Source organism: Rossellomorea vietnamensis (assembly GCF_008180415.1).
Lineage (GTDB): Bacteria > Bacillota > Bacilli > Bacillales > Bacillaceae_B > Rossellomorea > Rossellomorea vietnamensis_C.
On sequence record NZ_VTEI01000002.1, the window covers coordinates 230,687 to 461,372 of the forward strand.

Annotated in this window: 229 protein-coding genes, 3 pseudogenes, 2 riboswitches and 3 other annotated features (1 of these 237 only partly in view); of the genes and pseudogenes, 71 read left to right on the top strand and 161 right to left on the bottom strand. The window is 41.2% G+C overall.

Annotated features, from left to right (window positions below; translation table 11 throughout):
• Positions 1–269: 269 nt before the first annotated feature.
• The 16 genes and pseudogenes from FZC78_RS03720 to FZC78_RS03795 all read right to left on the bottom strand — a co-directional run bounded on the left by FZC78_RS03720 (position 270) and on the right by FZC78_RS03795 (position 11,579).
• The gene (locus tag FZC78_RS03720; protein ID WP_148938790.1) at positions 270–734 is read right to left on the bottom strand and encodes a GyrI-like domain-containing protein; all 465 of its coding nucleotides are present in this window, start codon (positions 732–734) and stop codon (positions 270–272) included.
• A gap of 99 nt (positions 735–833) precedes the next feature.
• On the bottom strand, positions 834–1,049 hold the full coding sequence (locus tag FZC78_RS03725) for a hypothetical protein (protein WP_148938319.1): 216 nt from the start codon (positions 1,047–1,049) through the stop codon (positions 834–836).
• Between the two features lie 85 nt (positions 1,050–1,134).
• Positions 1,135–1,668 carry a GNAT family N-acetyltransferase gene (locus tag FZC78_RS03730; RefSeq protein WP_148938791.1) on the bottom strand — a complete coding sequence of 178 codons (534 nt, stop codon included), beginning with the start codon at positions 1,666–1,668 and terminating at the stop codon, positions 1,135–1,137.
• A gap of 392 nt (positions 1,669–2,060) precedes the next feature.
• A complete protein-coding gene (locus FZC78_RS03735) occupies positions 2,061–3,071 on the bottom strand; it encodes an ABC transporter permease (protein WP_148938320.1) in 1,011 nt (336 codons plus the stop codon).
• A complete protein-coding gene (locus FZC78_RS03740) occupies positions 3,071–3,943 on the bottom strand; it encodes an ABC transporter permease subunit (RefSeq protein ID WP_148938321.1) in 873 nt (290 codons plus the stop codon). The genes FZC78_RS03735 and FZC78_RS03740 overlap by 1 nt, the downstream gene beginning before the upstream one ends.
• A gap of 14 nt (positions 3,944–3,957) precedes the next feature.
• A complete protein-coding gene (locus tag FZC78_RS03745; protein ID WP_148938322.1) occupies positions 3,958–4,629 on the bottom strand; it encodes a hypothetical protein in 672 nt (223 codons plus the stop codon).
• Entirely contained in the window at positions 4,619–5,161 is a 543-nt protein-coding gene (locus FZC78_RS03750) for an RNA polymerase sigma factor (RefSeq protein WP_148938323.1), read from the bottom strand. Before FZC78_RS03750 ends, FZC78_RS03745 begins: the two co-directional genes overlap by 11 nt.
• A gap of 204 nt (positions 5,162–5,365) precedes the next feature.
• Positions 5,366–6,373 carry an LCP family protein gene (locus tag FZC78_RS03755; protein WP_148938324.1) on the bottom strand — a complete coding sequence of 336 codons (1,008 nt, stop codon included), beginning with the start codon at positions 6,371–6,373 and terminating at the stop codon, positions 5,366–5,368.
• A complete protein-coding gene (locus FZC78_RS03760; protein WP_148938325.1) occupies positions 6,363–6,890 on the bottom strand; it encodes a sigma-70 family RNA polymerase sigma factor in 528 nt (175 codons plus the stop codon). Before FZC78_RS03760 ends, FZC78_RS03755 begins: the two co-directional genes overlap by 11 nt.
• A 90-nt stretch (positions 6,891–6,980) precedes the next feature.
• A complete protein-coding gene (locus FZC78_RS03765; RefSeq protein ID WP_148938326.1) occupies positions 6,981–7,175 on the bottom strand; it encodes a hypothetical protein in 195 nt (64 codons plus the stop codon).
• A gap of 413 nt (positions 7,176–7,588) precedes the next feature.
• Positions 7,589–8,431, bottom strand: coding sequence for an STAS domain-containing protein (locus FZC78_RS03770; RefSeq protein WP_148938327.1), 843 nt, complete (start codon positions 8,429–8,431; stop codon positions 7,589–7,591).
• A gap of 118 nt (positions 8,432–8,549) precedes the next feature.
• Entirely contained in the window at positions 8,550–9,218 is a 669-nt protein-coding gene (locus tag FZC78_RS03775; protein ID WP_148938328.1) for an alpha/beta fold hydrolase, read from the bottom strand.
• 83 nt (positions 9,219–9,301) lie between these two features.
• The gene (locus tag FZC78_RS03780; protein ID WP_148938329.1) at positions 9,302–9,823 is read right to left on the bottom strand and encodes a GNAT family N-acetyltransferase; all 522 of its coding nucleotides are present in this window, start codon (positions 9,821–9,823) and stop codon (positions 9,302–9,304) included.
• A pseudogene (locus FZC78_RS03785) lies at positions 9,807–10,345 on the bottom strand (GrpB family protein). The gene FZC78_RS03780 and the pseudogene FZC78_RS03785 overlap by 17 nt, the downstream one beginning before the upstream one ends.
• Before the next feature lie 295 nt (positions 10,346–10,640).
• Positions 10,641–11,027 carry a VOC family protein gene (locus FZC78_RS03790; protein ID WP_148938330.1) on the bottom strand — a complete coding sequence of 129 codons (387 nt, stop codon included), beginning with the start codon at positions 11,025–11,027 and terminating at the stop codon, positions 10,641–10,643.
• A 15-nt stretch (positions 11,028–11,042) separates the two neighbouring features.
• Positions 11,043–11,579: a 2'-5' RNA ligase family protein gene (locus FZC78_RS03795; RefSeq protein WP_148938331.1), complete on the bottom strand. Its 537-nt coding sequence runs from the start codon at positions 11,577–11,579 to the stop codon at positions 11,043–11,045.
• A 157-nt stretch (positions 11,580–11,736) separates the two neighbouring features.
• Between FZC78_RS03795 and FZC78_RS03800 the strand changes: the two genes are divergently transcribed.
• Positions 11,737–12,609 (top strand): DUF6612 family protein, encoded by an 873-nt coding sequence (locus FZC78_RS03800; protein ID WP_148938332.1) that lies wholly within the window; start codon positions 11,737–11,739, stop codon positions 12,607–12,609.
• An 88-nt stretch (positions 12,610–12,697) separates the two neighbouring features.
• Here the strand turns inward: FZC78_RS03800 and FZC78_RS03805 are convergent, their stop codons facing one another.
• The 12 genes from FZC78_RS03805 to FZC78_RS03860 form a co-directional block, all read right to left on the bottom strand.
• Entirely contained in the window at positions 12,698–13,228 is a 531-nt protein-coding gene (locus FZC78_RS03805) for a GNAT family N-acetyltransferase (protein ID WP_187444788.1), read from the bottom strand.
• Complete coding sequence (locus FZC78_RS03810) at positions 13,222–13,764, bottom strand: DJ-1/PfpI family protein (RefSeq protein WP_148938333.1); 543 nt, start codon at positions 13,762–13,764, stop codon at positions 13,222–13,224. The genes FZC78_RS03805 and FZC78_RS03810 overlap by 7 nt, the downstream gene beginning before the upstream one ends.
• The gene (locus FZC78_RS03815; protein ID WP_148938334.1) at positions 13,761–14,324 is read right to left on the bottom strand and encodes a GNAT family N-acetyltransferase; all 564 of its coding nucleotides are present in this window, start codon (positions 14,322–14,324) and stop codon (positions 13,761–13,763) included. Before FZC78_RS03815 ends, FZC78_RS03810 begins: the two co-directional genes overlap by 4 nt.
• On the bottom strand, positions 14,317–14,883 hold the full coding sequence (locus tag FZC78_RS03820) for a 2'-5' RNA ligase family protein (RefSeq protein WP_148938335.1): 567 nt from the start codon (positions 14,881–14,883) through the stop codon (positions 14,317–14,319). Before FZC78_RS03820 ends, FZC78_RS03815 begins: the two co-directional genes overlap by 8 nt.
• Before the next feature lie 319 nt (positions 14,884–15,202).
• Complete coding sequence (locus FZC78_RS03825; protein WP_215727403.1) at positions 15,203–15,667, bottom strand: GNAT family N-acetyltransferase; 465 nt, start codon at positions 15,665–15,667, stop codon at positions 15,203–15,205.
• Positions 15,664–16,080, bottom strand: a complete 417-nt coding sequence (locus FZC78_RS03830; RefSeq protein WP_187444789.1) for an NUDIX hydrolase — start codon at positions 16,078–16,080, stop codon at positions 15,664–15,666. Before FZC78_RS03830 ends, FZC78_RS03825 begins: the two co-directional genes overlap by 4 nt.
• Before the next feature lie 68 nt (positions 16,081–16,148).
• On the bottom strand, positions 16,149–16,514 hold the full coding sequence (locus FZC78_RS03835) for a cupin domain-containing protein (RefSeq protein WP_148938337.1): 366 nt from the start codon (positions 16,512–16,514) through the stop codon (positions 16,149–16,151).
• A gap of 309 nt (positions 16,515–16,823) precedes the next feature.
• Positions 16,824–17,549 carry a DUF2711 family protein gene (locus tag FZC78_RS03840; protein WP_148938338.1) on the bottom strand — a complete coding sequence of 242 codons (726 nt, stop codon included), beginning with the start codon at positions 17,547–17,549 and terminating at the stop codon, positions 16,824–16,826.
• A 24-nt stretch (positions 17,550–17,573) separates the two neighbouring features.
• Complete coding sequence (locus FZC78_RS03845) at positions 17,574–17,969, bottom strand: GNAT family N-acetyltransferase (protein ID WP_148938339.1); 396 nt, start codon at positions 17,967–17,969, stop codon at positions 17,574–17,576.
• 15 nt (positions 17,970–17,984) lie between these two features.
• Positions 17,985–19,124 (bottom strand): PstS family phosphate ABC transporter substrate-binding protein, encoded by a 1,140-nt coding sequence (locus FZC78_RS03850; protein ID WP_252183493.1) that lies wholly within the window; start codon positions 19,122–19,124, stop codon positions 17,985–17,987.
• 11 nt (positions 19,125–19,135) lie between these two features.
• Positions 19,136–20,167, bottom strand: coding sequence for a serine hydrolase domain-containing protein (locus FZC78_RS03855; protein WP_435874004.1), 1,032 nt, complete (start codon positions 20,165–20,167; stop codon positions 19,136–19,138).
• 679 nt (positions 20,168–20,846) lie between these two features.
• Complete coding sequence (locus FZC78_RS03860; RefSeq protein ID WP_148938341.1) at positions 20,847–21,107, bottom strand: hypothetical protein; 261 nt, start codon at positions 21,105–21,107, stop codon at positions 20,847–20,849.
• Between the two features lie 187 nt (positions 21,108–21,294).
• On the opposite strand from FZC78_RS03860, the pseudogene FZC78_RS03865 reads away from it, so the two are divergent.
• Positions 21,295–21,945 (top strand): annotated as a pseudogene (locus FZC78_RS03865) (HAD family hydrolase).
• A gap of 165 nt (positions 21,946–22,110) precedes the next feature.
• On the opposite strand, the gene FZC78_RS03870 reads toward FZC78_RS03865, so the two are convergent.
• The gene (locus FZC78_RS03870; RefSeq protein WP_148938342.1) at positions 22,111–22,536 is read right to left on the bottom strand and encodes a DUF1801 domain-containing protein; all 426 of its coding nucleotides are present in this window, start codon (positions 22,534–22,536) and stop codon (positions 22,111–22,113) included.
• Positions 22,537–22,662: 126 nt separating this feature from the next.
• Positions 22,663–23,601: an alpha/beta fold hydrolase gene (locus FZC78_RS03875; protein ID WP_148938343.1), complete on the bottom strand. Its 939-nt coding sequence runs from the start codon at positions 23,599–23,601 to the stop codon at positions 22,663–22,665.
• 210 nt (positions 23,602–23,811) lie between these two features.
• Here FZC78_RS03875 and FZC78_RS03880 point away from each other — a divergent pair, with 210 nt between their 5' ends.
• Entirely contained in the window at positions 23,812–24,579 is a 768-nt protein-coding gene (locus FZC78_RS03880; RefSeq protein WP_252183494.1) for an STAS domain-containing protein, read from the top strand.
• A gap of 230 nt (positions 24,580–24,809) precedes the next feature.
• Here the strand turns inward: FZC78_RS03880 and FZC78_RS03885 are convergent, their stop codons facing one another.
• The 4 genes from FZC78_RS03885 to FZC78_RS03900 form a co-directional block, all read right to left on the bottom strand.
• Entirely contained in the window at positions 24,810–25,352 is a 543-nt protein-coding gene (locus FZC78_RS03885; protein ID WP_148938344.1) for a histidine phosphatase family protein, read from the bottom strand.
• A gap of 130 nt (positions 25,353–25,482) precedes the next feature.
• Positions 25,483–25,983, bottom strand: coding sequence for a GNAT family N-acetyltransferase (locus FZC78_RS03890; protein ID WP_148938796.1), 501 nt, complete (start codon positions 25,981–25,983; stop codon positions 25,483–25,485).
• Positions 25,973–26,557, bottom strand: a complete 585-nt coding sequence (locus FZC78_RS03895; RefSeq protein WP_148938345.1) for a D-glycero-alpha-D-manno-heptose-1,7-bisphosphate 7-phosphatase — start codon at positions 26,555–26,557, stop codon at positions 25,973–25,975. Before FZC78_RS03895 ends, FZC78_RS03890 begins: the two co-directional genes overlap by 11 nt.
• A gap of 42 nt (positions 26,558–26,599) precedes the next feature.
• Positions 26,600–27,298 carry an alpha/beta fold hydrolase gene (locus tag FZC78_RS03900; RefSeq protein ID WP_187444790.1) on the bottom strand — a complete coding sequence of 233 codons (699 nt, stop codon included), beginning with the start codon at positions 27,296–27,298 and terminating at the stop codon, positions 26,600–26,602.
• Between the two features lie 425 nt (positions 27,299–27,723).
• Between FZC78_RS03900 and FZC78_RS03905 the strand changes: the two genes are divergently transcribed.
• The 3 genes from FZC78_RS03905 (at position 27,724) to FZC78_RS03915 (ending at position 29,507) form a co-directional block, all read left to right on the top strand.
• Entirely contained in the window at positions 27,724–28,176 is a 453-nt protein-coding gene (locus FZC78_RS03905; RefSeq protein WP_148938347.1) for an OsmC family protein, read from the top strand.
• Between the two features lie 299 nt (positions 28,177–28,475).
• Entirely contained in the window at positions 28,476–28,856 is a 381-nt protein-coding gene (locus FZC78_RS03910; protein ID WP_148938348.1) for an SET domain-containing protein, read from the top strand.
• A gap of 72 nt (positions 28,857–28,928) precedes the next feature.
• A complete protein-coding gene (locus FZC78_RS03915) occupies positions 28,929–29,507 on the top strand; it encodes a VanZ family protein (protein WP_148938349.1) in 579 nt (192 codons plus the stop codon).
• 10 nt (positions 29,508–29,517) lie between these two features.
• Here the strand turns inward: FZC78_RS03915 and FZC78_RS03920 are convergent, their stop codons facing one another.
• The 5 genes from FZC78_RS03920 to FZC78_RS03940 form a co-directional block, all read right to left on the bottom strand.
• Positions 29,518–29,973: a hypothetical protein gene (locus FZC78_RS03920; RefSeq protein WP_148938350.1), complete on the bottom strand. Its 456-nt coding sequence runs from the start codon at positions 29,971–29,973 to the stop codon at positions 29,518–29,520.
• A 690-nt stretch (positions 29,974–30,663) separates the two neighbouring features.
• A complete protein-coding gene (locus FZC78_RS03925; RefSeq protein WP_148938351.1) occupies positions 30,664–31,425 on the bottom strand; it encodes a nucleotidyltransferase domain-containing protein in 762 nt (253 codons plus the stop codon).
• A 9-nt stretch (positions 31,426–31,434) separates the two neighbouring features.
• Positions 31,435–32,568 carry a M20 family metallopeptidase gene (locus tag FZC78_RS03930; RefSeq protein ID WP_148938352.1) on the bottom strand — a complete coding sequence of 378 codons (1,134 nt, stop codon included), beginning with the start codon at positions 32,566–32,568 and terminating at the stop codon, positions 31,435–31,437.
• Between the two features lie 332 nt (positions 32,569–32,900).
• A complete protein-coding gene (locus FZC78_RS03935; protein ID WP_148938353.1) occupies positions 32,901–34,148 on the bottom strand; it encodes a M24 family metallopeptidase in 1,248 nt (415 codons plus the stop codon).
• A 1,161-nt stretch (positions 34,149–35,309) separates the two neighbouring features.
• Complete coding sequence (locus FZC78_RS03940; protein WP_148938354.1) at positions 35,310–36,500, bottom strand: cation:proton antiporter; 1,191 nt, start codon at positions 36,498–36,500, stop codon at positions 35,310–35,312.
• A 155-nt stretch (positions 36,501–36,655) separates the two neighbouring features.
• On the opposite strand from FZC78_RS03940, the gene FZC78_RS03945 reads away from it, so the two are divergent.
• On the top strand, positions 36,656–36,904 hold the full coding sequence (locus FZC78_RS03945) for a hypothetical protein (protein ID WP_148938355.1): 249 nt from the start codon (positions 36,656–36,658) through the stop codon (positions 36,902–36,904).
• Positions 36,905–37,148: 244 nt separating this feature from the next.
• On the opposite strand, the gene FZC78_RS03950 is transcribed toward FZC78_RS03945, so the two are convergent.
• From FZC78_RS03950 to ltaE, 3 genes are all read right to left on the bottom strand, one after another.
• A complete protein-coding gene (locus FZC78_RS03950; protein WP_148938356.1) occupies positions 37,149–38,144 on the bottom strand; it encodes a zinc-binding dehydrogenase in 996 nt (331 codons plus the stop codon).
• 330 nt (positions 38,145–38,474) lie between these two features.
• Positions 38,475–38,888: a sporulation protein gene (locus FZC78_RS03955; RefSeq protein WP_148938357.1), complete on the bottom strand. Its 414-nt coding sequence runs from the start codon at positions 38,886–38,888 to the stop codon at positions 38,475–38,477.
• 169 nt (positions 38,889–39,057) lie between these two features.
• The gene (ltaE, locus tag FZC78_RS03960; protein ID WP_148938358.1) at positions 39,058–40,083 is read right to left on the bottom strand and encodes a low-specificity L-threonine aldolase; all 1,026 of its coding nucleotides are present in this window, start codon (positions 40,081–40,083) and stop codon (positions 39,058–39,060) included.
• A gap of 325 nt (positions 40,084–40,408) precedes the next feature.
• Here ltaE and FZC78_RS03965 point away from each other — a divergent pair, with 325 nt between their 5' ends.
• The 3 genes from FZC78_RS03965 (at position 40,409) to FZC78_RS03970 (ending at position 43,223) form a co-directional block, all read left to right on the top strand.
• Complete coding sequence (locus tag FZC78_RS03965) at positions 40,409–41,665, top strand: helix-turn-helix transcriptional regulator (RefSeq protein WP_148938359.1); 1,257 nt, start codon at positions 40,409–40,411, stop codon at positions 41,663–41,665.
• Positions 41,666–41,677: 12 nt separating this feature from the next.
• Positions 41,678–41,812, top strand: coding sequence for a hypothetical protein (locus tag FZC78_RS24495; protein WP_262372102.1), 135 nt, complete (start codon positions 41,678–41,680; stop codon positions 41,810–41,812).
• Between the two features lie 178 nt (positions 41,813–41,990).
• Positions 41,991–43,223, top strand: a complete 1,233-nt coding sequence (locus FZC78_RS03970; RefSeq protein WP_148938360.1) for an aminopeptidase — start codon at positions 41,991–41,993, stop codon at positions 43,221–43,223.
• Positions 43,224–43,387: 164 nt separating this feature from the next.
• Here the strand turns inward: FZC78_RS03970 and FZC78_RS03975 are convergent, their stop codons facing one another.
• Positions 43,388–43,543 (bottom strand): DUF3934 family protein, encoded by a 156-nt coding sequence (locus tag FZC78_RS03975; RefSeq protein WP_148938361.1) that lies wholly within the window; start codon positions 43,541–43,543, stop codon positions 43,388–43,390.
• A gap of 199 nt (positions 43,544–43,742) precedes the next feature.
• On the opposite strand from FZC78_RS03975, the gene FZC78_RS03980 reads away from it, so the two are divergent.
• Positions 43,743–43,943 carry a DUF2188 domain-containing protein gene (locus FZC78_RS03980; protein WP_148938362.1) on the top strand — a complete coding sequence of 67 codons (201 nt, stop codon included), beginning with the start codon at positions 43,743–43,745 and terminating at the stop codon, positions 43,941–43,943.
• Between the two features lie 182 nt (positions 43,944–44,125).
• A complete protein-coding gene (locus FZC78_RS03985; RefSeq protein WP_187444791.1) occupies positions 44,126–44,962 on the top strand; it encodes an alpha/beta hydrolase in 837 nt (278 codons plus the stop codon).
• A gap of 364 nt (positions 44,963–45,326) precedes the next feature.
• Here FZC78_RS03985 and FZC78_RS03990 read toward each other — a convergent pair whose 3' ends face one another.
• Positions 45,327–46,175, bottom strand: a complete 849-nt coding sequence (locus FZC78_RS03990) for a DUF1206 domain-containing protein (protein ID WP_148938364.1) — start codon at positions 46,173–46,175, stop codon at positions 45,327–45,329.
• Between the two features lie 237 nt (positions 46,176–46,412).
• Between FZC78_RS03990 and FZC78_RS03995 the strand changes: the two genes are divergently transcribed.
• The 4 genes from FZC78_RS03995 (at position 46,413) to FZC78_RS04010 (ending at position 52,154) form a co-directional block, all read left to right on the top strand.
• Positions 46,413–46,946 (top strand): D-glycero-alpha-D-manno-heptose-1,7-bisphosphate 7-phosphatase, encoded by a 534-nt coding sequence (locus FZC78_RS03995; protein ID WP_148938365.1) that lies wholly within the window; start codon positions 46,413–46,415, stop codon positions 46,944–46,946.
• Between the two features lie 222 nt (positions 46,947–47,168).
• Positions 47,169–49,325, top strand: a complete 2,157-nt coding sequence (locus FZC78_RS04000) for an MMPL family transporter (protein WP_148938366.1) — start codon at positions 47,169–47,171, stop codon at positions 49,323–49,325.
• A gap of 175 nt (positions 49,326–49,500) precedes the next feature.
• The gene (locus FZC78_RS04005) at positions 49,501–51,414 is read left to right on the top strand and encodes a DUF294 nucleotidyltransferase-like domain-containing protein (protein WP_148938367.1); all 1,914 of its coding nucleotides are present in this window, start codon (positions 49,501–49,503) and stop codon (positions 51,412–51,414) included.
• Positions 51,415–51,416: 2 nt separating this feature from the next.
• Complete coding sequence (locus FZC78_RS04010) at positions 51,417–52,154, top strand: 3'-5' exonuclease (RefSeq protein WP_148938368.1); 738 nt, start codon at positions 51,417–51,419, stop codon at positions 52,152–52,154.
• A gap of 127 nt (positions 52,155–52,281) precedes the next feature.
• Here the strand turns inward: FZC78_RS04010 and FZC78_RS04015 are convergent, their stop codons facing one another.
• From FZC78_RS04015 to FZC78_RS24500, 11 genes are all read right to left on the bottom strand, one after another.
• Entirely contained in the window at positions 52,282–53,544 is a 1,263-nt protein-coding gene (locus FZC78_RS04015) for a glutamate-5-semialdehyde dehydrogenase (RefSeq protein WP_148938369.1), read from the bottom strand.
• A 118-nt stretch (positions 53,545–53,662) separates the two neighbouring features.
• Positions 53,663–54,796: a glutamate 5-kinase gene (gene proB, locus FZC78_RS04020; protein ID WP_148938797.1), complete on the bottom strand. Its 1,134-nt coding sequence runs from the start codon at positions 54,794–54,796 to the stop codon at positions 53,663–53,665.
• A 168-nt stretch (positions 54,797–54,964) separates the two neighbouring features.
• Entirely contained in the window at positions 54,965–55,807 is an 843-nt protein-coding gene (proC, locus tag FZC78_RS04025; protein WP_148938370.1) for a pyrroline-5-carboxylate reductase, read from the bottom strand.
• A 305-nt stretch (positions 55,808–56,112) separates the two neighbouring features.
• Positions 56,113–57,048 (bottom strand): LCP family protein, encoded by a 936-nt coding sequence (locus FZC78_RS04030; protein WP_148938371.1) that lies wholly within the window; start codon positions 57,046–57,048, stop codon positions 56,113–56,115.
• 1,402 nt (positions 57,049–58,450) lie between these two features.
• The gene (locus tag FZC78_RS04035; protein WP_252183495.1) at positions 58,451–59,119 is read right to left on the bottom strand and encodes an HAD hydrolase-like protein; all 669 of its coding nucleotides are present in this window, start codon (positions 59,117–59,119) and stop codon (positions 58,451–58,453) included.
• A gap of 525 nt (positions 59,120–59,644) precedes the next feature.
• Positions 59,645–61,093: a DUF4153 domain-containing protein gene (locus FZC78_RS04040; RefSeq protein ID WP_148938372.1), complete on the bottom strand. Its 1,449-nt coding sequence runs from the start codon at positions 61,091–61,093 to the stop codon at positions 59,645–59,647.
• 73 nt (positions 61,094–61,166) lie between these two features.
• A complete protein-coding gene (locus tag FZC78_RS04045; protein WP_148938373.1) occupies positions 61,167–61,802 on the bottom strand; it encodes an HAAS signaling domain-containing protein in 636 nt (211 codons plus the stop codon).
• A complete protein-coding gene (locus FZC78_RS04050) occupies positions 61,789–62,130 on the bottom strand; it encodes a PadR family transcriptional regulator (protein WP_148938374.1) in 342 nt (113 codons plus the stop codon). The genes FZC78_RS04045 and FZC78_RS04050 overlap by 14 nt, the downstream gene beginning before the upstream one ends.
• A gap of 73 nt (positions 62,131–62,203) precedes the next feature.
• Positions 62,204–63,115, bottom strand: coding sequence for an NAD(P)/FAD-dependent oxidoreductase (locus FZC78_RS04055; RefSeq protein WP_148938375.1), 912 nt, complete (start codon positions 63,113–63,115; stop codon positions 62,204–62,206).
• Between the two features lie 200 nt (positions 63,116–63,315).
• Positions 63,316–63,702, bottom strand: coding sequence for a class I SAM-dependent methyltransferase (locus FZC78_RS04060; RefSeq protein ID WP_187444792.1), 387 nt, complete (start codon positions 63,700–63,702; stop codon positions 63,316–63,318).
• Positions 63,703–63,725: 23 nt separating this feature from the next.
• Positions 63,726–63,851 (bottom strand): hypothetical protein, encoded by a 126-nt coding sequence (locus FZC78_RS24500; RefSeq protein WP_286365468.1) that lies wholly within the window; start codon positions 63,849–63,851, stop codon positions 63,726–63,728.
• A 379-nt stretch (positions 63,852–64,230) separates the two neighbouring features.
• On the opposite strand from FZC78_RS24500, the gene msrA reads away from it, so the two are divergent.
• A complete protein-coding gene (gene msrA, locus FZC78_RS04065) occupies positions 64,231–64,755 on the top strand; it encodes a peptide-methionine (S)-S-oxide reductase MsrA (protein ID WP_148938377.1) in 525 nt (174 codons plus the stop codon).
• 163 nt (positions 64,756–64,918) lie between these two features.
• A complete protein-coding gene (locus tag FZC78_RS04070; RefSeq protein WP_148938378.1) occupies positions 64,919–65,104 on the top strand; it encodes a hypothetical protein in 186 nt (61 codons plus the stop codon).
• 440 nt (positions 65,105–65,544) lie between these two features.
• On the opposite strand, the gene FZC78_RS24120 is transcribed toward FZC78_RS04070, so the two are convergent.
• The gene (locus FZC78_RS24120) at positions 65,545–65,649 is read right to left on the bottom strand and encodes a YjcZ family sporulation protein (protein WP_252183496.1); all 105 of its coding nucleotides are present in this window, start codon (positions 65,647–65,649) and stop codon (positions 65,545–65,547) included.
• Between the two features lie 341 nt (positions 65,650–65,990).
• Here FZC78_RS24120 and FZC78_RS04080 point away from each other — a divergent pair, with 341 nt between their 5' ends.
• On the top strand, positions 65,991–67,214 hold the full coding sequence (locus FZC78_RS04080; protein WP_148938380.1) for an MFS transporter: 1,224 nt from the start codon (positions 65,991–65,993) through the stop codon (positions 67,212–67,214).
• Between the two features lie 575 nt (positions 67,215–67,789).
• Here the strand turns inward: FZC78_RS04080 and FZC78_RS04085 are convergent.
• The 7 genes from FZC78_RS04085 to FZC78_RS04115 all read right to left on the bottom strand — a co-directional run bounded on the left by FZC78_RS04085 (position 67,790) and on the right by FZC78_RS04115 (position 78,622).
• Positions 67,790–68,650 (bottom strand): CvfB family protein, encoded by an 861-nt coding sequence (locus FZC78_RS04085; RefSeq protein WP_148938381.1) that lies wholly within the window; start codon positions 68,648–68,650, stop codon positions 67,790–67,792.
• A gap of 433 nt (positions 68,651–69,083) precedes the next feature.
• Complete coding sequence (locus FZC78_RS04090) at positions 69,084–70,268, bottom strand: MFS transporter (RefSeq protein WP_148938799.1); 1,185 nt, start codon at positions 70,266–70,268, stop codon at positions 69,084–69,086.
• A gap of 591 nt (positions 70,269–70,859) precedes the next feature.
• The gene (locus FZC78_RS04095) at positions 70,860–71,702 is read right to left on the bottom strand and encodes an STAS domain-containing protein (protein ID WP_148938382.1); all 843 of its coding nucleotides are present in this window, start codon (positions 71,700–71,702) and stop codon (positions 70,860–70,862) included.
• Positions 71,703–72,153: 451 nt separating this feature from the next.
• A complete protein-coding gene (locus FZC78_RS04100; RefSeq protein WP_148938383.1) occupies positions 72,154–72,669 on the bottom strand; it encodes a YhcN/YlaJ family sporulation lipoprotein in 516 nt (171 codons plus the stop codon).
• Positions 72,670–72,825: 156 nt separating this feature from the next.
• Positions 72,826–75,069, bottom strand: a complete 2,244-nt coding sequence (locus FZC78_RS04105) for a poly(ethylene terephthalate) hydrolase family protein (protein ID WP_187444793.1) — start codon at positions 75,067–75,069, stop codon at positions 72,826–72,828.
• A gap of 812 nt (positions 75,070–75,881) precedes the next feature.
• On the bottom strand, positions 75,882–77,819 hold the full coding sequence (locus tag FZC78_RS04110) for an endonuclease MutS2 (protein ID WP_148938385.1): 1,938 nt from the start codon (positions 77,817–77,819) through the stop codon (positions 75,882–75,884).
• 524 nt (positions 77,820–78,343) lie between these two features.
• Positions 78,344–78,622: a YkvA family protein gene (locus FZC78_RS04115; RefSeq protein WP_148938386.1), complete on the bottom strand. Its 279-nt coding sequence runs from the start codon at positions 78,620–78,622 to the stop codon at positions 78,344–78,346.
• A 247-nt stretch (positions 78,623–78,869) separates the two neighbouring features.
• Here FZC78_RS04115 and FZC78_RS04120 point away from each other — a divergent pair, with 247 nt between their 5' ends.
• Positions 78,870–80,468 carry an ABC-F family ATP-binding cassette domain-containing protein gene (locus FZC78_RS04120; RefSeq protein ID WP_148938387.1) on the top strand — a complete coding sequence of 533 codons (1,599 nt, stop codon included), beginning with the start codon at positions 78,870–78,872 and terminating at the stop codon, positions 80,466–80,468.
• A gap of 241 nt (positions 80,469–80,709) precedes the next feature.
• Here the strand turns inward: FZC78_RS04120 and recQ are convergent, their stop codons facing one another.
• The 7 genes from recQ to FZC78_RS04150 all read right to left on the bottom strand — a co-directional run bounded on the left by recQ (position 80,710) and on the right by FZC78_RS04150 (position 86,413).
• On the bottom strand, positions 80,710–82,821 hold the full coding sequence (gene recQ / locus FZC78_RS04125) for a DNA helicase RecQ (RefSeq protein WP_148938388.1): 2,112 nt from the start codon (positions 82,819–82,821) through the stop codon (positions 80,710–80,712).
• A 245-nt stretch (positions 82,822–83,066) separates the two neighbouring features.
• Entirely contained in the window at positions 83,067–83,228 is a 162-nt protein-coding gene (locus tag FZC78_RS23455; protein ID WP_187444794.1) for a hypothetical protein, read from the bottom strand.
• A gap of 105 nt (positions 83,229–83,333) precedes the next feature.
• Positions 83,334–84,275: a nucleoside hydrolase gene (locus tag FZC78_RS04130; RefSeq protein ID WP_148938389.1), complete on the bottom strand. Its 942-nt coding sequence runs from the start codon at positions 84,273–84,275 to the stop codon at positions 83,334–83,336.
• A 393-nt stretch (positions 84,276–84,668) separates the two neighbouring features.
• Complete coding sequence (locus FZC78_RS04135; RefSeq protein ID WP_148938390.1) at positions 84,669–84,872, bottom strand: cold-shock protein; 204 nt, start codon at positions 84,870–84,872, stop codon at positions 84,669–84,671.
• A gap of 137 nt (positions 84,873–85,009) precedes the next feature.
• Positions 85,010–85,210 (bottom strand): cold-shock protein, encoded by a 201-nt coding sequence (locus FZC78_RS04140; protein ID WP_148938391.1) that lies wholly within the window; start codon positions 85,208–85,210, stop codon positions 85,010–85,012.
• Between the two features lie 171 nt (positions 85,211–85,381).
• On the bottom strand, positions 85,382–85,594 hold the full coding sequence (locus FZC78_RS24705) for a YuzL family protein (RefSeq protein WP_148938392.1): 213 nt from the start codon (positions 85,592–85,594) through the stop codon (positions 85,382–85,384).
• A gap of 51 nt (positions 85,595–85,645) precedes the next feature.
• Positions 85,646–86,413 (bottom strand): hypothetical protein, encoded by a 768-nt coding sequence (locus FZC78_RS04150; RefSeq protein WP_148938393.1) that lies wholly within the window; start codon positions 86,411–86,413, stop codon positions 85,646–85,648.
• A gap of 100 nt (positions 86,414–86,513) precedes the next feature.
• Between FZC78_RS04150 and FZC78_RS04155 the strand changes: the two genes are divergently transcribed.
• The 4 genes from FZC78_RS04155 to FZC78_RS04170 all read left to right on the top strand — a co-directional run bounded on the left by FZC78_RS04155 (position 86,514) and on the right by FZC78_RS04170 (position 92,556).
• The gene (locus tag FZC78_RS04155; protein ID WP_148938394.1) at positions 86,514–88,034 is read left to right on the top strand and encodes a spore germination protein; all 1,521 of its coding nucleotides are present in this window, start codon (positions 86,514–86,516) and stop codon (positions 88,032–88,034) included.
• Between the two features lie 241 nt (positions 88,035–88,275).
• The gene (locus FZC78_RS04160) at positions 88,276–89,388 is read left to right on the top strand and encodes a GerAB/ArcD/ProY family transporter (protein WP_148938395.1); all 1,113 of its coding nucleotides are present in this window, start codon (positions 88,276–88,278) and stop codon (positions 89,386–89,388) included.
• Positions 89,385–90,551, top strand: coding sequence for a Ger(x)C family spore germination protein (locus FZC78_RS04165; RefSeq protein WP_148938396.1), 1,167 nt, complete (start codon positions 89,385–89,387; stop codon positions 90,549–90,551). Before FZC78_RS04160 ends, FZC78_RS04165 begins: the two co-directional genes overlap by 4 nt.
• A gap of 463 nt (positions 90,552–91,014) precedes the next feature.
• Complete coding sequence (locus tag FZC78_RS04170; RefSeq protein ID WP_148938397.1) at positions 91,015–92,556, top strand: HD domain-containing phosphohydrolase; 1,542 nt, start codon at positions 91,015–91,017, stop codon at positions 92,554–92,556.
• Between the two features lie 106 nt (positions 92,557–92,662).
• Here the strand turns inward: FZC78_RS04170 and FZC78_RS04175 are convergent, their stop codons facing one another.
• Both FZC78_RS04175 and FZC78_RS04180 read right to left on the bottom strand, forming a co-directional pair.
• Positions 92,663–92,869 carry a hypothetical protein gene (locus tag FZC78_RS04175; RefSeq protein ID WP_435874029.1) on the bottom strand — a complete coding sequence of 69 codons (207 nt, stop codon included), beginning with the start codon at positions 92,867–92,869 and terminating at the stop codon, positions 92,663–92,665.
• Between the two features lie 19 nt (positions 92,870–92,888).
• Positions 92,889–93,473, bottom strand: a pseudogene (locus FZC78_RS04180) (transposase); the annotation flags it as partial.
• A 472-nt stretch (positions 93,474–93,945) separates the two neighbouring features.
• On the opposite strand from FZC78_RS04180, the gene FZC78_RS04190 reads away from it, so the two are divergent.
• Positions 93,946–95,025, top strand: a complete 1,080-nt coding sequence (locus tag FZC78_RS04190; protein ID WP_148938399.1) for an AI-2E family transporter — start codon at positions 93,946–93,948, stop codon at positions 95,023–95,025.
• A 313-nt stretch (positions 95,026–95,338) separates the two neighbouring features.
• On the opposite strand, the gene FZC78_RS04195 is transcribed toward FZC78_RS04190, so the two are convergent.
• Entirely contained in the window at positions 95,339–95,677 is a 339-nt protein-coding gene (locus FZC78_RS04195; protein ID WP_187444795.1) for a DUF1033 family protein, read from the bottom strand.
• A 160-nt stretch (positions 95,678–95,837) separates the two neighbouring features.
• Here FZC78_RS04195 and FZC78_RS04200 point away from each other — a divergent pair, with 160 nt between their 5' ends.
• Positions 95,838–96,293, top strand: a complete 456-nt coding sequence (locus tag FZC78_RS04200) for a cupredoxin domain-containing protein (protein ID WP_148938401.1) — start codon at positions 95,838–95,840, stop codon at positions 96,291–96,293.
• A gap of 220 nt (positions 96,294–96,513) precedes the next feature.
• Here FZC78_RS04200 and FZC78_RS04205 read toward each other — a convergent pair whose 3' ends face one another.
• The 3 genes from FZC78_RS04205 to FZC78_RS04215 all read right to left on the bottom strand — a co-directional run bounded on the left by FZC78_RS04205 (position 96,514) and on the right by FZC78_RS04215 (position 99,371).
• The gene (locus FZC78_RS04205; RefSeq protein WP_148938402.1) at positions 96,514–96,888 is read right to left on the bottom strand and encodes a fluoride efflux transporter FluC; all 375 of its coding nucleotides are present in this window, start codon (positions 96,886–96,888) and stop codon (positions 96,514–96,516) included.
• Entirely contained in the window at positions 96,885–97,268 is a 384-nt protein-coding gene (gene crcB, locus FZC78_RS04210) for a fluoride efflux transporter CrcB (RefSeq protein ID WP_148938403.1), read from the bottom strand. The genes FZC78_RS04205 and crcB overlap by 4 nt, the downstream gene beginning before the upstream one ends.
• A gap of 942 nt (positions 97,269–98,210) precedes the next feature.
• Positions 98,211–99,371, bottom strand: coding sequence for a D-alanyl-D-alanine carboxypeptidase family protein (locus FZC78_RS04215; RefSeq protein WP_148938404.1), 1,161 nt, complete (start codon positions 99,369–99,371; stop codon positions 98,211–98,213).
• A 402-nt stretch (positions 99,372–99,773) separates the two neighbouring features.
• Between FZC78_RS04215 and FZC78_RS04220 the strand changes: the two genes are divergently transcribed.
• The 3 genes from FZC78_RS04220 (at position 99,774) to FZC78_RS04230 (ending at position 102,141) form a co-directional block, all read left to right on the top strand.
• A complete protein-coding gene (locus FZC78_RS04220) occupies positions 99,774–100,058 on the top strand; it encodes an acylphosphatase (protein ID WP_148938405.1) in 285 nt (94 codons plus the stop codon).
• A gap of 306 nt (positions 100,059–100,364) precedes the next feature.
• Entirely contained in the window at positions 100,365–100,976 is a 612-nt protein-coding gene (locus FZC78_RS04225; protein WP_148938406.1) for a 5-bromo-4-chloroindolyl phosphate hydrolysis family protein, read from the top strand.
• 13 nt (positions 100,977–100,989) lie between these two features.
• Positions 100,990–102,141: a toxic anion resistance protein gene (locus tag FZC78_RS04230; protein WP_148938407.1), complete on the top strand. Its 1,152-nt coding sequence runs from the start codon at positions 100,990–100,992 to the stop codon at positions 102,139–102,141.
• 52 nt (positions 102,142–102,193) lie between these two features.
• On the opposite strand, the gene FZC78_RS04235 is transcribed toward FZC78_RS04230, so the two are convergent.
• The 4 genes from FZC78_RS04235 to FZC78_RS04260 form a co-directional block, all read right to left on the bottom strand.
• Positions 102,194–103,771, bottom strand: a complete 1,578-nt coding sequence (locus FZC78_RS04235) for a cation:proton antiporter (protein WP_148938408.1) — start codon at positions 103,769–103,771, stop codon at positions 102,194–102,196.
• 923 nt (positions 103,772–104,694) lie between these two features.
• Positions 104,695–106,614, bottom strand: a complete 1,920-nt coding sequence (locus FZC78_RS04245; RefSeq protein ID WP_148938409.1) for a vWA domain-containing protein — start codon at positions 106,612–106,614, stop codon at positions 104,695–104,697.
• Between the two features lie 11 nt (positions 106,615–106,625).
• Positions 106,626–107,507: an ATP-binding protein gene (locus FZC78_RS04250; RefSeq protein ID WP_148938410.1), complete on the bottom strand. Its 882-nt coding sequence runs from the start codon at positions 107,505–107,507 to the stop codon at positions 106,626–106,628.
• 1,378 nt (positions 107,508–108,885) lie between these two features.
• On the bottom strand, positions 108,886–109,092 hold the full coding sequence (locus FZC78_RS04260; RefSeq protein WP_148938411.1) for a DUF6501 family protein: 207 nt from the start codon (positions 109,090–109,092) through the stop codon (positions 108,886–108,888).
• 182 nt (positions 109,093–109,274) lie between these two features.
• Between FZC78_RS04260 and FZC78_RS04265 the strand changes: the two genes are divergently transcribed.
• Positions 109,275–109,619, top strand: a complete 345-nt coding sequence (locus FZC78_RS04265; protein ID WP_148938412.1) for a hypothetical protein — start codon at positions 109,275–109,277, stop codon at positions 109,617–109,619.
• Between the two features lie 2 nt (positions 109,620–109,621).
• Here FZC78_RS04265 and FZC78_RS04270 read toward each other — a convergent pair whose 3' ends face one another.
• From FZC78_RS04270 to FZC78_RS04285, 4 genes are all read right to left on the bottom strand, one after another.
• Entirely contained in the window at positions 109,622–110,230 is a 609-nt protein-coding gene (locus FZC78_RS04270; RefSeq protein ID WP_148938413.1) for a DedA family protein, read from the bottom strand.
• Positions 110,231–110,264: 34 nt separating this feature from the next.
• On the bottom strand, positions 110,265–111,059 hold the full coding sequence (locus FZC78_RS04275) for a GNAT family N-acetyltransferase (protein ID WP_148938414.1): 795 nt from the start codon (positions 111,057–111,059) through the stop codon (positions 110,265–110,267).
• 120 nt (positions 111,060–111,179) lie between these two features.
• Complete coding sequence (locus FZC78_RS04280; RefSeq protein ID WP_252183497.1) at positions 111,180–112,052, bottom strand: gamma-glutamylcyclotransferase; 873 nt, start codon at positions 112,050–112,052, stop codon at positions 111,180–111,182.
• Positions 112,053–112,492: 440 nt separating this feature from the next.
• Positions 112,493–114,133 carry an AMP-binding protein gene (locus FZC78_RS04285; protein WP_148938416.1) on the bottom strand — a complete coding sequence of 547 codons (1,641 nt, stop codon included), beginning with the start codon at positions 114,131–114,133 and terminating at the stop codon, positions 112,493–112,495.
• 1,187 nt (positions 114,134–115,320) lie between these two features.
• Here FZC78_RS04285 and sda (FZC78_RS04290) point away from each other — a divergent pair.
• Positions 115,321–115,455, top strand: a complete 135-nt coding sequence (sda, locus tag FZC78_RS04290; RefSeq protein WP_148938417.1) for a sporulation histidine kinase inhibitor Sda — start codon at positions 115,321–115,323, stop codon at positions 115,453–115,455.
• A 264-nt stretch (positions 115,456–115,719) separates the two neighbouring features.
• Here sda (FZC78_RS04290) and odhB read toward each other — a convergent pair whose 3' ends face one another.
• Both odhB and FZC78_RS04300 read right to left on the bottom strand, forming a co-directional pair.
• Positions 115,720–116,967, bottom strand: coding sequence for a 2-oxoglutarate dehydrogenase complex dihydrolipoyllysine-residue succinyltransferase (gene odhB, locus FZC78_RS04295; RefSeq protein ID WP_148938418.1), 1,248 nt, complete (start codon positions 116,965–116,967; stop codon positions 115,720–115,722).
• A 19-nt stretch (positions 116,968–116,986) separates the two neighbouring features.
• Positions 116,987–119,818: a 2-oxoglutarate dehydrogenase E1 component gene (locus tag FZC78_RS04300; protein ID WP_148938419.1), complete on the bottom strand. Its 2,832-nt coding sequence runs from the start codon at positions 119,816–119,818 to the stop codon at positions 116,987–116,989.
• Between the two features lie 1,146 nt (positions 119,819–120,964).
• Between FZC78_RS04300 and FZC78_RS04305 the strand changes: the two genes are divergently transcribed.
• The 3 genes from FZC78_RS04305 to FZC78_RS04310 all read left to right on the top strand — a co-directional run bounded on the left by FZC78_RS04305 (position 120,965) and on the right by FZC78_RS04310 (position 123,704).
• Positions 120,965–121,474, top strand: a complete 510-nt coding sequence (locus tag FZC78_RS04305; RefSeq protein WP_148938420.1) for an Hsp20/alpha crystallin family protein — start codon at positions 120,965–120,967, stop codon at positions 121,472–121,474.
• 252 nt (positions 121,475–121,726) lie between these two features.
• A complete protein-coding gene (locus FZC78_RS23460) occupies positions 121,727–121,891 on the top strand; it encodes a hypothetical protein (protein ID WP_187444796.1) in 165 nt (54 codons plus the stop codon).
• A gap of 589 nt (positions 121,892–122,480) precedes the next feature.
• On the top strand, positions 122,481–123,704 hold the full coding sequence (locus FZC78_RS04310; protein ID WP_148938421.1) for an MFS transporter: 1,224 nt from the start codon (positions 122,481–122,483) through the stop codon (positions 123,702–123,704).
• A gap of 236 nt (positions 123,705–123,940) precedes the next feature.
• Here FZC78_RS04310 and trpA read toward each other — a convergent pair whose 3' ends face one another.
• From trpA to shc, 8 genes are all read right to left on the bottom strand, one after another.
• Positions 123,941–124,732, bottom strand: a complete 792-nt coding sequence (gene trpA / locus FZC78_RS04315) for a tryptophan synthase subunit alpha (RefSeq protein ID WP_148938422.1) — start codon at positions 124,730–124,732, stop codon at positions 123,941–123,943.
• On the bottom strand, positions 124,725–125,927 hold the full coding sequence (gene trpB / locus FZC78_RS04320; protein ID WP_148938423.1) for a tryptophan synthase subunit beta: 1,203 nt from the start codon (positions 125,925–125,927) through the stop codon (positions 124,725–124,727). The genes trpA and trpB overlap by 8 nt, the downstream gene beginning before the upstream one ends.
• Positions 125,924–126,544, bottom strand: coding sequence for a phosphoribosylanthranilate isomerase (locus FZC78_RS04325; protein WP_353733563.1), 621 nt, complete (start codon positions 126,542–126,544; stop codon positions 125,924–125,926). The genes trpB and FZC78_RS04325 overlap by 4 nt, the downstream gene beginning before the upstream one ends.
• A gap of 1 nt (position 126,545) precedes the next feature.
• Positions 126,546–127,340, bottom strand: a complete 795-nt coding sequence (gene trpC / locus FZC78_RS04330; protein WP_148938425.1) for an indole-3-glycerol phosphate synthase TrpC — start codon at positions 127,338–127,340, stop codon at positions 126,546–126,548.
• Between the two features lies 1 nt (position 127,341).
• Positions 127,342–128,367: an anthranilate phosphoribosyltransferase gene (gene trpD / locus FZC78_RS04335; protein WP_148938426.1), complete on the bottom strand. Its 1,026-nt coding sequence runs from the start codon at positions 128,365–128,367 to the stop codon at positions 127,342–127,344.
• On the bottom strand, positions 128,339–128,947 hold the full coding sequence (locus tag FZC78_RS04340) for an anthranilate synthase component II (protein WP_148938427.1): 609 nt from the start codon (positions 128,945–128,947) through the stop codon (positions 128,339–128,341). Before FZC78_RS04340 ends, trpD begins: the two co-directional genes overlap by 29 nt.
• Complete coding sequence (trpE, locus tag FZC78_RS04345) at positions 128,944–130,332, bottom strand: anthranilate synthase component I (RefSeq protein WP_187444797.1); 1,389 nt, start codon at positions 130,330–130,332, stop codon at positions 128,944–128,946. The genes FZC78_RS04340 and trpE overlap by 4 nt, the downstream gene beginning before the upstream one ends.
• 103 nt (positions 130,333–130,435) lie before the next feature.
• Positions 130,436–130,682 (bottom strand) — a binding site (T-box leader).
• Positions 130,683–130,726: 44 nt separating this feature from the next.
• Positions 130,727–130,978: a binding site (T-box leader), on the bottom strand.
• Between the two features lie 318 nt (positions 130,979–131,296).
• The gene (gene shc, locus FZC78_RS04350; protein ID WP_252183498.1) at positions 131,297–133,231 is read right to left on the bottom strand and encodes a squalene--hopene cyclase; all 1,935 of its coding nucleotides are present in this window, start codon (positions 133,229–133,231) and stop codon (positions 131,297–131,299) included.
• Positions 133,232–133,341: 110 nt separating this feature from the next.
• Here shc and FZC78_RS04355 point away from each other — a divergent pair, with 110 nt between their 5' ends.
• The 4 genes from FZC78_RS04355 to FZC78_RS04370 all read left to right on the top strand — a co-directional run bounded on the left by FZC78_RS04355 (position 133,342) and on the right by FZC78_RS04370 (position 137,050).
• Positions 133,342–134,397, top strand: a complete 1,056-nt coding sequence (locus FZC78_RS04355; RefSeq protein WP_148938428.1) for a hypothetical protein — start codon at positions 133,342–133,344, stop codon at positions 134,395–134,397.
• 141 nt (positions 134,398–134,538) lie between these two features.
• Positions 134,539–135,237, top strand: coding sequence for a 5-oxoprolinase subunit PxpB (gene pxpB / locus FZC78_RS04360; protein WP_148938429.1), 699 nt, complete (start codon positions 134,539–134,541; stop codon positions 135,235–135,237).
• Positions 135,238–135,239: 2 nt separating this feature from the next.
• Positions 135,240–136,196, top strand: coding sequence for a biotin-dependent carboxyltransferase family protein (locus tag FZC78_RS04365; RefSeq protein WP_148938430.1), 957 nt, complete (start codon positions 135,240–135,242; stop codon positions 136,194–136,196).
• Between the two features lie 122 nt (positions 136,197–136,318).
• On the top strand, positions 136,319–137,050 hold the full coding sequence (locus FZC78_RS04370; RefSeq protein WP_148938431.1) for a LamB/YcsF family protein: 732 nt from the start codon (positions 136,319–136,321) through the stop codon (positions 137,048–137,050).
• Between the two features lie 765 nt (positions 137,051–137,815).
• Here the strand turns inward: FZC78_RS04370 and FZC78_RS04375 are convergent.
• The 6 genes from FZC78_RS04375 to FZC78_RS04400 form a co-directional block, all read right to left on the bottom strand.
• Complete coding sequence (locus tag FZC78_RS04375; protein ID WP_148938432.1) at positions 137,816–139,057, bottom strand: DHH family phosphoesterase; 1,242 nt, start codon at positions 139,055–139,057, stop codon at positions 137,816–137,818.
• Between the two features lie 183 nt (positions 139,058–139,240).
• A complete protein-coding gene (gene queE, locus FZC78_RS04380) occupies positions 139,241–139,960 on the bottom strand; it encodes a 7-carboxy-7-deazaguanine synthase QueE (RefSeq protein ID WP_148938433.1) in 720 nt (239 codons plus the stop codon).
• Positions 139,957–140,391, bottom strand: a complete 435-nt coding sequence (queD, locus tag FZC78_RS04385; RefSeq protein ID WP_148938434.1) for a 6-carboxytetrahydropterin synthase QueD — start codon at positions 140,389–140,391, stop codon at positions 139,957–139,959. Before queD ends, queE begins: the two co-directional genes overlap by 4 nt.
• Positions 140,388–141,050, bottom strand: a complete 663-nt coding sequence (gene queC / locus FZC78_RS04390) for a 7-cyano-7-deazaguanine synthase QueC (protein ID WP_148938435.1) — start codon at positions 141,048–141,050, stop codon at positions 140,388–140,390. Before queC ends, queD begins: the two co-directional genes overlap by 4 nt.
• Before the next feature lie 135 nt (positions 141,051–141,185).
• Positions 141,186–141,230, bottom strand: a riboswitch (PreQ1 riboswitch).
• 59 nt (positions 141,231–141,289) lie between these two features.
• Positions 141,290–142,144, bottom strand: coding sequence for a dimethylarginine dimethylaminohydrolase family protein (locus tag FZC78_RS04395; protein ID WP_148938436.1), 855 nt, complete (start codon positions 142,142–142,144; stop codon positions 141,290–141,292).
• 230 nt (positions 142,145–142,374) lie between these two features.
• The gene (locus FZC78_RS04400; protein ID WP_148938437.1) at positions 142,375–142,797 is read right to left on the bottom strand and encodes a GNAT family N-acetyltransferase; all 423 of its coding nucleotides are present in this window, start codon (positions 142,795–142,797) and stop codon (positions 142,375–142,377) included.
• A gap of 208 nt (positions 142,798–143,005) precedes the next feature.
• Between FZC78_RS04400 and FZC78_RS04405 the strand changes: the two genes are divergently transcribed.
• Positions 143,006–143,278 carry a YuzF family protein gene (locus FZC78_RS04405; protein WP_252183374.1) on the top strand — a complete coding sequence of 91 codons (273 nt, stop codon included), beginning with the start codon at positions 143,006–143,008 and terminating at the stop codon, positions 143,276–143,278.
• Between the two features lie 119 nt (positions 143,279–143,397).
• Here FZC78_RS04405 and FZC78_RS04410 read toward each other — a convergent pair whose 3' ends face one another.
• From FZC78_RS04410 to FZC78_RS04425, 4 genes are all read right to left on the bottom strand, one after another.
• Positions 143,398–144,021 (bottom strand): flavodoxin family protein, encoded by a 624-nt coding sequence (locus FZC78_RS04410; RefSeq protein ID WP_148938438.1) that lies wholly within the window; start codon positions 144,019–144,021, stop codon positions 143,398–143,400.
• Between the two features lie 106 nt (positions 144,022–144,127).
• Positions 144,128–144,274 carry a sporulation histidine kinase inhibitor Sda gene (gene sda, locus FZC78_RS04415; RefSeq protein ID WP_148938439.1) on the bottom strand — a complete coding sequence of 49 codons (147 nt, stop codon included), beginning with the start codon at positions 144,272–144,274 and terminating at the stop codon, positions 144,128–144,130.
• A gap of 1,150 nt (positions 144,275–145,424) precedes the next feature.
• Positions 145,425–147,008 carry a ribosomal protection-like ABC-F family protein gene (abc-f, locus tag FZC78_RS04420; protein ID WP_148938440.1) on the bottom strand — a complete coding sequence of 528 codons (1,584 nt, stop codon included), beginning with the start codon at positions 147,006–147,008 and terminating at the stop codon, positions 145,425–145,427.
• 445 nt (positions 147,009–147,453) lie between these two features.
• Positions 147,454–147,996, bottom strand: a complete 543-nt coding sequence (locus tag FZC78_RS04425; RefSeq protein ID WP_148938441.1) for a DinB family protein — start codon at positions 147,994–147,996, stop codon at positions 147,454–147,456.
• A gap of 362 nt (positions 147,997–148,358) precedes the next feature.
• Here FZC78_RS04425 and FZC78_RS24710 point away from each other — a divergent pair, with 362 nt between their 5' ends.
• Positions 148,359–148,610 (top strand): GNAT family N-acetyltransferase, encoded by a 252-nt coding sequence (locus FZC78_RS24710; RefSeq protein WP_353733564.1) that lies wholly within the window; start codon positions 148,359–148,361, stop codon positions 148,608–148,610.
• Here the strand turns inward: FZC78_RS24710 and FZC78_RS24505 are convergent.
• Entirely contained in the window at positions 148,584–148,718 is a 135-nt protein-coding gene (locus FZC78_RS24505) for a hypothetical protein (protein WP_286365469.1), read from the bottom strand. The genes FZC78_RS24710 and FZC78_RS24505 overlap by 27 nt on opposite strands.
• A gap of 345 nt (positions 148,719–149,063) precedes the next feature.
• On the opposite strand from FZC78_RS24505, the gene FZC78_RS04440 reads away from it, so the two are divergent.
• Together FZC78_RS04440 and FZC78_RS04445 are read left to right on the top strand one after the other, a co-directional pair.
• Positions 149,064–149,528 carry an NUDIX domain-containing protein gene (locus FZC78_RS04440; protein ID WP_148938442.1) on the top strand — a complete coding sequence of 155 codons (465 nt, stop codon included), beginning with the start codon at positions 149,064–149,066 and terminating at the stop codon, positions 149,526–149,528.
• A 65-nt stretch (positions 149,529–149,593) separates the two neighbouring features.
• Complete coding sequence (locus FZC78_RS04445; RefSeq protein WP_148938443.1) at positions 149,594–149,839, top strand: DUF2164 domain-containing protein; 246 nt, start codon at positions 149,594–149,596, stop codon at positions 149,837–149,839.
• Positions 149,840–150,222: 383 nt separating this feature from the next.
• On the opposite strand, the gene FZC78_RS04450 is transcribed toward FZC78_RS04445, so the two are convergent.
• The gene (locus FZC78_RS04450; protein WP_148938444.1) at positions 150,223–150,660 is read right to left on the bottom strand and encodes a hypothetical protein; all 438 of its coding nucleotides are present in this window, start codon (positions 150,658–150,660) and stop codon (positions 150,223–150,225) included.
• 214 nt (positions 150,661–150,874) lie between these two features.
• Between FZC78_RS04450 and FZC78_RS04455 the strand changes: the two genes are divergently transcribed.
• Positions 150,875–151,060, top strand: coding sequence for a histidine kinase (locus tag FZC78_RS04455; protein WP_148938445.1), 186 nt, complete (start codon positions 150,875–150,877; stop codon positions 151,058–151,060).
• A gap of 228 nt (positions 151,061–151,288) precedes the next feature.
• Here FZC78_RS04455 and FZC78_RS04460 read toward each other — a convergent pair whose 3' ends face one another.
• The 3 genes from FZC78_RS04460 to FZC78_RS04470 all read right to left on the bottom strand — a co-directional run bounded on the left by FZC78_RS04460 (position 151,289) and on the right by FZC78_RS04470 (position 154,498).
• Positions 151,289–152,227, bottom strand: a complete 939-nt coding sequence (locus FZC78_RS04460; protein ID WP_148938446.1) for a ring-cleaving dioxygenase — start codon at positions 152,225–152,227, stop codon at positions 151,289–151,291.
• Positions 152,228–152,324: 97 nt separating this feature from the next.
• Positions 152,325–152,723 (bottom strand): DoxX family protein, encoded by a 399-nt coding sequence (locus tag FZC78_RS04465; RefSeq protein WP_148938447.1) that lies wholly within the window; start codon positions 152,721–152,723, stop codon positions 152,325–152,327.
• A gap of 338 nt (positions 152,724–153,061) precedes the next feature.
• Positions 153,062–154,498, bottom strand: coding sequence for an ATP-binding protein (locus FZC78_RS04470; RefSeq protein WP_187444798.1), 1,437 nt, complete (start codon positions 154,496–154,498; stop codon positions 153,062–153,064).
• A 700-nt stretch (positions 154,499–155,198) separates the two neighbouring features.
• Here FZC78_RS04470 and FZC78_RS24130 point away from each other — a divergent pair.
• From FZC78_RS24130 to FZC78_RS04480, 3 genes are read left to right on the top strand one after another with little or no spacing between them, the layout of a single operon-like run.
• Complete coding sequence (locus FZC78_RS24130) at positions 155,199–155,738, top strand: MFS transporter (protein ID WP_252183499.1); 540 nt, start codon at positions 155,199–155,201, stop codon at positions 155,736–155,738.
• Positions 155,739–155,740: 2 nt separating this feature from the next.
• A complete protein-coding gene (locus FZC78_RS24135) occupies positions 155,741–156,478 on the top strand; it encodes an MFS transporter (protein ID WP_252183500.1) in 738 nt (245 codons plus the stop codon).
• Positions 156,423–157,046, top strand: coding sequence for a TetR/AcrR family transcriptional regulator (locus FZC78_RS04480; RefSeq protein WP_148938449.1), 624 nt, complete (start codon positions 156,423–156,425; stop codon positions 157,044–157,046). Before FZC78_RS24135 ends, FZC78_RS04480 begins: the two co-directional genes overlap by 56 nt.
• A gap of 235 nt (positions 157,047–157,281) precedes the next feature.
• Here FZC78_RS04480 and pssA read toward each other — a convergent pair whose 3' ends face one another.
• Positions 157,282–157,971: a CDP-diacylglycerol--serine O-phosphatidyltransferase gene (gene pssA / locus FZC78_RS04485; RefSeq protein ID WP_148938450.1), complete on the bottom strand. Its 690-nt coding sequence runs from the start codon at positions 157,969–157,971 to the stop codon at positions 157,282–157,284.
• Between the two features lie 153 nt (positions 157,972–158,124).
• Here pssA and FZC78_RS04490 point away from each other — a divergent pair, with 153 nt between their 5' ends.
• Positions 158,125–158,934, top strand: coding sequence for an EcsC family protein (locus FZC78_RS04490; protein ID WP_148938451.1), 810 nt, complete (start codon positions 158,125–158,127; stop codon positions 158,932–158,934).
• Positions 158,935–158,979: 45 nt separating this feature from the next.
• Here FZC78_RS04490 and FZC78_RS04495 read toward each other — a convergent pair whose 3' ends face one another.
• From FZC78_RS04495 to FZC78_RS04510, 4 genes are all read right to left on the bottom strand, one after another.
• Positions 158,980–159,915 (bottom strand): cation diffusion facilitator family transporter, encoded by a 936-nt coding sequence (locus FZC78_RS04495; protein WP_187444799.1) that lies wholly within the window; start codon positions 159,913–159,915, stop codon positions 158,980–158,982.
• Positions 159,916–159,926: 11 nt separating this feature from the next.
• A complete protein-coding gene (locus FZC78_RS04500; protein ID WP_148938453.1) occupies positions 159,927–160,235 on the bottom strand; it encodes an ArsR/SmtB family transcription factor in 309 nt (102 codons plus the stop codon).
• A gap of 321 nt (positions 160,236–160,556) precedes the next feature.
• Positions 160,557–161,828, bottom strand: coding sequence for an ATP-binding protein (locus FZC78_RS04505; protein ID WP_252183501.1), 1,272 nt, complete (start codon positions 161,826–161,828; stop codon positions 160,557–160,559).
• Positions 161,829–162,102: 274 nt separating this feature from the next.
• Complete coding sequence (locus FZC78_RS04510) at positions 162,103–162,648, bottom strand: DedA family protein (protein ID WP_187444800.1); 546 nt, start codon at positions 162,646–162,648, stop codon at positions 162,103–162,105.
• Between the two features lie 317 nt (positions 162,649–162,965).
• On the opposite strand from FZC78_RS04510, the gene FZC78_RS04515 reads away from it, so the two are divergent.
• The 3 genes from FZC78_RS04515 to FZC78_RS04525 all read left to right on the top strand — a co-directional run bounded on the left by FZC78_RS04515 (position 162,966) and on the right by FZC78_RS04525 (position 165,948).
• Positions 162,966–163,412, top strand: coding sequence for an EAL domain-containing protein (locus tag FZC78_RS04515; protein WP_148938455.1), 447 nt, complete (start codon positions 162,966–162,968; stop codon positions 163,410–163,412).
• Between the two features lie 398 nt (positions 163,413–163,810).
• A complete protein-coding gene (locus FZC78_RS04520; protein ID WP_148938456.1) occupies positions 163,811–164,875 on the top strand; it encodes a DUF3900 domain-containing protein in 1,065 nt (354 codons plus the stop codon).
• 245 nt (positions 164,876–165,120) lie between these two features.
• Entirely contained in the window at positions 165,121–165,948 is an 828-nt protein-coding gene (locus FZC78_RS04525) for a GNAT family N-acetyltransferase (RefSeq protein WP_148938457.1), read from the top strand.
• Between the two features lie 41 nt (positions 165,949–165,989).
• On the opposite strand, the gene FZC78_RS04530 is transcribed toward FZC78_RS04525, so the two are convergent.
• The 5 genes from FZC78_RS04530 to FZC78_RS24510 all read right to left on the bottom strand — a co-directional run bounded on the left by FZC78_RS04530 (position 165,990) and on the right by FZC78_RS24510 (position 170,549).
• Positions 165,990–166,487, bottom strand: coding sequence for a metallophosphoesterase family protein (locus FZC78_RS04530; protein ID WP_148938458.1), 498 nt, complete (start codon positions 166,485–166,487; stop codon positions 165,990–165,992).
• 30 nt (positions 166,488–166,517) lie between these two features.
• Positions 166,518–168,143 (bottom strand): methionine--tRNA ligase, encoded by a 1,626-nt coding sequence (gene metG / locus FZC78_RS04535; protein ID WP_148938459.1) that lies wholly within the window; start codon positions 168,141–168,143, stop codon positions 166,518–166,520.
• A gap of 243 nt (positions 168,144–168,386) precedes the next feature.
• Positions 168,387–168,656 (bottom strand) — a binding site (T-box leader).
• A 420-nt stretch (positions 168,657–169,076) separates the two neighbouring features.
• Positions 169,077–169,220: a hypothetical protein gene (locus FZC78_RS23465; RefSeq protein ID WP_187444801.1), complete on the bottom strand. Its 144-nt coding sequence runs from the start codon at positions 169,218–169,220 to the stop codon at positions 169,077–169,079.
• 254 nt (positions 169,221–169,474) lie between these two features.
• Positions 169,475–170,344, bottom strand: coding sequence for a GNAT family N-acetyltransferase (locus FZC78_RS04540; protein WP_148938460.1), 870 nt, complete (start codon positions 170,342–170,344; stop codon positions 169,475–169,477).
• 73 nt (positions 170,345–170,417) lie between these two features.
• Positions 170,418–170,549 carry a hypothetical protein gene (locus FZC78_RS24510; protein ID WP_286365470.1) on the bottom strand — a complete coding sequence of 44 codons (132 nt, stop codon included), beginning with the start codon at positions 170,547–170,549 and terminating at the stop codon, positions 170,418–170,420.
• A 148-nt stretch (positions 170,550–170,697) separates the two neighbouring features.
• Here FZC78_RS24510 and FZC78_RS04545 point away from each other — a divergent pair, with 148 nt between their 5' ends.
• Entirely contained in the window at positions 170,698–171,198 is a 501-nt protein-coding gene (locus tag FZC78_RS04545; RefSeq protein WP_148938805.1) for a GNAT family N-acetyltransferase, read from the top strand.
• Positions 171,199–171,743: 545 nt separating this feature from the next.
• Positions 171,744–173,291 (top strand): hypothetical protein, encoded by a 1,548-nt coding sequence (locus FZC78_RS04550; protein WP_148938461.1) that lies wholly within the window; start codon positions 171,744–171,746, stop codon positions 173,289–173,291.
• 55 nt (positions 173,292–173,346) lie between these two features.
• Here the strand turns inward: FZC78_RS04550 and FZC78_RS24140 are convergent, their stop codons facing one another.
• Together FZC78_RS24140 and FZC78_RS04560 are read right to left on the bottom strand one after the other, a co-directional pair.
• Positions 173,347–174,024 (bottom strand): phosphatase PAP2 family protein, encoded by a 678-nt coding sequence (locus FZC78_RS24140; protein WP_252183502.1) that lies wholly within the window; start codon positions 174,022–174,024, stop codon positions 173,347–173,349.
• A gap of 27 nt (positions 174,025–174,051) precedes the next feature.
• Positions 174,052–174,912: a Ku protein gene (locus FZC78_RS04560; RefSeq protein ID WP_148938462.1), complete on the bottom strand. Its 861-nt coding sequence runs from the start codon at positions 174,910–174,912 to the stop codon at positions 174,052–174,054.
• Between the two features lie 138 nt (positions 174,913–175,050).
• On the opposite strand from FZC78_RS04560, the gene FZC78_RS04565 reads away from it, so the two are divergent.
• Positions 175,051–176,898: a DNA ligase D gene (locus FZC78_RS04565; protein WP_148938463.1), complete on the top strand. Its 1,848-nt coding sequence runs from the start codon at positions 175,051–175,053 to the stop codon at positions 176,896–176,898.
• A gap of 264 nt (positions 176,899–177,162) precedes the next feature.
• On the opposite strand, the gene dapF is transcribed toward FZC78_RS04565, so the two are convergent.
• On the bottom strand, positions 177,163–178,155 hold the full coding sequence (gene dapF / locus FZC78_RS04570) for a diaminopimelate epimerase (RefSeq protein ID WP_148938464.1): 993 nt from the start codon (positions 178,153–178,155) through the stop codon (positions 177,163–177,165).
• 226 nt (positions 178,156–178,381) lie between these two features.
• Between dapF and FZC78_RS04575 the strand changes: the two genes are divergently transcribed.
• On the top strand, positions 178,382–178,669 hold the full coding sequence (locus FZC78_RS04575) for a hypothetical protein (RefSeq protein ID WP_148938465.1): 288 nt from the start codon (positions 178,382–178,384) through the stop codon (positions 178,667–178,669).
• A 5-nt stretch (positions 178,670–178,674) separates the two neighbouring features.
• Here FZC78_RS04575 and FZC78_RS04580 read toward each other — a convergent pair whose 3' ends face one another.
• From FZC78_RS04580 to FZC78_RS04640, 13 genes are all read right to left on the bottom strand, one after another.
• The gene (locus FZC78_RS04580) at positions 178,675–179,937 is read right to left on the bottom strand and encodes an EAL and HDOD domain-containing protein (RefSeq protein ID WP_252183503.1); all 1,263 of its coding nucleotides are present in this window, start codon (positions 179,935–179,937) and stop codon (positions 178,675–178,677) included.
• Between the two features lie 594 nt (positions 179,938–180,531).
• On the bottom strand, positions 180,532–181,821 hold the full coding sequence (locus tag FZC78_RS04585) for an NCS2 family permease (protein WP_148938466.1): 1,290 nt from the start codon (positions 181,819–181,821) through the stop codon (positions 180,532–180,534).
• Between the two features lie 566 nt (positions 181,822–182,387).
• Positions 182,388–182,858 (bottom strand): 6,7-dimethyl-8-ribityllumazine synthase, encoded by a 471-nt coding sequence (gene ribH, locus FZC78_RS04590; RefSeq protein ID WP_113929275.1) that lies wholly within the window; start codon positions 182,856–182,858, stop codon positions 182,388–182,390.
• A gap of 12 nt (positions 182,859–182,870) precedes the next feature.
• Complete coding sequence (locus FZC78_RS04595; RefSeq protein WP_148938467.1) at positions 182,871–184,064, bottom strand: bifunctional 3,4-dihydroxy-2-butanone-4-phosphate synthase/GTP cyclohydrolase II; 1,194 nt, start codon at positions 184,062–184,064, stop codon at positions 182,871–182,873.
• Between the two features lie 28 nt (positions 184,065–184,092).
• Positions 184,093–184,749 carry a riboflavin synthase gene (locus tag FZC78_RS04600; protein ID WP_148938468.1) on the bottom strand — a complete coding sequence of 219 codons (657 nt, stop codon included), beginning with the start codon at positions 184,747–184,749 and terminating at the stop codon, positions 184,093–184,095.
• A gap of 9 nt (positions 184,750–184,758) precedes the next feature.
• Entirely contained in the window at positions 184,759–185,850 is a 1,092-nt protein-coding gene (ribD, locus tag FZC78_RS04605; protein ID WP_148938469.1) for a bifunctional diaminohydroxyphosphoribosylaminopyrimidine deaminase/5-amino-6-(5-phosphoribosylamino)uracil reductase RibD, read from the bottom strand.
• A 129-nt stretch (positions 185,851–185,979) separates the two neighbouring features.
• Positions 185,980–186,125: riboswitch (FMN riboswitch) on the bottom strand.
• A 439-nt stretch (positions 186,126–186,564) separates the two neighbouring features.
• Positions 186,565–187,230 carry a hypothetical protein gene (locus FZC78_RS04610; RefSeq protein ID WP_148938470.1) on the bottom strand — a complete coding sequence of 222 codons (666 nt, stop codon included), beginning with the start codon at positions 187,228–187,230 and terminating at the stop codon, positions 186,565–186,567.
• A gap of 640 nt (positions 187,231–187,870) precedes the next feature.
• A complete protein-coding gene (locus FZC78_RS04615; protein ID WP_148938471.1) occupies positions 187,871–188,752 on the bottom strand; it encodes a patatin-like phospholipase family protein in 882 nt (293 codons plus the stop codon).
• 83 nt (positions 188,753–188,835) lie between these two features.
• Positions 188,836–189,690: a GNAT family N-acetyltransferase gene (locus FZC78_RS04620; RefSeq protein ID WP_148938472.1), complete on the bottom strand. Its 855-nt coding sequence runs from the start codon at positions 189,688–189,690 to the stop codon at positions 188,836–188,838.
• Positions 189,691–189,959: 269 nt separating this feature from the next.
• Positions 189,960–190,736: an ABC transporter permease gene (locus FZC78_RS04625; protein WP_252183504.1), complete on the bottom strand. Its 777-nt coding sequence runs from the start codon at positions 190,734–190,736 to the stop codon at positions 189,960–189,962.
• Positions 190,733–191,638 carry an ABC transporter ATP-binding protein gene (locus FZC78_RS04630; protein ID WP_148938473.1) on the bottom strand — a complete coding sequence of 302 codons (906 nt, stop codon included), beginning with the start codon at positions 191,636–191,638 and terminating at the stop codon, positions 190,733–190,735. Before FZC78_RS04630 ends, FZC78_RS04625 begins: the two co-directional genes overlap by 4 nt.
• On the bottom strand, positions 191,635–191,850 hold the full coding sequence (locus FZC78_RS04635; protein WP_148938474.1) for a PLD nuclease N-terminal domain-containing protein: 216 nt from the start codon (positions 191,848–191,850) through the stop codon (positions 191,635–191,637). The genes FZC78_RS04630 and FZC78_RS04635 overlap by 4 nt, the downstream gene beginning before the upstream one ends.
• A gap of 478 nt (positions 191,851–192,328) precedes the next feature.
• The gene (locus FZC78_RS04640) at positions 192,329–192,652 is read right to left on the bottom strand and encodes a DUF4870 domain-containing protein (RefSeq protein WP_148938475.1); all 324 of its coding nucleotides are present in this window, start codon (positions 192,650–192,652) and stop codon (positions 192,329–192,331) included.
• Between the two features lie 332 nt (positions 192,653–192,984).
• Here FZC78_RS04640 and FZC78_RS04645 point away from each other — a divergent pair, with 332 nt between their 5' ends.
• The 4 genes from FZC78_RS04645 to FZC78_RS04660 all read left to right on the top strand — a co-directional run bounded on the left by FZC78_RS04645 (position 192,985) and on the right by FZC78_RS04660 (position 196,431).
• Positions 192,985–193,764: an undecaprenyl-diphosphate phosphatase gene (locus tag FZC78_RS04645; protein ID WP_148938809.1), complete on the top strand. Its 780-nt coding sequence runs from the start codon at positions 192,985–192,987 to the stop codon at positions 193,762–193,764.
• A gap of 12 nt (positions 193,765–193,776) precedes the next feature.
• The gene (locus FZC78_RS04650) at positions 193,777–194,379 is read left to right on the top strand and encodes a DedA family protein (RefSeq protein WP_252183505.1); all 603 of its coding nucleotides are present in this window, start codon (positions 193,777–193,779) and stop codon (positions 194,377–194,379) included.
• Between the two features lie 87 nt (positions 194,380–194,466).
• Positions 194,467–195,597 carry an amidohydrolase gene (locus FZC78_RS04655; RefSeq protein WP_148938476.1) on the top strand — a complete coding sequence of 377 codons (1,131 nt, stop codon included), beginning with the start codon at positions 194,467–194,469 and terminating at the stop codon, positions 195,595–195,597.
• Between the two features lie 282 nt (positions 195,598–195,879).
• Positions 195,880–196,431 carry a GNAT family N-acetyltransferase gene (locus FZC78_RS04660; protein WP_148938477.1) on the top strand — a complete coding sequence of 184 codons (552 nt, stop codon included), beginning with the start codon at positions 195,880–195,882 and terminating at the stop codon, positions 196,429–196,431.
• A gap of 1,159 nt (positions 196,432–197,590) precedes the next feature.
• On the opposite strand, the gene FZC78_RS04665 is transcribed toward FZC78_RS04660, so the two are convergent.
• Entirely contained in the window at positions 197,591–198,661 is a 1,071-nt protein-coding gene (locus FZC78_RS04665; RefSeq protein ID WP_148938478.1) for an undecaprenyldiphospho-muramoylpentapeptide beta-N-acetylglucosaminyltransferase, read from the bottom strand.
• Positions 198,662–198,873: 212 nt separating this feature from the next.
• Between FZC78_RS04665 and FZC78_RS04670 the strand changes: the two genes are divergently transcribed.
• The gene (locus tag FZC78_RS04670) at positions 198,874–200,235 is read left to right on the top strand and encodes an MATE family efflux transporter (RefSeq protein ID WP_148938479.1); all 1,362 of its coding nucleotides are present in this window, start codon (positions 198,874–198,876) and stop codon (positions 200,233–200,235) included.
• 194 nt (positions 200,236–200,429) lie between these two features.
• Here the strand turns inward: FZC78_RS04670 and FZC78_RS04675 are convergent, their stop codons facing one another.
• The 3 genes from FZC78_RS04675 to FZC78_RS04685 all read right to left on the bottom strand — a co-directional run bounded on the left by FZC78_RS04675 (position 200,430) and on the right by FZC78_RS04685 (position 202,503).
• Entirely contained in the window at positions 200,430–200,945 is a 516-nt protein-coding gene (locus tag FZC78_RS04675) for a GNAT family N-acetyltransferase (protein WP_187444802.1), read from the bottom strand.
• 239 nt (positions 200,946–201,184) lie between these two features.
• Positions 201,185–201,940 carry a CAP domain-containing protein gene (locus FZC78_RS04680; RefSeq protein WP_148938480.1) on the bottom strand — a complete coding sequence of 252 codons (756 nt, stop codon included), beginning with the start codon at positions 201,938–201,940 and terminating at the stop codon, positions 201,185–201,187.
• 287 nt (positions 201,941–202,227) lie between these two features.
• The gene (locus FZC78_RS04685) at positions 202,228–202,503 is read right to left on the bottom strand and encodes a hypothetical protein (protein WP_148938481.1); all 276 of its coding nucleotides are present in this window, start codon (positions 202,501–202,503) and stop codon (positions 202,228–202,230) included.
• 83 nt (positions 202,504–202,586) lie between these two features.
• Here FZC78_RS04685 and FZC78_RS04690 point away from each other — a divergent pair, with 83 nt between their 5' ends.
• The 5 genes from FZC78_RS04690 (at position 202,587) to FZC78_RS04710 (ending at position 204,941) form a co-directional block, all read left to right on the top strand.
• Positions 202,587–202,826 carry a DNA alkylation repair protein gene (locus FZC78_RS04690; RefSeq protein WP_148938482.1) on the top strand — a complete coding sequence of 80 codons (240 nt, stop codon included), beginning with the start codon at positions 202,587–202,589 and terminating at the stop codon, positions 202,824–202,826.
• A 560-nt stretch (positions 202,827–203,386) separates the two neighbouring features.
• A complete protein-coding gene (locus FZC78_RS04695) occupies positions 203,387–203,602 on the top strand; it encodes a spore coat protein (protein ID WP_148938483.1) in 216 nt (71 codons plus the stop codon).
• Positions 203,603–203,767: 165 nt separating this feature from the next.
• Positions 203,768–204,250 carry a spore coat protein gene (locus FZC78_RS04700; protein WP_148938484.1) on the top strand — a complete coding sequence of 161 codons (483 nt, stop codon included), beginning with the start codon at positions 203,768–203,770 and terminating at the stop codon, positions 204,248–204,250.
• A 24-nt stretch (positions 204,251–204,274) separates the two neighbouring features.
• Complete coding sequence (locus tag FZC78_RS04705; protein WP_148938485.1) at positions 204,275–204,703, top strand: spore coat protein; 429 nt, start codon at positions 204,275–204,277, stop codon at positions 204,701–204,703.
• 22 nt (positions 204,704–204,725) lie between these two features.
• The gene (locus FZC78_RS04710; protein WP_148938486.1) at positions 204,726–204,941 is read left to right on the top strand and encodes a hypothetical protein; all 216 of its coding nucleotides are present in this window, start codon (positions 204,726–204,728) and stop codon (positions 204,939–204,941) included.
• A gap of 83 nt (positions 204,942–205,024) precedes the next feature.
• On the opposite strand, the gene FZC78_RS04715 is transcribed toward FZC78_RS04710, so the two are convergent.
• The 3 genes from FZC78_RS04715 to FZC78_RS04725 form a co-directional block, all read right to left on the bottom strand.
• On the bottom strand, positions 205,025–206,653 hold the full coding sequence (locus tag FZC78_RS04715; protein ID WP_148938487.1) for an MDR family MFS transporter: 1,629 nt from the start codon (positions 206,651–206,653) through the stop codon (positions 205,025–205,027).
• 111 nt (positions 206,654–206,764) lie between these two features.
• Positions 206,765–207,181 carry a MarR family winged helix-turn-helix transcriptional regulator gene (locus FZC78_RS04720; RefSeq protein ID WP_252183506.1) on the bottom strand — a complete coding sequence of 139 codons (417 nt, stop codon included), beginning with the start codon at positions 207,179–207,181 and terminating at the stop codon, positions 206,765–206,767.
• Between the two features lie 77 nt (positions 207,182–207,258).
• Positions 207,259–208,185 (bottom strand): CobW family GTP-binding protein, encoded by a 927-nt coding sequence (locus FZC78_RS04725; protein ID WP_187444823.1) that lies wholly within the window; start codon positions 208,183–208,185, stop codon positions 207,259–207,261.
• Positions 208,186–208,295: 110 nt separating this feature from the next.
• Between FZC78_RS04725 and FZC78_RS04730 the strand changes: the two genes are divergently transcribed.
• The gene (locus FZC78_RS04730; RefSeq protein WP_252183507.1) at positions 208,296–208,907 is read left to right on the top strand and encodes a class I SAM-dependent methyltransferase; all 612 of its coding nucleotides are present in this window, start codon (positions 208,296–208,298) and stop codon (positions 208,905–208,907) included.
• Between the two features lie 689 nt (positions 208,908–209,596).
• Here the strand turns inward: FZC78_RS04730 and FZC78_RS04740 are convergent.
• The 5 genes from FZC78_RS04740 to deoD form a co-directional block, all read right to left on the bottom strand.
• The gene (locus tag FZC78_RS04740; RefSeq protein ID WP_148938491.1) at positions 209,597–210,550 is read right to left on the bottom strand and encodes an LCP family protein; all 954 of its coding nucleotides are present in this window, start codon (positions 210,548–210,550) and stop codon (positions 209,597–209,599) included.
• Between the two features lie 803 nt (positions 210,551–211,353).
• Entirely contained in the window at positions 211,354–212,826 is a 1,473-nt protein-coding gene (locus FZC78_RS04745; protein ID WP_148938492.1) for a S41 family peptidase, read from the bottom strand.
• Positions 212,827–212,939: 113 nt separating this feature from the next.
• The gene (locus tag FZC78_RS04750) at positions 212,940–213,533 is read right to left on the bottom strand and encodes a YitT family protein (RefSeq protein ID WP_148938493.1); all 594 of its coding nucleotides are present in this window, start codon (positions 213,531–213,533) and stop codon (positions 212,940–212,942) included.
• 411 nt (positions 213,534–213,944) lie between these two features.
• On the bottom strand, positions 213,945–214,850 hold the full coding sequence (locus FZC78_RS04755; protein ID WP_148938494.1) for a M15 family metallopeptidase: 906 nt from the start codon (positions 214,848–214,850) through the stop codon (positions 213,945–213,947).
• Between the two features lie 167 nt (positions 214,851–215,017).
• Complete coding sequence (gene deoD, locus FZC78_RS04760; protein ID WP_148938495.1) at positions 215,018–215,719, bottom strand: purine-nucleoside phosphorylase; 702 nt, start codon at positions 215,717–215,719, stop codon at positions 215,018–215,020.
• A 174-nt stretch (positions 215,720–215,893) separates the two neighbouring features.
• Here deoD and FZC78_RS24515 point away from each other — a divergent pair, with 174 nt between their 5' ends.
• The 3 genes from FZC78_RS24515 (at position 215,894) to FZC78_RS04765 (ending at position 216,884) form a co-directional block, all read left to right on the top strand.
• Entirely contained in the window at positions 215,894–216,022 is a 129-nt protein-coding gene (locus FZC78_RS24515; protein WP_286365471.1) for a hypothetical protein, read from the top strand.
• Between the two features lie 5 nt (positions 216,023–216,027).
• Positions 216,028–216,171, top strand: a complete 144-nt coding sequence (locus FZC78_RS23470; RefSeq protein ID WP_187444803.1) for a hypothetical protein — start codon at positions 216,028–216,030, stop codon at positions 216,169–216,171.
• A gap of 311 nt (positions 216,172–216,482) precedes the next feature.
• The gene (locus FZC78_RS04765) at positions 216,483–216,884 is read left to right on the top strand and encodes a hypothetical protein (RefSeq protein ID WP_148938496.1); all 402 of its coding nucleotides are present in this window, start codon (positions 216,483–216,485) and stop codon (positions 216,882–216,884) included.
• Between the two features lie 102 nt (positions 216,885–216,986).
• On the opposite strand, the gene FZC78_RS04770 is transcribed toward FZC78_RS04765, so the two are convergent.
• Positions 216,987–217,307 carry a YodL domain-containing protein gene (locus FZC78_RS04770; RefSeq protein WP_187444804.1) on the bottom strand — a complete coding sequence of 107 codons (321 nt, stop codon included), beginning with the start codon at positions 217,305–217,307 and terminating at the stop codon, positions 216,987–216,989.
• 94 nt (positions 217,308–217,401) lie between these two features.
• Entirely contained in the window at positions 217,402–218,172 is a 771-nt protein-coding gene (locus tag FZC78_RS04775; protein WP_148938497.1) for a sporulation protein, read from the bottom strand.
• A gap of 146 nt (positions 218,173–218,318) precedes the next feature.
• On the opposite strand from FZC78_RS04775, the gene FZC78_RS04780 reads away from it, so the two are divergent.
• Both FZC78_RS04780 and FZC78_RS23475 read left to right on the top strand, forming a co-directional pair.
• Positions 218,319–219,419: a DUF2515 family protein gene (locus FZC78_RS04780; protein ID WP_148938498.1), complete on the top strand. Its 1,101-nt coding sequence runs from the start codon at positions 218,319–218,321 to the stop codon at positions 219,417–219,419.
• Positions 219,420–219,690: 271 nt separating this feature from the next.
• Positions 219,691–219,867, top strand: coding sequence for a hypothetical protein (locus FZC78_RS23475; protein ID WP_187444805.1), 177 nt, complete (start codon positions 219,691–219,693; stop codon positions 219,865–219,867).
• Between the two features lie 106 nt (positions 219,868–219,973).
• Here the strand turns inward: FZC78_RS23475 and FZC78_RS04785 are convergent, their stop codons facing one another.
• Positions 219,974–220,153 carry a YozD family protein gene (locus FZC78_RS04785; RefSeq protein ID WP_148938499.1) on the bottom strand — a complete coding sequence of 60 codons (180 nt, stop codon included), beginning with the start codon at positions 220,151–220,153 and terminating at the stop codon, positions 219,974–219,976.
• 144 nt (positions 220,154–220,297) lie between these two features.
• Here FZC78_RS04785 and FZC78_RS23480 point away from each other — a divergent pair, with 144 nt between their 5' ends.
• Positions 220,298–220,450: a hypothetical protein gene (locus tag FZC78_RS23480; RefSeq protein ID WP_187442666.1), complete on the top strand. Its 153-nt coding sequence runs from the start codon at positions 220,298–220,300 to the stop codon at positions 220,448–220,450.
• A gap of 9 nt (positions 220,451–220,459) precedes the next feature.
• On the opposite strand, the gene FZC78_RS04790 is transcribed toward FZC78_RS23480, so the two are convergent.
• The 11 genes from FZC78_RS04790 to FZC78_RS04840 all read right to left on the bottom strand — a co-directional run.
• Complete coding sequence (locus tag FZC78_RS04790; protein WP_148938500.1) at positions 220,460–221,104, bottom strand: hypothetical protein; 645 nt, start codon at positions 221,102–221,104, stop codon at positions 220,460–220,462.
• 711 nt (positions 221,105–221,815) lie between these two features.
• Positions 221,816–222,124 (bottom strand): hypothetical protein, encoded by a 309-nt coding sequence (locus FZC78_RS04795; protein ID WP_148938501.1) that lies wholly within the window; start codon positions 222,122–222,124, stop codon positions 221,816–221,818.
• A 559-nt stretch (positions 222,125–222,683) separates the two neighbouring features.
• The gene (locus FZC78_RS04800; protein WP_148938502.1) at positions 222,684–222,905 is read right to left on the bottom strand and encodes a YozE family protein; all 222 of its coding nucleotides are present in this window, start codon (positions 222,903–222,905) and stop codon (positions 222,684–222,686) included.
• Between the two features lie 115 nt (positions 222,906–223,020).
• The gene (locus FZC78_RS04805; RefSeq protein ID WP_148938503.1) at positions 223,021–223,308 is read right to left on the bottom strand and encodes a YokU family protein; all 288 of its coding nucleotides are present in this window, start codon (positions 223,306–223,308) and stop codon (positions 223,021–223,023) included.
• The gene (gene ablA / locus FZC78_RS04810; RefSeq protein ID WP_148938814.1) at positions 223,301–224,707 is read right to left on the bottom strand and encodes a lysine 2,3-aminomutase; all 1,407 of its coding nucleotides are present in this window, start codon (positions 224,705–224,707) and stop codon (positions 223,301–223,303) included. Before ablA ends, FZC78_RS04805 begins: the two co-directional genes overlap by 8 nt.
• Positions 224,708–224,828: 121 nt before the next feature.
• On the bottom strand, positions 224,829–225,668 hold the full coding sequence (ablB, locus tag FZC78_RS04815; protein ID WP_187444806.1) for a putative beta-lysine N-acetyltransferase: 840 nt from the start codon (positions 225,666–225,668) through the stop codon (positions 224,829–224,831).
• 166 nt (positions 225,669–225,834) lie between these two features.
• Positions 225,835–227,109 (bottom strand): peptidase, encoded by a 1,275-nt coding sequence (locus FZC78_RS04820; protein ID WP_148938505.1) that lies wholly within the window; start codon positions 227,107–227,109, stop codon positions 225,835–225,837.
• Between the two features lie 757 nt (positions 227,110–227,866).
• On the bottom strand, positions 227,867–228,526 hold the full coding sequence (locus FZC78_RS04825; RefSeq protein ID WP_148938506.1) for a 3-oxoacid CoA-transferase subunit B: 660 nt from the start codon (positions 228,524–228,526) through the stop codon (positions 227,867–227,869).
• Positions 228,511–229,197, bottom strand: a complete 687-nt coding sequence (locus FZC78_RS04830; protein WP_148938507.1) for a 3-oxoacid CoA-transferase subunit A — start codon at positions 229,195–229,197, stop codon at positions 228,511–228,513. Before FZC78_RS04830 ends, FZC78_RS04825 begins: the two co-directional genes overlap by 16 nt.
• 19 nt (positions 229,198–229,216) lie before the next feature.
• Positions 229,217–230,530, bottom strand: a complete 1,314-nt coding sequence (locus FZC78_RS04835) for an aspartate aminotransferase family protein (RefSeq protein ID WP_148938508.1) — start codon at positions 230,528–230,530, stop codon at positions 229,217–229,219.
• 78 nt (positions 230,531–230,608) lie between these two features.
• On the bottom strand, positions 230,609–230,686 hold the 3' portion of the coding sequence (locus tag FZC78_RS04840) for a hypothetical protein (RefSeq protein WP_148938509.1). The gene runs 123 nt beyond the window's last position; only the last 78 of its 201 coding nucleotides appear in the window; its start codon lies off the right edge, out of view; it ends in the stop codon at positions 230,609–230,611.

Genomic DNA, 230,686 nt, shown 5'->3' on the forward strand with positions numbered 1-230,686 from the left:
GAATAAAACTAGTAAATAGATCACCAGAGCAATCACCATTTCTAAAAAGCCATAAACCATATATCCTGCAGCATGCCAGCCCCTAGCGTAGTTAGTACCCAAAACTAAAAAACTGGAAGATATGATGAATAGAAAACCGGAATAAAGTATCCCCAACTTCTCTTTATCATCCTAATTCTAAAGCAGTACAGCCAAGCGGCGGCAGAGACTGAATACATAATAGTAACAAGCGTGGTACCCGGCATGAAATCCCCCGTTATAATAGCAAATTATTCGATCGTGTCACACAATTTCACCGAAAGTCTTTCAGGGTCTTTCCAACTATGATACAGTTCAATATGCCATCTCCCTTTCAACCTCTTAAAGCCACTCGTTTCTATCCATTTGTGCAGGTCCTCATATGCCTTCACTATTTCTTTATTCGATCCCTGATGATGATAAACTGCATACGATTGAGCGGGTACCGTCAAGGTCACCATATCCTCCGGTACATTTTCGAATGCTGATACCTCCATGCAAACCCAATAACCATCCTCGTCTTTCGTATTTTCTTCTACCTTAAAAGCCCCGATTTGCCGTTTGGAATTTGTAATGTGGCTGATTTCTGACATACGATTCTCCAAATGCAGCGATGCCTTTGGGATTTCCTTGATGTATCGAACTCCTGGACAAAGGACCCGAAATCCTACTAACTTGATTTCTTCCATTTTTATCTTTCTTGTTTTCTCTGGCATATTTTCCAACTTGAAGCCCTCCCATATAGATATACTTCAAATTTAAATTTAAAACCCTGACTAACAGCTTTCCTCAGGAATGCCACCCCCTTTTCTCCATTAAAGCTTCCCTTCTTTTATCCAGGCAACAATCTGAACGGAACCAAGAACGGAAACAAAGAGCAAGGATAACAATGTAATTACCCAGATGGAAAGGCGGCCGATTTCCCCGAGAGCGTCTGCAAAAAGTACAACGAATATAAATACGCCAATCATCATTAGATAACAAAAAGCATTTAGTGCAATATAGGCAGTCCTTAATGCTCTATCCTTCATAAACATCTCCTTCCATTCCATTTCTGGACTCTTACTATGTATCTTATTGAATCACTGTTATTCTATTAGTATGGGTTAAATACTTTTAAGCATTTTTAAAATAGATTACGTTATCTGTCCACTCCCCGAACTCATAAATGAAACCTTTTCTGATACACTCGAAATCCATTCCGACACTTTCGGCTAATCGGATTGAATTTTGGTTATCCAGATTGATGTGTGCCTCAACCCGATGATATTTCAAGTCAGAAAAAGCAATATTCAAGGCTCCATTTACAGCTTCCTTTCCAAAACCCTTGCCCCAAAACTGATTATGTATTGTATAACCGATTCTCCCCCATTGAAAATCTTCCCGGGCCAGAGTTGAAAAATCAATCATACCCAGATGTTTCCCGTCAATCTTTCGAAACACACCGAAAACAAAGGCAGTGTCATTCTTTGCCAGAGATTGATGCTTTTCAACTAAACTTGCAAACCAATTTACCGTACATTCTTCCATATCAAGCTTTCCTTGGTCATGTCTATACTGAGATGGCAATCTATCATTGAAGCCCTTCAGCCACGCAGAATAGTCTTCCTGGATTAACGGCCTGACTGTCAAACGGTCTGTTTCTATCATATATGTAAATGTATCCAATCTCGCACCTCTTATCTTATTAATGCATGTCCCCTATGACATAAGAGACACATCATTATCTTGGTTGATAACACGTTTGTTTACTATATTGCTGTACTATTTAGACGAAGCAAGCAGCCGCAATGTTTCAAATAATTAAATCTAATTCTAATATGGTATAGCCCTAAAAAGAGACGGGCTAAAAATACAAAGAATAAAAGAGGCCGGAATTATGTAGATTCCGGTCTTCATTTCTTTATTTAGAAATAAATATTTAAATATGAAAAGAGATAATCTATTTTGGAACACGTTTACAATCCCCTTCCAAGCAGACATCCTTAATGATCAAGTTGGATAGATTGTTTTTTTCCTTCTCTTAAAACAGTCCTTCAACGCTAGGACTTCACTCTGACAAAATCATCCTCATGGACAGTGTTTTTAACAGGCTTTCCTGACGTGTCAAGATTCTTCTTAAATTTCTGTCCATAGTATGAATAACCTGAAGCTGCCCTGATATACCCTTCCATCATAAGAGCAACAGCAAACATGACGAGTGCAAAGGATAGGATGGGGGTCAACGGTACCCATGGAGCTCCCTGCAGATACCGGAACGTGTCACCTATCAACCCGGACCATTCATTGGTTGATGATTGAGGCGGATCATTGACCAGCTGGTAATCTACTTCTGTTCCACCCAAAAACAGTTTCAGCAGCCCTAGGTGAATAAAGATAATCAATGTCTGCATGACCTGCTGCCCAAAGAGGATCACAATTTTTTCACGCAATGCGGGTAAAATATGCTTGATGATAATCCTGAATCTTCCCGCCCCAAGCGTTTTCGCGCTTGAAATGAACTCCTCTTTGTTCACTCTGGCAATTTCATTACCCAAAAGAGCAGAAAGCACTGGCACAATCAATAAGATCAGTACAAGTCCTTCAAGGATAAACCTTTCTGTCATAGTAGTAGAAAAACCTTGAGGAGGTTCCCACAGAATTGGATAAAGCAAGAAATAAGCCAAAACCGACATGGGAATGTAGTGAAAAGAGTCTGCTGCTCCATTAAAAATTTTTTGGTATTTCTGAAGATAGATTCCAATCAGAAAACCAAATGGGAGAGCTATGAACACACGAAGAAACCCTATCGCAAATGAAGCCAGGATGGTATATTTTGCTCCTATAATAACCTTTCCCAGCATATCCAAGCCAAGAGGGTCGGTGCCAAATGGAAAGGCCCATTTAGGCGATATGGGCGCTGATTCGACAGGCACATTATCAACCGAAATGTAATAAAGTTTCCTGACCTCATTGTCCCAAAGAAAGCTGTAGATAAAGCTGGATATCAAAAACACGGCAATAATGATCAAACCGGAGAGGAAAAGAGGATTCTTCCAAATACTTCTCTTCATTACAACTCCTCCCCTCTATTGGCTTTATTGGACAGTATCATTTCCCCCAGATTGTAAAATATATAAAGTGGAATGAATATCGAGAGCAGAGACAACACAAATAGGATCGGCTGCATGGTCGACATTAGAAATCTGGTGATTCCAGGAATGTTGAAAAGCAATTCGATTACAAAAAGATTGGAGAGCATGAACCAAACCGTTTTTTTGGATTGAAAAAATACACTCACGATTGAGTTTCGAAGTATGTGGGAAATCAGAATGACCAACTCTCCAACACCAATCGACCTTGCGAGAAGAACATAGTCTTTCTGTATCTCCGTTTCAAATGACAGAATAGAAACCCTGAAAAGCTGAACAGCCGGCAGAATCGCAAGGAGTAAGATGGGCAGAAAATAGGCTTTTTCTTCATACGTTGAAGCTGTATTGAAAAGCAGGAGGCCGGTTTTTTTGTAAAAATACACAATGGTCAATTGGACCACTAGAATGATTAAAAGATCAGGCAGTGCCTCCAGGAAATAAAGTGCTAATTTAATTCTGCTTCGAATTCGGTCATTGAAGAGCATTGATACAACTGTAAATACCAATGCAAAGATTAAAGCTAAAAAGAAAGATGAGAACAGAACAGTCAATGAATACAGAATCGGATCAAAAAGATAAGGAAATAGATCTCTTTCCTTCTGGCCTCCTATCACTGTGTATGCAAGAGATCCAGGATTTAACAGATCATTTATAATCCCTTGGACGACTTGCCAGTATTGTGGGAAATTCAATGTTTTATCATTAAGGCCGGACAGTAACGCAGGCAGCCCGCCAGCCAGGACGATGCCTGCTAACGATACTGCAAATAAAATCACTCTCTGATATACTTTCACCGTTCCTCCCCCTCTTATGGCACGGCACTCTTCAAGCTGCCGAACATCATTCTCTCCGTGTTGATCAATTCACGGTCAATATTTCCATATAACCTGAACCCGGTATGAAGTTCCTTATCTATAAAATAATGGTATACACCCGCAACCTGGCTGCTGTTATATAAATTTTCACCTTTTCGCCCGATCAGTTTCTGAACAGACTGTTTTTGTGTGTGGGGAAATAGTTCCAATAAGAGCACATAATCCTTTCTTGCTTCAGGAATACCGAAGGAAAGTGAAAAAGCGCCGCCCTTACCAATTAGAATTTCCTCTTCCCTTATAATGGTTTGCAGTCTGGCATCCACCAGGCTGGCTTCCAAAATTGTCCCATTAGGGAGCGAGCTTTCCCCTATTACAATGGCCTCATGCTTTTTCCTCTGAGTCGTCGCTTGAATAACAGGCTCGCCATTTAAGAGAGACGCTTCAGTTGATTTGTCATCAGAAAAGGGGTGGACAAGATAGCTGCCTATAACTGGAGTCAAAATTAAAAGGGTACTCAAAAGAGCGAGGTTGTATTTCAAAGATTGCGAATATTTATGAGTCCATTTCTTCCTGTTCGCCTTCCTCCAGATCATTTCAAATTCTACCGAGGAGCTTTCTTTCCTATCTACCTCGCGGAAAAGTCTTGAGAAATCCTTATCCTTCAACCGCATCCTCTCCCTTATGTGAAAATTTTTTCAAATCCAACCGCCTTAATTGTTTCAGTGCTGTATTCATCCTGGATTTTGCCGTTCCCTCGGGGATTCCAAGCACATCTGCAGACTCCCTTAAAGTGAATCCTAAATAAAAGTGCAGAATGAGAATCTCCCTGCTTTTAATAGACAATCCTTTGACTGCTTCCCATATTTCCCTTACTTCTTCATTGTGCATAAAAATGTCTTCGAGGGAATTGATCCGGTCATCTTCTATATTGTCCGTAAATATCGAGAGCCTGTCCATCCACTTTTGTTTTCTCATAATCGACCTTGTGACATTGATGGTTATAGTATATATCCAGGGCTTGATTGGCTTTGTTTCGTCATATGTATGGTACTTTGTTAAAATCCTGATGAATGTTTCCTGTGTGATATCATCCGCCAGACTTCTTGACTTGGTCAGCAGCAGTGCAGTTCTGTAAACATAATCCCTAAACTCACTAAATAATTCCTCTGCTTGTGATTCATTCAGATATAAGATCATCTCCTCCTTTCTTAGTGTTCATATGTAATACTCCTTTAAGGCTGAAATGGTTCGGTGCAAATAACATTTTTTTTGAAAGAATTAATAAAAGGCTGTTATCTCATCATTAGTATCAAATAGCAGCAAAGTTTACGAAAAGAGCCCCAATAAAATACCCCGTAAGAGGCCCCCCGGGGTATTAAAGATTCGGTAATTTAACAGCAATCACTCTAAATTTAATAATTTGTTTTTTATCTCTTCTGCAGAACCTTCTTTAATTTGAAGATAATAAATTTCATCTTTTAAAACGAGTTCTAACTGCTCCTGTATTGAAATGGTTCTCATTGTATTCATTTTCGTTGCGGCCAGTCCACTCAGGATTGTAGCTAAATCGGGACTGCTATCTGTATCTCCAAGGAGGAAATCAATACTTTCCGGCTCGATATGGGAGAGCATATTGACCATCACACTTCGGGAAAGATCCAATTGATCTTCTTCAGTCCAGTTTGTTCCATTCCCATTTGTGACAGCGGGAGTAGTCAGAAGTGCTGCCGCTTCTTCCCCATCCAGGTAATTAGTTCCTTTAGGAAGCTCAATTTGGCTGCCATCAAACGAAAATAAAGATTTTTTCTCATTCAGCTTGAAATTTGTTTCGCCTATAGTGTTCAACAAATTTGCGAAGTCATTTTCCTCCAGAGTAAAATAGTGATCGATTTTCATATCCAATGCTTTTGAAATGGATTTTTCGACAGATTCTAGACCTCCCCTATACGCATGAATATTTGTAAGCTTATCCATGTCCGGTTCACCTTCACCTGCAGGGATAACAGTTACATACATGTCGCTTGGAAGGGAGGTTAAGTTGATACTGCCATTGCTCTTGCTGTAACTGATGAGCAGAAGAAGATCCGTTCTGTTATCTTGACCTTCCAACAGAAACAACAGAGTCGTCGCATTATTTAGTTCCATTGCAGCCTCTTTATCGGCTTGGTCAGCTGCCTGGTTGCTTTCATCCCCGATCAAAGAGTAAGCCAGAACAATTGAAAGGGTTAAGAGGACAGCCGCCGCCATTAAAGGGACAGCCCGGCGGCTTAGGCTCAATAGAAATAATTTACTCTTCTGATTATGATGATTCTCTATCTTTTGGAAGACTTTTTCCCTGTCCTCATGAGTAAATTTGAGGTCGGCATTATGAAATTTCTTTAAGGATTTTTCCAATTCTTTATCTTCCATATAATTCAGCCTCCTCCAACTTAATCTTCAACCTTTGCTTCGCTCTCCTTAACCGGGTTTTAACTGTGTTCACCCCAAGGTCTGTCACCTCTGCGACTTCTTCAATATTAAGTGAGTCATAATAATACAGATAGAGCACTTCCCTGTATTTTTTAGGTAGAGAGAACACAATATTTTTTATCTCCTGATTCTTTGCTTCCTTAAAAACAGATGATTCAGCAGAAGGAAGCATAGACTTTGTATTTTCCTGTATGTAATCCATTACCCTGACCTTTTTATGGTTCCAGCTTTTCAAATGGTCTTTGCACTCATTAATCGTGATCCGGTACAACCATGTCTTCATTTTGGAGTCTCCCCTGAATGAGTCCAGCTTTTGATAGCACTTCACAAAAGCATTCTGTGTGATATCCTTGGCAGTATCAACATCTTTCACATAGGAATACGCCAGCCGGACTAACTCGTCTCCATACTCTTTCATGATCTGTTCCAGTAACGAATCACGTTTGCTTTTCTCCATGCTGCAGCTCCCTTTTCCCCTCACCTGTCTATGAATTTTATAATTTGACGATTTACTCCGCACAAAAAGTTTCATTTTGGGTGAATTATTTTACTTTTGTTCTTTTATCTTCTTTTTCCGTTCCACTTCAACACATAGGCAGCCCACTGCCGCCAGCCCTATGAAACTGAAAAAAAATGCTACAAGTCCGGAGGTTCTTAAGGTGAAATAATACAATCCTGATAACGTACTCAAGGAAGTCACTGCCAAAAACAGCCAATGTCCATATCGTCTCAAAAACCTCATCCTTCAACCTCTATGACAAGTCAAAATACTCTTTTATAACCTTTTCTCCAATTATTCCAAAAACTGTTAGTGATTACAATAGAAAAAAAGCGCTAACGTCCCTTGGACAAGCAACGGCTGCCTTTTCTTTTCTTCTTCAAGGCTTATATGACACCGAGGGGCTGAGACAGAAACGCTGCTTCCATTATATAAAGGCTGTTTTTGCCTATATTGATGCTATTAAATATCCCATCAATCCTAAGGCTTTTCACTCTGAACGAAGCGAGAATCTCTTTTCTCTCTTGCTTAACAGGATTTCCCCCGATTCCTTAAGGGAGCTGTCTATCGAAATTAAGATCAAATAGCCACAAAGGTTACGAACAGAACCTAAAAAAAAGTAAGAGCTGTGCTTATGCCCAGCTCTTACTTTAGTGCTACACCTCCGTGGTTACAACCAAATGTTCACTTAGTGTTTGTTGTAAAGTCCCTTTGGTTTCTACATTGGATTCAAATTGAACCCCTGCATTTATCATTTTTCTTACAAGTTCTACCCGCAATCCTGTAATTACTGGCCTGCAGCCCAGCATCTTGATTCCATTCAAAATCTTTTCAAACTGAACAATCACATCCAGTTCCATCTCGGCAATTCCGGATAGATCAATGATGAGCGTTTGAATACCCATAGAACTGATCCCTTTCAAAACCTTTTCTTCAAGGGTTTTGACCCGGTGGGAATCAATCATGCCAATTAAAGGAAGTACAGCGATTGCCGAATTAATCGGTATGATAGGCACCGATAGATTTTCTACAAGCTTACGTTGTGACAACAACTGTTCATCTTTATAGTCTGAATAGCTGATAAAGAAAGTATTGAGGAACTGATCGACTCTGTCATTTATTTGTCTTTCTAAATCAAAGAACTCTTCGCTGGAAAACTCTATATCCGTATTTAACTTTTCGTATTGATAAAGAAAGTACCACAGCGTCCTTCTGATGGCATGGACCCATTCCAGTTTGAAGGACAATGTCAAAGAATGCTGCGCCCATGCCGCGCCTTCGAATTCCGCAAACTCTATAAGCTCGTTCTCCCTGTTCTCAGCAATGAACAAAGCCAGATTTTCTGCGTTCTTAAGCAGGTCAATGTTTCCCTTTTCAAGGATATCCTGAATCTTATTTCTTACGTTCATTGCTTCTGAAAGCAGCTTCTCTTTGAAGTTTCCCCTGTTCGCTGATATAAACTCTGAAATTTCCTCTTTATGGATGAATTCTGTACTCACAAAGAACACGCTCCTTTAGTTTTTCCAGATATAATTTTATTCTTTGTATAAGATAAAAATCCTTCCAGAAATTTTAGGAGAGGGCTATTCTTTTAAGAATATCGCCTGAGAAGTGAATCTAATTCAAAAAATCTTCCAGCATTCTATTATAAATATCGGGCTGATCCATGTTTGCCGTATGACCAGCATTGGAAATCACCTCGCCCAGCACAGCCTGGTTTGTTTCTTTGAAGTAAGAAACTGCATCTGCTTCATGTCTTTCGCTGCTTCCATTCAGTATCAAGACAGGTACTGAGAGACTTTGTATATTCTCCTTTGAAATAGAAGGGGAGTGGTACGTCATCGAATGAAGTACAGAATGCAGCGTCTGTTTCCATTTCGCTCCATGCAGTTTGCTGAAATATTGAACTGCATTGGGATCATTTTCTTCTATGTTATAGAAATATTCATACTGTGTTTCCATGAGTGGTTTCATATCTTGGGGAATAAAAGGTGAATATCCTGTCAGTACAATTCCCTTAACTTGCTCGGGAGTCTTTAATGCAGTATGGATGGCCAGAGATGCTCCGAGAGACAAACCAACTAAATAACCAGGCCCCTTTTCCTTAATCAGCGAGATGATAAAGCTTAATGCTTCTTCAAAGTATGATTCAGCAGCTTCTATGTCGTTTCCTCCATGCCCTGGCAAATCAACCGGAATCACTTCATATTTCTCTTCAAAACGGGAGATTTGAACCCTAAAGTGTGTTTGTGCGGTACCCATAAATCCATGTAGCAAATAACTCATTCCAACTGCTTCTCCCCCTGGAAATATTATTGAATTTTCCTAACACTTAATAAATAACGGCTTGTTTTACAGGCCCTTTGCCCTTATATGTACTTTTCCATTCGGATGTCGTTCCACATTCTGCCCTGCCAATATGTGAAATTTTCTATTTGGCCGATTTCCTGGTAACCGAGTTTTTGATAAAGCTTTTTTGCATGAGCGTTGTATTCGAACACACCCAGCTCTATACGTGAATGGCCATTCTTTTTAATTTCGTTTTCTAAAAATCGCATTGCCTTATTGCCTATGCCTTTACCCCTGCCATCAGGATGCCCAATGGTAATCCCAATCCAGGCTGTGCCGGGTTCTTTTTTAAAGAGATGAGAGGGATCAACCATGTAGTTCATATCCCCTATCAGCTGTTTATCCAGATATATTAAATATGTACAGTGCTGCTCCACACGCTTTTTCAATCCTTCCACGGTAACAGTCTGCGTGCTCTCGAGGGCAGACTTGCTTTGACTGGGACGAATCAATGGAACCAATTCAGGATCATTTTCCCAGTTGTTAATAGCTTCAGCTATTTCAATGGTTGGCTCGTTTAACTTTTCAAAGTGAATTCTCATTCTGTTTCTGTTCTCCTTCGTCATTTGCTCTCTTCACTATACCTTGAACAAACTGATATTTTCCTTCTGTATATGCGGATTCATCAGCCGGGTATTGAGAGGCAAGTTTGTTCTTCAATTCCTCATATTCTTTAGCAGCTAAAGGGTGGCTGTTCAAATAATCCCTGAAGGTGAGATGCTCGTTCCACCACTTGCCTTTAAATTCTACAACATGGAGGATATGTGTTTTGGTTAAGGTCTCTAAATCTGAAAACTTAGCAAAGACTTGTTTTCCTTGAAGTTTGACACCCGGCAGATGATAATACCCCTCTGCTTTCATGAGGGACTTGTCGAATTTGCTGATATCTTCTATTCTATTTACGCCAACCAAAATATCGATAATTGGTTTGGCTTCATCCCATCAATTGAAGTGCTGCCAAAATGCTCTATATCTTCTATTGACTCACCGATAATATTTGTTAACAATTGTTTTTCCTTCTGAAAAAGTCTATTCCAATTAAATGAATGGTCTGTTAAGATCACTTGCCCTTTCTTAACGCCTAACAGGATAAGCGCCTCCTTTAGGATGGATTCTTGAGTTCTTTCTTAAAAGCTGTTTTCGCAAAGATTGTGGCTATTGAAGTTAATGGATTTCCACTCCCCTTCCTTTAAAAGGAGGGAGGTAAGATAGTAATCAAAGCAACAATTTCTTAGCAAAGAGCCTTTCATAACGATTGATGCTGCTGAGAGATTCAGACGTTTCACCGGATACTAAGCCTAAGCCGTCAGATTAATGGAGAAAGCAGCAGATTTTACGGAAAGAGCCTTAGTAAAAGAATTAGTCCGGTGCCACGATTTCCACCTTGATTCGATCAGGATCTTCAAAGAAAACAGCGTAGTATCCTTTTCCTCCAGCAAATGGATGTCTGTCTGAATAAAGAATATTCACGCCCTTTTCTCTTAACTTCTCGGTTAGCTGGTCTACATGGTTTCGTGAGCGGGCATGGAAAGCCAAATGATTGAGGCCTACCCTGCAGCGGTGGTAAGCTACATCAAGGAAGCGTTCCTCCGCTTGAACAAATACAATGTAAGTATCATTCATGATCCAGCTGCGGCCGCTGTCCCACTTTTGAAAGGTCTCATAGCCAAGCTCTTTCAATAACCAGCCCCAAAAATCAACCGTTTCTCTTAAATCTGAAACATATAACTCGATATGATGCAGCATTATCTTGCTCCTTTCTTACGGCTTCAACTTAATCGAGTGTATAACCGGGGCTGTGTCTCCTTGTACTTTGATTAAAGCTATATCCGTTATGGCACCGGACACTACTCCGACATTCGTAGAACAATAGGTAAAAGCCCCGGCCAGCTTCTTTGCAGACAACCTGTTTGCCAGCGTACAATGGGGAACCCATTTATCGGATTCATACAAAGGGTTATTTTCAACCTTTAACTCTTTAAAACCTTCATAATAACTGCGATGCAGATTTGGCAACTCTTCGGTGACGACAGGAGAAAGAAAGAGGGAGCCTGACTTCATAAAAGATCCGAGTGAGTTGAATGTGATATCGACGGGCTTCTGAGACTGATAAACTTCCTCCATCCTTTCTATGAATGCATCCTCCTTAATGCTGCGGCAGCTCGCCAATGTGATATGCGGAATTCGGTCAATCACCTCATAGGCATAATCAGAAATGGATTGTTCTTTCAGTTCTTTCCATATTCCCCTGACAGTTTTCTCTGTCTTCTCATCAAACAGCGCGATCAATCCGTACACTTTAAACCCTCCCTTTTCCTATTCAGGCCTGGCAAATGGACTCTCAAATGGCTTATACCTTGTATAAAATTATACCAAACTATATTTTCTTGCAAAAATTGAAACTTTCTGTCAATAACAATCGTACATATACTATAAGAAAAAAAGGAGTGTCATAATGAAAAAATTCTCAAAAGTTTTAGCAACCGCAGCACTCGCTCTATCTTTGGGTGCCTGTTCAATGACCGCCTCGCCAGAAGATGATGCAAAGAATAAAAGTGATTTGACTTTGAAAGAAGTTTTCACGAATTCCCAGAAGGCTGATTCTGAACTATCCAGTGTACATATGGATATGGAGTTAACGCAAATCACTCACGATGAAGCAGCTGAAGAAGGAACCATGAATATGAGCACTACTTCTTCTACTAATCTTGTCATGGATCCGATGACCATGTATCAGACTTCTTCCGTCAATATGACGATGGATGAACTGGAAGGCAGTGAATTACCATTGGCACAAGTTGAGATGTACTTAACAGAGCAGGAGATTTACATGAAAGACAACATTCAGAATGAATGGACGACAGTTCCAAACGAAATGGCAGACTTATTAAAAGATGCCGCGCTGCAGGAATCCTCTCTTCCTGAAAATCAATTAAAACAGCTGGAGCCTTACCTTGACGACTTTACCTTTAAGCAGGATGATGACAACTTTATTCTTCAGCTTTCTCTAGAGGAAGAAAAAGCGGATCAGCTTCTTAAAGAAGGAATGGCGCTGATGGGCGATGAACTTCACTCTTCTCTTCAAGGAGCAATGGAGGAAATTTCCCTATCTAAGATGGATTTAAAAATGTGGATCGATAAAGAAAGCTTCCATACAGTAAAGATGGATATCACCCAAAAAATAGAAATGACACAGGACGGCGAAAAAGTTAAGGTTGATCAAACCATGAAGAGCGGCTTCTCCAAATTCAATGAAATCGTTTCAATCGAGGTGCCTGCAGAAGTCACGGAGTCTGCAGTTGAAATGGAGTCACCATTTGGGCAGTAATTGACTGCCGGTCAAGGTTTTAACTAAGGACAGTATCACCATTACTAGCCCAGGGGACGAAGTCAAAAATGACTTTGTCCCCTTTTGGTTAGTCATCTTCTAAAATTGAATATAACAGGGAATCTCTCCAGCCTTCTTTCATTTTCAGGTGATCGCGGATTCTTCCTTCCCTGGTCATTCCAATCTTCTCCAGTACCTTTATGGAAGCTAAGTTTTCAGGATTGCAAGTGGCATATATTCTATGAAGCTTTAACTCCCTGAATCCATAGTGAATCAGCAGTTTAGAAGCATCAGTTGCAAACCCATTTCCCCACAAATCCGGATGGATGATATACCCCATTGCCCCAGCTCTGTTATGTATGTCTTTAATGATGAGATCCACAGCCCCAATGACCTTATCATCTCCTTTATTTATGATGACGAATAAGAACCTGGTCCGTGGTTTTCTCCTGCCGTCCTCAACTGCCAATCTAACAAAGTTTAGAGATTCTTCTTCTGTATTCGGTCCCCAAACCTGATATCTGCTGGAAAGTTCATGAGAAGCATAGCTGTGGACTCCTCTCCAATCGGATTGTTCGAGTTCTTTTAAATAAATTCTATCTCCATGAATTTTCAACATTTATACCACTCTTTTTCAAAGGAAAGTCCCAATGCCTCTCCAAAAGCAGCACCGAATTCGATAAAGCCTCTGCCTCTGGCTGTTATGATATTTCCATCTTGTACAATCAATTCATCAGAGTAATTCTCTTTTTCAAAAACCCCGGTCTGATCACGAGCTTCTTCTACCATTCCGACTGTATATCTTTTTCCTTTCAAAAGACCTGCTTTTGCCAGTAGATAAGGGGAACTGGAAATGCCGGCTATGACTGAGGCATTCTCCCCAGCTTCTTTCAGGAATTTGAATAAAGCCGCTTCTTCATCAAGTGACATGACGTCCATGCACCCTGGTAGGAGCAAACTATCAATCTCACTGATATCAACCTCTTGAAACGCCTTATCAGGAAGGCATGATAATCCTGACTCACCTCTTATCGGTGAGGTCTTTTCTCCACAGATAAGGACCGGCTTGCCTCCCTGCATCAAAATAGAAAGTGCCACACTCAACTCATATTCACTGAACTGCGGATACAGCACTACTGCCGTCGTCTTCTTCAAAGGATTACCTCCTTCCTTTGTTCCTCCCACTCTCTGCGTATCATTCCATATATGACTCGATCCTTGAACTCTCCATTTATGTATTCAAATTCCCTTATGGTCCCTTCTTTCATAAAACCCAGGCGTTCAGCCACCGATCTGCTTCTTGTATTTATTGATGCCATATTAATCTCCACCTTATTTAGCTCCCACTCCTTGAAGGCATGATCAATAAATCTTTGACATGACTTTGTAACGAGTCCATACCCTCGGAATGATTCTCCCAGCCAGTACCCGATTTCCGTTTTGCGGTTGCTTTTATCTACATGCAGGTAACCAACCGCCCCTGCCAGTTGGCCATTGTACCATATTCCAGCCCAGAACCCGTTTCCTGCTGAGAATCTATCTAAAGACCTTTCAATGAACTTTTCTGTATCTTCAAGAGATTTTGTTTTGCCGGGAAAAGAAAGCCACTCTCCCAAAGAATGCCGATTCTCAGCAATCAGTTCATAGAGTTCAATAGCATCCTCCGGCTGAAAGAGTGCAGTATAAATATGTTCGTCTAACTTCAGCTTAAACAAGATTTTCCCTCCTTACTAATGGGACGGTGTGGATAATGGGAGCTTCCATTTGTTTCCCTTGCTCCTCTGCCAATTCAATCAATGCAATTGCAGTGATTTTTCCATAGATGGATTCATTCCTTTTCAAGCAGTATTGAAAGGCAGCCGCCAATTCTTCTTCAGGAAGCTTGTTGGCAAGAGTACAATGAGGTATCCATTGGTTCGGCATATACAATGAGTTGGCTTCTTCACTAAATTCCCTGAAAATCTCATAATGGGAATTATGCAAATCCATCAATTCTTTGGTAACTGTTGGCGAGAAAAAAAGGGTCCCGTAGTTCAGGAAAGAACCGAGTGTATTGAAACAGATATCAACTTGCTTTTTATTACTGTAAAGCTCGTTCATTTTTCTTATGCATTGCTCTTTATCCATATTGGTGTAACTGGCTATGGTCACGTGCGGCCTGCCATTCTTAATCTCTTCACCATAAAAAGAAAGAGATTCTTCGCTTAACTCTTTCCATATTTGTTTGATTTCATTTTCAGTTTTTTCATCAAATAATGCTGCAATCCAGTACATGTCTAAAACCCCTTTATGTCCATTTTTTTACTGAGATTTTCCGGAGTCCTTCAATGTTCAGGAGTGGCCCCATTCCCTCCTCAGGTCTTTGGACAAGGCTGTTTTCGTAAACTTTGTTGCTATTGGATACCACTTCCAAAAAAACTAATCATAATTCACTAATTCACCTTAATGACCTGGTAATCATGAAAAGAAAAGAGAGACTTTTCCCAGCTAGAGTTAACCCCCTTAGTATCTGGGGATATCCGAAAGCAGTAATCTCTGCGAAAACAGCCTTGTGCATATAAGCTGCAGAAGCAAAAGCCTTCCGCTGACCACTCTACATTAGAGTTTTTTCAAACATGATCATATCCATCGCCCTGATTCCGTATTCGAAGATGGGCTCTGGATAATTGAAAAAGAAATTCCTTTTAATCTCATACATCCTGAATCCTGCTTTTTGATAGAAGGCTATGTTGTCAATGCTGGAGTTTGCTGTTCCCACTATGACTCTATCCTTGCCCTGGTTTTTATAAATAACCAGGCCTTCTTTAATGGAAGCTTTGCCGATGCCCCTCCCTCTGAATTCGGGTATCACAGCCAAATTCTTCAGCTCCACCGTACTGTCGTTAACAGAAATGAATAAAATTACGCCTGCCAATACATCTTCAAAATGGATGGCATACAGATCTCCTTCGACAATATAATTACGGACAGCTTCCTCACTTTCATCAGCCATTAGAAGCAGGTGAAGATAATCCATTCTTTCACCATCATTTATAAGGTGCAAATATGCTGGCGTCATATCGATTCTGCCTCATTAAAAGTATGTACAAAACTAACAGTGTCTGAAAAGCTGTCCAAAATTCTCTTTCTATTCCAAGGGTGCATCTGCAGAGGGAGATTCTCCCTAGAAAAAAAGGCGATTTCTTTAATCTCTTCATTCGGAATGAAACGGCCTTCTGACTTAATACCCGCCCTGAACAAGAGCACTAAATCATCTTTTTCTGGAGCAGAATAAATCCCGACCAAGTTTTCCACCTTCGCTATATAGCCTGTCTCCTCCAAGATTTCTCTTTCTACCCCTTCGATGGGTGATTCATTCTTATCCAGGTGTCCTCCTGGCAAAGTCCAGTTTCCGGACCCGTAATTCAGTTTGACACAAAGAACTTCATTATCCTTATTTTTTACAACAGCAAATACTCCTACCGACGGCAATATTATTCACTTCCTTTTCAAGAACCCATAATTGATGGGAACATATCACTGAGCATATTGTGATGACTTCAAACCCATTTGTCGTTCTCGGCTGTCAATTCCCCGCCGGCTTCTCCCGTATTGACAACACCCCTTGGTTCCACCAGCATGATGTGGCATTCCCGCTCGGCATATGGTTTGTGCTGAACACCTTTAGGGACCACAAACATTTCCCCTTTCCGCAGAGAGACCATGCCATCCCGGAATTCAATCATCATCTCTCCTTCAATGACGAAAAACACTTCATCCGTTTCTTTGTGCTCATGCCATACAAAGTCCCCTTGAATTTTCACAAGTTTGAATTGATAATCGTTCATTTCTCCAATAACTTTCGGAGACCAATGGTCCGAAAGTTTGCTAAGTTTCTCTTTTAAGTTAACCGGTTCAAGTGTCATAGATTGATAAGCTCCTTATGTCTAAATTCACCGAAAACATTATATCCTAAACCAATAATAATAGCTTAACAGAATGAAGCTTGCCGTCATAATCAGAGTCAAATGCAACCTTGATCTTTTCTCCGGTTTCCTGGTGCCTTTAAAATAAAAAAGAAATGACCCTGCTATGAAAATGATATACGCTGCCCACTTGAGAACCATCATTCTCTATTCCTCCCGTTTGTTAAGTTAAGGTTTCTTTAAGTATTTCCTCTACTGAAGCTTCTGTTCTTCTAAAACAGTTTTCAATTGATGGGGAAACTGCTGTATCTAAGCGTCCTTGCTGTAAAACTGTTTCAATTCTTTTTCTTCTAAGAACCAGGCATGAGTGGTGTTTTCATCACACATAATGCCTTCCCATCCCATAGTTTGACATAGTCCCTCTATATCTCTTTTGAAAATAACGAATGAATAGGGTTCATCAAAATAACAAGTGAAAATTAAATCCTCTTTCTCGTCATATAAACTGATTGGCTCTTCGCACAAATAAAGCATATCTTCAGTGGTCATCTCATCAATTACTAAAGAGCCGCTTCCATCAGTTATCTTTTCGAAATGTACGGTCCTAGATCCGCTGCTGCGGATAACCTCTAGGAAGCTCTCGATCACCAATTCAGAAAGCTGATCCTCTTTAGGTGGAAACAAGGTTGTTCCTATGACGTCCTTCAGCTTTTTATAGATTTCCGGCTTTGCTTTTTCGTGGTAAATTCCACCTATCCACATGTACAAGCCAATAGCCAGTTCTTTTATGGAATTCATCCCGGTCTCTTTTCTTACTGTTTCCCAAGATACCGGCGTTCCGCACGATAAGGAATCTCCTTGAGCAGGAAACGACATATGGGGTTTGTTACTCTTTTCAGGCTTCCAATATAAAGGCATTCTGACAAAAGGATGGAACACTATAGCTGCCGAAGTGTACCCGGGGGGCAGAAAGTTCTTAATTGGTTTATCGGCTGCCGGAGAGGGCTCCGAAGGAAAAAAGTAATTTTTACTCATCGCTTCATCCTTTCTTTGAGTCTATTACTTACGGTGCATAACGATTTGCGACCTGCTCCTTTTAAATCCGGATTGCTCATAAAAAGGAATGTGTTCTTCCTCACAAAATAAGCTGATAATATCAATGTGCGCCAAATCATCCAGGAGCCGGCATACAAGCCTTTTACCTATCCCGCTTCTTTGCCAGTTGCTATGTATGACGACATCTTCGAGATACGCCCTGAAAACTCCGTCCGACACTGCCCGGGCAAACCCGATTAACGCGTCTTCTTTCCAGGCTCCCACCGATATTTGAGCTTTCAGCATCTTTTCAATATCTCCGTTACCTCTTTCTTCCCACCAACCGGCATCCTTGTAGAGTGATGCTATATCACAAGCTTTTATCTCTTTTTCTTGATAACTAAGAATTTTGATATTCATATTTTTCTCCTTATATTATTGAATGGGAACATAACCCGTTTTTTTGATGAGGTCCTGTCCCTGCTGGGAAGTGATCCATTCAATGAAAGGCTTTACTTGAGGATTATCCGTCCCATTGGTAATCGCGTAAAATTCTCCTGTAAGAGGATATTTCCCAGTTTGTATGCCTTCAATGTCAGGTTCAACATTATCAATCTTCAATAATTTTATTCCCTTGCTGTCAACCATCTCTGTTGCAAAAAATCTGTAGGAAAACCCAATGGCATTGCGGTAGTTTCGGTAATCGGAAGCTTTCTCGATCACTCCCCCCATACCGTCTACCTGCTGGTCAGTCGGAGGTCTCATGATCGGAATCTCACTCATCATGTTCTGCAGGCCAGTCTGGCTTCCGCTCCCTTCAGGCCTTTGAAAAGCGATTATTTCCTTGTCATTGCCTCCGACTTCATTCCAGTTGGTGATCTTTCCTGAATAGATCCCCTGAAGTTCCTCAATGGTGAGGCTTTCCACAGGATTGCTGTTGTGAACGAAAAAGACGAATGCTTCTTTGCCGATCGAAGTCATTTCCATGTTTTTCAGCCCTGATTTCTGCGAATCGGATGGACCTGCAGCGAAGATTAGGTCCACATCCTGCTTAGCAAGCCTTCCATATGCCTCATCAGTTTTGGAAGCCACCATTGGACTTTCAGCAGGGTTGTCGTGCGGGTATTCACCCTCTGGATAAACCGCCTGGACGAATGAAGCCATCACTGGATATAAAGCTGTTGCACCGTCCAGTAAGGGAACATTGCCAGAGACAGTAAAAAGGCTGGTTTCTTCAAGTGAAGCGGCTTTGAAACCGCTTTTAAAAGGTTCGTATGCTGTCAGATCTACTTCAGCATTTTTAATTTCTATATGGTTTATATAAGCCTCAGATCCTCCATACCCTGCTAAAGGAAGAGCAAGGATCAAGAATGGAACTAACACCCCTGCTTTTTTCGGCAGCTTTGCAAGAACTCCAAGAAAGTACAAATTACCTGTCACCAGTAAGGCGATTAGTATGATCCACGTATACACATAACCATTTTGGTTTGAAACCAAAGTGGAGAAGGCCCCGATGAACAAACATACTATACCGAAGAAAAGTGTAAACATCCCTGCTGTTATTATTCTTTCCACATGAAAATTCTTTACCTCCCGCTGATACTCCCTATGTATTCATCTATCTTTTTCATTATAGAAAAGGCTCCGCTGCTATGATTGCAGGGTATAGCATACCGCATATCCACTTCTGGGAAATAACCAGAGTGAAAACTCACACCTGGGTCGTATCCCATAACATGATACTTGGTTACAGCCTCTTCATTGTTTATCCATACGCCATATCCGTAGTGGACTCCCTCTTTAACTTTTATTCGAGGACTTAAAAGGACCCTGGTCAATTTTTCATCCAATATTCTGTTTTCAAATAGGGCTTCCCAAAAACGGATCATATCCCCAGCAGTTACATAGGCACCCCCATCTGGCCCCCCTTTTACTGGCAGGGAATAAACATTGGTTTTGTACTGACCACCGCTCTTTTCAACATACCCAAAAGCGGTATTTTGGGGCAGTTCATCCATAGGATAATAACCAGAGGATTGCATTCCGGCCGGTTTAAATATATTTTCAGCCACATAGTCTGTAAATGGCATCTCCGTCAGCCTTTCTACAACCAGTCCAAGCAAGATATATCCTGCGTTATTGTAATGGAAAACCTTCCCCGGTTCGCTCTTCATCGGCTGATGTTGAAATAACGGTAAGAAGTCGGAAGGCCTTCTCAGCAGATACATCGGCGTTTCCTTCCAAAGCTCTTCAAAATCATTCATTACTTCTTCATCAAAATAATCGGGGATGCCGGAGCTGTGAGTCAGCAGCTGGTGAATCGTGACTTTTTCATCCCAATTTACAAAAGAGATATCCAAACAATCTATTAGTTTCGTGTTGAAACCAAGAAGCCCTTTTTCAACTAATTGACATATAGCTGTGGAGGTAAAGATTTTGCAGCCGGATGCAATGCCGAAACGTGTGTTAAGTTCGTTGGGCCTTTCTTCGCTTTTATTTGCAAAACCTGCTGCTTTTTCCAGTATGACTTCTTCTCCCAGCTTTATAAAAACGGTTCCCGAATAGTTTTCTTTGTCTATTACGTCTTGAATTGCCTTTAGCAGATAATTGATTTTCACTATTTACAACACCTTATTCATGATCTTTTTTAGTAATATTTCTCAAGAAGCTTATAATCTCTTGTCTTTTTCACAGCAATACCGTTCTCATTAGCAAAAGACTCTAATTCCTCATAGATCTCAGAAGGCTCATAATATATGACCCATATGTTATGCCCTCTCCTGTTAATGACCGCCTTCTTAGTTGACCACCCTGTCCTTTTGAAAATAATGGATTTTACGGATTCACTTTTAACGAGGTTTTCATATATGCGGAAACGAAAAAAGTATATGCCAAATCTTATTCTGTTCTCTTCAATATTGAGTTTATAGCTCAACCACAATGACAGAACCAGAAAAAGCAAGAGCAGCCACCTTAAGCCTTGCATAATGGAGTTTTCTGTGAAGAATAGCGATGTTATCAGAAAATAAAGGATAAGCATCTTAGTTGTTTTAGCTTTTTCCACTCTAGTGTAAGTCATTTTACGTCAACTCCTTTCCCATTCCTGGCAATCTATCTCACTTAGCAGTGGTCTAGATATAGCGGTTGATATTGTATTATAAGGGGTAGTGATGTCTGAAAAAGGATAGATAAGGAATCAGCCAGGTTTCGAAGGATATGCCCTTAAATACCTTCCACCAGTACAGCCGCAATTCGGATTCCCCGCATTTTGGCAACCCCATTTTTCTACCTCCTTGTTCATTCACGTGAACCGTTCTCCTGTCTGGATGTCTCCTCTAATTCCTTCTCGATTTCTTCATCTGAAATCGGGGATGAATTATTCTTCTGTTCCATAAGAAACCGGCGGGTCATCTGTCCGGTTTCGGAATTATCGATTCCCTTTCTTACTCCGGATTCGATGATGGCAAGGAGGATAATAAAAAATAACACAATGAGTAAAATTTCAAAATGTATTCCATTTTTAAATTCCTCCAACTGGTCTTTTGAAGATTTTACCACATTCTTACTTCTTTGTGGATGAAGATTCTGAATATACAAATCAGAGAGTGCCTATCTATTGGACGAAGGCTCTCATCTCTAAGTTTCAAATTCATCTTCCATAGTACTCTGTTTGAGTTATGATAGTATAAAAGTGATAAAAAAAGAGGATAAAAAGGCAGGGTTGCGGATGAAAAATTGTAAAGCAATGTTATTCGACTTAGATGATACATTGCTAAATAGAGATGAAGCAGTGGAAAATATATTTACCCTTATTTTAGAGAAGTGCTATGAGGATGTTGAGCATTCGGTTAAAAATGATATGCTGCAAAAGTTCAAAGAGTATGACAAAAGCTGTTATGGTAATAACAACAAAACTAAAGTTCTGAACTCTTTTTATGCAGATTTTCCACCAAAGCATAGATTGGCAGACCACTGCATCCAAGATTTTTGGAATGAATATTTCCCTCAGTGCTTTCCGATAAACCATCAGATTATTAATATTGTAAATACTATAATGGAGAACATGAAGGTTGCTATAATCACAAACGGCTCAACTCAACGACAGAAAGCAAAAATCAGGAACACACGATTACATAACTGCTTTGATATCGTAGTTATTTCTGAAGAAACTGGATTCAGCAAACCTGACACTCGCATCTTTGAATCCGCCTTGGAAAAGCTTAATGTGGAACCGGAAGACGCATTATTCGTGGGAGATGATCTTTACAAGGATATTGGCGGCAGTCAGAATGCCGGCATATAGGGGATTTGGTTCAATCCTCATAAAAAGAAGAATGACACAGATATAAAACCATATGCTGAGATCCATTCTCTTGAAGAATTAGTGCAATTTTAAAATTAACTAGTATCGGGTTGACTTTTTTAACAAACAGTAAATTAAACTCAGCCCAGCCGGTACCCTTTATTGCATTAAAGCAGTAAAAGGGACAGTCCCTTTTACTGCTTTAGCGAGGTGACGTATACGCTTACTGATCATATTAAACGTTTTAGAAACTGGTACTCAAGGCTGGTCGGGATAGGTTTTCTGCAAAAACTCCACAGATTGGTTTATCAAATCTTTTAATACTTCCTCATCGATATCAGCCACTTTATTGATATACACACAAGCTTTACCTGAAGTGTGCTTACCGAATTTCTTCAGAAGTTCTTCCCTATCAGGGTCTCCAGTTGCAAAATAGAGACTGATTTTCGCTTTTCGCGGAGAAAATCCTACAAGCGGCGCATCTCCCTCATGACCTGTCTTGTACTTATAATGGTAAGAGCCGAATCCGATGATGCTCGGCCCCCACATCTTAGCCTGATATCCTGTTGTTTCTGTAAAGATATCCAGAAGTTTATAAGAATCTTCCCTCTTTTTCTCACTGTCCACATTCTCGATAAACTCAATTACACTGCTGTCATTGTCTTTGGTTTTTAATTCATACATCTCATTAACCCCTTTCCAGCAATATGTATTCCTCTACTTATCTAGTATAACCTAACGACTATTTAGGCCGGCTTGAAAATCCGTCTCCCCTTCTATCGGCCTCGTTACTCTTAATTAACAACCGCTTTATTCCACCTTTTTAATTTGGGCGGTCCTATTAATCATCTCTACTATTTCTTCAATTACTATAGACGGTTTTTCTACATGGACAGAGTGCCCGGCAGCCACATTAATCTGCTTGGTATTTTGAGTAAGTTTCACCATCCGTTCTTGATTTTCATTCCACTCTTTTGAAGGATTATAGGCACTGATGACAGTAACGGGCAAGTCAGCGGGCAGCGGTTCGGCTTTCAAAATTTGTTGGGCTGATTTGTCCGTATCCCTAAATTCAAAGTAAAGAGTCTGATAGGCTTCAGGAGTATGGCCAATGTATTTCAATGTTTTTTCATGTTCTGGACCAAGATATTTCCGGCCGACTCTGTGCTTCATCAGTCTTGGAATACCCATCCATGAGGTCAAATAACCAAATTTGGCGAGAAGGTTAAACTTCTTTGTTCTGCTTTTATTTGAAGCATTCTCGATATATTGATTTTCATGAGCTGCGTCCACTAATATCACCCCCTTAGTTTCATTGGGATAGGTACTTGCGAATAATCTCATAATCATTCCGCCATATGAATGACCAACCAGAATATATGGCGGCTTTACCTCCAGAAGATCTAACCATTCTTTCAGTTCTTCTAGTGAGTCACCAACAGTCCTCGTCTGTCTCTTTGTCCGGCTCCATCCATAGCCTCCCCTGTCATAAGAAATGACTCTTGCAAGCTTGGCAATCTCCGGCTGCACAAAGCACCAGTCAATTGACGCAGAACTTAAACCAGCCTCCAGAATGATAGTGGCTGGACCAGAGCCAGAATCCACAACATGTATAGTAGAATTCCTTTTTTTGACCATTTTACCCGGTGCCGGAACTGTACTGGTTATGTTCATGAAAAAGTTCCATGCAGTAAGGGGGAAACCAACAGCTGCCAAGCTTCCTCTTGTTAAAACGTATAAATTCACCATGTTCTCTCCCTATTTTCCAATTTTAGTATTTTCATTCACTCATTTTTCCTGTTAGGCTTATATTACTGATATTTACACTAAGTACTAATTTTTGTCAGACCAGAAGATTTGGGAGGGTTTTATATTTCTAGTAAATACAATTTGTCATCTACCGACTTTCCATCACTCAAAACCGCCTCCAAAAAAATGTTTCGAAGTATAGGAGAACGGTTGAATGTAAATACAGCCTATGTGACAAAAAGAGGTAAAACAGCCATGACGGTTTTAAGTTCTTTTAATGAGAAAGAAGAGATAATCCCTGAAGGCTACAGCGTTGAATATGGAGGCACCTATTGCCGACTTATCATTTCTAGTGGTGAAAGCGCATTGAATACAATAGACTTGACAGAGGATCTTCTAACAAAAGAACTGGAAGTCACCTCTCAATTGAATGTGAAAGGTTTCATGGGAGTAACTCTTTATGATCATGAAGGCAATGTATTTGGTACACTATGCGTGATGGACAGAGACCGGAGGGAATTTTCAGCGAACGACAAGGACTATCTGAAATCAATGGCCGAGGTTTTATCACATGTTATTCATTTGGATCAAACACAATTCAGTTTGGGTTTTCTTAACGTTCCTATTATCCCTATAACAAAAGGCATATCAGTAATTTCCATTCAGGGAATCATTGATGATAGCAGGGCATCCAAAATTACGCATGATGTTTTAGCGTATGGCACCCGTAATGATGCAGACTGCTTTATCATTGATTTATCAGGGCTGGTCATTCTTGATGGTGTTTTTCCGGATGTCCTGGCTGATCTTGCTGCATCCTTGCAACTGATGGGGATAGACATTATCTTAACGGGTGTTACCCCGGAAATTGCTAAATATGAAGGGAACAACCGGTCGCTGCAGTCCCCATCCATAATCAAAACAGCAACTTTAGAATCAGCACTTGAGCATATTGGATTCTATTTAATAGAAAAATAGACTTCCTTCTAATTACTTATCTGTCAAGAGAGCTTTGTTTCCGCTCTCTTGCATCCTGCAGCTGTCTATTAAAGGCTCTTTTCGTAAACTTTGTTGCTATTTGATACTAAATCCGAAAAAATAATCATACCAACAGGGGGTAAAAACTGGTAACACTGAAAAGAAAAGAGCTGCTTTCTCTCGTTAAGAGATAAAACTATTAGTATCCGGGGATATCCGAAAGCAGCAATCTATGCGAAAACAGCCCTATCAAAAGAATAGGTCTTGAATTTACCATTATCAGAAGAGTATTGCAGGATGTTTCGATCCTCAGGAATGCCGATAAAAAAAGCACCTATGCCCCCCGTTGTACAGCGGTGGCCGGAGATCAATATGTTACAGTCATGGTCATTAACCGTTTTCTCCAGTTCTGATAGGAAATCAAATACCCTTGCAATGAAAGCATCTTCTGCTTCCACTCCCTTATATACCGTACAGTCAGGAAGCATCCCTCTCATTACTGCCTCTTCTTTTCTTAAACCATCTGCTTCCCCTAAATCAAACACATTCAGTCTCTCATCTATGACAGGTGAAATCCCTGCAGTGATTACTGCCGTCTGTACCGCACGCTCTTGAGGAGATGAGTAAACATATTCAAATTTAATATTTTCCAAGACAGAGTTCAGCTCTTTGGCTTGGTCCAGCCCCCTTGAATTTAAAGGTAAGCCATTCCTGCCTTGAAGCCTCCCTTCCCTATTCCAGTCTGTCTCACCGTGCCGGATTACATAAATCATGCAAAGCCTCCCAATAAAAAAATACTCTAACTTGAGTCCTCTTCAAGTGTCTGCAGCAGCTTTAATTGATTTTTGAATTTGCTCAATCTCTATAAAATCCTATCTGTATCCCCCGCCAAATTCCTGCTCACTACTGCTGCCCGCTTGGTATTATAAGGACCATCCTCTTCATGTCTGTCATGTGTCCAAACAAATCATCCTGAAATTCTGAAACTGCTTTGAATCCCTTTGCATGATAAAAGTTTATTCCTTTTTGGTTTTCTTTTTCCACGTTTATGTAGATCTTTTTTATGTCTTTTACGGCTTCTGCTCCCTTGTTCAATAAAAGCGTGCCCGCTCCTTTGCCTTGATGCTCAGGCAGTAGATAAAGCGCGCCTAATTCCACTTCACCTTCCTCTTTTACCTTCGAGAAATTGGCGAAGCCGGCAATGATTCCATCTGTTTCAGCTATATAAAGGCGGGAAGCCTCCAACCGCTTCAGCATCATTTCATCATTATAGGCCGATGAAAGAAACCGCTGTTGTATTTCCAGCGGGATAATATCCTTGTACGTATCATTCCAGCTGATTTCAGCAACTTTTTGCACTGCAGGAATATCTCCTGCGTGCATCTCCCTAATACTATAATTCATCATTTGGAGCCTCCTTCCCATCCTTTTGGCAGTCGTTCACTATCCAATTAACTGCGTCAATTAAATCCTCGGCTATGTAATGGGGATCAATTCCTTTCCAGGTATACCGGTGAGAGGTAAGAGAATTTATTCCCCAGCCGGTTTTGACAAGCACTTTTTTAGCTCCGGCTGTTTCTGCTGCAATCATATCTGCGCTTCCTGTATCCCCCACTACATAGCACTGCTCGAGCCGGAGATTATATTTCCGCTGAGCTTCCAGCAGAAGCCCTATCCGCGGCTTTTGACAAAAGCAATTGTCATCAGGTTTATGTGGACAGTAAAATATATCGTCTAAAAATGCTGAGTGACTCTTTAATTCTGCTTTCATTCTGTTGAAGCCCTTAAGTAATTGTTTCTCTGAAAAATATCCTCTTCCCACTCTTGTCTGGTTGGTGAAGAGGAGCACTTTTAAACCTGACTGGTTAAGCGTTCTTATTGATTGGGGCGAAAAATCATACAGAGTGAATTCATCGGGATGCATTCCGCCGCCCGTCCCCCCAATCGTTCCATCTCGATCCAGGAATACCGCTCTCAATTATCCTTCCTCCTTCATAAATTTTTGCTGTTCTATTAAAAACTATCCCAAAGCTTTCAACCAATCTTCGACACATGTACTTGCCATTTCTCTTTTCTCAATGTGAAGCATAGGTCCGGATCCTTCCAGTACTATGAACGAGGCTCTGGTGAACTTTTTAAAGAGGTCATATTGATCTTCCCATCCGCAGATCCAATCCTGTTTCCCCATAAGAAACAATGCGGGTACATCTATAGACTCCAGCCCTGTAAAAGGAGCAGCGTCAAGGAAGTAATAGTTTTCACGCCAGTCCGAAGTCAAAAATTCTCTGTCAGCCAATTCTCTTCCAGGCTGGATCTCATCTATGAACAAATCCAATGAGCTTTTTGTTTGAACGGCCATCAGAGTTTTGAATGCCTTGGTTTTATCCTCATCAAGATCTTTGCCGAATCCTGCCTCTTGAGTCAATACTGCTCTTTCTGGAAGCCTCCCAGTTCTGTTATGTACCGCAGGGACAATCAAGGCAATCCCTTCCACTCTCTCTGTCATTCGGTCCATAATTCCCTGGGCTGCATAAGCTCCATAGGACATACCCAGTAAAGAGAAATCTTCATTTCCGATGGTTTGCCCAATGAAACTTATGACGTTCTCAACAGAGTGCTCAGTACCTTTAAAATCGCAACTGATGGTGCTTTTGCCATGGGCGGGCAGGTCTATATAAATTCGTTTATACTTTTCGTACTTTGAAAAAACCGGCTCCAACCACCCCTGCATTGCCCTATAATCTGTTCCCATCGAATGAAGGTATAAATACCGTTGTTCCCTCGCCGATTATTTTGTAAGGCTCTTTTCATAAACTTTGTTGCTACTTAATATTAATTCCGCAAACATAATCATGTTAAGAAGGAATAATACGCTAACAGAAAGAAAAGAGCTACTCCCCCTCGATTAGAGTAAACTATTAGTATTCGGGAAAAATCCGGTTCTTGGGATTTTTCCGAAAGCCACAATATATGCAAAAACAGCTTTTTGTAATGTATCTTCCCATAAGGAACTTCACATTCCATCGTTTCCAGCACCTTCCTTTTCCCTTCCTCTCAATTATTTCGACTCAGGTTTGATTTCTCCTCCTGCTAAAGTTAATCTGATAGAATGGAATTACCTGCGAGACTCAAGGAGGAACTTCAATGGCAGAACATCACTTTCATTTAACAGCGAACTGGCCGGGTTTGCGGAATGATATTGGAGACATCGAAACAAAGAATATGAAAACCGCCATCTCGATTCCAAAGGAAATGGACGGGCCCGGGATAGGAACGAACCCAGATGAAATGCTTCTGGGAGCAGCCGCCACCTGCTTTATTATTACATTGGCGGCCATGATGGAAAGAAGCCGCCTGGTGAAAAGTGATCTCACACTAAAATCAGAGGGAATTGTGGATGTCACCAAAGGGATCATCACTTATAAGAAAATCATTCATAAGCCACTTATCACATTAAAAAAAGAGGCAACAGATAAAGAGTTGAATCTGGCCAGAAAACTGGCGGAGAAAGCTGAGGCATCCTGCATGATCACCCGGGCAATCAAGGGAAATGTGGAAGTTGAACTTCAAGCTGAGGTAGTGAGAGATGAAGAATGAAAAAGGAAGGCAGCTAATTTAACTGCCTTCTCTATTTAAGGATTTTTAGTTTTGTACTTAGTTATTGAAAGTGAAGACAGCTGTCTCAGTTTAACTTTAGAAACAGTCATGGCAATGAGGCATTAAAATGATACTTCTTCACCATTCTCTATAATAATGGCTTTGGTTTTCTTGCACTCAGCAAATGAGAGGCTAATTCGTTATAGTAACCATTCTTGTCTACAAAAGGGTTGCTTTCTGTGCTTTCAACTGACAAACTTAAGGAACAGGATTAAAAAGACAGAAATGAAGGTGAAATCATGATTGAAGTACGTACATCCAAAGTTAGTGACGGAGATTTAAATAGAGGGGTATTTGCAACCCGTGATATTAAAAAGGGAGAATTAATTCACGAAGCTCCGGTACTTCCATATCCGAATAAGGAACATGAAATGATCGAGAAAACTCTTTTGGCTGACTATGCCTTTGAATATGGCATAAATCATACAGCTCTGCTGCTGGGTTACGGCATGTTGTTTAATCATTCCTACAAACCCAACGGCACCTATGAAATCAATTTTGATAATCACACGTTTGATTTTTATGCCTATCGTGATATCAAGGCAGACGAAGAAATCTTTATTAATTATAATGGTGATGAAGAAGACCAAGAGCTTCTCTGGTTTGATAAGGAAGAGTAAACAAATCCGTCAGAAAAACTACAAATTGGAAGCTTCCTGAAATGGGGAGCTTTCTTTTTACATGGAGGTACCATGAGAACCAGTTTGATTCTTTCACAGATTTTATTTTTTATTTTATCTCCCATTTGGCTGAAGCTGACGAACTATCTGCATCCCATCGTATTAGCCATCGTCTGGCTCTGCTACACCTTCCTGGCTGTTTATTTAATCTGTCTGGTAAAGGGAGTTGTAATTTCTTTCCGAAAAGATTGGCTTCATACATTAACAGGCTTATATAGTTGCAGTTTACTAGTCTTATTATTCTTAAGGCCCAATAACCAGGAATATAATCAAGCGAATTTTACTCCTTTTGAAACAATCTCCTTTTACTTCTCAGGAAAGGTAGAATTTCTTGTCGCCTTTTATAACCTGGGAGCCAACATTGCCCTTTTTATCCCTTTTGGAGTGTATTATCGCTATATCAACGGGAAACACGAAGCAGGAAAGCTTGCAGCTTTGGCAGCTCTGGGTATAAGTATGATCGAAGGAGGGCAATTTCTAACACGCCGCGGCAGTTTAGATATTGATGACTTCCTTCTGAATATAGCCGGTGTGCTTATGGGTTATCTTCTGTTTCCCCTGTTTCAAAAAGTGTTTACTATAAAAAACTAAAGTTTATTATTCAGCGTTGATCATGAACTATTTTTAATCTTTTTATAGAAATATATAATCCTTCGGGAAGAAGGATGATCAGCATTAGCACGATGAATACTGATAATGTCTTATTTTCATCTACTGGCTCTCGTTCCATGTACTTATTTTCCCTGAGAGCCTTTTGATATGTTCCGCTCTGCATCTCAACCGCGATAGCCTCCTCTGTGCTTACGTTAGTTATTGAAAAATACTTTGTACCTACACTGAACTCGTTTGAAAAGTTGCCGGGAAGTTCCTGCATGTCTGAATATGCTGTCACCTCGCCTATTTCTTTTTCAACATCTGTTACAGTTTCATCGGTCATCAGATACACATAGTCATTCCATACAACAAATGAGAACGCCCATGAAGTGGCCATCGCTTTGAATGGACTAAGGAGAACAAACAAAATTATTCCTATCCCATAAAAACATCTTCTGTACATAACAGTCATCCCTCCTTTTCAAGTCTTTTCAGGTGGCTGTTTTAAAACTAATGGATTTCCGCTCCAGGCGGACGACTCCGCGGGGCGGGCGGTGAGCCTCCTCGGCTGCGCCTGCGGGGTCTCACCTGTCCCGCTAGTCCCGCAGGAGGTCGTACGCCTTCCGCTTCAATCCTCCTATGTAAAGGGGGATGAGGATAAAATATCATTCTAAATCAGCAATGATTTTTTAAAACAGCCTATTAAATAGACTGTTATAAAAAATAATATTTACTTTCAAAAATATCCCAGGAGCAGGATCTCCTCGGATAATATGTTTTTCACTCAAACCGGGGGAGCTGCTCATTTCTTTTTGTTCACCAGAATATTTTATGTGATTTATAACGTTATCTTACTAAGTTTATATAAAACAGCAACAAAGTTTACGAATAGAGCTTTTCAGATTTGACGAAATCTCTGAGAAAAGGTTTCTGTTCGTACATACTTAATTTCTTTAAAACAAAGAGAGGGACTGTCCCTCTTAGTACTTTAATGGAATAAAGGAATCATCACGAAAAAAACGAATCCATGCTCATGAATCCGCCTCTTCACTATTATTTTTCCACCATCCGTGTTTTTATCTTGATTTAATCACTGTACTTATCACCCTTAATCCACCCTGCCCTGCTGTAACCTGGTTATGTCACAAACTTTCTACTTTCTCATTACCAACTCTCTAAATGCCTTGTCCACTGACTCTGAAGAACTACCTTGACGTACCTTGAACTGGGGTAGTTCTTCTGAAAGTTCTCTCATATATACTTCTATAAATGGGAATAGACAGCCGGCAGTTGCTTCTACTTTCTGTTCACCGCTTTTCTTCAACTCCACTACTCTCTGAATTTCCTCTTTTATCTTTTGATCATGCACCATCTGGTGAATAAGATCGTTGAACGGAACAGGCGGGAAGGACTTTTGTTCTTTAATCCATAAGCAGCAAAGAATCCCTCTCAGTAAATGAAGAGTCAATTTGACCGATTTAACGGAATCTCTCTGCCACTTCTGCCAATTTGTTTTTGACATATTAAGATAATGATGATAACAAGAAGAGGGAGAAAAAATCTCCTTCTGCAATGGAAAGATCTTCGTACAAAAGTACTTGTCCGCGATGAGCCTGTCTTCTGTCTGCAGCCATTCCAGCATGGACGGGTTGGATTTTTTCAACAGCACCATGGCTTTCTTGAGGTCCCAGCCGCTTAATTCCAGCTCCTTTCCAGCCTTCGATTCAATGACATCCCTTTTTTTGTCCAGAGATAGATACCATTTTAATGGATGCTTGTAAATGAACCGAATATCAAAATCACTGTCTGGCGAGGAAAAGCCCCATGCCCTGCTCCCTGCTTGTACAGCAAACAGGATCTCAACTTCATGCTCCTGTTCTAGTTTATTTAGCTCCGCCAGAATATGCACCTTCATAAACTCACCTTATTCTGAAAGATTTTCAATCACTTTTGCCAAAAGAAGTGTTCTCTCAGCAAGAGAAGAGATTTCAAGATATTCCTTATCACTATGGGCATTGCCCCCTACTGGTCCCATCCCATCGATGGTCGCAATCCCGGCAGCCGAGGTGAAGGAAGCATCCGAACCTCCGCCTGTAGAGGTATCGGTGATTTCGATTCCCATCTCTTCACCCACTAGCATGATTTTTCTCAGAAGCTGTCTGTTCCGCTTATTCTTTTCCATAGGAGGTCTGTTGATTTCGCCTTCAAGAGTGATCTCGGTACCTGGAACATCTGTCCTGGAACAGATCTTTTCCATTTTTTCTTCGACCCTCAAACCTTGATCTGTTTCTGCAATTCTGATCTCCATCTGAGCACTGGCATGATCGGATACCGTGTTGACAGAAGAGCCTCCCTCAATCAGGCCGACATTGACACTGATACCATTTTCGTGATCGTTCAATTCATGCATCTGGATGACTTTATGCGCCAGCTCTTCAATAGCACTTCTCCCTTTTTCCGGTTCAATACCCGAGTGGGCCGCTCTTCCGATGACATTAAGGGTATAATTGCCTTTTCCTCTCCGTGATGAAACGAGTGAACCATCTTTTCTGGCCGGCTCCATAATGAGTGCATATTTTTTTCCTTCTGCTGCATTTATGATTAATTCTTTAGATGAAGGCGACCCAATTTCCTCATCACTATTCAAAATAATTTGAACGTTTTTGTAGTGTGGTGAACCTTCTTTTATTAATGCTTTCATTGCATATAGGAGAGTAACCAGGCTGGACTTCATATCAATGACTCCCGGCCCATAAGCTATGTTCCCGTTTCTTCTGAACGGCCTCTCCTCAGCCGTACCAAATGGGAAAACGGTATCCATGTGGGCAATGGCAAGGATCTCCGGTTCATCTGCTTTCTTGTGTTGAATGATTAAATGGTTTCCATATTCTCTTTGAGGAACCTCATGAATCATAAACCCGATTTTTTCATACTCAGCCTTCAATCGATTTCCAACCATGTCGACTCCCGCTTTGTTTACAGAGCCGCTGTCGATATTGACCAGCTCTTCTATCAGATTCAGCATTTCATCTTGTTTAAACTGTATATATTCTTTCACCTTTGTTCTCTCCCAGCTTTCTTCACGACTCTTTTACGAACGTTTTTTCAATTACTTACCATTATACCATTTAGTTAAAGAAAGGTTGGATTTCCAGTTATAAGAATATATTCGATGAAACCCGCAAGCATGCGGACAGCCGGCAGTTGGGCCGGCTGCACTTTTAACGTATGGGTGGTTTCGCATAAATTGTTGCTTTCGGATATCCCCGAATATTAGGGGGGCTCTCGAGTCAGGGAGAACAGCTCTTTTCACTATCAAAGGATTATTGGAGTGTTTTATGGTCGATTTCGTAACTAATTTCAAATAGCAACAAAGTTTACGAAAAGAGCCTAACGTATAAGGTAAAACTCTTTTTGCCGTTTTGCCAGATAAACGACTCTTCCATCAATAAAGGAGATAGGTTCCTCCAGGAAAATCGGCACTTCTTGGTTCCACTCGGTGATAAACTTCCGGATATTAAACTCTAAAGCATAGCAAGTATTGTTCCTGATAAGCAGATCTCCCCGGCCGGGTATTTCTTCCTGCTTGTCGTACAAACCGATCCATGGACCTGCTCCATGGCAATGGACACCAAGAGGATGTGAATACAGCATAGCATTGATATTATTTTCTCTGCTTACTCTCATACTATCTGCGAAAACCTGGTTCCCGCTTCTTCCTTCACTTATAGACGCGGACACTATGTCTTCAAACTTCAAAGCTTCTTCCAAGGCTGCTGTCAAGCTGTTCGGGACTGTTTCTTCTCCCTTCTTCAGCACATATGCCAGCTGCTGTGTATCTGTAGCCAGCCCCAGGTAGTGAATGCCGAAATCCAAATGGACAATGTCACCAGGCATAATGATGGTATTCTCCAATCTGTCTGTCCCTGCTCCTTCTCTTTGAATATCAACTGTCGGATAAAAGGAAGTTTGAAGTCCTAAGTCCAATACTTTTTGCCGGATCCAGTCTACTGCAACTTCCGTAGAAGTCACGCCTGGATGGATTACCCTATTTGACAGTGTTTCTTCCGCAATCTCCCTGGCCACCTCACAAATGTGCGGATATGCAGCCAGTTCAAGGGAACTTCTTGTTTGAAGCCAGTCCACCAATAGCGGTTCAGAGCTGACAAATTTTTCTTTCCCCACCTGGGCTGCTCTCAGCAACTCGTCGAAAGTATTTACTGTCAGACCGTCACTTACAGAATGAAGAGAGCCTGCATTCACAGCGATTTTTTTAGGAGCTCTTCTATGGATGAGTCGTGCTGCGCACTGCCATTGAGTTTCTGTTTTATCTTCCCAGACATTTTGATAGAAAGGCTCCAATGCAGGATTGGCATTTAATACGAAGCGCTGAACCCTTCCTTCATCATCCTTGCAAAATATAAAAATCGTAAGCCTTCTTGAACTGTCGACAGCTGAAGGGAAAAAAGTATGAATTACAGGATCTTCATTATATTCACGTCCAATGGTGATCCACATATCGATTTCATGTTCGTTCATGATAGCCGGCAGAATAGTATGTAATCGTTCCTTTAGAACTCTATCCCTGAATTCATCTCTTTCTTTTAATCGCAGAATTCTTGAAAATGCTTCTTTCATCTACACGCCCCCCTTTTTGTATACTCTTCGCTGTATTATACGCTGTTTCCTTTTTTTACTGCTCTAAGTGATGTTCAACCAGATTCCTCCCTCCCTTCAAGTACATCCCTATAAGGGGTTGCTGAGGAACTGAGACCGCTGAAAAAGACCACATAAAAGTTAAAAAGGCAGAATCGCTCAATAAAGAGTAATTCTGTCTTTTTCACTTGGGATTTTATGGTGGCTCTTTTCGTAAACTTTGTTGCTATTTAATACTAATTCCGAAAAATATCATCTCAAAAAAGGAAAAAATATGGTAATATCGAAATAAAAGAGCTACTCTTCCCCGATAAGAGATAAAAATTCTTAGTACCCGGGGAAAAAATCCGACACTTGGGATTTTTTCCAAAGAAACAATATATCCAAAACAGCCTTTATGAAAGAATGCTGATTTCCATTCGAGGTACACGACTCCAATCAAGACTGAGAAAAAAGAATACTATCCGCTAATAAATCCAGATTCTTTACTAGAATCATCACTATTTTTGGGGAATTCCAATGACACATCAACAACCTCCTAGGATTGCAGTTGATTTATTCAATTAGCTCTTTATATTGCTATTTTTGCAAAGATTGCTCCTGGTGCGCTAGTAAGAGCCGACGGGCAGATGTTCCCAAGAGAAATAACGGAACATTTTTCTGCAATTTGCAGATTCACCCTCATTTTAGAGTAGATAAGGGAAGTTTTTTCCCTTATCTAAAGGAAAGTGCCTAGTTTGCTAATTTTTGGAGGTATATAAGAGAAGTTTGTTCCTCTATTTAGGCTTTTTTCGGTTCTTTTTAGTAATTAAGGGAACTTTCTTCCTCTATTTTTTAAAAAAGCGGAAGCGACCTGGCAGAGTCGACGGGCAAATGTTCCCAAGAAAAATAACGGAACATTTTTGCGCTATTTGCAGATTCACTCTCTTTTTTGAGTAAATAAGGGAAGCTTTTTCCCTAATTTAAAGGAAAGTTCCTATATTACTAGTAGTTGGAGGCCTATAAAGGAAATTCGTTCCTCTATTTAAGCTTTTTTCCGTTCTATTTAGTAATTAAGGGAAGTTTATTCCCCTATTTTAAAAAGCGAAACTGCCCTGGTCAGCCCCGACAAACTATGATGTTCAGTTTGTATAAGAAACAGCATCAACTGTTTTGTTTAGAAAACCATCGTGATAACGGATAGACCAGGGGACTTTGGATGAGAAGAGATAGAACAATGGCACCGTAAGTCAACGACAAAATTGTATCCATCTGTCCTGCTTTTTCAGCTGCCAGCCCCAGCAGGAGTGCCACTGACATAGTCCCTTTGATTCCCGACCAGGTAATCAGGGAGATTTCATCCCATAAAAATTCCTGTCTCCATAAACGAAACATCTTTAAAATCCCTGCAAGCACAATGAATCGGACTATGAGTGATAAACCAAAAATGATGAAAATGAAGCCGATGTTTTGGAAATCAATGTGTTTCATGAACTCAATTCCGATCAGTAAAAATAGAATGGACAAAATGCTGGGCTCGATAACTTCCCAAAAGGAGTCCAGGTAATTTCGAAGATCCTCTTCTTTATTGGTGGTATCTAATTTCCATGAAAGCATGGCACCTGCCGATACTGAAGCAAGCACTCCTGAAACACCAAGATGTTCGGCAAGATAAAAACTTCCATAAGCCAGGACAATGCTTAACATAACCTGATATTGCCGGTAATGAGTAAAATGAAGGACTTTGCTGACAGTCCAGCCAAAGACCATGCCGATAATCAGCCCTCCTGCAGAAACCAGCAGAAAGTCTCCCAGGGCAGAGGTAAGCTGAAATTGCTCACCAGAGATATAAAGATGAGCAATGACAGTAAATAGAACAACACTTGTCCCATCATTGAGCATCGACTCCCCTTCCACCACATCAGCTATTTTGGGACTATTGGAAGATCTCTTTAGGATTGACACGACTGACACGGGATCTGTCGGTGTCAATATAGAAGCAATTAATAAAGCTCCCATAAAAGATAATGAAACCAAGCCGACGAAATAAATAGAAACTCCTAAAATGAAAACAGTCAGCACCAAACCGAGAGTACTCAGGACACTTATAACTCCAATATTCTTTCTTAAGCCCGCAGTTTTAAATTGATAGGCAGATATAAACAGCAGCGCCGGCAGAAATACATTAAAAATCATATCTCTTGTAATAACTACAGAAGAATAGAAAGGTGTGAACGATAATCCGATTCCAATCAGGAGCAGAACCATCGGCACAGGAAAGTTTTTTTGCTTTTTATCGATAGTAAAAACAACATATCCAATAAATAATAATAGAAAAATATGAATGTAACCCATGACTGCACCTCCAACAATTAATCTCTTCCTCTTCTTTTTCCTTCTCCACTCCACCTTAAACGGACTGCAAGGGCAGAGGACCTTTTTACTATGTTTATTTCAACAGCCTGCCGGGTAAATAAATTACTAAAATAGTTGCAAGGAGGAATAAGGGTATGAGACTAAGTTCAACTTTGATGTTAGGAGCTGCAGCAGGAGCAGGGCTTCTGATGCGCAAAAAAGAAAACCGAGTAAAAATCCAGAATATGATGGAAAGCGCAAAGCAAAAATGGGTGAACCGTGACAAGAAAGACTTTACAGTTGAAAAAGCAGGAAACCCTGATCCTGCTGATGTTGAGGATAACAAAATGGTCAGTGAAGGTGCACAGACGTCGGTTCAATACTATAATTCCATTACACAATAGACCTCTTAGAAAATAGAAAAGGGATCGTTCATTTATAAAGATCCTTGAGCTTGGTTTAAAGTTCTTTAAAAGGGACTTATAATCCAAGTTTTTTTTGTGTGTTTGCAAGGGAAAAGAATTCTACGCTGAATCGGAAGTTCCTTCAGATGGGAAGCACTTTTCATTCTGAAAGAACTGTCAGCTTTACTTTTCTGCTCAATGAAAAAGGGTCTTACCATAAACTCTGTAAGACCCTCTCCTCATGTTATTCAGCAATACGAAAAGCAATCTTCCCTAAATTCTGAGAATCCTTCAACCGTGTAAAGGCTGCTGCGAAATCCTCTAATGAATACACGCTGTCCACCACTGGTGTTATGTTGTGTTTTTCAATGAACTGCAGCATAGCAGCAAACTCCTCGGCACTGCCCATGGTGGAGCCGAGTAAATTTAACTGAGAATAAAAGAAGTGGCGGATATCCACTTCTATTTTATCCTCTGTTGTCGCTCCAAAAGTGGCAACCGTTCCGCCTTTTCTAACGACTTTTAACGATTTATCAAAGGTGGCCTTCCCGATACTTTCAATAACGATATCAATGGTTTCATCCTTGAGTTCCTCATTCCAGTCACAGTTTGTAGAAATGCTGCGATCGGCTCCCAGTTCCATTGCTTTATGCTGTTTATCATTGCTGCGAGATGTCACAATCACTCTCGCTCCTGCTGCTTTAGCGAATTTAAGCAAGAAAGTCCCCACTCCGCTGCCTATACCAGGTATCAGGACGGTGTCACCTGCTTTTACTTTTGCCCGTGTGAATAACGCACGGTAAGCTGTCAATGCAGCCAAAGATAATACGCCCGCTTCTTCCCATTTTAGATGAGCGGGCTTCTTTTCCACATTGGCTGCAGGAAGTGTAATATACTCCGCAAATGTACCATGATCAGGCAGTCCGACGATTTCAAACCCTGCCGGTGGTGCTTCGCTGTTCTGCCTCCAGCCCAGTCCTGGGTTGATGATCACTTCATCCCCTACAGCTGCATTTGTTACATCTTCTGCCGCATCCACTATAGTGCCCGCTCCATCAGACCCGACAATCAGCGGAGGCTGTTCTTCTTTATGTCTGGTTAATACCATAAGATCTCTTCGGTTCAGCCCAGCAGTCTTCAATTTGATTTTTACCATGCCGCTATTCACTGCCGGCTCTTGAAAGTCTCTGAGTGAGAGTCCTTCCATTCCTAGTTTTCCCTCATGAATGATGGCTTTCATAATTCTCCTCCTCTTTTTCTATAGCTCTTTCGCAAAGATTGCTGCTGTGGAGAAATGGTGGATTTCCGCTCCACCCCCCTGCCTTAAAGGGAAGGAATTAAAACAATATCCATAACCAACAATCTTTTAGAGAGTCTGTTTTCTTTTATCTTTACTTTTGATAATCCTCCTGAAACAATTTCGCTCTAAATAGAAGGAGCAGCTCTTTACTTCCTTGCTTACCCGGTTATTACCGATGAATGATGGCCTTATCTTATGAAATACCGATTAATAAACAGCAAAGTTTACGAAAACAGTTCTATAGGGAACCATTCTTTTCTACTCTCATGGTTACAGGCTTTTGACAACCTTGATGCTGTCTTCATCCACGGGATCTACTGCCTGTGGAATATCAACTAAAGTTCTTAAGAAAGTTTCTGTTCCTTTATCGGATATTGGATGATCTTTAGATAAAGAAAATTTGAAAGGGACCCTCTTCACTTCCTCTGCCTTTACGGTACCTATCTCTTCCAGGGCAAAGCCATGCAGCTCTTTTTCATGATAGGAAAAGTCACTGTCTTCCCGGTAGTCCTCTTCCCTGATAAAGATGGTCAGGACTATTTTATTTACTTCCTGGTCAGACATGCCGCCTTCTATTACTACTTCACCCTTCAGCTCGCTTGCCGGTGTCAAGGTAGGATTTTCTACAATTGTATCCACCTTGATATTGCCAATTCCGATACTCGATAAAAACTCTTTCCACATTAAAACTCATCCTTTCCCGCCATAGTGGTTTAATCACCTAATCTTTCATTCAATAATTGGTATGTATGGTGCTTTTGGTGAAAATGATACTAACTAGAGAGGGGAAAAGCAAGAAATACTATAATGCAGCTAAAAAAGAGATCACTCTTAAGAATGATCTCTCATGTTATTAACTTTCAACAAGCTTCCTGACGACAGCAATCGTCTTTTCAATATCATCTTTACTGACATCCAAGTGAGTGGTAAAACGAACGAGTGACGGTCCAAAGGTCACGGTAAGTATCCCTTCTTTTTTTAGCAGACTGGTGAATTCTGCTGAGGTCATTCCGAGTGCAGACACTTCTGCGACGACGATATTGGTATCAACATTGTTGGCGATTGTCAAAGATGGTATCGAACTCAACCCTTCAGAAAGCAGGACAGCATTTTTATGATCCTCAGCCAGTCTTTCTCTCATATGATTCAGCGCATACAATCCAGGTGCTGCAATAATCCCTGCCTGACGCAGTCCGCCTCCCAAACGCTTTCTCCATTTGCGAGCTTTTTTGATAAACGCCTCGCTTCCCGCTATGATGGATCCAACGGGTGCTCCCAGACCTTTTGATAGGCAGACCTGGACTGTATCACAATACTGAGTGAATTCCGTCAGGGGAACCCCTAAGGCCGAAGCAGCGTTGAACAGCCTGGCACCATCAACATGGACAGGAATGTGATTCTTTTGGGCTATAGTATAGATTTCTTTCATATTGGAAGAGGGTACAATTGCTCCTCCAGTCCGGTTATGGGTGTTTTCAATACATATTAATGATGTCTCTGGAAAGTGTTGATCATCTTCCCTGATAGCCCCCTCGACCTCTAATGGATCCATGGCCCCGCGAATGCCTTTGAGCGTCCTTGGCTGGACACCCGCAAAAGCAGATATTGCTCCGGATTCGTAATAAAAGATATGAGACTCTGCTTCCATAATTACTTCATTTCCCGGATTACAATGTGTCAGAACCGCTATTTGATTTCCCTGGGTACCGCTTGTGACAAACAATGCTGCTTCTTTTCCCAGCAGTTTAGCTGCCGTTTGTTCCAAATCATTGACAGCAGGATCTTCACCATACACATCATCCCCCACTCTTGCATTCAGGGCAGCCTCTCTCATTTCCTTTGTCGGCTTAGTCACTGTATCACTGCGTAAATCAATCATGAAATCCGCTCCAATCTTTATGTAATTTAACAATCAGAATTTCTCTCTAAAATTATAACACTACTCATAATGTACTGTATTTTTCCTGTTAATTCCAAGTAAACGCATCAAAAATATAATTATAGGAATATTCGGACTATATGCAGAATTTATGTGGTAATCTTATAATGATTTAGAGCTGCTGCTTAGGAAAATTTTCATGGAAACACACGTATTTTAAGCATTCTTCATGGGGTGGCGGGGCTGATTTTCCCAAGCAGCCAAACTCGTCCTAATTACGGGATTATTTTATACTATTACTATAGATAGAGAGGAGAAAAGAATCATGACGATCGGAAGTAAGATCCGATACCATCGCATGAAAAAGAACTTAACACAAGAAGAACTTGCAACAGGAATTCTATCCGTCTCTTATCTTTCCAAGATCGAAAATAATCAAACCACCGCTTCTACTGAAGTCATCGAGCTCCTATGCAGCAGGCTTGGAATCTCATTGATACAGAATGATGATGAAACTCTTAAGAAAACATTTTCTGAATGGAACAGAGCGCTATTGAAGAATGATTGCAAGGAAGCCATCCGCCTATATGAAGTGGTCTCCCCGCAGATTATCGATATTGATGACGTCACTCTTCTTAACAGTTATCACATCCTTATGATCCGCTATTATATTTTACTTAAAGATTACGAGAGTCCGAGAGATTCCATCAGAGCAATTGAAAAAGGCTATAAAAATCTTTCTGATAAGCTGCGATTCTACTTCCATAAGTTTGTCGGGAACCTTCACTATGCAAGAGGAAGCTATGAGGAATCCAACCAGCACCTTAAAGATGCGGAGCATTATTTTGTTCTTGGAAGCATTTTGGACACCGAAGAGAAAGCCGATCTATTCTATCTGAAGGCACTCACTTTTGTTCAACTGAGAAAGCATGCCCTTGCCATCCATTACTCTGAAGAGGCCCTCAGCCTCTATCAGAGCCTCTATCATAATAAACGATGTTCAGAAATCCATCTGCTGCTCGGAGTCTGTTACAGGCGCATCCAAAACATCAGTGAAGCCATCATCCACTATGAATGGGCGAACGAAATCAGCAAGAATATTGAATATGTTGTGATGAGGGGAAAGGTTGAGCAGAATCTGGGGTATCTTAAATCCATGGAAAACAGGACAGAAGAAGCCATTGCCCACTATTTAAAAAGCCTTGAATTCAAACATGATGACCATGACAGCAAACTTACGACCATTCTTGCTCTTGTGAAAGATTATTTTAAACTCAAAAGAATGGATGAAGCCGCAAGCTGGCTCCAAGAAGGAATCTTCTTGTCAAAGCAGCAGAAGAATACAGAAAAATATTATGAATTCAGGATTTATGGTTATGCTGTTGAAAAACTTGATGAGGAATTCGAATGCTTCATGAAAGATGAAGCACTTCCCTACTTTGAAAATACCGGAAACCCTCATCTTCTGGCTCAGTATTCTAAATTTCTTGGTAACTACTATCAAGAGATTAGAAAATATAAATATGCTGCCCATTACCTTACAAAGGCTAACGTGGCATATGAAAAAATAATAGGTTTATAGGAGGAGATTTAAATGAAGAAGCTTAAAAGAATCACAGTAGCAGCACTAGTACTTATCGCACTATCAGCAGCAGGTGCATCTGTTAGTGCTCAAGAAGAAGACCTGCCGCCGGCAAATGGAGTTTCCCCTCTAGTTTCTGGAAAATAATCAGAGAAGAGAAAGCCCCTGCCTCCTTTTGGAAGCAGGGGCTTTTTGCGCTGTACAGCATTAAAAGGGATAGTCCCTCTTAACACTTTAAAGCATGAAAGCGTTTCATATGATTTGGTGAATTTACTCATCACATAGTATATTTATCTTGTAAGCTACTTAAAAGGGGGATTCCAGCATGGTTTCAAAAGAAACAAAATTAGAAAGATATGCCGATTTATTGATTAGGGTGGGAATCAATCTACAGGAGGGGCAGACACTCATAATCAATGCTCCTATTACTGAAGCTGACTTTGTGGCTCAATTAACAGAAAAAGCCTATGAAACAGGCGCTAAGAATGTTCTTGTAGAGTATTCTGATGAGAAATTAACAAGACTGAAAATGGAAAAGGCTCCAGAAGAAGCGTTGAAGGACTTCCCGGTATGGAAGGCAAAAGGAATGGTGGAGATGGCGGAAGAAAATGCAGCTGTACTTAATTTAACCTCTCCTAATCCTACGTTACTAAAGGGCATTGATGCCAAGCGAGTGGCCATGGCCAATAAAGCAAGCGGTGAAGCTTTCAAAGACTTTCAGCCGTTTATTTCCGGGGGCCGCATCAGCTGGCTGATTGCAGCTGTTCCTTCTAAAGCATGGGCAAGAACAGTTTTCCCTGATTTGCCTGAAGAGGAAGCTGTCGAGGAATTATGGGATAAAATCTTCTACACAACCAGAGTCGATCAGGAAAACCCTGTCCAGCTATGGGAGAAACATATTGAAAACATGACAAAGAATGCTGATCACCTTAATGCGCGTGCGTTCCGTAAACTTCACTATAAAGGTCCTGGCACTGACTTCACAGTTGAACTGCACCCTAAAAGCAAGTGGATTTGCGCCCTTTTCACCAATGACCAAGGTGTTCAATTCGTTCCTAACCTGCCGACTGAAGAAGTATTCACCATACCAGTCCGAAACAGTGTCATTGGAACAGTAAGCAGCACAAAGCCTTTAAATTACAGCGGAAACCTGATTAACAATTTCACCCTGACTTTCAAAGATGGAAAAGTTACAGAATTCAGTGCCGAAGAAGGCTATGACACGTTAAAAAGTCTGCTTGAAACGGACGAAGGTGCCTCCTTCTTGGGAGAAATTGCATTAGTGCCTAATGATTCACCGATTTCAAACACCGATATTATTTTTAACAACACATTATTTGACGAAAATGCTTCCTGTCATATCGCTCTTGGCAATGCCCTTTCAATCTGTGTGGAAAATGGGAAAAATTTGAGCAAAGAGGAACTGAAAGAAATCGGGTTTAATGAAAGTTTGACCCATGTGGATTTTATGATAGGTTCTGAACTCCTGGATATCGACGGTGTCCTTGAGGACGGATCTATAGAACCAATCTTCAGCAAAGGAAACTGGGCGTTTTAATCGACTGGCCATATATAAGCCCTGCTTAATTCATTGGTGAATCAGCAGCTGCTGCCCCCCTTTGATACGTGTATAACATAGCTATCAGTTGTCCACAGAGTAACATTACTTAACCAACAACAAGAAAGAGCTGCATCCAGTTGAACGGATGCAGCTCTTTTCTCTTATTTTCCAGAAGAATCCTTTTCTGTTCCACTACCTTGTTTGGTTCCTTTGCTTGTATATGGTTTGGCAGCTTTTTTCTTCGCACTTTTCTGCCAGCGGTTCCAGCCTTTTTTTCCGGTGCCTTTTCCTGTTCCGCCGCCTTTGCTCTTGCTCACACTATCAACTCCATTATCTGGTCGGACTTTTCATTTTGATTGAAGGTTCATTATATCAAAAATTCACCTATTTTAACAAAAGTTGAAGGAATTTTCTTCTTAGCCCCTCTTCTCTCTCCAAAGAGGATAAAACTTTATAGGTTTTACCGTTTTAAAATAGGGAAACAAAATAAAGAAGAATTAGAAAGGAGCGATACTCATGAAAGAATATTATGTAGTACCAAACAAAGACGAAAGCGGCTGGTTTGTAAAAATAGAAGATGTTGCTCCAACATCATTATTCAATGGCCAGTCAGAAGCTATTGCAGAAGCAGAAAAACTTGCTAAAGAGAATCAGCCGGCTAAAGTGCTTGTGGAAAACGAAAACAATGAAATAGTAAGCGAAAAAACGTTTTCATAAAATGCATGAAAAAAGAAGCCATTTCAACCGTTTTTGTTGGTTGTTACTGGCTTTTTCTTTTGCTTAAATTAAATACCAAATATTACATATTATATTACAGAAGAATTTCAGATAAAACATTTTCAAGTCATACATAATCGTTTATGATTAGTATATCAGGAATTAAAGGAGAACAACTTCCCATGATAAGCAACTTAAATAGAAAGAAGGCTTTTTCAGTCGGGGCTCTGCTCCTGCTTACCTTCTCATTAACTTATATTACACTTAAATCTCAGGTAGCTGAATCCAAAGAAAGTTCTTCAGAGGTGTCTGCCGGCATCCCAACCGTGTTCGTACATGGTTATAAAGGCACCTATAATTCTTTCAAAACCATGCTGTACCGTTTCGAAGAAAATAAATGGGGTAAAAGGGACCTCGTTGTGTATGTTTCTGCAGATGGAGAAATCACTTGGAGAGGTTCACTGAACTCCTCTTCCGGCCTGCCTCCTTTGGTACAAATCGTTTTCGAAAAGAACAAAGCTTCCATTTCGGAAACCTCTTCCCGTCTGCAAAGTGTTATGAAAGAAATGAAAATCAAGTTTAATGCCCCTCAAGTGAATCTTGTCGGACATTCGATGGGAGGCCTTGTTTCAACCAATTATCTGGAACAAACCAATGGCAATTCCGAGTATCCTGAAACCATTAAATTTGCAGCCATCGGAAGCCCTTTCGACGGGATTTCTAAAGAATCCTACCACAGGGTCAATACTGGAGAAGCTCTTATTGACTTAAGACCTGATTCAGATGCTTTAAAGAATCTGGTGAAAAACCGAGGCCAATTTCCGTCCCAACTTCAGGTTCTGGCTATTGCAGGATCAGGCGATCAAGTTGTGGACATTGAAAGCGCCTTTGCCATTGGAGAAATTGTCCCGCAAAATAATCTTGAAAAACGCCTAATTGAGGATGAAAAAATTGATCACAGCGGCCTGCATGAAACAGAAAAAGTGGATAAAATCTTAAAAAAATTTCTTTGGGATTAACGAAAAGCCTGGTCATTCATCGATCAGGCTTTTTCTATTTGTTCTTAGCTTCGCTAGAAAAAGGGCAAGTCCCCCTAAATAGGGATAACACTCTCTAGTTCAGTAAGCCAACAATAAGGTTTTTGCTGCCCTTGTGAAGTCCGTAGTGGAAGGATTCTTAATAAACCACTCCGATGGTGCCAGATAGCGGTTTTGAGACAACATGGAATCTTGGAATATATAGATTCATGCTGTCAGATTAAATATTACTTAGTCATTCTTTACTTTACATAATAAATTTACTATCTACCCATCTCAAAAAGACCGCCGCTATGGCAGCAGTCCCTTTGATAAATTATTAAATAATACCCTTTAACAACTGAATTTAACTAAAGGCCATATTTTTATTTTTGCCTTTGAGAATCTGAAATACTCCATAAGCTGCCAATCCGATTGCAACCAATCCGAGCATCCATTGACCAAAAGGCTGCTGTGCAATTTCAGACAGTGCTGCATCGAGACCTTTTGCATTGTCGGAGTTCGTTGTAATAGCGGTTTGGATCAAGAAATAACCAGTGATGCAGAATACAACACCTCGTGCCATCAAACCGGCTTTTCCTGTTTTCTTTCCAAGCTGATATTCTTTCTTATCCATTTTGCTTCTATGAAAGGAATCTGTAAATTTCTCGCTGTATCCTTTATACATTTCATAAAGACCATATCCTATGACTGCTGCGCCTGCAGCACCGACCATCCATTGGCCGAACGGCTGTGAAAGAATTTGAGCAGTGATTGTCTGCTTGCTGCTTCCTCCGCCTCCCCCGCTGCTTCCTGCATTGGTTGCAAGTTGGAAGGCTCTGTAAGCAAGTCCTGCATAAACGATTGCACTAAAAACAAAACCGATTCTAATTATAATACCTTTTGCATCGTGGCCTTTGTTTTGGGGATCGGTGATGGCCTCAACGATTTTCCATAAAACATACCCGGCGAGTCCTATGGCCAGCAGCCATAATATGATTTCACCGAAAGGCTTGCTTGCAATGGAAGCCAAAGCGCCCTTGGTTCCAGTCGTCTTTCCTCCTCCGACACCGATGGCTGCCATGAATGCCAGTACACCAAACAAGACGTATACGCTTCCTTTAGCCAGGTAACCTGCGCGTCCAAGCCCTTTTACCCATGGCTTTGCTTCATGAGCACCTTTTTTGGCATGTCCTTTCGCTTCTTGTTTATTCATCACTATTGCTCCTCTCGATTACATGATTCTATGTCTACATCTATTGATTTCCCTTATTTCCTTGAATGGAAACTTCTCACGTGCATGCATCATAGATTTGATAAGAAAAGAAAATACTAAAAGAGGAAATCTATTCTTCCATGTGGAATTATTACCGACTATTTCCCCGGAAAGCGCAGGATACGACAATTAATGGGGGTTTACCGGAGAATTTTTATATAAGAAAGGAGAATTTCAGTGAAAAAAGCTGTATTTTTAGATCGAGATGGAGTTATAAATGAAGTTTTATCGAAGAGAGTTAGATTCGTCAATAAACTTTCTGATATTTACTATCTTGAGAAGGTTCCTGAGGCTGTCCAGTTGTTAAATGAGACAGATTATAAAATTTTTGTTGTCACGAATCAGGGAGGAGTGGGACTTGGCTATCTGACTTCCTCCAATTTAGACAAAATTCACGAGAAAATGAAACAAGACATAGAGCAGCAAGGCGGCTTTATCGAGGAATTTTTAAGCTGTATCCATAAGCCCCATGAAGGATGTTCATGCAGAAAACCAGAAGCCGGAATGCTGCTTGGGCTTGCTGAAAAACATGAAATTGACTTATCACTGAGTTACATGGTCGGCGACAGGGAGCCTGATATTGAGGCAGGAAAGAAAGCCGGCTGTACAACGATTTTGATTGCAAATGGAGATCCTGAAAAAATCGCGGACCATCACTTCCCTTCACTTTATTCAGCAGCTAAATGGATAGCCGGGCAGAAAAAAATATAGTTTTTCGGAAGGGTCATTTACACTTTTACTTACCTGCTCCAAACATACACTGCCGGCCTCCATTGTATCTTTCCATAAATCAGTAATTTTTCTTTTATGAAATTAAAACTTATGAACCCTTTCTGAAGTTTTAATAAATACTAATATTTGAATCTATGAACCTCTAGAAGTAAACTTAATGAGTGGTAAAAACATTCTATAATTTTGTGGAGGAGTAAGATAATGAAGTCCATTTCCAATAAAATAACAAAGTTTTATAAAGCATTCCTGGCCTTCTGGGTCATACTTGCAATCGGACTTGGCTATTTTGCTATAGGTCTTCCCGGTATTCTGGGCGGCGACGGGTTCAGGACAGATGGAGAGTTTGAAAAGGTAAATGAAACACTTTCAGATGACTTCGACTTCCCTGAAAACACTCTTCTACTTCTATTTCAAAAGAAAAGCGAAAGCGAAACAGATTTTGAAAGGGAGATCGAATCCATTCTTGGTGAAATTGATCAATCTTTAAATATCAGCGGGATCCAGTCTCCGCTTGAAGATGAGTCATTAAGAAAGGGAGATACCGCGTACGCAGCTCTCACCTTCGATCAACCAAACATTGATGAAGAAATCGACTCTATTAAAGAGGCAATAGCAGATGAAGAGAATGTGATATTGACAGGAGGCCCTGTAATTTCCGCTGATATTAATAAAGCCAGTCAGGATGATTTGAAACGAGCTGAACTCATAGGTCTTCCTGTGGCATTGCTTGTACTGCTTTTCGCTTTCGGAAGCATCATTGCCTCGATTGTACCTATTATCATCGGAGCAATCACAGTGATTTCTTCTTTTGGAATATTGACCCTGCTTGGAGGAAATGTGGAGTTATCTGTTTTTCTGCTTAATGTCGTTCCGATGATCGGACTTGCATTAAGCATTGACTTTGCTCTGCTTTTCATTAACCGTTACAGAGAAGAGCTGTTGAATTCAGATAAATTGGCGGCAATCAAGACGACCATACAGACTGCCGGCAGATCAATCATCTTTTCTGCTGTCTGTGTATTCATTGGCCTGGCAGCTATGAGCGTGATTGACATCGACATTTTTCAGACTATTGCGATTGGCGGGATGGTAGTTGTATCCATCGCTGTCATCTCTTCCCTGACATTGCTTCCAGCTGTTTTAATCCTACTTGGACCTGCCATTAACAAGTGGATGGTGATTAAACGGAAAGAGGACTCTTCAAAAGGATGGCGTGCCTTTGCCCGTTTTGTTATGAAAAGACCCTTGTTGATTTCTGTTTCAGCACTCGCGATTTTGGTTATTGGAATCCTCCCTGTTGGAAATATGAACCTTTCGATCCCTGATATTGACTCTCTTCCTGAAAGCTATGAGTCCCGTCAGGCCATAGAAATTATACAGGATACCTTTAATACCCATGAAGGAAGCCAGGTCTATGTCATTGCGGAACGCCCCGGGGACTGGACCAGTGAGGAGGGGCTAAAAGAAATGGAACGATTGGCATCGGAACTTGAAGAAGATGGAATAGTGGACTCCGTCAATTCCATTTACACCGAAGGCGGAATTGATTCACCTGAGGCTTTATCTGGAGCACTTCAACAGCCTGAAACCCAGTCTTCTCTTGCTCCTTTGCTGGATTCTTTTATCAGCGGTGAAAAGCTCTTGCTACCCCTCACATTGTCAGAAGAAGAGTCTTCAGAGGCTGCTAAGGACTGGATCAGAGACTGGTCATCCAGGAATTGGGATTACTCTCTTTCTTTTGGTGGAGAAGTAAAATTCAATCAAGAAATTTTTGATGAAATTTATGATAAGGTAGCATTGAGTATCGGGATTATTTTAATCTCAACTTATATTATCCTGATGATTGCCTTTCAATCAATTATCATTCCTTTGAAGGCGATCCTGATGAATATCATTGGATTGACATCGACCTTTGGGATCCTTGTTTGGCTTTTCCAAGGAGGCCATTTCGGTCTTCAGGCTGCGGATATCGCCCTGGTCCTTCCCGTCCTTGTCTTCAGTTTGGTATTTGGATTAAGCATGGACTATGAAGTCTTCCTGATTTCGAGGATCCATGAGATTTATCTGCAGACTGGTGATAATACCCATGCAACCATCGAGGGACTGACTTCGACAAGCAAGATCATCACTTCAGCCGCCTTGATCATGATGGTCATCACTGGGGCATTTGCTTTTACAGGCGTCATGCCGGTCAAACAAATAGGTTTAGGGATTGCCATTGCGATCTTTATTGATGCTACAATAATAAGAATGCTCCTTGTTCCATCTCTTATGAAGCTTCTCGGGGATTGGAACTGGTATATGCCATTTTCAAAGAAAAATAATAAAGCAGGAAAAAGCGGGGATTTTTCAGCTTAATGAAGATGCTAGTACAGAGTTGCTCTCTGTACTGGCTTTTTTTCTATCAAAAAAGCATGAATGACCATCCATGACTATGTTAAGGTTACAAATAGAAGTGTTGGATTAGCTGAGATTATACATAACTTAATTACTGCGGGCAGAATTAAATCCAGATGGACAAGGAGGCTGACAGATGAAAAAAAACGAATTTCACGACATGATCAAAGCTTCATATCCTTTTAATCACTTATCGGATGAACAACTGGAGTACCTCGTATCGCAAGCACAATTTCACAAATTTGCTAAAAATGAATTCATCTTCCATGAAAAAGAATCACAGGAAGAGCTGGACGTCTATTTCTTGATGTCGGGAACCGCAAAGAATGTTCTTCACCGGCCTTCAGGAAAGCAGGTGTCGTTAAGATATTACTATCCTGGGGACCTTGTCGGATTGATGATTTTGTGGACAAGCGGTGATATGAGTTTTTCCGTGCAGGCCATCGAAGAATGCACTCTTTTTCGGTTTAATAAAAAAGTCTTCTTCGATATGCTCACAAATAATAAAGAGTTTTCACAAATTATTTTTGAAAGTGTCGGAAACCGGATGAAAACTCTTTATGATGAGATCAAATATAAGGAGTCACAAGAAGAATCCGCTGACCTGTCCCTCTTCAGGACAAAGGTTAATATTTTGATGGAATCGCCTGTAATACTTCCTAAGACTTCAACGATGGAGGAAGCAGCAGAGAAAATGCTCGATGAGGCGGCCGAGGCCATTGTGGTTTGTGATGATGAGGGGGCATTAAAAGGTCTTGTCACCCAAACCGAAATCCTGCGCTACCTTACCAGTTCAAGGGAAGCTCCCACAGTAGAAGTCTGGATGAACAAGAACCCCTATTGGGTAAGGGATGAAGCTTTTGCCTATGAAGCCCTCTCCTTCTTTAAATACGAAGGGGCGAAATATGTTCCAGTCCTTAGGAACGGCATTGTCATCGGCTTGCTGACAGGACTGTCTTTTGTCAATATACATGATTCAAGCTACTTGGATCTCTCGTACAGTATCCAGTCCGCTTCGAGCACCGATGACCTCGTTCCACTATCACCGGTTGAAAACACAACATTTACTTCCTTCATAGGCGGACTGCTCCTGCAGGACAGCTTTGCATATAATGTGAGTGAAGTTTTGACGAATTACAATGACCGTCTGTACCGGAAAATCATCCTGCTTTCAGAAGAGGAAATGCGCGCGGAAGGATTCGGCTCACCTCCTGTCAACTACTGTTTTATTGTAATGGGCAGCCAGGGCCGCGGTGAACAGTCTTTCAATACCGATCAGGACAACGGCATCATCATTGCTGATTATGATCATCTCGATAATGCAAAAGCAGTGGACAGGTACTTTGAACGTTTCACTGAAAAAATCAATAGGAAACTAGCGCAGTGCGGTTTTCATGAATGTACAGGCGGAATCATGGCAAAAGAACCTAAATGGCGCAAATCATTCAGCCAATGGAAGGCGGCGATTGATGACTGGCTCCATGAAATCGATGCAGAAGAAGTTCAAAGCTTTACAATGTTTTACGATTTCAGACCGATTTTTGGTGACTACAGCCTTGCCGAAGATACCCGGGCTTATATAGCGAAAAAGGCCCAAAAATCCCTGAATATGCAGCAGCTTTTGAGGAAGGATGCTATCCGCTTCCGTATACCTATCAATGCATTGGGCAGGATCAACCTGAAAGGAAGAAACAAATTTTTCAACATTAAGAAAGCCGGCTTGATGCAAATCGTAAATATGGTCCGCATCCATTCCATCAAGCACGGATTAAAAGAAGTAAATACTGTTCAACGTTTGAATGCCTTGAAAGAATTGAAAGTATTCCATCCCAGAGACGCAGAGAATGCCAAAACAGCCCTGCACTATCTGCTCTATTACCGCTTGAACCAAAACCTTTTGGAATTGGAAGAGAACCGGGAACTGACAAATGAATTAGAAGTAGAGCAACTTACTAAAGAAGACAAACGAAAACTAAGAGAAGCGCTTCAAATCGCAAATCGTATGCAGCAAGTCATGGAGATCAGCTTCAATCGCAACCGGGTGGTTTAACTATGAGTGATGCTCGATTTAATGTAGGATATCGAATTATTAAATATTATTTTTGGCATAGATATCTTTTTAAAAAACAAGTTAAAAAAGAAAAGAAAAACCCCTCTTACCAAAAGCTGATCAGGATGCTGAAGGAATTTGAAGAAGAAAAACCCCTCCTCCAGCAGCAGAATCTAACTAACTGCACATTTACGATTTTTGACTTGGAGACCACTGGCTTCTTTCCTGAAATAGGAGACGAAATCGTTTCGATAGGTGCAATAAAAATGCAGGGTGAAAAAATCCTGCAGAATAAGACCTTCTATGAAGTCATTAATCCGCTTCAGACCGTCTCAGCTGAAACAAAACAGTTCACCGGCTTGAAGCGTAAAGACTTTATCCAAGGAAAAACCCTGCCTGTAGGATTGATAGAGTTTCTGGATTTCTGTAAAGGAACCATTCTAGTGGCACATCCTGCATCTTTTGATATCAATTTTCTGCAAAAGAGAATCGGGAAATGGGATCTTCCTCCATTTGATCCGGAATTCATTGACTCTTATGCACTCGCAAAAGAGCTGCTGGATGAAAAAGAATGCTACTTGGATGATTTGGTAAAGAAGTTCCAAATCATCAAGCGGGCACGCCACCACGCTCTGAATGATGCCATTATGACGGCCGAGATTTTTCATGAACTTTTAAAAATCTGCGAATTGAAAGAGATTGATACTATACGGGAGCTGCATGAAGTTGCCGGAATATAAGCGAAAGAGACAGCCGGCTGGCTGTCTCTTTTCAATTGGTAATTATTTTGCATGTTACGGGTGTTCTAAAAAAGAGCCCTCTAAAAATGTCCCTTGAATTAATACAAGGGACATTCTCTATTGATACTTATCGAATTTGACCGTTACCACTCATCATATATTTTACAGTGGTTAATGCAGGCAGTCCCATTGGTCCGCGTGCATGCAATTTCTGGGTTGAAATACCGATTTCAGCGCCGAACCCAAGTGCTCCTCCGTCAGTAAAGCGGGTGGATGCATTATGATAAATGGCAGCTGCGTCTACAAGCGTCATAAACAGTTTGGCCGTCTCGGCATTCTCAGTGATGATGGCTTCTGAGTGCTTTGTACCATACTGCTCTATGTGATTGATGGCATCAGCTGTGGCTGAGACTGTTTTGACAGCAATATCCAAGCTTAGGTATTCATTCGCCCAGTCTTCTTCTCCAGCAGGAGTGCAGCCCGGAATTGTTTCACAAGCACGCTCATCACCATATGCTGAGATATTATGATTTCTAAGTGTCTCAATTAAACGGTCTTTATTAGCTGCCAGCCATTCCTGATGGATGATGACTGTTTCCGCAGCATTACAAACAGCTGGACGGTCTGTTTTTGCATTCACAAGGATATTCAGTGCCATTTGGACATCTGCATCTTTATCAATGTAGATGTGGCAGTTACCTACACCGGTTTCAAGAACAGGAACGGTTGCATTATTGACGACTGCATTAATCAGTGCTCCGCCACCGCGTGGAATTAGTACATCTACATGTTCTTTCATGGTGAACAGCTGCTGAGTCGCTTCACGATCAGTTGTATTGATGAACTGAACTGCTTCTTTTGATATTTGAGTTTTTTCAAGGGCATTATGCATAACATCCACAATTGCTTTGTTAGAAGTGATTGCATTGGATCCCCCCTTAAGCACGATGCTGTTACCTGATTTCAAAGCCAATCCTGTTGCATCAACTGTAACGTTTGGACGCGCTTCATAAATCATGCCGATTACGCCTAGCGGCACTGTGACTTTAGCGACATCCAAGCCGTTTTCAAGTGTCCACTCGCTGACAGTTAAGCCGGTCGGGTCTTCAAGCTCCGCAACTTCACGTAGACCATTTGCGAAGTCAAAAATGCGTTCTTTCGAAAGTGACAGGCGATCCATGAATGCTTCATCGAATCCTTTTTCACGGCCTCTTGAAAGATCTTTTTCATTAGCTTCCAAAATGGTTTCAAACTGTTCTTCCAATGTTGAAGCGAGAGTCATCAAAGCTTCATTCTTCTCTTCAGTTGTTAGCAGTGAAAGTGATTTCGCGGCTTTCTTTGCTGCGATAGCTTGTTCTTCAACGTTCGTTCTGTTAGTGGTTAGAGTCATCCAATTCCTCCATAAATTATATTTTATTGTTACTATCTAAGTTTAAAGTGTTTTCTGTTTAGACTTTGGTAAAACTCTTTGCACAGGAGTATTTCTATATTCGGCTGTAAGATCTCTGCTATAATCCTACAGGAATCGGCACTTCTACGTGACATACCAAATGATCGAATTCTACTGCCGCATTTTCATATTTTTCGAGCTCTTCGTCTGTCATTCCATTGAATTTTTTTAATTCTTCGGAACCATAATTGACGACACCCAGACCGATTTCTTCTCCGTTTAAATCGGCAATCCGGATAACTGCACCGCTCTTGAAGCGGCCTTTGACGGAATAAATGCCCGAAGCATCAAGGCTTTTCTTGCTTTCAAGAATAGAGTCCCTTGATTCATTATCGATGGTGATTTCGCCTTCTGGTCCTGAGTTAAAGGCAATCCATTGTTTCTTGGTATTAAGGTTCACTACATCTTCTTTTGTTTTAAAATAGGTACCTTTTGCATCATTTTGAACTGCATCATAAATAATGTTAGATACACCTGATTTTCCTAGGAAAGATGGAATTCCTGAGGCCATAGCGATTTTAAACGCGTCGATTTTGGAGCGCATGCCGCCTGTACCTACTGAACTTCCTGGTTCTCCTGCCATATCTTCAATGTCCTGCGTTATTTCATTAACTTCTTCAAGAAGTTCAGCATTCGGATTTTTACGTGGATCATCATTGTAAAGTCCATCAATATCGGAAAGGATGATTAATTGATCGGCATTTACCAGTCCTGCAACTTTCGCAGATAGCGTATCGTTATCACCAAATTTCAGACGATCAATGGTGACTGTATCATTTTCGTTGACAATTGGAATAATCCCGCGCTCGAGCAGAACATTTATTGTGTTTTTTGCATTGTTATATCTGCTCTCATCAGAGAAGTCGCTTCTTGTGATGAGTATTTGAGAAGCCACATAACCATTCGATAAGAATAAATCAGAGTAAGCTTCGATTAACAATCCTTGACCGATAGATGCGGCTGCCTGCTTTTCCGGCAGCGTACTGGGACGGGTCAAGCAGCCTAACTTTCTGTATCCTGCTGCTACTGCCCCAGAAGATACAAGCAGCACTTCATGACCATCATCTTTCAAGCGTACGACTTCGTCTGTAAGACGCTCCAGCTTTCTGCGGCTCATCTCCCCGTGAAGGCTTGTTAAGGAACTGCTTCCAATTTTGATTACGATTCGCTTCTTCTTGGTGTCCGGAGACATCATATCACTCCTGTTAAGATAGTTTTAAATATTTCTTTTATTACTCTAAAGCACTAAGAGGGACTGTCCCTTACATCGCTTTAGTGCGTTAAACGACTAAAATAATCAAGCGTTAAGAAGCCCCCCTCAGCTGTAAAAATTGAGCCGAGGATCAGGCTTTATTAATCATTAGTTGGCAACAAGTACCTTTTTGAATTGGGAACTGATTTCTTTTGAACGTTTTTCAGCACCTTTAACAGCTTGAGCGATAGCTTCTCCTCCGCCAAATTTCTCTAGTGCATCCAGTCCTGCTGCTGTGGTTCCATTCGGGGATGTTACATTTTGTCGTAACTGTGCGGGTGTTTCTTCACGTTCCATGATCATCTTTGCTGCACCTAAGATGGTTTGAGCTCCGATTTGACGCGCTACTTCCGGCTCAAGGCCGCTGTCTTTACCGGCTTTTTCGATATGTTCCATTAGATAGTAGAAGTAAGCAGGTCCACTTCCGGCAATTCCGGTGAAGATATCCATTTTTTCTTCTTGGATCGTATATACTTCGCCGATGGAATTCAATAATTCTTCAGCAAGTTTCATGTCCTCATCATCTGTATACTCTCCTGCTGCAATAGCTGTAGCGGATTCTCTCATCATGCTGGATGTGTTAGGCATGACCCGAATGACTTTTTGTCCTTGCGGAAGCCCTTCTTCCATATGTTCTGTGGTAATCCCCGCCAAAACGGAAAGTACAACCGTATGCGGACTGACAAGATCTCTAATTGATTTCAGTACAGCATCAATATCCTTTGGTTTCATAGCAAGGATCAGCATATCTATTTCTTCAAATTTCAATTTATCTTTTGTCATGGCTGTTATATCGTATTTTGCTTTCAGTTCTTGTAAACGCCCTTGATTGCTTCTGTTTGATACGATAATTTGTTCTGTTGGAATTGCATTGGATTCAACCATTCCTGAAATCATGGCCTCTGCCATATTACCTGCACCTAGAAAAGCAACCTTTTGTTTGTTTAGCAAATATATCCTCTCCCAATAAGTTCTATGTGTTCGTATTTTTGTTCGCTCTTTTTTCAACGTTTACAATCGTAACACGTACAAAATCATAATCAAGTGTTTTGAACAATGTTTAGTGTATATGGTTGAATTAACGAGTGAAAGCGCTACCATCCTCCGGTGAACTATTCAGATCAAGAATAATCCCTGATTTTCCCACGATAGGACGTTAAACAAGGATTTTTCTTTACTCTTTTTTTCCAGAAGCCTGCACTTACAGGCTTTACTATAAATAAAAGGACCAGGGGTTAGCCCCGGTCCTTCATCAATCATTGATTCAAAAACTCTTGTAATTCTGCTTTATTTGTTTCAAAGTCAACTTCCAATACTGCACCTGCCTGCTGGTAATAGCCATCCGTATACGAATCCGCAACCGGGATTGTCAGCTTATTGATATCGCCGCTGTTACCTAAAAGGATATCTTTAACGATTCCAACTTGGTCCATCTTGCTCATGTTTGTTTCAATATAAGGCTGAGCTGCTCCAATCATCTTTGGAAGCCTCGTGACACTTCCTATGCTGAGCGCTTCGTCTTTCACAGCTGTGATGACCTCCTGCTGTCTTTTTACCCGCCCATGGTCACCTTCTGCATCTGCACGGAACCTTGCGTAACCGAGAAGCTCCTTGCCATTCAGGTTTTGAAGCCCGGGTTGGAGAGAAACCCCGATATTTTCCGACATTGCTTTTTCGACATTCATTTCGATTCCTTCCGGAGCAAGAATATCTATGGATTGTTCAAATCCTTTAAAATCGACAATCATATAGTATTGAATATCGATATCAAAATTCTGCTTTAATGTCTGTCTCAGCAGGTCAGGGCCTCCAAGGAAGAAAGCCGTATTAAGCTTATAGTTCTGGTATCCCGGGATTTCAACATACATATCTCTCATGAACGAGACTAATTTCGTTTCATTTGTCTCAGGATCGATTTGGGCAATCATCATTGTATCTGTACGGGACTGCTCTTCTCCGCGGCTGTCCACTCCAAGGAGGAGGACATTGATTCTGCCGTGTTTATCCTTAACACCATTAAATGTATAATCCTCTTCTTTAGGTGTATTTCCTTCACCAGAAGCCATTTGAGTTCCTTGATAGAATTGAAAACCTGCATATCCTACTAGTACTGTTATCATAAATAAGAGGAAAAGAACAAGTTTCAATCCTCTTCTCTTCTTTTTCTTTTTAAATTCCATTCGTGAATTCATAATTGCACCTTCTTTACTTAGCTTTTATCCTAAAACTTATATCTTTTCACTTTAGAGGCCGTCCGGCGAGTTGAGAACAAACCTCCCTTTTCTAAGAGAAGATTAGCTATCCAAAAGCAGCATTATTGAAAAAATCAGCCATTACTTACGCCCTTTTCATGTCTCTTATACAAGCGCAGTGTCTCTCATGAATTTCAGCCTTGTTATGTTTTGCATGATTCTAGTATATTAGACGAAATTCTGCACTAAAAGTTTCACTATTAAACTACTAAGTGATTGTATAGTATAAAGATAAAAATAACAATACTTATTTTGTGGCATGTTTAAGAGGATCCCTCCTAAAATAACGACATTTTTCTTCCTTATTATATATTGTTGTCTGCTGACAGTTTTTAAGATGGCTGCTTTCGCATATATTGTTTTTCGGAAAAATTCCAAGAGCCGGATCCCCCCCCGGATACTAAGAGTTTTATCTCTCAGAGTAACTCTTTTCGTTTCTGTGTTACCAGTTTTCACCCTTTTTAAAATGTTTTTTTCTCGGAATTAGTATCAAACAGCTACAAAGTTTACGAAAAGAGCCTTTCATTATCACCAGATTATTTCGTTTTATTTTGGTTATTTTGCTCATATAGAAGCAAAGTTTATGAAACAGGGTTAAAGAAAACAAAAAAATAGACACCAGTCACGATATCTGGTGTCCTAGATTCACCCATATTAACTTTTCAAGAGGGCATCTTGCAGGAATTTCATAAAATGAGACAGGTGGATTTATCTATTCCCCCAGGTTCTATAATGGTCAGAAAATGCATGTACTGCATCTAATTATGACTGAAACCGTGAACGTGGAGGAAATTTTGATAATCGCAGGGGTTTTCATCTCACTTTTCCCTTCATTTGATTCAGCGTTTTATAATTAAAGGATAAAAGCGGCTGAAATCCATTGGGGCAGCCTTACTCCTGTTCCCCCTTTTAAATTTTATGATAAAGCATGTCGGGGGCCCCCAGAGATAGTAAGATCCAGCTTGCACGCTATTTGTTCCTTCCTTAAGGAAGACTGCCCTGTCAGGACTTTCAACTCCTCCAATATACCTTTAGAGCCCGCTGGAATTAAATCAAATATATACGGAGAGAAGCAGCACTCCATAAACAAGGACAGTGGTGCTGTTCTTTCCTTTTTCTCCATGACAAGGCCGCCGACTAATGGTTTCCCCATGACAGCCTATTCATAATCCCAGGGATTTTCTGATGCTTTGACAGCTTTTTGTGTACGCAAAACAGCTCTTTGAGGACATCTTCTCATGTATCTTCCCCTTGTCATGTACCCATGCCAGCCCCTTGGAGACATTTTTTTACGTTTCTTCGCCCTTTCATTACCCAAGCCAGCTTCTAATCTTGCAGGCCCCTATGGCTGAACTCTTTGCTTTCTCAACACACTCTCCAGCTCGCTGGTAGAGTTAATAATGATATCAGCCTCATCAAGCTCCCCTTCAGAGGCAAAGCCCCATGCACACCCTACTGTATATAAGCCGTTTTCCTTCCCTGCTTTGATATCTGAACTCCGGTCTCCAACCATAATGGCAGAAGAAATTTCATTTTCCTCCAAAATGATCTTCACAAGATCCTCCTTTCTTCCGGATGGACACCGTTCGATGCTGTAAACTCCGCTGAGCAAGGAATCCAGCGTGAAGCAGTTCACAATTTCAAGAAGATAGGAATTTAACCCGTTGCTGGCTATAAAAATCCTATACTCCTTTGATTGTTCTTCAAGAAGCTCAAGTATTCCGGGATATAGTTCTCCGCTGCCATTCCTTATCTCCTGAAAGAGATGAACATGGAACATGCGGTTGACCTTTTCATGAAGAGCCTCCTCGTGCATGGGCAGCAGGTTCCTCCACACCTCAGGTAAAGGCACACCCATTATATCCAAATACTTTTCTATGGGTGTTCCTCCTTCCCATTCATCCACACTTCTCAGACAATCAAAGGTTTTATCCAGTGCAGATAGAAGGACTGTGTCCGTCTTGAATAGTGTTCCGTCCATATCAAAAATAAGCGTTTGTTTAGTCATCATGATCTCCCCCAGCTTCTTTGTAAACAGCTATTTTCGTCAACTTTGCTGCTATTTAATAAAAATTCCATAAGATAACTCCATCTTTCATTGGCAATACCCGGGTTAGCATGAAAGAAATGAGCTTCTCTTTCCGTTTAAAGAAATACTTAGTATTCGGAAAAAATCCGGCTCTTGGGATTTTTTCGAAAGCAGCAATCTAGGAGAAAACAGCCTTGTATTTTTTCCCACTGATAATTCAATACTGAAAATTAGTTCTGTATCACTACAAATTCCCTGCTGCTTGCTATTGTAACAAAATAATAGTTGTTACCTTTGTAAATCCTCTGCCTTCTGAAGAGGATCTCTAATAACCACCATTTTATATTGTTCTTCCTCGACTATTTGGCTGGCGTTCATATCCTGAAATACATTATAGGGCCCAAAGAGATCACAAGCCAGGAAGAAGGAGAGGACAGCCAATAAACTAAGCCATTTCTTTATGATTAAGTACTTTTAATACATAGTAATTCTAGGTATATTGACATATCACCGGATCTCTAAATCTTTTAACGCTTCCCTCTCTTGTTTTCTCACGAGATTGCTCGATTGCCAGCTCTCTTTATTCTTTTCGGCCTCCACTTTTTCCTGGATGAGTGCTTCCTTTAACCCGGGCATATCAGGGTTTTCTTCATACAGTTCAATCAATCCAAGAGTACCAGCAGCTGAAATCTGTTGTAAATAAAACAAGTCGAGCTTCTCTGTCTCCTGATACCTATCCAAATTTTTCTGAACAATCAACCTGTTGAGATCGACAATGTTCAAAGCACTATAGAATACGAGTGTGCTGATAATATAAAATCGGCTTAGAGAAAGACTCTTATACCAGATTTTGATAAAGGTAAAAGTAAGAATGACACCAATCCATACCATAAAAGCATGAGCAAGAATTCTTGCCATCGTAAAACCGTATGCTTCCTCATACAGGGTCAGTCTCATTCCTGCAGAATAAAGCATGATGCCGCTCATCCCCACAAGTAATGAGAGCAGTGCATTAATTATCGCATTCATCTTTTTGCTTTTCATATCCATTGTTTTAATAACAGCAACGACAATGGTCCAATTGATCAATGTAACAACAATTAATTCAAAAAATCCTCTCCTTGCGTAATCTGCATACGTTAACCCTGATATAAGTGTATCGCTGAAGAAGTATTGAAACTGTACAAAGGTGAATAATGCGTACAATCCATTCAATGATATCAAAACCGTAATGACTATAATTCCTTCCCACTTCACTTCGTTATCTCTCTTCTGTGTGGAATAAGATGTATGGTTCCTCCTCAAAATTCTAACAAAAGAGTATAACAGCAATGAAACAATCAGGATAAAAGCAAGGCGTGCCAGTTCATCTCCGATTGAAAAATCAAGCATCTGCAAAGGAAGCAGTTCTACTAGTTGGGCAAAATGGCTGTCAGCAGACATAAGAAGAAGTCCTGTAAAGAAAACAAGCGGCAAGGAGATGAAAATTCCGAGCACTATCATTTTCAGCGTTCTATAGGATTGCACCTGCATCCTGCTTGCAAAGATTTTCTTAGGAACAAGCAGCCTGCTTATAGCGAACGCGATCCATTGGCATGTGAATGTGAACATATATCCGATAAAGCCAAAGCTGTTCCAGTCCACCCTCTTCTTTCTTGTTATGAGTACACAATGGACGATAATGAGCCCCGGAAGGATAATGAGATTCAATAAATAAAGGACTATATTCCAATACAGAAAATAATTTAATGCAAGAAATAAAATGGAAAACATGAGCAGAAATCCGATTTTTCGATTCATTAAGCGCTTACCTTTCATTTGCCAATAAAACAGACAATAGTACAGCGTTGCAAATAAAACTACATTTAAACCAAACGTGTGGTCAACAAGTAACCATTCTGCTAAAATTCCCACAGCGACGCAGCATGCGATCAGCAAAAAATTCCTTTTTTTCATCTTCCAGCCTCCTATGTCGTAATTCTACTTACATAGAATTTCTATGTAATATTCCAAAAAAAAAAGAGCATTTTTATATGGAGGCTCTTCTTCCCCATCTGTACCCCGCCCAGCTGATTGGCAGCAAAAGGATGGTAAAAGCGATACAACTCAATATGAATGATGAGTTCAATAGCGGATCGAACCATTCATGAGGTATAAGATGAAAGAGTACAAGATTCATCAGAATCAGATTAGGGATCAAACTCATAATCAAGATTTTCATTAAGAGGCTCTTCCCTTTGGACCCGAATTCCTTTCCAATCTCATAACCCAGCAGTATCCAAAATACAATATACACCGCTATGATGATGGCAGGGATGCTGGTTAATTTAATCCAGAAATCCTGCAGCCATTCCCAAGAATAGACATTATAAAGGACTGTCAACAGGCTTCCGCCGGCAAATAAAAATATATTAGCCGATACGAAAAGCCATTGTGTCCTGCCTGGTGTCAAGGACCACTCGTCGTTCCATATCGTTGCTATTTCCTTTGGTGTACCGATTCTGGTATGAATCAGATCGGTCAATTCCTCGTTTCCAAGTTCCCCGGTCTCTTCCATAAGATGCAGAATGTGTCCTTCATATTCCTCTAAAACATCCTCTTTATCCTTATGTGCAACCAAAAGGGAATTCAGCTCTCCTATGAATTCTTCTTTAGATTGAATCATGTTCCGGCTTCCCCATCATCTTGTTCATCATTTTGACAAATCGATTCCATTCCTTTGTCCGTTCCTTCAAAATCTCTTTTCCCTCATCTGTGATTCTGTAATATTTTCTTGCCGGCCCTTTTTCTTGCTCCTGCCAATAAAACTCAATATAATCCTGTTTCTCAAGCTTATGCAGAGCTGGATACAACGTACCTTCCTTTACATGAAGGTTGTTTTCGGACCGCTTCTCCATTTCTTTTACAAGCTCATAACCGTACATGTCTTTTTCATTCAGCAGCTGCAGAAGCAGCAGCGAGGTACTTCCTTTTACCAATTCCCGATTAAACATTCCTTCACCTACCTAGAATTATGAGGTATGGTATTATCATAAAAAACATCCAGTAGTTTGTAAAGTGATTCTTTTATTTTTTTTCCAATAGAAGCTTCTTGTGGATCCAGATTGCCGCGATTGATCCGTCCCCCATTGCAGTGGAAACCTGTTCAGAGTGAGCCACGATATCTCCCGCTGCCCATACATCCTCTACATTTGTCTCTTTAGAACGGGCATCGGCATTGATATGCTTATTATCCAGGATTTCCACACCAAGCTCCCGGGCTAGTTCCGTATGAACCTTGTTTCCTCCAAAAGCGATAAATCCTTTCTCACCAGTGATTTCCACGCCATTCTTAAGACGTACGCCCTTAAAGTCACTATCTCCCTCTACGATTGCTTCTGATAGGTTTCCTTCCACAATCCTTATATTCCTTTCTTCAAGCTTTCTTCTCGTTTCATCAGTTACTTCCTTGCTTTCATGATTGATATAAGTGATTTCGTCTGTCCAATAGTGAATGGTCTGCGCCATCTCTGCACCCGCTTCGCCTGAGCCAAGTATCACCACTTTCTTATTCTTCACTTCATACCCGTCGCAGTCAGGACAGACATAGACAGACAGTCCAAGACAGGGAAGGAGGTTCTTGATTTTCGGGATGTTATCCATGATTCCGGTTGCCAGCAGAAGTTTCCTGCCGACATAGTGGTATCCGTCTTTTCCGTCTAATATAAATTCCCCTTTATCTTTCCTGGCAGTAACGATGCGGTCAGATTGGAACTCGACGCCAACTGCTTCTGCCTGCTGTCTTCCCAGTGAGCGGAGTTTTTCTCCACTGACTCCATCAGGCCACCCCAGAAGATTGTGATAAGACCTGCAAATGGAAGAACGGCCGTCACTTGAATCTACAACCAATATGTCATGCTCATACCTGCCCAGCTGGATCGCTGCCTGCAGCCCGGCGATCCCTCCTCCAACAATGATGCAGTCATATGTTTTTTTCACGAAAGTCCCTCCTCAAACTACTTCTTGATTTTAAGCATTTCCCCAACCTGTCCATAAAGATAACTCAACATGAAATATCATTCATTTAATAGTCCTAGCATTTTGCTTGTCCTTCTAGTTTATTCTTACTTACCCTTTCTTTTTCCCTAGAACCAGCGATTGTAACTCCAGCTGAGACCCCACTCTATGTGGAGGAAGCACTACAACGTTTTCGATTGTAAAATATAGGGCAACAAACTGCTGGATAGCTGTTGGAGAATGGAACGAGAAGAACCGCTCTGGTTCATGAAGATCATCTTTCCATACTCCTTCCTTATTATCCCCTCAGATAAAAAAGACCTCTCTTGTCCAGTACGCAGCACAGCTTCAATGTCCTTCTTTAGGATATGCAGCAGAGAGTTTATCGCCCAGGCAGCCTCGAATTTCCTACCAAGCTTATTAACCTCATCACAGTTCAGCACCTCTGCCTGTACCCCTTTTTCTCTGCAGAGACTGATCATCTCAGGGGAAATATCTACGGCAAAAGGATGGATTCCATTCTCTTGAAAAAACAGGCTGTCCTTCCCAGGGCCTGCGCCTAAATCCAATACTGAAAATGTCTCTTCTTCAATCATCCAGCCGAGCCGAGAAAAGTTTCCCCTTCAGCATCTTTCCATTCCGGTGTCTCACTTTCATTCCGCTGGTGTGCTTCTCCATCATAAGTTTTTACAAATTTCTCTTTTAATGTCTTATCCATATCATACCCCTCCAACTTCATTGCTGATTAGCATTCATGACTTTTACCTTTTAATAAGGCTCTTTTCGTAAACTTTGTTGCTATTTGATACTAATTCAGAAAAAATAATCATATTAAGAGGGGTGAAAACTGGTAACACCGAAAAGAAAAGAGCTGCTCTCCCTCGATAAGAGATAAAAATTTTAGTATCCAAGGATATCCGAAAGCAACAATTTATGCGAAAACACCCCTTAAAAATGAACTTAAACATCACCGAGTTCAAAAAAATACTGCTTCTCAGGATTTTTTTATTGTCGGGAAAAATAATTGGTGATAAAATTCTTTTATCGTTTAACACTTTAGTAGACGAAAGTATAAATTCTGGGAGTGAGCTCTTACTATGAAACAAACTGAAATAGCTACATTTGCAGGCGGCTGCTTCTGGTGTATGGTGAAACCTTTTGACCAGCTTCCCGGAATACATGCCGTCGTTTCCGGTTATTCCGGCGGCCATGTAATAGACCCTTCATATGAAGATGTCAAAAGTGGAGACAGCGGTCACTATGAGGTTGTTCAGATTACCTTTGATCCTGCATTATTTCCATACAAACAGCTCCTTGATTTATATTGGCCTCAAATAGATCCTACCGATGACGGAGGACAATTTCAAGATCGAGGAGAATCTTACCGTACCGCCATCTTTTATCATAATGAGCAGCAGCGTCAATTGGCAGAGGAATCAAAAAGAGAAGTTGAACAAAGCGGACGTTTCAAGAAGCCGATTGTTACCAAGATTCTACCTTCTGCACCATTTTATCCTGCTGAAGATTACCATCAGGATTTTTACAAAAAGAATCCTAAAGAGTATAAAGAAGACCGCGCCCAGTCCGGCCGTGATGAATTTATAGAAGAAAACTGGAAATAAGATTCATTAACTATTTTTAAAAGAGGGAGAAGCGCATCAAGCTTACTCCCTCTTTTCCTGTTTTCAATGCCCCCGCCTCCAAAGCTGTCTCTCTCTACTGACCAGATCCCTTGAGTTGAGAGGGGAAATGAGGGTCATACTAATAAAGAAGGGGTGAGATTAAATGAAGAAAAATCAACCATTTGAAAAAAAAGGAGATCTGCGTGCGGGTGCTTATGCAGGTCACGGTGCTTACCTGGATGTGAATGAACCTTATCCAGGGGACTCTGTTAATGAGCACCAGGATCTCGAGTTTGCCAATGAAATCGTTGGCAGGGACGAAATCAAGCAGCAAAATGATAACCTATAAGCAATATGAAAAAACTCACGCTCCCTGCGAGGCCGCTAAAAAGTCCATATAAAATTTAAAAAGGCAGAATCGTTCACTTCAAAGAGCGATTCCGCCTTTTTCACTTCAATTTATAAGAAATCGTGTTGATTTCCGTTCCAGTCAGGTACGCAACTCCGCGGGGCGGGCGCCCGGTCTCCTCTGCTTCGTAAAAGGCTGTTTTCGCATATATTGTTGCTTTCGGAAAAATCCCAAGAGCCGGATTTCCCCCCGGATACTAAGAGTTTTATCTCTTGTCGAGAGAGTGTAGCTCTTTTCTTTTCGGTGTTACCAGTTTTCATTCCTCTTAATATGGTTATTTTTTTCGGTATTAGTATCAAATAGCAACAAAGTTTACGAAAAGAGCCTCATCAAAAAAGCAAAATAAGAAGACCCGGCCATAAGCCGAGTCCTTATAAAAATTAATATCCTCCGCCGAATGCACCGGCACCTACGACCACTAACAAAATGAACAACACAACGATCAATGCAAATCCTCCTGCATATCCACCTTGACCTTTACTCAAATGGATGACCTCCTTAAAGATAGATTCGTATTTAACATATTCAGTTGAGAATAATCGGTGTGGGCCAGCTCCTCCGCGTAACATAAAGGCAAAAATTAGTATCCGATAATTACTACATTATGGTAATATATACAAAGATAAATCAGAGGAGGAATAAACATGTTAAAAACATTCACTGCAGTTCAAACTCACAAAGGAGGAGTGAAGGGTTAATTCTGCTGTCAACATACGGTTGTTCAGGATACTTAACGGACATCTATATCCATAAAATCCGAACTGATTAACAGCACACTCCTGCCTTCTATTTAAAAAAAATTTGATAGAAACAGGAGAATGTTAAATTGAAAAAACAAACGATTGCATCACATAATATCCGCGCTTTATTTTGGGTTCAGTTTTTTGGCACCATCAGCTTTCTGCAGCCGGTCATCACTCTTTTTTATATGGAAAGAGGATTGAATTCTTCCGATATCTTGATTGTACTGATGTTTTGGAGCGGAGCAGTGCTGCTCGGAGAAGTGCCAACAGGCATTTTCGCAGACCGATTCGGTGCCAAAGCATCTTTCAAAACAGGGACGATTTTGAAGTTCTTGAGCATCACCATGCTGCTCTTCGCTTATGAACCTTGGATGTTCTTTCTGTATAGTGCTTTAAATGGATTTTCGGTCACATTCTTTTCTGGTGCTGATGAAGCGCTCATCTATGATTCTCTAAAGGAGAGCAAAGAAAATGACTTCATGGACAGGGCGATGGGAAAAATTCAGTCTGCAGGTTTCATTTCTTCTATCTTTGCCGTTCTTTTTGGTTCCTATCTTGCAAAAGATTTGCAAGATGACCAATTTCAATTATTGATCCTGTTGTCACTGGCTTTTCATGTAGTCGAAATCATTTTTGTCATGACCGTCAAAAATCCTAAGACTGAAACTTCTTACAGGGAGAACCCTTTTTCTCAAGTTAAACAAGGATTGACTGTCATTCGGAAAGCGCCGCAGCTTTTGATGATGTTCCTGAATGTCACACTGGTATTCATTCCAGCAGGGGCAGTCTACGGGTACTTTGATCAGCCGCTGATGACAGATGCCGGACTTCCGGTTTATTTGCTGGGTGTTATGTATGCTTGTTCCGCTTCACTAGGTTTCTTCGCATCCAATTCGATTGGATGGCTTACTGGAAAGTTTTCAAGGATTATTCTTATGCACGCGACCGGCCTTTTCGCTGTGGCAGGATTGCTGGTCTCTGCCCTGCTGTCCGAGACGCTTTGGGTAGTACTGGGTGCTTTCTTCCTTTTAAGGTATGTCAAGGCGATCCGATATCCAATATACTCTCAGCTCAGCAACGACCTTATTCCTTCAGGCAGCAGGGCAACGACGATTTCTCTGCTCTCGATTGTTGATTCTGCACTTGACCTGCTTGTCTTTGGAATTCTGTCTTATGTGGCACTAAGTGGATTTGAAGCCGTGCTTTATGGGTCAGCTGCGATAGCGCTGATCGGGACGCTGCTCCCTATTAAAAAAGTGAAACGGCAAGATTCAGAGACGGCATTGTCTGCAATTAAGAATGATTGAATGAGAAAAGAAGCCATTGATTTGGCTTCTTTTTTACAATTTGCCTAGAATCAAATAGAGCCGGTGTGAATGACCGGTACGAGCCATTATACTCTTTTTTTCCCCTTCTCGTTGGGCCGTATCTACCTCTTGCGGACCATCATACTCTCTATTTCTCTTCTCATTGGGCCGCATTTCCCTCTTGCAGGTCATCTTCCTCTCTATTTTCTCTTATCATTGGGCAGCAAACCGGCCCGCAATATGCTACTAATTGGACCGCTTCTATTCTTACAGCCGGCTTATCTCATCAGCTCTCGGCTAACGGAACAAATAAAGAAAAGGCTCTTTTCGCATATATTGTTGCTTTCGGATATCCCGGATACTAAGAGTTTACTGTCTAATCGAGGGAAAGTAGCTCTTTTCTTTTCGTTATTCAAGATTATTTTTTAGGATAATGATCATTTTTTCGGAATTAGTATTAAATAGCAACAAAGTTTACGAAAAGAGCCAAAGAAAAAGATTAGAAACTTCACAACTTATTATCAAACTCAATCTAAAAAAGGCGCAAAGGCGATATGCCATTGCGCTTGCTCTTATTACTTTTTATAATAGGTCCATCCTTCTTCCTGGTAGACCCGTCCTTCTTTCATCAGCTTACCCATGGCTCTTTTAAAAGAAGCTTTACTCAAACCCAGCTTTTCCTTGATTTCTTCAGGCAGGCTTTTATCCCACAAAGGCATCGATCCGCCTCTGCTGTCCATATAGTCTGTGATGATATCTGCATCCTCGCCCATTTTATCTTGTTTCAATGGAAGAAAAGAAACATTGAGACTGCCATCATCTTTAACATCTATAACGCGGCCTTCGACCAATTCACCCAGTCTCGGCTCTTCTCTTCTTTCGTTTTCGTGAACAAAACAGCGGTATCCCTGCTCGGTAAGAAAGAATGTCCCGACTTTCAGCAGTCGATACACACGACCTTTTACAGTGGCTTTCAACATTTCCTGTGAAGCCCGCCTTGCGATTTGCCCGATAATATTTTCAGTTGCCAACTTTCCATATAATCGTCCGTTTTTGTCTGGTTTCAGTGACAAATAAAGCTGGTCTCCCGGCGCGGGCCATAAATCCTCATAGATGGGAAGATCATCGGAAGATACCAGGATATCCTTCATCAGGCCGATATTCACGAATACTCCAAGGCCTGAATTCACGTCTACTACTTCTGTCCAGCCATAAGAGCCGATTTGTATCTTAGGTATATGCATGGTAGCAGTCAGCCTGACTTCCTTATCGTGAAAAAGAAAAACTTTCACTTCGTCCTCCACTTCAACTTCTCCATCTACCTGACTATGATGAAGCAGGACATCTTCCTCTCCATTTGTTAAAAAATACCCAAAATCAACTTCTCTATCTACTGTTAAAACCTGGACTGTTCCTGCTTCCAATTCTCTGAACATTACCTATTCCTCCTATATAACCTGTTCTTTATTTTTATCTTTACCCAATGGTTTCTACCTAACTCTGTTTTTCCAGATAAAAAGCACTTATTGATGTGGATTGACCCAGCCACATGAGACTCTTTTAAATAAAAAGCATAGTCACTCCCTTTTATCTATAACTGCTTTCTCATACATTGCTGCTTGCAAAATTTCAAGCGCCCATTCTCCCCTTCAACCGGAGTTTTTCTCTCTAAACAGGGAGAGCCGCTTTTTTATTATCGTTTAACAGGTTGTTTTGCACAATTAAGCCGATAATCTTCAAAATTATATGATACAGCATAATTTTTTTCGAAAAGAGCCCTATCAAAACAACATTCTTTTTTCAGAAACTAAATAGATATTCCTCATCTTTCGCATCTTCCTGCTGCGCAGAGCCTCAAGGGATTTCCATTTAAACGGCATGATAGTCTCGTATTTCTTTATCTTTAGGCAGCAGCCACGTCAACACTCCAACAAGCGGGAGAAAGCTGCAGAGGATCATGACAAAGCGGATACTATATAAATCAGCCAGGCTTCCGAAGAGGACGGACCCTACTGCACCCATTCCAAATGCCAGTCCGACCGTCAATCCTGAGACCATGCCTATCTTCTGAGGAAGCAGTTCCTGTGCATACACAACAGTAACACTGAAGCTTGAGGAAAGGATGAAACCAATTAGGAAAAAGACCGGTATGACAACGTCCAACGGCAAGTACGGCAACAGGAGTGTCAATGGTGCTGAGCCAAGCATTGACAGGAAAATGATGTTTCTCTTGCCAAACCTGTCTGCGAGGGGGCCTCCGAAGAACGTTCCCAATACTCCAGCAAACATAAAGGTAAAGATATACAGTTGAGCCTCCCTGATGGTAAGCCCATAATCTTCTATCAGATAAAATTGATAGTAATTGGATATCCCAGCACCATACCATGATCTCGCAAAGACAAGGAAGACAACCAGGAGCATGGCCATCTTAATTTTTTTATGTATCCCATTATTGGCTTTCATCTTCTGATTCTGTCTTTTCTTGCTAAATCCGTCCTCGCCAGCCAGCCTTCTTTTATACCACTGAGACACGCGGACAAGCACAATGATGCCGATTCCTGCCGCCAAGGTGAACAACAGGGCACCTTTTTGGCCCAAAGGTACAAAAATGAATGCAGTTATAATGGGAGCCAGTGACTGGCCTGTATTTCCCCCTACCTGATAGATGGACTGTGCCAGCCCTCTTTTATTCCCAGCTGCCAGGTAGGCTACCCGGGATCCTTCTGGGTGGAATATGGCAGATCCGAATCCAATGAACAACACAGATAACAGGAGAAAAATAAAATTGTTTGATAAAGCAAAGCCGATTAATCCCAAGAGACTAGACAGCATACCAAGAGGAAGCAGAAAAGGACGGGATTTAATATCTGCATAATATCCAAAGACAGGCTGAAGAAGGGAAGAAGTCATATTTAACGCAAAAGCAATCCAGCCAATTTGTGTGTAGCTTAAACCCAATGATCTTTCTACAATCGGAAACATCGCAGGAACCACTGCCTGCAATGTATCATTGATAAAATGGCCGGAACTGATCGCCAGCAGGACTCCATACATTGTGGCTGTTCGCCTTGTTTCCTCTTTGCTTAGAGTTTTCCCCACTAGATTCAACTCCTGTTCAAAAGTTTAAAAGTCTTCAATCTTCGATAGTCAACCTTTCAAGTATATCTTAATTATGAAGAATAGAAAATAATAACATGTTGTTTTAACAAGGCTCTTTCCTAAACTTTGCTGCTTTATATAAATTTCAAATTCGAACACCACAATTGAGCGGAAATACTCTGGTACGCAAGAAAGAAAAGAGCTGCTCTTCCTATTTAGAGAGAAAAAACCGAGTTCCACTTGAAATTTTTCCGAAAGCAACTTTTGATGAAAAAACAGCCTTTAAAAAAACGGAAAATGTTCCTAACAATAGACAGCACGCCAATCCTCCTGCTTAAAAGAGCAGTAAGCTAAAATAGGATTAAAACACAACACTGACTAGCAAAAAGCTTTAAATCAGGTTTAATCAAAATTAAAACTAACCATTTTAGTGAACGGTTTAGCAAAAGAAGAGGTTGTTCATTAATAAGAAAGAGGTTTTAGCGATAGAGGAAATTTTGGTTGTGAAGAAATGAAAAAAGAAAAAACTGGTGACAGGCTCCCCCGTCACACAGTCCTTTGAGTTTCATTACCGTTTATTGTATTGATTGCCTGTTTCAAACTGGAGTAAGTTTGGATCTTTTTAAAGTCAATCCCAAGATTCACCACTGTTTGGACAATATCCGGAGTCATTCCGGTCACTTTTGCTTCTACCCCGATTAATTCTAATGAATCTATCAACTGGAAAATGATTTGTGCCACATACGTATCAATAATGGGAACACCAGATAGATCCAGGATAAAATATTTGACTTTCAGTTTTGCGCTCTTCTCAAGTGCTTTTTCCAGCATCAGTTTTGCCCTGCCTGTATCGATATCCCCTACGAGCGGCAGCACGGCAATCTCATCTGATATCGGAATGACTGGAACAGATAACTCAAATAATGCTTCTTTTGAATTTCTTAATTGATCTGCTTGATAATCGACGAATGGGAGGCTGAAATAACAAGTGACATCTCCAATATCCGTCTCAAGAATATTTAACATATTATAAAAGCCGTCGATCGTCAGGTCATGTTTTTTCGCATGTATTTTCAGCAAGTCACCCAAAATAGTACGATATTCAGGAAATTCATTCAGCATTTCCTCAAGACTGGCATTTAAAGTAGCGCATTGGGTTCCAGCTTTCTTTCCCCATGCTTTGAAGTTTTTCTTCCGGTCTTCATTACTCATCACAAAAGACTTGGCGAATAAGCTGACCAATTCCTCCCGCATTGAAAGCAAGTCATTTGATATGGACTGCATTTCTGGATACTTCTTTGTCTGGATCTCTGTAACCTCATGAGCAAGTTCGCTGCTTTTCTCAAGAATCAGGCTGCAGAATTCTTCGTAAACTTTTTCATTGGACATTAATACACCCTCTTTGCCTTTCTCTTTAACAATTTAATTACAATTCTCTCTATTAAATTGTATATTAAGTTTGCACGAGGATTCAAATAATAATGTTCGAAGTGAGCTTCTGTTAATTAACCAAAGGCTGATAAATGCTGCAATCTTTTACACAGCAGGGTGAAGATTTCAATGAAGGGTAAATAAAAAATTTCTCTTATTCTTATTCAGAAGGCTGTTAAAACCTTTCAGCAAATTAATACTATTTCCGACAGATAGCGCCAATTTATTCATACCCTTGACTCACTGCTTATTGAATAGAAAAACTAAGAATAGAAATCGGCCTAAAAACTGTTAAATCAATAAAAACGCACGTTGAATTTGAGTTCAAGTGCGCTTTCATATGTGTTATTAGATACTCGCACCCCTAGAGTAGATTCGTTCACTTTTAGAGGGAAGGTTTTTATTTCTTCTATTGAGAATTCCGAAATAGATTGGAAGCTCTTTCTCCAATACGTTCTCCCAGGTCTTCTACAGGTCTTCCGCTATGGACAAGGTCGCGGTAGGTTTTCATGTCCCTGACTAAATCACGATCCTTTGTGACATAAACCTGCCGGATATTACTGTCCACACTTTTCACCGCTTCTTCCACCTGTTTTTGAAGATCAGCATCAAGCTTCTTTTCAAGCCGGTTCTCCAAAACTATTCCTGCATAAGCATCTGCACCATTGGAATATACATAAGCTCGTTCCACTTCATACAGCTTCATCACTTTGTTTGCCATCCGGTCTGTCATCCCATAGGCAGGGTCGGCTGGATTGGCATCACCATAGATATTATTGGATCCGTTGTTGGTCGTGTTATATTTGACCTGCTGCACTCCCATTCCACCGTCTTCCCCAACTTGTCCCAGGTTCTCATCGTTATTCAATGTGCATCCTGCCAGTAATATTATCAACACCTGCATTGAGCACAGTAATTTTTTCATATCCTGACCTCCTTTATCTTCTCCACCTAGAGTTCCCAAACCGGATTTAAAAAATACCGATCGGAAGTGAAATTACTAAAAAAGAGAAAGTGGGGCAAGTCAGGGGAACCGGCATACAATTCAAAGTAAAAAGGCAGGAGCCCGAGCTTCTGCCTTTTATTGATTACCATCCAACACACCAATTTCATCAAGGTAAATATGGCCTTTTGGTGTTTTATCAAACACAAATTCAATTGTAGATACCTTTTCAATTGGCAAATCAAATTTTTCAAAGGGAATCCTGAAGGTCTGTAGGACAGGTTCATGTGAATCTCCATATCGTGCCTTCTGATAAAACAATGTTTTACTTTGCTGTATATGGAGCGCAGGGGCAAGCTTTAAGGATTTCCCCAAAGAAATCTCCGAAGTTTCTCCACTTTCTGTTATGAGACGGATGGTGAAGTCGGAAGCTTCTTTCATGCTGCCCATGCTTGCAGCTGAAAAAGTGAAAACATCGTCTTCCGTGATAGCTGCCTTTTTAAAATATTCTTCAGAAAACTCCATTTGATATTTCCCGGGGTCGGAATAGCTGTCATCCCACTTAAGGTAAACTCCATGATTCCCTCTGTCGTCATTTTCTCTCGATTTCAGTACACCTTCACTCCAGTATTTAAGTCTGGAAGCCTTGAAGGTAACTCCCTCACTATAGCCGGTTGTTAAATCATAGTCGTTTTCAAAGTCATTGATCACCTGAAACCGGGCATCTCTATACCGATTGATATAGATGGTCTCCGGCAGCCAGTCAAGTGCATGGCTGTAATCCTGAAACATTGGTTTGTATTCTTCCTTGCCCTTCAGCGTGGCATCCAGAAATCCCGAAATATAGGTTTTGGCAATCTGCCTCTGCTCCTCCCCTTCAAGAAGAGGCTTTTTATTGATGAACAGGTTCATCGGTATTGACGTGTCGTTGTCGCCCCAAGAAGTGTTGAACTGTCCATGGTTGGCTCCATGAATATAAAGAGAAGATTTAAACCAATCACCATCCTTGCTGAATGTCAGTCCATCATATTGGCGGTCGCCGCTGTATTCAGAAACATCACTATCGTATGAGCCGTGAAGAAGCAGATAATTGACATCTTTGAGCTGGACAGGCTTATCTCCAAGTGTAAAATAATCGGTTGGTGCTATCGATATAACAGACTTGATTTTATAATCAAACCGAAAGGACACCATTCCATTATTCGGATAGCGGTCCAATTCATTGAACTCTGCAGCCACTGCGGCAGCCTGTCCTCCGCGGGAATGACCCAGCAAAGCAATATTCTTCATGTCAACTCTATTGAACAGTTCAGAACCTTCAGCCTCATTAAATTTTTCAAATTGATTCAGATGCTTTAACATCAGCCATGCCCTTGTACTTATTTCATTGTTCAAGCTGCCCGACCATGATGAAGTATTTAAAAAATTCTCATCCAAAGAAACGGCAATGTAACCCCTGCTTGCCAGAAGTTCTCCTAAATAGGCATAGCCTTCATCAGAAAAATCCTCCATAACATGATTGCCATGGACCATCAAAACAAGGGGAAACTTCCCTGGACCTTCAGGCATCCAAACCGTCCCATTCAACGGCAGCTCCGTCCGGTCAAACCCCCAGAACCATGTCCTGTATTTATTCCAGCCGCCTGTAATAAATGAAGCATTCACCGGATCTGTTTCATAATCTGCTTCATCTGCGAAATGCGGCCTCCTTTTATCCGTCCCGCTTCCATAGGTAAATGTGCGAAAATCATATCTTCCCTTTTTAGATGGATCCTCCACATTAAAGGATTTGGGTTCTGTCTCCACGGCTGCAGCCGGATATTTCTCCATTCCTGGAGACCATAACCACAAAGCGAATCCCGTGTAGCAAACGAGACCAAGCATAAGTGCAAGCAAGGAAGAGAACTTGGTTCTTTTAGACTTCCACCAGTAACCGATGGCTCCCCCGGCCAAAATACCGGTCCCAATGACCCCATAACTCAAAGGCAGAATTTGATATGCTGCTCTTACCTGCGTTAACAGGACGATCAAAAGAATGGCTGACGATAAGACAACAGCCAGAAATCGATTATTCATTTTTTTAACAAGCACAATAAAGGGGTATAAAATATACGGACTCAAAAGTGCCGCAAACAAACCAGGGATAAACACAATCAGAAAGTCAATAACAGGACCCAATCCTGTTTCCAAGCCGATACCAAAAAAAGCTGTAAAGAGTATCAGCATAAAAAAAGCTCCGGCAGCAGCACCCTTCCATGCCTTCCGGGAAGATTCCTCAACAGAATTCCAAGCGGAGTGAACATGCTTCTTCATACGCTGGATTGCGGATTTCTTTTTCTTTATTTCAATTGGTAGATCTACCTTTTTGTTCGGTTCCATCATACTGCCACCTTTTTTAATCCTCAACGCCATTATAACAAAATTCGCGCTCCATCACGGTTTAAAATTATGTAAATTTCCCCTGAGCGGCATCCAGGACCATTGGTTATTTTTTCGGAATATAACTCTAAAATTCACCCTGAAAGAAAAACGCTGCTCCCTCAAGAGAAAAGCTTTAATTGCAAGAAGGGTGTCGTTTCCACATCAGGTATTATAAAAGAGTCTAGGCTTCCGTTTAACAATCCCACTCCACTTGGGTGTTGCCTTATGGAATGGACTTTATAGCGAAATAGGCGTGTCGCTTCTTAATTGGGGGCCAGTGATAAAAATAAGGGAACTTTTTTCCCTTATTTCTTAATTCAAGCTCATTTCGAGGTAAATAGAGGAACATTTTTCCTTTATATGATAAAAAAGCACATTTTTTTAGTGGATTCAGTCAAAAAAGGGAACTTTTTTCCCCTATTTTAGCTTTTAACGATGTTTTTTAGTAAATAAGAGAACTTTTTTCCTCTATTTTCTATCTAATATACTGAACCACATGGATAAGTGCTGCCGGTCATTGGATTGATTCAGCATGTTTCTATCGGCTAGATGAAAAAGGACCCTTCCAGCTCCGATAGGCAATGACCCTAAAATCATTAAAGGATTATCAAGCAATGAAGTAAAGAGAGCAGCATATACGTTGCTTTCAAAAAAAAAGCCAACTTTTCTTCCTATTGAAGGAAGCTTAGTTGACTATTTCTTTGGTTATTACAGAAAGATTATAAAATTCGGTAGTTTTTCAGTACTTACCATAATGGCACAGCTTCTCTCCGTCATTTATGCTCATCATGATAAATCACTGTCTCTTCATCATGACGCCGGTTCATTTGATGGCTCTTTTTCCGATACTCTTTTGACTTGAAAACTATATCAAAGTCATAGTCTTTCGGGTATAACTCTTTTGCCGATATATAAAGCTCCAGCCGTTTATGGTTAACCTCTCTCTTTTCACCCTTTACCCAGACAGTGTAACTTCCCATTTTATCAGGTCCTTTTTCCACTATGCCTATTTCGCCTTCCGGGCTGACTTTCACATTGTCACCCATCACAAACTGAGGGAATTCTGTTTTGGGTGTTTCTTTTTCGATGCGCTCTCTCCTCGCATAGCGGTTGACAGCCACCTGTCTTTCTTGTTCTTTCCGCATATAATCATCATGTGAAACACCAGCGTATCTCCTGTTCTCTTTATATGTCACTCTATGGGCAGCCTCAATAATTTCAGGATGCATTCCTAACTTGAGAGCAATCGAGAATGCCTGGCTCTCGCCGCCTCTTCCCACGATAAGACGATAAGTTGGTTCCAGTGTCTCAAGATTGAACTCCATTGAACCATTGATGAATCCTTCTTCTCTGTCTGCAAAATCTTTTATTTCACTGTAATGAGTAGTCGCCAGCAATGTCGCTCCTTTGTCATACAATTTTTGCAGAATGGCGGTTGCGAGGCCCATTCCTTCTCCAGGATCTGTTCCAGAACCAAGCTCATCCAGAAGAATCAAACTTCTGTCATTGGCTTCTTGCAGTATTTCGATAATATTCTTCACATGAGAACTAAATGTGCTAAGATTTTGCTGCAGGTTTTGACCATCACCGATATCCAGGAGGATTTTCTGAAAAATGCTGATGTGACTGCCTTTTTCCACAGGAACATGGATACCGCATTGAGCCATAAGCGTGAGAAGCCCGACTGTTTTAATCGAAACTGTTTTTCCTCCCGTATTCGGGCCCGTGATGACCAGGGCGTGAAACTTCCCTCCCATTGCAATATTCAGGGGAACCGCATCTTTTCTTAAGAGAGGATGTCTTGCATTCTTTAAAGAGATATAGTGTGACTCGTTAAGTTCAACCGCATTACCGCCTTTAGCTCTGCTGTACTTGGCTTTGGCGAAGAGAAGGTCATAATTGATCATGATTTCGACTGCCAGTTTCAGTTCCTTTTCGTGCTGCTGCACCAGCCCTGTCAGATAAAGCAAGACACTCTCCACTTCAGATTCTTCCTCCATTTTCAGATACAACAGTTGATCTTGCTGTATACCTACTTCTTCAGGTTCGATATACAGGGTTGAGCCGGAAGCCGATGCATCGAGCACAGCTCCTTTTACCTTGCCTTTGTATTCTTTCTTGACAGGTATGACATAGCGCCCTGCTCTTTGACTGACGATGGCTTCTTGAATATACGTTTTATACTTATTGGATTTAAGCATACTGTTGACTTTTTCTTTAAGGCGTTCTTCCCTAATGCTGATTTGTTTCCTGACCTTAAGCAGTTCCTTTGAAGCATAGTCATCCACTTGGCCATTACGTATACAGCGGCTGATTTCCTCATATAAGCCTGGAAGGTCCTCTATCGAATAGACATAGGACGAGACTCTCGGGGCTACGAATTCTTTATCTTTCATGAACCTTTTTAATTTTTTGCAGCAATCCAGGAATAAAAGAAGCTTTTGAAACTGCACCGCTCTCAATGCCGTTCCTTTATTCATCCCACTAAGAATTATTTCAATTCCGTCGAGAGCATGAACCGGCACACTCTCACTTTTATTTAAAATCTCTACTGCTTCTGTGACTTCATCCAGCCAGGCAGCAATTTGCTTCTTATTAAAAGAAGGTGAAAGCGATGTGACAAGCCCTTTTCCTGAATCGGTTAGTGCATAGCTTGCTATCTCTTCTTTAATTCTTTGAAAGTCCAATTGTTTCAATGTATTTTCGTTCAACTTTTATTCCTCCATAATTAAATATTTTTTGTTTGCTGTTTTCTGGTCTAAGCGCTCTCTGAAATCTTTTTTAAGTCATTTACTGAATGTTACTTTTCAATCTATTTGGCCGCTAAAAATAATCTATTTAGTACTTATTTCATCCCATGGAATTCAACTAATCCGTAAAAACAACACAAAAAACCGTAATGAACAATGTCCATTACGGTTCTCGATATCATACAAAGGTCAGGTCTTCAGCAGTGAAAGATTACACAAAAAACTGTGCTTGATCGGACACAGTGCTGCAGACGAATGATTGCATGCTATGATCATTGTTCTTAACTTATCAGACATAAAGGCATACTTAAATACGCATTGAGAGACAGATATTTTTCTGCCCAGCCTTAATGAATGACCGTATAAAATTACGGATTAGTTAAGAACGACACCTAACATACAACATTTCCCCTTTTGAGAGATTCAATATTTACAACTACATAATATTCCAAATGAAGTGCAATTGTCAATCACTGATGCAAATTCTACAATTTGATATCATACTTGTTTTTCAGTTCTTCAGGTGCCATCTTGATCATCTGCTGAAGAATCAGCGTAAACACAGCGATATCATCCACTATTCCAAATATGACGAGCCAGTCAGGGATCAAATCGAATGGCAGCAGTATATAACCAAAGATCAAGCCTACAGACAATAACTTTTTCCACACCTTTACTGTTGGTGATTTGAAAAATGCCACCAAAAATGGAACTGACCTTCTGATGTTAAATAAAAATTTCAATCTGCTGATAAATCTGGTCAAAATTCCTTCCCTCCTTCTAGAACACTTACTATTTATATACCACATTTTGAAACGTTTATCTTTCTATTAGTCATATTCTTTTATTTCATATTATAATGTTTCTTCCCAGAACTGTCTCAACCGGCCTTAGATGAGGGTGACACCAGGTGAAAACAGTCTTATTTAAGCCAAATCCACTAATACATGTGAATTTATTCTCTGAACATGTTATAATCTCTTAGATATGATTGATGGAGGTAATTACTAAATGATTCAAGTATCAGATGTAAGTCTGCGTTTTGGTGACCGTAAATTATTTGAAGATGTAAATATAAAATTCACTGCTGGAAACTGTTACGGCCTTATTGGTGCGAATGGTGCCGGTAAATCCACTTTCCTAAAGATTCTTTCCGGTGAGATTGAATCTCAATCCGGCAATGTATCCATGACACCTGGAGAGCGGATGGCTGTCTTGAAACAGAACCACTTTGAGTATGAAGAACATGAAGTGTTGAAAGTAGTCATCATGGGCCATGCCCGTTTATATGAGGTAATGCAGGAAAAAGACGCTATCTATATGAAAGCTGACTTCTCTGATGAAGACGGCATGCGCGCAGCCGAACTTGAAGGCGAATTTGCTGAATTGAACGGCTGGGAAGCTGAGTCTGAAGCCGCAATCCTTTTAAAGGGACTAGGAATCAGCGAGGACCTTCATACGAAGAAAATGGAAGATTTAAATGGCGGGGACAAGGTAAAGGTCTTGCTTGCTCAGGCATTGTTTGGAAAACCAGAAGTTCTCCTTCTCGATGAGCCTACCAACCACTTGGATATCGCAGCCATTCAATGGCTTGAAGATTTCCTGATCAACTTCGAGAACACAGTTATCGTCGTATCCCATGACCGTCACTTCTTAAACAAAGTTTGTACCCATATCGCCGACCTTGATTTCGGAAAAATCCAGGTTTATGTCGGAAACTATGATTTCTGGTATGAATCCAGCCAGCTTGCTACAAGAATGGCGTCAGACCAGAACAAAAAGAAAGAAGAAAAAATCAAAGAACTTCAAGCATTCATTGCCCGTTTCAGTGCAAATGCTTCTAAATCCAAACAAGCGACTTCACGTAAGAAGCTATTGGACAAAATCACTCTGGATGATATCAGACCGTCATCACGCAAATACCCTTACGTCCACTTCAAACCAGAACGTGAAATCGGAAATGACCTTTTGAGAGTAGAAGGCATATCTAAAACGATTGATGGGGTCAAAGTTCTTGATAACGTAAGCTTCATCATGAATAAAGATGATAAGATTGCATTGGTCGGCAGTGATGAAATCGCAAAGACGACTCTGTTCAAAATTCTTGCAGGTGAAATGGAGCCTGACAGCGGTTCATACAAATGGGGAGTCACGACTTCACAAGCCTATTTCCCTAAAGATAACTCCGACTATTTTGAAGGAAACGAGCCTAACCTGGTCGAGTGGCTGAGACAGTACTCCCCTAACGATCAAAGTGAATCCTTCCTGCGAGGCTTCCTGGGCAGAATGCTGTTCTCTGGTGAAGAAGTTATGAAAAAGCCAAGTGTTCTTTCCGGTGGAGAAAAAGTCCGCTGCATGCTTTCGAAAATGATGCTGAGTGAAGCTAACGTTCTTCTTCTGGATGAACCGACGAACCACTTGGACCTCGAATCCATCACAGCGCTGAACAATGGCCTCGAAACCTTCAAAGGTTCCATGATTTTCTCATCTCATGACCATCAGTTCATTCAAACAATTGCTAACCGTATCATCAAGCTTGACTCTGAAGGCATCATCGACAAGCAGATGACCTATGACGAATTCCTTGAAACGACAGCGGTTAAAAATTAATAATTCCTATAAAAAAGCAGCCTTCCCCCGGGAAGCTGCTTTTTTGTTTAGTTATGTCAGTGACCATTCAGGAACATAAGAAAAATTGACTGGAATGAGTTCTGTTGAATTACCGAACTCACTCCAGCCAATCAGCCACATAATATAACTCTAAATTTCGTAGGGGCGGCAGCAGATACCATGTATTATTCGTTTTACTTTTTTTACTCCCCTGAAGTATAGCTGCAGCTTCTTACAGGATTTATTTTACAGACATGACCCGTTCATGAAGAAAAACCTTGATTTGAAAGTAGTCAATTTCATCAGGAAGCTCTTCCTTGATAGGTTTAAGCTTTTCTCCTCCTGTTTTTTCCACCGCAAGTTCAATGAGTTTTCGTTCTTTGTCAGAAATAAAAGCTTCGGTGTTTACTTCCATTCCCTCTTCAAAGCATTGCAGGATATGGTTCTGGACAGTGGTCAAAGACAAGTTTCGCTGTTCTGCTACCTCTGCCAATCCCAGCCCCTCTGCATACATTTTAAAAGTTGTTAAACTGGAGGACTCATCTGTTTTCCCCTTGCCTTCCTCAGCTTGGGTATTCTCTTCTTTATATTGAGATATCGCTTGAAGGAAGCGAGAACCATACTTTTCACTTTTGTGGGCGCCGACTCCTTTAACATCGAGAAAAGCGGTATTATTTTCAGGGAGCTTGCTGCACATGTCCCTGAGCGTTTGATCAGAAAAAATGACAAACGGAGGAACTCCTTCTGAGTCAGCCAGCTCTTTTCGTATTGCTCTTAGAATTCCAAACAGCTCATCGTCTTCTTGATGAGAAACTTTTTCTGCTCTCATGGTCTCTTTCCGCATCACTTTTTCTTTTCCCTGAAGGACACTCTTTCCTCTCTCATTAACCCTGAGTACTGGAAAAGTCCCACTCACCACTGTTATATATTCTTCAGAAATTAAAAAGTCGATGAACAAGCTGATCTCTTTTTGTTTCTGCTCTTTCATCAATCCGTAGGTGGAAAGTTTCTCAAATCCAAATTCTTTGATTTTCTTATTCTTTGAGCCAGCCAGGACCTGACTGACCAATGAATTACCAAATCTCTCGCCCATTCTGATCATGCAAGAAAGCACCATCTGTGTCTCTTTTGTCACATCGATTGCCTGACGATTGTCTGTACAATTGCTGCATTTCCCACACGGTGCTGCTCTTTCGTCACCGAAGTAGTGAAGGATGAATTCCTGCAGGCAGCCTTCTGTATGGCAGTAATCAACCATTTGCCTCAGCTTAAGAAGTTCCTGTGTATGGCGAGCAGGATCCTGAGAGTTTTGGGAAATCAGGAATCTCTGAATCTGCACATCCTGAGGAGAATAAAGCACAACACACTCACTTTCTCCACCATCACGGCCGGCTCTTCCTGCCTCCTGATAATAGCTTTCCATATTTTTCGGCAGCTGGTGATGAAGCACATATCGCACGTTTGATTTATTGATCCCCATCCCGAAGGCATTTGTTGCCACTATTACCTGCAGGTTGTCTTTCAGGAATTCTTCCTGCATCTCGTTACGCTGGACATCACTCATTCCTCCATGATACTTTCCCACTGAGAAACCCTGTTTGTTCAGTTTATTATATAGTGAGTCGACTTCTTTCCGTGTTGCAGCGTATATAATTCCCGATTCATTTTTATTCGCTTTGACATAGTTCATGGCATACTGGCTGCGGTCCTGGCCCTTGATGACTTTAAAAGAAAGATTCTCCCTTGAAAAGCCGGTGATATAGGTATTCTCATCCTGTATTTCAAGAGAGGCACAAATATCATTTTGCACCTGCGGAGTTGCGGTAGCTGTCAAGGCGAGAACAACCGGGTTACTCGGGAGTCCCTTCAAAAGGTCCTTGATTTTTAGATAGCTCGGACGGAAATCGTGGCCCCATTGAGATATACAGTGTGCCTCGTCTACCGCCACCAGAGGAATCGGCAGGTTTCGCAGGTATTGTACAAAATAGGGAGACTCCAATCTTTCCGGAGCAATATAAACCAGTTTATAAACCCCCAGTTCGGCCTCACTCAATCTTCTTTCAATCTCTGCATGAGTAAGGGAACTGTTTATAAAAGTTGCCGGAATACCGGTTTGGTTCAAGGCATCCACTTGATCCTTCATTAATGAAATCAAAGGGGAAACGACAAGTGTGATTCCTTCCAGAAGGAGTGCCGGAATTTGATAGCAAATGGATTTCCCTCCGCCTGTCGGCATGATTCCTGCAGTATTTTGGCCGAACAAGACACTTTGAATAATTTCATCCTGTCCTGTCCTGAAATTTTCGTACCCGAAATATTCTTTTAAATAATTTTTCGCATGATATATATTCATTGCGCAATAACTCCTTATTAAAACCAATAGGCTTGGTCCTATGCTTCTTACTTCCATTATAAACCCCATACACTCTGAGGTCGATGAAAGCCCCTGGTTTTACAAGGATTTTTTTTGCTTGGATGTTCCGGAGACAGTGTACTATTTTTCTGCATTAAGAATCTTTGTTTCTTATCAAATACAGCTGCTCCGGGCACAAAAAAAACCCATTGAATGCTCAACGGGTTTCCATTCTTTATGTCTTATCAAAACCAGCGGAAGCCGGGCTTTTCTTCTTTTTCTTCTTGTTCAACTTGTTCCTCTGCTTCTGCTGCAGGCACACCTCTCCAAAACACATCCCACACATTATGTTTTGGCTTTTCTTCGACAGCTTGCACTTCTTCTATATCAACATTTTTCTTTGACATGGAAATACCTCCTTTGAATTTCTTCCGGTTGTTGCCGTAAGGAAATCGACATTACATACTATTCAAAGAAAGGCACATCGTTTAGGCGGATTGCCCACTTTGTCATCAATTTTCTTTAATTTCCCCCATTAGGCGGCGCAGGACATTTTTAATGAAATCTTCATAATCGAAGTTAATATTGATGAAATGGTTTGCTTCTGGATTGTTCTCCATGTTCCTGAAATCTGCATAGGTGAATCCTTGAGTGAGTTTTTTGGTAGATATCTGCACGTTTTTTTGGACAATGGCTGTTTTATCTGGATTGGTCAATAAGTATAAGGTATAAAGATCATGTAAAGGCACCCCTTCCAAGCCGGGCTGCAAATTTTCATACGCTTTCTGATAATATTGAAAGATTGGCAGAAAGATCGATCGGAAAGGATTTTTACTATTTTCAGCCAACAGGCTGATATGTTCCTCTTTCAACTGTGCATATTGAGTTACATTTAGGGGAGCCAAATAGATTGGCAGACCGGATTCAAGGACAAAATTTGTGGCAGTCGGGTCACCATGAAAGTTCGCTTCCGCCACTGGGGTGACATTGCCGGGCACTAAGAAGGCACCGCCCATTAAATATACTTCTTCGATACTATCTTTAATGAAAGGGTAAAGGTTAAAGGAGAGGGCCATGGAGGTATTTCTCCCAATATCCACGAAGTAAAGGTCATCATGCTGTGAAGTGACTTCGAGGATATGGCTGAATGGTTTAGCTTCATAGGTAAAAGCGTCTGGTATTTCGATTGGACCGATTCCTTCTTCACCATGTATTTCAGGATAATAAGGCTCATATTCTCCTGTAAGCGGCTGAGATGCTCCAGTAATGACAGGGATGTCTTCCCTTCCTGCAATGTGCAGTATATATGCCGCATTTTCAGTGGCGTCTTCTTTACTGACATTTCCAAACCCAGTGACAATCGCCTTGACTTCTAACTCAGGGCTGCTTAAAGCATAAATGATCGCGAATGTGTCATCTATGCCAGGGTCTGCAAACAAAACAACTTTTTTCATTGAAAACACACCTTTCGAAAAACTTCATGATGATAGGGCTTATTCAAAGGCCGCTTTCGCAAAACCCCCCGGATACTAAGTTTTGCGTCTTTAATCTGAGGGTGCAGCCCTTTTCTTTCTTCATTATTTTCGGTTACTTATGGTGACATCTTACGCGTTTCATGTTAAATAGCAACAAGCTTACGAGAACAGCCTATTCAAAAGAGAAAAAATTCAGCCTTGAAATCAAGAGCTTTAGCTCTCTTTTCATCCTATTTACCATGGTATGCACGATTGCCGGGAGAGGCGCTTCAACACTTTAAAGGACCAAAAGGGACAGTTCCTCTTAGCCCAGTAAAGTAAAAAAGCAAATAAAAAACTTCCTACTGAATAGGAAGTTGAATGATCACGGTACTATTTAGTTGTTGGATGCGGGTTATCCACAACTTGAAGAACTTCTGATGAAGGGACCATTTCGCTTTTGCAAAGCGGACAGTGAGGTATTTCTTCACTCTTGAAGTTATCTCTCATCCAGCCTTTGCAGCCTTCAGATGAACATCTCCAAATCTTCGTATCTTCAGTTTTGATTTCTTCTTCATTTCTTCTTCCAAATGCCATCGTGTCATTACCTCCTTTGATATTATAAGACCGATTCCCGGCTGATGAAATGCCGCTTTTTAGACCGGTCTTACAAAAATAGCTACCCTCTTGCTGGTGGGGCAGCTATTTTTTAAGCATCAACGCACGCACTAAAATTATAATTTTACAACGTTAGCTGCTTGTGGTCCGCGGTTGCCTTCAACCACTTCGAACTCTACACGCTGACCTTCGTCAAGGGATTTAAAACCTTCACCAGTAATCGCACTGAAGTGTACGAATACATCGCTTTCGCCTTCAACTTCGATGAATCCGAAGCCCTTTTCTGCATTGAACCATTTTACTGTACCTTGTTTCATGAGTAGAAACCTCCAAGCAATAAAAAAAATTAATATGTTACTTTTTAAATATAAAAATTCACATATTATAAAAAGTACCAGCGAAGAAAGGCGATCACTTTTTATAATATGTGAATGGCTTTCGAGATTGCGGTGTTCCGTTATTAAATCTGATAATCCTATTATAGTACATTAATTGATTTTGTCAAATAAGTAAATGGGAATGCTTACCGGTTGAGACGGAGCAGGAGAGCCATCGCGACCCTCCTTTGCATTATTTCTTATTTTTTTCCTGGAAGAATCAGCTTTTATACCGCCTGGCAATTCACTTGTTGTGTTACCCTGCCCTTCAACCTGAGCTGATCCCAGACCTGTTTTAGATGGATCTTGTTTATTCTTTGCCATGTTTATCACCCCGTAGGTTAGTATGACAAAATAAACTGCATGCTATGTCTTTTATTTTTCGATTGGACTTCTCATCTGCCATCCATCAATAGAGAAGCCGCCCATTTTGTAAAGAACATGCTCACTCAGTCTTTCATACATTTCTGCCATTTGAGCAGCTTCAGTCATATTCATCGCTATTTGGAATAACCGGGAAAACTCCTCATCAGGAAAAGGGGGCTTCAAATATTTCTTAAGGTATCTCTTATCACTTAAATAAGCACCTATTTGATAGTAAGGAATCTGTTCCAGTGAAAGGAACCGGCAATATTGGCCAAATAGCAAATTTAAGGAGTTATGGTAAACAAACGCCATCCCTGCCTCTTCCTTCTCATGCATGTCCTGAAGGTTATCCAGGGTATCCCAAATGGCATACTTCATAAACTCCAATTCCGTATCACCGATTTCTGTAAACGGTTTTTTCAGCCATACACCTGCCTCTTCTTTCAATCCTGCCACGCTTCCCTCCTTATCCCAGAGAATTTCCCCTGTAGTGAATTGAACTGCTGCATGAGTAGTCCTGCTGTAATGATCTTCCTCAAAATACTTCCTTATTTGAACAGGGGGATTGCAGAAGTACTCGATAAGATAACCGTCCACAAATTCATTTCCCCTCTCCCTCCATTCCTTTCCTTCCTTTAGAATCAAGTGGACATCGATATCCGAACGTGCTGAAGGGTTTCCTGTAACAAAGCTTCCGCAGACCAATGCACCCGCAAGGTCGGATGCATACTGAAAATCATTCAAAAAACTTTCCAGTGCTTTTCTCCAATTCTGCATAATGATCACTGCTTTCTTTTACTGATTCCGTCAAAAAACGGTAATAATTCCACATTTCCAGGACAAAATACTAGAAAATATAGGTTAAGGATGTTTGGGCATGGTATTCAAATGGCGCGAAAAGAAAAGAAGAGAAGAAGAAAAATCAATAGCCCACAGCCTAAGCTTCGAAGGCTTGAAAGAAGAGATAAAAGACTCATTGAAACAAAGTGCGGATATCGCCTTTCATAAAATCGAAAAAGAAGATCACAGCATACTGATTATCTATTTAGAAAATATCATAAATACAGATCAACTTCATCAAAATATTATCAAACCACTGGAAAGAACTTCAGAAGAAATGGATCCCAGATCGATCGCAAACAATATTAATATCGGCAAAGTATCAATCACCAATAAACTCCTCGATATTACAGAGGCCATTTTAAACGGTAATGTGTACATTTATGGACAAGGCCAAGCCTGTGGTGTTCTTGCCAACATTGCAGAAAAAGCAACCCGTTCTCTTGAAAAAGCGGAAACCGAATCTCTTGTGTTCGGCCCTAAAGTAGCCTTTACAGAAGATATTTCTACCAATATGAATGTGATACGAACTAATATAAATGACCCGAATTTATGTGTAGAAGAATTCATACTCGGCTCAAGGGTAAAAACTAAAACCTATCTGATCTATATAAAAGATATTGCTGAACCGGAAAACGTAAACACCGTCAAACAAAGAATGAAAGATCTTGAAGTAGACAGCATCATAGACAGCTCTGTTCTGGCTCAAATGATAGAGGATAATTCATATACTGTTTTTCCTCAGCTCATTACTACAGAATTGCCTGACCGCTTCAGTATTTCGCTTTTGCATGGAAAACTGGGCATTCTTGTAGACAGAAGCCCTCAAGCCATCATAGGACCATCGACCTTTCTGAATTTCTTCGAATCAACAGAAGATCTATACATGAGATGGAATATGGGTACTTTTTTAAGAATGCTGCGCTTTACAGCCATCATGTTGTCTGTTTTACTGACACCAGCTTATGTATCCGTTCTTACTTATCACTATGAAGTCATTCCTTCTTCATTGCTGGTATCACTAGGTGAATCAAGATCAAAAGTACCTTTCCCCCCAGTGTTTGAGGCTCTGCTTCTGGAGTTCATCATTGAATTGCTTCGGGAAGCAGGTGCCCGGCTCCCTACAAAGGTCGGCCAGACAATGGGTATCGTGGGAGGTATCGTTATCGGGCAGGCAGCCGTTGAAGCTGGTTTCACAAGCAATATATTAATCATTATCATTGCTATCAGCGCCCTGGGCTCTTTTACTGCTCCCAGCTATGCCATTGGGACGGCTGTAAGGATCATCCGGTTTCCGATCATAATCTGCGCAGGGCTTTACGGCGGAGTTGGAATCGTATTTGCTTTTTCGTTTTTGTTGATTCATCTTTTAAAACTTACGACATTGGGGAGACCTTATCTATCTCCCATCTACCCGCTTACCATTTCTGACCTCAGATACAGTTTATTCAGGATGCCATTTCAGTATATGGGAAAAAGGCCTGAAGCTAACTCCCCTGTAGATTCTGAGAAGATGAAAGCCAGTAAAAAGGCTGAAAAGAAAGATGTTGACGAATAAACAACCCCTGCTTATAACAGGGCTGTATAGCCGGAAGGAATATACTTTAGCCTGTCACCAAAAAAATAACCATATATCACTTAAGAATCTGGAAATTACCAATAGAAAAGAGCTACTCTCTTCTCGATTAGAGAGAAAACTTTTTGTTTCCGGGGGAAAATCCGGCTCTTGGGATTTTTCCAAAAGCCACAATATAAGCAAAACAGCCTAAAAAAGAGTCGAATGATAAAGGATTGTGTCCATGAAAATTAATGTTGATCCTCCAAAAAGCTTAATGTTCAACTCATTTTTCATCATGTTTGTTGTTCACGCTGCGCAAACAGGAGTTGGTATCGCGGGACTTCCGAGAATCGTCTTCCTTGAAGCCGGGCAGGACGCGTGGGTTTCCATCCTGCTTGCCGGTGTCATGACCACAATTGCAACAGCAATAATTGTATTGCTGTTGAAGAATTATGAAAGTGCAGATCTTTTTGGAATCCATAAGGATATTTTCGGGAAATGGATAGGCAGTTTTTTAAGCGTGATCTATATCGTATACATGATGGTAATCGCCTATCTTGTCATCATGCATTATACCGAAATGGTTCAGGCTTGGATTTTTCCGCAAATGCCCACCTGGCTCCTGTCTGCCCTATTGATTTTTCTAGGGGTATACGCTGTATTGGGAGGAGTCAGAATCATCGTCGGAGTAAGTTTTATGGCTTTCATACTAACTGCATGGCTGATATTTGTCATTTATGCCCCTTTGAAGTATATGGATTATACTCATTACTTCCCGATGATGAATCATAGTTGGAAAGAGTTGGGGATGGGAACGTATAAGACCGCATTTTCTGTCATCGGATTCGAACTCCTTCTCCTTCTCTATCCTTATGTAAAAGACAAAAAGAAAGTCTTGAAGTTTTCTTTAATAGGTATAACCTACACAACATTCATCTACTTTGTGGTGACCTTTGTCTCCATAGGCTTCTTTTCTGAAATGACACTTGAGAAGACAATCTGGCCAGTTCTTTCAATGTTCAAAATTGTTCGGATTCCTAACCTGGAACGTTTTGAATTTATTGCCGTTTCTTACTGGATGCTGGTCATCCTGCCGAATATCTGCTTATATCTTTGGGCAGCGACAAGAGGCGTCAAAAGAGTGTTCGGATTTCATCAGAAGAAGACAATCTATATTTTTGCCGTACTTTTATGGGTAAGCACATTTTTCATTGACCAGAGAATCCAGATGAATACTTTTACCGATAAAGTTGCTTCCGTCAGTTTCGTCCTTGTATTTATCTATCCAGCGCTGCTTTTGGTTTTTGTATTTATAAAGAAGTTTTTCAATAAGAAAAAGGGGGAGTCCTTGTGAAAAACCTTCTTATGGTAACAGCATTCTTAACCGCTGCCCTTCTTCTAAGCAGTTGTGTTGAAACAAGGTATTTGGAAAAACAGGGGTTGATCACCGGTGTAGGATATGATCAATCTGAAAAAGAAGGAAAAATAAAAGGGACCATCGTGTTCTACCAATTCAATCCTTCTATGAAAAACTTATCCACCGTCATTTCAGCTGAAGCAGACACAAGTAAAGGAATCCGAATGTCCGCCAATATGGAAACCGACCATAATCTTGTTTCAGGCCAGCTCAGGGTCGCTCTTTATGGGGAAGAAATCGCTAAGAAAGGAATAAGCTCTCTGGTTGACTCTCTTTCAAGAGATGCCTCTATAGGAAATATGATCTATTTAGCGGTGGCCAGTCCAAGTGCCAATGAAATTCTTTCCTTCCAGCCAAAAAGCCAGCCAACCAATATGGGAACCTACCTTTATAATCTCATGCAGCTGAATATTCAGAACGAAGTCATCCCCACCCCCACCATGCAGGAATTTATGACAAGTTACGGGTCCGTAGGAAAAGATGCCATCCTTCCCTACCTATCAATTGTCAAAGGGAAGGTAGGAATCACCGGGTTTGCCCTATTTTCTGATGATAAACAAGTTGGAGTGCTGGATAGGGAAAAAATCTTCTATGTCCGCTCCTTGCTTAATTCAATAAAAACCGGAAGTACGGAAGTCAATGTTCCCAAGGAAGTTTTTAAAAAAGAGATCGAGGTGGCTGAGCCGGAAAAAATAGAAGAAAATGAGGCAGATAATGAAGAGAATATGATGCACATTACCATGGACAATATCAAAAATAATTACGATATCGAGTTGATTGACAAAAGCAAACCTTCTTTCCAAATCACGTTAGAGTTTGAATCCAGAATCCTTGAAATGACTGTTCCGCTTAGTTTATCAGACGCAGAAGTTCTCAAGAAGCTCGAAAGCGAACTAGAAAAATCGATGGAAAAGAAAGGGATGGAAGTTATCAAGGAGTTACAAGAATACGGAACTGACCCAATTGGATTCGGCTCATATTACCGTGCATCCAGCAGAAGGCAAGAAGTGACAAAGAAAATGTGGGCTGATAAATATCCTGAAGCCGAATTCGACCTGAATATTGATTTGAAAATCGTCCGGACCGGAATCATTGATTGACGTGAAGGGATTGCTGAAAATACAACTTCATCATGATGGAGATAAACTGCAGCGATTGATGATCCCAGTCTTGGTTGATCTGGTGCGGAATATACCCTCATAAAAGAAGGCTGTTTCCGCTTGCATCGCTGCTTTCAGATATCCCCCTGGATACAAAAGAAACGTACCTATTTAAAAAGCTGTTTTGGTTCATTGTCGATTTCGTTATCTCCTCAAAATCAGGACGTTTCTTTCAGCGAAAAGCGTCCCTGAAGGAATGTCATATTTGGAAGAAAGAAAGAAAGAAAAGTGCTGCTCTCTCTGTTCATAGAAAAAGTCCTTAGTAATCGGGGGAAATTCCAGAACTAAGGATTTTTTGAAAAGCAGCATTTTTCATGTGAAAACAGCCTTTTTTATTTGTTTTATACCAAAGCTGCCTATTTTGCATTATAATGTCATCATTAGCAGGATTATGGAGGTATGCATGGCTGTTTTCACTCTTTTCCAAAGAAAAATGTTTTACAACTACATTTTAGGTTCACTTATTGCCGTACTTGGTGTCGGCTCTGTCTTCATCTTTCAGACTCTCGATCTCCCAAACGGAGAGTACCAGTATATGATTTTCACCATTTTCATCTCTTTAATCACCATGTTTTCAGCTGAATATCTTGTATACAGCAGGCATATCAATCCGATTAAAACCATTTATAAAGACCAGCTGTATTCACTGGATGTCCTGGAGAAAGCCTTCAACCACAGCTTAAATTTTCCTGTACTGACGGTCAAAAGAATCATGCTGCCTCACTTCCTTGGACTCGCTGTTCCGGCAACAGTTCTCACTTATTTCTTTATAGAGGCAGAACTGATGGACTTGCCTTATACTTATATAGGCTACGCCTGGGCAGGAGCATTTCTCGTCGCTACAATGCATGCACTTATTGAATTTTATTTAACTTTTATCACTGCTGCTCCTCTCCTGACAGATTTAGCTGATAAAGACCAGAAATTATATAATACCGATCTTTTTAAAAACAAGCCCTTTTATCTCAGCTTAAAGAGGAAGCTCTTGGCAGGTTCGCTTTTCCTTGCCCTCTTCCCGGTAATGCTGTTTAGTCTTGCATCACAAATCCGGCTTTCGATCACCTCTGAACCTCAATCGGATTATTGGAGCTGGGCTGGGCTTCTGATACTGATTATCCTGGTGCTCGCTCTCTTGGGAACCATCCTTCTATTCAGAAACATTGAGCAGCCGGTAAAAGAGCTTCAAGCTGGATTTCATAATATTGAGCAGGGTAATCTGAAGCAGTTGACAAATCCTTATTCTGACGAATTTTCCGATTTGGTCAACGGTTTTAACAACATGGTGACTTCCATTGGAGTAAAAGACAAGAAAAACGAGCAGTTGATCGCCAGTTTCTTTGATGTCATTGCAGGAGCATTGGATGCCCGTGATCCATACACTGCCGGCCATTCCAAGCGTGTCGCTCACTATTCTTCCGAAATAGCCGAAAAAGCCGGATGGAGACCTGATAAGATTGAATTGCTTAGAAAATCCGCACTCCTGCACGATATCGGAAAAATCGGGATTCGGGATGACGTTTTGCTGAAAGATGGAAGACTGTCAGAAGAAGAGTTTGCCCAGATCAAACTGCACCCTGTTATCGGAGCTAACATCCTGGAAGGGATCGACCTGACAGAAGAACTCCTTCCCATCCTGCCTGGTATAAAATATCACCATGAAAGGCTGGACGGCAAGGGATATCCAGAGGGGCTGTCAGGTGCTCAAATACCTGAATTCGGCCGGATGATCGCTGTCGCAGATGCCTATGATGCCATGACATCTGACAGGCCTTATAGAAGAGGGATGAGCCCCATGAAGGCTTTATCCATTCTTCAAGAAGGAAAAGGCACTCAATGGGATTCGGAGTTCGTCGATCATTTCATCTCAATACAGTCATCGCGAATTGCTGAGAAAGCTTCTGCCCACAGGGAGGGCACTGAAAATCTGCCGATATCTAAACTATAACTATAATTAATAAAGAAAAAGCCAACCCTTCTTCCTATAAAAGGAAGAAGGGTTGGCTTTTTTCTTGGATATCAGCATATATGCCATATATGCTGCCCCTTTATTATCACATTAGTTTTAGGATCCTTTTAATGTTTACTGCAAATATAGCCATGGCCCCTTGTAATTCCATGCCAATTAGACCCGAGGATTCTGCCACATCATACCCGTGTCTGTGTTTTAATTCACTATTTTTCGCTTCAAAAAGCCAACCCTTCTTCCTATAAAAGGAAGAAGGGTTGGCTTTTTTCTTGGATATCAGCATATATGCCATATATGCTGCCCCTTTATTATCACATTAGTTTTAGGATCCTTTTAATGTTTACTGCAAATATAGCCATGGCCCCTTGTAATTCCATGCCAATTAGACCCGAGGATTCTGCCACATCATACCCGTGTCTGTGTTTTAATTCACTATTTTTCGCTTCAATTTTATATCGTTCTTTTGCCTTTTCCTTAAAATACTCGCTTTCCTGGAATTTTGCTTGGGAGGAGTGCTGATCGGACTTTATGGAAACGGAGTACGTCTTACTTTTAGCTCCTTCTTTGTAGCACCCTTCTCTAAGAGGGCATCTCGTACATTTATCCACCTCAAAATAGTAAGTGTCAACTTGGTTTTTTCCTACTCCTTTTTTGCCTTGCCTAGCTTTCCGTGTGGCCATATGTCCTACCTTACAAACATAAAGTCCCGCATCCTTATTGAACTCGAATTCGTTCTCTTTTTTTCGGGCACCCTGAGTGATTTGGGGGTGCAATCTTGAAACCAGTTTAATACCATTTCCCTTACTATATTCAATATTGTTTTTCTCCGAATAGGCTGTATCCCCAATAACCGTCTCAACTTCCATGCCCGAGCTTATGTCCTGTGGAACGACGATATCATAAAGGTCCATATACTTACTGAACATCATTGTTTGTTGTTGTTGAATCACTGGAAACCACCCACTTTTATTGTTACTTCTATTATAAAGTAAGGCTTTATTAGCGGGTAGTGTTCTTTTTTCTCAACGTTGATTGGAGTGGAAGGTGCACGATCTCCTGCGGGACTAGCGGGACAGGTGAGACCCCGCAGGCGAAGCCGAGGAGGCTCAACGCCCGCCCCGCGGAGTCGTGCACCTGGAACGAAAATCAACACTTATTCGTAAAACCTGAAGTGAAAAAGGCAGAATCGCTCTTTGAAGTGAGCGATTCTGCCTTTTAGATCTTTATTGAACTTTTTCAGTGCCCTCCCCACAGGTAGGAGCTTTTTCATTGTTTAGGAAACTACACGTTTCAAAGGAAAAAATAAAGAGAATATATAGAGGAGAGGACTGGATACAGTCCTTTCAGTATTTGTAAGGAGTGAAATGTATGCCTGAGGGAAAATGGTTTCGCAGGGGCTATGCCGTTGCACTAATTTTATTAATTATCTATTTAGGGACACTGGTGGACTTTATTTTCACCCCCCTTACCGTGTTAGTTACAGCCTTGTTCGGACCAATCGTGCTGGGAGGAATCTTTTATTACCTATTGCGCCCGCTGGTCAATTTCCTGGCTAAGAAAATGCCTAGACCTGCCGCTATACTCATCATCTACGTGGTCGTCATTGGTATTTTTACCGGAGTGATCTTCTATATCGGCCCGATTCTGCAAAGACAAATCAACAGCCTGATTGAAAATATGCCGCTGCTGATTGAGAATTTCCGCGATGCACTGTTGAACCTGCAGCAAAATGAATGGGTCTCCCGTTTTCAGAACGGAGAGAGGTTCTCTCTGGAGGATATTACCAACCGCCTGACAGATTACCTTAACGAAGCAGCATCCACACTGGGCAGCAACCTGATGAATATTATCAGCACGGTGACCAATATTGTTGTATTGGTTATTCTTATTCCCTTTGTTCTTTATTACATGCTGAAAGACGGGAGCAAGCTTTCAGGCAGAATCCTGAAGCTCGTACCCCATAAGCATGAAAAAGAAGGAAAAAAAGTATTGAGTGACATGGATGAAGCATTAAGTTCTTATATCCAGGGACAAGTGATCGTCAGTTTCTGTGTAGGTGTCCTTGTATATATTGGATACTTGATCATTGGATTGGAATACTCACTCGTCATTGCCTTGCTGACGATGCTGACAAATGTGATTCCCTTTGTCGGGCCATTTATCAGTTCGGTGCCTGCCGTCATCGTTGGATTTCTTCAAGACCCTATTATGGCACTATGGGTTGTCATTGTCATACTGGTTGTGCAGCAGATCGAGGGAAATCTTATTTCCCCGCAAGTCATGGGCAGAAAATTGGATATTCATCCGCTTACCATCATTCTGCTTCTTGTGGCGGCCGGAAGATTTGCCGGCTTTCTTGGATTGCTTCTTGCAGTACCAACCTATGCGATCTTGAAAGTAATATTCACACACGTTTACCGATTTATTAAGTTACGGACAGATTTATAAGGTGCTGGCTCCCATTAATTTAAAATGCTCTTTTCGATCAGATACAAAACCCTTAATATCCAGGCATATCCCAAAGCAGCAATAGATGCGGAAACAGCCATTGAAAAAAAGCAGGAATGAAGGATCCCCTTCCATTCCTGCTTTTTTGTTGAACCTGCATCAGATCATGTCTACAGGAAATATGATATAAGGTACCACACTGCTTTTATAGGCTGAAGCTATGCTGCGGACAGAAGCATACTGCAAGAGAATAGTTCTATTTTCAATACAGCTGTCAATAAGGTGATACCCTTCTATATTGACTGAAAGATGGTCATCTTATAAATGAAGAGTCAAACTTCTTTTTTTCTTCTTCAGTAAACTCTTTTACCTTTTCATCTTCCATTAAAATAAGGCCATGATACAGCTGCAAGTCATCGTCACACGCTTCACAAAAAACCTTTTCGTCCTCATTCCAGAAAGCCGCAGTATTCTTTTTATGTTTTGCATGCTGAAAGGCCTCATTGTATTCCTCAATAAGGTTGATATACTGCTCAAAGGCTTTTTTTTCAGTACTATAGTTTAGTTCCTCTTTTATATCCTTCTTCCAATCAGGAAAAAACCACCACGGTTCTGCTTCTCCTGACATTTTGACTATTTTCCATGATGTCATTGCAAAACACCTCCGAATCCTACGGGTAAATTGTACAAAATTTCCGGCAGGATAGAAAATCATCTGCTTAGTTTCACCTCTGAGACAAAGTTCATTCACCTTTTAGACAAGTTTTAAAAGGGCAAGGCATATATTTGTACAAGATAAAGGAGGTTGTACCATGAAGTTTGTTGTATTGAAGAAAGGATCTCTTATTTTTTTTATTATCGGCTTTATCGCCCTTTCACTGGGTGCAGTGTGGATGATGTTTCCAAAAGAATCCTATCCGACTGTCTCAATGAATGGAGAGAGCTCCAGAGTTCAGGTAATTCAGATGGTTACCGCGGAGTTCTCTTCTGAAACTGAAAGCGGTGAGAAAATTGAGTCCTATAGATGGGATCCGGGCACAATCGTAGTGGACAAAGGCAAGGAAGTACAATTCCGCATTTTAGGTGTCAATGGGATGGCCCATCCCTTTTACATTGAAGGGACAGATGTAAGGGGGACTGTTAAAAAGGGAGAAGAGTCGGTTTTCAATGTGACCTTTGATAAGAAAGGAACCTACAGGCTCGTTTGTGAAACTCATGAATCTATTGAAAATGACGGGCCAATGATCGGCTATATCGTGGTCAAATAAAATAAGGCCGTCTCATTATAATCTGGGCAGACAGATGAGCCGTCCTTATTTTAAAGCTGTTTTCGGATATATTGTTGCTTTCGGAAAGATCCCAAGAGCTGCTCCCCCGATAAGAGTTTTTTCTCTTATCGGGGGAGCAGCTCTTTTCTTTCGGTATTACAGTATTTTTTCCTTTTTGATATTGATATTTTTCGGAATTAGTATCAAATAGCACCAAAGATTACGAAAAGAGCCATTTTATAAGATTTATTCCCGCAGCAAGTCCTAAGAAAGCTGAAGACAAGCCGCCTGCATAACTACATACCAGATATAATACCGCTCTTCTTCTTTCTCCTAATACTTCCAGTCTCCATGCCTCCACCATAAAAGTAGAATAGGTGGTAAATGCACCAAGAAATCCAATTCCGAAAAATGCGTATGGTCCCCCTTCGATTCCCAAACCGAAAAGCACGCCCAGCAGAAAAGCACCTGCCACATTTATAGACAGTGTGCCCAAAGGAAAACTTGAAGGGAATCGGCGTTTGACTGCATTTCCGATTACAAAGCGTGAGACAGCCCCCAGAAATCCTCCAGCTGCGATCGCCATTAAAATCATCCTCTCACTCCTTTCCTCTTCCCGGCTTTAAGTCCGCCAAAGGCAAATAAGAGTCCACCCAATGCACTTAAAATAAAATATATTAATGCCAAGTAAAAGTGTCCTCTGTACAAAAGTCCAATTGTTTCAGCACTAAATGCTGAAAAGGTTGTAAAAGAACCAATCAACCCCGTTCCAAGAGCGGCCGATACTTCAGCAGAAATCCTGCCATTCTTCAACGATGATTCTGTTAAAAGCCCCAGCACAAAAGACCCCGCCAAGTTGGCTGCCAGCGTCCCATAGGGAAACGCATAAGGATTCAAGTCCAGTAACAAATTCCCCGTCATATATCTTAACAGGCTGCCTGCCGCTCCGCCTAATCCAATAAGAATATAGATCATAAACATCCCTCACACTATGTAGTAAAAACTATCCTGCCTTTTTAAAATATGGCTGTTCTAGCTTATATTGCTGCTTACGGAAGAATCCCAAGAACCGGATTTTCCCCCGGTTACTAAGAGTTTTATCTCTTATCGGGTAAGAGCAGCTCTTTTCTTTTTAACATTACCGTATTTTTACTTCTTAATATTGATTTTCTTCGGTATTAATATCAAATAGCAACATAGTTACGAAAAGACCCTAAAATATTTACATATGAAAAACACACTCCCCTTTATTGTAACTCTGAATAGTCACAATAAAAAGAAGTGTGCATCTTTTCAAGTCTTACTATATTTTTCCCTTGGGTTTGTATGATGTACACACCGGGTTCAATCATTGATAAATTGCCCTAAGACAATGAAAGCCCTTCCTCTCAATCATCCTTATGGCTCCTAGGCCATGCCAGTGAGAATTAGGGGAAAATCTAGCAATAACATATATCATACAACTCTCATTCTGTTTGCATCGGATAATATTGAGCCTTTTTAGCTGGATTGAAAAAGGCCTCCTTATCTTCTCCGGATCTATTCGTCCGGTCAGCATAAGGATCAAAAAAATCGATCAAGCTGTAGTTGATCTGCAGAAGAAAATTTTCGATGTACTACTACGGAGATTAGTAGTCAGTAAGACCTGACTTATGGTGTTTCATTACCACAAATATTAACTATACACTTTTCTGTAAGACTTGTCAACAGGTGAAGAAGAGATGGCACTAGTCTGCACAATTGGTTCTCTACTCTTCCTTGCAGACAGCTCCCTTCTTTCCAGCTTCTCAATGCATGTATCATCCCTTGCTCAGTGGTTACAGCCAAAATAAAGAAGCTCAAAAACCGTGGAAGCAGACCCAGTAGGTTTCTGGCACTTTAAATAGCTGGTGAGCCTGCTTCCATACTTACACACATTTATGCGGACGTTCTTTTATTTCTTACTGCCGCGGCGCCTGCTATCAACAGCAGTCCAAAGTAGAGATAAACAGGATATAGAACCAGCTGGCTGTTAACAGGATCCCCACTTTCTTCCTGGTCTCTCTCATTCTGCTGTCCCTTTGATTTTTTCGGGATGGCAGGCAGCTTACTCAACAGCTGCTGCTTTCCATCCAGTGTATAGTTCAATCCCCCGGTAGCATCTAAGGAGATAAGGTCTTCCTCTCCCATAAGACTGGTATAAACGATCTCCCTATCTGAGAAATATTCCTTCCCGCCGTTTGCATATCTCTCTCCTTTTGGAATGACGTTATGCCGGAAATGGGTTAACCCATATTTCAGTAAAGCATCAGTATCCTGGTATATGGCCGTTTTGGATTGCGCTTTTAATAAAACTACTGCTATCGAAAGGTTTTCACTAGAAGCAGTTGTGACGAGAGTATGTTTCGATTCATCTACATAGCCATTCTTTCCACCGGTCACCTCAGGAAAATCCATTTCTCCCTTGACCATCTTGTGGTGGTTAAATAATGTTGTTTCCCAGCCTTTCCCTTTCCATTCTACTTCTTTCAAAGAAAATAAATCTTTGAAATCCTTATTTTTCATGGCATAAGAGATGATTAAGGCCATGTCCTCTGCTGTTGTATAATGTCCCTTTTCATAAAGGCCATGAGGATTGGAAAAATGGCTGTTTGTAACGCCGGCTTTTTCTTCTAAAAATAGGTTAAGGTTCTCACTGAATTTTTTAACTGAACCATCCAAATGTTCTGCAATAGCCACAGAAGCATCATTGCCTGAATTAATCATCATTCCGGTCAAAAGCTGCTTAAGTGACATCTGTTCACCTTCCAGCAAGTACACAGACGATCCCTCTGTCTCAGCCGCCTCTTTGCTGATTGTCACCATACTATCTAAATTCCCCTTTTCAACAGCGTAAACAGCAGTGGCTACTTTGGTTATACTGGCAGGAGACATGGGCCTCTTCGCGTTTTTTGAATATAGAATTGTCCCAGTATCAGTGTCGACCATGATTCCGCTCTCACTGAAGAGCATTGAGGGTTTTTGGTTTTCTTCTTCTTGAGCAAACACAGTGATAACAGATGAAAAAAATAAAATGATGGCGATGACATACTTTTTCACAGAAGGGTCTCCCTCCTTTTTCGTTATTTAAAGGCTGTTTTCGTATAGAGTTTTGCTTTCGGAAAAATCCTGAGAGCCGGATATTCCCTGGATACAAATGTTTTTCTCTCTTAACGGGGCGAGCAGCTCTTCTCTTTCTTGCTTACCAGGATATTAAAGTTATAATCTAGTGATGTTTTTCGAAAATCATACTAAATAGCAACAAAGTTTACGAAATGAGACATTTAAAAAGACATTTAACATTTTAACAGAAAATTGCGCTTCTTAACCGTTGAAATCAAAATTTAATAAAGTTGCAAAGACTATATCAAATGTTTAACCCAGGATTCTTTCAAAGAGTATAAGGTTAACCATTTCTTTGTTGGGGAATAAAAGAAATGACGATTTTACAGGAGGATTAAAATGAAGAGAAAAGTACATTTATTTGTTGAAGGGCACGTACAGGGAGTTGGATTCCGTCATTTCACTAAAAACAAGGCAGACGAAATGGGCATCTCTGGTTGGGCAAAGAACCTCGATAATGGTTCAGTTGAAATTACTGCTCAGGGAGATGAATCTGATATTGAGAATTTCGTCACCTTTGTCAAGAATGGAGCGAGTCCGTCTTCCCGCGTAGACGTTTGCCATATTAATGAACTTGAGGCGGATGAAAACTCCCGCTCGGTGGAGAGTTTTAAAACATTATAATATGTAAACGGATGAAAGCTGCCGGGCCAGCCAGCGGAATTTTTGCCGGTTGAGTCAGGGCAGCTCCAGCGGCAAAATAAGACTGGCCCAATAGTTGGTCAGTTTTTATTTGCAATGCTGGTTCGCAAATGAAGTTACCGGGCCATTGAGAAGAGAAAAAGCCCTAGTAATCAAGTGTCGCCGAGAATCATTTATATTTAATTCCTCTATATTTGCAGGATTTTTGAAACTTTTATAGTATTGAATCGTAATAAATAGTAATAAAGCTATCGCTTTTAATACAGTACGATTTAAGGAGTAGATCATATGAAATCAATACCTCTGACATTCTTAAAGTCATTTTTAGGAATTAATGGGTTTTTCATCACTTTCCTTGTGATGATATTTGGATTCGAACAATCCGTTCCTGCAGGAGCTTTAGGCGGAATAGCTGCTGCCTTTCTGGCTTCCACGCTTGGAAAATGGGTGTACACAAGGAGATTTCTTAAGGAAAACGGCATTTCCTTACAGGATTACCGTTATATAGATAAAAACTTGAAAGAAGCCAAGGTGAAAATCAAACGCCTGCAAAAGGCTCAATTCCAAGTCCGCTCCCTTGGTGCCTTTAAACAAATTCTGGAATTGAACAGGCTCGCCCGCAGGATCTATGCAATTGTTCGGAAAGAGCCGAAAAAGTTTTATCAGAGTGAACAATTCTTCTTCTATCATCTGGACTCCGTGGTGGAGCTTTCGGAGAAATATACTTACCTGGCTACACAGCCAATTAAAAATGATCAAGTATTTCAGTCTATAAAAGATGCCAAGCGCACACTCCATTCCCTGGAGGATTCGCTTCAAGAAGATCTGATGAGTGTACTTTCCAACGACATCCAAACCTTGGATTTCGAGTTGGATGTTGCACGCAAAAACAAAAAATAAAAGGAGCAAACTCATGAACTCAAATCATTCTACTGACTATAAAAATGATGATTTAGAAAGTCTTTTGGCAGATCCTTTTGCCGGAAACAAATCCGAAGTAAATGAGGTCAGCAATGCACCCATGATGCTTGCCGACCGCCTGACACCTGAACACAGGCAGAAAGCGCAGGATATCGCCAAGCAAATCGACATCGGAAACAGCCAGGCTATACTGGAGTATGGGACAGCCGCACAGACCCAGATGTCTAACTTCTCTCACTCCATGCTTGATCATGTCCAAAAGAAAGATGTCGGACCGATCGGAGATGTCCTGAACGACTTGATGAAGAGATTGAAAGAAATGAACCCTGAGGAACTTTCTGATGAGAAGAAAGGCTTCGTCAAAAGATTTTTCGGCAAGCTCTCCAGTTCTATACAAGAAGTCCTGTCAAAATATCAAAAAATCGGCAGTCAAGTAGATCGAATTTCTGTAAAACTTGAACATTCAAAAAATGTTCTTATAGATGATAACCGGTTTCTGGATGAATTGTATGACAAGAATAAAACTTATTTTCAGTCTTTAAATATATATATTGCTGCTGCTGAACTGAAGCATGAGGAACTAACGACTGTTACCATCCCTGCTTTAAGGCGGAAAGCAGAATCTTCTCAAGATGACATGGGCTACCAAGAAGTCAATGACGCCCTGCAATTCCTTGACCGCCTCGAAAAGAGGATTCATGATTTAAAAATCAGCAGACAGATGACGATTCAGACAGCACCGCAAATTCGTCTCATCCAAAACACGAATGGAGCATTGGCTGAAAAAATACAGTCTTCCATACTGACCAGCATCCCCCTTTGGAAGAACCAAATCGCCATCGCTCTCACTCTTTTTCATCAAAAGAAAGCCGTTCAGGCACAAAAGCAGGTATCAGATACGACCAATGAGTTATTGTTGAAAAATTCTCAAATGCTTAAAACAAACAGCATAGAGGCAGCAAAAGAAAATGAACGGGCCATCATTGATATGGAAACATTGAAAAAAACGCAGGAAAACCTGATCTCCACTATTGAAGAAACACTGAGGATACAGCAAGAAGGCCGTTCGAAGAGGCAGCAGGCTGAAAAAGAATTGATTTCCATGGAAAACGATTTAAAGAACAAACTGCTGCATTTAAAATAGAGTACAAAAAAAGGCTGATACCCAGCCTTTTTTTGTTGCTCACCCCAAGGACTCAATGCCTGTCTTCAATATTAACAATTGCATCCGTGATTCGTTCATGTTCCCTATCTGCTGTTTCATTCGAAATTATTTCTTCTCTAAGAAGAAGGTCAACCGCTTCGTGTTCCGCATACAAGGTATGCTTTCTCAATGTATTCATTTGTTTTTGCTTTAAATCAGGAACTCGGTCGAACAACTCATTAATCTGGTTTTTCAACTGATCAATTTTTTCCTGGTACGTTTTGATCAAGTCATCAGATACTGGGTCCGTGATATACAGCTTTTTCTTCACTCTATGGATTTCAGCTATCGCTGTTTCATAGCGGTGCAGTTCTGCAATAAGTTTCTCGAATTCAATAGAGCCTTCTCTGTCAGGTTTCACCCCAAGAAACCCGATCAACGGTTTTAAGGAGAGACCTTGGACCACAAGTGAAAATAAAACGACGCTGAAGGCCAGGACAAGGATGTCTTCCCTGCCAGGAAAGTCCCTTGGCAGGCTCAGTACAAGAGCTACAGATAAGGAACCCTTTAAGCCGCCCCAGTTCAAGATGTGCTTCCACTTAAGCGGAAAACTCTTGATAAGCATCAGACTTCCATAAACAGCAGCACTCCTTGCTATCAGGACAAGGGGAATGGCCGCAATGATCAGCTGCCACTTATCCACTAAATCAATCCTGGTTATTTCCAGCCCTACCATAAGGAATACAAGTGAATTGGCTAGGAGAGCCGCCACATCCCAAAAGTTATTGATATTCAATTTAGTAGTCGGGCTCATGCCTATTCTTCCGCCGTAGTTACCGAAGATCAGGGCTGCGACGACCACCGCTATGACTCCTGAAGCATGTACGCTTTCTGCCAGCAAAAAGGAACCATAAAAAAGGATGACACTGAATATGATTTCCAGAGGATAATCATCAAAATACTTGGTCAGGATCGAGAATCCATAACCAAGTGAACCCCCGATGATCAGTCCGAGCGCAACGACCCTGATAAACTCCCATAGACCGCTCCCCAAGCCGGACCATCCAGCATCCAGATAGGAGAGCAAGTAGAATGCTGAAATATTAAAAAGTACGACCGCAAGTCCATCATTGAACAAGCTTTCACCTTCAATTACGACAGAAAGCCTTTTATGGACGCCGACGCTCTTGAAGATGGAGAGTACACTTACAGGGTCGGTTGCACTCATTAAGGCTGCAAAAACAAAGGCTGCAGGGATGGAAAAGTTGAAAAAGTACATAGTACCGAACCCAATGATCAAGTAAGAGAGGAAGGTACCCCCAAACGCCAGTGTAAAAATTGGTTTCCTATTCTCTTTTAAATGCGAGAAAGGAAGCTTTAGCGCTGCTTCTCCGAGAAGAGCCGGCAAAAAAAGAGTAATGATGACAAAGTTGAAAACTTCTCCTTCTGTTATAAACAGTTTCAAAGGCTCCAATACCGGAATATTGAAAAGACCTATCAAGGCACCAATGATAACGAGAGCAATCGGATATGGCTGTTTGAATTTTTTAGCAATCGCCGTAATACCGGCAGCTATCATGACCAGAATTAACCCTAATTCAAAAATATGATGCAGATCGAGTTCTTCCATTAGATTCCTTCCTTTCTTTAAAGAATAAAAGATATGTACAACTGGAACTAACGTATTATGACGCTTATTTCTGTTTCTGAAGGTACAGAACCTATCTCTATATAATATCCATTACATCTCTATGTAAAACTAGAAGAACAAAAACGCAAGCGACTTGGTCAGCCCCCACAGGCAAATGTTCTAGACAGAAAAAAGGCAGGCTTTCCTTTTATTCTCTTAGTGTAATTTTATCCCGAGGGGCTAAATCCGTTCCGGTAGGTACGGACCCTCGGGTGCTGGAGCCGGCTTGAGAAACACTCACTAATTTTCGGACTGAAAATTTTATCTTTCTTAACTTATAAAAAGGCTCTTTTCTAAAGGCTGTTTTCGCATATATTGTTGCTTTCGGAAAATCCCAAGAGCCGGATTTCCCCCCGGATACTAAGAGTTTTATCTCATGTCGAGAGAGTGTAGCTCTTTTCTTTTCGGTGTTACCAGTTTTCATTCCTCTTAATATGGTTATTTTTTTCGGTATTAGTATCAAATAGCAACAAAGTTTACGAAAAGAGCCTTTCTAAAAGATTGTTGCTTTTGAATATTTTTTCCTTTTCCCCTTTACTTAGAAGGATTGGAGCGGAAGGCGTGCGACCTCCTGCGGGATTAGCGGGAACTAGCTCCAGCACCTAGCCCCTCGGGGTCAAATAACCTTAAGAGAATAAAAGGAAAGACCGCTTTTTTTCTCTTGAGAACATTTGCCTTTCGGGTCTGACCAAGGTGCTTTCACTTTTCAAGGACAGTGAGACCCCGCAGGCGAAGCCGAGGAGGCTCAACGCCCGCCCCGCGGAGTCGCCGCCTGGAGCGGAAATCCATTACTTTTAAAATAGCCACAATCTATGCGAAACAGCCTTTTAAAAAGACCTGCCACAATAAGTGACAGGCCGGGTTCATATACTTTTAATCAAAAGGCGTCTCAGCAAAGGAAAGAGAACATCAGGCAGTTCTTCAACATTAGAAACCAGGATGCTGAATTTCCCATAGATATTTTCAATCATTTTCCGCTGCGCTTCCGTAATTTCATCATTTGAAAGAAAAACATTGATCACTTCAATCCCCTGTTTTCTGGCTTGCAAGACCGCTTCATGTGTATCTACGATTCCATTTTGTTCGTATCCGAAGGCTGCTGGTTCACCATCTGAAAATACCAGGAGGAATTTCTGTTTTTCACTTCGCTGAAGCAGTCTTTCTGTCATCAGTCTGATTGCAAAACCATCACGATTGTCTTCCTCAGGCTGCAAACTCATAATTTCGGCACCCATGCCAGGCTTCAGGCTGGTCCTAAAATCCAGGACAGCTTTCATATAGTTGGGCTGCTTTGTTTCTGTAGCATGGTTGGTATCTTCCCAGAATCCCACTACTTCATGGGGAACTCTCAATGATTTTAAGGATTCATGAAAAAGTGTGATTCCAAGCTTAGTTTGTTCCATTTTGTCATACATGGAAGCAGAACAATCCACCAACAGGGAAAAGACAGCATCAATCTCTGTTGAAGGATTCTGTTTCTTATGAAAAAGTCTTGGATTGTCATCAGTCAGGAACCTTAATAACTTCTTATTCAATCGTCCGAAATGCAGGTCACTTCTTGGCAGAATTTTTTTATGTTCCAACGTTTTTTCTATCATCTTCTGAAGCTTCTTCTGATAAGGAGAAATCAGTCCTTTATTATGATCATAAGCCTTAAATTCCTCATAGTTCGGGTGATCCGGCTTTAGGAAAATCGGATAGGCAAATCGGTTTTCTTTTCCATACTCTGTTTCCCCTCCGCCTTTTTCCTCTTCATGATCCTGCCGAGCTGCTTCCATTTGTGAAAAATCCTTGTTAGCTGTCTCTTGTGAAGAGCCTTGCACCATACCAAGTGCCTGGTCGCCTTTCTCTCCTTCTCTCACTCCATTGCCCATTAAATCGGATTTAGAACCTTGATCGAGATCAAACTGCAAAAAGGAATCTCCTTTATCACTCGTTTCTCGATGCCAAGTCTTCATTTCCTCCTCAAATACTTCTTCTTCTCCAGTACTTTTTTCTTCAAGAGTATCATCATTTTGAAGCGGATCTTTTCTTTTAAGATCTTCAATGGTCATTCCTTGCTCATCCTGGGTAAAGACTTTTTCCGGCAAATGAAAATACTCATTGAGCATATCTTTTTCAAGAATCTCCTCGAATACTTCCATTAATTCCAGACAAATCCGGCTGACATCTTCAGTTGATTCAGTTTCAAAAAACCTGGAAAGAGTACTGCTCACGTAAGGCATGGCAAGGTCTATCCGCTCATTGATGGATGCAGCTTGTTCCAGAGGAGACTGTGCATTGAGAATCAGATATATGCTGTTAAACAAGGAGTCTGTAAATACACTTTTTACAAGGTTTACTTTTAATTGCGATTGAAAATGCTGACGGTACAAGCTTCTTCTCGTTGCAAAGGCCTTTTTTGTACCCGGCCTCTCCCTTTTGCAGATCTCCTCTAAGCGAATGTCTTCTCCCAGAACAAATAATTGCTTGCCCAAGCTTGAAAGCCGTGTCTCCTTGACCTTCTCGATGTACTCAGCCGTTTTAGAAACATCAGTATGTTTGAGATTACCGATTGTCCTGAGAAAGATATCACTTTTTAAACCATGAAGTTCTTCCACCTTGCTTCTATGATCCCAAAAGTGTGTAACAAAGACCTTTTCGTTTTTATAGTCCAAGTAGGAATGTGGACCATACTCCAGCTCCATCCCGCTGTTTTTAGAGAGGGTCTTGGCCAGGTCGGAAAGTTCCATAAAGAGAAATGAATCGATCGTTTCATCGTTAAACTGAATAAATCTCTGCATACAATCAACCCTTACTCAAATAAAGTTTCTGCAATATTCAGGATGGCGGCTTTTTCTCTGTCATCCTCCAGCTTGTCAATAATTCCACGCTGAATGGCTCTCAGTGGAGGAAGGTAAACGGCAAGGTCGCAGGCATCTATCAGCGCCCTTATGGAAGCAGCTTCTTCAGAAATCTGCCCATTCCGAACCTGTACCAGCAGATCGGAAGACAAGGAGATAAACTTCTCTACAAGCTTCTCATCCTGCTGTTTGCTTTGTGCCATAAGTACAGACTTTAAAGTCTCGCCGCTGATATAAGGAACATCGATGACAACAAACCTGTTCTTCAATGCTTCATTTAAAGGAACAGTTCCCACGTACCCTTCATTAATTGCAGCTACAACTCCGAATGTCTCAGTTGCTTTAATGACGCCGCCAGTGAACGGATTTGTAATCATCCTCCGATAATCCAGCACCCCATTTAGAATCGGAAGAGTTTCCGGCTTAGCCATATTAATTTCATCAATGTAGAGAAGATGTCCTTTTTTCATCGCTTCGATTACTGGGCCTTCGATGAACTCTATCGTATTCCTGCCCTCTTTTTCGGCAATTGTCTTGTACCCAAGCAGGGCTTCGGCATCCATGTCGACTGAACAATTGATGCTGTGCATCGGCTGTGCAAACAGAGATGAGAGGGTCTCGGCAAGCTTTGTTTTCCCAGAACCCGTAGGCCCTTTCAGCAACACATTCTTCCCCATCGCAAGGGCAATCACTGCATCCTCCAGTACCGCGGCATCTTCTGCAGTATAGCCCCCTTCCCCTATCAGTGTCTGGTCTTCCCTGTTGGCAAATTGGCCTCTTCTATTAGTTAAAATATCTGAAATAGCACTAGGTAATTGATTTTCAATCGTCATAATTATACTTCCTTCCTAAAAACGAAATTCTGCACTAGAGACCATTCTACATGTAAAAACGTTTTCACTGCAACGATTGTAGTTTTAACGTGTTTCAAAGCGTTTGCGAAAAGTAAATACGAAAGTGAATTTCTATTAACCAGCCATTATCCTGGAAGGTTCTTACTCTTACTCTAGTGTTCGCGGGTAACATCGCGGAATCTTTTCAATCTTGAGGCTTGGCAGCAAATCCAGAAGCTGGTTTTTAGAAATAGCTCTCTTCGTAAACTTAGTTGCTATTTAATATGAATTTAGTCAGATATCATTCACTAAAATATTCTGGTGAGCAAGAAGTAAAGAGATACTCCATCGTTTAGAGAGAAAAAACATAATATTTGTGGGAAGAATCTTGCTAATTGGGTTTTATTGGAAGTTAAAAAATTCGAAAGTATTCTTTTCTAAGAAAATATTACATTAGAATACGATTTTACTTTCATCCCTCTTTTCGTAGGAGGATTGAAGTATAAGGCGTGCGATCTCCTGCGGGAATAGCGGTCGTCTAGTTCCAGCGCCTAGCCCCTCGGGATCAAATAACCCAAAGCGAATAAAAGGGAAGACCGCTTTTTTTCGCTTTGGGTTATTTGCCTGTCGGGCCTAACAAGGGCGCATCCACTTTTTATAAAGGCGAATCTAGCTTCAGCGGCCAGCGGCTAGCAGATTTCGGTCTCTCTCCTTGCGATAAGTCATCATCGAATCGCTGTCGCTCTTCGTGATTCCTTTATCTCATGCGAGAGCCCTAAAATCTGTACGTCGCTGAACGGCCGCTTCCGCTTTTTATGAAGCCGAGGAGGCCGGGCGCCCGCCCCGCGAAGTCGTCCGCCTGGAGCGGAAATCCATTATTTCTCAATAGCCACAATCTTTGCGAAAGAGCTTTAAAAATACTTCAAAAAAATCGTATTGAGTTTTGACTTCGTGTTTTAAGGTTCATTCTTCTATAGGATATCGTTATTCCTATTCGCAATACGTTATCTCACCGTCTTAGGAAGATTGCCGTTGAACAAAATCACAATTAATATACGCACATCAATTTGCCTGTATCTCCTGCCTGTGAAAGAATCGATCATACTTATAGTTTACCCTGTCATATCAAAAGGCTGTTTTCTCATAAATTGTGGCTTTCGGAAAAATCTCGGGTATCGGATTCCCTCCCTGAAATCTGAGTTTTTCTCTTTAACCGGAAGAGCAGCTCTTTACTTTCTTGTTTAATAGTTTTTTTCGCTCATTTATGACGGTAGTTTTTTTAAAACTTATATGTAATAGGAACAGTGTTTACGAAAAAAGCACATCAAAAAAAGGAGTGGATTGCCTATGCAACCCACTCCTTCTTACTCACCTGACCTTATTTCGCTTCCTCAAAATAGTCTTTATAGAAGCCGCCCATTTTGCCGCTGTCATCAACAACAAACAGATAATCTTCTGACTCGTTTTTAACCTCATAGGTTTTTCCAGGTGTTAACACGTTTTCAACCTTATACTTCGCAGCGTTCGTATGTTTACATTTGACGGTTTTGATGGAAGGACGGTTTGTCCAATCGCGATGAATCATTTTGGGATTCTCCTTTCTTTATCTTTCCCTATAGTATATTCTCCCCGGGCACGGACTTCAATAGCCGGTTTGACCATGGAACAGTATTTTCATTATATTTGGGATGGAAGTACCCCTGGGCTGTCTCGGTAACTTATTAGATGGTATAGTAGGAATATACATTTTTTGAGAGGTTGTAAGCAATGAAAAAACTATTAAATCGACTGCTGGCCATGTTGCTTTGCGCGTTATTAATTTATTCTGCGGCACACCGTCCGACAGAACAAGATTTTAATAGGTGGCTGAAAAATGAATATGGCCTCTCCTGCGGCCCCGTTTCTTGTACAATGAAGGATCAGGAATCAGATGAATACCGCACTTTGATTATAACCGGCTCTAAAACAAAAGACGGATACCTTCTGTTTAATACAATATCAAGAACGTTTGAAGGCAAAGAAGGAAATCAGACAGTCATCAAGGCTATCGGTTTTTTGGGGAGCTATTATACACTGGTTGAAGAAAGTGACCACATCATTCCCAGCGGTTAGTTTTATTCTCCTCTATTCATGATGGTTCTCGAAGATTGTTTCCTCCTTTTGAAATAACAAAACCCAATCAGTGCGAAGAACACAATCACAGCCGCTGCCGCAGCGACTAAAGAAAGATGTTCAATGATAATTGTAAAAGTGGATGGAAAAAGCCTGCCTATCTGAAAATAAATCATGCACCAAATAAAGGCAGCAGGATAAGCAGCCATCATGAAGGTGCGGAAAGATATTCCCGACGCACCCGCTATATAGGGCATGACCAAGCGGACACCTGGTATGAAATAACTGAAAGATATCCCGATTGGACCGTACTGTCTCAACCAGGTTTGAGCCTTGCGGTAAAGCTTTTTTGATTTAGATGTTTCAATTTTATACAGAACACGTGCCTTTGCCCATCTTCCGACTCCATAACCAAATGTGCCTGAACTGATGATACCCAAGTAGGTTGATGTAAAGGCGAGGACAGGCGAATAGCCTCTCCATTCTGTGAGCACACCTGAAAAGGCTGCTGCTGCTTCATTGGGCAGCGGCAGTCCTATAAAAATCAGCCAGCTGAATATAAACATGGCAAAATAGCCTAGATCATTTACGAGTTCTATCAAGAAAGCCATGCTCTTCCTCCTGTCTTAATAGCTATCAGGTTGTTTATCTATTATACACCCAATAGTCATATTCAGCGTATTGTTTAAACCCGAGCTTCTTTAAAACAGGAGAGGAGTGGCCTTGTCTGGCTTGGCAAGTTGCAAGGATAGCTCCCTTACTTCTGGCATGAGCCAAGCGGAAGTTGACCATTTCAGAATAAATTCCCTGATGCCTTAATTCAGGGAGCACCCCTCCTCCATTCATGAACATCGTCCGGCCGTCACTGCTGTACCTGTAATTACTGTACCCCGCCGGCTTGGAATCCTTACGAGCCAATATATATCCCCCTTTCCTGTAAGGGGAGGTTATATAACTTTTTCTTTGGTCGAAAAGCTTTCCATACTGATCTTCCTGGTACCCCCAAATTGTTGAAGATACTTCTACCAGACTTTGTATTTCTTCTTCATCCTCTACATCACTCAATCGGATTTCTCTGTTTTGAGGCAAGGATGCAGGCAGATTGTTCAACATGCAGGCAAGCCCGTCATATCTGTCTGTCATTTCATATCCATCAGCTTTTAATAATGGGGACAGCAAGCTGCTCTGAGATCTCTCCAGCCAGAGACTGAAAGAATTCTCTCCAAAAAAGGCCTTCACCTTCCGCCATTTATTCATTCTGCAGTCAGGATCAGTAGCGGACAACTCCACTACTTTATTACTGAAAACATTGTTTAATCGCGGATTCTTTATCGCTCTCAATCCGTCTTCTTCTAAAGTTTCAATATAAGAAGGGATCCATTCTTTTTCATAATCCCAATGGTGGGCATCGATTGCCTTAATAATTTCATTAGTGTTCATTCATTTCACCTTTATAAAATTTTCTTTTTGCTCTAAATGGTGAGTATTGCCGACCACAACTTTCTACAGCCGGCCAGCATGTGTCTGCGGTCCAATCCAGGAGCCAAGCCGCCATCTCACTTATTCAGACAAAAGCCCATCAACTTCCTGTTCGGACATTCCCAGCAATAACAGCTGTTTTTTTAACTTCAAATGATACTCCTGGCTGACGAAAGGCAGGGCCCCCCTTAGGATTTCTCTCGCATAATGAGCCGGCGGCCTGGTTTCTTCACCTTTGTGATTTACAATGAACGTCAGCACATTGGGAATCACCACATCATTGACTTCTATATTCACAAGTGCAGCCCTATAATTGCCGGGTACCACGCCTTCTCTTTTGTAAAGATAATCCACAGCCTCGAACGGAAGTCTGTATACTATACCTTCTGTCGTTCCTCCATCTTCAAGGATATCTCCCCGGCCTCCATCTTCCACAATAAAGGTATATTTCATTGAGTAACCATTCAAAATTCCTTTCCCCAGAGGTTCTCGGAAATGATGATCAACCCCTGCAAGCTTGAATCGTTCAAGATCCATACACGAACCATAGGCAAAATAAAGAAGAGATTCTGGTTTTTGCTGCATAAAAGTATGTAATGTCCAGTCGCCCGAAGCTATACGCTCCTGGAAAAGCGATGATTGATATCCAGTGTAACATATGACATCAACCGGACCTTTGTCGGTTTGTACAGGAGCCGACTGTCTTAAATAAAGGTTATGATCTCTGTTTTCCTTATAATCTTCTAATTCATCGATGCTCGCCAGCACAGCCGGATTAATTTCATATATTTCTCCAAATACCCTCTCGTTCCCTTCTTTTAGAGCAGGATAGCCTTCACCAGTGTCATACAGCTCACCATTCATCCAGGCTTGCTCTGACACCAGGCTGGACTTTTCCAGGTAGTAATGGTATTTTTGATTTTTCCTTAAAGATCCATACACAAACAGTTTCATTGTTTCTATGTAACCCCCTGTTGAATTGACTTCAAATGTTATTCGTTAACCTCTGACCCAGCACATCATTATTGTCTTTCTACACTATATGAATAAACTCCTTTTTTCAAGCATGGTCATATCCCTATATATATCTATTACTCTGAAAGTTCATCTCGCATATTTTTGAATAAATTATAGAAAATGTACTCCATTTACATGCAGGGGGCCTTCATGCATGCTCGTACTAACAGCAATCCAGCAGGTTGGCAAGTAATCCTTATTGCTGGAAAGTGCGGGACGAAACACACCCCACCTATCACTAAGGCGCTACCTTACATATGCAGTGCGATTTACAGCAGCATTAAGACATACTTAGGTGACTTAAATTAAAAATACATAAATCTGCGTAATTAAATGATGAAGCCGGCTGCTGAAACAGCAGACCGGCTTCATTTCATTTAACGCTGCAAGGCCTTCCTTTCAGCCTCTTCTCTCAATCTGAACTTTTGTATCTTTCCTGAAGCTGTCATAGGATATTCGTCTGTAAACTCAATATAGCGCGGAATCTTATGACGGGAAATTCTTCCTGTGCAGTATTCTCGCAGTTCCTCGGCCGTTGCTGTTACATCTTCTTTAAGGATGACCCATGCCATGACCTCTTCTCCATATACTTCATCAGGTATTCCAACAACTTGAACATCCATGACTTTGGAGTGAGTATATAAAAACTCCTCTATTTCCCGAGGATAAATATTCTCCCCTCCCCTGATAATCATATCCTTCAGCCTTCCAGTGATTCTGCAGTATCCATTTTCATCCATAACGGCGAGATCCCCCGTATGAAGCCAGCCATCAGAATCAATGGCAGAGGATGTGGCTTCCTCATTTTTATAGTAGCCTTTCATGACATGATACCCTCGTGTGCACAGTTCCCCTTGCGTTCCTGAAGGCACCTCTTCAGCTGTGCCGGGGTTTACAATCTTCACTTCCACATTGGGCAGTGCACGCCCTACTGTTTCAACCCGAAGTTCAATTGGATCATCTGTCCTGGTCTGAGTAATAACAGGAGAAGCTTCGGTTTGGCCATACGCAATTGTTATCTGATCAGCACCCATCCTTTCTATGACACCCTTCATTACTTCAATGGGACAGTTGCTGCCTGCCATGATTCCCGTCCGAAGAGAAGAAAGATCAAATTGGTCGAATTCGGGGTGGTTCAGTTCTGCGATGAACATTGTCGGTACCCCGTGCAGCCCCGTACATTTTTCATTCTGAACTGTTTCTAATACCGTTCTGGGATTGAACTCCTGCACAGGAACCATAGCAGCACCTACAGATACACATGCCATGGTTCCAAGTACGCACCCAAAGCAATGGAAAAAAGGAACAGGGATACATAAGCGGTCCTGCTCGGTTAACTTCATACATTGCGCAATATTGTAAGCGTTATTCACTATATTGCTGTGGGTGAGCATTACCCCTTTAGGGAAGCCGGTTGTTCCTGAAGTGTACTGCATATTTATGACATCATGAGGCTTCAGGCTTCCCATGCGTTCAACCAATTCTGACTCTTCAACTGAATCAGCCATATTTAAAATATCCTGCCAATTGTATGTACCGCTGTATCGATTCTCACTGAGGACAATAACATTCCGTAAGCTGGGCAGGCGTTTGCTCTCCAGGTTTCCAGGCTGAGAATTTTTTAATTCAGGACATATTTCATAAAGCATCTCGATATATGAAGCATCTCGATATTGGTCCATCAAGAGAATGGTAGTTGCGTCTGACTGTTTCAGCAAATATTCCAGTTCAGCCGTGCGATAATTGGTATTGACTGTTACCAACACAGCACCCATCTTCCCAGTAGCAAACTGACTGGCAAGCCACTCGGGAGTATTAGTCGACCAAACAGCCATATGCTCCCCTTTCTGCAGTCCCAGTCCCATTAAGCCCCTTGCCACTTTTCTGCAGTGTTGATCAAACTCTCCATAAGACATTCTTAAATTGCGGTCACTGTAAATGACTGCCTCTCTTTCCCCTTGTAATTCAGCCTTCTCTTCCAGTAATCTTCCTACAGTGACATTCAATAAATTAGTCAAAGTATATCCCCCATTCAAGCAAAAGATTTTTCCTTTGTGGATTGGAAGCGATCTGCACTACTTGAAGTTCTCCACATCTCCCGCCCTTATATTATCATAAATTTCGGAATATTAAAAATGCAACACTGTGTACTTCGTTTTCTTTCTTTATTGGTATGTAATTCAGCAATACGCACTCCTTTAAAGAAGGCTGTTTTACATAAATTGCTGCCTTCTAAAAAATTCCAAGGGCTTAAACGAGGGCACCACCGGTCACTGCCTCTAATTAGTACCCTTCTGTCTTTCCAGCGGTGGCAGGAAAATAAAAAACACCACTGGATTCTAACGCTGATGCAGAATAGAGAGCAAGAAAAAAGTCAACCTCCTCTTCCTCTTTAAGGAAGGATTTTATTGACTTCATCTTAGGTTAAAGCAAGCTTTGGATGTAAATAGAGGAAAGAGATTCCCTTATTTCTTAAAAAACTCTAAGAAAAGCTAAAATAGGGTAATAAATTTCCCTTAATTAGCTTAATACGCTAGAAAAATTGTACTTTTCATCATATAACGGAAAAAAGTTCCTCTATTTTCCCCGTAATGAGCTTGAAATTGCAGATAAGGGAAAAAAGTTCCCTTATTCACGGATCAGTACCCAATTAAGGGAATGACTGGACGCTCTCTCTAAAGCTCATTACCTTATTCACTTAATCAAGCGGAGTGGCCCTCCTCAACAAAAAACCAGCACTCTTTCATAAACTTTTTATGAAAAAGGCAGAATCGCTCTTGGAAGTGCGAGCGATTCTGCCTTTAGACAAATTGTTGGACTTTATCAGCGGCCTGGCTAGAGCCCGAGTTTCTCTCTCTAAATAGGAAGAGCAGTTCTTTTCTTTCTTGCTTACCAGGGAATTTCCGTTCATTTATGGTGAACGATATTGAAATTTATATGGAATAGCAACACCGTATACGAAAAACGCAAAGAAAAATTATTATTTAGCTGAAGAACTTTCGCTTACTTGTAAGCGGTGTAAATCTAAGGAGTTCACCTTTTCTTAATCACTGAACGTCTTAATCCATCGAATTGCAAATTTTTAAAGAATGGTAAAAACTTCTATAAATTTTTCTGTAATACCCCTTTTCTTCTGGCAGAAATAGTTGTAGAATAAATAGAAAATATAGAAAATTCTATATTTAATTTTCCTAGGAGGTTTTCCATGAGGATTATGAGTAATGAACAGTTGGTTGCAGCTTATCGTGACGCGGAGAAAACCGGAACTGATCGTGACTGGATTCAAATGTTGAAGAAGGAGATTCATAGTCGAGGAATAAGGCCAATTAGGAAGATATAAGCCTAAATTTGATACTTAAGAAAACCGAATGTTTCTGCAGTACCCCCTGAGTGAAAGATAGTCTGAGAGAGCCTTTTCTAAGGCTTTCTCCTTTTTTTAGGTTCAATAGCTGCTGACTTCGCTGAGCGACTGCCTGAAATCATTTATTGTGAATTCTTAATGATTGTCTATGCTGCTTGCTATATTCTTAGAAACAGCACGTTTTAAATGCCCTTTTAAAAAAACACCAGCAGAAGCATTCTGCTGGTGTTTTCAACTTATCTATTATCCTTCAAGCAGCAAATCTTCAGGATTTTCAAGAAGATTTTTGATTGTGGAAAGGAATCCAACCGCTTCTTTACCATCAATGATACGGTGGTCATAAGAAAGGGCAATATACATCATTGGACGATTTTCAATTGTGTCTTTATCAATTGCAACTGGACGAAGCTGGATTGTATGCATTCCAAGGATACCTACTTGAGGTCCATTCAGGATTGGCGTGGAAAGCAATGATCCAAATACACCGCCGTTTGTGATAGTGAATGATCCGCCTTGAAGGTCGCTGAGAGCTAATTTGTTCTTCCTTGCTTTTGTAGCAAGCTCCATGATTTCGCCTTCGATTTCTGCGAAGTTTTTCCGGTCACAGTCTCTTACTACCGGTACTACAAGACCATCATCAGTTGAAACCGCAACTCCTACATCATAGTACTTCTTAAGCACAACTTCATTGCCGTCGATTTCAGCATTTACATATGGATATTTCTTCAGTGCTGCTACGACTGCTTTAGTGAAGAATGACATAAACCCTAGGCGTACATCATGAGACTCAAAGAATTTATCTTTTTTGCGCTTGCGCAATTCCATTACCTTTGACATATCAATTTCATTGAAGGTCGTAAGCATTGCAGCGTTTTGCTGAACTTCAACCAGGCGTTTGGCGATCGTCTGGCGTCTGCGTGACATTTTTTCACGTACAACCGGTTTACCATTATCTTGCTTAGGTGCAGCGGCTGGTTTGCTTTCAGATGCTGCAGGCTTAGAAGGAGCAGCCTGTGGCTTGTTCTCATAAGCTTCAATATCTTGTTTGCGAACTCTTCCAAGCGGGTCTGTAGACACCTGTGATAAGTCGATGCCTTTTTCACGAGCAAGCTTGCGAGCAGCAGGAGATGCGATTACACGCTCTTTTTTGCTGTCTTGATCATCCTGTTTTGAAGAAGTTTCTTCCGGTTGTGCTTCTTCTTTTGGAGCTTCAACTTTTTCCTCTGCTGCATTTCCAGAAGACGCCGGCTGTTGTCCGCCTTCACCGACTATCGCAATGACCTGGCCTACTTCTACCGTATCTCCTTCTTCAGCTTTTAACTCCTGAATAGTTCCTGCTTCCTCAGAAATGACTTCCACGTTGACCTTATCTGTTTCAAGTTCAACAATGTATTCCCCTTTTTCAACATAGTCTCCCGGTTGCTTCAGCCACTGGGCAATTGTACCCTCTGTAATGGATTCTGCTAATTCTGGTACTTTAATTTCTGCCACTTTGTCTTCCTCCTCCTGTTTATCTTGTCAACGCTTCACTAATGATTCTGGATTGCTCTTTTTTATGGACGATCGGCTCGCCTTCTGCCGGGCTTGAACGTCTTCTGCGGCCGGCATACTTGACTGCTACACCTTCAGGCGCTATATCACGCAAGCGTGACTCCGCAAAAGTCCAGCCTCCCATGTTTTTAGGCTCTTCTTGAACCCAAAGCAGTTCATTCAGATTAGGATACCTTTTCATGATTTCTGTAATATCCGACTTCGGGAATGGATACAACTCTTCCACACGAAGGATGTGAACCCAATCCAAACCTTCTTTCCCCTTCAGGTTTTCTTCGAGGTCGATGGCCATTTTGCCGCTGGTAAGGACAATTCGTTCTACCTTTTCCGGGTTTTCCCCCAACCCTGGCTGTTCAAGAACTGAATGGAATTGTCCATTGGCAAGTTCTTCGGCTGTTGCTGCCGCAAATTGATTCCTCAGCAGGCTTTTAGGTGTCATAATGACAAGCGGCCTTACCTCTTCTTTTTGAAGGATCGCTGCCTGCCTGCGCAGAATGTGGAAATATTGTCCTGCAGTAGAGCAGTTTGCAACTGTCCAGTTGAATTCAGCGGCACTTTGAAGGAAACGTTCTAGTCTTGCGCTGGAGTGTTCTGGTCCCTGCCCTTCGTACCCATGAGGCAGAAGCATGACAAGTCCCGATTTTTGTCCCCATTTTGCTCTTCCTGCCGATATAAATTGGTCGAACATCACTTGGGCGGTATTGGCAAAATCACCAAACTGGGCTTCCCACAAGACTAGGGTCTCAGGAGCAAATACATTGTAGCCATATTCGTAACCAACTACAGCCGTTTCCGTCAACGGACTGTTAAACACGGAGAAGGATGCATTTGAATCTTTCAACTGGTGAAGGGGGATCATTTCCTGGCCCGTGTCATGATCGTGCAGGACTAAGTGGCGCTGGGCAAACGTCCCTCTCTCGGAATCCTGCCCTGTCAGTCTGATCGGCGTTCCTTCTTTAAGAATTGTCGCAAATGCAAGTGTTTCCGCATGCGCCCAATCAATTTTTCCCTTTCCTTCAAAAACGCCTCCGCGTCTTTGAAGGATCTTCTCGAGTTTCTTGAATGGGGTGAAACCTTCAGGCCATTGAAGCAGCTCGTCATTCAATCCTCGGAGCTGATCAAAATCAACACTGGTATCGATTTTCGGGAAACCGTTCGTCACGTCTTCCGGCGGATTCATCACGATATCAGGATTCTCATCTTTTGTCGGCACTTTTTCAAATGCTGTTTTCAGTGTGTTTTCTATATCCTTCTCCATCTTAGCCGCCTCTTCCTGGGTCACGATACCTTCGGAGATCAGCCTTTCTTCATAGATCTTGCGTGGAGTCGGATGATTTATGATTTTGTTATACATCACAGGGTTGGTCACCATTGGTTCATCCATTTCGTTATGCCCGAAACGTCTGTATCCAATTAAATCAATCACGAAGTCCTTATTGAATTTATTACGGTATTCGTAAGCTAATACAGCTGCAGCAAGACAAGCTTCCGGATCATCTGCATTTACATGGACAATCGGAACCTCAAATCCTTTGGCTGTATCGGATGCATACTTGGTCGAACGGGAGTCATAGCTTTCTGTCGTGAATCCAATCATATTATTAGCGATAAGATGAATGGATCCGCCAGTATTGAAGCCGCGCAGGCCGCTCATATTGAACGTTTCTGCTACCACTCCTTCACCTGGGAAAGCTGCATCTCCGTGGATCATGATTGCATAGGATGTTTCAGGATTCTGTGTTGGGCAGCCATTTTGTTCTCTTTCCTCTTGTGCCGCTCTTGTATATCCCGCCACAATCGGGCTGACAACTTCCAAGTGACTTGGATTGTTGGCAAGTGTTACTCTTGCTCTTGCTGTATCACTCACACCGATTTTACGGTCAGCACCCAAATGATATTTCACATCACCTGTCCAGCCGTAAGTAATTCCAATTGAACCTTCGGAAGGAATCAAGGCCTTGCTTGGTGCGTGCTGAAATTCAGCAAAGATCATTTCATATGGCTTGCCGATTACATGGGCCAGTACGTTCAGGCGTCCACGGTGAGCCATCCCGATATTTATCGTTCTTGCCCCATTTTCAACAGAATAGCGAACAAGCTCATCCAATAAAGGAACCATGTTATCAAGGCCTTCAATGGAAAATCGCTTTTGTCCGACAAACGTGCGGTGAATGTACTTCTCGAAACCTTCCACTTCGGAAAGTCGTTTTAAAAGGGCAAGTTTTTGCTCTTTACTCGATTTTGTCAAGATGGAACCGGACTCTATCTTGTTTTTCAGCCAGCTCTTCTCTTCCAATTCATGTACATGTGCAATTTCATAAGCCAGCTTGCTTGTGTAAACCTTTTTCAGATGGTTGATTGCATCAAGCCCATTACGTACATCTGAAGGTGCTTGAGGGCAGATGAATTCAACCGGGATCCCCTTAAGGTCTTCTTCAGTCAAATTGTATTCTTTCAAGTCAATTCTTCTCGTATCTTTGTCACGGTCGTTCAACGGGTAGATATCCGCGGCAAGATGTCCATATGTACGGATATTATCAGCAAGATTAACTGCAGCAACAATTTTCCCCAAATCTTGATTTCCAGTTGGAAGAGATGATGCAGGAGATGATTGTCCTGCTTCTCTTTCTACTGCTTCCGGCGGTCCCCATTGATCAAATAGTTCTTTAAGTTCAGGGTCGATTTCTTCCGGATTTTCCTGGTAAACCTCGTACACTTCCATTATATAACCAAGGTTTGGGCCATAAAAACTTTCCCATGGTCCTGCCTGGTTTGTTGATTGTCTTTTCACTTTGAAAAACCTCCAACCATTTCGCCATTCTAAATTTTTAATTACATTATTGGAATACTATGTAAGTATAGTATTTTAAAAGAAATATAAAACGCTTACAGCAACATTTTATCACTCTGAAGTAAAGAGATAAAGCATTTGTGACAAAATCTTTAAAATTTCGCCAACTTTTCGAAATAGTGTATAACTGGTAAAGTTATCCACTATTTGTTCAATTGATATAGTATTTAGATTATTCTGAAATAGTAAAATGCAATGAGTTTTCTTTTGAAGCCACATCTCTGTGCAACATTACCATTTTTCATAAACCATCTTACTACTGTTACCTAAAAAAACCAAATATTTTTTTTGATTTTATTCACTTTTTCGTTTGTTTTTTTCAAATCCCTCCATACCGGCCACCTTTATGCATTTTTCTCTTCTTATTTAACAGCGCTTCTTTCCTGAAATCGAGGTATATTCTCCCTATTTCTCTTATCCCTTCTTACAACAAAGTCAAACATGTATACAAAAGCGGAAGCGCCTTGTCCAGCCCCGACAGGCAAATGTTCCTCAGAGAAAAAAGGCGGTCTTTCCTTTTATTCTCTGAGGGTTATTTGACCCCGAGGGGCTAGGCGCTGCAGCTGGACGGAACAAAAGCGGAAGCGCCTTGTCCAGCCCCGACAGGCAAATGTTCCTCAGAGAAAAAAAGGCGGTCTTTCCTTTTATTCACAGTAGATTTTTTGACCCTGAGGGGCTGGATCGTTTCAGTGGTTCGGGCTATCAAGCGTTGAAGCATTTTTTTAAGAAGGCTGTTTTCGCAAATATTGTTGGTGTCGGATGTCACGGATACTAAGAGTTTTAACTCTAAAAGGGGAAGAGCAGCTCTTTTCTTTTCGGTTTTACCAGACTTTATCTACCTAATAGGGTTTTTTTGAAATTAGTATCAAACAGCAAAGCTTACCAAAAGAGCCTTTAAAAAACTTAAGATATTCATTTGCAAACCACTGGGCAATGAGGTAAACATCTGAGAACTACAGGGCTTCCGCCTGCATATGATGTATGAGAATATCTCGTTTCATTATCCTATAGTGCTTTTGATCACAAGAATACATTTTTGGTATCCCCCGTTCAAATAACTCTACAATGCTCAAGAGGTGATAAGACATGTTTCCCTGGAACTCATTTTTTCCATTAAACAAGAACATGAAAGATATGATGAAGAGTATGAATCCCCAGGACGTTGATCAGTATGTTAAGGGGGTAATGAAGCAAATGTTCCCGAGTGACTGGCAAGGGACACAGGACCCTGGTGACTTCATGAAGAATATGAATACTATGATGAGCGGAGGACGGAATGATTCTGAGAAAACAGATACTCCTCATGAAAGTGTTGAAAAAATACCGGTGAATATATTTGAAGCCCTTGAGAGCATTTATATTCAAATTAAGATACAGGATGACGACCTGGTCAAAAGCGTGAAAGTGTTTCATACTTCTAATCAAGCCATCTTAGAGAATATCCCTTCCACTGGAGAACGACAGGTGATCACTCTTCCTTGTCTTGTTAAGAAGAAGGGGTCCACCGCACAGTACAAGGATGGAATTCTTGAGATAAAAATCCCTAAAAGCATGGACCTTCAATATACCGAAATAGATGTATCTGAGAGAAAATAAAAACCAACTTCCAATTTGCTTTATCTTAAGAACGACGTAATTCTAGGAAAAGGCAATGGAAAGGAAGAAGAAGATTGAGATTAAAAGGAGACAGCCAATGAACGGGAAGATGACCAAAACCTCAATGGTCTGGCTTTCAGCGGCCAGTATGAAGAGAACCTGATAAATTACATCAGAAATTCAGAATGGTTTGTCCCACAGCTATATCTTTGAGCAGTCAGCAATAAAGGGAACGTTGCCGGACACCTGCCAATGAGCGAAGTATTGATTGATGGCAGCAGTGAAAACTTCTCCATCCTGGCAAGCCCGTCAGGAAGGCCCTTGGAAAGGGTGAAATACAGAGCAATGAGGCATGCTGTTGTTTTGGGCCACCCTCACTATTATCCCCGGTTTGGATTTAAAGCAGCTTCTTCATAAAGAATCTCCACTCCGTTCCTGGTCCCTGATGAAGGTTTTATGGCCATTAAGTTCAAGCCCGGTTCTCCTGAAGACAAGAGGGGAGCACACAGCCAGATACCCTCCTATTTTGAATCCGTTACATAGGACGAACATTTGAACACAGAGTGTTTCACCAGTAGTTTAAGCGGGGTCCTTTTCAGACACTTTTCGTTCAAGCTCTGGAGCGGGAAAAATTCCAAGCTTCTATTCTTCATGAAAGCTCTGCCTCTTATCTTTGAAAAAGGAACTCTTACTATTTTAATCAGAATATGGCAGCTTTCTCGAATCAAATTAACAAGCTGCTTCAGAAAAAACCGTGAGCCGGATCCCCCTCGATATGCAGTTTTATCTTTCCTTATAACAACGGAAGACATATCTAGTCTAAACTCGAATGGACCAGGATACCTCTACAGAATGGCTTGATTCTTGTTTCTTGTTTCTTGTTTCTTATAGTTCTTAGCGAGCCGCTTTTAAGTATCCAAAAAATGACTTCTTGCCTTTGAATGAATTCCTTTTTTTTGAAGACAATAAACGAAGTGAATGAATTTGTCTTTTTGGAGGATCGACTATGGAACAAAAAAAGAAATGGGACTTATTTGCTCTCTCTTCAATTCCGCTTGTAATGACACTTGGCAACTCGATGCTGATTCCTGTTCTTCCGACCATGGAGAAAAAGCTTGGAATCACCGGCTTTCAATCCAGCATGATCATTACGGTATATTCTCTTGTAGCTATTCTTTTGATTCCCATTGCAGGGTATCTATCCGACCGATTCGGCCGAAAGAAGATTATTATCCCAAGCCTTATTATTGCAGGGATAGGTGGAATCATTTCCGGCTGGGCCTCTTGGCAAATGAAGGATGGCTATTGGATTGTACTGCTGGGGCGCTTAGTGCAAGGGATCGGTGCTGCAGGTGCTTTCCCGGTTGTCATCCCTACTGTAGGCGATATGTTTGAGGATGAAACAGAAGTGACAAAAGGATTAGGGCTTATAGAAACCTCCAATACTTTTGGAAAGGTACTCAGTCCTGTTCTAGGATCACTGCTTGCAGCTTGGATCTGGTTCATTCCATTCTTCTCAATTCCCCTATTTTCGATTATTGCAATCCTGTTAATGTTCTTCTTGGTAAAAGTACCGAAGAAGGAGAAAAAGGACGAAAAAGCTCAGACAATAAAGGAGTTTACTAAAGAAATAAAAGAAATCCTCGGCAAGGAAGGGAAATGGCTTTCCGCTATCTTTGTCATTGGAATTGTCTCTATGTTCATTCTTTTTGGCTTTTTATTCTTTTTATCGAATGTATTGGAAACCAAATACAAAATCGACGGTGTCCTTAAAGGGCTTTACCTCGCAATGCCTCTGTTATTTTTATGTGCAACCTCCTTCCTGACTGGGAAGTTCATTGGAAAAAACAGAACAATGATGAAATGGGCGATTGTAGCCGGCATGTTACTGGGAGCAGGAGCTCAAATACCGATTTTTTTTACTGAGGGAAAATGGATGCTTTTGATATTTCTCTCGTTAGCCAGCATAGGAATCGGTGCAGCATTGCCTTGTTTAGATGCACTTATAACAGAAGGAATCGAAAAAGAGCATAGAGGCACCATAACGTCCATCTACAGCAGCATGAGGTTTATCGGGGTGGCAGCAGGCCCGCCTATTGTCGCTTTGCTTTCAAAGGGAGTTACGTTCATGATTCTAATCGGCATTAGTGCCGTATCAGCATTCTTTGCCTTGTGGTTGATCAAACCTGAACCCCAGGAAGAAGGAAAGATGCAGCCAAAAATTACGTAGGTTTATTGGATGGATAAACTCTCGTCCTGTTCTGACTTTGAGGGTCGAAAGAGGCTGGCAAGTGGCTGGCTTTTATGCCTGAGTTAATTAAAATGCCTGGCTCAAATCTCGACTCTTGAGCCAGGTTCTTTTTATACAAGGCTGTTTTCCCATAGATTGTCGCTTTCGGATACCCCCGGATACGACAAGAGCCTTTTACAAAGGCTGTTTCCGCCTATACATCGAAATCTGTTTTTTTAAGAGACCGAAGTTTTAACATCCGCCGCTTCAATAAGTTCTTTAATTTCCTCTAATTTTTTCTCCTGTAGAAGCTGAATGATTCTGCTTCCCACCACCACCCCATCGGTTATTTCAAGGAAATTCCTGACATGGTCTGGAGTTGAAATCCCAAACCCTGCAAGCACGGGAGCATCGCAGACTTTTTTCAACTCTAAGAAATGGTCTTTCAATGAAGATTGAAACTCTTTGACTGTTCCAGTAATTCCATTGATTGTTACTGCATACAGAAATCCTTCCGTCGTCTCCGCTATTGTTTTCAGCCTTTCCTTGGAACTGGTCAATGATGCAAGCTGTATTAAAGCTATATCCTCTTTCTGTATATGAGGTTTTAAAATATCTGTATGTTCCAAAGGCAAATCAGGAATAATCAGTCCGTCCACTCCGGCAGCTGTGCATTCTTCAGCAAATTTATCAAGTCCGAATTGCAAGATAGGATTGAAATAGGTCATGAAGATCACTGGTATGCCGATCCTCCCCCGGCTCTTTTTAAGAGTTTCAAATATACCAGTCAAGGTTGTGCCTCCTTGAAGAGCTCTCTTTCCGGCTTCCTGTATGACAGGGCCATCCGCGGCTGGGTCGGAAAAGGGAATGCCGATTTCTACGGCAGATGCGCCCGCATTTTCCAGAAACGACACCTGGTCCACCAGGTTTTCCAGCCCTCCGTCTCCAGCCATTAGATACGGAATGAATATCCCCTGTCCTTCTGTTCTTAATTTTCCCAGTGTTTCTTCCAGAAATTTTTTACCCATGGTGGTTCCCTCCGATTCTCGATTTGACGGTTTCTACATCTTTATCGCCTCTCCCTGATAAGCAGATGACAATGCTTTCCTCCGGACTCATACCGGACGCCAGTTTAACTCCGTAAGCAACAGCATGTGAGGATTCAAGTGCAGGGATAATTCCTTCTTCCTCAGAGAGCATTTTGAATGCATCTAAAGCTTCCTGATCACTCACCGCCGTATATGTCACACGGTTGATCTCTTTCAAATGGCTGTGCTCGGGGCCTACACCAGGGTAATCAAGACCTGCTGAGATGGAGTGGGCCTCCTGGATTTGTCCATGTTCATCCTGCAGGACATACATCATGGCTCCATGAAGGACACCAGACGATCCTTTTGTCATGGTCGCTGCATGTTTATCCGTATCGACTCCAGCACCTGCTGCCTCCACTCCAAAGAGCTTCACCTCTTTATCCTCTATAAAAGGATAAAACATTCCCATCGCATTGCTTCCACCTCCTACACAGGCAACCACTGCCTGGGGCAGAGCGTTTTCTTTCTCCGTGAATTGGACCTTCGTTTCCTTACCGATCACACTTTGAAAGTCCCGCACCATCTTAGGAAAAGGATGCGGCCCCAAGACAGACCCGATAATATAGTGAGTATCCCCTACATGTGAAACCCAATAACGCATGGCCTCGTTTACAGCATCCTTTAATGTTGCACTCCCCTGCTTGACGCTGATGACTTGCGCCCCGAGAAGTTCCATCCGGAAAACATTCAGTTTTTGGCGTTGTATATCTTCTTCGCCCATGAAAATGACGCATTCAAGATTCAGCAGTGCACAGACTGTTGCTGTCGCAACACCGTGCTGGCCGGCACCTGTTTCAGCTACAATCTTCCTCTTGCCCATACGGATGGCGAGCAGTGCCTGGCCGATTGTATTATTGATTTTATGTGCTCCAGTATGGTTCAGGTCCTCTCTTTTCAGATAAATTTTCGCCCCTCCTGCACGTTCGGTGAGATTGGCTGCTAAATAAAGCGGAGTTTCTCTTCCTATATAGTCTTTTAAATAATACTGAAGCTCTTTCTGAAAGCTTTCATCCCTAATCGCTTCTTCATAAGCGTAATCCAGTTCCTGAACTGCTCCCATGAGGGTTTCTGAAACAAATTGTCCTCCAAATCGACCGAAAAGACCTTTTTGGTCCGGCTGTGCATATATCATTTTATTTCCTCCTTCTTAGTCGTTATGTCTTTTGCTTTGTTTAAAAACTCAACCATTTTTCTTATATCCTTCGTTCCGCCGGTTTCCACACCGCTTGATACATCAATCATAAAAGGGTTTACTTCCTCTATCGCTGCTTCAATATTATCTGCAGTCAATCCACCTGCAAGGATAATGTTGTGAGGAATAGAAAGATCTTTCAAATAGGACCAGTCGAAAGTCAAACCACTCCCCCCTTGTCCTGCTCCATGGCCGCTGTCCACCAGCACCATGCTCCCAGGGTACCTTTCTATTCCTGATAAATCAGTTTCCTTTTTAATGGATATCGCTTTAAATGCAGGAACTGCTAAAGATTCCATAAATTCAGCGGTCTCGCTTCCATGCAATTGAACATAGTCAAGGCCTGCAGTCTCTGCCGTTTCTTCTATTTCTTTTTTGGATGCATCGACAAACACACCAATTTTAAGAACAGATGCAGGAATGATCCCTCCAATTTTTTTTGCCGCTTCGGGAGATATCCTTCTCCTGCTTTCTGCAAATATGAATCCTACTGCATCCACTCCGGCGTGAACGGCAGCTTCAGCATGTTCGACTGTCATGATTCCGCAAATCTTCACCTTAACCAAACAGGACAGCCTCCTTATCTACGGCAAAGTCTTTAATGGCTTTTTCGGCATTTTCACTTCTCATCAAATACTCTCCAACGAGTATTCCATCCGCACCGGCTTTTGCTGCCCGGATACTGTCACTTCTTTCCTTCATCCCGCTTTCACTGATGATGACCCTGCTTTTATCATTCAACAGAGGGGCCAGACTTTCTGTATGAGCGAGATCAACATCAAACGTTTTCAGGTTACGGTTATTGATTCCGATGATAACAGCCTCAATTTTCGCAGCTCTCTCTGCTTCTTCTTTGTCATGAACCTCAACAAGCACTTCAAGATCTTGAGATATGGCGTACTCATACAACTCCTTTAACCGTCTCTGTGTTAAGGCAGCAGCAATCAGAAGAATAATGCTGGCTCCGGCATCCTTCGCCCTGTCTATTTGAATCTCATCTATAAAGAAATCTTTGCATAACAGCGGCAGATCCACTTCTCTTCTCACTCTCTTAAGGTCTTCAATGGAACCTTTGAAAAATTCTTCATCTGTCAGAACAGAGATGGCAGCCGCTCCCCCGATTTCATAAATTCTTGCCTGCTGAACAGGATCTACAACAGTGGCAATATCGCCTTTTGAAGGAGACGCTCTCTTTATTTCAGCAATGACTCCCATTACAGAGGAGGAATGCAGCTTGTTGTAAAGTTTTTGACCATTCTCTCTATACAAATTTTCTTTTTTATATCCAAACTTTTTCAAACGGGTTACTTCCTGCTTTTTTCTATCGATAATCTTGTCTAAAATATCACTCATGTCACATAACCTTCTTTCTCACGAGCTGGGAATACCTTACTGTTTTCTGTAACTTTTCAAAAGCTGCACCGCTTTGCACAGATTCTCTTGCCAATTTGACACCTTGGGCTATAGTAGTCGATTTTCCATTCGCGAATAGGGCTATTCCCGCATTGAAGAGGACTGTATCTAAATAGGCACCTTCTTTTCCTTTAAGAACCTGGAGAAGGATTTCTGTGTTTTCCATGGCATCACCGCCCCGTATCTCTTCATTTGAATAGACCGGGAGACCCGCTTCCTCAGGTGATAAAGTGAACTCTGTAACCTTTCCATTTTCCAGCAGAACTAAATGGTTCTCTCCTGCTAAAGATGCTTCATCCATGTATCCCGCACCATTTAAAACAACTGCCCGTTTTCTTCCCAGTTCATGAAGAACCATGGCCATTTTCTTAAGCATATCGCGTCTATAAATTCCTAATAGTTGAGTATCGATTGGGACAGGATTGGTCAGGGGGCCAATCATATTGAAAATGGTCGGGATTTTCAGTTCTCCCCTCACTTTCATGACCTTTTTCAAGCGGGTATGAACATAAGGAGCATACAGGAAGGCAAGTCCATTGCTCTCAAGCATTTCTTGAATTTCAAAACTGTCGAAATCAAGCGATATTCCTAAGTGCTCCAGCACATCAGAACTGCCGGTTTTGCTCGACACACTGCGATTGCCATGTTTGGCAACTTTAACTCCTGCACCTGCCAAAACAAAAGCAGTTGTTGTGCTGATATTAAAGCTCTGGGATCCATCCCCTCCTGTTCCGCAAATGTCCATAACATCTGACGCAGGAAAAGGCTGAAAGTTTGCTCGCTCACGCAGCAGCTCGACAAGCGCAGATATTTCCTGCACGGTTTCACCTTTCATTTTCAGGGCTGTCAAAAAGGAGGCAACTTCACTCTCGCTGGTTCCTTCTTGCAGCAGTAAGTCAACTGCCAATTTCATTTCACCCTTTTCAAATGAGATTCCGTCAAATAATTTTTGTAGAAACTCTTTCATTTTTCGCTTCCTCCTTCAGCAGAATAAAATTCTTCAGTATTTTTTTCCCAAGCTTTGTTCCAATTGATTCTGGATGGAACTGGACACCGAACACCGGGTATTGAAAGTGTTCTAATGCCATGATTTCTTGATCATCCATCGAGAGAGCAGCAGCCGTTAAAACTGGCGGAAGTGAATCCTTCTTAACCACCAAGGAGTGATAACGCATCACTTCAACGGGCTGCGGGATATATTGAAATAATGCAGAATTATTATGTCTGATCAAGGATGTCTTTCCATGTCTGATATTCTCTGCCCGGACAACTTCTCCCCCAAATGCAGCTACGATCGCCTGATGCCCTAGGCATACTCCAAGAATAGGTGTTTTATTATAAAAATGCTGGATGACTTCAATGAGAACTCCAGCATTCTCAGGCCGGCCAGGACCGGGGGAAAGGACGATAGCCGAAGGATTGAGTTCTTCAATCATTTCAATGGTCAATTCATCATTTCTTTTAACGAGTACATCTTCCCCAAGCTCGCGAAGATATTGATATAAATTAAATGTAAAAGAATCATAATTATCAATTAACAAAATCATTTTGCCACCTCGATTAATGCTTTCGCTTTATTGATGGTTTCCTCGTATTCCTTTTCAGCTTCGGAATCGTAAACGACACCTGCTCCTGCCTGCACATACGCGTATTCATCTTTGATAACCATCGTTCTGATTGCCAGTGCCATATCAATATCGCCATTTACAGAAATGTAGCCCACCGTACCTGAATACACACCCCGTTTACAGTTCTCCAAATCGTTGATGATTTTCATTGCGGCTATCTTAGGAGCTCCGCTGACTGTTCCTGCTGGAAGACTCGCGGTGATGACATCCATGCTGTCAACCGATGGATGAAGCTTTCCTTCCACTTCCGACACCAGGTGCATCACATATTTGTACCGCTCGACCATCATGTACTTAGTCAAAGTGATACTCCCCGGTTCACAGACCCTTCCCAGGTCATTTCTGGCAAGGTCCACAAGCATTCGGTGTTCAGCAAGCTCTTTTTCATCTTCTTTGAGCTCTTTTTCCAATCCACTGTCTTCCTGATCATCTAAGCCCCGCCTGCGGGTTCCGGCAATCGGATTGGCCGTAACCGTTCTCCCCTGCACCTTGATGAAACTCTCAGGGGAGGTGCCAAGCACTACATAGTCTTCAAAATCGATAAAGAACATATAAGGAGACGGATTGCTTTTTCTTAATTTGCGGTAATAAGTAAAGGCATCTCCGGAGAATTCAGACCTGAATCTTTGCGATAACACGACTTGAAATATTTCACCGGAAAGCACCTGTTCCTTGGCTTCGTCTACCATAGCGAGGAATTGTTCCCTCGATAATTGAGATTGGAAGGATAGCCGGCCGGGATCACACTCATCCTGTACAGTTTCTATTTGGCGGATGCTCTCTTCCATTTCATCCAGCATCCCCTCCGGCACCTGAACTGACTCTTCATCAAAACCCTGTAATGCAAGCAAAATCACTTTGTTTTCAAGATGATCAAAAACGATGGTTTTTTCGTAATACATAAGATGGATGTCTGGCATTTCAAGAGCGTTCTCTGGTATCCGGCCGATATGTTCATAATGGCGGATGTTATCATATCCGATATAGCCCACCGCTCCGCCCTCAAAAGGAAAGTCCTGCTTAATGCCTGATGTACCGGAAAACATCTTTTTCAGCTTTTCGAAAGGATTGCCTTCTGAATGGAAGATTTCTCCTGAAGGATAATGAACTTCTGTCATTTCACGGCCATCTGCCTTAAATTCATAAAAAGGATTGCTGCCAAGGAATGAATATCTCCCTGATCTTTGATGCTTCAGCGAACTCTCAAGCAGGAACTTACGACGCCCCCTCAACTTTTTGAAAACACTGATCGGCGTCAGTTCATCCGCATTTATTTCTCTGGTATGGAATCGGATATCTTTCATCTGTTTCTTCCTCCTGTTTCTTCCTGTGACAGTCACGCCCCGGAATTTGTCGATTTTCTTCTCTAAACAAAAAAGTCCCCCATGAAAACAGATCAACTGTTTCATGGAGGACGATTGAAATCGCGGTGCCACCTCGCATTGAAGCTCAAAAAAGAACTTCCTCTTTTTCAGGTACGGGAAAATAATCCGATACCCTATCCTTTTAACGGTGGAACCCCGGACTGCCCTACTTCTGTTCAAGCAGCCTCTCACAAGTCCATTCAATAGTGCCCCTCGTGCCGGATTCTCATCTCCGCCGGCTTTCTGTAACGATTTCAGCATTACCTACTACTCTTGTTCAATGATTTTTCTTTATGGAATTTTTTCAAATAAAAAAAGGGTTTCCCGTCCTAAAAATAAGGACGGGAAACCCGTGGTACCACCTTCGTTGACTGTCTGACAGCCCGCTTAGCCATATCGGAGAATAATCTCTAATATGTGTCTCTTATATCGATGAGACGTTCGTCAAAGCCTACTCTCGACACAAGCCGATTTCGGTTTGAAGGCTCGGAAGTCCATTCACATCCATGATTCACACCAGTTCACACCACCCACTGGCTCTCTTAAGTGATCATCGGAAGCTACTCCTCTTCGTCAACGCCGATCCGTTTTGTAATTGTTAATTATCATAATATAAAGTGAACTGGTTAGTCAATAGGCTTTTATCAGAATTTTATATTTTAATGAATTGACTTAAATTGCAAACCACCAGGATTAAGAATCCTTTCGCAATTATTGCTGCTTTCGAAAAATCCAAACGCCGGATTTTCCACCGGATACGAAGAGTTTTATCTCTTAGCAGGGAAGAGTGGCACTTTTCATCCTTACCATACTTTCAGCTCTTATTATTGATATATCTTCGGTATTAGTATCATAAAGCAACAAAGTTACGAAAAGAGCTTTTTTAAAAGATTTTATTTTGTCTTTATTTCTCTATGAATTTATTTTTATAGTTGCTTAACGTCAGAAGGGGCCAGATATAGTTATAACTATGATAGTGAATATAAAACCTTCCGGGCAGCCCTGAACCTGTAGGATATTTCGTCCGCCAATCATCACTTTGGATGAGAATAAGGAGCGCTTCCATCCCCCGGCGGATTTCCTTGGTCGGGAAATCGCTTGCCGCAATCAATGCATCCAGGGCCCACGCTGTCTGTGATGGAGTGCTGCTCCCCAATGAGATATACCTCTTCTCTTTATCACTGCGGCAGGATTCCCCCCAGCCTCCGTCACTATTTTGAATCTGGCACAGCCACTTTTTCGCTCTTACTATTGCATCTTCTCCATTTCTTACTCCTGCTGCACTCAAACCGGTAAGAGCTGCCCAAGTTCCGTAAATATAACAAATGCCCCATTTCCCATACCATGACCCGTTCTTTTCCTGGTGGCGCATCAGCCAATCAATCCCCATTTTTACTTGTTTACTTTTCCATATCATCCCGGCATCCTTGCATAAGAATTCAAGCGTCCTTCCGGTTAAATCTGCACAAGATTTGTCTAACGCTGCATCTTCCGCTCCATCCATGGGCACCCAGGACAAGATTTCTTTATTTTTGTTTTTCTCGAATGCCGGCCAGCCTCCATCTTCATTTTGCATGGCTAAAGCCCATTTGACTCCTTTTTCCCATGCAGCATACTTCTTCGAGTCTTGAAAAGCCTCTGATTTTACTGCCCTTAAGGCAGCAGTTGTATCATCAACATCCGGGTTAATCGTGTTGCTGTGGGAAAATCCCCATCCACCCGGAATCGTCCCAGGTGCTTCTAGAGCCCAATCCCCTTTTTTGTAGTGCTGCTGTTTGAAGAGGTACTCATTTGCCATGACAATCGGCTTGGTCCCGTAATCCATTCCTGAAGTTTGAAGGGCGTGGGTGATCAAAGCTGTATCCCATACAGTCGACGTTGAGTTTTGGATATGAGGAAAGCCCTTTCCTTTACATTGATAGGACATCAGCGCTTTCACTGCTTCGACGATCAGGGGATGCTCTCTGGAGTACCCTTGTGATAGGAGTGCAAAGATCATATAAAAAGTGGAACTGAAATAACTGTATAGGCTGCCATCGATTTCAATCCTGCTCAGCATATAGTCCATCGCCGCCTTTTTACTGAGCTTTCTTAAATTTGCAGGAACAGCCGCGATCGCTTCCAGCCCCTTTGTAAGGGAGTCCACAAAGATTCTTTCATTCTTGCGGAAAAATAAATCGGCTTCCTTTTCTGTCAGTAAGTCTGAGAAATCAGGCGGCAAGAAACTTTTACGGATATACTCCTCGCTTTTCAACAGGAGGAGAGGTGCCATATGAACCCTTGCATAGGCACTAAAATCCATGAAGCTGACAGGAAAATAAGAGGGCAGGAGAATAATCTCTGCAGGTACAGGAAAGAAGCGGTCCCAAGGATACTGTCCATGAACAGCGAGCATGAACTTCGTCATAGAATGGACTTTATCAAGGCCGCCTCGGGAAAGGATATAGCTTCTTGCTTTCACCATATTTTTATCTGCCTTTTTGGCTGTGCCGCTCCAAAGCAAGGCAAAATAAGCCTCTACTGTAGCAGAAAGATTTCCTTCCTCTTCATCATTGAAAATCTTCCAATGACCTTCGGTGGTTTGCTTGGATAATAGACGTGTTCCGAGCTCCTCAGTCAATTTTTTCTTTTTAATGCCCAAAGACTTCATCAGGACAATCATATAGGCATCGGTCATTAAACTATTTTCAAAACAGTAATGCCACGATCCGTCACTTTGCTGTCCGGCTGTCAATCTGTCCCTTATTCGGGTTATCTGCTCTTCTATATTGACTTCCATCATTACACCGCCTTTTTCAGGAAGGATATCTATTAATATATTCAGGGGTTTCTCCCACATGCCGTGAAACTTATTCAAGAAGTTCAATAATTTTACATATCTTCCAGCGGAAATAATTCCCTTTTTTTATATACTATAAATAACAAAACTTTTCCCAAGGGGGAATCAGTATGGTGGACGCTATTCAGAAACCGAAAAAGAAATGGCTGCTTTTTCTTTCGTTAACAACGTTGATACTATTATGTAATTTTTTCGTTTACCGCCTTGAAGAAGTGCCAGAAGGAATGGTTATTGGATCAATTGTTGACTTGATGATCGTCATACCACTTTTGGCTTACTTTTTTATCATTCGGGGGACCCACTCTTTCAAAACATTATCCCTTGTCATTGCAGCAGGATACGGTGCTGCTTGGATCATCGTCCCAAACGATCATTTGTCATCACTCCCATTTTTTAAATACCTGCTCTTTGCAGCCGAAGGAGCCTTCTTGCTTCTTGAACTGTATATCGCCTTTCATATCATAAAGACGATTCCTAAAGTTTGGACCTATACAAAGGAACTCAAAGCGGATGATGGAGACTTTTTCCCACACCGGCTCGAGACAGCCATCCAGAGAAATATGTCTGCTCCCCTATTTATGAAAATCTATCTGACCGAATTTTCTCTGTTCTACTACAGCTTGTGTTCATGGAAGAAAAAAGCTTTAGTGACTAAAGACTCGTTCACCCTTCATCATAAAACAAGCACCATGGCCCTTTATATAATGGTTATTCACGCCATTCTTCTTGAATCGGCCGGTCTTCACTACCTGCTTCACCAGTGGAATCCAATTGTTTCCTGGATCCTACTCATATTGAATATATATACTGTGTTTTTCATTCTTGCCCAAATACAAGGTTTCCGCCTCAATCCTGTGAGGATCACCGAAGACCAGCTCATCATACGGATAGGGTTTGCCAGCAGAATCAATATTCCTTTAAAAGCCATTAAATCTATCAGAGAGTATGAAGGCCCTGAGAAACTCGAAAAAGAAATGGTCAAAACAACCTTTCAGGCAATTGCCCCTGATTTCATTGAAGAAAAACCTCAGCTTGAAATTCTTTTAAATGAACCGCAAAAAGCCTATTTACTTTATGGTTTCACAAAAAGTGTGTCACAGATTCATATCAGGCTGGATGACCCTTCTGCCTTTAAACCCGCTCTGACCAAAAAAATCACAATATGACACCCAGATGCTGCTCTTCCAAATTAGAAGAGCAGCCTTTTCTCTGTTCCATGTTCTCTGATTGCCCCTCCCTCTCTCTCCTTTCAATTTATGTTAGAATTGATATTGAATTCAGAATGTTGATGAATGGATGTGTTGACAATGAACTATACAATTTATCCCCTTGGAGATTCTGCTCTTATAGCCGATTTTCATAGCGCTGATGAAGAAAGACTGTTGAATATATTAACCTCTCTTACACAAGCTCTACCCTCGTTCATGCACGAATCCTTCATTGAGGCGGTGCCCTCTTATAACACGGTAACCGTTCACTATGACCCTCTTAAAATAAAATCTCATTACCCCTTTCAACTGATGAAGGCTGCACTGATTGAATCAATCGATGCGTTGGAGGTGAAGGAAGGCAGGAAAAATAAAGACATTGTTACCATTCCGGTCCTTTATGGGAATGGTTATGGCCCCGACCTTCCTTTCGTTGCACAATACAATGATATTTCTGTTGAGGAAGTCATTAAGATCCATTCCGAAAAACTATATACTGTAGCTTTTCTGGGTTTTTCCCCGGGTTTCCCTTTCTTAAGAGGAATGTCCTCTTCTATTACCGCACCAAGGCGGCAAAGCCCACGGATCAAAATTGAAGAGGGTTCTGTCGGGATTGCAGGCAGCCAGACTGGTGTATACCCTGTTTCCTCACCAGGAGGCTGGCAAATCATAGGCAGGACACCTTTGAAGCTGTTCAACCCCGGCAATCCTGATAATCCTGCCCTCCTCTCCCAAGGGGACCTGTTGAAGTTCACATCTATATCTAAAGAAGAATTTCATAGATTGGAGGAAAGCTGACCATGGGTTTCTCAGTAGAAAAGAGCGGCTTGTTGACGACCATCCAGGATAAAGGCAGGACAGGCTACCGAAATATCGGCATGCCAGTCAGCGGTCCCATGGACTCCACTGCATTCCGACTGGCTAATCTTATAGTGGGTAACAGGGAGACTGAAGCTGCATTGGAAGTCACCATGCAAGGACCTGTATTACACTTCACATCGGACACAGAACTGGCCCTCTGCGGTGCAGATTTGAACCCCTCCATTAACAATGAAAGGGTATCCAACAACAAACCCTTGCTGATAAAAAAAGGGGATGTCCTTCGATTCGGGCTCGCTGAAAAAGGAATGCGCGTGTATATCGCTTTCAAAGGCGGCATCAAAATAGAGAAACAACTTGGAAGCTGCAGTACCTATCTGCCCGCGGGAATTGGCGGTTACAAGGGAAGAGCATTAAAAGCAGGCGATAAGATTGATCTGAATTCAGAAGGTCATTCAGACAGAAAAATTTCCTGGTCTGCTTCACCCTCCTTCTTCACCTATTTTCAAAAGAGAGAAGTGAGAATCCTCAAGAGCAAGCAGTGGAATTGGTTTACTAAAGAAGCACAATCAAGCTTCTTGTCAAGAGATTTTACCATTCAGTCAGAGTCCGACCGCATGGGGTATAGATTGAATGGGCCAACGCTCATGACAAAAGAAAAACGGGAGTTATCTACTGAAGGAATAGTAAAAGGGTCGATTCAAGTGCCTGCAAACGGCCTGCCTATCATCCTCATGGCCGACAGCCAGCCCACAGGAGGCTACCCAAAAATCGCCAATGTCATAACAGCCGACCTGCCTGTCATTGCCCAGCTGAAGCCTCTTGAAAAAATTCGTTTCAAGGAAGTCACAATACAGGAAGCTTATCAAGCATTAGTGGATAAAGAAGAGGATTTTAAATTAATTAAGTCTGGAATCCGATTGAAAAATAGAGACTGAAACAAACAAAATAAGTATCCGTTCTCAATTGCAGTAAACTATCAGCAGAGTTCACTGGATTCTGGTGAATTACCGGGATACTGAGAGTTCGGCTAAGAAGCTAAGAACAGGAGGAGATCAGCATTAAAATTGATTTGAATTGTGATCTTGGAGAAAGTTTTGGAAGCTATCTCAAAGGAAATGATGAAGAAATCCTAAAAAAAATCACTTCGGCTAATATTGCTTGCGGCTTTCATGCAGGCGACCCGCACATCATGCTGAAAACCGTTCAGATTGCGTTGAGAAATGACGTTAAGCTTGGAGCCCATCCAAGTTATCCTGACCTTCAGGGGTTCGGCAGGCGCCATATGGAAATTCCACCAGAGGAAATCTATTCACTGGTCCTGTATCAGGTTGGTTCACTGCACGCCATTGTAAAAGCGCAAGGAGGAGAACTATCCCACGTAAAACCGCATGGCGCCCTCTATAACCGGGCAGCAAAGGAAATAGAAACAGCAAGTGCCATCGCTAAGGCAGTACATGATTTCGATTCTTCCTTGACACTATTCGGCCTGGCAAACTCCTGCCTGGTAGCTGCTGGTGAGGAAATCGGCCTTCTTACCGCAAGCGAGGTCTTTGCTGACAGGACCTATCAAAGGGATGGCAGCCTCACACCGCGCACACAGGAAGGAGCCCTCATCCATGATGAGCAGCAGGCAATAGACCAGGTAATCAGAATGGTAAAAGAACACAAAGTTATGAGTATAGATGGGATAGACATTGAAATAATTCCTGATACCATATGCCTGCACGGAGACAATGAAAGAGCTCTGATCTTTGCTGAAAAAATAGCGGCTGCCTTAAATGACCTATAGTTTCACCTCTGCACTGAGCAGCTCAGCGAGTTTGTTTAATGATGATTTGAAGACATAAATTCCATTTCTAATCAGAAGTGTATCTTGATATGTAACGGGTTCTTTTCTGAAGTATAAACTTCTAATTAGCTAAAGAAACGGTCGAGTGATTCACACCAAAACACAAAGTCTATTGATTTCCACTCCAGGTGCGTGACTCCGCGGGGCGTGCGGTGAGCCTCCTCGGCTTCGCCTGTGGGGTCTCACCTGTCACGCTAGTCCCGCAGGAGGTCACGCACCTTCCGTTCCAATCAAATTATTTTTAGATTTTTTATAATTAATTACTCTCCTTTATATTAGTATTGGATTGAAAGTGTATAGGAAATTGTGCCACGAATTTTGCACATCAAAAAGTTCTGTCATTTGCTATTTAGTGTTCATTTTGAATTACCAATTTGAACAGATTCACTAGCAAGAATACCCTTAAATCAACAAAAAAGGAGTATCAAAATTAATGCGTTTTGACACTCCTTTTGATGTGTAGTCGTTAATTTTACACTCAAAAATTGAACCCGTTATTTGATATTATGCCCTTCACCGGACTAGCGCGGTGCATCAAAGGTTTTTTACTCTTAACATTTAGTTTAGCTTTTTGCTTTTTTGCCAGAATATTATGAATGTGTATAGGTATTCATATTAACTCAGCAAAAACATAGTAGAATTCCATTAAAAAAGCTTTTGAAATTTTAAAAGAAGCGGTCTCTCATCGAGACCCGCTTCTTTCTGTTACTCTCCTTTTTTGTCTGCCATCACATTAAAAGGCAGTTTTTCGGCTGCAGCTTGAAGGATTTTGTGATTTTTTACATTTTCCATCAAAAATTCTGTGTACTCATCATCTTTGCACAGAGCAGCAGAATATTCTTTTTTAATATGATTTTCCGCATCCAGATATGTTGGGAAATCACCTTCGAAGACCCCATTATATTCGACTTTCCACTCTTCACCATCTATTGGGTAGACAAACAATTGGTCTTCCTGCCTGTTTTTATAGAGAGACCCATTAGGAGACTCTTTTATATTGTAACGATTTTTCGGAGCATCAATCGGAAGTGGTTCGATGGTAAATACATCCGTGACAAAAAGCTTGAATGCTTCGGTCGTCAAATTGCAGCCTGAAGCTTTCGCATGCCCGCCGCCTTCAAATTTTCCTGCCACTTCAGAAACATCGACATGATCATGAATCGTCCTTAAAGAAATTCGTTTTCCTCCAACACTGATGATGGCAATGTAGTCAAGGAAAGGGTAATCTTTTCCGAGTTCATTCCCCAGTTCTGAATGATAGGATTCTGCATGCACTATACCTACACAGTATTCGTCGATAAACGATTTGGTCAGTTCTCTTCTTTTCCGGCGGATATATCTTTCAATCTTAGCCTCTTCCATTTCAAGAAGCTTTTGTTCAAACTCGTCAAAGAAAAACTTTTCATGTTTTTTAAGGCGGGTTAACATTTTTTCTTCAAACTCTTCTAACGTTAGCAGGAAGAACAAGTCATTCAACCTCTTGGCGGTAGTGTTGTTGTTCACATCCCACTCCCACGTATCATATTGACGGACAAGCTCAACAAATTCCTCTAAGATCGGGGTCGATTCAATCTCGCCTCTTTCTTTAAGTTCTTCATAAAGAAGGGATGTTGCTGAGGCCAGCCTGCCATCTTCGTATTGGACGGTCACGGCTGCCCACTCGTATTCATTTAAATGTTCAGCGCTGCGGTGATGGTCAATCAGTTCCACTTTTCCATCTTTTTTAAAATAGCTTTGCAGAGCTTCTTCATTTTCTTTATTCACTGATAGGTCCGTAATGAACAACTTTGTGTTTTTTTGCGGCCTTCTTAAGAACCTTGCCACTTGAAAGTTTAAACCGCCTATCGAATTGTAGCGTACTTCCGCCTCGTCTCCCCAGGCTATTTTGGCGATGATGCCGCATCCGACTCCATCTAAATCATTATGAGATAGTAAAAAACGTTGCATGTTTGGCCTCCTAGGCTTCTCTATGTATTAATGGTTTTAGGTTTTGTCATTTCCTTGCTAATATACAGGAAAAAGCTCCGTCTGTTAAATGATACGGAGCAATTTTTCATTGTGGTATGCTGTAAAACGACCGGAAACAGATAGGTTTGAGCAAGAACAGCTGAAGAACAGAAAAGTAAAAACCTAAACTCCCCTTTTATTTCCCCATACATAGGTATGAAGCTGCGGAAGTACTCTAACGTCATTCAACCGTTCACTATCCGTAACTGCTTCAATAAGAATTTCGTAGTCAGTAATTAATTGAGATAGAAACCCCTTGCCTTCTTCTGCTGCAAGGTTGCCGTTACCAACTTGAAGAAAGAAAGGAACACCAGGATATCTTTCATGAAGGTTTGCTGCGTATTCGAGATCTTCCGCATTGAAAATGACGACCTTTAAGCTTCGGCTGGTATGATCCTTTAACCGTTCTATAATATAGTCTAATTTTTCAAAGTCTGTTTTCATTCCCGAGCTTGGCGGCTTAGGCGAAAGGGTTAGTTCATCAATATCCATGAACCAGTCCTGCCATCTGCTGCCCTGTGTTTCGAGTGCTGATGATATCCCATTTTCCTTAAAAACGGCCAACAGCTCTTCTATTGCCGTTATGAGTGCCGGGTTTCCACCAGATATCGTTACATGATTAAAACGTCTTCCGCCAATCTCACGAAGCTCTTGCCAAATTTCTGCTGCGGTCAATAAACGGATATCTTCTTTGGCTGACCCATCCCATGTAAAGGCAGAATCACACCAGGAGCATGAATAATCACAGCCCGCCGTGCGCACAAACATCGTTTTCTGTCCGATGACCATTCCTTCCCCTTGAATGGTCGGACCGAATATTTCAAGTACCGGTATTTTTCTCATAGCTCTTTGCCTCTTCTCGGCCGAAAAATACAGTAGCTTGTCGGAGTCTCGCGTAAAAACACCTGCAGGCACTGAGCCTTGTTGCCTTGCTGATCCAAATGCTCTTGAATAATGCTATGCATTACCTCTGCCATAACTTCTGTCGTTGGAAATCGCTCTGAATTACCTTTGAATAAAGGATCGTCATTTAACAATGTGTGATCAAACCGGTCATGAATAAGCTTTTTGATCGTTGCAAAATTGATAAGAAATCCTGATTCATCGAGGATGTCACCGCCGACTGTAATGTTTGCAAAATAGGTGTGCCCATGAATTCTCTGGCATTTCCCCGCCGCTTCTGAAGGAATCCTATGGGCGGCAGCAAATTGAAAATCTTTGTTCAACTCATAGGAATAGGAGTGCTGAGGTACAGGATAAATTTGGCCAATCATAGTTTTGCTCCTCCATCTTTAGAAGATAAATAGGCTGTCAGACCTTTACTTCTCAGTTTGCAGGAGGGGCATGTTCCACATCCGTCTCCCCGGATTCCGTTATAGCAGGTAAGCGTCTTTTCCCTGACATATTGAAGCATGCCCATTTCATCTGCCCACTTCCATGTGGCTTCTTTATCCAGCCACATAAGCGGGGTGTGGACGACGTAACCCTCATCCATGGCCAGGTTAAAGGTAACATTAAATGATTTAACGAACATATCCCTGCAGTCAGGATAGCCGCTGAAATCTGTTTCACAGACTCCTGTAACGATATGCATGGCACCTATGTTCTTTGCAAGAACCCCGGCGAATGATAGGAATAAAAGGTTCCTTCCTGGTACAAAAGTAGAAGGAAGTTCCCCTTCCTTTTCCGTAATTTCCTCATTTCGAGTCAGGGCGCTTGGGGCAAGCTGATTCAACAGACTCATATCCAAAACATGATGAGGCACCTCTAATTCGTTTGCAATCTCGCTTGCACAGACCAATTCTTCTGAATGTCTCTGGCCGTAATTAAAGGTGACTGCTTCCACCTCTTTAAACTCTTTCTTGGCCCATATCAGGCATGTCGTGCTGTCCTGGCCGCCGCTGAAGACGACCAGCGCTTTCTCGTTTTTCATTTTCCAATCTCCTCTCTTTTTCAGGCTCAATGCCAGTAAAAGAAGAAGGAAGTTCATGGCGTTACTCTATAATATGTGACTAGTTTACTTTGTACTTATGAAAGCAAACAAAAAAACGGCACCCAAGGAGATGCCGTTTCCTTAGTTTTTTATAGAGGGTTAAGCTAGAACCTCTCCTGCATTTCTGCAGCAATCTTCTATTGTTATTTTACTATAACATAACCGCAGTGGACTGTCATCTACTTGCGCACTACCGGCATGGAGCAGCACCTGAATGAACCGCCGGATTTGATGATTTCTGAAAAATCGACTTCGATCACTTCATACCCATGCTTTCTTAATGCTCTGTTCACTGCCTTATTTTGCGGGAGGCTGAGTACTTTTTTATCTCCGATCGATAAGACATTCGTGCCCATAGTGAATTGTTCTGCATCATTTACTTCAATTAAGTTGAAGTGTTCTGCAAGCATCTGTAATTCTTTCTGTTTGAAAGCAGGAGCAAATACCAGTGCTTGATCAGGTGAAAGAATGTTGAACACACAGTCAAGATGTAAGTATTTTTTTTGAAAAGGGACTGGTATCACGGTAAATCCGTCTGCAAGTTCTCTCAGCTGGTCGATTGCACCCGCATTGGTGCGATGGCTGACACCAACGAATACTTTATTCTTATCAACAATAACGTCTCCGCCTTCTATAGTCCCGTAATCCAGCTTTTTATATTGATGGCCATTCTTTTCCAGCCATTTCTTCAATACTTCATCTTCTCCAGAACGGATGTCACTACCCATTTCAGAGACATATATCGTATCCCCGATTGTGAATCCAATGTCCCTTGTGAAGACCTGTTCAGGCAGTTCAGGGTCCGGTGTCATTTCGATTACTTCTGTACCATTGTCCTTTAGTGCCTTCACAAAATCATTATGCTGCTTTAGAGCTGTAGTGATATCTATATTTTTATCAAGAAAATGTTTTTGAGTCTCGTTAATGATTTCATCTATCTTCATGTATCGCGGCTGGCAGACAATCACCTTTTCCAACCTGTCATATTCACTGTCACAATATTCCTTTTGGTTTTTCCTAATGGTAGTTGCCATTTTTAACCCTCCATAATATAATGCCTTTTACGGGAATATTCCCATAGATGGAGTAATATTAAACCTTTTAGAGGAGACAAGAGAGGACATTTATCTCCCTTCGATGCATAAAAAATGAAATCCTAACAGCTATATTGTATTTTTATTCTAAAACAAAGAGAAATACATCAGGTTTTTGAATGAATATTTATATAGATTTTTTTCTCTTTTTTCAAGAAAGCCCTTTTAAACTATCTTAGATTCTTTCTGAAAGCATAGCTGTATTTCCCATATTCCAACCCTTCATAAAAACGATGAGCATCCTTTCTATGTAATCCAGAGTCCAATCCTGCTGTCTCACATCCTTGTTCCTTTCCCCATTGTTCAATAAATTGAAGGAGTTTTCGTCCATACCCTTTTGACCGGGCAGACGATTTGGTGACAAGGTCATAAATAAACACATGGCGTCCTGCATAAAAGTTTGTCCGGATGACGACACCAGCAAGCGAAACCAGCTCTTTTTTATCATATAAACCGAACACCCGGTACCCTTCAGCTCTCATTTCTTTTGAGAGTTTTTTGAATGTTTCTTCCTCCAAGTTTGTCCTTAATTCAATTAATAACTGATAAACCTGATTCCATTCTTCATCCGACACGGCTTCCCTTATCTCCATAGTCATCTTCCCCTTTACACTTTGACTTTCAGACTATTAATTCTCGCTGAATGATTTGAAGTCCTTCTTTACCGCTTTCAAGCGCTGAGAGTGACTATTCCTGTTAGTGTTTTAAGGTAAACCTCCCTGCCCATTTTAGTTTTCAGCCCATTCTTTGGAACTTTGTCCTGCATATTGTTAGGAAGAGGAAAATATCAGGAGGTATGTTATGTATCAGTTTAGAAACTATCCGCAAAATGAAATGGTGATGTCTATGCCTATGAATCAGGGTAACATGCAATCTCAGCCTATGTTCAACTTTGAACCTTATGTCTATGAAACATTACGGTCTGTCATTGGAAAGGTACTGATTGTTTCTACTGTCAGGGATACACTGCGAGGTAAACTAATGGACGTAAAGCCGGACCATGTCGTTCTGAATATTGGAGATGAGACTTTCTTTGTTCGTACTTGCCAGATTGTCAGCGTCATGCCTGATTAACCCCATCCTGCAAGGAGCCTATCCGGCCTGCTTTTTATAAAGCACTGTAATGAGGGATTTTGTTTTAATTTTGAACTAAACGTAAAAAAGAGCGCCGGTTCTACTCGGCGCTCTTTCTATTATTCTACAACATTTCCTTCTGCCGGGATGGGATGTTCTTTCAGCATTCTGGCAAAATGAATCAGGTTATAAGCCATGATTTTGGTATTTTGCTTAGTGAAATCATTGTTAAAACCATCCGCTTCCAAGAAAGAAGGGCCCGGTCCTGCTTCGCCTACCCAGTAAACATCAACATTCGGCGGGATAGTGAACCCAAGATGGGACATGCCGTAAATGACGTCTTTTGCTGCGCTTTTGGCACCATCTTCATTTCCTGTCACAACCGCTCCTGCCACTTTGTTATAATAGAGGTACTGTCCTTTATCGTTAGTCAAGCTGGCACCTCCATTGATACGTTCAATGACACGCTTGGCAATACTGCTTTTCTCACCAAGCCAGATCGGCGTTCCAATTACTAGAATATCTGCCTCTTTGACCTTCTCGAAGATTTCCGGCCATTCATCGCCGATCCCCTCATCCGGTGTCATCCCGGGAGCAACATTATAATCAGCAATCCGGATCGTTTCAGTTTCAATACCTTCATTTTTCATGATATCGATGACTTTGTCCATCAACCCTTGTGTATTAGAAGTTTCCGGACTTTTCTTTAAACTGCAGTTTAAATACAAAGCTTTAATAGCCAAAACAATTCCTCCTTCATTGCATCTCACTTTCCTTATATCCTTATCTGCTATCACTCAAACGGATTATAGAGAGTTCAAATTCTTAATAGAATAATCTATTGTTAACTCACTGCTTATACGTTACTGTCATCCTTCTTCTCATTTCTTCCTTAATCAACGAAAGATATTCTTCGGATAGGTCTCTCTTCCTGGCATGCCTCCAAACAGTCAGCAGCTGCTTATTGGTAAGATACTTCAGTGTTTTGGGTCTCATGGATTCCTCCTATCGAAAAGAAAGAACATCAAGGCTTGACAAATGATTTCATAGGTTTTTACCCTTTTTCTAATGCTTTATAACCCGAACGGTTAAAAAGCCGTAGAAATTCCATTCTGGCCAGGGGATCTCTTCCACTCAAACAGGTGCAAGTCACCAACTATATCTTTTTCTTTTCTCACTCCGAGCCACTGTGGCTGTCTCGATACAGCACTCAGAATGAAAGACTGCTTTATGAAAACACTTCTTTCAAAGGTTTTCAGCTGACTGGACCAGCATCTCTTTTCTTTCCTGCTTACCATTTATTCTGCTCCATATGTCGGTGTATATAAAATTCATATGGAATAGCAGCAAAGTTAACGAAAGGCTGTTTTCGCAAAGATTGTGGTTATTTTAAAAGTAATGGATTTCCGCTCCAGGCGCGCGACTCCGCGGGGCGGGCGCCCGGCCTCCTCGGCTTCGCCTGTATAAAAAGTGGAAGCGCCCTGATCAAACCCGACAGGCAAATGTTCCGAAGAGAAAAAAAGGCGAACTTCCTTTTATTCTCTTCGGGTTATTTGACCCCGAAGGGCTGGGCGCTGCAACTAGATTAGGGGTCTCACCTGTCTTCAAAAGTGGAAGCACCTTGGTCAGACCCGACAGGCAAATGTTCTCAAGAGAAAAAAAGGCGGTCTTCCTTTTTATCTCTTGGGGTTATTTGACCCCGAGGGGCTAGGTGCTGGAACTAGACGCCCGCTGGTCCCGCAGGAGGTCGCACGCCTTACGCTCCAATCCTTCCACGTAAAAATGAGGAGGGGATAAAATGGCATTTAAAAGCAACAATCTTTTAGAAAGGCTGTTTTATCTATATTGTTGCTTTCAAATAATTCCGGATACTAAGAGTTTTTTCTCTTTTCGGTGTTACCAGATTTCACCCTCATAGTGTGGTTAATTTTCGGAATTAGGATCAAATAACAACAAAGTTTACGAAAAGAGCCTAACGAAAAGAACCCTGCCTGCCTAAAGAGAAACTCCTGGTGTGTAAACGCGGCTTAGCACACTGAGCAAAACAAAAAGCCGCTATACAAGAGAAAAAAGTTCCCCCTTGCATTGCGGCTTTTATAATATATTATTTAAAATTTCTGTCTCCTGGACCACACGGCACTCTCAGTTATTGTTTCAGCTTCTTCAATCGCTCCAGGACCGATTTATACTGAGCATCCAGTTCTTTTACATCATCAGCAGGAGACGGCAAGCTCAATCTGCCTATCAATTCTGTGAGCCTTGTCTCCAGTTTCAGCATTTCTTCTTCATTTTCTTCTAATGAACTGATCTTTTGTTTCGAAGCCTCTAACTGCTTCAATCCCCCGTCAAACATGCTGATCGTCCCGTCTTGGAACCTCCACAGCTTATCAGCGACGTTTTCAACGAATCTTCTATCATGGGAAATCAGCAAAACAGTGCCAGGGTAATCTTTCAGTAAACCTTCCAATGCCTGAATTGTATCAAGATCAACATGATTGGTCGGCTCATCCAGGACCAGTAGGTTATAGTCACCGACAAGCAGTTTGGCGATGGCTGTTTTGACACGTTCTCCACCACTCAGGACTGAAATCGGCTTAAGAACATCTTCTTCAAAAAACCTTAGGCGAGCGAGTATGATTCTGATCACATGCTGGGGGAGAGTGCTTCCTTCTGTCACAAATTCCAAAACACTGGAACTCTCAGGAAGAGTTTGAAGGCTCTGCTCAAAATATCCGGTTTTAACATTTTGGGACATATCTATTTTTTCAGAATCCTCCTCAAGCAGTTGTCTGATCAAGGTGGTTTTTCCGCATCCATTCCTGCCGATGCACGCAGTCTTACTGCCTGTTTTTAATTTAAGGTGCGGTGTTTCATATAGCTTTTCGCCTTCTATATGCTTTGTTAAATCTTTAGCGGCAAGTAATATTTTTCGATGAACTGGAGATTGCAGAACATATTCCATCTTGACCGCATCCCACTCAAATGGTTTTTCAACCTTTTCCATTCTCGCGATCCGGTCTTTGATCACGGTTGAAACACGTTCGACTTTTCCGCGTTTACCTGCAGCTTTTCCTTTATACAGCTGCCACTCCGAATTCCCCATCCTTGACGGGGGTTTATCCATTCCCTGTGCCTGCCTCTGTTTCATATCGACCCTTGCAAGAAGACGCTTCTTTTCTTTAGAATAGCTATCATATTTAGCTTCCTGTTCCTTTTTTTCACGTTCTTTCTCTAGTAGATAATCTTCAAAATTCCCTTGGTATTCTCTTAACTGTCCATCATCCAGCTCCCATATTTTCGTACAAACTGAATCCAGAAGACTGCGGTCATGAGAAGCCAGCAGGAAGCTCCCCCTAAACCCCTTTAGCCTTTTCTGCAATTCGGCAATTCTTTCCCAATCAAGATTATTGGATGGTTCATCCAGAAATAAAAGCTGATGTCCTCCAGCAAGCAAAGAATTCAGCTTCTTTATTGTCCATTCGCCGCCGCTTATATAAGGTTCATCTGAAGAAATACCTAACTGCTCCATATAACCTCTGCTGCAAAACCATTCCACATCAGGATGGGAAGCTGTCAACCCATGCAAATATTTCAAAAGGAGGGATTTGCCTTCACCATTCCTTCCGATCAACCCGATTTTATCTCCCTGATAAATCGTTAATTGCTTCTCATCAAAAAACTTCTTTTCACCGATGGTATATTGCACATTCTTCGCTCTCATAAATAACATAAAAAAACCTCCCCGAAATGCTCCGGAAAGGTTAGTATATAATCTATGCTCAATATAAAGAAAAAGTTACACGTACAGAAAACATTCATGAAATTTCTTCATGAAGACTGAGTATACTTTTTTGAGCAAGAGTCCTTAATTTATAAAAGTGCTGTTAATAAAGCGGTTGATCCTCCCATTAGTGAAGGTTCAGATCCACTTCAATTTGCGTAAACAGAGCTTTTTAATAAATGGACATACTTATCCTATCCGGAACGAGTCTAATCATTTCATATGCATTTTGCACTTCTCGTTTTTTGTGGGATAGGTAAATTACTTCATTGCTCAAAAGTTCAGTCCTTTCTGTTTCGATTACTGATAGTATATTGGGAATCATTAGAAAATGCAACTGTTAATGAAATAGTTTTCTGATCTTAAAAGAAAATCATAAATTACAAAAACTCACTTAGGTCTCTTTTTCTTTTGCATAAAGTTTCCGTATAAGCCTGATCTGGCCCCTGTGATTAATTTCGTCCTCAAAGACGTGGAACCATTTAAAAAAGTTATTTCCCTTTCGTTCAAACCACCAATCAGTCTCGCGGTACAGCCAGCTTTCATCAAGTGAAGCAAATTTCTCCTTCGTTATCTTCCTGATTGAAGCAAGTTCTTCCAGATAAAACTCAACTGGTTTGCCTTTTATCGTAAAAGCCTCAGCACCAAGTCCTACTGCCGGTTCTAGAGTATCTGCATAATTATTAATCTCGTCATCATTCATTTCCTCAAAGGTGAGTTTTTGGAACACTTTCTCGATTGCTGCCAAATGGGCCAGCAGCATAGCGATCGAATTGAACTCTCCACCATATCGATAGTCGATTTCTTCCTGAGTAACGTCCTTCAAATCTGCCAATGTGGTAAACCTGGCATAGTCCATCATAGAAATCAAAACCGAGAAGTCCTTTTTAAAGCCATCTTTTTCTTTAATCAATAACAGTTCCTTATCGATATCCATTTTAGCCCCCCTGCCCTTTTCATAATCTACTATCCTATAGTATCATATTAATTAGTAATATTGCCCAATTGAGAAGGAGGTGCTCTAATGGAAAAGTAATAGTGTTCAAAGAAATGGCTGCAGAAGACCTTCCTTTAATGGAGAAGTGGCTGCAATAACACCCGGTCTATGAATTTCAGGGAGGCAAACCAATAGAGCCTGAGGCCGTTCAAAAAATATAACCCTAGAATTCTCGGCTGCCATTTTGTCAGACCCTATATCTTCCTTTATGAGGGTACTCCTGCAGGATATCTCCAAAAATATAAAATTAAGAACCCCATGCTTTCCAATGGGGATTTGCAAAAGAAGAGTCAATATTCGGCATCGACTGTTTCATCGGAGAATCAGAATTATTCAACAAAGGCATTGGTACGAAGATGGTGAAAGAATTTATCAACCAAATCATTCAAGAAGATGCACCAGACTTCATCGTACTCGATCCTTCCAAGGAAAACAAAAGGGCAATCCGCTGCTATGAAAAGGCAGGCTTCAAGAGTAGATCCGAGATTAATGAAGGCACTTCTTTAGTGATGGAATTCAATTGTTCATTAAACCGGCCTTCCCATTCTGTGTAACAGATGGTCTATGACAGGAAGAGTGCAGAAATCAAACTTTTCTATGTCATTATTTTTGATCCATGCTGCTTCCAAAATATCAGCATTACCAGGTAGTTGTTTATCCAAGAACAGCTTTCCTGATATTATTTCAGCAATTTATGTAAACTTGCCATGTTTAGACGACAGCTGTTCAATTACTTTTGTTTCGTACCCCGTCTCTTCCTTCACCTCCCTGATCATTTTCTGGTGTTTCCCCTTTCTAAATACCTCCTCCAGGAAAAGTCCAGATGACGTCCCCTCTTTGTACATATTACCTGACCATTAATACATGTTCGTCCCTTTCAATGACTCCACGAGAAATCACATTACACACCCTTTCTTTCACTTGTTCTATACTGGATTGTACATTATTTCAAAATGAATTTAAATCTGGTAGAATGAATTACTATTATTGTAAAAGGAAGTGTTTCAATGAGTTATCCAATTCGAGTAAGAGCAGGCGCATTAATTATTCATGATCAAAAAGTCCTCTTGGCAAAATTTGAAGATGAAAACGGAATTCACTACAATCTTCCAGGCGGCGGAGTGGAAGAAGGTGAGTCCACAGCAGAAGCCGCGGTAAGAGAAGCCAAGGAAGAAGCAGGAGTAGATGTTTCTGTATCAAAATTGGCGTTCATCTATGAGTATGCACCTCACCAAAATAATGACATATACGGAAGCACACCGAACCTCAGTCTCTTTTTCGACTGCCGGATTTCCAGCTTGAACTCCCCCTTGCCTGACTCCCCTGATCTCAACCAAATAGGCGCGGAGTGGGTTGCCATTGAAAATCTCAATTCTATTACTCTATATCCTAAAATCCAGTCTCATATAACAGAATATGCCGCCGGTTTGTATTCTTCCGACCTGATAGAGGAACGACAGCTAAATAGATAACCAATGGCAAAATCCCAGCATTTCTGTGTTACTATGAAGAAAACTACTTGAGAGGATGGGTAGAAGTGTTAACAATAAAAATGACAAAAGAAGATAAAGAGGAAATCATCGGGAGAATTCAAACTTTTCATTATGAACAGCATGGCGAGGAAATCGGCATGTTAGGAGCAGAAAACCTTTTTGAGTTTTTCGTGCGAGAACTGGGTCCTTTCTTTTATAATAAAGGGATAATGGATTCCAAAGACGTCCTTATGGATAAAATGCTGATGCTTGAAGAAGATTTATACGCATTGAAGCGGCCGATGAAATAAGGTTGAAAGCAGACGGCTTCAGCTTACTAGTGCGAAATATCCTGCATTCAAGAAATTAACTACTTACTTTCTTAACGAAAAGCTGTTTTCTCATGAATGGTTGTTTCAGGAAAAATCCAGAGCCGAAGTTTTTCTCTCTGAACAAGATGAGCAGCTCTTTTCTTTGGAGCTTACCAGGTTACTTCAGGTGAAATATGGTGATAGTTTTTGATATTTATATTAAATAAAAATAAAGTTTACAAAAAGAGCCTTACGAAAAAAACCAAAGGATGATTTCCTCCTTTGGTTCACTCGTTGTCCCCACTACCCAGTATCCAGCTTCTATTTTTAATTAGAACAGGGACCTTCCTCATGAAGCATCTTTTTTCCTGCTTATTTAGAAATTAATTCACTTTATGGATTTCTTCTGTAGCAAACACTTTTTCAGTATTCAGGACATCAATTTCCAACGCATTTTCCTCTTTATCTTCGATGATACCCTTAAGCTTTTCTTCAGAAATTTCTTCAGTTAAAGGCAAAGTCTCGTTAATTTCTATTATTTTGGGTTTTTCACCTTCTTTATGGCTGAGATATTCTTCTTCAAAAATGAAGAGGTCTTTTCCAAGTACCCTAACCAGTTCGCCGTCGTAAGCAAAAAGTCTTACTTGATACGGAGTCTCTGGCTTCATATTTTCATCGTTCAAAATGATCTTGATCTCCAATTGCTTTCCATCTTCAGATAGTGAAACACTCGCATTATCAACCATTTCAATTTTATTACTGCATCCTGCCAGCAGGATCATTAAAACAATCAAAGACAAAACTATATTAATCTTTCTCAAGAAAACGCCTCCTATTCTATTTTCCACTTTTATTATCATACTATAGGGAACACTTACAGGGAAATTGATTCACAAAAAATTATAAGTAATATTCAATAGGTACTGGTGCAGGCTGCCAGCCCGTTCATTGAGTTTTTAGTATTCGATAAACTACCTCAAAACAATTATGATAAACTATAAAAGTCTTATATTTATTTCTTAAGGACGTGATGTAGTGAAAAAAAGGCTGGCTGTCGCCATTTCGGTTTCTGTTCTTGTCTTTATTTTGGCACTTTGGTTTTTATCCAGTAACTATAGGGAAATAGAACAATTGACAAGGATCTTGATTGCACTTGGGGGTACGATTCTTTCCGGGGTGATTACTTATTTTCTTTTTCCAGAGAATGAAAGAAAGATATAAGGGGTTTCAATTATTATAATGGCAGACTTCTTCCACTAAAATTCCACCTGCCTATTAGGATAATGAGACTGCGTAATTTCTTTCACAGCCCGGTAGTGTTTGTGCCAAAACTTGATAAATCAATAAAAACGCACTGTGAATTCTATTGTGAATTCAAGTGCGTTTCATATGTGTATTAAATGTTTAACTATTTAAAGGTAACCGCTACTGAGAGAACAGGTGGTTGCTTCAATCCAATAAGCGCACCTCAATCGGCTGCAGAACCTGTTTGAGCTGTTCTCTATGAGTTTCATATTGAACTGGCAGCTTTAATTTAGTACCTAATTCTTCAGGTGCCTCATCTATGGAAAATCCAGGTGGATCTGTCGCAATTTCGAAGAGGATGTCTCCATGTTCTCTGAAATATACAGCGTTGAAGTAATTTCTGTCCTGAACAGGAGTGACAGGATAGCTGTTCTTTTCCAAATGCTCTTTCCATTGAAGTTGATCGCTGTCATCCTCCGCTCGCCAGGCAATATGATGTACAGTGCCGACACCCATTCTTCCACGAGCCACCGCTTCCTTCTTTAAATCCACTATATTCCCAATATCCGCAGTGGATTTAAATCGGATAAATTCATCATCCTCACCTATTTGTTCAAGGCCCATGACATCTATCAGCAATTGTGCTGTCAGCTCCGGATTGGCTGATAAGAGACTGGCTCCCGCAAAACCTTTGATTGCGGAATCTGAAGTCACTTCACCCGCAGTCCATTGATTGACCTTGCCACTCCCTCGTTCAACCAGTTCTAACTGAAGCCCATGAGGATCATTGAATACCAGGCTGGTTTCTCCGAATCTCTCATCCCTGCTGAAAGAGACTTTAAATTTTTCAAGGCGGTTTTCCCAGAAGGACAGCGAACCTTTCGGAACAGCATAAGAGGTAGTCCCGACCTGGCCGCCGCCAATCCTGCCTTTGTGGGCTCCATCCCAAGGAAAGAAAGTAATAATTGATCCGGGGCTTCCCTGTTTATCTCCAAAATATAAATGGTATGTCCCAGGGTCATCAAAATTGACCGTTTGCTTAACCATCCTCAAGCCCAGAACCCCAGCGTAAAAATCAACATTCTCCTGTGGATTTCCAACAATCGCTGTTATATGATGAATTCCCTTCATTTTTGTTTCCATAGTATCACTCCTGTTTAGTCAAAGAATATTTGCTGCAGATAGATATGTTCATTATAGGGTATAAAGAGTCATCCTCAAAAATCTTGTCATTTAAATTTTAAAATAAAATTGCATCCAGAGCATATTTCCCTGGACCAGCCAGCGCAAGCCCAATTGCCACTGCCAACAAAGCAAGGTTGTATTCATAGCCATTATTTGTTGACCAATAGCCATTTGCATAATGGACTTTTACAATGGCTATCAGCATAGTGATGGCTATCATGATACCGGCAACCGGCGTAAGAAGCCCCAGGACAAAGAAAATACCTCCCAAAAATTCAGCAAGTCCTGCCAAAAGCGCCATTGCCTTTCCTGGTTTCATTCCAAGAGACTCCATCCACCCTCCTGTTCCCTCCAGTCCATAACCGCCAAACCAGCCAAACAGCTTTTGAGCACCATGGCCAATGAACGAAAGACCAATCACTAATCTAATTATCAATAAACCTGTATCCAACATACTTATTCCTCCTGATATTTAATTTATTTTGAATTCGAGATATCTTAATAAAATTTTTTCAAGTTATCTTCTTGAAATAAGTGCACTCTCATTATTCTTTAGATAATAAAAATTTATCTTGAATTCGAGATAATTTTATAAGAACATCTCTTTTCTGTCAACTGCATAATTTAATGTTATTCAAGAATTTCAAAGTTGCTCCTAAAAAAGGCTTGGTTTAAAAGACCTTTTTGCCTGTGGTCTATTTAGTAACTATCAGCTTCTCAGCTAATACTGCTTTTTGTTTCCCCATACTTCTGCATAAAAGAAGCAGCTGGAAATCCCCAGCTGCTTTTTTATTAGTTTGCAAAAGGAAAAACCACTGTAAAAACAGTACCTTGTCCTTCAGTACTATCTATGCGCAGTTCCCCTCCATATTCTTTGAGAATCCTATTGCAGATGGTCAATCCGAGGCCTGTTCCCGTTCCTTTAGTTGTGAAGAATGGTTCTGTAATTTGGCCAAGTAAACTTTTGGGTATCCCGCAGCCTTCATCTGTTACTGTTACTTCAACCCTGCCATTTTCTACAGATAAACCTACAGAAACATCCCCTCCGTCTTCCATCGACTCAATTGCATTTTTCATTATATTGATGAATACTTGTTTGATTTGCTGCTTATCGCATTGAATAACTATTTCCTGGTCATCAATCGTATTGTTGATGACCACATTTTTCAATGTTGCTTGGGGTTCAAGCAGCGTGACGACTTGGTCTATTAGTGTAATGATATTGTGCTGTGTGCGTATAATAGCCTGTGATTTGGAGAGGGAAAGCATTTCACCTGTTATCCTTTCTATTTTATCTATTTCTTCCCTCATAATCTCGGCATATCTTTGGTTTTCTTCAGGAATTTTAGTCTCAAGCAGCTGCAAAAAACCTTTAATCGATGTAAGGGGATTTCTGATTTCATGTGCGATACCGGCGGACAGCTGGCCGGCAGTCAATAACTTTTCGTTTTTTACTGTATGCTGATGCTGCTGTTTGTTTTCGGTAATATCTCTTAGAATTACCTGCAATGAAGGTTTATTATCTATATTAAACGGCATGACCACAGATTCGACAAACCTGGAGGTGCCATCAAGCCTGATAAATTCCCGCTCCACCCTTTCCGCCGGTCCATTTGGATGATCGATGACGTTTATCGTTCTTTGCTTTACATCCTCGTGGTCTCTTGGGTGAATAAAATCCAATACTGACCTGCCGATAATTTCGCTTTCATGCTGGGCCTTGAAAAGCTTCAGACCTGCTTTATTTATATATTGAAAAACATTATCAGTAACTAAAGCTACGGTATCAATAGAGTTATCAATCAACGTCTGATAGTGCTTCTTTTGCATGAGGTATCTATGCTGAAGCCTGCTGCTCTCGCTGGAATCCTTAACAATAATATAGTCCAGCTTTTCACCATTTACCGTAATCTTTGATACGACCGTCTCAATCTCCAGCACATTGCCTTTCATAGTCATAATATTTTTCAAAGAGCTGCTTTGAGGAATACCTCTTTTTAGCATGGCCAACTCTTTAATTGTGTGCTGATAAGAGGTTTCGTGAGTGAAGTCTATAACATGTTTACCTCTGATAAGCTCAAGACTATCTGCTTCCAAGAGCTTTAGGGCATGTTTATTAGCAAAAAGAAAAACTCCATCTCTGCCCAGAAGGACTGGAAATGGGGTAGCTTCCATGGCATTCATGATCGATGTTTTCTGCTCTAATATCTGTAGATCATTTTGATTCATATCCATAACATCCTGTCTTCATATCGTATTATTCACATTATACCATTTTTTGCCTCACAACAGACCAGGACTTAACATTCAATTCCAGCATCGTTGAAACCACCCAACTTCCCCCAGATTCTGCAAAGGAGCAGGCAGATGACTTCGGATACCTTCTCCTTTGGCTCTTCTTGATGGCTGTTTTTGCATATATTGTTGCTTTCGGATACCCCCGGATACTAAAAGTTTTATCTCTTATCGAGGGAAAGTAGCTCTTTTCTTTTCGGTATTACCAGCTTTCCCCCCTCTTAATATGGTTATTTTTTTGGAATTCGTATCAAATAGCAACAAAGTTTACGAAAAATGCCTTTAGAAAAGAGCAGTTTGAAAATTGATGTTGTGTTTTATTTTCACACTGTCATCCTAAGTACCCTTCTACGCAAAAAATAAAAAGCTCATCTACATTTAAGGTGAAAAGTCTTTGATTCCGAGGAAATATCACTGTTCAAAATTTTTTTAGAAATATCCAACACGAAGATAGCCTTTTCTATAGAAAGGCGAGCATTAGACTGCTCTTAAGAATCACACTCCTCTAAAAAGAGTTTCTCCTTGTCTGGAAAAAAATTGTTCTTTTGCAAATAACACTTGTTAATCGACACAAGTGTCGTTATAATAAAGTTAACAAAACGACACTTATGTCGTTTATTTTGGAGGGATTTAGTTGGAACGTAAATTAAGTCAGAACAAAAATTTCGTCCCTTTAATCACAGCTCAAGCTATCTCCAGTTTAGGTGATTGGTTAAGTATTGTAGCAATCATTACGCTTGTTGGGTTAAAATGGGAAGCAACCCCCATGCAAATGTCTCTTATCATTTTGAGTCTTGCTATGCCGATGGCTTTATTAGGTCCGCTATCTGGAGTAATTGCCGACCGGATGGAACGAAAAACACTAATGATTGTTTCTGATGTAGCCAGAGGCATACTCATCCTGCTGCTGCCCCTTGCAAGCAGTGTCTGGATGGTTTATATTATTTTATTTGCAACAGGGATTTTTTCGTCTATATTCGTTCCTGCCAAAAACGGAAAGTTAAAAGAGCTGGTGAAGGATGAGAATATAAAAGGGGCCATGTCCCTTACCTCGATGATCGATTCAAGCACCAAAGTAATGGGACCGCTGATCAGTGGTATATTGGTTTCTTCGTTCGGAATGTACAATGTTTTTTATATCGATTCGGCAACCTTTTTCTTTCTGCTATTCTAATTTTGCTGTTACCTGCCACAGCGAAGGAATCTTCTAACAACAGACAGGAAGGTAAACAGGACTCTTCTCTTAAAACCGATTTACAGGAAGGAATCACGTTTATAAGGCAGAGCAGTTACCTACTATATGGATTATTTCTTTTGGGAATCAGTTTATTGATCCTCCAGTTGTCGGATTCACAGATCATCATTTTGCTCCGTGAATTAACAAATGTTTCACCGGATTTATTCGGGTATGCTGTAACTAGTTCAGGGTTGGGAATGCTTATTACCGGTGTCTTTCTCTCTAGGAAGACAGAGTATAATGCCTACATGTATATGTGCTTTGGGGTCTTAGGCATTGGTACAGGGTTTGGGGTAATGGCCGTTCTTACGTACTTCAATCTTTCCCTATCTATTATTTGGGTTCCATTTCTTGCGTTGATTGTAGGGATTTCTGCAGGTTTTGTTTTCATTCCCTTCCAAGCAGCGGTACAGGAAAAAACACCAGTTCATATGACGGGCAGAGTTTTTGGGGTGATCAACAGCACCATGACTACAGCCACAATTATTGGGCCGCTTGCTGGAGGAGCGCTGGCCACTGTCATAGGAATCATTCCATCCTTTGTTGTCACCAGTTCTTTGCTCATATTCCTTTTCTTCATCTCAGTATTATTCCGAAACAAAGTCGAACAGGAGGATGAACATGTCACCGAAAGTCAGCCAGGAACACAAGGAGCAGCGTCGCGCCAAATTAATTGAAGCTGCTGCAGAAGTATTTATTGAAAACGGTTATGAAACTGCTACCATGAAGCACGTCATGGACAAAGCAGGTGTAAGCCGAGGAGGGTTATATCAATATTTTGAAAATAAAGAAGATCTTTTCCGTGAAGTCATTCAAGGCAATCAAGAGAAGATCATAGATGGTTCATTGGAAAAATTGATAAAGCAGCAGAGTTCCTATTGGGATGTCCTGCTGGTTATCATGCTGGGAGATAAAAAAGAATCCAATGATAAAATGGATCCCCTTTCCCCTTCAAAACTGGAATATTTCGTGACCAGAAGAAATGACGAAAAACGTCGTGAGTATGCCCGCCTTAGATATTTCGATGCTTTTGAAATGACGACAAAGATTATTGAAAGAGGCGAAACTGCCGGTGAATTCATTCCCAGATTTCCCATTAGGCTGATAGCCAAATCCATTATTTCTTATATAGATGGACTCGCATTGGGTCATGCCATTTTAGACAGCAGGACACTCGAATTAAAAGAACAGACCACATTATTACTGAATTATTTAAAATGGGCTTTAGGAGTGGAGGAAGAGTGATCTGTGCGGGGCACAGATCACTCTTTTTTTGTCTCATACAAGCAGCCTTGAGGACTATTATTTCCTCCTTACTATATAAATCGTTAATCTGTAACCAGCAGGCAAAAATACTACAGTCAACTGTGATTCGGCCGTTTGCAGTATTTTCGCTCTCCTAGGGGCTTCTTCCTTTATTGAGGATTAATCATGAGAAAGGACGAAATCAAAGTGATTTCGCCCTTTAAAATATTTACTATTATTCTCTTCTGCTTTTTCCCTTCACAAAGCGATAGGATAAATAAGCAATGTATAAAGGAACAGCCACATAGATCAAATAAGGGAACTGCTCATATGTCCCTCTGTAAATGATAAATAAAAGCCCTGCTATGAATACCGTGATGATCGTACCGTATTTAGGCAGCGGAATGTCCTTTAAACTAGGAATCCGTACCCTGCTTACCATGAGAAAACAAAGCGCTGTAAAGACCACCGTTGTTACGATGTTGGGAATGAAGTTCCCGAAAAGAGTCAGTAACGCCAGGATTCCTCCTGCTGCAGTAATGGGGACACCTATGAAATAACTCAGGCCTGTTTTATCTGAACTGATATTGAACCTGGCCAGCCTGTATGCTCCAAACAAAGGGAACAACCCTGCAACAGCAAATCCAATCATGCCGAATTGAAAAAAGTATGTATAGTACACCAAAAAGGACGGCGCAACACCGAATGTCACAATATCCGCCAATGAATCAAGTTCTTTTCCAAGCACAGAATCCGCTTTTAGCATTCTTGCCAGACGCCCATCCATACTGTCCAGCATCATGCCAATCAATATCAGAATAGCCGCATTTTTGAACTGACCGTTTGCAGCGAATCCAATAGACAAAAATCCGCAATATAAATTACCCAAAGTAAACATGTTAGGAATGCTTTTCTTAAATCGCATTTTAGATTCTTCACTCTCCGTAAATTTCTTACTGATTTCTATTATTATACCATTAAAAATCACTCACTCACCCTTTTCTTTTAATTTGGGTTTTCAATATGGGTAATTTATGATAGTAATATCATTAAATCGTTTTACCTAGAGGAGGACAAGATGGAAACAAAACAAGAATTACTTGCAGCACTTGAAGAAACAAACCTTTGGATTGAGGATCAGAAGAAAGCCTGGTTCTGGGAAAAGTGGACCAGACTTCCTTTTAAGATACTGGATAAAATCACACCCCAGTTTATTCATAAAAAAATCGGTTCTTTGCTGGATGAAATGGGCGGCTATATACAAAATGGAGGAAAATATCTAACTTCCCAAAAAATGATGTACTCCTACATCGAAAAGAAGACGGGCAGGACTATCTCGAATTTAGAAGACATATCCTCTCTTGAACTTGCTGAAATGGACAAGCTCAGCAAGACCCTTGCCGGATCAAGAAAGCAGGCAGCTGCAATACAAGGAGCAACGACAGGCATCGGCGGCCTCTTCACTTTGACAATTGATATACCTGCATTGCTGGGCATTTCATTGAAGACACTCCAGGAAATTGCAGTGATTCATGGGTATGATCCCAATGATAAAAAAGAAAGAGTCTTCATGATTAAGTGTCTGCAGTTTGCCTCTGCTGATATCGTCGGTAAGAAAGCTGTTCTCGACAATCTATCTGCCTATTACGAAGGAGAAGTATCAACAAATGAGGTCATGGCTCAAATTCAGGGGTGGCGTGAGGTAGTGTATACTTACAGGGATCAATTTGGCTGGAAGAAGCTGTTTCAAATGGTGCCGGTAGCCGGGATCATTTTTGGTGCTTTCACTAACAGGGCCATGATCAGTGATATTGCAGAGGCTGGTACAGTTCTTTACCGTAAAAGAAGAATCTTAGACAGACTTCACTACAGAGAAGATTCAGTATAAAAAACAATCCCCTCCCTGCTTGTCAAGGGTGGGGATTAGTTATAATCAGGCATGGACATCTCCATGTGTCAGTTCTGAGCGTTCGATCTGAATGGTTGTATGGTTGATCTGGAATTCTTCTTCAATGATATTAATGGCTTTCTGTAAAATTTCCTGGTCGTCTTCTTCATCTTCAATTAATATATGACAGCTCAGTGAATTCATTCCTGAAGTTATTGTCCAAATATGGAGATCATGAACGTTAAAGATGCCATCAATACTCTCCAGGGTGCTTCTCACCTTCTGCACGTCTATGCCTGAAGGAACCCCTTCCATCAAAATATGCACTGTATGGGTGATGATCCCCCATGCACTTTTCAAGATCAACAAGGCAACCAGGACACTTATGAGAGGATCGGCCCAGTACCAGTCAAACCAAAGCATGATGGCACCTGCTATAATCGCCCCTACTGAACCTAAAGCATCTCCAAGTACATGAAGATACGCACTGCGAAGGTTGACGTTATCTTTAACATCCCCTTGCTTAATCAGCGCCCATGCGCTTAACAGATTGGCCAGCAGACCGATAAAAGCTATCAGCATCATGGCACCGCTTGATACATCTGGAGGATCAAGAAAGCGTTCATAGGCTTCAAAGACAATAAATCCTGCTATCAAAAATAATGTAACCCCATTGAGTAAAGCAGCCAGAATCTCAAATCGATAGTATCCAAACGTCTTGGCTGAAGAGGCGGCCCTTCCAGCCAGCCACATGGCTGCCAAACTTAATGCCAATGAACTTGCGTCACTCAGCATATGTCCTGAATCAGACAGCAAAGCAAGACTATTGGTGATCAATCCGCCGAAGAACTCGAGAACCATGATGCCGGTAGTGATAATCAACGCAATCAGAAGCCCTTTTTTGTTTCCTTCTCTCGAGTGATGATGTCCGTGATGGTGCCCATGATCATGTCCATGCGCGTGTCCGTGGTGATGATGCACGTTAATTCCTCCTAGTCATGAAGTGAATGATTGATAACCTGTTTTAGTATTTCGATCACATGGTCATCATCATAACTGTAATAAAACGATTGGCCATCCCTTCTTGCTTTAACAAGCCTTTGGTTCTTCATAGAAGACAGTTGATGAGAAACCGCCGATTGTGACAAACCGAGAACTTCGGCTATGTGCCCGACCGAACATTCTTCCTGTGTGAGAAGATAGAGAATTCGTACTCTGGTGGGATCAGAAAGGGCTTTGAATGTCCTGGAAACCCTATCAACAGTTGCTTCTTGTAAAAATTCATGCTTTCCCTTATCCATAGATCGACTACCTCTTTCAGCTCTATTTTATTATATGAACAAATGTTCATATGTTGATAAAACAATTATAACATTTATTCATGTATATGTAATCCCTTACTAGCCTTAAATGTGCATTACTTCTAAGAAAATAAGAAAATAGAAAAAGGCGCCTGTTCGAAAACAGGCGCCTTTGATGCGTATTGAGGCGAGAGACCGTGCGCCACATCGCACGTTGCTTATAAAGCTTGTCTGTCGGCTTACACAATTAGCTCATCGCTCAATAAATATAGCATGATCATCAATTTTTTACAAGTCTTCTTTTCATGGGAAATAATGACTTTAATTCAGAATGGGCAGTGTAATGGTAAAAATGGTACCGGAGCTCTCGCTGGATACACTCATATTTCCGCCATGATTTTCAATGATTTTTTTACTGACGGAAAGTCCAAGGCCGGTTCCATCATCTTTTGTTGTGAAGAAGGGATCAAATACATGAGAGATCATAGAAGGCTTAATACCTGAACCATTATCCTTAAAATGTATTTCAAGGCCAGACCCCTTTTTTATTACCTCTATTACGATCTTCAGCGAGCCAGTGCGTGCCTGAAACGAGTTGCTGAACAAATTGATGAATACTTGAAGAAATTCTTCTTTATTTCCATTAATAAGGCACCCTTTCGCTTCTTCTGCTACGGTGCAATCAAAGGAAATATTGTATAACAGCGCTTCGCTGTTGAGGAATTTACTGATGTATTCAACCATAAAATTTTCTATTTCTAACTTTTCAGAGGGAGTCTCCAGCGGTTTTGCGATTCTCAGGAAATCGGTGATGATTTTGTTTGCCCTGTCTATCTCCGGAATAAGCAGGCCTTTAATCAAGGACGCGGTCTGTTCATCTGACTCGGCATGCATCAGCTGAAGATAGCCTCTTACTGTTGTTAAAGGGTTCCGGATTTCATGGGCAATTCCCGCAGCGATCCTCCCGGCAAGGCCTCTCTTTTCAGCTTCTTTCACTCCATTCAAAAACTGAAAGGTCCCTACCACCCTGAGCAGTTCGCCATTAGAGTCCCTAATGATTTGAGTATTATTGATTCCGTAATTTTTATCTAATACTTCCCTGTTGACTATCGGCTTTTCCGTCCTAAGAGTTTCCAGAAGATTTATCTTAGAGTCAGGGAGGCCCAAAAGTTCGCGAATGTGCCTTCCAACTACTTCATCACGTTTCACTCCAAGATCGGCTGCTGCCTGCAAATTGCAAAGCGTCACCAGTCCTTTCGCATCGATGAAAACGATATGGTGCTGCACCAAGTCCAGAATCGGTGCTAAAAAATATTCCATTTGGTCAAACGGGATATCGAGAGTAGACGTAATGGCCGGAGATTCTGATTCTGCTGTTCCCTCAATTAAAGAAAAGCTTTCCTGATTCTTGATGATTTGTTTCCCCGAAGCAGGATCATTGTAAGTAAAACTGAAAGGAAGCTTCTTTATCATCTCACGGTAAAGCTCAACTTCTTTTTCAAGTTCATCTGCTTTTTCTTTCAATTTATCAAGATTATTCTTCATAACATCGTCCTTTGGTAGCATTTGTGCCAAATAATTACATAATTCCATTATATCTTTCTCTTAATATGTAAACAATAGCCTATTAATTCGTTTTGTGCGTTAAAGGATTAAAAGGGACATACTCTTTTGCTGCTTTAACATACTAAAGAACCTCAATAGTGTGAGGTTCTTAGATAGGCTGTTTTGGTAAACTTTGTTGCTATTTGATACTAATACCGAAGAAATATCAATTAGGTGAAATACGGCAATGCCGACCCGGCAAGAGATACAACTCTATGTATCCGTGGATGTCCGAAAGCAACATCATATGCGAAAAACAGCTTTAGATATTATCCTTTTGTTTAGCTTTAGCAAGTGCTGGTTTTCTCCTAAGTAGTTTGAACAGGATATAGCTAACTGTTACTGTCAAAAGCAATCCGTTTATAATCCACTGTACATTATTGAAGCCTTCCTGCAGGGCGTCAAGATTTCCTATGCTTCCCAGATAAAACATGGCGATTGAAATTGGCAGAATGCCTATAAACGTCAGCAGTCCATATCTGGCAGGCTTGATACTGCAGAAGCCTCCCAGATAAGCAATGTATCCCATTCCAAGGATCCTTCCCATTGTAATGGTCCAATCTCCATATTTATCAGTCCAACGGTCGAATTTTTCCTGCTTCCTTTTGGATAACTTCCGGCGGATATCATCTTCATATTTAATACTCAGCCAATAGGGTATATAGCTGACCATGACATAAAACACGCTGACAGCCAAACTGTATAGAAGGATTTCCAAGGGACTTGGCTGAAGAATATATCCATAAATCAAGATGAACAATGCTGCCGGAAAAGGCAGTGAAACAGCTTCTATTAAAACTCCCAGCAATAGGCCCCATATTCCCAGGCCAACAAGGAAATTCATTATCGGTTCGATTTTTCACACATCCTCTAATCATTCTATCTGCACAGGCAGTACTTCTATACCCTTTCCTGTCATGAAAAAAACTCTTACCCCTTAAGTAGAGGAGTCTGGCTTGATCATAGAAATTGGTGAGTGGGTCATCGAAAAAACATGCATGGATGCAAAACTCTGGAAGAGGGCAGGAGCAGGAAAGCTAATGCAAGCGTGAATGTAACCATGAAGCAATTTCTTCATGAGAACCTTACCAGAACGATTAACAATCATCTCCAAAGAATAAGTTAATTCCCTCTAATTTAAAATTAGAAATCACTGAAAGTGCTGCAAGGTCACAGCCGAAAAACCATCAGCAGACTGCTGCTGCTAAAGAAATGAACATCGATTTGGCACTTGATGACTTTGGGACCGGGTTCTCCTCCCTGTATCATTTGAAAAACCTTCCAGTCGATATCTTGAAAATCGATCGGAACTTTATCATTGATCTTGAAACCAACACTAATGATACGGCCATTGTTAGGGCCCTGATTCAAATGGCTCATAGCTTAGGAATGGAAGTTGTTGCGGAAGGTGTAGAAACCCTGGGACAGCAGCAGATACTGGAAGTGATCGGATGTGACACAATTCAAGGATATGTATTCAGCAAGCAGCTTCCCAATAAAGAACTTCTTACTCTCCTGCTGGAATATGACCAAACAGTACTGTCGGATGATTTAGCTCAACAGGAAAACTAATTCATTTGTATATCTTCTTGATTATGTTCGAAAATCAAGGGTGTTCTAATGTTGGGAATTTTCAAAAGCTCTTTACTAAAGGCTGAGGATTTGAATACTATTTTAACCTCTTCCCGCTCCCCTTTACGCAGAAGGATTGCAGCGGAAATAGCAAGACATCCTGCGGGACTAGCGGGACAGGTGTGATCCCCAACCTGGTTGCTGCGCCTGGTGTGGAAACCCTTTACTTTTAACACAGCCACAATTTTTACAAATACAGCCTTTCAAAAAAAATAATATTATGCGGACTTTTTTAAAACCCCCTCCTAACTAAGTCAGCAAGAACAACGGTTCGTTGACGAAACGAAGTCCTTTCACTATACTGAGTAAAGCAAATCTACATGAACAGGATGAAAACAATGGACTTTGAAATCAAATACTTGTCCTTTTACGTTGTTGAAGTGGAAGGAAAAGGAGAAAATGCCGATAAGAGGTTCAAGCATTTTCAAACACTTGACGAACAAGGATATGAGAATAACCCATTAAAAGATTTCCTTGATGGGGAATTGACCAAAATCGCGAAGCGAAAAGTGGACAGGCACAGCAAATCCGAAGGTGCACCAACTAAAATTGGCCGTTTTATCGTGGAGCCGGGTCATGAATTGGATTCGAACCCGAACTATAATTTGTTTGACCGTGCCAGAAACCCTGAATCAATTGATGCCTTTAAGGAAGCCTCCCTTCAATTCGTCAATGCTTACGTAGAAGCAAGCGCAGTCAGGGGCGGCGTTTTCATTGTGGCTCTCGCAAAGCTGCGGAAATACTTTGATGATCCTTTTCTGTTTCTAATGAAGTGTGATTTTGAGCCAAAGGTAGCAAGAATCACTGATGAAACCACCCTGATTCATAATGTCGAGATGGCCATCACTACTAAAAACATGAAATCCATCCAGTATCCGTTCATGCCTGAAGAAGGAATGATGGACGAAGCAGAACTAAAAATCCACCAGGCTTCTCACGCCAGGTATTTTGAAGACTTTCTTAAATTTGTGGAATACGAAAAATCAATGCCGGAAATCGTAAGGACGCAGGTTATGGGTATGGTTCAGGAACACATTGAAGAATCTTATGAGCCTGAAAGCGAAGAAAGAGTGGAATTTGAATCTGCCGTGGAGGCCTGGTCCATCAGCCCGAAACGGGAGCTGCAAGAGAGATTCACCACCGAACAGGTCGTAGAGGCCACTTCGCAAATCATTGAACAGTCCCCTGAAGTGGAATTGAAGATGAAATTGGATCATATCGATGTAAAAGCCATGCTGTCAGATTTCGGAGATACCATTCATATAGCCAAAGTGAACGGCCGTTATATGCTCTTAATCGAGGGTGACTCTGTTCAATTTGAAAAAGGCGCCTCCCCTATTGAATTTTTAAAGCCTGATGATCTGCAGGACGTGATAGAGCGGATTCAAGGAAAAGGCGAGTAGTCTAAATTCATATACTTAGTGTTACCAGTTTACACCCCTCTTAATATGGTTATTTTTTCGGAATTAGTATCAAATAGCAACGAAGTTTACGAAAAGAGCCTATACTTAAAAGGTCAGCCTTGGATCTCAGGCTGGCCTTTTTAATACGCTGTTTTCACATAGATTGTATCTATTTTCTTGCTTCTATTCTATATTAAAGGGACTATAATTAAACTTAGATCCTATGTAACAAGGGGGAGTATATTATGCTTACCAACAACAGATTGAATGAAATAGAGGAGTTACAGCATCTATGTGAAGAACACGATAACTGTAAATTAAAACTTAATGGAGACATGCTTCGCACACGGACGAGCGGACAAGATGATTACTTTCATTTTGAGAATGGAAAATTAACCGGGTTTCTCGGTTTATATGGATTTGGGTCAAGTTATGAACTTTGCGGCATGGTTCATCCACACTACCGCAACAGAGGGATATTCAAAAGCCTTTATAATAAAGCGTTAGCTTCTCTTAAAGATCGGGAAATTACCAAACTTCTCTTAAATGCACCTGGTTCATCTGCATCAGGAAAAGCCTTTATTGAAGCCCAGCCTGCCGGCTACTCCTTTTCAGAATACCAAATGAAATGGCAGCCGAGAGAGTTAAATAGAGACGAAACCGATATAGAATTGATTGAAGTTACCAAGGATGATCTCCCGCTGATTATAGAACTGGATTTTTTATGTTTCAATGTGGCACGTGAAGATTCTTTAGAATTCATGAAAACAGTCAAACAAGCCGAAGATAGCAGCAGCTTCATGATTGTAAATAAAGGAGAAAAAGTTGGCAAAATCCACATCCAGCGTGAAAGTGGTAGAAGCTATATATTCGGTTTTGCTGTTCACCCATCTCATCAAGGCAAAGGAATTGGAAGGAGCGTTCTTGAAAAATCGGTAGTTCTTGAAAATGAAACCGGCAGAGACATCTTCTTGGAAGTAGCGGCTAAAAATGAAAACGCATTAAAGCTGTATGAATCTGCAGGGTTTGTCACGTATCAGGTACAGAACTACTATGATTTTGAGAGGTTATAATAATGAAGGAAAAGGCTGAGTACATGACCCAGCCTTTTATTTTATTCATTCTTATTGCTATAAAAAACATGTTTAGATTTTATCTCATCTTCTATCTCCAAAATTCCAAATGAGTAGTATGGCTGCTTTCGCTTGTCAGTAGCAGACCCCGGGTTAAATAACAGCGTGCCTTGATCAAACCTTAAATAAGGGATATGAGAATGTCCAAAAATTATGATATCAGGCTTGTCTTCGAATTCATCCAGCACCCTTTTCTCGGTCGTCTTGTTTTTCCCATCTCCATGGACGACACCAATTAAGAACTTCCCTGCTTTCAGGACCTGTTTACGTGGAAATAAGCTTCTGATCTCTTGGTTATCTGTATTCCCATACACTCCTTCAACTTTGGCATAGCCTTTCAGCATCTCAAACACTTCGATGCTGTTCCAATCCCCCCCATGAATGATTAAATCAGCATTGTTCAATTCCATTTTTAAGGGTGCAGGAAGCCCCCTTCCTCTATTTGGCATGTGGGTGTCACTGACGACGACTATTCTCAAATTAACATCCCTCCAAACAAATCACATAGTTTATTTACCCAATTTAGCGCGCTCTATTTCAATTCTCTCTTGAGGTATGGCTGTAAATAGGGGTTCCTGGCCTGAAATCCCTATCTTTACTGAAAGTCCGAACGGTTTCCATAGCAGTTGTTCATCTAACTCGAACTGATTATATATCCTTTCTGATGTAAACGGCAGGAATGGAGCAAGCAAAACAGACAAATTAATGCTGATATAGAGACAGCTTTCCAAGATGAGCCTGGCTTGCCCGCGTTCTTCTTTTATGACTTTCCAAGGCTCCCTGCTGTCGAAATACTTATTCCCCCAGCGAACGATTTCAAATACCCGTCTTGCCGCTTTCCTGACCTCGCCTTTTTCCAGCCATATTCCGGTTTCTCTGAAAACAGTATCCACTTGATCCATTACTTCTGGGTCAACCTTCCCTAAAACGGCATCATCACCAAATTCTTTTCTATAAAATTTTACCGTTCTCTGAATGAAGTTTCCAAGTCCCCCCAGCAACTCACTGTTATGTTTTAACACGAATTCCCTCCAAGAAAAATCAGCATCTCTTTTATCAGGATAATTCACACTGAAATAGTAACGAAGAGAATCAGGGTTGTATTCTTTCAAAACCTCCGGCAGCCAGACTGCCCAATCTTTACTCGTGGATATTTTCTTTTTTTCAAGTGTCACATACTCACTTGAAATTATCCAATCCGGAAGATTTTCATTCTTGATACCTTTCAAAAGCGCAGGCCAAATGATGGTATGAAACGGTATGTTGTCTTTTCCATGAATATAATAAGAAACGGTTTCCTTATCCCAAAACTCGGTCCAATCACTACCTGTTTTGTCAGCCCATTCGATGGATGCCGTAAGATAACCGCTGACGGCTTCAATCCAAACATAAATTTTCTTATCTCCATATCCCTCGACCGGTACCGCTACTCCGTTCCCTATATCCCTGGTCACTGCTCGATCTTGAAGCCCTTCCTTTAGGTAGCGCTGAGTTAAATGGATTGCATTTCCCCTCCACCTTCCCTTGCTTTCACTTGCATATTCTTGTATCTCTTCCTGCAGTGCCGATAAAGCAAGATAAAAATGAGTGGTTTCTTTTAGAATGGGCGGTTGGTGACAGAGTTTGCAATACTTATCCATCAATTGGACAGGATTCAAAATAAGGCCGCAAGCGTCACACTGATCTCCTCTTGCCTTTTCTCCGCACTCAGGACAATTTCCTTCAACAAAACGATCGGGCAGGAATCGGTCACATTCCAAGCAGTATGTTTCTTCTGTCGTTTTTTCATATAAGAGATTATTCTCTATTAATTTCAAGAAAATATTTCGGACTTCCTGGTGATGCCGTTCAGTATCTGTTCTGCTATAGAAATCATAACTGAAGCCGAAATCCTGAAAGCATTTCTGAAACTCCAGATGATATCTGTCAGCAATATCTCTTACCTGCAATCCCTCTTTATTTGCTCTGATTTCAATGGGTGTGCCATTACAATCGCTTCCCGAAACATACAGCACCTGCTCTCCCTTCAGCCGGTAATATCTCGCTAATATATCGCCTGGCAGCAATGCCGCCAAGTGCCCGATATGCAGGGATCCATTCGCATAAGGCCAGGCTCCTCCAATAAATATACCCATTCCTATCTCCTCCTAAAGTGTTATAAACAAAGGCTGTTTTCGCTGATACTGCTGCTTTTGGATTTTCCCGGATACTAAGAGTTTTATCTCTTTTCGAGGGAGAGTAACTCTTTTCTTTTCGGCGTTACTCGTTTTTCCCCCTCTGAATATGGTTATTTTTTCGGGCTATGGATCAAATAGCAGCAAAGTTTACGAAAAGAGCCTAAACAAACAAAAAACCCCTCGTCCATAGATGTATAGACATCTAAGGACGAGGGGGTCTGCTCGCGGTACCACCTTAGTTCACTGAGGGCTCGCGCCTTCAGCCTCATAAAGTACGGAATGCGGAAATAGAACATTCTTATACTGTGGCAATGATAACGGAAGCCAAATCCCGTTCCACCCTACACCATATGGTTCGAATGGAATGCTCAGAGACCATCTTCAATCAATTTTCCCCCTGCTTCTTTTCAGCTTCCGAAGCTCTCTGTTAAAGGTTCCTCATTAATTTACTCTTCTCTTCAATGCAAATAATTATTGTTTACTATCTTATGAAAATTAGCAGGAAAATGCAAGGGTAATTTAAAAATAATTCTTATAAAGATCTTGAATGAGTTTACCCTGTAAATTAGTGGTAAAAAAATACTTTTGTATCCTTTTTTTTACTTTTACAGCGGACACAATGGATGAGTATTCTTTTAGAAGGAAATAAATAAAGGCTGTTTTCGCATAAATTGTTGCTTTCGGAAAAATCCCTAGAACCGGATTTTCCCCCAAATATTAGTGATTTCCTCTCGAATCAGGGAGAGCAGCTCTTTTCTTTTCACTATCACAAATTATTTGAGTGTATTATGGGTTATTTTTTTTCGTAAATAATTTCAAATAGCAACAAAGTTTACGAAAAGAGCCTAAATAAAAGCTGCCAGCCTGAAAGACTGACAGCCATTTTGTTCATTATTCAGCGTTTTCTTCTGTGTTTTCAGTAGCATTTTCTTCTGTGTTATTTCCTGTGTTTTCTTCTTCTGTGTTACTGCAACCTGCTGAAAAGCCTACGACCGTTAATGCTGTTAATACCATAAGTAACATTTTTTTCATCATAATAGCCTCCTTTGGAATGTTGCATTGCTAACTACATGCTTATCTTACATGAATTTTCCATCAAGGAAAGCACTTTTACCTGTTTTTAACAATCACTTATTAAGGCATTTACAGTCTTTATAATATCTTTAACATTCCCTTCCATTTGAATATTCTCTATGTATACAGCTACCTGCTCTGGTAAGGCAGGCATATTAACTCTTCCCCCAAAAAATAAAATGCCCAGCCTTTGTTAAGGATAGGGCATTTCTCTGTTAAAGGTTAATCATCTTGGAATCACAAACTGGCTCATAACCGATTTCCATATATATTTTGTTGGATGTCGGATTATCAAGATCTGTGTATAAAGTGCAAAACTGGTTGCTTTCTAGCAGCTTTTCGCTCAGTTTAGCAACTATGGATCTTCCATATCCCTTTCGGCGGCAGTTCCTTGGAGTAAAAACGAAATTCACCGTGACTCCGTTATCTGTTTTCCTTGCCCGCCTAGCCATAGAAACTGGAATTCCATCCACTTTCCAAAGAAATACAGAATCTTCTTCGACCATTTCCGCTGCCCTTTTTCTTGCAGCCTCTTTAGGGATTGGACTCTCCGGTGTATCTTCGATGAAGCCTTGAAGCCATTCTGTTACAAGTTCCACATCTTCCACTCCAGCCAGCTCCATTTCACCTTGGCTGATGGCTATATCATTGACTTGCTGCAGTTTATATATCCTCTGTCTCATATGGGTTTCATAAGGCTTATTGGTTTTTCCACTCCAGAATTCCGCTAAGGGCTCAGCAGCCTTACTGTTTCCTATAAAACCAGGGAACCTCATACTATACTTCACAGAATAGTCCCATAAAGATTCTCCTATCAATTCAGTCTTTTTATAATTAAAGACAGTAGCGATCAAATAGTGAGGAGGAGTTCTGACAAAGACTGCATGGATTTCTTCATCTTCTTTAAAGACAGCTAAAAAAGGATCTTTGTACCGCCCTGCTTTAATCTGGTCCAGTAACCCCAGTGGTAAATTGTTTTCTGCTTCTTCCCTTAACAGAAGGGGCCGTACTGTTTCATCAAATTGATATACATCGGTAAAAACGACTAAATTCATTTCCTTCACCTCTGCAAATACATTCGACATTCCAGATTCTATCCCCTTCTGCCATGTTGAAAAAAGTCATCAGTTTTTAAAGCAATTGCTGTTCGTCCTTTTTTTACGTGTTGAGTTTTGTTTTCTCTGCTTTCTGATTTCCTTTACCCGAAGTAAGTTCTTTTGAAAATTCTTCAGATGTCAGTGATTTAGCAGACTGAAGTCCTGATTTAGTTTTAATGTTTCGTTTTGTCATAATGGCTATCTCTCCTTTCATGAATGTAGTTTTCTCCCCATTTCGTCCTTTCATTCGAACGTTCTATGTAGAGAAATTGGAAATTCATCTAGCTGCCCCGATGTTTTTCAGTTATAATACTATACAATTTATGAGGTGTTTTTAGATGATAATTAGGGAGCTAACCGCTGAAGATGCAAATGACTATTGGGACCTGCGCCTAGAGGCCCTTAAAACTAACGGAGAGGCATTTGCCATTACATATGAGGAATCCAACTCACGTTCTAACCCAATTGAACGGGTAGAAAATAATTTATCCTCACCAGGAAGTATCACCTTTGGAGCTTTTATTGATGGAAATCTGGCAGGAAATGTTACGATTTTATACAATACGCTGGAGAAAATGAAACATAAGGCTTCGATTGTGGCAATGTATGTTTCTCCTCACTTCAGGAAGAGGGGACTTGGCAGAGCGCTGCTTGCTGAAGCAGAAAAAACAGCAAAAAGCTCTCAAGTGGAATTACTGCAATTAACGGTTGTCACCTCTAACCCTTCAGCAGTGAAGCTGTATGAAAAAACAGGATTCGTGTCATTTGGGGTTGAAAAACACGCAATGAAATCTAATAGAGAATATTACGACGAAATGTGGATGTCCAAGGAACTGGTTTAATATGAGTGTGTGTCCAAAAAAAAGAAGTGAGGCTGCTCCTCACTTCTTTTAAGCATTAAGGATGCATTCTCTCAAGAGGGGGACTCTTGTCATATCAATGAGAATGATTTTCAATATCATTTTATTCTAAATACGGTTCCCTGTCAACACACTAACCTGATTCATCCAGCTTTTTTAATCATTTGCTCAGAAGGTGTCCTGCTCCTGCTGATGAATACTGCCCCGCTGCGGAACCTCGATAAAGCTATATTCCCTTCTGGTGGTGCATTGAGGAAAAAATAATTACTTCCAAGGAATTCGGAAAAGTACATCCGCAAAAATCATAATGTTCAACATAGACAGCCATTAATGGAATAGCTATACAGGTGATCAACACAGTCCCTCAATCCCTCTTTATCTTAATAAAAAATTTACGTATCCTCAATACATAACTTTTAATTCTGAATATTTCAATTTTAACCCTCGGCAAAAAAGATATATTCCAACTACCTAAATTGTGGTAAAATTCTAAATTAGAGAAATAGAAAAAAACTTGGGGGTAAAATATGAAAGAAAAATTGAAAGCTTTTGGACTGCCGTTAATGGCAATATCGGTTTTGATAGGCATACTATTTTTCCAGCAGCTCCAGACATTGACTGAACTGCCAAATGAAAAGTGGAGCCGTTCCATTCCTTTTGAATTGGAGACAGAGGAAAAGCCTATCGTGTTCCATAAAGGAAATGAAATCTTCTACAGTGAACAAGATCAGGTGCACCATTATAGTGTGAATGAAGGACTTGATGTAAAAAATGAAGGGGATATCTCCTTTACTGTTCCTCGTGGATATTCATTTTGGACTGACGGTGAGCAATTCGTCACTCTGAGTCAGGGAGTCCTCACGCTGAATGGGAAGAGCGAGAAGGTTATAGCGGAAGAAGTAACAGGCGTGGCGACGGTGGAAGATAAGGTCATCTACTGGCAAGAAGGAAATGTGTTCAAATTAGACCTTGAAACATGGGAATCTAAGAATCTTCACAGCTTTTCAAATGAAGTAGCGAACGTATTCTTTGGCAGTAATGGAAGTTATGTCATTGCAGAGCAGACTGATGATGTAAATGCAGAGCTGTTCTATGTTACTGCAGACGATGCTGTAAATGCAAGCCCTTTTCTGAAAGTTGCCAATAATAAGAATAACAAACTCGGCAACTTAGCCTATACTGACCAGGACGGCGAAATCACTTTTATTTATGATTCACAATTGAGATCGCAGGGTGTCCTTTCCTACAGCATGTACATGGCTAAGGCTTCCATAAATGAACTGGGGAATACTTTACTTAAACCTGAATTGGTTCAAATTATTAATGAAGCAAACGGAGCGAAACTTGTAACACCTCGTGATGTACAGTTCATGACATCTACAGACACTCCGACACTTCTTTTTACTGCAGAAGCACAAGGAGTCGGGGCTGGCAATACGGTAAGCCTGTATACAGGAACTTATGATGGTTCAACAACTATACAGTCTTCATCCATCACGACCACGGATGGAATTTCCCACTTTCCTGTAGAAGGATTAGGAAATTCAATTGTATGGCTTGATTATAAAGGAGGAAACTATACCCTTTACGGTGCTTCTCAATCTCCTGAAATAATGGCTGCCAGTACTGAGCTTAATACACGCTCATGGAAGGAAGCAGGCATCAACACAGTATGGATGCTGGGAAGCAGTATGGTAACTTTCCTGGTTTCTTTCTATTGGATTCTGCCTTCACTTCTCTTGCTGATAGTACTTTACATGACGAAACCTAACATCTTTGAAAAGGAAGAGATCAACTGGGTAGAATATGTATCGATAGCCATTTTCGCATTGATGCCTTTTACCTTTATTGATAAAGCGATGAATGGATACTTTTATGAGATTGCACCTTCGTATCTTACTTTTTCAGGAAGCGGATGGATTCTGCTGCTGATCATCACAGCAGTCTCTGCCGTGGTCTGGAAATTTGGCCGCGACCCTGAGTGGGGTACTTTTGGAGGAGCTTTTTATTTCATTGGAGTATATATCATGCTTTATATTACGAGCATTGGTACGTATGTATTTAACCTCTTCTAGAAATTTTCAACAAAAAACATGGACTGTCTACAGTCCATGTTTTTTGTTGAATGGCTTATAGGTTGCTGATTTCCCTCCAGGGCCTTCCCCCTTTAATGAAGGTATACACGAGAATGGAAAATAGGAGCCATACCCCTCCTGCTGAAAACCCTCCCAAAATATCACTTGGATAATGAACGCCTAGATAAATCCTGCTCAATCCAATTAAGAACACTAATAGCATCAGGACAGCAGCTCCCAGGATTTTCGACCATGTATGATCATATAGGCGGAATACCGCAAAAGCCAAGGCGCCATACAAAATGAATGCCCCCATGGAATGGCCGCTTGGAAAGCTGTACCCTCCCTGCTCAACCAATGCTTCAAGATCAGGTCTCTCTCTTTTGAAATACGTTTTAAGAAGCCAATTAAAGCCTCCTCCCAGCAAGACCGTTAACAAGACATAGATCCCTAATGAGTATTTTTTAAATACCATGAATAAGATGACTGCCAAAGCTGTAAGAATGGATATCCACTCGACTCCCCCAAGATATGTGATCCCTTTCATGAAGGCCGTTACCCCAGAAGCTTTCAATGTACTCACCCCAGAATACACAGCGGAATCAAAAGCTTCAATCTCCTGTTCCTGCCACTCGTCAACGATTGTAATAAACCCTGCTGCCAGCAAAATGATGAAACCCATACCACCGATAAAGAATACAGTTTGCTTCCAATGGATTTGTCTTTTTTTCATCGCCTCTCCCTTCACCTTTGAAACAGGTTATTGCGCTTTTAGTCTCTTAGTGGTTCTTTTCTTTTTGGTGATTTTTGAAGCAGGAGCCTTTTCTGATGCTTCCTTTTCTATTTTAGGTTTCGTGTTATCTATAGAAGCCTGCAGAGCAGACATTAAGTCTGTCACATTGGCGGCAGGCGCCTTCTCTTTAGGTGTTACAAATTTTTCTCCTGTCTGTTTACTCTGGATAAGCTCCATCAATTTCTTTCGATAGTCATCTTCATATTTTTCCGGTTCAAATTCAGTCGACAACTGGTCAATCAGCATGATAGCCGTATCCAATTCTTTCTGACCGACTTCATCTTCTGCAGGAACATTGGGGACATCACCCGTTTGCCGGACTTCATCGGGGAAATGAATGGTTTCCATAACCATTGTGTTTTGATAGATCCGCACGACAGCAAGCTGTTCCTTTGAACGCATCACAATTTTCGCAATCCCGACTTTGTTTGATTCAACTAATGCTTTTCTCAATAAACTGTAAGCCTTCTTTCCTCCCTCGTTTGGTGAAATGAAATAGCTGCGGTTAAAATAAATCGGATCAATCTCTTCAATTTTGATGAAATCAACAATTTCCACCGCTTTCTCTTCACTATTGTCTCTTAACTCTTTTATTTCCTCATCTTCTATGACGACAAACTTCCCTTTTGCAATTTCATATCCTTTAACAATGTCTTCGTATTCCAGATCCTTTTCGCATACCGGGCAGATTTTTTCGTATTTGATCGGTGTGTGGCATTCCCGATGCAGCGACCGCATTTTAATATCTTTATCTTCCGTGGCAGCATGAAGCTTTATCGGAATGTTTACAAGCCCAAAGCTGATGCTTCCTTTCCAAATCGTGTGCATGAGCATCCTCCATTTTTCATTTGTCTTATTGTTAATTTGGGGTATTCTGCTGTCTCGTTATTCTATAAAAGTTCTGGAAATAGTTCTGGTTACTCTGGGAAAGATAAGACTTATCCTGTTAATTTAGTGGTGATTAAAATGAAACCAATGCTTCCGTCGTTATTTAATGAAATGCCTGAAAAAGGAAATTGGAACTATGAAGTGAAATTTGATGGATTCAGAGGAGTACTGATAGTGAAGTCTGAAGAAGAAATCAGTCTGATGAGCCGGAATGGAAAAGAGCTGCTTCCCCTCTTTCCGGAAATAAAAGATTTTTTAACGGACATTCTCTCTGAAAAAAAGTGGCCGCTCCCCTTCATACTGGATGGCGAGATTGTTTTATTGGAAAATGACTTCAAAAGCAATTTCAGCGGTGTCCAGACCAGGGGCCGAATGAAATCAGAACCAAACATCCAGAAAGCTGCAGGACAGAACCCTTGTACATTCCTTGCATTTGATCTTCTGCAAATCGATGGAGTTTATTTTGCCAGCAAAGATTACTCCGCAAGGAAAAAAGCTATGAAAGCTCTATTTAAGGAAAACGGTCTGCCCTTGAAGCCTTCCTATGGCTCCTCTTTCAGATTACATATGATTCCTTCCTACAGAGAGAGCAGTGAAATCTGGAGGAAAATCGTTAGTTTTGATGGAGAAGGGTTGATTGCCAAAGACACAGGCAGCCAGTGGGAAGAAGGCAAACGAACATCAACTTGGAGAAAAGTGAAGAACTGGCGGAAAGCGTTCTGCTTCATTCTTTCCCACGACAACCAAAACGGCTACTATGAAGTAGGTGTTTTTAAAAAGGAAAAAATCATTTCAATCGGTTCTTTTTATTTTGGCATCAGCCCTGAAGAAAAGCAGGCGCTGAACTTGATTATTAAGGAAAACGCTTATAAATCCGAACGAGGGAAATCTTTTGTGCAACCGGGCCTTTGCGTTGAACTTAAGTACCTCGAATGGTATGAGCACCAGATGAGGGAGCCCCATTTTCATCAGTTTCTATTTCAGTCAAAGCCTGAAGAATGCACCTGGGAAAGATTGATGATGGACGAAGCGTCCCTTCCAGAAGCGGTTGAAATCACACATCCCCAAAAGCCCCTTTGGGAAACGCCTCCCATCGACAAACTGAATTATATCCGTTACCTAAGAAAGGCAGCTGCACGTCTGTTGTTCTTTCTTCAGCAGCGGCCCTTGACTGTCATCAGGCTTCCTCACGGGATGTTCGGTGAATCTTTCTACCAGAAGAACTGCCCGGATTACGCACCTCCATTTATTAAAACAGTCAAAATTGAAAATATCGACTACATTGTATGTGATGATTTAGAGACTTTGATGTGGCTGGGAAACCAACTGGCTATCGAGTTTCACATTCCTTTTCAGAAAGCAGGATCAGATTATGTGAATGAGATTGTCTTTGACCTTGATCCCCCTTCAAGAGATTATTTTCAATTGGCCGTCAAAGCCGCCTTAGAGATGAAAAAGCTTTTTGACCAAATGAATTTGATCAGCTTTATTAAAACTTCCGGCAATAAAGGGCTGCAGGTTTATATTCCTTTACCGGAAGGATATTCCTGGAAGGATACTCATCTCTTCACGGAGTTTATAGCAGATTATTTAACCAACCAATATCCTGATGAATTCACAACGGAAAGATTGAAAAAGAACAGAAATAACAGGTTGTACGTTGATTATATCCAGCATGCAGAAGGGAAAACCATCATCTGCCCTTATTCCCCCAGAGCCAATGAGGATGCACTTGTATCTGCCCCTCTCTTCTGGGATGAAGTAACAGACGAATTAAGACCCGAACGTTTTACCATGCAGACTGTCTTGGAGAGACTGCAGAAGAAGGGCTGTCCGTTCGCAGGCTACGAAGAAGCAAAAGAAAAACAGAACATAAAAGATATACTTGCTTTCCTTAAAAGTAATAAAGCTAAGGGAGTCCGATAAGAACTTAAGAATCCATTACCTTTGCTGAGATATAGATAAAACTTAACTCAAGGTATGCTTTATAAATACTCTATTCTAACGGGGCTTTTCGTAAAGTTTATTTGCATTTAGACGGCACGTCCGTATAAGGGCAGGCAAGAGGAATTAACTGCTCTCTCCTCTGTCGAAGGAAAGTTTCTAGCTACAGCGGTCCCTAGTGAGAATACTCTTTGAGCGCACTAAAAAGACAGGACGCTTGAAGCTCCTGTCTTTTGTTTCATATATCTACGCTTTCAGAAAAACACTTCTTTCCACAATGTCTTTCGCATGCTCCTGAAGCTCTGAATAGCCTGCCTCTTCATCGAATATGAATTCATCCACTGTAACGAAACTTTCCGGTTCTTTTGCATCGACTTCTATCCCGATGCGGCTGACATAGGTTGCGTTGCCGATGAGATCCATCGAATAGAGCTCCTCATTCTTATGAACGATGACCCGTACCTTCCCGCCATTGTTAAACACATCGATTTCCTTTTCATATGCATTCAGTCCTGTCAGACATGTTACCAAAGTAGATGCTGACATGGCGGTACCGCATGCATTCGTGAATCCTACTCCTCTTTCAAAGGTCCTTACATAAATGCCCGCTTCTCCGAGATCCTGTACAAAGCTTACATTTACTCCATCAGGAAAGAGATTATTTGGCCCATTTACAGTTTCAGATATACACTTTTGCTCATTGGAAAGGATATGTTCGTTTTCAACAATACTGATCAAATGAGGATTCGGTACTGCAACAGCCGTAAAGTTTAAAGTATCGGAGATTTCCGGTATATTTTCGGATATAAGGGTTTCCTTCTCCATGTTCATCGGTAAATGCTTCAAACCGAACAGCACTGGAGAGATCTCTACCTTATAAGTAGGAATATCCGCAAAAATGGACGGTTCTTTTGAAACCTTTAAGTCAGCTTTCATCGTTTCAACCGTGATCTCTTCTCTATTCTTCACTTCCGTCACATACCGCCCCACACACCTCAAGCCATTTCCACACATGGAAGCTTCTGATCCATCTGCATTGAAGACCCGCATCTTCGCATCACATCTATCACTATCCAGAACAAACAAAATCCCGTCGGCTCCTAGTCCCTTTTTACGATCACAAAGGGCGATTGCTAAGTTTTGCCGGTCCTTTTCCGAGAATTGATAAGTTTCCGTGATTTCATCGATCAGAAGAAAGTCATTACCTGACCCATGACATTTAATTAAATTCAATTTCATAAAAACCCTCCAAGGAGTATCTTGCTGAAACGAGAGATAGTTAACCCGTCAGCCAATTAATCTCTAATTCTAATATATTTAGCTTGCCACATCAAAGCCCATTTCGCAATAGGCAGAAACTGACTTGCTGCCCACCCTTGCTGGGGAAGCTTAATTAATTCAATATTTGGGCGAAACACGGTATCCTTAATCTGTAACAACTTAAATCCTGAGGAGGATTGAATGGATGACAGAAGAATTCAAGTTCTACTTTTCTGTAAAAAAAGTAGTTGTAATAGAGGATGCCCATAATACAAAAGAAGTGCTTGTTCATACCAAAATAAAAAAAGGCAGAAATCTAGTCTGCCTTGAGAACGTATTTCCAGTCAGAATCACAGATATCGGTATCTTCCCCGTGCCTAAAGCTATAGCTGAAAATGTTACGGATCCGGCTCTGCGCAGGACTCTCCCTTTTGAGCTGAAAAGGTATATTAAACCACAGAAGCGTTTTCTAGAGCCAGGTGATTATAGCTGATCAACTTATGCTTTAAGGTTTTCTGCCTGAAGGTATTCTGCTTTTAACAGGCCCTCTGCCCATTGACACGCTTGAATGTAGAAGTGATTATACTCATTTTGAGTCATATTGATATCTAATTCCGCACTGCCGGCCTTTTCCCAGTCTGCCTGCTCAATAGCCGTAACAAGATCGAGTACTTTCTTTAAATTATTTTGCTTCCCTCTCAAGGCATTGCAAATATCATCTTGCAGCGGCATATCCTTTAACACTTTTCCTATGGGCTGCCCAATTATGTCTTCTATTAAAGAAAACATCCCTGTAAGAAAAAAACTGGAGGGAACAGCTTCTTCTGACAGCTTGGTTGAAATTAACTCACACATTTTTGCACGGGTAAGGCATAATCTGATGTTCTCCTCCGATATTTGGCTGGCTGAACCTGTCATGTCGCGTATAGCCAGGACATAAATCCACCGCTGGATTTCAATCAATCCCAAAAGAATGATCGCCTGCCTGATTGAGTTGACTTTGTGCTTGGGCCTGTATGCGGGTGAATTAATGAGTTTGAGCAGTTTATAGGACAGTGAAAGATCCTGTTCTATAAGTTCTGAAATTCTTTCCATATTCGGTTCACTCATTTCCAGACTTTGTATGACTTCATAGTAAGAATGAAAATAGACAGGAACATCATATGTGCTTAATATCACAGGTTTACTGAAGAAGAACCCTTGAAACAAAGTATATCCCCGCTTCTTTGCTTCTTCGAAATCTCTTCGCGTTTCCACTTTTTCTGCCAGGAGCTTTATGTCCAGCAGTCTTGTAATCAATTCAATCTCTTCCCTTTTTTCCTCTGTAACAGCCAGCATGTCCACTTTAATATAGTCAGCCAGCTTCATTAATTCTTTGCAGTACGGGTTTTCTTTGTCAAATACAAAGTCATCCAAAGCTATCTTATAACCAAGCTTTCTGAGTTCTCTGCAGATATTAATGATTTCAGGTGAAGGTTGAACAGTTTCAAGGATTTCTACAACGATTTCTCTCGGCCTGAAGTAAGTGGGAACCTTCAGCTTCAGCAGCGTTTCTGTAAAATTGATAAAGCAGGGCTTGCCTCCTGAGAGCTGATCGATCCCTATATTCAAAAAACTGTTTATGATGACGTCAGCTGTCGCTCTGTCACCGTCTATATCAGGAAAGAAGTTTTCTTGATTATTTCTGTACAATAATTCATAGGCAATGGTTTCTTCATTTTCGTTGAAGATAGGCTGCCTCGCTACAAAAACTTCCATCATTATTCACTCCTAAGAGAAAATGAAAATATCTATAATAGTTCTAAAACCTCAGCAAAAAGGGTAAAATTTGAATATTCACTCTCCTAGAATACCAATAAACAAACCATTCGTCTATCCAATAAACCCCATATGCTTCACTGTTCTAAAGCACCAAATCCTCGATCGCGCTTTAATGCGGCAAAGAAACCTTTAATTTCATTCCTGGATCTCTACATCCAAATGAAAACAGCATCAGGGACATAAGCCCCTGATGCTGTTTTCATTTTGTTTAGGAAATTATAAAATCACCTTTGGATACCTTATAGCTATATAACCACGTGCAGCTATAGCGCCTGAGCGTCCGTACCCACTGGAACGCACTTAGCCCCTCGGGGTCAAATAACCCTCAGAGAATAAAAGGAAAGAACGCCTTTTTTCTCTGAGGAACATTTGCCTGTCGGGGCTGGACAAGGCGCTTCCGCTTTTGATCCGTCCAGCTGCAGCGCCTAGCCCCTCTGGGTCAAATAACCCTCAGAGAATAAAAGGAAAGAGCGCCTTTTTTCTCTGAGGAACATTTGCCTGTCGGGGCTGGACAAGGCGCTTCCGCTTTTGATCTTAATGTACTGAATGGACAAGGAAATTGACCAAAAACAGTCCTGCAATTATATATAAAGGAAGAGATACATCTTTAGCCTTTCCATTTGCGATCTTCAAGATAGGATATAAAATGAATCCGATGGCTATTCCATCCGCTATACTATACGTAAATGGAATCATCGCAATAATGAAGATGGCCGGAAATGCTTCAGTTAAATCTCTTAAATCCATATGCCTGATATTCTGGATCATCAATCCGCCGATTATCATCAGGATCGGAGCAATCGCGTGGTCCGGTATCCACTTAAGATATGGAATGAACAACGTCGAAGCCAGGAAAAGCACACCCGTCGTTAAAGAAGTCAGCCCGGTTCTTCCGCCTGCCGCTATGGCCGCGGCACTTTCCACTGTCGATACAGTCGGACTTGTTCCAAACACTCCACATGTAGCTGCTGAAAAAGCATTAGACTGAAAAGCCTTTGGATACTTTTCAGGAGTTCCAGCCATATCCATATGGCCATGCACTAATCCTATATTTTCAAATACCAATACCATAGTAATGGAAAAAGCAGCAATCCAAAACGGAAGCTCCACTATTTTGGCAAATGACATCTCGCCGAATACAGACGCATATTCTGACAAACCCATCCCTGATTGACCTGTTTGAGGTTCAATCCCGAAAAGAAAGCCAAGCACAGTTCCAAAACCAATGCTCCATAGAAACCCGCCTTTAACATTTCTAATGAAAAGAAAAATCGCCACAAGAAAAGTCAAGATAGCCGCTATGACTTTAACATCACTAATATCTCCCAAACTGATCAAGGCACTGGAACCCCGCTCCACAATACCGCCTTTTTCAAGACCGATCAGCAGCAGAAACATTCCAAGTCCGACTGTGATAGCTTCCTTAAGAGCTTTAGGAATGGCTTTTGATAAAATACTTGATAACCTTGTAAAAGCAACAACCATGAATAACAGTCCTGAAACAAAAACAGCCGCCAGGGCTTCCTGCCATGTAAGGCCCATCGATTCCACCATTGTAAAAGTGAACATCGCATTGATTCCCATTCCGGGAACCAAAAGAATCGGTGCGTTAGCCCAAAATGCCATTACCAGGCATCCAAAAAATGACGCCAGAATGGTGGCCATTACCGCTCCTTCAAACGGCATTCCCGCCTCCGAAAGAATCATTGCATTGACAGCAATAATATAAACAATCGTAAAATAGCCGATTGCTCCTGCCGTCACTTCTTTCTTAACTGTTGTTCCGTGCTGCTCTAAACGAAAAATACCTCCTGTTGTTTTCATAAATATCATGTCCTCACGACACAGCCCTCTCCCTACCCGCTTACCCAAAAAGGGAAGCCACAAGGATTAATTTTAGCAGATGTACGTACCTTTGCCAATATGTATCTTGTTCTGAGCAGCGGTTCAATACTTCCTATATTGCGGTCCGAATGCTGATCTTTGATAGAGAAGTAAATTTCCTTATTTATAAAAGCTGTTTTAAGTGGTTGAAATAAGAGATTTTCTTCATAACAACGCTCGGAAAATGGCATTACTTATAAAACAGCCATAATCTTTGTGAAAGGCTCTTTTCGTAAACTTTGTTGTTGTTTGGTTCTAATTCCGAAAAAAATAACCATAATTCACATGAATAACCTAGAAATTATGAAAAGAAAAGAGCTGCTCTCCCCGATTAGAAAGAAAACCTTCAGTATCCGGGGAAAAATCCGGCTCTTGGGATTTTTCCAAAAGCCACAATATATGCGAAAACAGCCTTGTGAAAACAGCAAAAAAACGCAGACGGTTAAAACACCCTCTGCGTTTTCGCATAAAAGCCAGCCATCGTAATGGCGTCGTATCGCTGAATATTATTGATTGATTTGGCGGATAAGATTAGCCATTTCAATAGCACTGACAGCTGCTTCCCATCCTTTGTTTCCTGCTTTTGTTCCTGCACGTTCAATCGCCTGCTCGATCGTATCGGTTGTCAAAACACCGAAGATAACCGGAACTTCCTCTTGAAGGCCGACATTGGCTACGCCTTTTGCTACTTCTCCGCTCACATATTCAAAGTGTGCAGTTGCTCCCCTGATTACAGTGCCGAGTGTGATGACGGCATCATACTTTTTCGATGCAGCCAGCTTCTTGGCGATGACCGGAATTTCAAATGCACCCGGTACCCATGTGACTGTAATATCAGCTTCGTCGATTCCATGTCTTTTCAGAGCATCTTCTGCCCCGCCCAATAACTTGCTTGTGATGAATTCGTTAAAGCGGGCAACTACGATCGCAACCTTTAATCCTGATCCTACTAAATTACCTTCATAAATTGTTTTCATTGTGTATCCTCCTTAGAATTGAAGTAAGTGTCCTAACTTACCTTTTTTAGTTTTTAAGTATTTTTCATTTTCTGCTTTTGACGGCATCTGGATTGCGACTCGTTCTTCAACCTCCAAGCCGTATCCTTTGATTCCGGTAATTTTTCGCGGGTTATTTGTTAAGAGCCTCATCTTGGTTACTCCCAGATCTTTGAGGATTTGCGCTCCTATCCCATAGTCACGCAAGTCAGCGGCAAATCCAAGTTTATGATTTGCTTCGACCGTGTCAAGTCCTTCTTCTTGAAGCTTGTAGGCTTTCATCTTGTTGACCAGGCCGATTCCCCGCCCTTCCTGACGCATATACAACAAGACTCCATGGCCTTCTTTCTCAATTTGTGAAAGTGCTGCATGCAGCTGCGGACCGCAATCACAGCGATTGGAACCGAATACGTCACCAGTTAAGCATTCTGAATGGACCCTTACCAGCACTGGTTCTTCAGGACGGATTTCTCCTTTGATCAGTGCAACATGCTCCTGACCTGTCAGTTTTTCCGTGTAAGCTACTGCTTTAAAATCGCCGAATTCAGTAGGCATACTGATTTCCACTTCTTTTTCCACCAGCTTTTCTTCTTTCCTTCTGTAGGCAATCAAATCCTGTATGGTGATCATTTTCAAGTTGAATTTCTCTGCAATAGTCTTAAGTTCAGGCACCCTGGCCATTGTGCCATCGGGATTCATGATCTCGCAAATGACACCCGCCTGTGCTGCGCCGCATAGGGAAGCCAGGTCAACGGCAGCTTCCGTATGGCCGGCCCTTTTGAGAACACCGCCTTTTTTTGCTATCAGCGGGAATATATGTCCTGGGCGTTTTAAATCACTTGGCTTCGCCTCTTCTTTTATCATTTCCAGTATTGTTGTTGACCGCTCGAACGCACTGATACCTGTAGATGTATTGATATGGTCCACGCTGATCGTGAATGCTGTGCCATATGGATCGGTATTTTGATCAGTCATCGGATTCAATTGCAGCTGTGAAGCTTTTTCTGCCGTGATAGGCGTACAAATCAAGCCTCTTCCCTCTGCAGCCATGAAGTTGATGACTTCAGGGGTCGCTTTTTCTGCAAGAGATACGAAATCTCCTTCATTTTCACGGTCCTCATCATCTATGACTATAATCACTTTTCCTGTTTTTAAATCTTCCAATGCTTCCTCGATTGTATTAAACAATTAGTCCGCCTCCTTCTCAACCACTTAGTCATCCCATGAAGCCATGCTGTGTCAGGAAATCTGTTCCAATATCCTTTTTACCAGAATTTCCGGGCCTGCCGCCATTCATAAATTTATAAATATATTTTGCCATCATATCGCACTCAAGGTTGACAATATCGCCTGCCTTTTTACTCCCGAGGATCGTGTCATGTCTTGTTTGCGGAATCAAAGAAACGGTAATTGTGTTATGTTCCGTTCTAAACACGGTTAGAGACGTGCCATCCAGACAAACAGATCCTCTATCAATAAAATATCGTGTTAACTCTTCCGGAATTTCAATGGTGATGTAGAGAGCATTCTCGACAAGCTGAGTGGACGCGATGATTCCAGTCCCATCAATATGCCCTGTCACAAAATGACCCCCAAAACGTCCATTGGCAGCCATTGCTCTTTCAAGGTTTACAGGAGCTCCTGCCCCCAGGAGCTTCAATGATGTATGGTCAAAGGTCTCAGGCATTACATCAACTGTGAATGAGCGGCTGCTGAAGGAAGTCACAGTCAGGCAGGTGCCGTTAACCGAAATACTGTCTCCCAGCTTCACATCTTCCAGCACCTTTTTCGCCGAGATCGAAAGCACCATGGAAGCAGACGATTTGCTGATTTTCTCAATTGTACCGATCTCTTCAATTATTCCGGTAAACATTTATTTAGCTCATCCCTTCCTCAATGGCTTGGCAATAATCTTCAGATCATTACCGATATTTTCTACAGAAGAAAACTCTAATTCATCACCATCTGAGATAAGCGGAAACCCTCTCCCCCCAAAACTGGAGAAGGCATCAGATCCGCCAACAAGCTTAGGTGCTATATAGATAACCACTTCCTGATACGCCTTTTCTCGTAAAAAAGAAAAATGTACAGCAGAGCCGCCTTCTACTAAGAGAGAAGTAATTTTCAGCTCGCCAAGCCGTTTTAAAACTTGATTAATCGAAATATCTTGAGAATGCAGTTGTTCAATTCTTGCTCCTTTATCAAGCAGGAGTTCTTTTTTCTCCATCGAGGCATTTTTTCCACAGAAAATAATCGTTTCTGCCTCTTGTACATCTAAAATTCTGCTTTCACTCGGAATTTTTAAACTTGAATCCAAAACTATTCGAATGGGATTTTTTCCACCTCGGGGCAATCGGGTGGTGAGAAGGGGGTTATCTTGTATGACCGTATTTACTCCAACTAAAATGGCATCGTGAGTATGCCGGTACTTATGTACATCCAGCCTGGACTGTTCAGAAGTGATCCACTTGCTGTCTCCTGTATAGGAGGCTGTTTTACCGTCAAGTGTCATGGCTGTTTTCAGCGTGACATAAGGGGTCTGGTTCTGGATAAAATGAAAGAAATGCGCATTTAAATCCAGTGCCTCTTTTTCACAGATACCTGTAGCTACTTCGATCCCGGCTTTTTTCAGGATGTCAATCCCTTTGCCGGCGACTAATGGATTGGGGTCCATGCTTGCTATAAACACTCTTTTTAATTTGTTTTCAACGATAAGGTTGGCACACGGAGGCGTTTTCCCGGTATGTGCACAGGGTTCTAAAGTGACATAGATGTCTGCACCCTCTGCCCTCTTACCGGCCTGCCTAATGGCGTTAACCTCTGCATGCGGGTCCCCGGCTTTCAAATGGGCACCCAGTCCGGCAATTTCTCCGTCTTTCACTACCACTGCACCGACAGCGGGATTCGGTGAGGTCTGTCCCTTGCCTGCTTTGGCGAGCGACAGTGCTAATTCCATGTATTCACGTTCCTGCAAGGATTGGTCCTCCTTCCTGATGCAATAGGTCCCCAAACATATTGCTGATAATAAAAACCCTGAGTGGTTGGAGCACTCAGGGAGACAGTCATAATTAAATAAGCGTATAAAAATGAAATTTTTACGCGCTTCTTCCTTCTCCCATCCAGACTTTAACTGTCGGCCTTGGAGTTTCACCAAATCCACCGTCATTTGCTAAAATGACGGGTCACGGACTAAGAACACTTTCGTTCATCACCGCCGGTAGGGAATTTCACCCTGCCCCGAAGGAATACTATTCGATTGAGTTTACTATACCATAATAATAAAACAGTTGCATCACAGAATGCTTGAATGTTCACACATTAATGTTTTGTGCCTTCAAAGCGAAAACCGAGCTGATATTGCCTTGGTATGCAGGTCATAAACGATTGGCAGTGAGTGGTTACATCATGTTTTATACTCTTTTGGTATCTTTAAATACCCTATCGAAGAAACCTATAAATCCTTTTCTCTTGTAGCATGCCCAAAACCATCCTATTGCCAATTCGATTATCTTAAACACTGTTCATCTCTTTCATTAACTCAAATTTAAAGGCTGTTTTCACCTATATTGTTGCCTTCGGATATCCCCGGGTACTAAGAGTTATATTTTCCCTTCTAGATAATGATATTTTTCAGAATTAGTATCAAATAGCTACAAAGTTTACCAAAAGAGCCAATTTAAAAGAACAACTAAATCAGGTAGTAATTGTCCATGTACAGCACTGCAAAAAGGATGCCCCATATTCGTTGCTCATCATCCACTCTCTCAAATCGAAGAATAAGGCTTGAAGGATCAAACAACTGCTGAATTTCAGCGGGCATGCGGCCTTGAGTTATCGAGCACACCTTTTTTTCATTTACGGTCAGGCTCCAGCCTTCTCCTTGGTTCAGTAGTGAAATTTCATTTCCGTCAGCGTCATTCCAATTTCCATGGGTTTTAACAAATCTCCTATAGTCGCCTTGGCATTCAAGTTCCACTGACCCCTTGCCTTTTTTAACTATAGCCTGTAAATCACTTATATCCAGTTTCCACGAGCCATTTTTAGAAGAACAACAGCCTTTCATTACTCCGTCAAAGCCAAAGAAATGATAGGTTTTGTCCTTTTTAGTCACAACCAGACAAGCCCCATTTCTATCAGCAGAAGACTTTATGGCAGCCCTTGAACGTTTTACTTCTCTCTCGTATATCAAATACATGAAAACGCAGGATATTCCTAGCAAAATTAAGGTTAAATAGAAAAGAATATGCAGACCTCGAATGAGAACGCTCAGCAGCACAGCAAGAGCCAGTATCACTACTGCACTTTTAAAATAATGAAGGCTTATCTTTTTATAGAAGAGAGTTATATTCATCATGAAGTCACTCCTTAATAGAGTTCTTTTCATATTATGAAATTGCTAGAGAAAAAAGAACAGCTGCAAAAGAAGTCTACTTAAATTATTTGAATACTTTACAAAACCCTGCTGCGGGCACCTAGCGGGTGTCTAGCTGCCCAAACTCATCAGTTCAGCCTGACGGTATATGAAAGGCCAAGATAGATTTGGAAATCTTTGAGATATTTACTACAGGGAATACGACAGCCTTGCAAACTAGGAGGATATTAAAACAGTATTAATGATGACAAGGTGCATGCGGAGCGGGTTCAACTATGGGTTAGTAAAATGGGAGGAAAAGAAAAGGTAAAGAAGGTATTTTTTCGATGGCTCTTTTCGTAAACTTTTCTATTTGATACTAATTCCGAAGAAATATCAGTAAGGTAAAATAAGATAATACCGAAAAGAAAAGAGCTGCTCTTCCCCGATAAATAAAACTCTAAGTATCCTGGGATATCAAAAGCAGCAATATAGGCGAAACAGCCTTTTCGATTAACCAGATTTATATCGCATCAACAGTACCAAGAGAAACGATAGTAAAATAGCTGGGGAATTGTAAAAAAAGGCAAAAACGTTTCATCACATGAACCGATTCTGCCTTTTTTGCAAATAACTGTAAAATTCAACTTAACGTCACCATTTGTGATTGTACATCCTTCCATGCCAACAGCTCTTTAAATTTCCGCTCGGCATCCGCATATCCTTGGTTGTATAAATCCTCAAGTTTCCTTGGATTACGCTCGATTCTACCGACTTTTAACGGCATTTCAGGACGGATAATAAACACGCTGCCCCTCTCTTCTTCCTTTTCCAGGTATTCAACCGTCTCATTATATACTTTATAACGGTTCATCATGGCTTCTCTTAGACCAGGATATTGAGGGTATTTTCGTTTAACCAGGTAATTAAACTTCGATGGGCTTTTTAAATAACCTTTATTCCTTGTCAGAATGACGACGTTCTTTGGATAACCGTCCGTTTCCGCTTTCCTAACAGGTATCGGGTCGCTGATTCCGCCATCAAGTAAGTGGCGGGATTGAAACTGTACAACTGGCGCCACGAATGGAAGCGAGCTTGATGCACGAATGGGCGTCAAAACATCTTCACCATAATCGCTTCTATTGTGATAGACAGACTCGCCCGTATGGCAGTCTGTTGTCCCAATTACAAATTGGGAAATGCTTTTTTGGAAAGCTTCATAGTCATATGGAACAATTTTATTGGGAATTTCATTAAATACGAAATCCATCCCAAACAGTTCTCTTTTTTTAAAATAGTTTCTCCACGACAGGTAATTCGGATCTCCTGCAAACCCGATGTTCACTTTTTTGTTTCTTCCTTTTTGCTTAGACAGGTATGAGGCCGCAATACAAGCACCTGCTGAAACCCCGATAACGTATGGAAACTCGACTTCGTTTTCTAAAAGGTACTCCAGGACTCCTGCTGTATATACTCCTCTCATTCCCCCGCCTTCCAGTACAAGTCCGGTTTGTTCGAAAAGCATCTTTCTTTCACCTCTTCAAAGTTTTTGCATTTTATAACTCTCTTGATTAGTGTCTCATAGTAAGGAAAGAATGTGTATTAATCTTACTCTTCATTAAAGATAGACTTTAAAGGGATGATAACTGCACCGCATTCTTTTTCGTAATATTCTATAGGTCCAGCTTCACCTAATACAATATAGGCATAATTCTTTTCTTTCATATCTTGAAGTGCTTGATGAAGAAGCATGCTTCCCACTCTGTTATTTCTTTCAGTTTTCAACACGCCCATAGGACCGTAAATCCCTTTTTGGCTGCGATAGACATCATAGGAAGAAAATCCGATTAGCCTTGACCCTTCCCAAGCAAGAAAGATGGGAATATCTTTTTGCTGGAATCCATTGAGAATCGACTCTGTCCAAGATCCTCCAAAGTTTTCCTCTACAAATTTAATGACTGCCGGCTGGTGCTCCTTTTCTGCTCTTTTAATCACTGCCTGTTGATCTGAGATTTCTTTTTTAGTGTATGTATTCAAGAAAACGAGCAAGTCGCGGGCCGTCGTTACTGCAGCTTTTATTTTTTCATGGGGAAGTGCTTTAAGGAATTGCTGCTCTTCTTCAGACCAGTATTGATAGAATGATTTTATGATATGTCCTTCGTTCAGATAAAGTTGATTGTAATTCTGCATGATTTCGAGGGCTCTGTTCCATACCTGCTCTGTTCTTCTGGAAATACTTCTTGAAAAGTCTTTATGAGGAACACTCACCTCTTCTTTAGCCCTTTTTAAGACAAGGAGATCATGAATTTCTTCTTCCATCAGCAGGTACATTTCCATCAGTGTTCCCTTCCTTACAAGAGCCGCCCCGAGAAACAGATCCACTGGTTCAACCGGCCCCTCACTGACTGCCTCCGCGTGGCTTATTAAACTTTTTACCTTATTCGTAAGAAAATACGTTTCCATTCCTTTTCCCCCTATAGACAAAAGACCGATTCTCTACCAGAACCGGCCTTGGTTTCTTTACTATATTCTACAAGAGTTTTATTTTTCCTATGCTAATTTCCTTTTTTTGAAAGACTGTTTTTGTATTAACTGTTGCTTTCGGAAAATCCCAAGAGTCCGATTTTTCCCCGGATACTAGGGTTTTCCTCTCTAATCGAGTGCAGCTCTTTTCTTTCTTACCACTATTTGCGGTGATATCGTACGTATTCCATGTTAAATAGCAACGAAGTTTACGAAAAGAGCCTTTTGAAAAGCAATGGTGTGGCCGTCATGATAAGGATGATGATTCCGAGTGTGATAATTAAGGTTAAATTCAAATCAGTGGACCAATTTCCGTTTACAAGAATTTCAGTTACATAAGAAGTGATTTGTGAAGGAGACCATTTTAATTGGCTGGAAAGCATACTTGAGAAAAATGTAATAAAAATCGAGAGTCCGATTGTTGAGAAAGCTGCTAAACCAGGGGAAGATGTCAGGCTGCTTAAAAAGATTGTCAACGTAACAATGAAGGACAACCAAATTCCATAAGCCAGCAATGCTTGAATGAAATCAGACACCGCAATGCCATCAAATAATATATTGATATAGTAGCAACTTGCAACCATCCCTATTACATAGGAAACCCCGACAAGAATTATAGCAGCGGCCCATTTTGACAGAATATAGCTAAAAAACGATACGGGTTTAACCAGCACAAGAGAGGCGCTTCCATTCTTTCTTTCTCCTGCCACAGTCCCCATAAAACCCAGAACAATTACCAGGACGCCCAACGTGCTGTACTGACTTATCACAGCAAGAAGCACTTCTTGGGACGATGGAGGGGGAATTTCAATGACTGCCCCTTCAGGAAGGTTTCCCACTGCATCCAAAATATCAGGCATATAAAAGGCAGTCAAAGGTTCTGTAATCCCAAATAAGATGAATATAATCGGCATCCAAATCCATTTGAAGTTTCTCCTTGATTCAAGCAATTCTTTCCTAAGAAGTACGAAGAATTGTTTCATCATTTAACCACCTTCATGAATATATCTTCCAGACTGCTCTCGCTTGTTTCGAATCTAATGAGTGGAAGCGCATGCTGAACAGCAATCTGCAGTATTTCATTTCTCGCCTTACTGATATTTACAACTTTAAGCAGGATAGTGTCACCATGTATTGTATGTTCCTGAAAAAATGGACTGCCTATGAAATGCTTGATGAATTGATCGGCTGTTTCTTCAAACTGTAATATAAGAACTGCCTCTTTATATCTCTCTTTAATGTCCTGCAAGGCCCCGCCTTCTACTAAATTTCCATTATGGAGAAACAAGACATCATCACAGATTTCTTCTGCATCATTTAAAATATGTGTGGAGAAGAGGATGGTTGTATCTTTTTTCAACCTTCCCATCAATTCCAGCACTTCTCTTCTTCCAAAAGGATCCAGCGCTGACACTGGTTCGTCGAGCATAAGCAATTTAGGTTTGTGAATTAACGCCTGAGCTATGCCAAGCCTTTGCTTCATTCCGCCTGAAAACGCTCCTATCTTCCGAACTTTTGCGTCTGCAAGGCCGACGAGATCAAGAAGATCACCGGTTCGTTCTTGGGCTTCTTTCTTTGACATTCCCGTAATTTCACCAGAGAATATCATGTACTCCTCCCCGGACATCCACTCAAAGAAAGATGGGTACTGGGGCAGGTAGCCGATTAACGACCGCAGATCCTTGGTCTGGGGCAGAAGATCCGAATGCACACTTCCTGAACTGGGAGTAATGAGTCCCGCGAGCATTTGAATGGTGGTTGTCTTTCCCGCCCCATTAGGTCCCAGCAGTGCTGTGCACTTTCCTTCTTCCAATTGAAAGGTCACGTTGTTGACCGCAAGCTTTTCTTTATATTCTTTTCTTAACTCTTTAACAGTGATGACATTCATCCATTTTGTCTCCTTCCAATGACAAAGTAGATAATGGGTCCAATAATGTTGATAAATAATATGATCAATACCCACAGCCATTTCGGTCCATTGGTATTCTTGATCCTAATTAAATCCACAAGAGCCGTAACTATTAAAATGAGCTGGATGATCAGCAAAGGAGCAACCAGCCCCCAGTTGATTGATTCTAAAACTTGTTGTAGTTCTGTCATTTTATATTCCTCCTCATTATTTCTTTTGTATTCTCGATGATAATACGAAGAAGAGGAAAAAACGTTCAATAATTATTAAATTTTTTTAAAGAAATCTTTAGCTCTTAGTAAATATCCGTTTCTTCTTATAAGAAGGCCCTTTTCGCCATTTTATATTTATCCCGAAAAGAATAACCCTGCTTCACCGGTTTAACCTGGTAATAATGAAAGGCTCTTTTCGTAAACTTTGTTGCTATTTGATATTAATTCCAAAAAAACTATTCATAATTCATCTTACTAACCTTGTGATCGTGAAAAGAAAAGAGCTGCTTTCCCCCGTTAGAGAGAAACCCTTTAGTATACGGGGGCAAATACGGCTCTTGGGATTTTCCTAGAAGCCGCAATGAATGAGAAAACACTATAAGAAAAGCCGTCTGCACTTTTGCGCAGACGGCTTTTCTTTCACAATTCAACGTGGTTACTCGTTAAATCTTATTCCTTATAAAATGCGGAAAATCGCTGGAATTCGGTAGTACTCTCCTTCATATGCCTTTATCGCTCCAAGGATTGTAAAAATGAAGGCAAGCAGTCCGACAATCGGTGCAAGGATAAATCCGATCAGGACTAACATCAGCAGCGAACTTATCAGTCCATAGATGAAATAGGAAATAAGAAAGTTGATATACTCTTTTCCGTGATGGTCGATATACTCTGATTCGTCTTTCTTGATGAGCCAGATAACCAGCGGTCCAATGAAAACTGTAAAGAAGCTGATAATATAAATGAATGCGGCTAATAGTCTTTCTTCTTTTGTTGGTTCCACACTATCCCTCCTCTATAAGTCTTTTCTTGTTGGAGTTGCTGCTTTAGGATATCTCCGGATACTAAGGTTTTTCTCCTGGTGAGTGAGTTATGACGTTATTTCGATATAGATTAACTTGAAGCAGCGATTACGAAAAGAGCCACCGGAAAATATCATCTACTTAACTATACGCTTGAGAAAATGAAAAGTTTCGATTGATTTTCTTTATTCCTTTAAAGCACGAAGAGGGACTGTCCCTCTTCGTGCTTTAAAGGGGTAAAGTCAAGGCATTCTTCCGGCTTTTTTGAATATATGTTAATAGAGACCTTGTCCAGGAAGGATGAATTTTTATGATGTCTAAACTTGAAGCCTTGATATTGGGAATGATTCAGGGGCTTACCGAATTCCTGCCGATCTCCAGCACCGGCCATCTGTATATTGGACGGAAAGCGTTCGGACTTGAAGATGCGGGCCTTTTCCTGGATACGATGCTTCACCTCGGAACTCTTCTTGCGGTCCTTGTTGTCTACCAGAAGGAACTGCTGCATATGATCCGCCACCCTTTCAGCAGATTGAGCATGATACTGATCATAGGAACGATTCCTGCTGTCATCATCGGATTTTCCTTTGAAGATTATTTTGACCGAATTTCCACAACAGGAAGTACAATAGGATGGGAATTTCTCATAACAGGTCTGGTCATGTATATAGCGGATGGAGTCAAGGATGGTTATAAAAAGCTTGAAGACCTTACTTATACGGATGCATTTGTCATAGGAAGCTTTCAGGCTGCCGCCATTTTCCCTGCTCTATCAAGGTCCGGGTTAACCATAGCTGCCGGTTTATTCCGCAAACTTGACCGCCAGACAGCTGCTTACTTTTCCTTCCTGCTTTCAACTCCAGCCATCCTTGGTGGATTGCTGATTAAAGGAAAGGATCTTTTCTCAGGCCATGTTGAAGCTGTTTCCCTTCCCGCTTTGATGGTCGGAACTGCGGCTTCTGCTGTCTTCGGCTATATAGCCATTGTCGCCATGATTAACTTCCTGAAAAACCGCTCTTTGAAAATTTTCTCCTATTATGTATGGGGGCTGGGCATTCTCATTTTAGTTCTTCAATGGGCAGGAATATTTTAAGGGGTTGATGAAGTGGCACATGAATGGATATTTCAACTGCTTCAAACCCTCTCTGAATGGGGCTATCTTGGAATTGCCCTCGGATTGATGGTAGAAGTGATTCCTAGTGAATTGGTATTAAGCTATGGAGGTTTCCTGGTATCTGAAAACAAGCTTCATTTCGTTGGAGCACTTCTTGCAGGTGTAATCGGAGGTACACTGGCTCAATTATTTTTATATTGGCTTGGACTTTATGGCGGACGGCCTTTCTTTAATAAGTGGGGCAAATTTCTACTAATCAGTGAAAAACATTTGGATGCTTCGGAAGAGTGGTTTACCAAATATGGCACCTTTGTCATCTTCTCAGCCAGGTTCATCCCAGTAGTCCGGCACGCGATCTCGATTCCGGCTGGAATAGGAAAAATGAAATTTTCGTTATTCTTACTTTATACATTTGCTGCTATGATTCCTTGGACGGTTCTTTTTCTCCTTATTGGAATGGAACTCGGCGATCACTGGAAGCAGATTGAAATTATCGGAAGCCAATACATCAAGCCTATTGCCTTTTTTGCAGGAACAGGCATAGCAATTTACTTCGCTGTTCAAGCTTGGAAAGCCAGAAAGAAGAAAAATTAAGGACCGCCTTATTTCTCCAGAAACACGATTAAAAGAGGAATAAAAAAGCTAGTGTTCAAGTTCAAAACCAGTAAAGGAACTGAAGTTATGCAAACACTTATATTGAAAAATGCTACTCTCTATACCATCACATCAGGGATCATTCCTAACGGCAATGTCTGGATAGAAGAAGGAAAAATCAAAAAGATATCGACCCACTGGACCCAAACGATTCCCGGGGCAAAAACCATCGACTGTAAAGGAAAACCCCTTCTTCCCGGCTTCATTGATGTCCACACGCATCTTGGCCTTTATGACGAAGGAACAGGATGGGCAGGAAATGATGCCAACGAAACAATTGAACCGATGACTCCTCATATTCGTGCATTCGACGGAGTTTATCCTTTAGATCCCGGCTTTCAGGACGCTCTTAAATATGGTATCACCACCGTCAATGTCATGCCGGGAAGCGCCAACGTCATAGGCGGTACAACGGCAGTCATCAAGACAGCCGGCAAAAACATTGCGACTATGATGGTCCGTGAAACATCCGGCTTGAAACTGGCACTCGGCGAAAATCCAAAAAGAATTCACAGTAATGGAAACAAAGATTCCATTACCCGAATGGGAATCATGGGTATGCTGAGGGAAGCTTTTTTTCATGCAAAGTACTGTAATCAGCCAGAAGAGCTGAGAGTGGCACCGTTAGTCATGGCATTGAAAAAAGAAATTCCTGTCCGGATCCATGCACACCGAGCTGATGATATTCTTTCTGCTGTACGCTTTGCCTCTGAATTCGACCTGGATTTAAGAATTGAACACTGTACAGAGGGACATCTCATTGCAAGTGAACTGCGAGACCTGAATTTAAAAGTCAGTGTCGGTCCTACTTTCACCCGCCGCTCAAAGGTCGAGCTTAAAAACAAAAGCTGGCTGACCTATCAAGAACTGACGAATAATGGCGTTGAAGTTTCCATCACCACTGACCATCCTTATACTCCTGTCCAATATTTGAACATGTGTGCTGCCATTGCGGTAAGGGAAGGATGGAACCCCGAAAAGGCATTGGAAGGCATAACCATTAATCCTGCCAAAAACCTGGGGATCGACCACAGGCTCGGCAGTATCGAGAGAGGAAAAGATGCCGATCTGGTGCTTTGGAGCGACCATCCTTTTCATTTTATGGCGAAGCCCCTTCTAACATTAGTCAACGGGGAAATCGCTTTCAATGATTTGTAGAAAATTGGTGAATTTTTTCATAAAAAATTAACGAATTACCTATTTCCTTTTATTATTTTTTTTAGTATGATACCAACAGATGATATATTCCATTATATTGTTCACTAGCCGGGCAATTGGATATATGGCTTTTGTAATGGAGGGAAGGCAAATGGTGCGCCACCAGTTTCTTAACTGGTCTTAGTGGGTTCGATTCCCACCCCGAAATTTTTTATGCTGTTTATGAAAAATTTCGAGGGTGGAGTCTTTACACTAAAAGACTGCCCTCATGGAGGGATACAGATGATTAAGAAACGCGAATTGCAGGACTGTCATGTTCTGTTTGATTTAATGGTGCATCCGGAGGTCTTCCCTTTCGTGCGTCAAAAAGCACATTCCTACGAGGAGTTTCTCTTTTTGTCAAAAAGCACGATAGAGGCCGAAGAGCGCGGAGAATTAATTTCACGTACCATCGTTGATGAATGGGGCAGCCCGATCGGAACCATCAACCTGTTTGATATTGAAAATGGCGCCGGTTTCCTCGGAACCTGGATCGGCAAACCATACCACGGCAAAGGCTACAACAAACCAGCTAAAGATGCTTTCTTCCAAGAGCTTTTCTATGAGCTTGGAATGGAAACGGTCTTCATGAGAATCCGAAAAGTAAACATCCGCTCACAAAAAGCAGCGGAGAAACTGCCTTACGTTATCAAAGCAAATGAATTAAGGCCATCCATCTACCAGCAATTGAATGCAGATGAAGATATTTATGACCTTTATGAAATTCCAAAAGATCTATACACCATGCACCTCTACAGCACTCCTCAAGAAGAAGAGCAGGCTTTGGAGGCGTAAGAAAGCCCTGGGTTCCGTTTTTTGGGACCGGGGCTTTTTTGTTTTGAGATTGCCTGGAGGTGCAATACTGATTGAAACCTCCATTTAGAATTAAGTTTCTTTTAAACTTCTTTTTTCTGTATCTCATTCATGCGGTCTCGGAGTTCATGCTGTTTAAACCCTTTCTTTACTGCTTCAACTTCAGGAATCCTCTGAGTTCATGCTGTATGCTGTTTAGACCTATCTTTTACTGCATCAACTTCAGAGATCTCTGAGTTCATGCTGTTTAAACCCTTCTTTTACCGCATCAACTTCAGTAACCCTCTTAGTTCATGCTGTTTAAACCTTTCCTTTACTGCATCAACTTCTAGAATCTCATACTTAGTGCTGTTTAAACCCTTTCTTTACTGCATCAACTTCTAGAATCTCATACTTAGTGCTGTTTAAACACTTTCTTTACTGCATCAACTTCAGGGATCTCGGAGTTCATGCTGTTTAAACCCTTCTTTTACGGCATCAACTTCAGTAACCCTCATAGTTAGTGCTGTTTAAACCCTTCTTTTACGGCATTAACTTCAGTAACCCTCATAGTTAGTGCTGTTTAAACTCTTCCTTTACGGCATCAGCTTCAGTAACCCTCATAGTTAGTGCTGTTTAAACCCTTCTTTTACGGCATCAACTTCAGTAACCCTCATAGTTAGTGCTGTTTAACCCCTTCCTTTACGGCATCAACTTCAGTAACCCTCATAGTTAGTGCTGTTTAACCCCTTCCTTTACGGCATCAACTTCAGTAACCCTCATAGTTAGTGCTGTTTAAACCCTTCCTTTTCTGCATCAACTTCTAGAATCTAATAGTTCATGCTGTTTAACCCCTTCCTTCACTGAAAATTAACTTCAGTAATCTCAGAATTCATGCTGGCTGATATGGCTTCTGACTGCTCCGGCCCTAAGTCTAAATTTCTCTGTTGTATCAAATTCCATCAGACTGAATCGTGTTCAAAAACTTTAATTTATAGCTATCAAAATCCTCTGGGACCCCCCTCTTTTTCGTCTCCCTAAAAAACTGTTTTCGAAACTGAATCGACTCTCTCTCCCCGGACTCGATTTCTCCCCCTATACCCTCAACCATAAAAAGAGGCTGATACTTATAAGTACCGGCCTCTTCACAGCGAAAAAAATATTATTTAGATAGTCGTGATAGCTCATTAAACATGTCTTCTATGGTATAGGAAGACTTATTCTTCTCCATAGCCAAAATCATTTCTTCACTTCTTCTTTCCAATTCATCAAGGTTATGTTTAAATGTCTCAGGACTCAGTTCTTCCTCTTCAAGCTTTAGTGCGATTCCCTGCTTCACAAATGAATCGGCATTAATGATCTGGTCTCCCCTGCTCGCTTCCCTGGAAAGGGGAATCAGCAGCATTGGCTTTTTAAGGGCAAGGAATTCAAAGATGGAATTAGAACCAGCCCTTGAAATGACAAAGTCTGTCATGTCGAGGAAATGCGGCAGCTCTGTTGAAACATATTCATATTGCTTGTAGCCTTTTTGTTCAAGAGAAGTGTCAAGATTGCCTTTTCCACAAAGATGGACAATTTGATAGCTCTTCAGCAATTCGTCAAGGTTTTTCCTAACAGCTTCATTAATCTTCCGGGATCCCAGGCTTCCTCCCATAATCATCAGGATTGGTTTATTGTCATAGAATCCTGTAATCCTTTTTCCTTCCGCTTTGTCTCCGGAAAACAATTCTTCACGGATGATTGCCCCGGCACAAATCGATTTATCCGCCGGCATGCTGTTCAGTGTTTCAGGAAATGTCGTGAAGATTCTCGTCGCAAACGGAACAGCCAGCTTGTTTGCGAGTCCCGGGGTGAAATCAGATTCATGGATTGCTGTCGGTATTCCGGACATTTTTGCTGCCATTACAACAGGAACAGAAACAAAACCGCCTTTTGAAAAGATGACATCGGGCTTGGTTTTCTTTATGACCCCCATTGCTTCCATAAGCCCCTTCATAACCCTGAAAGGATCTGAAAAGTTCTTCCAAGAGAAATATCTTCGTAATTTACCGCTGGAAATTCCGTGGTAAGGAATCTCAGGAAATTGTTCTGTTATGATTTCATTTTCGATTCCATCTTTAGAACCTATATATGAGACCTTCCATCCCTGCTTTATAAAAAAGGGGATAAGGGCCGCGTTGACTGTTACATGCCCGGCAGATCCGCCGCCGGTAAAAAGTATATGTTTGCTCATAATCAAGCTCCTATCCATAAAGTATCCTTTATCATTATACACGGTATTTCCCTAAACAATATCAAGATTATATATTAACATGGAACCCGGCTGCTTACGAGCAGGAAATCGTCCAATCAATCTTTACTTACCCTTGCCCGCTTACAATTATGATATAATTCACTAGTTCAATTATTCTAAAGTAAAATTTGTATTGAGAGGCTGTACTATATATGAGACAAACCACAACCATTAAAGAAAAATTCAACCAGTTCCTCATTGTACTGGTTCCGATTCTTGTCACTCAGTTAGGCATGTTCAGCATGAGCTTTTTTGATACGATGATGTCCGGAAAATTCTCGTCAGTCGATTTGGCAGGCGTGGCGATAGGGTCCTCGCTTTGGGTACCCATTTTTACCGGATTGAGCGGCATCTTGCTGGCCGTGACGCCGATTGTCGCCCAATTAGTCGGCGGAGGCAGACAAAAAGAGATCGCTTTTTCCGTCATACAAGGAATCTATGCTGCAGCGGTACTCGCCCTCGTGGTGATCATTGCAGGATTCGTCTTCCTTGATCCTATCCTGAATAATATGAACCTTGAAGAAGGTGTCCGTACCGTAGCGAGACAGTACTTGATTGCTTTAGCGTTCGGTGTGATTCCCGTGTTTATATACAATGTTCTACGTTCGTTTATCGACGCTCTGGGTATGACCAGAGTGACAATGTATGTGACGCTGACATCATTGCCAATCAACATCTTTTTCAATTATGTACTGATTTTCGGCAAATTCGGATTTCCGGAATTGGGAGGGGTTGGTGCTGGGATCGCTTCATCTATAACTTATTGGCTCATCACCATCATTGCCTGGTTCGTCATTGCCCGATATTATCCTCTAAGAAAGTATAATATTTTCGGCAAATGGTTCGCGGTTTCACTATCCAAGTGGAAGGAAATCCTTCTAATCGGGATTCCCATCGGCCTATCGATCTTCTTTGAAGTCAGTATTTTTTCAGCCGTCACATTATTCATGAGTGAATACAGCACGAATGTTATAGCTGCGCATACAGCAGCCATCAATTTTGCTTCATTTCTTTATATGATTCCCTTGAGTATTTCGATGGGGTTAACGATTGTAGTAGGATTCGAGGTTGGTGCTAAGAGGCTCAATGATGCTAAGATTTATAGTTTGATGGGGATCTTCACCGCGGTTATCCTCGCCATCATTTATGGAATCATCCTGCTGCTGTTCAGAGAACCAATATCCATACTTTATACAGATAATCCTGAAGTTAGTGCGCTGATTGTTAATTTCTTGCTGTATGCGGTGCTCTTCCAGCTTTCAGATGCCATACAAGCACCTGTACAAGGAGCTCTTCGCGGGTATAAGGATGTCAATATCACCTTTATTATGGCATTGATCTCCTATTGGGTCCTCGGCCTGCCCCTCGGATATATACTGGCTAAGTTCACTGAGTTCGGTCCTTACGGATACTGGGTAGGATTGATTTCAGGTCTCACGGCCGGTGCCATCACTCTCTCTTGGCGACTGGTAATTGTTCAAAAGAAGACAAAAAGGAAAATTAGAAAGTCTTAATGGTAAACCTATATTTCGATAGCAGCAAGTTGAGGCACTTAGGGCATTGTCTAATTACCAAAAGAAATTGGAGGGATGAATCGCTAATGATTCATCCCTCCAATTTCTTATATAGACTCCATTGAATGAACTTTCTGCCAGCCCCCTGCGAGTATCTCCCCTGACAGAGCTGCTGCGTGTTCATTCTATTCTTATTACTCCTCTTCCAGCACTTTATCAAACGTGTAAAAGGGATTGTCCTTTCCCATGAACTCAATTTCACCAGTTTGTATAAATCCATTTTTCCTGAATAACATTTGTGCTTTTTTATTCAGTGAATAAGTATCCGTTCGTATGTAAAAAACCTGGTTTTCCTTCGCCACGTGTTCTGTCTGTTTGATCAAAAGTGAGGCGATACCTTTTCCCCTAACCTCTGGATTCACCACCAGACGGTGAAACAAATATGCCGGCCCTTCTTTTCGCCATGCTGAGTTACTGTATTCCACCGGCTCCGCCTGATCAATCGTGATACTTCCAGCCACCTTATCCTCCAGATTTACAGCGACATATAGTGACTTGTTCTCAGCATCTTTTATGAAATCTTCGGCTAGCGGATATTCATCTGTCCACTGATCAATGTCCTCTCTTTTCATAATGTCCACTGTTTTCCTGACCATCTCCATGATTTCTGCAATATCTTCCTTTTTTCCTTTTCGAATATGATATGTCACTGATGCATCTCTCCTTCTTTACCTGCTATACCTGATGAGCCCTCTGATAAAGCCACATTGTGCTATTGAAATTACCATTTAAATCCGTTCTTTTCAACTTTGTTGCTCTCGGTCATCAAGGATATATTTACCTTTATGGGCTGATTTCATACAGGATTGACAGGATGACCAGGAAAATGGAGAATTAAACAACCAAAAAAGGAAAGCCTGAAGCTCAGGCTTTCCAATCTAGTACTATTTTATTTTCCGATAAACATTTGAGTCCAGTAGTTGCCATTCGCATCGTGGCCGACACCGATATGAGTGAAGTTGCTGCTCAAGATATTCTTGCGGTGTCCATCACTATTCATCCATGCCTTTACCACCTCTTCAGGTGTTCTCTGTCCCATGGCAATATTTTCGCCAGCTGCACGATAATCAATTCCAAAGCTGTTCATCATGTCAAATGGAGATCCGTACGTTGGGCTTGTATGAGAGAAATAGTTCTTAGTCTGCATGTCGTTAGATTTTTCTCGTGCCACATTGCTTAATTCTGCATCGGCTGTTAAAGCAGGAAGCCCCGCTTTAGCTCTTTCCTGGTTAGTCAAATCAACTACTTGTCTTTCAAATTGACTGAGTGTTCCAGATGCAGCTTCTGTCGTTTGTTTCGGTTGTTCTGTTGGCTGCTGTGGCGCTGCCGGAACAGAGCTTTCCGGTGCCACTTCTTTTGCAGCCGGTGTCTCTGCAGGTTCAGTCTGCTTATCATTAACTGGCTGTTCTTCCGCCGGTTTGCTTGTTTGCTGTTGAGTAGGCCATTTCACATTATATTTAGACATAATTTCCTGGATCCACTTATTAAGTTCATCATGGTTTCCAGAGAATTGATGGGTGTATACCTTTTGTTGTGTTTGGGTTGTAGTATTCCCGCTTGCCGCTTCCGCATTATTTAGAAATGGTGCGGCCATTAGTGTTAAAGCAGTAGCTGTTGAAACGATCATTTTCTTTTTTGTATTCATGATGTTCCTCCTCTGAAATGTGGTTGCTGTCTTGCACAACCATCATATCACCAGAGTTTCTGTCATAATTATGGATAAAATTGTAAGATAGCGCCAAAAATCAAATTTTTCCCAACTCCAACCGGAAAATGTCTTATCAACAGTGAATTTTGTGAGAAATCAACCATTTTACTCTTTAGCAAAAATCAGGATATATCACTGGAAATTACCAGGTTTACCGTATTGACAGACTTTTAAATCAATGTGATTTTTTTCAATTATGACAGTAAGTTATCAATGTTTAAATTTCAAAGGGAGGTTCGCAATTTCTCTAGTTCCGCGGTATAACAGGCTATAAGCTTATACTTTTCCTCTATTGTCAATTCTGACTCTGCCACTCTCTTGATTGCAAAGAAAAACTTGGTTTCTTTATTCTTCCGCACCCTGGGATGACTGTTTTCATCCTTCAATTCTCTTTTCATGGCTTCTTTCAGGACTACTGCAGAATCCTCTTCTGATTTAAGATCACGGCTATTCCAGATTTGTTTGTACAAACTTAGCAGCTCTTCGTAATTGGTTTCCATATTTGCCTCCCCTTCTTAATGATGCATATTTTTTGTTTCTGCTTCTCATACTACATTTAAACACGAAAGGATGGTGCATCATAATGAGCACGCCATACCGTTGTCCGAATTGTAAGACGAACCGGTCACGCTTCAACATTATACAGCAGGTTCCTCAGAGTGTGAAACTTGACCCCGGATCTGGTGAAGTGGTGCAGCAATACGATAACAGCAGCCTGGACCCCTTCCATATCCCATACAAAGGGCCAGAATATAAAGTGCAGTGCGGGGCTTGCGGGCTTGTGGAAGACGAAAGGACATTCAAGAAATTTGGTGAAAGCTAATTCAATTAGCTTTCTTTTTTTGTGTTTTTTTGTAAAGGTATTTTCGCATTAATTGTTGCTTTGGGAAAAGTCCCAAGAGTTGGATTTTCCCTCTGAATACTTAGGTATTCCTTTCTAATCAGGGAGAGCTGCTCTTTTCTTTTCCTATTGACGAGGTTATACCAGTGAATTAGGGTATTTTTTCGGAATTAGTTTGAAATAGCAACAAAGTCTACGAAAAGAGACTTTTGTAAGGCTGTTTTTGCATAAATTGTTGCTTTCGGAAAAATCCTAAGAGCCTGATTTTTCCCATGGATACTGAGGTATTACCTTCTAATCGGGGAGAGCTGCTCTTTTCTTTTCCTATTGACGAGGTTATACCAGTGAATTAGGGTATTTTTTCGGAATTAGTTTGAAATAGCAACAAAGTCTACGAAAAGAGCCTTTTGTAAAGACCTTATATATAAGATTCATAGACCCAACTTTAAAAAAGGGCTGCTACTCCTGGGCAGGGAACAGTGTCTTCGCAGGGTGAATTGCATATGTTAGTAGCATGAAATCCATATAAGGAGGAATTTTTCATGAGTGATGGTTCTAAAAAACAGCCTAAAGCAATCCCTTCCACTGTTGTTGACTTATTGGTCAGCGATATTTTCAGAAAGAATGGTGTTAAAGAAGATGAAGTGAAAGGAAAACTCTCAGACGAACAAAAAAAGTGGATAAAGGAAATGGTTCAAGATTTAAGCGGGCAAGTGGATTCTTTTGTAAATTCGAATGAAAAAGATAAGAAAGAATAATAATTCATTTGTTTATATCGCCTAAATAAACGGCGATTTTTTATTTTATCGCTGAAATTTCTCTTTACCATTAGAAAATGGTTATTTTATTCAGGGAATCTGCACACTCCCTCAGGACAAGAGAACAATAGTATATAGCATACCAATAAAAAGGAGTGTTAATTGATGAACAAAAATTATAGTTACAATAATAGCTATTACCATGGAGATCATGAATATGAAAGCCATGGAGACAGCTATGGGTATCAGGATAAATGTCATGGCAAAGATGAAGATCATATCGTCCTTCAAGATGGAACCCAGGTTTCATTGAATGATCAGGAATCTGATGAATTAATCTGGATTAGAAACTCTTGCAACGTATCCGTGCAAACGACAGATACTCAAGCAGCGGTTTCTCTTCAAGTCGGTCTGCAGCTGGCAATCGCTTTAGTGGTCAGCATCACTGTCGGCGATTCTGACAAAGGAAAAGCAGTAGCTCAAGAACTATTCCAGAAATTTGATGCTGAACAAACAAACTATCAAAAAATTTATATCGATAATTCAAAAGATGTCAACGTAACAACAACGGACACTGACCTGGCTGTCAACATTCAAGCATTGCTTCAAGTTCTTGTCGCATTGGTAGTTAAATTGGATATTCTATAAAAAAAAACAAAGAGGTGAATTAAAATGGAAGAAAAAAAATGGAGAGCTCTAGATCACCATTGTGATGATAAAGGCCACGGAGCAGATGTACAACAAGATGCAGATCAATACGTTAAAAATGAACAAAAATCCTATGAGTGGATCATCATTAAAGATTCAGAAGGTGTAGACGTACAAACTACGGACACTCAGGCGGCTGTTTCCCTTCAATTGGGTATCCAAGCGGCAATTGCGGCTGTCATCAGTATCACAATCGGTGATTCTGACCAAGGCAAAGCAGTAGCTCAAGATATTAAACAATTCATTAAAACAAGGCAGAGTAATAAACAGAAAACAATTATTGAAAACTCCAAGAAAGTAAAAGTTGTGACTACTGACACAGACTTAGCTATCAACATCCAAGCTCTTCTTCAAATCCTTGTAGCCATCGTCGTTAAATTGGACGTACTTTAATCCAAAAGGAGGAGCATTCTTCATGGCAAAAGATATTAACGAACTAGTCAAACACCTGCAGGAAATGAACAGTGGATCATTGAACAATCTGTTTTCACAGCAGCAAAAAACAAAAAGCCAGCGAAAACTGCAGGAAGACTTTAAAAAGAATCAAGAATCAATGAACGAGTCACTGAAAAATCAATTTAACCTTTCTGATTATAGTGATTTGAACAGCTTGCTTGAAAAATTAAAGTAAACAATTCTATTAAAGTTGGTAGAGTCAGAGCTAATAATTGCATGAACCAAGAGACCATCCTGTTCCCGGGATGGTCTTCGTGTTCAAGCCTTTACTGATTTAGATTCTTGCCCAGATTGAATTTCGTTCTCCGGTTCATCTTTATTCGTCATCCGCAAGGGAATTTCCTTTAAAAAGAATGTAAGCAGGAAGCCTGAAAAAAGTACGAAAGCACCAATAAGGAAGACATTTGTAAGTGAATAGCTTAATGACTCTCTGACGATTTCTATCGTTTTAACAAAAACGGCTTGCATTTCATTCGGCAAAGAAGCTTGAATTTGCTGAAGTTTTTCCCCATCCATTAAACTCTGAGGGCTCTGCAGTGTCTGCAGTTGTGCTGCTGCTTCAGGAGGCAGTGCTCCAAAATCGGAATTTCCCTTTAACTTGGAGAGTTCCTTATTCATTCTAGTAGACATTGAATTGTTCATGACAGTTCCCATGATGGCAACGCCAACCGTCCCACCTATTTGCCTGAACAACTGAGTCGCTGCCGTGGCAACCCCCAAATACTGGTGCTGTACAGCATTTTGAACTGTCAGTGTGAAGACTGGGAAGCTGAGGCCTAGACCTAAACCGACGATAATCATATTGATAACGGCTACTGTATTTGTGGTATCGGTCCCCATCAGCGATAGCGAAGCAAGGCCGCTCCCCATTACAAACAAGCCGATCAATGCAATTAATTTATATTTACCTGTTTTTGTGATGATCTGTCCTCCAATGGCTGAAGCAAATACCATACTCAGTGTCATAGGCATCATGACAAATCCTGATTTAGTAGCTGATGTACCGATTACCCCTTGAATAAAGAAGGGCATATACATAATCGCCCCAAACATTCCTGCACCAAGAATAAAGCCAATGGCATTAGATAGTGTAAAGATTTGATTCTTGAACAGGTGAAGAGGCAGGACAGGATTTGCAGCACGTTTCTCTGTCATAATAAAAAGAATTAATGCTGCTGCCGTCACTGAAAATAGACCAATGATTTGAAAGGAAACCCACTCAAAGTCATTTCCACCCCATGTAAAAGCCAATAACAAAGGGATAATAGTAAGGGACAACATGATCGATCCCAGATAATCCACTTTCTTTTTCTCCTTAATTGTCTGGGAAGGAAACAAACGCCAAATCATCAAAAACGCTACCAATCCAAAAGGAAGAAACACCCAAAAAACCCAATGCCATTCAGCATTATCGACTATCCAGCCTCCAAGCGTCGGTCCGAAAACACTTGCCAGACCAAAAATTCCGCCCATGAGCCCCTGCCATCTTCCCCTTTCCCTAGGAGCAAATAAATCACCTACCGCTGTAAAAGATGTGGACATAATCATTCCGGCACCTAAGCCTTGAATTCCGCGGAAAGCTATCAATTCTATAATGGAAGTGGAGAGCCCATTAAGAAATGACCCTGCGGTAAAAACGCCTATACCGATCAAGATGAATGGTTTTCGACCATACATATCGGACAACTTGCCGACAAGAATCGCCGTTACAGAAGAAGTCAGCATAAAGATCGTAAATACCCAGCTGTAGTATTCAATTCCGCCGAGCTCTGAAATGATTGTAGGAAGAGCCGTCCCGACAATTGTCTGATTCAAAGCAGCAAACAGCATTGCCGACATGATGGCCAGCATGATTAATATTTTTTTCTTCGGTTCTAAATGTTCCATAGTGCAGCCCCTTTTTTGTTTATTACATAAATAGTTAACCTAGTTAACCTTTTAGCGTAAGGAAAAGGGTAACTTTCTATAACGAGAAAGTTAGCCCTTATATTCCTGACATTATTTCATTTTATACAACTTTGAGAATAAGTTAATTAATTGTGTAATTTCTTCCTGTGAGAAAGTATTGAACTTCTCTTCAAAATACTCCACTTTGATTTCCAGGCACTTTTTAAGAATTTCGCTTCCCTTATCCGTAAGAACCAGTTCAACTACGCGTCGATCTGACGAAGATCTTTGTCGGGTGATATATCCTTTTTCGGAAAGGTTATCCGTAACACTGGTAATGTGGCTTGCAGAAACATTCATTTTCTTTGATAAATCAGAAGATTTCATTTCACCATGCTCAGAAAGATATTTCAGTACGAGAAGTTCTCCACTTGATAAATACTGTCCATAAAGACTTGTGATATCCTGTTTCATCATACGAAATACATTGCGGAATAATTCTTCTAATTGAAACATTTCACTATTCAATAATATCTTACACCTTTCAGAAAGAGAAATACTTCAGTTGGTTAACTTTTTAATCTTACGACATATGGGCATCCAGGTCAACTTTTATTATTTCTCTCCATCTCTTTTAATTGGGCCGTTATCTGTGATTCATCCAGATTTTCGCCTATTATGACAAGGTTTTTTGGAAGATTCATATCCTCCGGGAGCAGGACAGGCATTCCATAGGAATATTGAAACATGAAGGGATATTTCTTTCCGGTAAAAGGAATATATCCTTTCATCCGGTAAATTGAATCAGGCAGCTGCCGGAGCCATTCCTCAAAATCTGTTTGGGATACAGAACCTGTGAATTTATGTACATGAGCCCTTAAGTTAAGATGATGGCCAATGGCAGTTTTTTCCCTATCCCCTGTGGCAGAATGACTTTGAAGTTCAAGCAGACTGGATGAAGATACTTTGCTATAGTTTGTCATGATCAATTTAGCACCAGGATTCATCTGCTGAATTTCAAAAAGGGCTGTTCCCTTTTCCATTTCAGTCAACAAATCTTCTTTATTGAATATCAGGAGATGAGCATGTCTTATTTGTTCCCTCATCAACTGCAGCACCTGAGGACTGTAGGTCCCCCTCGATACCCACTGCTTCCCGTCCACAACCGTAATGATTCCTTTAAAATAAAAATGGTCAGCAAATAGCGGTGACATTACAGCATCGACCACTTCAACTGGGTGAGCGGCTCCTGTCGTTTCTATGACCAGCACGTCAAATTCATCCTGAAAAAGCAGCTCCTGCAGCTGAGACTCTAACTTATCTTGGATAGAACAGCAAATGCAGCCATCAAGCAGCTCTTTAAGAGGAGTATCTTCTTCCACTTCCTGTGAATCTATTGAAACACTTCCTAGTTCATTCATTAATACAGCAGGCTTTAGGTTGCTTGCTTTTAAAGCAGCAATCAAGTTTTTCATTAAAGTCGTTTTCCCGCTCCCTAAAAATCCGGAAAGCAGATAGACATCTTTTTTCATCATAATCTTCCTTTCAACGTCCTTCTTAGCCCATTCTAGTCGAAGAAAGCGGGCATTACAATCTTAATGCTGAATTTGGTATAATGAACACACCTAAGGAGGTCACTTTATTGCTGAATTTAACAGGAGAGCGTGTTATCCCTGAAAAGATGGATCCTATGAATGGAATGCTCCTTGAACACTTGGCACGATATTACTTTGCTATTGAATATACCAAAGGAAGAGTTTTGGATATTTCATGCGGTACTGGTTATGGATCAAAAATCATTGCTAAAGCACAGAAGGCTTTTCTTGATGAAATTATTGCCGTCGATAACGATGAAGAAACTTTGCACTATGCTAAATCGAAACATTACCACCCATTAATTCAATATACAAATATGAATGCGGAAGATCCAGAACTGCCTGAAACACTGGGTCAGTTCGACTGTATCATCAGCTTCGAGACCCTTGAACATCTGTCTCATGAAGAAATTTTCATGAATAATCTCTATCAAATGCTCAAGCCAGGAGGCATCCTCATCATATCCACTCCGTTTGGGGCCGGACGAGGGCAGCCGACAAATGAAAAATACCACGTCCATCAGTTGACGGAAAAGGAATTTAGTGGATTATTTGATTCTTATTCTGAAAAGGAGCTTTACTATCAAAGAAGTGTGTTAGTGGAACCTAAAAGAGAGGGCAAGCACTATCCTTTTGGCATAGCTGTGTGTAAAAAATAATCAACAAATGTTGGTTTCCTTAAAGAAAAAGGCTCTGCATTTCGAGGGCCTTCTTCTTTTTGGAAGGCTCTTTTAGGAAGGCTCTTTTCGTAAAGATTGTGGCTACTTTAAATGAAATGGATTTCCGCTCCAGGCGGAAGACTCCGCGGGGCGGGCGGTGAGCCTCCTCGGCTGCGCCTGCATAAAAAATTGAAGCGCCCTGGTCAGACACGACAGGCAAATAACCTCAAGAGAAAAAAAGGCGCTCTTTCCTTTTATTCTCTTGAGGTTATTTGACCCCGAGGGGCTGGGCGCTGGAACTGGATTAGGGGACTCACCTGTCCCTCTAGTCCCGCAGGAGATCGTACGCCTTCCGCTTCAATCCTCATACGTAAAGGGGGGGGGGAAGGTAAAATCGAATTCTAAATCAGAAATTAACTAGAAAGCCTATTAAAAAGACTGTTGTGCATTAATTTTTCTTTCGGCAGTATCACCCTCCTGGACACCAAGAGTTCTCTATCTAAACGGTGAGCAGCTCATTTCTTTTGGCTTAGGCAGAATATAGAGCTGTTATCTTACGAAAGTAATATAAATTAGCAACAAATTATACAAAACCAGCCTTTTGAAAGCAAATTCACATGATTTTCTAATAGTTAGTTATTGTCCTGAAAGGTATTAAATGTAGTGTTTTCGGCTCGAGGATCCGTCCCTTATTCCACACTCAAAAATTTCCCCGCCGCTTCAGCATTTGCTTCAGTATCGACCTCCAAAACCAAACCGTCATCCTTTGTCATTACATTTTGGTAAGAATTCTCTATTGGAATTCTCAGCGAATCAAATGATTCTACTGGTTTGAGCATTGACATAAAATCCAGTTGAAGAAAATCACTCAGGGCCAGATCTGTGTCAACAGCCTCTTTTCCATCTTTTATTAGGGAGGATACCGTCTTAATCCCTTCACCATCTGTGAGTTGTTTCAAAATATTCTTCTGGATTTTTTCCAATACTTCCTGCTGTCTTCTAACTCTTCCAAAGTCACTCTCACTATCTTTGCGGAATCTCACATAGTTCAAAAGCTCCTGTCCGTTTAAAACCTGGAGGCCTGGTTCCATATCCCATTTCCAGTAATTGATCATTTCTGCAGGCACCTCTACTTCAATTCCCTTTGGAAGCACTTTGTCTATAAAAGACACAAACCCTTGAAAGTCAATTTTAATGGTACGGTCAGCCTTCACATTGAAATTTTCTTCAATTGTTTCTTTTAATAATTGGTCCCCTCCCCACGAGTAAGCATGATTGATTTTACTCTTACCGTATCCCGGAATAAAAACGTATGAATCTCTCATGATGGACATCACCTTGGCTGTTTTGGCACCCGGATGGTATTGTGCAATCATAATGGTATCAGCCCTTGAAGCTTCAGTTCCCCTCTGATCGTAACCGACAATTAAAATATTTAGCGGTTTCTCTTCACTTTTAAATAAGCTGATTCCTTCTTTTGTGTTATCTGTTTTTTCAACGCTGGTTTTAGTTTCGGGTACTTCTTCTAATAAAACATTCTGCCCATTTTCTGCTGCTTCATCTTTACCATTCCAATCGTCCGAGCAGCCATGAATGAGTAGAAAGCAAATCCCGAGTTGAAGTATCCTTCTAACTGATTTCATTTTATTCACCTTCTTTTTTGAAACTAGTAGCCCTTCATCCGCTATTAAATAAACAGGTTAGTTAGAAATTTTGTTAAGTTCTTGGAAACGCTGGTTCCTAAGCAAAGGGCCTATGTAAAAAGGGAGACTTAAGAAAAAATCTCTTCTTTCTTAAAATCAGAGTAACTAATTGGTGTTATCATTCTTGGCCAGAAAAAAGCAGTCTATACAAAAAACGTTCTTAAGAAGGGGAATTCTTGTTAGCATTATTGACTGACATAATCTTTTCATTTTTCCGGAGAAAGAGGCAAGTGCTATCTTCATAACCACCCTTGTGAAATGGTGTCTTGCTTTGCGGCAGTAAGTCTCTCTTGCCGGGCTTGGCCAAAAGCACACTGAATATAGTCCAGCATTCTTGAGAAATTAGGGGGGAAATTCCGCTTTTTAAAGAAAAAGAATGAAAAAAAGCTAAAATGAGCGGATAAATTTCCCTTATTCTCTTCAAAAAGATTTGAAAATGGATCATTTGCTGTACTAAAGCGAAAAACTCCGCTTATTTACCCCAAATTGAATTCTACTCTACAGCTTAACCGGAAAATTTCCACTTAATTTAGATAGGATTATTCTTGTTTTCACCGTGCATACCTACAGTTGCAATGGAACGAAGTGATCGGGAAACCTGATTTTCCTTTGAGAAAGGGAGAATTTTTTATACCACGATACACGCTATATGCTCCCTGTAACCCACAGAATAGAAAGGGGATTTCAGGACCATAAAAAAAGCTTACAGGAATTAACCTGTAAGCCGGCTGAGTGTGAAGCAGTTAGTTCATTTTATCTGAAAGAACTTCCACTGCCTTTTTTACTTGCGTATCGTTTTCTTGTATCAGATTTCTCATATTTTCCATGAGCTTAAGGATGCTTTCGCTGTTCAATGTACCTGTAACTTCCAGCTCTTCTGCTTCCTGGAACGCTCTGACGGCTTCTGTTGTCTGGTCATCAAAGAATCCATCTGTTTTTCCTGGCTCATAGCCAGCAGCTTTCAGCATTTCTTCGGCGGCCTTCACTTGGTCGGACAAGTCTGACTCTTTTAACTCCTGATCAGGGTTGATATATGGAAGTTCTGCGTAAGCTGGCAGAGAAACTTCATAATCAGGTTTGATACCTTTTTCATGAATCCACGTTCCTTCAGGCGTCAGCCATTTAGCTGTTGTGAATTTCATGTTTGATCCATCTGAGAAGTTTTCGGCTGTCTGGACAGTTCCTTTTCCAAATGAATTAACACCGATTAACGGAATATCAGAAGACTCACTGACTGCAGCGGCAAGAATTTCTGAAGCACTCGCACTTCCTTTATCAATCAATACTGTAACAGGAACGTCGACTTTTTGTCCGCCTTCAGCGGCAATACTTTCTTTATTTCCTTCACTATCTTCCACCTGCAGAAGGACTTCCCCTTCCTCAACAAACAGCGAAGAAATCAGGATTGCCTGGTCTAGCAGCCCTCCTGGGTTTTGGCGGACATCAATGATAAGGCCTTCCATGCCTTCAGCCTGCATTTGTTCCAATGCCTTTGTAAGTTCATTGAAGGTATCATCAGAAAAACTCGTAATTTGAACTTTCGCTATACCGTTATCCAGCATTTCCGCATAAACGGTTTCAAGGGGAATCTCATCTCTTGTAATCGTTACCTCGGTTGGCTCTTCCGTTCCAGGGCGCTGAATGGTCAATGTTACCTTCGTTCCCTTTTCCCCCCTGATTTGAAGAACAGCATCCGTTACACCGACACCTTGAATGCTTTCTCCGTCAACTTCGAGGATTTTATCATTTGGACGCAGACCTGCCTTTTCTGCTGGAGACCCTTTTATTGGAGATACTATCGTAATATTTCCGTCCTTCTCCTGTATTTCCGCGCCTATCCCTTCAAAAGAGGAGGTGATGCTTTCTTCAAATCGTTTTGCTTCCTCTTCATTCATGTAATCAGAATAAGGATCTTCAAGGGAATCAAGCATTCCGTTAATAGCACCGTTCACAAGATCTTCCTGTGCCAGGTCCCTGAAATAATCATTGTTCAGTGCGTCATAAGCTTTATAAAGCTTTTGAAATTCATTTCTTTCCTGAACCCCTACATTCACCGCTTTTTCATCGCCAAACGCTAAAGCAAAGGTTGTTATCCCCGCCGTTGCAAATACCAATAAGAAAATTAACATAACAAATTGAAATTTTCGGATTTTTATGTATCCAGACGGGTTCTGTTCATTTGAATGGTTGTCGCTGTGCTGCTGATCCTTGTCCATAAACCTTCACCACTTTCATTGCAAATCTTGCTAGCATATTTTCCTTAGAATAGCATGTTTCATAAAATTTTAACACTATTTGTACACCTACTCATTTTATCAGCTTCTCATACTTATCGAAAGGAAAACCCCTTTCGTTTTTTAGTATGAGTTAAAAGAGCGGTAAAAAACCCAACGGTACTGACAGCAAGCAAGGAATGTAGAAAAGAATAAGCTCCTATCAGGCTGAACCCCGCAAGCAGTACCAATGTATCAATAAAAAAGATAATGATGCCCACATTCCAGCCTGTGCTTTTGCCTATTATTTGAGCAAGCAAGTCTGTTCCGCCCGTTGCTGCTTCAGCAAGGAGCATAAGTCCGATACCCACCCCCACAAATACCCCTCCAGCCAAAGCAGCCAAAATGGGAATCAAGTAGATGTTCTGGGAAATAGGCTGAAGGACGTCAATTAACAGCGAGGAAAGCCATAAACCGTGTATACTCTTGAAAAATAAATTTTTATCGAGGAAGAAAGCCAGAACATAAAGGGGGATACTCAAGATAACTATCGTCAGACCGGGTTTAAGGTCAAGCCAATAGTGGCTGATTAAACCAATGCCGATCATCCCTCCGTCCATAAAATGCTGCGGCACAAAAAAAGCGTTGATCCCGATGGCTACCAGAAGACTCCCGAGAGCAATTTGAAGGTAAACCTTGTACAAAATCATCCCCTCCGTATCGTTTACAAGCTGAGGACATCACATTATAAGCCTGTACACCTTATTAACATATATGTGAGAAGGAGGGGTTTTATTTATGTAATAGAGTTGAAATTCAATATGCTTCGAATGAATCCTGTACTATGTTCCGGAAAAAATAAAGTTGATCGAGATATCCTGCTAGTAATCGCAGGCATTCCAAACACACAGGAAAACGTACCTTTCACTGTGCTGCTTGACTATATTATCAGCAGTGTTTTATTCCTCGTAATAAATCTCAGGGAAAACAGAATTATTGTTATTGAATTGGAATCCCCCTCTATTTGAGCTATCTTGGATGCTACTCCCTAAATGAGGAAAATTTCTGGGGATTGAAAATAAATAGGACTTGAAAGGATGTCCCCTTCCAAGCCTTTATGGTTAAATCTTTTTAACATTGTTAAAATACTCTTCAAGAGTCCAGTCATTTTCAAAAATAACCTGGGCAGCTTCTTTTCCAACATACCTATAATGCCATGGTTCATATTGGTATCCCGTTATGTCTTCTTTTCCTCTAGGGTACCGTAGGATAAAGCCGAATTTGTGAGCATTTTCTTTCATCCATTTTCCTTCTGGTGTATTTTCAAGTGCCTCGCTGACTTGAAAATCATTGCTCTCACTGGATATATCCATAGCAAGACCTGATTGATGTTCACTATTGCCTGGGGGAGCAACAGCTTTTACCGCTTTTTCTTCTCCAAACTGCTTGATTTCCCTCTCCAGCAGCGCTTGCTGATATTGATAGGATCGGTATCCTGAAATGGCTGTCAAATACTGCCCATCTTTTTCTGCTGCAGCAAACATTTCCTCCAGTGCCTTGGCAGCTTCTTCACGAATATATGCTTTCTCAATATCCTGGCTGCCGAAAACAAATGGCACCTCAGGCCTTACCAAGTCCTTAGGTTTGTAATCGCCAGTCAGGCCAAACTCTTTATTTACCAAAGCTAAAGTATTTTCAGGGTTTGTGATCACTTTTTTACCATCAACGGTCTGGACATTATTAAAGAATTGGGATTCAAGCTGCAAAGCAGGAGGTATCTCTTCTTCCTTTTGTGCAGAAGAATCTTCATCTGATGTTTTTCCATCTTGATTCTGTCCATTCTCCGTATCGGGGGCTTCCTGGCTGTCATCGTCAATACCAGGTTCATTTTCCTGAGTGATGTCCTCTGGATTTTCTTGTTCCTGAGTTTGTTCATTGGAGCCAAATAAATCTTCAGTCCATTCCTCTGCCTGCTGACATCCGGAAAGCAGCAGCAGAACTGCCGGCACCATGACTAATTTCTTCATTTCTTTCACCTTCTCTATCTTTGTCTAAACCATCATACCATTTCTAATAAAATCTGTAATCAGGGTAGAAAGCACTTCTTCAGTTAATAACAAATAACAAAGTTTACGAAAAGAGCCAAAAATAAAAAGCCCTGCCGGATTATTATACCCGGCGAGGCTTATTCACTTTATTTAATCGCTGCTTCAAGAGCCACTTCGATCATTTCGTTGAACGTTGTTTGTCTTTCTTCCGAAGTTGTTTCTTCACCTGTCAGGATGTGATCAGATACAGTAAGAACTGACAGTGCCTTCCGCCCGTATTTAGCAGCCAGCGTATACAGTGCTGATGTTTCCATTTCAAGAGCCAGAATTCCATATTGCGCCCATTTTTCATGTTCCGCATTATCATTGTAGAACATATCTGCCGTGAAAACATTTCCAACCTTCAGATTTAGTCCTTTTTCCTCACCTGCATCGTAAGCCCTTTTCAACAGGGAGAAGTCAGCTGTTGGAGCATAATCAATTCCGTTGAATGTCAAACGGTTCATTTGCGAATCAGTCGAAGAACTCATCGCAAGAATGACGTCCCTCACTTTAACATCCTTTTGAATCGCTCCGCATGTACCAACACGAATCAAGTTCTGTACATTATAGCTCTGCATAAGCTCGTTGATATAGATTGAGATAGAAGGCACCCCCATACCAGTTCCCTGGACGGAAATACGTTTCCCTTTATATGTACCTGTGTAGCCAAACATGTTTCTTACTTCGTTATAGCAGACAGGGTCTTCCAAAAAAGTTTCCGCAATGTATTTTGCACGTAAAGGATCTCCTGGAAGCAGGACCGTTTCTGCGATTTCATTTTCTTTAGCACCAATATGTATACTCATTTCAATTCCTCCTGTGTTCGTTTATAAGATTTCAGAATTCCTCACACTTAGCTTTCTACCCTTTGCCAAGGCTATGCATGAACATTGTAAGCTTTTTTACCAATTCATGCAACGAAGACATATCCAGGATAACAGCGAACGAAGTGGCTAAACTAATTTCAAGGAGGGATTACTATGGCTAATGAAAAAATGAGCAAAAAACTTCGTCAGGCAGTCGATTATGCAAACAGCACCAATCCATCTTCACGTTCAAGAAACCAGCCTAACTCTTCTAAGACAGAAAGATTCAACAGCGGGAGGTAACTGCTATGGGAAAAAAACATCGCGCACGCATTAACCAGCCAAAAAAAAATAACCATATACCGCCAGAGGCAATCGTTGCTGAACACGAAGCACACGAGAAAGAGCATTCAGGAAACAAACGTAAAAACGGTCCAGGCCACAATATGTAATCAAAAAGAAGCTGACCCTGTCAGCTTCTTTTTAAATGGCACTTTTCGTAGGCTTTGTTGCTATTAATATAATCCCGAAAAAAATAACCATAATTCACCGGGATAACCTGTTAATCATGAGAGAAAAGAGCTACTCTCCCTATAAAAGAGAGAAAACCTTTGTATCCGGGGCAAATCCGGCTCTTCGGATTTTTCTCAAAACACAATTTGTGTAAGAACAGCCTTTTTAATATATTTTCCGACTTGTCCCTTTCGTACTTCTATTATTTACATAAGATGTTAATGAATCTAATAGAGAAAGGAGAAAATCAATGAGAAAACCGAAAGTGTATACGACAGGTGTCCTCAGAAGACAGCCTGATACCGTTACGGCTACCGTGAACCTTATGAATTTTTGTTCCACCGCAGATATATGGGTGGAAGTGTGGGATTGGTCTTCCTATATAAATCCTCAGAGGATTACTGTCTTAATTGGCGATAATGATGAAGTTCACTTTCCTTATTGCTTGCGTCCTAAAAGTCTTGCCGTGATGTATGCTCCTCTACAAGAAGTGACCTTTTATGAAGTCAGAGTTGTGCATGCAGCAGGAAATAACCTTATTGCCAATGCATTTGGGAGAAACTTGGATCTTGAAGCACAAGAAGGAAATACTGTACTGGATTCTCAATTCGTGACCGTCGATCTGGATTGTTTTGGACAAGCACCAGAATAAAAAAACATTAGGGACCCGGCTCGATTTACATTCTTTGAGCCGGGTCAACCTCACCTCTCTACAACAATATCTCTTTGCAGTTTCTCGCAGCATTTACTTTACCTATCTAATGATCACTCTGTTGACTTCTCTCCATCCTCCCGGCTCCAGCCTGAAATAAAAATGTCCGCGTCTTCCTTCATCAATAAAAATAATATCCCCTGTTGTTATATATCTCCCTTTATAGTCACCAGGCATCCTGTCAGGGACATTGAAGAGCCTGAAGGTCTGGTTCAACGCTTCCATTCTGTCCTGAGCGGGTACTGCCATGCGATATACTTTTTCATACCCTTTCCTTTGGCCGAATTGAGGTGTCTGAAAGATCGTGACATCATAAGTTTTAGTATATGATTTCGGACGAATGATTTTTTCGAGCAATGCCATAAGAACCCCTCCATCATTTGGTTCTTATAGAATTAGCTCTTCAGCTTGTCGAATCCTTCATCGTAATTAGACTGCTTTTGTCGAAGAAGAGAAATCAGGAAAATTGGTCCAATACTTTTTTGATTTTTTCATCCATTATAGGGAGATCGGAAGTGGAAATGGTCATTTTCACCATCGATTCGTCCATCTCAAGAGCTTCAGCCAAAAAGCCGCCAAATCCCCTTGCTTTACGATCCACTTCAAAAAGGATGGTCAAGGAAGAGGCAGACTGATTCAAGAAGACTACTTCAAGTTCATCCAGTCTGCTGCGGTACCCACCTGTTAACGGAACAAATTCAAACTCCTGAACAAATGGATTTCTGCCTCTTAAGTGCCTTGGAGCTTGCTCACAATCTGCTTTCCTTAACTTGAACCCCAGTCTCTCCAAAGAAGTAAAAATGGATGTCATCATCTCATTAGGAAGAATATCGATATAATCTTTATCCTTTGGATCAACAGCATTTTTTATATCAAGGCCTGTTGCCACCCAGACACGTGTGTTTCCTGCTGTCACAGGCGTTTCTAAAGGAAGTTCGAAGCTAACCGGAAACTGTCTGGTTTCATTTGCTTTAATCACGAATGGTTCTGATATTTGGATTTTTTCTATACACGCACTGTCTGTGTATTTTTTGTCATCAGACTCACGGATATAGGTTGTATATAACATTAAATAGATAGAATCTACTTCCTGTTCTACGCTGCCGCCTTTCACTTCCACAATACCAGACACTCGTTCTCCACCTGTATAACGCGTTTTTTCCAACTTAGTATCAACTGATGCTGCACCAATTCCGACTGAAGCAAATACCTTATTAAAAAATGACATAGCAAAACCACCCTTTTCTATTTGAATTTTTTAATGCCTTAGTGAATGAAAAAATTGGGCTCTTTAATTGAACCTGCTTTTTTCCTTACTCCCACTAATAAATACGTTTTATTACTTAAGAAAGTTTCACACTGGAGTGAATTATCATGGTTTTATCTTTGATCCAAAACCTCTTCAACTCTAAGGAAAAGAAGATCCCGATCATGGATTCGAATGAAATTGAAAAGGTAAAAAGAAGCCTTCTCCTCAATGACAGCACCCCCATTGCGATACTTTCTGATGAGCAGTTAATCATTAATGAAACCAAGAGAGAGACTCTTCTTAAAAATGCTAACAATGTCACCCGCACAAAGGCGTACCTTGATTTCTACTGCAGCCACCCCGAGATTCACTGGGCCTTTCTTGCTCATATGGTTTCGAGAAACGCAGGATACCATATAACAGACTTAAAGGGAGATCTCCTTCCTTCCATACTGAAAAGAGAAGAGGCGGAAAATTTCTTTTTATTTCTCGAAAGAGCCAATGCTTATATTTTTCACGATGCCTATCCCCAACTCCTGCTTTATCGTAAAAGTATTGAAAAAAAGAGGCCGCTGTTTCACTTACTTCCTGCTTTCGGTGTTTCGAAGGCAATGTCTGTATTCTGGGAACGCTTTTGGCAGGAAAGAAAATCGGCTGAACTATCACTCTCTTTAGTCATCAACGAACAAAACATGCTGCAAAAAAGGCTTCTTTCCAAACTGGAAGATGGATTCCTTCAGGAAAAGCTCTTGTTTCTCCTGCAGGACCGGCTTGAGTTGACAACGGTCTTCTTTCCTTATCAAAGAAAATTGAAATACAAAAAGCCCTTTCTTCTTGCCGGCACTAGTATTTCTCATTTTGAACTTCCAGGAAAACGAATTGAAATCGGAAAAAAATTGTACAGTATTCTATTCCTGAAAAATATCGTAAAGCAAACCTCCTTTCAATACGCTGAGAGCACCCCTCATACGGGCTCAAGAAGCGACTACTGGCCGGAAAGTTATTCTTCATGCTCTGCCGATAATAAAAAAATTTACAGCCCGCATCTAAAAAGCGTCTGGAAGGACATTACTCATACCTTTTCCTCTGAGGATTGGCTGGACAAAAAGACCATTGGGCATTTCGATGTCCTTGAAACCCTCTCCCCTCACCGACATTTTGACGTTACGGTACAGGCTGGAATTTTAGTGACGCTCGCCACAGAGTTGAAACATTTTTCTACATGAAAAAGCGCAAGCGCCTTGATCAGCCCCGACAGGCAAATGTTCCCTGGAGAAAAAAAGGCGGTTTTTCCTTTTATTCTCCAGGGGTTATTTGACCCCGAGGGGCTAAGTCCGTTCCGGTGGGTACGGACCCTCGGCCGCTGGAACTGGATTCATTAAAAAGCGGAAGCGGCCCGTTCAGCCCCGACAGGAAAATGTTCCCTGGAGAAAAAAAGGCGGTCTTTCCTTTTATTCTCCAGGGGTTATTTGACCCCGAGGGGCTAAGTCCGTTCCGGTGGGTACGGACCCTCGGCCGCTGGAGCTGGATTTATTAAAAAGCGGAAGCGGCCCGTTCAGCCCCGACAGGCAAATGTTCCCTGGAGAAAAAAAGGCGGTCTTTCCTTTTATTCTCCAGGGGTTATTTGACCCCGAGGGGCTGGCCGCTGGAGCTGGATTCAGAAACGCTGCCTAATTTTCGATATAAAAATTTTATTTTTTTCTTATCTATAGAAAAAGGCTTCCCGGTTAGAGGAAGCCTTTCGTATGTAACAGAGACATAATTTCTGTCTCATATAGAATCAATACTCATCATCGTCCGGATCTTCATCGATGATGCATTTTTCAATTAAATATTCAAACGTAATGTCAGCTATCTCCTCTAATTCTACTTCCGAGGGTACATACCCTCTGCGAACAAGTTCCTGAAAGAAAAATTCTGCAATTTCTTCCGTATCGATGAACACTTCGATTTCACGCATAGTATCGCCCCCTTGTACTTCAATCTATGAAAATCTTAAGAAAGTTATGCAAGCTGAATAAAGTTTTCATATACATGCCTGGACAAGCATAAAGTGAGGATACAAAGAAGAAATTATATCATTTTATACAAAGGAGAATGGACGATGGATGCAGTCAAAACACTGAAAAGTTTCGTAGAAGAGGATATCCAAAATGATGATGGACTGATAATGAAAGGGATGGAGCGATTGCTGAGTTGGATGCTGAAAGCTTTTTTCATCCTAAGCTTTCCAGTGTTCCTTCTTTGTTTATTGTAATACCTGTCTCTAGGTTACATCTGAATTTGAATTTAGGTGATTCTTAAGCTGATCGACAATAGAATTCATTTTTCGTTTATATTTTTTATCATTGAACAAATAGTATAAGGCTTTATAATCATTGTAATGATCAAGCAGCCTGTCGACAATGCTGTCATCCTGATATCGAGGAGAAGGCAGCAATGCTTTTTCTTGTTTAACAGGAATAACGATTCCATATTTTTTAATAAAGGTTTCCGCTTGATCATAGTCTGCAATAAGTGTCAATTCATCTTCATCGGCTTCCAGCCATTCACCATCGTTGATTCTGGTCAATTCATAAATGACATCTTCCCATGCATCTTCTTTATATCTCCAAATTTCTGTCCGAAAACCCACCACTTTAAATAAGTCATTATCATAGCCTTTCACTCTGACTAAATCCCCAAACAAAAATTTGTATTCAATATCGATCTGCTCCTGTTCAAGTAAATAGCCATCATACTCATCAAGCAGCCTTAAACAATCCTCCTTGAAAAGACCTTCACTTTCATTGACTTCGTATACATATTCTCCTTCGAGGAGCTTTATATTAGTCACTTTTCCTACTGTCCCATAAATCGTTACAACTACCGTGTCCCCCGCTTTAAATTTCGGTTGTTTTCGCTTGCCCATTTTCTCCCCTCCCCGTTTAGCTTATTTGTTATTATCATATGCAAACCCATAAATAACGCTCATCATTGCAGCCTATTGAGACAGGATTTTTGTCAATCATTTTATAAGGCTCTTTTCGCAAACTTTGTTGCTATTTGATACTATTACCGAAAAAACAATCATTTTAAGAGGGTTAAACACTGGTAACACTGAAAAGAAAAGAGCTGCTCTCCTCGATAAGAGTTAAAACTTTTAATATCCAGGGATATGCGAAAACAGCCTTTTTAAATATTGGCGTTCCATAGAACTCTCCCCGTATTACCTGATAGGAAACTTCACAATAAAAAACAGTCCGCTAAGAGCGGACTGCGGCCTTCACTGTGTGAGGTTAATATTAATTGAATCGTAAATACAGAGCTCAAAGTCCTGGTTTCTTTCATTATATTGATGGACCCTTCTTACCTGACTATTCTACCCGGTGCTTATCTACCGAAGTAATTTGAGATTCATATAGAGGAGTGTACTCTTCATACTTCTCAAGCCCGCCATCAGCCTTACCATAATAACCTCTTATGTTCTGGAAGCTAAGACCTTCATCTGGCAGCGGCATCAATTCTCTGATTTCAATTTTATACAGGCCGTTTGGCGATTTATTGGATTAGACTGTGGAAGCTTTGATACCGGAGGCTTCCTCTGCACTGATTTCAGCCTATCCTTCTTTACCAGAGAAGTTCACTTCAACATTCGCAGCAGAAAGTCGTGAACCGTCATTGTTAATGGCCTGATCAAGATGTCCTCCTTTGTACTTGATTCTGACTCAGAAGGTCCAAACCAAAACGCAGACCCTTTCTCTACAATTTCAATAGAAAATTGATCATTAGGAGAAGAGCTTGCCTCTAAAAGACGCTCTTTGAAATACCTATCATAAAGGAATCCTCCCCTACCGGTAATGATAGGAGCAATAACAAGAATTACCGCCCATGAAAAACAACCCCAGTTTGCCTTTATCCTGCCAGACGAAACTGCGTCCACTTTATTCATAAGGCAAAACTCCTTTTCCAAAGGGCATTTTTTTATAATAAATTAATTCCTCACATGTCCACTATGTAAAAATGAAGATCTATATAAAAGGCTGTTTTCGCAAAGATTGTAGCTGCTTTAAACGAAGTGGATGAAGGTAAAATGGCATCCTGAATCACTAATTAATTTGAAAAAATCCTAGACTGTTTTCGTATTTAATTTCCTCTTGGCAGTATCATCCTCCGGACACTAAGAGTTCTCTCTCTAAACGAGGAGCAGCTCAATTCTTTTGGCTTAGCAGAATTTAAAGCCGTTCTCTTACGAAGATAATATAGAACAGCAATAAATTTTACGAAAACAGCCATATAAAAACAATGACTCATATGTTTTCGAAAGCTGAGTGCGGTACATTAAATGGTGAATTTCTCATGATGATGTACCTCGCCCGCGAAACTATAATACCAAAAGCTCCCTCTAAAAACCAAAGCCCGATTTAGTTCTGCTGCGTTCCCCTGAATTTTCAAAACCCTTTTGAAAAGCAAAAAACCGCCTATGGCAACAGGCAGCCTTTTAATCTCTACTATTTTTCTTCAATCAGGTATTGCTCCCACGCTTCATCAAAAATCCGCATGCTCTCCAGGTACAGACCGTTCAATTCCAAGTATGAACTCACCTCATCATAATCTTCAGCCTGCTTCGGGAAGGCCAGGTCATCGTACACATTATTAGCTAAGGCTGTGAGTTCATCACGGTCAGTAGGCTGACGGTATTTCATTAAGAAGTGGTAAAATGATTTTCTCATAGTAATCTCCTGCCCTGTTAAAACTGTTTAGTATCTATTGCTTCATACACCTTGGTTCTTTTGTATTAGAATACATAAACAAACAGGAAACGTAAAGAGAAACGCAGAAATCAAATCAGTCAAATCGGAAATAGTTTCTTTTCAGTTTCCTCTCTATTTTCATCAAGTCACGATAAGAAATCTTTTCTCCAAGCGGTTTTGTGTCAATCAGCAGCAGCTGGTCCTCTAATTCAATTGTAACCGCTTCCTCGGTAAAGACTATACCGCAGCCGCTGCAAAAGACTTGTGGGGTTCCTGTAATCTCAATAGCCCTTGATCCGTCGGGAAGTTCCCAAAAAACCGGCCCTCTGCTTCTATATGCTTCTTCTTCCCCGCACCATTCGCACTCAAACCTTTCAATCATCGGAAGAGTCTGCCTTATCCATTTTCTTAAGCTGAGCCTGGTACTTTTTCTCTTTTAAAACGTCCCTTTTTTCCCGAAAGTCCTTCAGTGATTTATGCTCTGGATTAGTGACATAATTCTCTCTTCTGTCCTGCCTGTGCAGCCCCTCAGGGACGAGTGTGGATTTGGATTCATTCAGAAGCCCGGTAATCCCTATGGAGGATTCAAAATTTTTCAAAGGATAGATAGAATTAAAATATTCGTCTGCCCTGCCCGGTGTATAATTTTCCGGCTCTGGATAGGTCGTGATAACTCCCTCAAAGTTCCGGAGAACCACTTTTCCTGCACTTTGCGAAATAAGATAATTAGGCTGAAGGGCAATTTTGCCCCCGCCCCCCGGCGCGTCCACTACAAAGGTCGGTACGGCATATCCGGATGTGTGGCCCCTTAAGCCTTCAATGATTTCAAGTCCTTTTGAAACAGGAGCTCTGAAGTGTCCGATCCCTTCAGATAAATCACATTGATAAATGTAATAAGGGCGGACTCGGATTTTCACGAGATCATGCATCAGTTTTTTCATGATAGGTACACTGTCATTGATTCCAGCGAGAATGACCGCCTGGTTCCCTACAGGAACTCCTGCATCAGCAAGCATTTCACAAGCTTTTTTGGCTTCCTCGGTGATTTCAAGGGATGTATTGAAATGGGTGTTAAGCCAAACGGGGTGATACCTTTTCAGGATGGTACAAAGGTTTTCCGTGATTCGATGCGGAAATACTACCGGTGCTCGAGTGCCGATACGAATAATTTCCACGTGTGGAATTTCCCTTAGATTCTTCAGGATGTATTCAAGGATTTTGTCATTAATAAGCAGGCCGTCCCCGCCTGAAAGCAGAACATCCCTGACCTGAGGGGTTTCCCGTATATAATTGATTGCTTCATCCAGCTGCTTCTTTGGGACACCCATCCCGATTTGGCCGGAAAAGCGCCTTCTTGTACAATAGCGGCAGTACATTGAACATTGATTGGTGACAAGAAAGAGTACTCGGTCAGGATACCTGTGAGTAAGTCCGGGAACAGGGGAGTCCTCATCTTCATGCAGAGGGTCTTCCATATCATATTTCGTTTTGTGAATTTCCTTTCCTATTGGCACCGACTGCATCCTGATAGGACAACGGGCATCCTGTTCATCCATGAGCCAGGCATAATAGGGAGTAATATTCAGCGGAATGGTTTTCGTGGAGATTCTGACTCCTTCTTCTTCCTCGGGAGTCAGGTTGATCACTTTCTTTAAATCATCCAGGGTCCTGATTGTATTGGTCAGCTGCCAAATCCAATCATTCCATTGTTCCTCCGTGACGTCCTTCCATACTTCTATGTCCTTCCAATGTCTCTTAGGTTTATATAGATCATTCAACATTTGAAGCACCAACCCTTCTCCATCATTTCACCAGACTGACAGCCCTTCCACAAACAAAATTCTAGTTACTTCTAGGCTATGATGGGCCAGGAAAAATGGTTTCTGGTTTTATAACAAGATTTTATAAGGCACTTAAATCCTTCCACCAAATGTTCATATCCTCCATTTTGTCATATATATAACAATTGTTCACAAGCCTGCCTCCATAGCGGTACCCAAGATGCCTGAATGCGGCGTTCATCCCGAACGAAAGCGATCTGGCTATTGTATAAGCACAATAGAATTCCTGCTTTATCAGTTCTTCTTCCAGCCCGGTCAACAGCTGTTTCATCAGGCCCCCTCCCCTGAAAGCAGGAAGTGTGGCACAATCAGTGAGTTCTGCACTTCGAAGGCACTTGTCGATTTCTGCAGACGCAGCACTTATGATTTCCCCGCTCTTTTCTACAAATAAAAAAATGGTTCCGCTTTCAATCGATTTCCGGACATACTTCTCATCCTGCAATGGGACCGGATACACAGGGAAGACCTTTTCATAGAGGCCGGCCAGCCTTTCAGCATCTTCGATATCAGCTCTTTGAAGACTGTAGGCGTATAAAGGATACTTATCCTCAGTCTTCAGCTTTTGAACTTCCGTCAAGATTCTGTTGGACTTTTCCCAGCCAGTGCTCATCTTTCTCTGGACCGTTAAAAACTTCGCCAAAAAATAGGCATCACTTCCATGAAAGTATCCGTTAATATTGGCCTCTAACTCATAGCCATTTTCTATAAAAAAGTGGAGATGTTCACGTCGGGACTTGATAATCACTTTCTCTGCAGCGGCCTCCTGTGCAGCTTTATTTATCATTTCATTGATTTCATCTAAATTCCCTGAATAACCGTCAAGCCTGATTCTTTCATTGAAAGAATCACAATAGATTTTGACGCTCGCTCTGTCTCCTTTGATTTCTTTAATGTATTGCATCCCTCTCCCTGCTTTCTTCATTTAGAAATGTGATTGAGGCTTTAATTATTTTTGATAATGAATAGCTGTTAATCTCCTTAGATTGTAAACTCCTTAACTACTTTTTAGGCACACTGGATAACCAGCTTAGGCATGCGCCTTCTGGAACACCAATACTTCCAACAGTTTATTCGTCTACAGCGTCTGATACCTCACACCATTTGATGATGGCAGAGGCAATCACTTCTGCTGCCAGCAGAATCTTGGGAACTTCAATGTATTCATTTGCATCATGAGCTGCTTCTGTTGTACCTGGCCCGAATACTATCACGGGGATATTTCCTCCCTTTGACAAAATTCCGCCGTCTGTTCCCCACGGGGAAGCTTCAATGACAGGATCTGAACCAAACACATCCTGGTAAGCATCTTCCATTACGTCCAGGAAAGGATGGTCCGGCTCAATACTTCCCGGCTGCCATCTTCCTCCAAACCATTCCAGCAGGACCGGATGATGCTCAAACCAATTATCATAGTCTGAAAGTTTCTTCAGAAAAGATTCCAATTGTTTCTCCACTTCTTCCATCGTTTCATCCGGACCAACACCAATTCTCCCCTCTACCACTGCCAAGTCAGGGACTGAGGATGGCCATTTGCCGCTTTCAATTTTTCCGACGTTGATTGGAAATGGGATTGGTATACTTCTATATAGGGGATCTGCCACCTTTTCATTTCTCTTTTGCTCCAGCTCCTGCAATGCCTGTAAAACCGTTACTGCTTTCTCAATGGCATTCACGCCCTCATACCGGGTTCCTCCGTGTGCCTGTTTACCTTTTATAGAAAGCCTGAACCACATGGAGCCCTGCTGCTTCGGAAACAGCTTCAAGTTCGTTGGTTCAGGAATAATGGCTGCATCTGCTGTGTAGCCTCTTACCAACGCTGCCAAGGTTCCAGTCCCGCCGCTTTCTTCTTCAATTACACTCTGAAAGATGATATCGCCCTTTAATTCAATTCCATTTTCTTTTAATGCTTCAACTGCCAGCAAAAGGGCTACTGTCCCGCCTTTCATGTCGGTCGATCCTCTGCCAAAAACCTTTCCGTTAAGGTACTCTCCGCTATATGGATCGATATTCCAGGCAGATTCATCTCCCTCTGGCACCACATCAATATGTCCATTTAAGATGATGGACCTCCCGCCGCCTTTTCCTTTTATCGATCCAACAACATTTGGGTTTCCCTGGAACTCTTCACGATCGCAGCGATAGAATGGATGGTTCGCAATTTCCTTTTTCTCGATTTCCCAAATGTCCAATTCCATTCCCAATTCCCTGCATTTTTCTATAATTACCGCCTGCGCCTTAGATTCATTGCCGCGGACACTTTTTTCCTTAACAAGTTTTTGCAAGAGACGGACAGCCTGCGTTTCCTGGCTGTGGATCCATTGTTTGACCGCATTATTGTCCATTTCTTTCACATCCTTCGTTGTTGATAGGGTCTTTACTTAATGTTCTTTACCTAACCTGTAAATTTGTGTTCAGGTACACTTTGAGGCTTTTTTCACCGCGAAATGTCTTTTAGAATGCTCCCTTGGAACACTTGAGTGCTTTTTTTATGGCGAAGTGGCTTTTATAAAGTTCCTATGGCATACTTGGACCCTTCTTTCCCAGCGAAGTGGCTTTTACAAAGTTCCTATGGGACACTTCGGCGCTTTTTACGCGGCCAAGTATCTTTTACAAATTGCCTATGGCATACTTGGATCCTTCTTTCCCAGCGAAGTGTCTTTTACAAAGTTCCTATGGGACACTTCGGCGCTTTTTACGCGGCCAAGTGTCTTTTACAAATTGCCTATGGCATACTTGGACCCTACTTTCCCAGCAAAGTGTCTTTTAAAGAGTTCCTATGGGACACTTCGGCGCTTTTTACGCCGCCAAGTGTCTTTTGGAAAGATTCCATGGAACACTTGAGTGCTTTTTTCATGGCGAAGTGTCTTTTAAAAAGCTTCTATTGTATACATGAACGCTACTTTCCCAGTGAAGTGTCTTTTACAAAGTTCCTATGGGACACTTCGGCTCTTTTTACTCGGCGAAGTGTCTTTAGAATGCTCCTTTGGAACACTTGAGTTCTTTTTCCCTGGGGAAGTGTCTCTTAGATTGCTCCCTCGGAAACACTTGGGCACTTTCCAGACGAATTCTTTTCATACCATGGTTCTTAAACTCAAGAGTTCAAATAAAACCTAGATTGTCGGCTGCTTCAAAAGCAGCTTCTGTGTTTTGGGTAATGTCACTCAGTGTATAGGGGCGAAATATTTCCAGGAGCCTTAATCCAGTTTCGGTTGTCTCAAATACCCCCATGTCGGTGATGATCATATTCACACAGCCTTTGGCAGTCAACGGGAGCTTGCAGTCTTTCACAATTTTGCTATTTCCATATTTATCGCGATGGGCCATCAACACAATCACTTTTTTGGTTTTCATTGCTAATTCAGTTGCTCCCCCCATTCCAGGTACTTTCTTGCCCGGAATGATCCAATTAGCAAGATCTCCTCTTCCGCTGACTTCAAGTGCGCCCAGGATCGTCAGGTCAAGCACCCCCCTTCTAATGATGCTGAAGGCCGTCAAGCTGTCAAAATAACTTCCTCCCCGTTGGAGAGTGACCGGAAAGCCCCCGGCGTTACAGAGGTTGGGATCTTCTTCTCCTTCTGCCGGTGATTTTCCAATCCCAAGGATTCCATTTTCTGCATGAAAGAGAATGTTCTTCACTTCTTTTACATGGTTAGGAACTAACGAAGGGATACCGATTCCAAGATTGACGACCATTCCATCGCTGATTTCTTGTGCCGCTCTGGCTGCCATTGCGTTTTTCTCCCTTACTCCCAAGCCCACTTCCAGTCAACCCCTTTTGAAAGCACAATTTTATCAACGAAAACTCCTGGTGTAACAATTTCCTCAGGATCGAGTTCTCCCGGCTCTACGATTTCTTCCGCTTCCACAATCGTGAAATCGGCAGCCATTGCCACTAAAGGATTGGTATTTCTGGCGCTTTTATCATAGACAAGGTTACCAAACTTATCAGCCCTTTTTGCATAAATTATACCAACTTCTGCCGTCAGCGCTGTCTCGATCAAATATGTTTTTCCATTCACATCAAGGGTCGCTTTATCACTATTTAAAAATGGATCATCCCAACCCACATCCGTTATGATGCCGTATAACCCGCTTCCTCCTGCTCTTATCCTTTCTGCCAGGATGCCTTGCGGGGAGAATTCAACTTCTAATTTTCCTTCGCTCATCAGCCTTCCTGCAACAGGATTGCTTCCAATATGAGATGCGATCACTTTTACTGCCCTTCCTTCAGAAACCAGCTGCCCTATTCCAATTGAAGGAAATCCTGTGTCGTTTCCAATCAAGGTTAGACCAGATAGATTCCATTGCAGAATGTGCTTGATAAGGGTTGGAGGGGACCCCACTCCCCCAAAGCCTCCGAACATCAGTGTCATTCCATTCCGAAAATAACCTTTAATCTCCTCGTAATCACTGACCTTATGCTCCGCCATGATCTTCCCTTCCTTCAATTCATATCACTGTAATAGCTTTAAACGTCCTTTCTAATCGGGCAATAATCTCATCAATTTCAGGTATGGTGATCGTAAAAGGGGGAGCAATCATTATTGCCGACCCGCTTCTTCCATCAATTCCCGCAGCTGCTGGATATAAAAGGAGACCTTCCTTTTTGGCACCCTCCACCAAAATTGAAGTGAAGGCAGAATCTATTTTTTTCCCATTGACTGACCCGGCGAATTCAATTCCAATCATCAGCCCCAACCCCCGGACATCACCGATAAAGGAATAATTCTTCTTCATTCCTTTTAATTCATTCTGCAGGTAATAAGCTTTCTCTCCAATCCCTTCAATCATTTTCTCTGATTTTATAAGTTTGAGAACAGCCAGGGCCGCGGCACTGGAAAGAGGGTTTGCACTGAAGGTGTGTCCGCTCATGATGACTTGTGACCCCTGAAGGATGGGTTCGAGCACTTCGTTCATAACGAGAGCAGCCGCAATCGGGGCGTAGCCTGCACTCAAGCCCTTTCCAAGCGCAACTATATCCGGTTTGATCCCCCAATGTTCCATAGCCAGGAATGTACCGGTTCTACCGCAACCTGTCATCACTTCATCCGCAATGAACAGAATCTCATACTTTTCACAGATCTCTTTGATGACCCTGAAATATTCCGGCGGTGCGTTGATCGCTCCCCCTGCCGCTCCGATGACAGGCTCCGCAATGAAGGCAGCAACATTTCCTTCTCCTATTCTTCTAATCACCGTTTCTAACTGCCTGGCACACTGAACATTGCATTCGGGATAGGTCTTGCCAAATGGGCATCGGTAACAGTAAGGGGGTTCAACGGCAGGCCAGTCACCCACAAATGAATCAAACCTTTCCCTCCTGACAGGGTGGCCAGAAGCTGATAAAGCCCCAAAGGTAATTCCGTGATAGCTTAACCATCTGGAAATCACCCTCCGTTTTGAGGGTCTTCCTTTTTCCTGCCAGTGCTGGATGGAAATCTTCACAGCCGTTTCAACTGCTTCCGACCCGCTGTTGACAAGGAAACACCAATCCAACCCCGTTTCTTTTGAAAGAAGGGCAGCAAGTTGTTCACTTGGCTCGTTCGTGAACTGCGAACGATACACAAACGAAACCTGCTGCCCCTGCCTGTAAATGGCTTGCAATATTTCTTCAATACCATGACCAATATTAGCTGTCACTGCTCCGGAACATGCATCCAAGTATTCAAAACCTGCCTTGTCATAAAGAAAAACACCCTTGCCATAGTCGACTTCAGGATAAACCTCAGATAGCATCGGTTTGATTAGGTGCGAATGAGGCATGAAACCCCCTCCTGATTTGTATGAAGTTCTGCTCTTACTAATACTTATGTTTGAACAGGAGAATCTTTCTAGAAAAAGTTAATATAGGAGAGGAAGCTTTAATTCTATAATGATCAACTCAAGCAAGAAATCAGTTTGACTATCCGGGTGCAGATA

Coding starts and splice junctions, on each gene's coding strand:
- FZC78_RS04465 (WP_148938447.1), bottom strand. CDS start 152,723: ATGTTGGATACAGGTTTATTGATAATTAGATTAGTGATTGGTCTTTCG.
- FZC78_RS03945 (WP_148938355.1), top strand. CDS start 36,656: ATGAGACTAAGTTCAACTTTGATGTTAGGAGCTGCAGCAGGAGCAGGG.
- FZC78_RS04090 (WP_148938799.1), bottom strand. CDS start 70,268: ATGTATGGAGTCCTGCTGGCGATCAGTTCCGGCCATTTTATCAATGAT.
- FZC78_RS04700 (WP_148938484.1), top strand. CDS start 203,768: ATGAACAAAAATTATAGTTACAATAATAGCTATTACCATGGAGATCAT.
- FZC78_RS04250 (WP_148938410.1), bottom strand. CDS start 107,507: ATGACGATTGAAAATCAATTACCTAGTGCTATTTCAGATATTTTAACT.
- FZC78_RS04460 (WP_148938446.1), bottom strand. CDS start 152,227: ATGGAAACAAAAATGAAGGGAATTCATCATATAACAGCGATTGTTGGA.
- queC (WP_148938435.1), bottom strand. CDS start 141,050: ATGAAAAACGAGAAAGCGCTGGTCGTCTTCAGCGGCGGCCAGGACAGC.
- FZC78_RS03990 (WP_148938364.1), bottom strand. CDS start 46,175: ATGAATAAACAAGAAGCGAAAGGACATGCCAAAAAAGGTGCTCATGAA.
- FZC78_RS24515 (WP_286365471.1), top strand. CDS start 215,894: ATGGCTAATGAAAAAATGAGCAAAAAACTTCGTCAGGCAGTCGATTAT.
- FZC78_RS04050 (WP_148938374.1), bottom strand. CDS start 62,130: ATGTTTAATCGGGAATTGGTAAAAGGAAGTACCTCGCTGCTGCTTCTG.
- sda (WP_148938439.1), bottom strand. CDS start 144,274: ATGAGACCCAAAACACTGAAGTATCTTACCAATAAGCAGCTGCTGACT.
- ablA (WP_148938814.1), bottom strand. CDS start 224,707: ATGTTGAATGATCTATATAAACCTAAGAGACATTGGAAGGACATAGAA.
- FZC78_RS04670 (WP_148938479.1), top strand. CDS start 198,874: ATGAGACAAACCACAACCATTAAAGAAAAATTCAACCAGTTCCTCATT.
- FZC78_RS04695 (WP_148938483.1), top strand. CDS start 203,387: ATGAGTGATGGTTCTAAAAAACAGCCTAAAGCAATCCCTTCCACTGTT.
- FZC78_RS04800 (WP_148938502.1), bottom strand. CDS start 222,905: ATGAGAAAATCATTTTACCACTTCTTAATGAAATACCGTCAGCCTACT.
- FZC78_RS04740 (WP_148938491.1), bottom strand. CDS start 210,550: ATGAAATCAGTTAGAAGGATACTTCAACTCGGGATTTGCTTTCTACTC.
- FZC78_RS03980 (WP_148938362.1), top strand. CDS start 43,743: ATGAAAGAATATTATGTAGTACCAAACAAAGACGAAAGCGGCTGGTTT.
- FZC78_RS04770 (WP_187444804.1), bottom strand. CDS start 217,307: ATGGCATTGCTCGAAAAAATCATTCGTCCGAAATCATATACTAAAACT.
- FZC78_RS03965 (WP_148938359.1), top strand. CDS start 40,409: ATGACGATCGGAAGTAAGATCCGATACCATCGCATGAAAAAGAACTTA.
- FZC78_RS23455 (WP_187444794.1), bottom strand. CDS start 83,228: ATGTCAAAGAAAAATGTTGATATAGAAGAAGTGCAAGCTGTCGAAGAA.
- FZC78_RS03775 (WP_148938328.1), bottom strand. CDS start 9,218: ATGAGTTATTTGCTACATGGATTTATGGGTACCGCACAAACACACTTT.
- FZC78_RS03780 (WP_148938329.1), bottom strand. CDS start 9,823: ATGAGAATTCACTTTGAAAAGTTAAACGAGCCAACCATTGAAATAGCT.
- shc (WP_252183498.1), bottom strand. CDS start 133,231: ATGTGGGAGAAACCCCTGAATATATTAATAGATATCCTTCCTGAAAAA.
- FZC78_RS04195 (WP_187444795.1), bottom strand. CDS start 95,677: ATGACATCATGGAAAATAGTCAAAATGTCAGGAGAAGCAGAACCGTGG.
- FZC78_RS04220 (WP_148938405.1), top strand. CDS start 99,774: ATGAAGAGAAAAGTACATTTATTTGTTGAAGGGCACGTACAGGGAGTT.
- FZC78_RS04135 (WP_148938390.1), bottom strand. CDS start 84,872: ATGGCATTTGGAAGAAGAAATGAAGAAGAAATCAAAACTGAAGATACG.
- FZC78_RS03950 (WP_148938356.1), bottom strand. CDS start 38,144: ATGAAAGCCATCATTCATGAGGGAAAACTAGGAATGGAAGGACTCTCA.
- FZC78_RS04585 (WP_148938466.1), bottom strand. CDS start 181,821: ATGAAAACAACAGGAGGTATTTTTCGTTTAGAGCAGCACGGAACAACA.
- FZC78_RS04820 (WP_148938505.1), bottom strand. CDS start 227,109: ATGGACAATAATGCGGTCAAACAATGGATCCACAGCCAGGAAACGCAG.
- FZC78_RS04490 (WP_148938451.1), top strand. CDS start 158,125: ATGGAAACAAAACAAGAATTACTTGCAGCACTTGAAGAAACAAACCTT.
- FZC78_RS04010 (WP_148938368.1), top strand. CDS start 51,417: ATGAGTGATGCTCGATTTAATGTAGGATATCGAATTATTAAATATTAT.
- trpB (WP_148938423.1), bottom strand. CDS start 125,927: ATGATATATGCACAGCCGGACCAAAAAGGTCTTTTCGGTCGATTTGGA.
- abc-f (WP_148938440.1), bottom strand. CDS start 147,008: ATGTTATTTATGAGAGCGAAGAATGTGCAATATACCATCGGTGAAAAG.
- FZC78_RS04070 (WP_148938378.1), top strand. CDS start 64,919: ATGAAGAAAAATCAACCATTTGAAAAAAAAGGAGATCTGCGTGCGGGT.
- FZC78_RS03825 (WP_215727403.1), bottom strand. CDS start 15,667: ATGACGCCAGCATATTTGCACCTTATAAATGATGGTGAAAGAATGGAT.
- FZC78_RS04505 (WP_252183501.1), bottom strand. CDS start 161,828: ATGGAATTATGTAATTATTTGGCACAAATGCTACCAAAGGACGATGTT.
- ltaE (WP_148938358.1), bottom strand. CDS start 40,083: ATGATTGATTTACGCAGTGATACAGTGACTAAGCCGACAAAGGAAATG.
- FZC78_RS04175 (WP_435874029.1), bottom strand. CDS start 92,869: ATGGCATATATGCTGATATCCAAGAAAAAAGCCAACCCTTCTTCCTTT.
- dapF (WP_148938464.1), bottom strand. CDS start 178,155: ATGAAATTGAATTTAATTAAATGTCATGGGTCAGGTAATGACTTTCTT.
- FZC78_RS04645 (WP_148938809.1), top strand. CDS start 192,985: ATGTCTAAACTTGAAGCCTTGATATTGGGAATGATTCAGGGGCTTACC.
- FZC78_RS04830 (WP_148938507.1), bottom strand. CDS start 229,197: ATGGCGGAGCATAAGGTCAGTGATTACGAGGAGATTAAAGGTTATTTT.
- FZC78_RS03840 (WP_148938338.1), bottom strand. CDS start 17,549: ATGAGTAAAAATTACTTTTTTCCTTCGGAGCCCTCTCCGGCAGCCGAT.
- FZC78_RS04755 (WP_148938494.1), bottom strand. CDS start 214,850: ATGAAGAAATTAGTCATGGTGCCGGCAGTTCTGCTGCTGCTTTCCGGA.
- FZC78_RS04040 (WP_148938372.1), bottom strand. CDS start 61,093: ATGAAAAAAAGGAATTTTTTGCTGATCGCATGCTGCGTCGCTGTGGGA.
- FZC78_RS03845 (WP_148938339.1), bottom strand. CDS start 17,969: ATGAATATCAAAATTCTTAGTTATCAAGAAAAAGAGATAAAAGCTTGT.
- FZC78_RS04120 (WP_148938387.1), top strand. CDS start 78,870: ATGATTCAAGTATCAGATGTAAGTCTGCGTTTTGGTGACCGTAAATTA.
- FZC78_RS04095 (WP_148938382.1), bottom strand. CDS start 71,702: ATGTCCAATGAAAAAGTTTACGAAGAATTCTGCAGCCTGATTCTTGAG.
- FZC78_RS04405 (WP_252183374.1), top strand. CDS start 143,006: ATGTATCAGTTTAGAAACTATCCGCAAAATGAAATGGTGATGTCTATG.
- FZC78_RS23465 (WP_187444801.1), bottom strand. CDS start 169,220: ATGATGAAAAAAATGTTACTTATGGTATTAACAGCATTAACGGTCGTA.
- FZC78_RS04260 (WP_148938411.1), bottom strand. CDS start 109,092: ATGATTCATCGCGATTGGACAAACCGTCCTTCCATCAAAACCGTCAAA.
- trpE (WP_187444797.1), bottom strand. CDS start 130,332: ATGAAAGATATCCGATTCCATACCAGAGAAATAAATGCGGATGAACTG.
- FZC78_RS03835 (WP_148938337.1), bottom strand. CDS start 16,514: ATGACACTTGAACCGGTTAACTTAAAAGAGAAACTTAGCAAACTTTCG.
- FZC78_RS04690 (WP_148938482.1), top strand. CDS start 202,587: ATGAGCACGCCATACCGTTGTCCGAATTGTAAGACGAACCGGTCACGC.
- proB (WP_148938797.1), bottom strand. CDS start 54,796: ATGTCTCCGGACACCAAGAAGAAGCGAATCGTAATCAAAATTGGAAGC.
- FZC78_RS04655 (WP_148938476.1), top strand. CDS start 194,467: ATGCAAACACTTATATTGAAAAATGCTACTCTCTATACCATCACATCA.
- FZC78_RS04805 (WP_148938503.1), bottom strand. CDS start 223,308: ATGATTGAAAGGTTTGAGTGCGAATGGTGCGGGGAAGAAGAAGCATAT.
- FZC78_RS04440 (WP_148938442.1), top strand. CDS start 149,064: ATGAGTTATCCAATTCGAGTAAGAGCAGGCGCATTAATTATTCATGAT.
- FZC78_RS04140 (WP_148938391.1), bottom strand. CDS start 85,210: ATGAAACAAGGTACAGTAAAATGGTTCAATGCAGAAAAGGGCTTCGGA.
- FZC78_RS04150 (WP_148938393.1), bottom strand. CDS start 86,413: ATGCAGAATTGGAGAAAAGCACTGGAAAGTTTTTTGAATGATTTTCAG.
- FZC78_RS04005 (WP_148938367.1), top strand. CDS start 49,501: ATGAAAAAAAACGAATTTCACGACATGATCAAAGCTTCATATCCTTTT.
- FZC78_RS04230 (WP_148938407.1), top strand. CDS start 100,990: ATGAACTCAAATCATTCTACTGACTATAAAAATGATGATTTAGAAAGT.
- FZC78_RS04190 (WP_148938399.1), top strand. CDS start 93,946: ATGCCTGAGGGAAAATGGTTTCGCAGGGGCTATGCCGTTGCACTAATT.
- FZC78_RS04660 (WP_148938477.1), top strand. CDS start 195,880: ATGATTAAGAAACGCGAATTGCAGGACTGTCATGTTCTGTTTGATTTA.
- FZC78_RS03760 (WP_148938325.1), bottom strand. CDS start 6,890: ATGGAGAAAAGCAAACGTGATTCGTTACTGGAACAGATCATGAAAGAG.
- FZC78_RS04780 (WP_148938498.1), top strand. CDS start 218,319: ATGGTTTTATCTTTGATCCAAAACCTCTTCAACTCTAAGGAAAAGAAG.
- FZC78_RS03750 (WP_148938323.1), bottom strand. CDS start 5,161: ATGATCTTATATCTGAATGAATCACAAGCAGAGGAATTATTTAGTGAG.
- FZC78_RS04400 (WP_148938437.1), bottom strand. CDS start 142,797: ATGGAGATAAGGGAAGCCGTGTCGGATGAAGAATGGAATCAGGTTTAT.
- FZC78_RS04635 (WP_148938474.1), bottom strand. CDS start 191,850: ATGACAGAACTACAACAAGTTTTAGAATCAATCAACTGGGGGCTGGTT.
- FZC78_RS04775 (WP_148938497.1), bottom strand. CDS start 218,172: ATGTCATTTTTTAATAAGGTATTTGCTTCAGTCGGAATTGGTGCAGCA.
- crcB (WP_148938403.1), bottom strand. CDS start 97,268: ATGATCTATATTCTTATTGGATTAGGCGGAGCGGCAGGCAGCCTGTTA.
- trpC (WP_148938425.1), bottom strand. CDS start 127,340: ATGAGTGATATTTTAGACAAGATTATCGATAGAAAAAAGCAGGAAGTA.
- FZC78_RS04750 (WP_148938493.1), bottom strand. CDS start 213,533: ATGATTTTGTACAAGGTTTACCTTCAAATTGCTCTCGGGAGTCTTCTG.
- pssA (WP_148938450.1), bottom strand. CDS start 157,971: ATGCGATTTAAGAAAAGCATTCCTAACATGTTTACTTTGGGTAATTTA.
- FZC78_RS04470 (WP_187444798.1), bottom strand. CDS start 154,498: ATGAATCAAAATGATCTACAGATATTAGAGCAGAAAACATCGATCATG.
- FZC78_RS04265 (WP_148938412.1), top strand. CDS start 109,275: ATGAAAAAACTATTAAATCGACTGCTGGCCATGTTGCTTTGCGCGTTA.
- FZC78_RS03915 (WP_148938349.1), top strand. CDS start 28,929: ATGAGAACCAGTTTGATTCTTTCACAGATTTTATTTTTTATTTTATCT.
- FZC78_RS04395 (WP_148938436.1), bottom strand. CDS start 142,144: ATGGCAACTACCATTAGGAAAAACCAAAAGGAATATTGTGACAGTGAA.
- FZC78_RS04000 (WP_148938366.1), top strand. CDS start 47,169: ATGAAGTCCATTTCCAATAAAATAACAAAGTTTTATAAAGCATTCCTG.
- FZC78_RS23480 (WP_187442666.1), top strand. CDS start 220,298: ATGGATGCAGTCAAAACACTGAAAAGTTTCGTAGAAGAGGATATCCAA.
- FZC78_RS03720 (WP_148938790.1), bottom strand. CDS start 734: ATGCCAGAGAAAACAAGAAAGATAAAAATGGAAGAAATCAAGTTAGTA.
- FZC78_RS04520 (WP_148938456.1), top strand. CDS start 163,811: ATGGACTTTGAAATCAAATACTTGTCCTTTTACGTTGTTGAAGTGGAA.
- FZC78_RS04680 (WP_148938480.1), bottom strand. CDS start 201,940: ATGAATACAAAAAAGAAAATGATCGTTTCAACAGCTACTGCTTTAACA.
- FZC78_RS03935 (WP_148938353.1), bottom strand. CDS start 34,148: ATGAAAGAAGCATTTTCAAGAATTCTGCGATTAAAAGAAAGAGATGAA.
- FZC78_RS04130 (WP_148938389.1), bottom strand. CDS start 84,275: ATGAAAAAAGTTGTTTTGTTTGCAGACCCTGGCATAGATGACACATTC.
- FZC78_RS04525 (WP_148938457.1), top strand. CDS start 165,121: ATGCTTACCAACAACAGATTGAATGAAATAGAGGAGTTACAGCATCTA.
- FZC78_RS04375 (WP_148938432.1), bottom strand. CDS start 139,057: ATGCAACGTTTTTTACTATCTCATAATGATTTAGATGGAGTCGGATGC.
- FZC78_RS04790 (WP_148938500.1), bottom strand. CDS start 221,104: ATGGGCAAGCGAAAACAACCGAAATTTAAAGCGGGGGACACGGTAGTT.
- FZC78_RS04200 (WP_148938401.1), top strand. CDS start 95,838: ATGAAGTTTGTTGTATTGAAGAAAGGATCTCTTATTTTTTTTATTATC.
- FZC78_RS23460 (WP_187444796.1), top strand. CDS start 121,727: ATGAGCGAAGTATTGATTGATGGCAGCAGTGAAAACTTCTCCATCCTG.
- FZC78_RS04355 (WP_148938428.1), top strand. CDS start 133,342: ATGGTGGACGCTATTCAGAAACCGAAAAAGAAATGGCTGCTTTTTCTT.
- FZC78_RS04540 (WP_148938460.1), bottom strand. CDS start 170,344: ATGTCGAATGTATTTGCAGAGGTGAAGGAAATGAATTTAGTCGTTTTT.
- FZC78_RS04270 (WP_148938413.1), bottom strand. CDS start 110,230: ATGGCTTTCTTGATAGAACTCGTAAATGATCTAGGCTATTTTGCCATG.
- FZC78_RS04480 (WP_148938449.1), top strand. CDS start 156,423: ATGTCACCGAAAGTCAGCCAGGAACACAAGGAGCAGCGTCGCGCCAAA.
- FZC78_RS04035 (WP_252183495.1), bottom strand. CDS start 59,119: ATGATGACTAAACAAACGCTTATTTTTGATATGGACGGAACACTATTC.
- FZC78_RS23470 (WP_187444803.1), top strand. CDS start 216,028: ATGGGAAAAAAACATCGCGCACGCATTAACCAGCCAAAAAAAAATAAC.
- FZC78_RS04550 (WP_148938461.1), top strand. CDS start 171,744: ATGAAAGAAAAATTGAAAGCTTTTGGACTGCCGTTAATGGCAATATCG.
- FZC78_RS04600 (WP_148938468.1), bottom strand. CDS start 184,749: ATGTTTACCGGAATAATTGAAGAGATCGGTACAATTGAGAAAATCAGC.
- FZC78_RS03910 (WP_148938348.1), top strand. CDS start 28,476: ATGATTGAAGTACGTACATCCAAAGTTAGTGACGGAGATTTAAATAGA.
- FZC78_RS04705 (WP_148938485.1), top strand. CDS start 204,275: ATGGAAGAAAAAAAATGGAGAGCTCTAGATCACCATTGTGATGATAAA.
- FZC78_RS04205 (WP_148938402.1), bottom strand. CDS start 96,888: ATGATTTTAATGGCGATCGCAGCTGGAGGATTTCTGGGGGCTGTCTCA.
- ablB (WP_187444806.1), bottom strand. CDS start 225,668: ATGCAATACATTAAAGAAATCAAAGGAGACAGAGCGAGCGTCAAAATC.
- deoD (WP_148938495.1), bottom strand. CDS start 215,719: ATGAGTATACATATTGGTGCTAAAGAAAATGAAATCGCAGAAACGGTC.
- FZC78_RS24495 (WP_262372102.1), top strand. CDS start 41,678: ATGAAGAAGCTTAAAAGAATCACAGTAGCAGCACTAGTACTTATCGCA.
- FZC78_RS03870 (WP_148938342.1), bottom strand. CDS start 22,536: ATGTATGAATTAAAAACCAAAGACAATGACAGCAGTGTAATTGAGTTT.
- FZC78_RS04305 (WP_148938420.1), top strand. CDS start 120,965: ATGTTTCCCTGGAACTCATTTTTTCCATTAAACAAGAACATGAAAGAT.
- FZC78_RS24500 (WP_286365468.1), bottom strand. CDS start 63,851: ATGGATAAGACATTAAAAGAGAAATTTGTAAAAACTTATGATGGAGAA.
- FZC78_RS04015 (WP_148938369.1), bottom strand. CDS start 53,544: ATGACTCTAACCACTAACAGAACGAACGTTGAAGAACAAGCTATCGCA.
- FZC78_RS04310 (WP_148938421.1), top strand. CDS start 122,481: ATGGAACAAAAAAAGAAATGGGACTTATTTGCTCTCTCTTCAATTCCG.
- FZC78_RS03920 (WP_148938350.1), bottom strand. CDS start 29,973: ATGTACAGAAGATGTTTTTATGGGATAGGAATAATTTTGTTTGTTCTC.
- FZC78_RS04625 (WP_252183504.1), bottom strand. CDS start 190,736: ATGATGAAACAATTCTTCGTACTTCTTAGGAAAGAATTGCTTGAATCA.
- FZC78_RS03730 (WP_148938791.1), bottom strand. CDS start 1,668: ATGATAGAAACAGACCGTTTGACAGTCAGGCCGTTAATCCAGGAAGAC.
- FZC78_RS03725 (WP_148938319.1), bottom strand. CDS start 1,049: ATGAAGGATAGAGCATTAAGGACTGCCTATATTGCACTAAATGCTTTT.
- FZC78_RS03790 (WP_148938330.1), bottom strand. CDS start 11,027: ATGCTGCATCATATCGAGTTATATGTTTCAGATTTAAGAGAAACGGTT.
- FZC78_RS03925 (WP_148938351.1), bottom strand. CDS start 31,425: ATGAAGGTGCATATTCTGGCGGAGCTAAATAAACTAGAACAGGAGCAT.
- FZC78_RS04155 (WP_148938394.1), top strand. CDS start 86,514: ATGGTATTCAAATGGCGCGAAAAGAAAAGAAGAGAAGAAGAAAAATCA.
- FZC78_RS04580 (WP_252183503.1), bottom strand. CDS start 179,937: ATGATGGAAGTTTTTGTAGCGAGGCAGCCTATCTTCAACGAAAATGAA.
- FZC78_RS04030 (WP_148938371.1), bottom strand. CDS start 57,048: ATGAATTCACGAATGGAATTTAAAAAGAAAAAGAAGAGAAGAGGATTG.
- FZC78_RS04620 (WP_148938472.1), bottom strand. CDS start 189,690: ATGGAAACGTATTTTCTTACGAATAAGGTAAAAAGTTTAATAAGCCAC.
- FZC78_RS04715 (WP_148938487.1), bottom strand. CDS start 206,653: ATGGAACATTTAGAACCGAAGAAAAAAATATTAATCATGCTGGCCATC.
- FZC78_RS04765 (WP_148938496.1), top strand. CDS start 216,483: ATGAGAAAACCGAAAGTGTATACGACAGGTGTCCTCAGAAGACAGCCT.
- FZC78_RS04245 (WP_148938409.1), bottom strand. CDS start 106,614: ATGCAGAGATTTATTCAGTTTAACGATGAAACGATCGATTCATTTCTC.
- queD (WP_148938434.1), bottom strand. CDS start 140,391: ATGATTGGCCAAATTTATCCTGTACCTCAGCACTCCTATTCCTATGAG.
- pxpB (WP_148938429.1), top strand. CDS start 134,539: ATGAACTATACAATTTATCCCCTTGGAGATTCTGCTCTTATAGCCGAT.
- FZC78_RS03885 (WP_148938344.1), bottom strand. CDS start 25,352: ATGATTTATGTAATCCGGCACGGTGAGACAGACTGGAATAGGGAAGGG.
- queE (WP_148938433.1), bottom strand. CDS start 139,960: ATGAGAAAAATACCGGTACTTGAAATATTCGGTCCGACCATTCAAGGG.
- FZC78_RS04575 (WP_148938465.1), top strand. CDS start 178,382: ATGACAGAAGAATTCAAGTTCTACTTTTCTGTAAAAAAAGTAGTTGTA.
- FZC78_RS03875 (WP_148938343.1), bottom strand. CDS start 23,601: ATGGTGAATTTATACGTTTTAACAAGAGGAAGCTTGGCAGCTGTTGGT.
- FZC78_RS04275 (WP_148938414.1), bottom strand. CDS start 111,059: ATGAACACTAATGAAATTATTAAGGCAATCGATGCCCACCATTGGGAT.
- FZC78_RS24705 (WP_148938392.1), bottom strand. CDS start 85,594: ATGGCAAAGAATAAACAAGATCCATCTAAAACAGGTCTGGGATCAGCT.
- FZC78_RS03820 (WP_148938335.1), bottom strand. CDS start 14,883: ATGTACTGGATTGCAGCATTATTTGATGAAAAAACTGAAAATGAAATC.
- FZC78_RS04365 (WP_148938430.1), top strand. CDS start 135,240: ATGGGTTTCTCAGTAGAAAAGAGCGGCTTGTTGACGACCATCCAGGAT.
- FZC78_RS04665 (WP_148938478.1), bottom strand. CDS start 198,661: ATGAGCAAACATATACTTTTTACCGGCGGCGGATCTGCCGGGCATGTA.
- FZC78_RS04170 (WP_148938397.1), top strand. CDS start 91,015: ATGGCTGTTTTCACTCTTTTCCAAAGAAAAATGTTTTACAACTACATT.
- FZC78_RS03955 (WP_148938357.1), bottom strand. CDS start 38,888: ATGTGGAAAGAGTTTTTATCGAGTATCGGAATTGGCAATATCAAGGTG.
- FZC78_RS04725 (WP_187444823.1), bottom strand. CDS start 208,185: ATGAAAAAAGATGTCTATCTGCTTTCCGGATTTTTAGGGAGCGGGAAA.
- FZC78_RS24510 (WP_286365470.1), bottom strand. CDS start 170,549: ATGACAAAACGAAACATTAAAACTAAATCAGGACTTCAGTCTGCTAAA.
- FZC78_RS04795 (WP_148938501.1), bottom strand. CDS start 222,124: ATGAATAAAGTGGACGCAGTTTCGTCTGGCAGGATAAAGGCAAACTGG.
- FZC78_RS03905 (WP_148938347.1), top strand. CDS start 27,724: ATGGCAGAACATCACTTTCATTTAACAGCGAACTGGCCGGGTTTGCGG.
- FZC78_RS04615 (WP_148938471.1), bottom strand. CDS start 188,752: ATGCTTTTCGAACAAACCGGACTTGTACTGGAAGGCGGGGGAATGAGA.
- FZC78_RS04280 (WP_252183497.1), bottom strand. CDS start 112,052: ATGAAACTGTTTGTGTATGGATCTTTAAGGAAAAATCAAAAATACCAT.
- metG (WP_148938459.1), bottom strand. CDS start 168,143: ATGGGTATATTTATTGGAGGAGCCTGGCCTTATGCGAATGGATCCCTG.
- FZC78_RS03805 (WP_187444788.1), bottom strand. CDS start 13,228: ATGTTGAAAATTCATGGAGATAGAATTTATTTAAAAGAACTCGAACAA.
- trpD (WP_148938426.1), bottom strand. CDS start 128,367: ATGAAAGAGTTTCTACAAAAATTATTTGACGGAATCTCATTTGAAAAG.
- FZC78_RS04340 (WP_148938427.1), bottom strand. CDS start 128,947: ATGATTTTGTTAATTGATAATTATGATTCTTTTACATTTAATTTATAT.
- FZC78_RS04745 (WP_148938492.1), bottom strand. CDS start 212,826: ATGGACAAGGATCAGCAGCACAGCGACAACCATTCAAATGAACAGAAC.
- FZC78_RS04105 (WP_187444793.1), bottom strand. CDS start 75,069: ATGATGGAACCGAACAAAAAGGTAGATCTACCAATTGAAATAAAGAAA.
- FZC78_RS04610 (WP_148938470.1), bottom strand. CDS start 187,230: ATGATGAATATAACTCTCTTCTATAAAAAGATAAGCCTTCATTATTTT.
- FZC78_RS04835 (WP_148938508.1), bottom strand. CDS start 230,530: ATGCCTCATTCGCACCTAATCAAACCGATGCTATCTGAGGTTTATCCT.
- FZC78_RS03765 (WP_148938326.1), bottom strand. CDS start 7,175: ATGAGGTTTTTGAGACGATATGGACATTGGCTGTTTTTGGCAGTGACT.
- FZC78_RS04085 (WP_148938381.1), bottom strand. CDS start 68,650: ATGTTCAGAGAATTGGAAGCAGGAACAGTCCAGGTTTTAACAGTAGAT.
- FZC78_RS04630 (WP_148938473.1), bottom strand. CDS start 191,638: ATGAATGTCATCACTGTTAAAGAGTTAAGAAAAGAATATAAAGAAAAG.
- FZC78_RS03890 (WP_148938796.1), bottom strand. CDS start 25,983: ATGAATTATAGTATTAGGGAGATGCACGCAGGAGATATTCCTGCAGTG.
- FZC78_RS03985 (WP_187444791.1), top strand. CDS start 44,126: ATGATAAGCAACTTAAATAGAAAGAAGGCTTTTTCAGTCGGGGCTCTG.
- trpA (WP_148938422.1), bottom strand. CDS start 124,732: ATGGGTAAAAAATTTCTGGAAGAAACACTGGGAAAATTAAGAACAGAA.
- FZC78_RS24140 (WP_252183502.1), bottom strand. CDS start 174,024: ATGAAAAAAAGACAAATCCATTGGAAGCAAACTGTATTCTTTATCGGT.
- FZC78_RS04785 (WP_148938499.1), bottom strand. CDS start 220,153: ATGCGTGAAATCGAAGTGTTCATCGATACGGAAGAAATTGCAGAATTT.
- FZC78_RS04100 (WP_148938383.1), bottom strand. CDS start 72,669: ATGAAAAAATTACTGTGCTCAATGCAGGTGTTGATAATATTACTGGCA.
- FZC78_RS04685 (WP_148938481.1), bottom strand. CDS start 202,503: ATGGAAACCAATTACGAAGAGCTGCTAAGTTTGTACAAACAAATCTGG.
- ribH (WP_113929275.1), bottom strand. CDS start 182,858: ATGAAAACAATTTATGAAGGTAATTTAGTAGGATCAGGATTAAAGGTT.
- sda (WP_148938417.1), top strand. CDS start 115,321: ATGAGGATTATGAGTAATGAACAGTTGGTTGCAGCTTATCGTGACGCG.
- FZC78_RS04560 (WP_148938462.1), bottom strand. CDS start 174,912: ATGCACACGATTTGGAAAGGAAGCATCAGCTTTGGGCTTGTAAACATT.
- FZC78_RS03970 (WP_148938360.1), top strand. CDS start 41,991: ATGGTTTCAAAAGAAACAAAATTAGAAAGATATGCCGATTTATTGATT.
- FZC78_RS03800 (WP_148938332.1), top strand. CDS start 11,737: ATGAAAAAATTCTCAAAAGTTTTAGCAACCGCAGCACTCGCTCTATCT.
- FZC78_RS04160 (WP_148938395.1), top strand. CDS start 88,276: ATGAAAATTAATGTTGATCCTCCAAAAAGCTTAATGTTCAACTCATTT.
- FZC78_RS04425 (WP_148938441.1), bottom strand. CDS start 147,996: ATGGATATCGATAAGGAACTGTTATTGATTAAAGAAAAAGATGGCTTT.
- FZC78_RS03940 (WP_148938354.1), bottom strand. CDS start 36,500: ATGGGTTACATTCATATTTTTCTATTATTATTTATTGGATATGTTGTT.
- FZC78_RS04565 (WP_148938463.1), top strand. CDS start 175,051: ATGAAACCAATGCTTCCGTCGTTATTTAATGAAATGCCTGAAAAAGGA.
- FZC78_RS04500 (WP_148938453.1), bottom strand. CDS start 160,235: ATGGATAAGGGAAAGCATGAATTTTTACAAGAAGCAACTGTTGATAGG.
- FZC78_RS03755 (WP_148938324.1), bottom strand. CDS start 6,373: ATGGAAGATAAAGAATTGGAAAAATCCTTAAAGAAATTTCATAATGCC.
- msrA (WP_148938377.1), top strand. CDS start 64,231: ATGAAACAAACTGAAATAGCTACATTTGCAGGCGGCTGCTTCTGGTGT.
- FZC78_RS04235 (WP_148938408.1), bottom strand. CDS start 103,771: ATGGAAGAACTCGATCTGCATCATATTTTTGAATTAGGGTTAATTCTG.
- FZC78_RS04045 (WP_148938373.1), bottom strand. CDS start 61,802: ATGATTCAATCTAAAGAAGAATTCATAGGAGAGCTGAATTCCCTTTTG.
- FZC78_RS04225 (WP_148938406.1), top strand. CDS start 100,365: ATGAAATCAATACCTCTGACATTCTTAAAGTCATTTTTAGGAATTAAT.
- recQ (WP_148938388.1), bottom strand. CDS start 82,821: ATGAATATATATCATGCGAAAAATTATTTAAAAGAATATTTCGGGTAC.
- FZC78_RS04710 (WP_148938486.1), top strand. CDS start 204,726: ATGGCAAAAGATATTAACGAACTAGTCAAACACCTGCAGGAAATGAAC.
- FZC78_RS03735 (WP_148938320.1), bottom strand. CDS start 3,071: ATGAAGAGAAGTATTTGGAAGAATCCTCTTTTCCTCTCCGGTTTGATC.